The following is a 226,542-nucleotide window of genomic DNA, read 5'->3' as shown; positions in this document are numbered from 1 at the left end:
ACGCGCGATTAGCCCCTTGAGGGCAAGTCTGTACCACCGGAGCCTTGGGTTTCAGCCACCGCCGCTGGCCCCCACCCCCGCCCTCCCCCAAAGGGGGAGGGAGCAAAACCGGCGCAGCCAGTCACCTTTGCCACTTTGGGGGAAAGAGTGCAAAACCGGCACAGCCGACCGCCCTCGCCCCTTTGGGGAGAGGGAGGGGTGAGGGGCTTGCGCGGCATGCAAAGAGCGGCCACGGCGGCGCCCGCGATCAGCGCTCGTACTGCGCGGTGAGTCTTGCCTCGCCCAGCCGGGCAAAGTGGATCATGAAGCCCACGTAGGCCGCCGACGCATCGTCAGGCACATCGAGCTTGTCCACGTTCAGCGCATGCAGCGTGAAGACGTAGCGGTGCGGGCCATGGCCGGGAGGCGGCGCGGCGCCACCGTATTCCTTGCTGCCAAAGTCGGTGCGACCCTGCTTCGCCCCGGCAGGCAGCGCGCCGCCCGGGTTGCCCGCGCCGCGCGGCAGGCCGGCGCAATCCGCCGGGATGTCGTAGACCACCCAGTGCCACCAGCCCGAGCCGGTGGGCGCGTCGGGGTCGTACATCGTCAAGGCAAAGCTCTTCGTGCCCTCGGGCACGCCGCTCCAGGCCAGTTGCGGCGAGACGTTGTCGCCGCCCGCGCCCATGGCGCTGTGCACGAAGGTCCTGGCCAGCGTCTGCTGCTCGGCCACGTCGCTGCTGCTCAATACCAATCCCATGGTCCATCTCCGTTGTGCATGCAATGGCCATTATCGGCAGGCCCGCCCAACCCATGCGGGCCCCGGCACAATCTGCAGCCATGAAGACTCCGAAACTCTCCATGCTGGACCTGGTGGCGGTGCGCGAAGGCGGCACGCCCGCCGAGGCGATCGCCACCACCGTGCGCACCGCCCGCAAGGCTGAGCAACTGGGCTTTGCCCGCTACTGGCTGGCCGAACACCACAACATGCCGGGCATCGCAAGCTCGGCCACCGCGGTGCTCGTGGGCCATGTGGCCGGGCAGACCGCGCGCATTCGCGTCGGCTCGGGCGGGGTGATGCTGCCCAACCACGCGCCGCTGGTGGTGGCCGAAGCCTTCGGCACGCTGGCCAGCCTCTACCCCGGGCGCATCGACCTCGGCCTCGGGCGCGCGCCCGGCACCGACCGCGCCACCATGCGCGCGCTGCGCCGCGACCGCGTGGAGACCGAAGCGGACTTTCCGCGCGACGTGGCCGAGCTGCAGCGCCTGCTCGGGCCGGCGCAGCCGGGGCAGGCGATTACCGCGGTGCCTGGCGCGGGCACCGAGGTGCCGATCTGGCTGCTGGGTTCGAGCCTGTTTTCCGCCCAGCTGGCGGCCGAGAGGGGACTGCCCTACGCCTTTGCATCGCATTTCGCGCCGCGCCTGCTGCTGCCCGCGCTGGAGCTGTACCGCCGCCAGTTCCGCCCGTCCAAGGTGCTGGCAAAGCCCTACACCCTCATCGGCGTACCGCTGGTGGCCGCGCCCACGGACGAAGAGGCCGAGCTGCTGGCCAGCAGCATCCAGCAGCGCGTGCTGGGCATAGTCACCGGCCGGCGCGGCCTGCTGGCGCCGCCGGTGCCCGGCTTCATGGCCAGCCTGGGCGAGGCCGAACGTTCGGCGATCGCGGACTTCCTGGCGCTGGCCGTGATCGGCGGCCCGGACACGGTGCGCGAGGGCTTTGCCGCCATCGCCCGGGCCACGCAGGCCGACGAATTCATGCTGAGCTGCGACGTCTTCGAGCCGGCGCTGCGCCTGCGCTCGCTGGAGATCGCGGCGCAGGCACTGGGCGCGGGCGATTGAGTCCGCACAATCAGCATCGGTCTTTCCATGCCTGCCTTTTCCTTTGAAGCCCTGGACAGCGAAGGCCGCGTGCGCCGCGGCACGCTGGAGGCCGACACCGCGCGCGCCGCACGCAGCCTGTTGCGCGCGCAGGCGCTGGTGCCGCTGGAGGTGGGCACGCTGCAGGGGCAGGACGGCGCCGCGCCGACGCTGCTCCAGCGTCTGCTCACCCGGCCGGTGTTCAACAGCACCACGCTGGCGGTGTGGACGCGCCAGCTTGCCGGGCTGGTCGGCTCGGGCCTGCAACTGGAGCGCGCGCTCACCGCGCTGGCCGACGAGGCCGAGGACGAGCGCCAGCGCCAGCTGCTGGCCACCCTGCGCGCCGAGGTCAACGCCGGCAGCCCCTTTGCCCGGGCGCTGGCGCAGTTTCCGCGCGAGTTCTCGCCCATCTACTGCGCGGTGATCGGCGCAGGCGAGGCCAGCGGCGGCCTGGCGCAGGTGCTCGAGCGCCTGGCCGACGACCTGGAAGAGCGCCAGCAGCTGCGCGGCAAGCTCATCGGGGCGGCGCTGTACCCGGCCATCGTCACCGTGGTGGCGATCGCCATCGTGCTGTTCCTGGTGGGCTATGTCGTGCCCCAGGTGGCCAGCGTGTTTGCCGGCAGCAAGCGTGCGCTGCCCCTGCTCACGGTGGTGATGCTCGCGATCAGCGACTTCGTGCGCGACTATGGCTGGCTGGTGCTGATTGCTATTGCGGCGATAGCTCTCAGCGCCCGCCTGGCCTTGAAAAATGCCGGTTTTCATCAGAAATTCGATGCCTGGTGGCTCAGGCTGCCGGTGGTCGGGCGCCTTGCGCGCGGCTACAACGCAGCGCGTTTTGCCGGCACCCTGGGGATGCTCGCCGGCGCCGGAGTTCCCATCCTCAAGGCCCTGCAGGCGGCGGCCGAGACCCTGTCCAATCGGGCGCTGCGCGCCGATGCGCTCGAGGCCGTGGTGCTGGTGCGCGAGGGCGCGCCCCTCGCTTCGGCGCTGGCGCGCACGCGGCGCTTTCCTTCGCTGCTGGCGATGTTCGCGCGCCTGGGCGAGCAGACCGGGCAATTGCCCCTCATGCTGGAGCGCGCCGCACGCCAGATGGGCGCCGAGGTACAGCGGCGCGCGCTGCAGCTGGCCACCATCCTGGAGCCGCTGCTCATCGTCGCCATGGGCCTGGTCGTGATGCTCATCGTGCTGGCGGTGCTGCAGCCCATCATCGAGCTCAACCAGTTCGTCAAGTAGAAGACCATGGCAAGCACCCTGAGCGGCAAGCTCGTCGTCGCGATCTCCTCGCGCGCGCTGTTCGACTTCGAGGAAGAAAACCGCCTGTTCGAGACCGGCGACGAGGCCAAGTACATGCACTACCAGCTCGAACACGTGCAGCAGCCGCCCGGCCCGGGCGTGGCCTTTGCGCTGGTCAAGAAGCTGCTGGCCTTCAACACCAGCGAAGCCCAGCGCGTGGAGGTCGTCATGCTCTCGCGCAACGACCCGGCCAGCGGGCTGCGCGTCTTCGCCTCGGCCCAGGCGGCGGGCATGCGCATCGAGCGCGGCGTGTTCACGCGCGGCCGCGACCCCTTCGGCTACCTGCGCCCGCTCGGCGCCCACCTGTTTCTTTCGGCCAATGCGGCGGACGTGCAGCAGGCGCTTTCCATGGGCTACCCGGCCGCGCGCGTGCTGACCGAGTCGCGGCCCGCGGGCGCGCACTATCCGCTGGAAGTGCGCATTGCCTTCGATGGCGACGCGGTGCTGTTTTCCGACGAAGCCGAGCTTGTCTACCAGCAGGGTGGCCTGCCCGCCTTCGTGCAGCACGAAACCGAACTGGCCACCACCCCGCTGGCCGGCGGCCCTTTCAAGCCGCTGCTGGCGGCGCTGCACCACCTGCAGCAGCAGGCCCAGGCCTCGCAGACCATGCGCATCCGCACCGCGCTGGTCACCGCCCGCAGCGCTCCGGCGCACGAGCGTGCGGTGCGCACCCTGCTCGACTGGGGCATCACGGTGGACGAGGCGATGTTCCTCGGCGGCCTGGAAAAAGGCCCTTTCCTGCGCGAGTTCGAGCCGGACTTTTTCTTTGACGACCAGCGCAGCCATGTGCTGAGCGCCGCCCGGCATGTGCCGGTCGGCCACGTGGGCGCCCTGCAGCCGGCGGCCAGGCAAGAAAAAGGGTAGCGCAAAGGCTACCCTGGTACGGAAAAGAAAACCGCGCCCTCCCCACCAGGCGTGCGCGGAAAGCGCGGCCCTGCGGCCGGCGCTCAGGCCGTCACAGACCGCCCGAGCGCTTGACCGAGGGGTCGGCGTAGGTCAGCGGCTGCTCGCGCGGCGGCGGCGCCACCTGCTGGTTCAGCCTGTCGGTGAGCGTGGTCTGGTTCATCTCCTCGGCGATCTGCACCGCCTGGCCGCTGGCACGCCACATCGATTGCACGATGTCGATGAGCTGCTGGTACAGCGGCGGCTCGCGCGGCGGCGGCTCTTCGACCTTGGGCTTTTCCTTCTCGGTTTCGGCCAGGGTCCAGTCGCGCTGCACCGGCTCGGGCACGCCGGCCTTTTCGGACAGGCGCACGATGGCGCCGCCGCCCAGCGCGTCCGTGGATTCGACCGCGTTGGCGGGGTTGATCGGGCGCACGGGCACCGCGCCAGAAGCGCCTGTGGAGTACAGGTCGCTCTGCGGACGCAGTTGCGTCCACTGCGCGGCACTTCGGTCTACAGGTGATAGTGGCATGGCGTGCTCCTTGAGGGCGGCAGCGACCAGCAGATACAGCTAGCACTACGTCGTACCTGCATAACGGCAAACAAAAGGGCAAATAAAGGCTATTTTGTCTTTTGTTACAAATTAGTCTCCCTCGGCCCTCGCTCAAGGGGAAGGTGTTTGAGCATCAAATCCGGCTCAAACCCTTTGTCCTATTGCACAAACAGCTATAAAAACCGCTCAAGCAGCTTGCGCGACGTCTTGTCCAGCTGGCGCAGGTCGGGAATGCGCAGCTGCAGCCCGTCGCTCGCGCTGATGCGCAGCTGCGTGCGCTCGGCGAGGCGGCGGATGTCCTCCTCGCCCTTGAGCACGAAGCTGGTCGCCCCGCGGTCGGTTTCCACCTGCCAGGTGCTGGGCGTGGAAAAGCTCGACACCGAGACGATGCGCCGGATCTCGGGCACCAGCTCGCGCACGCGCAGGTCGTCCTCGACGAGCGCGCGCGCCGGCGCGGGCAGATCCGCCAGGCGCTCTATCCAGATGAGTTCCTTGCCCTCGGGGCCGACCAGCGACAGGCCCTCGTCCGGCGCGGCGATCGGAAAGGCGCGCACCGGCGTGACGCCCACGTGCTCGCTGCCATCGGCCAGATGCAGCACCAGGCGGCCATGGGCATTGCGTCGCAGTTCGAACAATCGGCTCATGCGGCCACCCCTTCTTCTTCGGCGGCGCGCCGGGCCTGGGCCTGGTACAGGCGCCAGTAGGCGCCCTCGCGCGCCATGAGTTCATCGTGCGGGCCGACTTCGACGATCTCGCCGCGGTCCATGACCACAAGTCGGTCGGCCTTGCGCAGCGTGGACAGGCGGTGGGCGATCGCGATCGTGGTGCGCCCCTGCACCAGGTTGTCCAGCGCCTTCTGGATTTCCTTCTCGGTCTCGGTATCCACGGCCGAGGTGGCTTCGTCCAGAATGAGCACGCGCGGGTCGATCAGCAGCGCGCGCGCGATCGAGATGCGCTGGCGCTCGCCGCCGGACAGGCCCTGGCCGCGCTCGCCCACCAGCGAGTCGTAGCCCAGCGGCAGGCGCAGGATGAAGTCGTGCGCATGCGCGGCGCGCGCGGCGGCGATGATCTCGGCGCGCGTGGCCTCAGGCTTGCCGTAGGCGATGTTCTCGGCCACGGTGCCAAAGAACAGGAAGGGCTCCTGCAGCACCAGGCCGATGTGGCGGCGCCAGTCGCTCACCGCCAGGCGGCGGATATCGACACCGTCCACGCTGATGGATCCATCGGCCACGTCGGAAAAGCGGCTGATCAGGTTCACCAGCGTGCTCTTGCCCGAGCCGCTGTGGCCCACCAGGCCGATCATCTCGCCGGGTCGTATCGCCAGCGACAGGTTCTTGATCACCGTGCGGCTGCCGTAGCGAAACACCACGCCCTGCAGCGCGATCGCGCCCTCCACGCGCGGCAGGCGCACAGGGTTGACCGGCTCGGGCACGTTGCTCACGTGGTCCAGGATGTCGAAGATGCGCTTGGCGCCGGCCGCCGCCTTCTGCGTGACCGAGACGATGCGGCTCATGGAATCGAGCCGCGTGTAGAAGCGCCCGATGTAGGCCAGGAAGGCGGTGAGCACGCCGACGGTGATCTGCCCGCCCGCCACCAGCCAGATGCCGAAGGCCCAGACCACGAGCAGGCCGATCTCGGTGGCCAGCGTCACCGTGGGCGAGAACAGGCTCCAGGTCTTGTTCAGCCGGTCGTTGGCCTGCAGGTTGCGCTGGTTGGCGACGCGAAAGCGCTCGGCCTCGCGCGCCTCCTGCGCGAAGGCCTTGACCACGCGGATGCCAGGGATGGTGTCGGCCAGCACGTTGGTCACCTCGCTCCAGATGCGGTCCATCTTCTCGAAGCCGGTGCGCAGGCGGTCGCGCACGCTGTGGATCATCCAGGCGATGAAGGGCAGCGGCACCAGCGTGACCAGCGCGAGCCAGGGGTTGATCGACACGAGGATGACGGCGGTCATCACCATCATCAGCACGTCGGTGGCGAAGTCGAGCGCGTGCAGCGACAGGAAGACGTTGATGCGGTCCGTCTCCGAGCCTATGCGCGCCATCAGGTCGCCCGTGCGCTTGCTGCCGAAATAGTCCAGCGACAGGCGCAGCAGGTGCTCGTAGGTGGCGGTGCGCAGGTCGGCGCCGATGCGCTCGGACACCAGCGCCAGCACCCAGGTGCGCGCCCAGCCCAGGCCCCAGGCGACGAGCGCCGCCGCGAGCAGGCCACTCAGGTACAGCGCGACGGTGGACACTGGGATGCTCTTGCCGTCCTGAAACGGGATCAGCACCTCGTCCATCAGCGGAATCGTCAGGTAGGGCGGCACCAGCGTGGCGGCCGTGGAGAGCAGCGTGAGCACGAAGCCCAGCAGCAGCTGCCTCCTGTAGGGCCGGGCAAAGCGCCACAGCCGCAGCAGCACCCAGGTGGAGGCGCGCGGCTCTTCCTCGCGCAGGCCGCAGACCGGACATTCGTCGCTGCCCTCGGGCAGCGGGGTGTGGCAGCGCGGGCAGTTCTGGCCGTCTTCGGGCTCGGGCGCCATGCCGCCGTGCTGGCCCAGCGCGGCGACCGCGCGCTGGAAGTGGTGCTGGAAATCGAGCGCCCCGGGGTGGTGCGTGAGCGTGAAGCGCCACAGCGCCAGGCGCTCGTGCGCGTCGTGCAGCTCCAGCGTGCCCACGCCCGAGGCGTCGAACTCCTGCAGCAGCAGCCCGGGGGCCAGCGGCCACTGGCGCAGCGCGCCAGCGGCGGTGCGCGCCAGCAGGCGCCGGTCGGTCAGCGCCAGGGTGGTGGCGGCAAAGTGCAGCTGCTCGTCCAGGTCAACCTGCAGCACGGCCAGCACGTTCTCGCTGGGTGCAAGCATGTCTTGCCAATCGGTTTTCAGGGAATCTGCCAGGGCGCCCGGGGCGCCCGTCTCACGGTGATGTTGCATTGCTTGATTCTTGAACACGGCGGCCGCTCGCGCCCGCCCGCCGGCGATGCACCAGGGTCCGGGCGAGCTCCCCGAGCCTGCGCATGCCGCAGTCCAGAGTAACGCCCGCACCCGCCCGGCGGCTGACAGCGGCTTGTAGCATCATCGCGTTTTTCGCCCCGCGGCGGCCTTTTTCCACCCTCCACGCCTGACCCATGCCACGCTTCGACGACATACAACTGCTGCGCACCACCTACCTGCGCGGGCCCAGCATCTGGACCTACCAACCGGTGCTCGAAGTCTGGCTGGCGCTGGGCGCGCTGGAACAGCATCCGTCCAGCCAGCTCGCGGGTTTCAATGAACGGCTGACCGCCTGGCTGCCCGACCTGATCGAGCACCACTGCGGCGTGGGCACGCGCGGCGGCTTCATCGAGCGGCTGCACGAGGGCACCTGGATGGGGCACGTGCTGGAGCACGTCATCATCGAGCTGCTCAACCTCTCGGGCATGCCGGTCAAGTTCGGCCAGACGCGCGAGACCTCCACCAGCGGCACCTACCGCATGGTGTTCCGCTGCCCCGAGGAGGCGGTGGCGCGCGAGGCGCTGGCGCGCGGCCATGCGCTGATCATGGCGGCGATCAACGACCAGCCCTTCGACCTCAAGGCCGCCATCCAGGCGATCAAGACCGCGATCGACGACAACTACCTGGGCCCGAGCACCGCCTGCATCGTGGACGCCGCGCAGGAGCGGCGCATCCCGCACGTGCGCCTGAACGACGGCAACCTGGTGCAGCTGGGCTACGGCGCCGCGCAGCGGCGCATCTGGACCGCCGAGAGCGACCAGACCAGCGCCATCGCCGAAGGCATCGCCCAGGACAAGGACCTGACCAAGCGCCTGCTGGCCGCCGCCGGCGTGCCGGTGCCCGAGGGCGTGATCGTGGCCAGCGCCGACGAAGCCTGGGAAGCGGCGCAGGACATCGGCCTGCCCGTCACCGTCAAGCCCAGCGACGGCAACCATGCGCGCGGCGTGACGCTGGAGCTGTACAAGCAGGAGAACATCCGCACCGCCTTCGCGCTGGCGGACCAGGAAGGCTCGCAGGTCATCGTCGAGCGCTACATCCAGGGCATGGAACACCGCGTGCTGGTGGTCGGTGGCAAGGTGGTGGCCGCCTGCCGCGGCGAGCAGGTGTTCGTGACGGGCGATGGCAAGCAGACGCTGGCCGAGCTGGTGGCCGAGCTCAACCGCGATCCGCGCCGCGGCATCGAGGAGGAGTACCCGCTGGAACTGCTGGATCTGCAGCTGCCCAACATCCAGCTCGAGCTCGCGCGCCAGGAGGTGACGCCCGAGACCGTGCCGGCGCCCGGCCGCCAGGTGCTGCTGCAGCGCAACGGCAACATGGCGATCGACTGCACCGACGAGCTGCACCCCGACGTGGCGTATTACGCCGAACTGGCGGCGCGCGTGGTGGGGCTGGACATCGCCGGCATGGACCTGATCCTCAAGGAAGCGGGCCGGCCGATGAAGGAGCAGGACGGCGCCATCCTCGAGGTCAACGCCGGCCCGGGCCTGCTGATGCACCTCAAGCCCTCCAGCGGCGCGCCGCGCCCCGTGGGCCAGGCGATCGTCGAGCACCTGTTCCCCGGCAGCAGCGAACCGGGCAGCGACGCCGGGCGCATTCCCATCGTCGGCGTCGCGGGCTCGCGGCACAGCGCCTTCATCGCGCGCCTCGTGGGCTGGATGCTGCAGCTGTCGGGCAAGCTCACCGGCATCGCCAGCAGCGAGGGCATGTTCATCGCCGGGCGCCAAACGCAGACGATCGACACCGCCAACTGGACCGGCGCCCACCGGCTGCTGACCAACCGTCTGGCCGAAGCGGTGGTGGTGCAGACCAGCGCCCGCTCCATCCTGCAGGAAGGTCTGGCCTACGACCGCTGCCTGGTCGGCCTGGTGACCGACATGGACGGCTGGGAGCAGCTGGCCGACCACGATGTGCGCGCGGCCGAGCAGATGGTGCGCGTGCTGCGCACCCAGATCGACGTGGTGCTGCCCCACGGCGCGGGGGTGCTGAACGCCGACATCGCCAGCGTGGCCGAGCTCTCGGTGCTGTGCGACGGCGAGGTGCTGCCGTACTCCCTCTCAGCCGACAACGCCTTCATCGCCACGCACCGCCAGAGCGCAAGCGCCCGCGCGGTCTTCCTGCGCGGCGAGGACTTGGTGCTGGCCACCGGCGCCAAGGAGCGCGTGCTCGGGCGCCTGGCCCTGCTGCGCCCCGCCCAGGGCGACAGCCACGCGCCCGCAGCGCTGCTGGCGGCCAGCGCCTGCGCCTGGGCGCTGGGCATAGCGCCGGACCTGATCGCGGCCGGCATCAGGACCTTTGAGTACAAAATTTGATAGCTGTTACCGCATATCCCATAAGCGTAAAACCCCGATTTCACTTGAATTTTTACCATGCAGATCCTTCGCACCCGCGCCTTGCGTGGCCCCAACCTCTGGACGCGCAGCACCGCCATCGAGACCATCGTGCACTGCGACGCGAGCGAGCACGACATCGGCAGCGGCTCGGCCTTTGAAGAGCGCCTGCGCGCACGCTTTCCCGAAGTCGGCGCGCTGCTGCCGCAGGGGGCGGAGCAGGCGGTCTCGCTCGCGCACGTGCTGGAAGCGGCCGCGCGCCAGCTGCAGGCGCAGGCGGGCTGCCGCGTCACCTTCAGCCGCACGCACGAGACGGTGGAGGCCGATACCTACCAGGTGGTGGTCGAATACACCGAGGAAGAAGTCGGGCGCCGCGCCATGCTGGAGGCCGAGCAGCTGATCCGCGCGGCCCTGGCCGACACGCCCTACGACACCGCCACCACCCTGGCCGAGCTGCGCGAGCTCGACCAGGAAGTGCGCATGGGCCCGTCCACGCGCAACATCATCGACGCGGCCCTTGCGCGCGGCATACCCTACCGGCGCCTGACCTCGGGCTCTCTGGTGCAGCTGGGCTGGGGCGTGAAGGCGCGGCGCATCCAGGCGGCGGAGCTGGACATGACCAGCGCCGTGGCCGAATCCATCGCCCAGGACAAGGATCTGACCAAGCGCCTGCTGCACGCCGCCGGCGTACCGGTGCCGCTGGGCCGTCCGGTGCACGACCTGGACGACGCCTGGTCGCTGGCGCAGGAGGTGGGCCTGCCGGTGGTGGTCAAACCGCGCGACGGCAACCAGGGCAAGGGCGTGACGGTGAACATCAGCTCGCGCGAGCAACTGCGGGCCGCCTGGGCGACGGCGCTCGAATACGGCAGCGAAGTCATGCTCGAGCGGTTTCTGCCGGGGCACGACTTTCGCCTGCTGGTGGTGGGCAACCAGATGGTCGCCGCCGCGCGGCGCGAGCCGCCGCAGGTGCTGGGCGACGGCGAGCACAGCGTGCGCGAGCTGGTGGACATCGTCAACCAGGACCCGCGCCGCGGCAGCGGCCACGGCACCGCGCTGACCAAGGTGCGCCTGGACGACATTGCCCTGGCGCGCCTGGCCAACGAGGGCATGACGCCCGAATCCGTGCCGGCGCAGGGCCAGCGCGTGGTGCTGCGCCACAACGCCAACCTGTCCACCGGCGGCAGCGCCACCGACGTGACCGACGACGTGCATCCCGACATCGCCGCGCGCGCGGTGGACGCGGCCCAGACCATAGGCCTGCACATCTGCGGCGTGGACGTGATCTGCGAATCGATGCTCAGGCCGTTGGAGGAACAGGGCGGGGGCATCGTCGAGGTCAACGCCGCGCCGGGCCTGCGCATGCACCTCTCGCCCTCGTTCGGCAAGCCGCGCAACGTGGGCGTACCCATGATCGACGCGCTCTTTCCCCCGGGCGAAGATGGCCGCATTCCCGTGGTCGCCGTGACCGGCACCAACGGCAAGACCACCACCACCCGCCTCATCGCCCACCTGTGCAGCGCGCATGGCTGGACCACCGCGATGACCAACACCGACGGCGTGTACGTCGGCGGGCACCAGATCGACAGCGGCGACTGCTCCGGCCCCAAGAGCGCGCGCAACGCCCTCGCCCATCCCGACACGGAGGCGGCGGTGCTCGAATGCGCGCGCGGCGGCATTCTGCGCGAGGGACTGGGCTTCGACCAGTGCCAGGTGGCCGTGGTCACCAACATCGGCGCGGGCGACCACCTGGGACTGAACTACATCACCACGGTGGAAGACGTGGCGGTCTTGAAGCGCGTGATCGTGCAGAACGTGGCGCCCACCGGCTGGGCCGTACTCAACGCGGCCGATCCGCACTGCGCGGCCATGGCGCACGTGTGTCCGGGCAAGGTGATCTTCTTCGCGCAAGACCGCCACCATCCGGTGATGGTCACGCACCGCGCGCAAGGCGGGCGCGTGGTCTACGTGGACGAGGGGCGGATCGTGGCCGCCGAGGGCTCCTGGCGCGAGAGCATCCTGCTGCGCGATATCCCGCTCACGCATGGCGGGCTGATCGGCTTTCAGGTGGACAACGTGATGGCGGCCGTGGGCGCGGCCTGGGGCACGGGCCTGCCGTGGGACACGGTGCGCCGGGGCCTGGCAAGCTTCGAGAGCAGCACCGACAGCGTGCCGGGGCGCTTCAACGTCATGGACTACCACGGCGCCACCATCATCGCCGACTACGGCCACAACCCCGACGCCATCCGCGCGCTGGTGCAGGCGACGCAGGCCATGCCCGGCGCGCACCGCGCCGTGGTCATCAGCGGCGCGGGCGACCGGCGCGACCAGGACATCACCGAGCAGACGGAAATCCTGGGCAGCAGTTTCGACGACGTGATCCTTTACCAGGACGCCTGCCAGCGTGGCCGCGCCGACGGCGAGGTGCTCGCGCTGCTGCACAAGGGCCTGCAGGGCGCGAGCCGGGCAAGCTACGTCACCGAGGTGCATGGCGAGTTCCTGGCCATCGACCACGCGCTGGCGCGCCTCAGGCCGGGCGACCTGTGCCTGGTGCTGGTGGACCAGGTGCAGGAGTCGCTTGCGCACCTGCAACAACGCTGCCAGGAGCCACACCTGTGAAGCGCCTGGCGACCCTGTTTGCGACCGGCGCCGCGCTGCTGCTGGCGGGCCTTGCCGCCGCGGCCTCGGGCGAGCGCATCGGCAGCGTGGACACGGCCTTTCAGTGGCTGGGGCGCGACCACGACATCATCGTCGAGGCCTATGACGACCCGCGCGTGCAGGGCGTCACCTGCTACCTCTCGCGCGCCCGCATGGGCGGCATCAAGGGCACGCTGGGCCTGGCCGAAGACCGCGCCGAGGCCTCGATTTCCTGCCGCCAGGTCGGGCCCGTGGCCTTTGCCCAGCCAATCAGGCAGCAGGAACAGGTGTTCAGCGAACGCATCTCGCTCGTCTTCAAGCGCCTGCGCGTGGTGCGCATGGTGGACGAGAAGCGCAATGCGCTGGTCTACCTGACGTATTCGGACAAGCTGATCGACGGCTCGCCGCAGAACAGCGTCACCGCCGTGCCCCTGGATCCGGCGGCTCCGATTCCGCTCAGGAAGTAGCCCGCAGGGGGTTTGCCCTTGCGCCGGGCAGCCCCGCGGGATGCCGCAGGCACTGTCGCGGCAGGGCCACGCGCACCCAGACGGCCCGCGCTTGCGGGCGAAAGCGCATCACCAGGCGGCGACCGGCCGGCTGAAGCCCTGGGGCGCTTCGCGCTCGCTGTCGAAGCTCACCAGCTCCCAGGCATCCGGCTGCGCCAGCAGCGCGCGCAGCAGCTGGTTGTTCAGCGCGTGTCCGCTGCGAAACGCGCTGTAGGCGGCAAGCAGCGGGTGACCGACGAGGTAGAGGTCGCCCATCGCATCCAGGATCTTGTGCCGCGCGAACTCCTCGTCGTAGCGCAGGCCGTCGCTGTTGAGCACCTTGTAGTCGTCCATGACGATGGCGTTGTCCAGCCCGCCGCCCAGCGCCAGGCCGTTGGCGCGCAGCATTTCCACGTCCTTGGTGAAGCCGAAGGTGCGCGCGCGGGCAATGTCGCGCGCGTAATTGCCCTGCCCCAGATCGAACTCGGCACTCTGGCCGGTGGAATCGACCGCAGGGTGCGCGAAGTCGATCTCGAAGCGCAGCTTGAAGCCGTGGTAGGGGTCCAGGCGCGCCCACTTGAGCTGCTGGCCCTCACCGTCCCGCACTTGCACCGCATGCTTGATGCGCATGAAGCGCTTGGGCGCGTTCTGCAACTGCACGCCGGCCGACTGCAGCAGGAACACGAAGGAGGCCGAGGAGCCATCCAGGATGGGCACTTCCTCGGCGGTGATGTCCACGTAGAGGTTGTCCAGCCCCAGGCCCGCGCAGGCGGACATCAGGTGCTCGACGGTGTGCACCTTGGCGCCGTGCGCGCCTATGGTGGAGGCCATGCGCGTGTCCACCACCGCCTCGGCCGAGACGGGGATGTCCACCGGCTCGGGCAGGTCGATGCGCCGGAACACGATGCCGGTATCGGGCTGCGCCGGGCGCAGCGTCAACTCCACCCGTTGGCCGCTGTGCAGGCCCACGCCCACGGAGCGGGTCAGCGTCTTGATCGTGCGTTGCTGCAGCATGCGGCGATTTTAGTGGGCCGCCGGCTTGTCGGCCGGCCCGGCGCCGCTATCGCTTCGATAGAGGACAAGCGCCTGCGCACGCGCACGCAGCAGGGTGGCCGCGCAAGGGCCGCCGCGCCGCGCCGGCTGCGTCCCCCTGCCCAAGCGCACAAGCGCGCAGAGCGAGGGGGAAGGCGCGAAAGCCCCTCAGGGCGGTCCCTGTTCAGTCCGCCTGCTTGCGCAGGAAGGCGGGGATTTCCAGCTCGTCCATGCCGCCCGAGGACATCGCATCGACGCGCGCGCTCGCCTGCGAGCGGTTGTTGCGCCAGACGCTGGGCACGGCCATGCTGTTGTAGTCGCCGCGCACGCCGCCGGTGCCGAGCGCGCCGGCCATGGTCGCCGGCACGTAGGGCAGGTTGTCGGTGCCGGTGCGCTGGCCGCCCTGCACCACCTGGATGTTCTGGCGCCGCGCGGCGACGCTGGACAGGCCGGTGGCCACGACGGTGACGCGGATCTCGTCGCCCAGGCTGTCGTCGTAGGCGGCACCGAAGATCACGTGCGCATCGGGCGAGGCGTAGGCGTTGATGGTGTTCATCGCCAGGCGCGACTCGGACAGCTTCAGGCTGCCCTTGCTGGCCGTCACCAGCACCAGCACGCCCTTGGCGCCCGACAGGTCTATGCCTTCGAGCAGCGGGCAGGCGATGGCCTGCTCGGCGGCAATGCGCGCGCGGTCCGGCCCGTTGGCGGTGGCCGTGCCCATCATGGCCTTGCCGGGCTCGCCCATGACGGTGCGCACGTCTTCGAAGTCGACGTTGATCTGGCCGTACTCGTTGATGATCTCGGCAATGCCGCCCACGGCGTTCTTGAGCACGTCGTTGGCGTGCGCAAAGGCCTCTTCCTGGGTGATGTCGTCGCCCAGCACCTCGAGCAGCTTCTCGTTGAGCACGACGATGAGTGAATCGACGTTGGCTTCGAGGTCCGCCAAACCCTCGTCGGCGTTCTTCATGCGCCGGCTGCCCTCCCAGGCAAAGGGCTTGGTGACCACGCCCACGGTGAGGATGCCCATCTCCTTGGCGACGCGCGCGATCACCGGCGCGGCGCCCGTGCCCGTGCCCCCGCCCATGCCGGCGGTGATGAAGAGCATGTGCGAGCCGGCGATCGCCTGGCGGATGTCGTCCTCGGCCAGCTCGGCCGCCTCGTGCGCCTTCTCCGGCTTGCTGCCCGCGCCCAGGCCGTTGGCGCCCAGCTGCACCGTCTGGTGCGCCGAGCTGCGCAGCAACGCCTGCGAATCGGTGTTGGCGCAGACGAACTGCACGCCCTGCACGCCGCGCGCGATCATGTGCTCCACGGCATTGCCACCGCCGCCGCCCACGCCTATCACCTTGATCTGCGTGCCCTGGTTGAATTCTTCGGTCTCGATCATTTCGATGGCCATGTGCTTGCTCCTGAGTGGATTTGAAAAACGCTGGAAACGGATGGAAAACGGGAATCGATGGGACGCTCTCGCGCGGGCGGAGGAGGTCGGCCGCAACATCGCCATCGACCGCGCTTGCGTCGCGGGGCGTGTGCCCTGACTGGCAGGCTGGCCCGGAAAGTGTCAAAACTGCACATCAGAAATTCCCCACGATGAAATCCTTGAAACGGCCCAGCGCGGTCTTCATCGAACCGTTCTTGGACGCCACCTTGAAGCCGCGCATGTGGGCGATGCGCCCCTCTTCGAGCAGCCCCATGACGGTGGCCGCGCGCGGCTGGGCCACCATGTCGGACAGTGCGTTGGCGTAGTGCGGCAGGCCGCGGCGCACGGGCTTGAGGAAGATGTCCTCGCCCAGCTCCACCATGCCCGGCATGACGCTGGAGCCGCCGGTGAGCACTATCCCCGAGGACAGCACCTCCTCGAAGCCCGAATCACGGATCACCTGCTGCACCAGCTGGAAGATTTCCTCCACGCGCGGCTCGATCACGCCGGCAAGCACCTGGCGCGTGAGCATGCGCGGGTCGCGGTCGCCCAGGCCCGGCACCTCCACCTGGGCCTCGGGGTCGGCCAGCAGCTGCTTGGCGCAGCCGTGCTCCACCTTGATGTCCTCGGCGTCCTTGGTCGGGGTCCTGAGCGCCATCGCGATGTCGCTGGTGATCAGGTCGCCCGCGATCGGCAGCACCGCGGTATGGCGGATCGCGCCGCCGGCGAAGATGGCGATGTCGGTCGTGCCCGCGCCGATGTCCACCACCGCCACGCCGAGCTCGCGCTCGTCGTCGGTCAGCACCGCCTGGCTGCTGGCCAGCGGGTTGAGCAAGAGCTGCTCGACTTCCAGCCCGCAGCGGCGCACGCACTTGATGATGTTCTCCGCCGCGGCCTGCGCACCGGTGACGATGTGCACCTTGGCCTCCAGGCGGATGCCGCTCATGCCGATCGGCTCCTTGACCTCGTTGCCGTCGATGACGAACTCCTGCGGCTCCACCAGCAGCAGGCGCTGGTCGCTGGAGATGTTCACCGCCTTGGCCGTCTCCACCACGCGCGCCACGTCCGCCTGGCTCACTTCCTTGTCCTTGATCGCCACCATGCCGGCCGAATTCAGTCCGCGGATGTGGTTGCCGGTGATGCCGGTATAGACGCGCTGGATCTTGCAGTCGGCGATCAGCTCGGCTTCCTTGAGCGCCTGCTGGATGCTGTGCACCGTGGCCTCGATGTTCACCACCGCGCCGCGCTTGAGGCCGTTGCTCGGCGCGACGCCCAGGCCGGCCAGCTTGAGCCCGCCGCCCTCGAGCACCTCGGCCACGGCGACCATGATCTTGGCCGTGCCGATATCCAGGCCCACGATGACGTCTTTGCTGTCCCTTGGCATCTGCTCTTCCTAGCCTCTGTGGTTTTTCGGTGCGGCGCGCGGCGCGGAGGGGGCGTCGCCACCGAGGGTGTTCACGCCCTTCAGGCGCAGCGCGTAGCCGTTGGGGTAGCGCAGGTCGGCGTACTGCAGCTGCGCCAGGCTGCGCTGCTGGCCGTGCGCCACCTGGGCGAGCGTTGCCGCCAGGCGGCGCACGCGCGCCAGCAGCAGCGGCGCCTCGCCACTGCCCAGCTCCAGCGCCGCGCCACTGTCCAGTTGTACATGCCAGCTGCCGTGCGCACTCAGTGCCAGCGTCTGCACCCGCGAGTCGAGCGGCGCCAGCGCCGGCACGAGCTGGCGCAGCATGGCCAGCATGGGGCCCGCCTGCTCCTTCGGACCGACGAGGCGCACCAGCGCCTCATCCTCCACGGCCGAGACGTCGGCGTGGAAGACCTCGCCCTCGGGGTTGACCAGCGCCTCGGCGCCCTCTTCACCCCAGAGCGCCGCGGCCTGCTGCTCCTGCACGCGCACCTGCAGCGCATGCGGGAAGATGCGCTGCACCTGCACGCTCTTGACCCAGGGCACCTGCTCGAAGGCGCGGCGCACGCGCTGCAGATCGACGGTGAAGAAGTTGCCTGCCAGCGCCGGCGCCACCTGGCTGCGCAGCCGCGCCGCGTCCACGCGCGCGAGCTCGCCGCCCACGCTCACGCGGGTGAGCGCAAACAGCGGCAGGCGCGCGGCCCAGCTGCCCAGCGCCCACAGCAGCGCGGCGGCGCAGCCCAGCAGCAACAGGCCCGCCGTCCAGTTCATCAGGCGCACGTCCAGCGGCAGCGGGCTTGCGGGGTTCATGCCCTCACCTCCCTGCCCTGCCAGGCGTCGAGCGACGCACCGGCAAGAATCTGCAGGCACAGCGCTTCATAGCTCAGGCCGCTGGCGCGCGCGGCCATGGGCACCAGCGAATGCCCGGTCATGCCCGGCGAGGTATTGATCTCCAGCAGAAAGGGCTGGCGGTCGCTGGCGCGCACCATGATGTCGGCGCGCGCCCAGCCGCGGCAAGCAAGCGTGCGGTAGGCCGCCAGCGACAGCGCGCGCAGGGCCTGCTCCTCCTGCTCGGGCAGGCCGCTCGGGCAGTCGTAGCGCACCACGTCGGTGTAGTACTTGTTCTGGAAGTCGTAATTGCCGCCCGGCGCGACGATGCGGATGATGGGCAGCGCCTGCGCACCCGCACCCTGGCCGAGCAGCGCGCAGGTGGTTTCCTCGCCCGCGACGAACTGCTCGCACAGCACCTCGCTGTCGTGGCTCGCGGCCAGCCGGTAGGCGGCCTGGCACTGCCCGGCATGCAGCACCTTGGTCAGGCCGAGCGTGGAGCCCTCGCGCACCGGCTTGACGATCATCGGGCTGCCCAGCTCGGCAAAGGCCTGGGCGCATTCGGCGGCCGAGCCGACGAGCCGCCAGTCGGGCGTGGGCAGGCCTTCGGCGCGCCAGATGCGCTTGGTCATGGTCTTGTCCATGGCGACGGAGGAGGCCATCACGCCCGGGCCGGTGTAGGGAATGCCCAGCAGTTCCAGCGCGCCCTGCACGGTGCCATCCTCTCCATGGCGCCCATGCAGCGCGATGAAGCAGCGCGCGTAGCCTTCACGCCGCAGCTCGCACAGCGCGCGCGCCGCGGGGTCGAAGGCGTGCGCGTCGACGCCGCGCGCGCGCAGCGCCTGCAGCACGCCCTGGCCGGAAAGCAGGGAGATCTCGCGCTCGGCCGAATCGCCACCCATGAGCACCGCGACCTTGCCCAGTGCAGCGACGTCCATTTTTGGGTCAAACTGGCTCATTGCGCCCGTCCTTCCTGCGCATGCAGCTCTCTTTTTTGTATCAACTGCGCGGTACGGGCGGCCGCCGTGCCGATCGAGCCCGCGCCCATGCACAGCAGCACGTCGCCGCCGCGCGCCAGGCGCGCGATCTGCGCGGGCAGCTCGGCCACGTCCTCGATGAAGACCGGCTCCACCTTGCCGGCCACGCGCAGCGCGCGCGCCAGGGCCCGGCCGTCGGCCAGCGCGATCGGCTCTTCGCCGGCGGCATAGACCTCGGTGAGCAGCACCGCGTCGGTGCTGCCCAGCACCTGCACGAAGTCTTCGAAGCAGTCGCGCGTGCGGGTGTAGCGGTGCGGCTGGAAGGCCACCACCAGGCGCCGCCCGGGGAAGGCGCCGCGCGCGGCGGCGATGGTGGCGGCCATCTCCACCGGGTGGTGGCCGTAGTCCTCGATCAGCGTGAATTGCCCGCCGCCCGCGGCCGGCAGCTCGCCATGGCTCTGGAAGCGCCGGCCCACGCCGGTGAAGCCGGCCAGGGCCTGCAGGATGGCCTCGTCGGGCACGCTCAGCTCGGTGGCCACGGCGATCGCGGCCAGGGCGTTGCGCACGTTGTGCTCGCCCGCCAGGTTCAGCACCACCTGCAGGTCGGGCAGCGTCACACCGTTGCGCCGCTGCACGGTGAAGTGCATCTGCGTGCCCGCGGCGCGCACGTCCAGCGCACGCACCTCGGCGTCTTCGCCCAGGCCGTAGCGCGTGATCGGGCAGGTCAGGCGCGGCGCGATCTCGCGCACCGCGGGGTCGTCCACGCAAAGCACGGCGGTGCCGTAGAAGGGCATGCGGTGCAGGAAGTCGACGAAGGCCTGCTTGAGCCGGCCGAAGTCGTGGCCGTAGGTGTCCATGTGGTCGGCGTCGATGTTGGTGACGACCGCCATCACCGGCAGCAGCTTGAGGAAGGACGCATCCGACTCGTCGGCCTCCACCACGATGTATTCGCCCTTGCCCAGCCGGGCGTTGCTGCCCGCGCTGTTCAGCCGCCCGCCGATCACGTAGGTCGGGTCCAGCCCGCCCTGGGCGAGCACGCTGGCCACCAGGCTCGTGGTCGTGGTCTTGCCGTGGGTGCCGGCGATGGCGATGCCCTGACGCAGACGCATCAGCTCGGCCAGCATCACCGCGCGCGGCACCACCGGGATCTTGCGCGCGCGCGCCGCCAGCACCTCGGGGTTGTCGCCGTGCACCGCGGTCGAGGTGACCACCGCATCGGCCCCGGCCACATGCGCGGCCGCGTGGCCGACGTGGGTCTGCACGCCCAGCTGCTGCAGGCGCCTGAGCGTGGCGCTGTCGCTCTGGTCCGAGCCCGAGACGGTGTAGCCCAGGTTGTGCAGCACCTCGGCGATGCCGCACATGCCCGAGCCGCCCACGCCGACGAAGTGGATGTGGTGGATCACGTGCTTCATGCGGCCAGCTCCTCGCAGGCGGCAGCCATCTCGCGCACGGCCTGAATCTTCTGCATTTTTTTGGCTTCCAGCGCTTTGTGCACAAGCGCTGGGCGCTCCCATTTTTCTATCATTTCGGCCAGTCCCTCGGGCGTGAGGTCGGCCTGCTGCACCAGCCAGGCCGCACCCGCATCCACCAGAAAGCGCGCATTGGCCGTCTGGTGGTCGTCGACCGCGAACGGGAAGGGCACGAAGAGCGCGGCGCAGCCCACGGCGGCGATCTCGGCGACGGTGCTGGCGCCGGCGCGACAGACCACCACGTCGGCATCGGCAAAGGCCTGCGCCATGTCGTCAATGAAGGGCAGCAAGCGGCCTTGCACGCCGGCAGCTTCATAGTGGGCGCGCAAGGCGTCGAGCTGCTTGTCGCCGCTCTGGTGGGTGACGACGGGGCGGCGCTCGGGCGCGATCAGGGCCAGCGCCTTGGGCACTACCTCATTGAGTGCGCGCGCGCCCAGGCTGCCGCCCACCACCAGCAGCCGCAAGGGGCCGCTGCGCCCGGCAAAGCGCTCCTGCGGTCCGGGTTGGGCGGTGAAGGCGGCGCGCAGCGGGTTGCCCACCCACTGGCCCTTGCGAAACACGCCGGGGAAGGCGGTGAAGATGCGCTCGGCCACACCGGCCAGCACCTTGTTGGCCAGGCCGGCGACGGAATTCTGTTCGTGCAGCACCAGCGGCTTGCCCGCCAGCACCGCCATCATGCCGCCGGGAAAGCTCACATAGCCGCCAAAGCCCACGACCACGCCGGGCTGGACGCGGCGCACCACGACCAGCGCCTGCCAGAAGGCCCTGAGCAGCCTGAGCGGCAGCAGGGCCAGCGCCACCACGCCCTTGCCGCGCACACCGGAAAAATCGATGGTCTCGAGCGCAAAGCCCTCGGCCGGCACGATGCGCGCCTCCATGCTGCCCGGCGTGCCCAGCCAGTGCACGCGCCAGCCGCGCGCGCGCAGCTCCTGCGCCAGGGCGAGGGCCGGAAAGATGTGCCCGCCGGTGCCTCCGGCCATGACGAGAGCGGTCCCGGGGGCGGTCATGTGCGGCCTCCGCGCATGACGGCGCTACGCGCCTTGCCGCGCTGACGCGCAGCATGCAATTTGTTTTGATGAAACAAGCTTCTCATACGCGGCCTCCGCGCATGAGAAGTTTGTTTTCATAGTCCACCCTGAGGACGACGGCGAGCGCCACCAGGTTCATCAGGATGGCCGAGCCGCCATAGCTCATCAGGGGCAGCGTCAGCCCCTTGGTGGGCAGTGCGCCCAGGTTCACGCCCACGTTGATGAAGGCCTGAAAGCCTATCCACACCGCCACGCCCTCGGCCACGAGGCCGGAGAACACGCGGTCCAGCGCGATCGCCTGGCGGCCGATCAGCATGATGCGCCGCGTGAGCCAGAGAAAGGCGACGATGAGCGTGAGCACGCCCACGAGGCCCAGCTCCTCGCCGATCACCGCAAGCAGGAAGTCGGTATGCGCCTCGGGCAGCCAGCTGAGCTTTTCCACGCTGGCGCCCAGGCCGACGCCGAAGATCTCGCCGCGGCCAATCGCGATCAGCGCATGCGAGAGCTGGTAGCCCTTGCCCAGCGCATGGTCCTCGCTGAACGGGTCGAGGTAGGCGAAGATGCGCTCGCGCCGCCAGGGCGAAGACCAGATCATCAGCGCGAACGCCGCCACCAGGATGAGCGCGATCAGAAAGAACATGCGCGCGTTCACCCCGCCCAGGAACAGGATGCCCATGGCGATCACCGCGATCACCATGAAGGCGCCCATGTCCGGCTCGGCCAGCAGCAGGCCGCCGACGATGGCCACCGCCGCGGCCATGGGCAGCACCGCGCGGAAAAAGCGCTCCTTGACCTCCAGGCGGCGCACCATGTAGCCGGCGGCGTAGATCAGCACCGCGAACTTGGCCAGCTCCGAGGGCTGGAAGTTCATTACCCCGAGGCTGAGCCAGCGCCGCGCGCCGTTGACCATCACGCCCACATGCGGGATCAGCACCACGACCAGACTGGCAATCGATGCGATGAACAGCCAGGGCGCAATACGCTCCCAGGCGTCCATCGACACCTGGAACGCGAGCAGCGCCGCGACGAAGCCGACGGCGATGGCCGACAGGTGGCGCAGCACGAAGGTGGTGGCGCTGACGTGGCCGAAGCGCGGGTTGTCCTGCATCGCGATCGAGGCGGAATAGACCATCACCACGCTGAAGGCCAGCAGCAGCACCACCACCCAGAGCAGCGACTCGTCAAAGCCCAGCACCCGCGCAGGCACCGCGGCGGTGCGGCGCAGCTCCATGCCGCCGATGCGCACCGGCAGCTGGTCCACGCTTTCGCGCGGCTCGGCGGCGCGCCGGCCCAGCCAGCGCTGCCACAGCCCGGGCTTGAACGTGGCCGTCATGCGCCGCCTCCCGCGGCCGCCACGCCGCCAGCTGCGGCCAGCTCCCGCACTGCCTCGCCGAAGACGCGGGCGCGGTGCTTGTAGTTGTCGAACATGTCCAGACTGGCACAGGCGGGCGAGAGCAGCACCGCGTCGCCCGAGTGCGCCGCGCGGGCCGCCTGCACGACCGCCTGCTCCAGCGTGGCGGCTTCGACCAGCGGCACGCCACAGGAAGCCAGCACCTGCGCGATGCGCGGGCCATCACGCCCGATCAGCACCACCGCACGCGCATGGCGCGCCACGGGCCGGGCCAGCGGCGAGAAGTCCTGCCCCTTGCCGTCGCCACCCAGAATCACCACCAGACGGCGATCAACCCCCAGGCCATCGAGGGCCGCCACGGTGGCGCCCACGTTCGTGCCCTTGCTGTCGTCGAAATACTCCACGCCATCGACCACGGCAAGCGACTCCACCCGGTGCGGCTCGCCCCGGTATTCGCGCAGCGCATGCAGCAGGGGCCCCAGCGCACAGCCGGCCGCCTGCGCAAGGGCCAGCGCCGCCAGCGCGTTGCTGGCGTTGTGCCGACCGTGGATGCGCAAGGCATCGACGGGCATGAGGCGCTGCAGGCTCACGTCCTGCGCGCCGGCCCCGCGCCGGCCGGTGTCTTGCTCGTTCAGGGCATGCACCAGCCAGGCGATGCCATGGGCGGTTTCCATGCCGAAGTCGCCCGGCGCACGCGGCAGGTCGGTGCCAAAGCTCAGATGCGGGCGCTGCCGGGGCCCGCGCAGCTTGACCGGCACCGGCGGGGGCAGCATCTGCATCACCAGCGGGTCTTCGCGGTTGAGCACCATCAGCGCCTGCGTGCCGAAGATGCGCGCCTTGGCGTCGGCATAGGCCTGCATGCTGGCGTGCCAGTCCAGGTGGTCCTGGCTCAGGTTGAGCACCGTCGCGGCGGTGGGCTCGAAGTCCTGCACGCCATCGAGCTGGAAGCTCGAAAGCTCCAGCACCCAGACCTCGGGCAGGCTCGCGGCCCGCAGGTGCTGCTGCAGGGTATCGAGCAGGGTCGGGCCGATGTTGCCCGCCACCGCCACGCTGCGCCCGGCCTGCGCCACCAGTTTGCCGGTGAGCGAGGTCACCGTGGTCTTGCCGTTGGTGCCGGTGACCGCCAGCACCGCGGGCGCGTAGCCGAACTGCGCCTTGAGCAGGCGCAGCGCATCGGCGTACAGGTCCAGCTCGCCCACCACGCGCGCACCGGCTTCCCGGGCCGCCTGGCCAAGTTCGGCAATCTCGCCGGGGCGCAGGCCGGGCGAGCGCGCCAGCATGGTGATGCCTTGAACCAGGGCCGGCGTGAAGGCACCGCCGGTGAAGGCGACCTGCGGCAGCTCGGCTTGCAGCTCGGCCAGGTGCGGCGGCGCCGCACGCGTGTCGGCCACGGTCACCTGGGCGCCGCGCGCGGCGCACCAGCGCGCCATCGCCAGGCCCGAATCGCCCAGGCCCAGCACCAGCACGCGCTGGCCGGCCAGGGGTTGCCAGCCATCGCCCACGGCGAGTGGGTCGGCCTGCAAGGCCGCCTCTTGCACGGCCGGCCCGGCCTCGGCGGCGGGCGCGGCGCCAGCCGCCAGTTCGCCCTGCTGCACCTCGGCAAACAGGCGCGCCACGTACTCGGCGGCCTCGGCCGCTTTCGATGGCGGCGCCTCGGCCGGCGCGGGACTGTGGGTGGGCAGTGGCTCGTTCATCGCAGTTTCAGCGTGGCCAGGCCCACGAGGCACAGCAGCATGGTGATGATCCAGAAGCGCACCACCACCTGCGTCTCCTTCCAGCCGCTCTTTTCGAAATGGTGGTGCAGCGGCGCCATCTTCAGGATGCGCCGCCCCTCGCCGTAGCGGCGCTTGGTGTACTTGAACCAGGTGACCTGCGCCATCACCGAGATGGCCTCGACGACGAAGATGCCGCCCATGATCGCGAGCACGATTTCCTGGCGCACGATCACCGCTATCGTGCCCAGCGCCCCGCCCAGGGCCAGCGCCCCCACGTCGCCCATGAAGATCTGCGCCGGATGGGTGTTGAACCACAGGAAGGCCAGGCCCGCCCCCGCCATGGCCGCGCAGAACACCAGCAGCTCGCCCGAGCCCGGAATGTGCGGAAACAGCAGGTAGCGCGCATAGACCGCATTGCCCGTCACGTAGGCAAAGATGCCCAGGGCCGAGCCCACCATGATCACGGGCATGATGGCCAGGCCATCCAGGCCGTCGGTGAGGTTGACCGCGTTGCTCGCCCCCACGATCACCAGGTAGGTGAGGATGACGAAGCCCAGCACGCCCAGCGGATAGCTCACCTCCTTGAAGAAGGGCACGAGCAGCCCCGCCTTGGGCGGAAGATCCAGCGAAAAGCCCGACTGCACCCAGGTGAGGAAGAGCTCGAACACCCGCACGTTGGAGTCGCCCGAGATGCTGAACACCAGGTAGAGCGCGGCAAACAGGCCGATGAGCGACTGCAGCAGGTACTTCTGCCCCGAGCGCATGCCTTCGGGGTCCTTGTTCACCACCTTGCGCCAGTCGTCCACCCAGCCGACCGCGCCCATGCCCAGGGTGACGGCCAGCACGATCCAGACGAAACGGTTGGACAGATCGAACCACAGCAGGGTGGAAACCGTGATGCCCAGCAGGATCAGCACCCCGCCCATGGTCGGCGTGCCGCTCTTGACCAGGTGCGACTGCATGGCATAGCCGCGCACCGGCTGACCGATCTTGAGCGCGGTGAGCATGCGGATCACGCGCGGGCCCGCCACCAGGCCGATCACTAGCGCCGTCATCGCCGCCATCAGTGCGCGCAGCGTCAGGTACTGGAACACGCGCAGGAAGCCGAACTCGGGCGACAGGCCCTGCAGCCACTGGCTGAGCCACAGGATCATGCGCCGCCCTCCTCGATGGCCCGCACCACGCGCTCCATGCGCATGAAACGCGAGCCCTTGACCAGCACGCTGGCCGTCTGCGGCAGACATTCGAGCAGCCTGGCGATGAGCGCCGGCGCATCGTCGAAATGCCGGGCACCCTCACCAAAGGCCTGCGCCGTGTGCCGGGAGAGCTCGCCCAGCGCAAGCAGCTGCTCCACGCCCTGGGCACGCGCATAGCTGCCTGCCTCGGCATGGAACTGTGGCCCCTGGCTGCCGACCTCGCCCATGTCGCCCAGCACCAGCAGGCGCGGCGCGGGCAAGCTCGCCAGCACGTCGATGGCGGCGAGCACCGAGTCCGGGTTGGCGTTGTAGCTGTCGTCCACCACGCTCAGGCGGTGTCCGCGCCGCTGCAGCGCAAACGCCCGCGAGCGGCCGCTGACCGGGCGAAATTGCGTCAGTCCCTGCGCCAGCACCTGCAACGGGGCACCGGCGGCCAGAGCACAGGCCGCCGCCGCCAGGGCATTGCGCACGTTGTGCCGCCCGGCAATCGACAAGCGCGTTGCAAAATCGCCCGCGGGCGTGCGCACCGCCAGCTGCCACGCGCCGTCCTGCCACTGCGCCTGCGTGCAATGCACGTCGGCCGCGGCACCGTCACCGAAGGTGACGACGCGCCGCTGGCCAGCCAGGTCATGCCACAGCGGGCTGTATTCGTCGGCATGCGGAAAGACGGCCACGCCGTCGGCGGGCAGCGCCTGCAGCACCGCACCGTTTTCACGTGCCACCGCCTGCACGCCGTGCATGAATTCCTGGTGCTCGCGCTGGGCGTTGTTCACCAGCGCCACCGTGGGCTGGGCCATGGCGGCCAGCGCGGCGATCTCGCCCGGATGGTTCATGCCCAGCTCGACCACCGCGGCGCGGTGTGCGGGGCGCAGCCCCAGCAGCGTCAGCGGCACGCCGATGGCGTTGTTCAAGTTGCCGCGCGTGGCCAGGGCGGCGTCGCCCAGCCAGGCCCGAAGGATGGCCGCCACCATCTGGGTGACCGTGGTCTTGCCGTTGCTGCCGGTCACCGCCACCAGCGCCAGCGCATGCTGCGCGCGCCAGGCCGTGGCCAGCGCGCCCAGGGCCTGCAGCGTGTCGGGCACGGTGATGCCGGGCAGGCCAGCGGCTTCAAGCCCGTGCTCCGCCAGCGCCCCGGCCGCACCGGCGGCGCGCGCCTGGGGCAGAAAGTCATGCGCATCGAAGCGCTCGCCCTTGAGCGCGACGAACAGGTCGCCCGGCTGCAGGCTGCGGCTGTCGCTGTGCACACGCATCAGGGGCGTGGCGCCGTCGCCCACGAGGCGCGCCGCCGGCACGCGGGCCTGCAGCAGCGCATGCGCCTGTGCCAGCGTGCACATCGGGGCCGGCGCGCCCGCGCGGCGCCGCAGTGCGGCCCGTGCGTGCTCGGCGTCGGAAAAAGGGTGGCGCACCCCGGCCGCTTCCTGGTAATCCTCATGGCCCTTGCCGGCGATCAGCACCACGTCGCGCGCATCCGCCTGCGCCAGGGCCTGGGCAATCGCAAGCGCGCGGTCGGCTTCGACCTGAACCGCGTCCGCCGCCGCGCGCATGCCGGTCAGCACCTGGGCGATGATGGCCCCCGGCGCCTCGCTGCGCGGGTTGTCGCTGGTGAGCACGCAGCGCTCGGCACCGGCCTGCGCGGCGGCGCCCATCAAGGGGCGCTTGCCGGCATCGCGGTCCCCGCCGCAGCCGAACACGCACCACAGCCGCCCGCCGCGCTGGCGTGCCAGCGGGCGCAGCGCCGCAAGCGCCTGGGCGAGCGCATCGGGCGTGTGCGCGTAGTCCACCACGGCCAGCGGCTGGCCGGCGAGCGCCACCTGCTGCATGCGTCCGGGCACCGGCACCAGATCGGCGCAGGCCGCGCAGGCAGCCGCCAGCGGCACGCCAAGCGAGCGCAAAGTGGCAATCACGCCCAGCAGGTTGGCCACGTTGTAGTCGCCCACCAGACGCGTGGCCAGGCTGGCGCACTGGCCGCCCTCGACCACGTCGAAGCTCAGACCCTCGGGCGCATGGCACAGGTTTTCGGCGCGCAGGCGCGCGGGCACGGCGACGGCCACGCTCCACAGGTCCAGCGCCCGCGGCGCAAGCTCGGCATGCAGGCGCGCGCCGTGCGCGTCGTCCACGTTGACCACGGCTGCGCGCAGGCCCGGCCAGTCGAACAGGGCACGCTTGGCCTGCCAGTAGGCCGCCATGCTGCCGTGGTAGTCCAGGTGGTCCTGGGTGAAATTGGTGAAGATCGCGGTGTCGATGCGCGTGCCCCCCAGGCGCTGCTCGACGATGCCTATGGACGACGCCTCGATCGCGCAGGCACGCAGACCCGCGCCCAGCAGGTCCGCCAGCGCCTGCTGCAGCACAACGGGGTCGGGGGTGGTCAGACCGGTGCGCGCGAGCCGGGGCAGCATTCCCACACCCAAAGTGCCCACAAACCCGCACCCACCAAGCGCAATCAGCTCCTTTTTTGCAAGTTTTTCAACAGCCTGCGCCAGCCACCAGGCCGTGCTGGTCTTGCCGTTGGTTCCGGTCACCGCCAGCACGCGCATCTGCGCGCTGGGCTCGCCCAGCCAGGCGCTGGCGATGGCGCCGGCCCGCGCCTTCAGGTCGGGGCAGCGCACAACCCGGGGCGCATTGGCCTCGGGTACGACCGTGGCCGCGTCCAGCACGCAGGCACCGGCGCCGCGCGCGAGTGCGTCCCGGGCGTGCGCCCATGCCGCCTCCGGCGCGCTGTTCCAGGCGAGAAAGCCGTCGCCGGGCGCCACCTTGCGGCTGTCGGCGCGCAGCCTGCCGCCCACCCGCGCGCGCAGGAAGGCCAGCGTCTGCTCCACGGTGCCAGGCACGGTCGCGCTCACAGCAGCGGCTCCTCGATCGGGTTGGAGACGATGAGCGGCTTGACCGCCAGGTCGGGCGCCACGCCCATCAGGCGCAGGGTCTGCTGCACTACCTCGCTGAACACCGGGCCCGAGACCGCGCCGCCGTAGTACACGCCGGCCGAGGGCTCGTCGATCATCACACCCACGATGATGCGCGGCTGGTCGATGGGGGCCATGCCGGTGAACCATGCACGGTACTTGCCGGCGGCATAGGTCTTGCCCACCTGCTTGCGTGCGGTGCCCGACTTGCCGCCTATGGAGTAGCCCATGGTTTGCGCCTTCTGGCCCGTGCCGCCCGGCCCGGCCGCCAGCCACAGCATGTGGCGCACCAGCCGCGCATTGGCCGGGGAGAACACCCGCGTGCCGACGGGCGCCTCGCTGCGCCTGAGCATGGTCGCCGGGATGACCACGCCGTCGTTGGCAAACACGGTGTAGGAGCGCGCCATCTGGAACAGCGATGCCGAGAGCCCATAGCCGTAGGCCATGGTGGCCTGCTCCACCGGCTTCCAGCTCTTCCAGGGCCGCAGGCGCCCGCTGGCCGCGCCGGGGAAGGCGAGCTCGGGCCTTTGCCCGTAGCCCAGGGCGGTGTGCACCGTCCACATCTCCTGCGCCGTCATGCGCTGGGCGACCTTGAGCGCGCCGATGTTGCTGGACTTCTGAATCACCCCGTCCACGGTGAGCGCGCCGTAGTTGTGCGTGTCCGAAATGGTGAACTTGCCCAGCGCATAGCGCCCCGGCGAGGTGTCGATGATGGTGTCGTGTCTGACCCGCCCAAGCTCCAGCGCCATCCCTATGGTGATGGGCTTCATGGTCGAGCCGGGCTCGAAGGTGTCGGTCAGCGCGCGGTTGCGCAGCTGCTCGCCGGTGAGGTGGCGCCGGTCGCTCGGGTCGTAGCTGGGGTAATTGGCCAGCGCCAGCACCTCGCCGGTGTGCGCGTCGAGCACCACCACGCTGCCGGCCTTGGCCTTGTGCGCGATCACGGTGTCGCGCAGCTTCTGGTAGGCGAAGAACTGGATCTTGCTGTCCACCGACAGCTGGATGTCGCGCCCGTCCACCGGCGGGGTTTCGGTGCCCACGCCCTCCACCACGCGCCCGCGCCCATCCTTGATCACGCGCAGCGAACCGGGCTTGCCCGCCAGTTCGTCGTCGAACGCGAGCTCCATGCCCTCCTGGCCGTGGTCCTCGACGTTGGTGAAACCCACCACGTGGGCCACCGACTCGCCCTCGGGGTATTCGCGCTTGTACTCCTTGCGCAGGTACAGGCCCTTGATGCCCAGCGCCATGATCTTCTGGCCCACGTCCCAGTCGAGCTGGCGCTTGAGCCAGACGAAGGTCTTGTCCTCGTCGGCCAGGCGCGCCGTGAGTCGCTCCAGCGGCATGTCCATGAGGCGCGCCGCTTCCTTCAAGCGCTGGCGCACCGTGGGCTGCTGGTCTTCCACGTCCTCGGGAATGGCCCAGATGCTGGCGGCCGGCACGCTGGAAGCGAGGATCAGGCCGTTGCGATCCAGCAGGCGGCCGCGGTGCGCGGGCAGCTCCAGCGTGCGCACGAAGCGCACCTCGCCCTGGCGCTTGAAGAAGTCGCTGTGAATGACCTGCACGTAGGTCGCGCGCACCGCCAGCGTGAGAAAGCCGAAGGCCACGAGCGCGACCACGAACTTGCTGCGCCACACCGGGGTGCGCGCGGCCAGCAGCGGGCTGGAGGCGTAGTTGACGCGGCGCCGGCTCATGGCTTGACCTCCGCGGCGGGCAGGAGAGGCGTGCCGTCGGCCGCGACGTACAGCGTCGTGGCGGGCGTGGGCGTGCGCATCTGCAGCTTGTCGCGCGCCAGGCGCTCGACGCGCAGCGGCGTGGCCTGCGCGCGTTTTTCCACCAGCAGGCGCTGGCGCTCGACCTCCAGCCGGCGCGCCTCGACGTTGGCGCGGTGCCATTCGGTGTTGAGCCGGCGCGACTCGTACTGCACCTGCACGAGCCACATGCCGCTGGCCATGACCGCCAGCAGCAGCACGATGCTCAGGCGCGTCACGCCGGCGCCTCCGTGCGTTCGGCCACACGCATCACGGCGCTGCGCGCGCGCGGATTGGCGGCAAGCTCGGCCGCGCCGGGGCGGATGCGCTCCAGCGCCTTCAGCGGCATGGCGCGCGGCGCGCTGGGCGGCAGGCGCCGGTCCACCGCTTCACGCGCATGGCGGGCGATGAACTGCTTGACGATGCGGTCTTCGAGCGAATGAAAGCTGATCACCACCAGCCGCCCGCAGGGCGCCAGCACCGTGAGGCACGCCTCTAGCGCCTGCCGGAGATCTTCGAGCTCGGCATTGATGAAAATCCGAAGAGCCTGAAATGTGCGCGTTGCCGGGTTCTGCCCGTGCTCGCGGGTGCGGACCGCGCCAGCCACGAGGTGGGCGAGCTCGGCAGTGGTCTGAACAGGCCCCTGCTTCTCGCGCCGAGCAACAATCGCCTTTGCAATGGCGCCAGCAAACCGTTCTTCACCATAGTCACGTATCACCTCCGCAATTGCAGACGGCTCGGCATGCGCGAGCCACTGGGCCACACTCTCCCCGCGCGTCGGGTCCATGCGCATGTCCAGCGGCCCGTCGAAGCGAAAGCTGAACCCGCGCCCGGGGGCGTCGATCTGCGGCGAGCTCACGCCCAGGTCGAGCAACACGCCCGCGACGCTGCCCGGCGCGAGCTGCGCCAGGCCCTTGAAACTCTCGTGGCGTATCGAAAAGCGCGTATCCGCCAGCGCCGCCGCCGTGGCGACGGCCTCGGGGTCCTTGTCAAACGCGATCAGGCGCCCGCCCGGACCGATGCGCTCGAGAATGCGGCGCGCATGCCCGCCGCGCCCGAAGGTGCCGTCGACAAACACGGCATTGGGCGCGGGCACCTCGCCCAACAGGGCGGTGACCGCCTCGTCGAGCAGGACCGAGGTGTGTGAAGCGGCGCAACCCACCTGCCGCCCTCAGAAAGAAAAGTCCTTGAACACGTCAGGCATCTGCGCCTGCATGGCCGCGGCTTCCTTGGCCTCGTAGGTGGCCTTGTCCCAGAGCTCGAAGTGCGTGCCCATGCCCAGCAGCACGGCCTCCTTGACCAGGCCCGCCGCCGCACGCAGCTCGGGCGAGATCAGCACCCGGCCGGTGCCATCCATCTCCACGTCCATGGCATTGCCCAGAAAGATCCGCTTCCACCACTGCGCCTGCATGGGCAGTTGGGCGATGCGCGCGCTGAAGGCTTCCCACGCCGGGCGCGGAAAGACCATCAGGCAACCGTCGGGGTGCTTGGTGATCGTGAGCTGGCCGGCCGCCTCGGCCAGCAGCGGCTCGCGATGGCGCGTGGGCACCGCCAGACGCCCCTTGGCATCCAGACTCAGCGAAGATGCGCCTTGGAACACGGACTTGAGACCCCCCGGGTTGAAACTTCCACCGCCGTCCACCGAATTGGGCCTAGACGGCACTTTTTACCACTTCAGTGCACTTTTTTGCACTGTAGCAGGAAAGTAGGTCCACGCAAGAGGGTTGCGCCCTAAAAATGGTGAATGAAATCAAGGGTTTAGCCCCAACACCTCAAAATGCAGGGCAGAAAAAACCTTGATAGTCAAGAACTTGGATCACATTGCGCAAGTGATCCATGAAGCGCGGGCGCCAGGGCCCGAGCTGGTCACAGGATGTAGCGCGAGAGGTCTTCGTTGGCGCTCAGGCTGGCCAGACGGCTGTCCACCAGGGCTGCATCGACCACCACGGTCTGGCCCGAGAGCCGGGTCGCATCGAAGCTCACCTCGTCAAGCAGGCGCTCCATGACGGTGGCCAGGCGCCGCGCACCGATGTTCTCGGTGCGTTCGTTGACGTCGAAGGCGATCTGGGCGATGCGGGTGATGCCTTCGGGCGTGAATTGCAGCGTCACGCCTTCGGTCGCCAGCAGCGCCTGGTACTGGCGCACCAGGCTGGCATGGGTCTGCGTGAGGATGGCCTCGAAATCCTGCACCGACAGCGAGCCGAGCTCGACGCGGATGGGAAAGCGCCCCTGCAGTTCCGGGATCAGGTCGCTGGGCTTGGACAGGTGAAACGCGCCCGAGGCGATGAACAGGATGTGGTCCGTCCTGACCATGCCGTACTTGGTCGATACGGTGGTGCCCTCGACCAGCGGCAGCAGGTCGCGCTGCACGCCCTGGCGCGAGACGTCGGCGCCACTCGCCTCCTGGCGCGTGGCCACCTTGTCGATCTCGTCGAGGAAGACGATGCCGTTCTGCTCGAGATTCTCGATCGCGCGGCTGCGCACTTCTTCCTCGTTGACCAGGCGGTGCGCTTCCTCGTCGCCCACGAGCCTGAGCGCCTCGGCGATGCGCAGTTTGCGCGTGCGCCGCTTTTCCTGGCCCATCTGGGAAAACAGCCCGCGCAACTGCTCGGCCATCTCTTCCATGCCCTGGGGGCCCATGATCTCGACCTGCGGGCGGGCGTCGGCCACCTCGATCTCGATCTCCTTGTCGTCGAGCTCGCCCTCGCGCAGCTTCTTGCGAAACACCTGGCGCGCGGTGCTGTCCGCACCCGCGCCCTCGCTGCGCGCGGGCGGCACCAGCACGTCGAGGATGCGCTCCTCGGCCGCGTCCTCGGCGCGCGCACGCAGCTTCTTCATGTCCTGTTCGCGCGTCTGCTTGACCGCCACCTCGGCCAAGTCGCGGATGATCGCGTCCACGTCCTTGCCGACGTAGCCAACCTCGGTGAACTTGGTCGCCTCCACCTTGATGAAGGGCGCGTGCGCCAGGCGCGCCAGGCGCCGCGCGATCTCGGTCTTGCCGACGCCGGTGGGACCGATCATGAGGATGTTCTTGGGCGTGATCTCGCCGCGCAGCCCCGCCTCCACCTGCTGGCGGCGCCAGCGGTTGCGCAGCGCGATCGCCACGGCCCGCTTGGCGCTTTGCTGGCCGACGATATGGCGGTCGAGTTCGGAGACGATCTCCCGGGGGGTCATGGCAGACATTTTGTATGAAATATGGCTCTAACGCCCGCCCATCAAGCGCAGGCAGCTATTGAAAAGAGACTAAAGCGTCTCTATCGTGTGGTGCATGTTGGTGTAGATGCACAGCTCGCCGGCAATCTCCAGCGCCTTGCGCGTGATCTCCAGCGCCGACAGGTCGGTGTTCTGCAGCAGCGCCTTGGCCGCCGAATGGGCATAGGCGCCGCCCGAGCCTATGGCCACCAGACCGAGCTCGGGTTCGAGCACGTCGCCGTTGCCGGTGATGATGAGCGAGGCGCTTTCGTCGGCCACCGCCAGCATGGCTTCGAGGCGGCGCAGCACGCGGTCGGTGCGCCAGTCCTTGGTGAGCTCGATGGCCGCGCGCGTGAGCTGCCCCTGGTGCTTTTCCAGCTTGGCCTCGAAGCGCTCGAACAGCGTGAAGGCGTCGGCCGTGGCACCGGCAAAGCCGGCGAGCACCTTGTCGTGGTAGAGCCTGCGCACCTTGCGCGCGCTGCCCTTGAGGACGATGTTGCCCAGCGTGACCTGGCCGTCGCCGCCAAGCGCGACCTGCATGCTCCCGTCGGGCAACTGACGGCGCACGCTCAGGATGGTGGTTCCGTGAAACTGTTCCATAGCCCCGACAGATGGCGGCGCAACGGCACTTTTGCAAGTGCCCGCGCGCGGGTTCAGTTCTTGCGCGGCTCCACCCAGGCGTGTTCGCTGATGCCGATCACGTTGAAGAACACCGCGACGAGCCGATGCAGGTTGCGAAAGTGCAGCTCGCGCCCCTGGGCCTGCTGGTTCGCGGCCCAGTTGAGCACCGAACCCACGGCGGCAAAGTCGATGCGGATCAGCCGCTCGCAGGCGACCACGAAGGGCTGGCCGGGGCGCATCAGCCGCTCCAGCGGCTCGAGCTGGGCCTGTGCGTCGCCTTCGATCTCGCCCGTCAGCTCCGCCTTCGTCGGGACCGCACCCGCATCGGCCAGTGCCTGCTCGTCCAGGCCCGCCTCGGCAAAAGCTCCGCCCGGCGCCTCGTCGCCGAGCAGCTGGCATTGGGGATCAGCCCAGGACGGGGGCGAGACCTCGTAGGTGACGCAGTAGTCCAGCGCCACCTCCTCGAACTCGTCGGCCTCGCGCAGCAGGCGCAGCAGCGCCATGCGCAGCAGCCACCACTGGGGGTCGACCTCGCGGTCGTCGGCCACCGTATGGGCCTGCAGCACCTTCTGCAACACGGCCAGGCCCTGCAGGCGCAGCTCCGCCTTCTGTCCGGCCCACTGGCCAAACAGCTCGACCAGGGCTGGCAGCGCCGCTGCTTCGATGCTGGCCAGGCGCGCCCAGTTCAGAGTCCATGGCGGGCTGGAGCGCGCCAGGCTCGCCTGCAGCGCCGCGACCGACTGCTGCCCGAGCGTGGCGGGCGCATTCCAGTGCAGCTCGCGCTGCGCCGCCCCTTCGCTCTCGGCCACCGGCTCCACGCCAAGCTGCGCGGGAATGGAAAACCACAGCGGCGCCGAGCGCCCGTAGCGCGCGGCGTATTCGATCGCCAGCGCGTCGAAGGACGCCTGCTCGCCCGTGGCGCGGTACAGGTCGAACAGCGTCATCCAGATCTCGTGCTGCTGCTCGGGGTCGTCCTGCTCGTGCTGCTTGAGCACATTGGCCAGGCAGCGCCCGGCGCCCGCATAGTCGGCATTGGCGAACAGGATCGCGGCTTCTTCCAGATCAGGTTCGTGCACGAATTTTTCCTCTCTCGGCCCATCCGCCGCGCCGACGCCTGCCTCCAGCGCCGACGCGGTGAACGGATAAGCTGCATTCTCGCCGGTGAACAGCGCGCTGGGCACTTCGCTGTTGACCAGGCTGTCGACGCGCAGGCCCGCGGGCGCCGTCGGGGCGAAGGCCTGCAGCGGATCGTGCCAGCTGGCCGCCTCGGCGCCGGAGACCGGCGGCGGCAAGGTGGTCTCGCCCGGCGTGGCTGCGGGCTCGCTCACCTCCTCGGCCAGCGGGGCCGGGCGCGTGGGCGTGGGCGGCGCGTTGCCGTGGGCCTTCCACCACTGCTGGGACATCTGCTGCTCGATCGCGTTGATCTTGCGCAGTGTCTCGGCGCGCTCGGAGCGCTCGCCCAGGCCCGTGCTCAGGAACGAGGTCTGCGCGCGGGCGTCGTCGTAGGCGACGTCGGGCGAGGCCTCCTTGCGGCGCAGCTTGCGCAGCTGGTCGAACTCGCGCTTGCGCACGAAGTCGTTGCGCCGCTTGCGCTCTATCATCTCCTTGAGCTTCTGGCGCGTGTACTGCGACTCGCGGTTGTCGCCCAGAGCATCCAGTTCGCTCCAGTCCACCGAAGGGTTGCGCACGAAGCGCACGACCTTGGACAGCAAACCACCGGGGACGGTGTCTTCCTTGGCCATGCGCTCCTGCCCGTGATCGCCTGCGCAGCCGCCCGGCTCAGTCGCCGAACATCTTCTGCTTGAGCTCGCGCCGCTGCTGGGCTTCCAGGGACAGCGTGGCCGTGGGACGGGCCAGCAGCCGGCCCACGCCTATGGGCTCGCCGGTCTCGTCGCAATAGCCATAGTCGCCGGCATCGATGCGCGCGATCGATTGCTCGATCTTCTTGAGCAGCTTGCGCTCGCGGTCGCGCGTGCGCAGCTCCAGCGCATGCTCTTCCTCGATGGTCGCGCGGTCCGCCGGATCGGGCACGACCACGGTGTCCTCGCGCAGCGTCTCGGTGGTCTGGCCGGCGTTGTCGTGGATGTCCTGCTTGAGCCGCACCAGCTTCAGGCGAAAGAAGGCCAGCTGTTTTTCGTTCATGTATTCGCTGTCGGGCATGGCGAGCACTTCGGCGTCGCTCAGCTCCTCGGCGGGCTTGGTTTTCCAGTTGTTGGCCAGCTTCGAATCTTTCTTGGCGGCCGCCACAGGTTTTTGCAGGGTCGTATTCATGGTGAAGGTGTGCTGGCTAAAGGTCCAAAGGACGAACGCGGGGTTAACCGGGCGATGGTAACCCCACTTGGTTGCAAGCCAAAACCCGAACGCGCGCTGCGCGCCGGCCCTTGCCGCCCGGGGTCTGCGCCGCGGGTCGGACTGTGAACGGGCCGCGATTGTATCGACCCGAACCCGCCATTCCCGGCAAGCGGCATGCCCGGCTGCAGCACCCCGTTCAGGCGGCCACCAGGCACTGCTCCAGCCCTTGCAGGAAGATGTCGCGCGGCAGGTCGATGCCGATGAACACCATGCGGCTGTGGCGCGGCTCGTCCTTGCCCCACTCGGGCCCCAGGTCGCTGCCCATGAGCTGGTGCACGCCCTGGAAGATCACCTTGCGCTCGGTGCCCCGCATGGCCAGCACGCCCTTGTAGCGCAGCATGCGCGGGCCGTAGATGTTGACGATGGCGCCGATGAAGTCCTCCAGCCGCGCCGGATCGAAGGGGCGGTCTGCACGAAAGACGAAGCTCTTGACGTCGTCGTCGTAATGGTGGTGGTGCAGGTGGGCACAGTGCTCGCCGTGTTCATGGCCATGCCCCTCGTGGTCGTGGCCGTGCCCATGATCGTGCTCGTCCTGCGCCACGAGGAAGTCCGGATCCACCTCGAGCTTGTCATTGAGGTTGAAGCCGCGCAGGTCCAGCACCTCCTTGAGTGGCACCTCGCCGAAATGCACCGCGCGGATCGGCGCACGCGGGTTCATGTGCTTGAGGCGGTGGATCAGCGCCTCCTTGTCCTGTTCGCTCACGAGGTCGGTCTTGGACAGGAAGATCTGGTCGGCGAAGCCCACCTGCCGGCGCGCCTCCTGGCGCGTGTCGAGCTGCTCGTTCGCGTGCTTGGCGTCCACCAGCGTGATGACCGAATCGACCAGATAGGTCTCGGCGATCTCGTCGTCCATGAAGAAAGTCTGCACCACCGGCCCGGGGTCGGCCAGGCCCGTGGTCTCTATCACCACGCGCTCGAAGTCGAGCAGGCCCTTGCGCTTCTTGGCCGCCAGGAGCTGCAGCGTGTCGCGCAGGTCCTCGCGGATGGTGCAGCAGACACAGCCGTTGCTCATCTGCAGGATCTGCTCCTTGGATTCGGTCACCAGCAGGTCGCTGTCGATGTTCTCCTCGCCGAATTCGTTCTCGATCACGGCGATTTTCTGGCCGTGGGACTCGGTCAGCACCCGCTTGAGCAGCGTGGTCTTGCCCGAACCGAGAAAGCCGGTGAGGATGGTGGCAGGAATGAGTGGCATGGTGAACCCCGAAACAAAAAACACGACCACAGCTGGGGTCGCGGCACGGGCAATTCTAGGGACGGCGGGGCCGCGGCGGCGGGCGCACCGCGGGTATGCACGACGTGACAAGCGCCGCCTTCGCGCGCAGACTGGCCCTCTCGTGCCCAGGGGCAAGGCGGCGCAAGCCGGTCCCGGGCTTACATTCGGTCTCCTCCCCCAGCATCCCCGGGGCGCTTGCAGAGCGCTGCAGTCATGTCGATCCAACACCTGAAAATCCGTACCCGGCTCATCCTCGCCTTCGGCCTGATGGCGGCCCTGATCCTCGCCATCGGCGCGGCGGCGCTGCTCAAGAGCCAGCAGCTGCTGGGCGAGTTCGGCACCGTCGTGCGGGACCAATACCCCAAGATCACCCAGGTCCACCAGATCAAGGCCGCGGTAGCCGCCAGCGAGGTGGCGCTGGCCAACATGCTGACCTACCGCATGCCCGACGCGGTGAAGGCGCAGGCCGAGACGCTGCAGTCCACGCGCCGGGAGATCGCGCGCCTGTTCGGCGAACTCGAACGCAGCATTGCCAGCAGCGACGGCAAGGCCGCGCTGCAGGACGGGCAGGCGGCACGCGCCCAGGTTCTGGGGCTGCAGGACAAGTTCCTCGAAGCCATGGACATGGGGCTGAGTGGTGACGCGGCCACGCTGCTCGAGAAGGAAATGCCCGGGCCGCTGGGCGCCTACAAGCAGGCGATAGACAAGCTGCTCGACTTCCAGGGCGGGCTCATGGACCGCTCGATCGCCCAGGCCGATGCCTCGGTGCAGGCCATGCAGTGGATCGTGGCACTGGCTTCGCTCGCGGCCATAGCGATCGGGCTCTTGCTGGCCTGGTCCATCATCCGCTCCATCACGCAACCGTTGCACGAAGCGGTGGTCCTGGCCGGCGCGGTGGCCGGCGGCGACCTGACGCGGCGCATCCACGCCCCGGGGCAGAGCGAAACCGCGCAGCTGCTGCAGGCCTTGCAGCGCATGCAGGACGGGCTGGTGCGCGTGGTCGCGCACGTGCGCCGGGACTCCGAAGGCGTGGCCACGGCCAGTGCCGAGATCGCCCAGGGCAACCAGGACCTGTCCGCGCGCACCGAAAGCCAGGCCAGCGCGCTCGAACAGACCGCGGCGTCGATGGAGGAACTCCACTCCACGGTGCGCCAGAACGCCGACAACGCGCTGCAGGCCAACCAGCTCGCGCAGAACGCTTCCGAGGTGGCGCGCCGCGGCGGCGGCGTGGTGGCCGACGTGGTGCGCACCATGAAGCAGATCAACGACAGCTCGGGCAAGATCGCCAGCATCATCCAGGTGATCGACTCGATCGCCTTCCAGACCAACATCCTCGCGCTCAACGCCGCCGTCGAGGCGGCGCGCGCGGGCGAGCAGGGACGCGGCTTTGCCGTGGTGGCCAGCGAAGTGCGCAGCCTGGCCGGCCGCTCGGCGGCAGCAGCGCGCGAGATCAAGCAGCTCATCGACGCGAGCGTCGAACAGGTGGAGGCCGGCAGCACGCTGGTGGACCGAGCCGGCCGCACCATGGACGAGGTGGTACAGGCCATAGAGCGCGTGACCGGCATCATGGGCGAAATCAGCGCGGCCAGCAGCGAGCAGAGCCAGGGCGTGGCCCAGGTGGGCGAAGCCGTTGCGCAGATGGATCAGGCCACGCAGCAGAACGCCGCGCTGGTGGAACAGATGGCAGCCGCGGCATCGAGCCTGAACACGCAGGCGCGCGACCTGGTCGGCGCCGTCGCAACCTTCCGCCTGAGCGAGGCACCGGGCGTGCGCCCCGCGGGCGCCGCGGGTACGGCGCAGTTTCTGCCCGTAGCCGGGCCGCAGCCGGGCGCCACGCCGGCCCGCCTGCACGCCGGCGACCGCGCAGCCGCGCCCGCGCGCAAGGCGGAGGCGACCGGCAAGGACGGCGCGCGGCGTCCGGGCGCCGGCAAGACCGCACCACGGCTGCCGGCCGCGGGCAGCGGTGGCGGCGATCAGGACTGGGAGAGCTTCTGAGCAGCCGGAAAAAAAGACCCCGCCAGGCGGCAAGCCTGCGGGGTTGCGCGGCGCGCGGCCTTACTTGCGCCAGTAGTTGTTGGCCGCTGCGATGGTCTGAAAGTTGAGCGCGATCACGTGCGAGGCTGCGGTCAGCGCCCCTGCGTCGTGCGCATATTCGGGGCGCAGCTTGTGCAGCACCTCGGTGTCGGGCTGGGTGTACTTGACACCGCGGCGGCTGAGCGTGATGGCCAGCTCAAAGCCCTGCTGGGGCGTTTCGGTGATCAGCGTCGCAAGCCAGGTATCGGCCATGGTTCTCTCCTTCGTGGTGCGTTGAAAAGAAGCCATTTTGCGGATTCCCGCATAACCGCAGCGCCGGCAGCGGAAATCCGCGAGGCCCGCTAGGGTTTTCGGTGCGCCCGCGGATGCGCCTGGTCGTAGACCTTGGCCAGGTGCTGGAAATCGAGCCGGGTATAGACCTGCGTGGTGCTGATGTTGGCGTGGCCCAGCAGTTCCTGCACCGCGCGCAGGTCGCCGCTGGACTGCAGCAGATGGCTGGCGAACGAGTGGCGCAGCATGTGCGGGTGCACGGGGACGGCCAGACCCGCGAGCTGGCCGCGGCGGCGCAGCCGCTGCCAGACGGATTGCGCGCTCAGGCGCGTTCCGCGCCGGCCGATGAAGAGTGCCTCGCACGCAGTGTGGCGCGCCGGCGCCGGTTCGCGCAGCGCCAGCCAGGCCCGCAGCGCCGCAAGCGCCGCGCGACCCACCGGCACGGTGCGGCGCTTGGAACCCTTGCCAAGCACATGGGCCTCGGCCGCCTGCAGGTCGACCCAGCCACGGCCCTGCGCCTGTCCCGGCGCGCTCGGCGCCACGTCCAGCCCCACCAGCTCAGCCACGCGCAGGCCGCAGCCATAGAGCAGTTCGACCATGGCCACGTCGCGCGCCTGCAGCCAGGGGTCGGCGCCGTCCTGCACGAAGTCGGCCAGACGCACCGCCTCGTCGACGGGCAGGGCCTTGGGCAGCAGGCGCGCGGCCTTGGGCGCGCGCAGGTCCTGCGCCGGATTGGCCGCCACCAGGCCCTGACCGCCGGCCCAGACGTAAAAGCCGCGCCAGGCCGACAGGGCCAGGCTCAGGCTGCGCGGTCCATGGCCCGCGGCATGCAGGCGTGCGATGCCATGGCGCAGATCCGCCGGCCCCAATTGCAGCAACGGCCTGCCCGGGAACAGGGTGAGCAGGCGGCGCAGCTCCCCCTCATACAGTCGCAGCGTGCGCTGTGCGAGACGCTTTTGCACCCGCGCGTATTGCAGGTAGTGCGCAAGCTCGGCGGGAAGCGGCCCGGGCATGGAGGGCGCTCAGGCGGCGCGCAGCCGCGTCAGGGCAGCGGCCGCAAGCTCGGCCATGTGGGTGAGGAAGTCGGTGCCCATGGTGCTGTCGAAGCGGTCGGCGTCGTCGGAAGCGAGCACCAGCAGGCCGAAGGCGGGCTGGGCCGCGTCGTCGATCACGCCGGGACGCAGCGCCAGCATGGCGACAGAGCGCACCTGAGCCGCCTGGGGCAGCCAGCCTATGGCCTCAAAGCCCAGATTGGGGCCGCAAAACGGCATGGTAAGCGACGAGGCAAAAGAGCGTACGTCCTCGCTTGCCCCCTGCGTCCACTCCGCCTGCTGCCACTGGGGGGCCACCTCCCACAGGCGCAGCGCTACCTTGGGCACGTCAAAGCATTCGCGCAGCCCGTCCTGCACCTGCTCGACCAGCTGCGCCGGGTCGGCCACGGCCAGCAGCCGGCGGCTCCATTGCTGCACGCGGTTTGCAATCGCGGCGTTCTCGCTGCCGTTACGCACCATCTCGACGATGCGCTGCTCCAGCGCCTTGATCTTGTCGCGCAGCATCTCGGCCTGGCGTTCGAGCAGGCTGACGGCGCGCTGCCCGTGCTGGCTGGTGAGCACCACGCTGGTGAGCAGCTGTGCGTGGCGCTCGAAGAATTCCGGCGTGTTGGCCAGGTATTGCGCAATGTCGTCTTCGGTAATGGGTGGCACGGCGGAGGAATTCATGGGCGGGCGCTCACTCGAATGCACGAAGGCTACATCTTAAGACGCGCAGCGGCGACGCCCGCCTCGGGCGGCCATTCAGCCTGTCTTGCAAAACCATCTGCAGCGCCTGACAACATGCCGCAACGCATGCAATAATTGATAGCACCGCAGGCGATACCTTCACTGTGGTCTTCCGCCAGTCCTTCATCCACCCACGAGGTCACTGCCATGAACGCTCTCTACCAACCCCGGCTTGGCGCCATCATCCTGCGCACCGTGCTGGCCGTGCTGCTGCTGTTTCATGGCTGGGCCAAGATCAGCGGCGGCGTGGGCTGGCTCGTCGGGGTGCTCGAGAAGACCGGCATGCCCGGCTTTCTCGCCTATGCCGTCTATCTGGGCGAGGTGCTGGCGCCGCTGCTGCTGCTGGCCGGCATCTTCGTCGTGCCGGCCGCGCTGCTGGTGATGATCAACATGGTGGTGGCGGTGGTGCTGATGCACCAGTCGCAGATACTCACCTTGAACAACTCTGGCGGCTGGTCGCTGGAGTTGCAGGCCTTCTACTTCTTCACTGCCCTGGTGGTGCTGCTCACCGCCAAGCCACGGGGCTGAGGGCGCCGCCCGCGCGCGACGGCCCCGCATAATGCGGGGCATGCCGCGTACCAGCCAACTCCTGTATCCGCAGCGCGAGCCTGCGCCGCTGCTGTCCGCCGCCACCGTGCTGCTTCTGCGCGACGAGGACGCAGCCGGCCTGCAGGTGCTGATGACGCGCCGCTCGCCCCGGGCCAGTTTTGCCCCCGGTGCCTACGTCTTTCCGGGCGGCGGCATCGAGCCGGGCGACGCCGCGGCCCACGCGCTGGCCGACCACCGCCCGCAACAGGCGGGCGAAGCGCTGACTCAGGCGCTGGCCGCCATCCGCGAAAGTTTTGAAGAACTGGGCGTGCTGCTCGCGCGCCGCAGCGATGGCAGCTGGGCCGGCGCCGACGACATCGCCGCGCTGCAGCGCCAGGGCGACTTTTTTGCCCAGTGCGCGGCGCGCGGCCTGCGCCCGGCGGCGGATGCGATGTTCCTGCTGGCGCACTGGAACACCGACCGCGACCTGCCCAGGCGCTTTTCCGTGCCCTTCTTCGTGGCGCGGATGCCGCCGCTGCAAGACGCCGTGGCCGACGACGCCGAACAGTTCGCGCCCGAATGGGTGCGCCCCGCCGATGCCCTCGCGCGCCATCAGCGGGGCGAGTTCTTCATGATCTTCCCCACCGTGCGCACGCTCGAGCGTCTGCAGCACTTCACCAACGTGCAGACGGTGCTGGACGCGCTGGCCGACGAGCGGCCGCTGTGGACGAGCTGCCCGCGCGCCGGCCTGCGCAACGGCCAGGAAGAGCGCTTCATGGAGCACGAGGCCGAGTACGGCGAACTCGCACTGACCTGCCCGGACGGCCAGATCCGCCACGAGCTGGACTGGCAGAGCCTGCGCCCCGTACCCCTGCTCAACAACCTGCAGCGCCTGACCGCGCCCAATCCGGGCGTGATGACCGGCCCCGGCACCAACAGCTACATCGTCGGTACGCCGGAGAGCGGCCACATCGTGATCGACCCGGGTCCGAACGATGCCGGACACCTGCAGCGCCTGTGGCGTGCGGCCGGCGGCGACATCCGCGCCATCGTCTGCACGCACTCCCACCCCGACCACTTTCCGGGAGCTGTCCCGCTGCAGCAGCTGTGCGAGCAGGCGGGCCAGCCACGCCCGCCCATCCTCGGCCTGCCCTCGGGGCCGGATGCCCGCGCGGACAGCTTTTTCCGCCCGGACAGGACGCTATCAGATGGAGAGCTGCTGGCGCTTGCAGGCAAAGGGCTGGAGGCTGAAAACACCCATACTCTTGAGGTTGTCTTCACCCCGGGGCACACCTCCAACCATGTCTGCCTGCTGCTGCGCGAGGACGGCCTGCTGTTCACCGGCGACCACATCCTGAACGGCAGCACCACGGTCATCGACCCGCCGGACGGCAACATGGCCGACTACCTGGACGCGCTGGACAAGCTGGACGCCCTGTGCCAGACAGGGGGGGTGCAATTCATCCTGCCCGCGCACGGCTACGTGCTGGGCGAGCCCCGCGCGGCCATTGCCCATCTCAAGCAGCATCGCCTGGCTCGCGAGGCCAGGGTGCTGGCCGCCATGCAGCGCCTGCCCGGCGGCACGCCGGCGCAGTGGGTGGAGCTGGCCTACGACGACGTGCCCCCGCGCATGTGGCCCGTGGCCCAGCGCTCGCTGCTGGCGCATGTGCAGCGCATACGCTCGCTTGCGCCCGGCAACGACTGAAAAAAGTGTGAAGCCCGCCGATAAGCCGGATTCTGTGCATGCGGTCGCCCGCATGTGACCGCCATCAATCTGGGCCGGGGGTCGCCCCGCCGGCTCGATGCCACCTACCCGCACACTCGGGGGGCCCCGTCAACGTGTGCCTACTTGGTGTTGCTGCGCGCAGAGATTGCCCGTTGCACTCACCCTGGATGCTCGTGCCTTCGGTTTTCACCTCCGGCGCGGCACCCAAGGTGACTCGTCTCTGTTGCTCTGATCCTCACCTCGCGGTGGACAGCCGTTGGCTGCTGCGCTGCCCTGTGCAGTCCGGACTTTCCTCCAGTGCGGCCTTTTCAAGCGCGCACCAGCGGCGGTCTGGCGTGCTTCACGCCGGCGATTATCCGCGAGCCGGCTACCATGCGGCATCCGCCGCTTCGCCCTGTGCCATGTCCCTCCGAGAACAGCCCGATTCCCTGGTCCATGTTGCCCACCGCCTCGCCCAGCGCCAGACCAGCGCCGAGCAGCTGGCCGAACAGGCGATCGCCCGCGCCGGTGAAGGCGAAGGGCCGAGCACCTTCACCCGCGTGCTGGCACGCACCGCCCGCGCCCAGGCGCAGGCCAGCGACACGCTGCGCGCAGCCAACCTGGTGCGCTCGCCGCTGGAAGGGGTGCCGATCTCGATCAAGGACCTGTTCGACGTCTCGGGCTACCGCACGCGCGCCGGCTCTACGCTGCTGAAATTTGCGCCGCCGGCCACGCGCAATGCGCTCGTCGTCGACCGGCTGCTCGCGGCCGGCGCGGTGATCGTCGGCACCACCAACATGACGGAGTTCGCCTTTTCGGGCGTGGGCATCAACCCGCACTACGGCACGCCGCGCAACCCCTGGGGGCGCACGGGCGGAGGCCGCATCCCTGGCGGCTCGTCCTCGGGCGCGGCGATCAGCGTGACGGACGGCATGGCCTTTGCGGCCCTGGGCACGGACACCGGCGGCTCGGTGCGCATCCCGGCCGCGCTGTGCGGGCTCACCGGCTTCAAGCCCACCGCCCGGCGCATTCCGGCGGCGGGGGCGCTGCCGCTGTCCACTTCGCTCGATTCGATAGGCCCGATTGCGCACACCGTGCGCTGCTGCGCGCTGCTGGACAGCGTGCTCGCGGGCGAGCCGCCGGTACGCCCCGAGCCGGCGGACCCCGCGCGGCTGCAGCTGCTGGCGCCTGCCAACCTGGTGCTCGACGGCATGGACGCCACGGTCGCCGAAGCCTGGCGGCGTGCGCTGGCGCGGCTGGCGCAGGCGGGCGTGCGCATCGTGCATGCGCCGCTCGCCCCGCTCGATGAGCTGGCGGCCATCCATGCGCACGGCACTTTTTCCAATGCCGAGGCCTGGGCCTGGCACCGGCAATACCTGCCGGCGCGCCAGAGCGAGTACGACCCGCGCGTGGCCTCGCGCATCCTCGTCGGCAGCCAGATGAACGCCGCAGACTACGTGGACCTGCTCGCCGCACGGCGCGACTGGATTGCCAGGATGGAGGCCGCGCTGGCCGACTACGACGCCTTCATCATGCCGACGGTGCCCATCGTGGCGCCCGAAATCGCTCCCCTGCAGGCCAGCGACGAGGCCTTTTTCGCTGCCAACGGCCTGTTGCTGCGCAACCCTTCGGTGGTGAATTTCCTGGACGGCTGCGCGATCTCGCTGCCCATTCACACGCCCGGCGAGGCGCCGGCGGGGCTCAGCCTCGCCTGCCCCGGCGGGCAGGACCGGCGCCTGCTGGCCATGGCACTGGCGGCCGAGGCGCTGCTGCGCGGCTGAGCGCCGCCCTCAGCCGCGCAGGGCCTGCAGCGCGGCCACGCGCTGCTCTATCGGCGGGTGCGAGGAAAACAGCGCGCCTATGCCACCGGTGATGCCCATGGCCTGCATGCTCTTGGGCAACTCGCCCGGCCGCATGCCGCCCAGGCGGTACAGCGCGTTGATCATGGGCTGGGTCTGCCCAAGCAGCTGGGCCGAGCCGGCATCGGCGCGAAACTCGCGGTGGCGCGAAAACCAGGCGACGATGATCGCGGCCAGGAAGCCGAAGACGACGTCCAGCACCAGCGTGGTCACGATGTAGCCTATGCCCGGGCCGCTGTCGCGGCTGTCGCCGCGGCGCAGGAAGCTGTCCACCAGATAGCCGATGGCGCGCGAGGCGAACACCACGAAGGTGTTCATCACGCCCTGGATCAGCGTCATGGTCACCATGTCGCCATTGGCCACGTGGGCGATTTCATGGCCGAGCACCGCGCGCACTTCTTCGCGCGTCATGCCCGAGAGCAGGCCGGTGGAGACCGCCACCAGCGCGGAATTCTTGAATGCGCCGGTGGCAAAGGCGTTGGCCGGGCCCTCGTAGATGCCGACCTCGGGCATCTGTACGCCGGCCTTGTCGGCCAGTTCGCGCACCGTCTCGACAATCCAGGCCTCGTCCGCATTGCGCGGCGCGCTGATGAGTTGCACGCCCATGCTGGCCTTGGCAATCGTCTTGCTCAGCAGCAGCGAGATGATGGACCCGCCGAAACCCATGACCAGCGCAAAGCCGAGCAGGCTGGTCATGTCCAGGCCATTGGCCGTGAGGTAGCGGTTGACGCCAAGCAGGCTGGCAACGATGCCGAGCACCGCCACGACGGCGATGTTGGTGAGCAGAAAGAGCGCGATACGTTTCATGCAAGGGCTCCGGATGAGCGACAGTCGGGAAATCGATGCAGACAAATGGGTGCCGCTGGCGGCTCTTCAAGGGGCAGGCCGGCGGCTGCAGGATCTGCGGGCATCATAAGAGCGAAGCCGCGAGCGCAGGCCCCCTCAGCCCGCCTCGCCGCCGCCGCGTTCGGCCTGGCGCAGCAGATAGTCCCAGAGCTTCTGCGTCAGGTTCTTGTTCGGTTCACGCTGCGACGGCTTCTTGCGATAGGCGCGGACCTCCATGACCATGCGCAGGCGCTCGGGCTCGTGCAGCGGCGCCGCGCTGGCCAGCTTGCGCGCGCGCACTTCGCCGCGCACCGCGCTCAGCGGCAAGAAGGCAATGCCGTGGCCCTCCAGCGCCATCGCCTTCAGGCCCTCGGCCATGTCGGTCTCGTAAACCCGGTCCAGGTGCACCGCCGTGCCCGCCTGGCGCAACACCAGGTCGGTCATGCGCCCCAGGTAGGCGCCGGGCGCATAGCCGAGGAAGGGCAGCGGCTTGTCCGCCGTGCCCGGCAGTCGATAGACCGGCTCGCCCCCCGGGCCGGTTCGGGCGTAGGGCGCGAGCGGTTCGTCGCCGATGGCGATCATCTGGAAATGCTGCGGATCGAGCTGCAGCGGCTGCGACGGATGGTGGTAGGTGATGAGCACGTCGCAGCTGCCCTCCACCAGGCGCACCACCGCGTCGTGCACGTTCAGCGCGATCAGGCGGCTCTTGAGGGGCCCGAAGCCCTTGCGCAGGCTGGTCACCCAAGTGGGAAAGAAGGTCAGCGCCAAGGTGTGCGGCACGGCAAATTCGACCACGTCGTCGCTCGGCGCGGTGTGCGCGCGCAACACCGCGCGGGTGTTCTGCAAGGTCTGCAACACTTCCAGCGCCTGGTCGTAGAGCGTGTCGCCCGCCGCGGTCAGGCGCGTGGGGTAGGACGTGCGGTCCACCAGATCCGTGCCGGCCCAGGCCTCCAGCGCCTGGATGCGCCGCGAAAACGCCGGCTGCGTGACGTGGCGCAGCTGGGCCGAACGGCTGAAGCTGCGCGTCTCGGCCAGGCTGACGAAATCTTCGAGCCATTTGGTTTCCATGGCGCGCATTATCGGGCGGCGGCGCGGGTGCCGAGATGACGGGTTTTTGCGTGCAAAATAGCCCGTCCGCCTTGCGCAAGTGCACGGCATGTCTGTCGTCCCCTTCACCGCACACCCATGTCCCCCACCCCCACCGAAGAGCACCAGGGCAGCCAGGAGCAGCGCAGACAGGGCGAGCCCCGGTCCCTGCGCCTCGAAGACTGGTGCGTGGTCGTCGCCATGGCGCTGCTGGCGCTGATCACCTTCGCCAATGTGCTGGTGCGCTACTTCACCGATGCCTCGTTTGCCTGGACGGAGGAAATCTCGGTCTTCCTGATGATCGTGCTGGCCATGGTCGGCGGCTCGGCGGCAATCGCGCGCGACACCCACATCCGCATCGAGTTCTTCGCCGAAGGCGGCTCGGCGCGCCGGCGCCGGCGCCTGGCGCAGCTGGGCGCAGCGCTGGTGGCACTGCTGTTTGCCTTCGTGGCGGTGATCAGCATCCGCATGGTCTGGGACGACTTCCGCTTCGAGGAAACCTCGCCCGGCATCGGCGTGCCGCAGTGGTGGTATTCGATCTGGCTGCCGGTGCTGTCGGCGCTGATGTCCGTGCGTGCCATAGGCCTGTATCGGCGCCGCTCGCGCCAGAGCGACGCCCAGTATCTGGCGCGCGACGAGAGGCGGGCACCGTGATCGCGACGCTGCTCTTTACCGCCTTCGTCGTCTTCATGTTCCTGGGCGTGCCGATAGGCGCTGCCCTGGGCCTGGCCGGCGCGGCGGCGATTGCGCTGGCCAACCAGGACGCCCAATGGTTCGGCCTGCTTGCGGTACCGCAGAATTTTTACGCCGGCCTGGGCAAGTACCCGCTGCTGGCGATTCCGATGTTCGTGCTGGTGGGCTCCATCTTCGATCGCTCGGGCGTGGCGCTGCGGCTGGTCAACTTTGCCGTCTCCATCGTCGGACGCGGCCCCGGCATGCTGCCGCTGGTGGCGATTTCCGTGGCGATGTTCATGGGCGGCATCTCGGGTTCCGGGCCGGCCACGGCGGCGGCCGTCGGCGGCGTGATGATCGCGGCGATGAACCGCGCGGGCTACCCGGCGGCGTTCTCGGCCAGCGTGGTGGCCGCGGCCGCATCGACCGACATCCTGATCCCGCCCTCGATCGCCTTCATCGTCTATTCGGTGCTGGTATCGGGCGCCTCGGTGCCGGCGCTGTTCGCAGCGGGCATGCTGCCGGGCATCCTCGCGGGCCTGGCGCTGATCATCCCTGCGGTATGGCTCTCGCGCCGGCACAAGATGGGACAGAACGAAGCCGGCGAGCCGCGCCCGCGGTTCTGGAAAAGCCTGCGCGAGGCCTCCTGGGGCCTGATGGCGCCGGTCGTCATCCTCGGCGGCATGCGCATGGGCTGGTTCACGCCGACCGAGGCGGCCGTGGTTGCGGTGTTCTATGGCCTGTTCGTCGGCATGGTGGTGCACCGCACGATAGGGTTGCGCGACCTGTACGAAATCCTGCGCGAGGCGGGCGAGCTGTCGGCCGTGATCCTGATCGTGGTGTCGCTCGCCGGGATCTTCGCCTTTTCGCTTTCCACGCTCGGCGTGATCGACCCGGTGACCCAGGCCATCGTGCACTCCGGCGTGGGCGAATGGGGCGTGATGGGCGCCATCCTGGTACTGCTGCTCATCATGGGCATGTTCCTGGACGGCATCTCCATCATGCTGATCTTCATCCCGCTGATGATGCCCATCCTGCAGCACTACCACTGGGACGTGGTGTGGTTCGGCACCATCCTGGTGCTGTGCATCGCCATCGGCCAGTTCACCCCGCCGATGGCGGTGAACCTGATGGTGGCCGCCAAGATCGCCAACGTGCGCATGGAATCGACCACGCGCTGGGTGCTGTGGATGGTGCTGGCGATGACGCTGGCCACGCTCATCGTCGTGGCCTTCCCGCAGATTTCGCTGTGGCTGCCGGCCAAGCTCGGTTACTGATTTTTTACCCACCAGAGGAGACCCTTGTCATGAAACTTCGCAGCTTCCTGAGCACGGCCGTTGCCGCTGCCACCTTGCTCACCCTCGGCCTGCCGCCGGCCCAGGCGCAGTCCAGTTACAAGAGCGAATACCGCATGTCGCTGGTGGTCGGCACCGCCTTCCCCTGGGGCAAGGGCGGCGAGATCTGGGCCAACAAGGTCAAGGAAAAGACCAATGGCCGCATCAACATCAAGCTCTACCCCGGCGTGTCGCTGATCCAGGGCGACCAGACGCGCGAGTTCTCCGCGCTGCGCCAGGGCGTGATCGACATGGCGATTGGCTCGACCATCAACTGGTCGCCGCAGGTCAAGCAGCTCAACCTGTTCTCGCTGCCCTTCCTGATGCCCGACTACGCCGCCATCGACGCGCTGACCCAGGGCGAGGTGGGCAAGCAGATCTTCACCATCCTCGACAAGGCCGGCGTGGTGCCGCTGGCCTGGGGCGAGAACGGCTACCGCGAACTGACCAACTCCAAGCACGCGGTCAAGACCCCGGCGGACATGAAGGGCCTGAAGATCCGCATCGTCGGCTCGCCGCTGTTCATCGACACCTTCACCGCGCTGGGCGCCAACCCGACGCAGATGAGCTGGGCCGACGCGCAACCGGCGTTCGCCAGCGGCGCGGTGGACGGGCAGGAAAACCCGATGAGCATCTTCACCGCCGCCAAGCTGCAGAACGTCGGCCAGAAGTACCTGACGATGTGGGGCTACGTGGCCGACCCGCTGGTCTTCGTGGTCAACAAGGAGGTGTGGAACTCCTGGACGCCCGAGGACCGCGAGCACGTGCGCCAGGCGGCGATCGAGGCGGGCAAGGAAGAAATCGCGATCGCGCGCAAGGGCATGATCGAGCCGGGCCAGCCGCTGCTCAAGGAAATCGAAGGCATGGGCGTGACCGTCACCCACCTGAGTCCGCAAGAGCGCGAGCAGTTCGTCAAGATCACGCGCCCGGTCTACACCAAGTGGAAGAGCCAGATCGGCACCGCGCTGGTGAACCAGGCGGAAAAGGACATCGCCGCGCGAAAGAAATAAGGGCCACCGCCCGAGAGGCTGCGCCGCTTCCCCTTCCCTCGCGCTGCGTGCGGGAAGGGGGCGCTTGCCCAGCGCTGCGGGGCGGCCCTTGCGCGGCGTCCGCCGGTCCAGACTCCCCATGCCAGCGCCGGCGCATGTCCGGCGCTCCTTCTCCCCCTCCTCCCATGTCTGAATTGCTTGATCTGTACCGCACCATGGTGCGCATCCGCGCGTTCGAGGACGCGGCCGAAGCCGCGAGCCAGGGCGGCGTCTCCTGGGGCGGCGCGGCGACCGACAAGGTGGCCGAAGTGCTGGTCAAGGGCCCGCTGCACCTGTCGACCGGCCAGGAGGCCGTCGCCGCCGGCGTGTGCGCGCACCTGGGCCACGCCGACCTGCTCACCTCCACCCACCGCGGCCACGGCCACACGCTGGCCAAAGGGGCCGATCCGGCACGCATGATGTGCGAGCTGTTCGGCAAGGCCGGCGGCTACAACGGCGGCAAGGGCGGCTCGATGCACATCGCGGACTTTTCCGTCGGCATGCTGGGCGCCAACGGCGTCGTCGCCGACGGCCTGCCGATCGCCGTGGGCGCGGCACACGCGCTGAAGATCCAGGGGCTGGACGCGATTGCCGTGGCCTTCGTCGGCGACGGCGCGCTCAACCGCGGGCCCTTCTTCGAAGCGCTGAACTGGGCCAAGGTCTACCACCTGCCGGTGCTCTTCGTCTGCGAGGACAACCGCATCTCGGCGACCACGCCCTCGGCCGCGATGACGGCCGGCGAGAACGCCGCCAGCCGCCGCGCCGAAGCCATGGACATCCCGGCGCTGCGGGTCGATGGCAACGACGTGCAGGCCGTGAGCGAAGCCGCCGGGCGCCTGGTCGCCGAAATCCGCTCGGGGCAAGGCCCGCGGCTGCTGCACGCGATCACCTATCGCCTGAAGGGCCACGTCTCGGTCGATCCCGCCAGTTACCGCGACCCGCTGGAAGTGCAGGCCGCGCTGGAAAACGACCCGATCACCCTGGCGCGCGACAAGCTCGCGACGCGGGGCCTGGCGCGGGAAGCCGAGGGCATCGAGCGGCAGGCGCGCGACGAAATCGCCGCCGCCGTCGCCACCGCGCGCAGCGCGCCGGCGCCCGAAGCCGCCAGCGCCTACACCGACGTGCTCACCGTCGGCGAAGGGATGTGGCAATGAGCGCCCCGCAGCAACTCAGCTACGCGCAGGCCGCCTCGCTTGCGCTCGAAGAGGCCATGGGCGCCAACCCCAAGGTGGTTGCGCTTGGCGAGGACCTGGGCCGCGGCGGCGTGTTTGGCCAGTACCGCACGGCCGACGGCCGGCCGCTGGCCGCCGCCTTTCCCGAGCGGGTGCTGGACACGCCGATATCGGAAGCCGCGATCATGGGCGCGGGCGTGGGCATGGCGCTGGCCGGCCTGCGCCCGGTGGTGGAACTGCGCGTGGTCGACTTCGCGCTGTGCGCCATCGACGAACTGGTGAACCAGGCCGCCAAGAACCGCTTCATGTTCGGCGGCCAGGGCCGCGTGCCGCTCGTCGCGCGCATGCCGATCGGCATCTGGACGGCGTCGGCCGCCCAGCACTCGCAATCCTTCGAGAGCTGGTTCGCCCACGTACCCGGCCTGGTCGTCGTCGCGCCCGGCACGCCGGCCGACAACTACGGCCTGCTCAAGAGCGCGCTCGAAGGCGACGACCCGGTGGCCTATCTGGAACACAAGGAGCTCTGGGGCCTGCAGGGCGAGGTGCAACCCGGCGTCGCAGTGCCTCTGGGCCAGTGCCGCGTGGCTTTTGATGCGGGCAGCGATCTCACCCTCGTCTCCTGGTCGCGCCAGGTGCAGGTGTGCGTGCAGGCCGCCGGGCAGCTTGCCGCGCAGGGCGTGCATGCGCAGGTGATCGACCTGCGCACCATCTGGCCCTGGGATCGCGAGACGGTGCTGGCCAGCGCAGAAAAAAGCGGCCGCCTGCTGGTGGTGCATGAGTCCATCCAGGCGGCGGGCTTTGGCGCCGAGATCGCCGCCACCGTGGCCGAGCACACCGGCGCGCGCGTCGCCCGCCTGGGTGCGCCGCGCATCCCGGTGGGCTACGCGCCGGTGCTGGAGGCGCAGTCGCGCATCGGCGCGGACGCGGTGGTGCAGGCGGCGCGGCGGCTGCTGGCCCGCTGAAGGCGCAAGGGCTCGAGCGCCGCACGCGCCCGGGGCCTGCACCCGTCGCCGGCGCGCCGCCCGATGCCGCGCTACTGCCACGGCATGCGGGCGCCCACCGCCCTGCGCCCGGAGCAAGCCGTGATTTGCTATTGCAAAAATAGCTGTTCACGCTTTACTGGCAAGCGCTAGAGCCTGTTTTCATTCATATTTCTTTGCAGCGCCCACATGCCGGCATAACGCCCTTGCGCGGCCAGCAGCTGTGCATGCGTGCCGCGCTCGACGATGCGTCCGGCGTCCATCACCAGGATCTCGTGCGCATCGACCACGGTGGACAGGCGGTGCGCGATGACCAGGGTCGTCTTGCCCCTGGCCACCTGGCGCAGCTCGGCCTGGATTGCGCGTTCATTGGCCGAATCGAGCGCGCTCGTGGCCTCGTCGAAGACCAGGACGGGCGGGTCCTTGAGCAGCGTGCGGGCGATGGCCACGCGCTGCTTTTCTCCGCCCGAGAGCTTCAGTCCGCGCTCGCCCACCATGGCCTCGTAGCCCTGGGGCGTGGAGACGATGAAGTCGTGGATGTGCGCCGCGCGCGCCGCCTGCTGCACCTGCTCGGGCGTGGCATCGGTGCGGCCGTAGGCGATGTTGTAGGCGATGGTGTCGTTGAACAGCACGGTATCCTGCGGCACGATGCCGATCGCGCGGCGCAGGCTGTCCTGCGTCACCATGCGGATGTCCTGCCCGGCGATGGTGATGCGGCCCTGCTGGACGTCGTAGAAGCGAAACAGCAGGCGCGCCAGCGTCGACTTGCCCGCGCCCGAGGGGCCGACCACCGCCACCGTGGTGCCGGCGGCGATCTCGAAGCTCACGCCGCGCAGGATGGGGCGGTCCGCGGCATAGGCGAAATGCACGTTCTCGAAGCGCACCACGGGCGCCCGCAGCCCCTGCAGCGGCTGCGCGCCGGGCGCGTCGCGCACCTCGCGCGCGGTGTCCATCAGCGTGAACATGCGCGCCAGGTCGGTCAGGCTCTGCTTGATCTCGCGGTAGACCACACCGAGGAAGTTCAGCGGGATGTAGATCTGGATCATGAAGGCGTTGACCATGACCAGGTCGCCCAGGCTCAGGCGCCCCTGCACCACCCCTTGCGTGGCCAGCCACAGCATCGCCACCAGGCCGCTGGCGATGATGAGCTGCTGGCCGATGTTGAGCAGCCCCAGCGACGAGCGGCTCTTGAGCTGCGCCAGACGAAAGCGCTCCAGGCTTTCGTCGTAGCGGCGCGCCTCGAAGGCCTCGTTGTTGAAGTACTTGACGGTTTCGTAGTTCAGCAGCGAGTCCACCGCCCGGGTGCTGGCCACCGAATCGGAAAGGTTGGCCTCGCGGCGGAATTCGATGCGCCACTCCGTCACCCAGACGGTGAAGCCGATGTACAGCAGCAGCGCGGCGAAGGTCACCGCGACGAAGCGCCAGTCGAACTTGGCGCCGAGCACCGCCAGCACCAGCAGCACCTCGATGAAGGTGGCGACGATGTTGAACATGGCGAACGACACCATGGATTCGATGCCGCGCACGCCGCGCTCGATGTCGCGCGTCATGCCGCCGGTCTGGCGCTCCAGGTGAAAGCGCAGCGACAGGCTGTGCAGGTGCTCGAAGGTGGCCAGCGCGATCGAGCGCGCGGCGCCGTGCGTGGCCTTGGAGAACACCAGCTCGCGCAGTTCGTTGAAGACCGAGGTGGACAGCCGCAGTCCACCGTAAGCGAGCAGCAGCCCCACCGGGACGACGAGCAGTGCCGCCGCGCTGGCGCTCTTGACGTCCATGGCGTCGATCAGCTCCTTGAGCAGCAGCGGCACGCCGATGTTGGCCAGCTTGGCACCAAGCATGAAGGCAATGGCCGCCGCCACGCGCCAGCGGTAGCGCCACAGGTAGGGAAGCAGCCGCGAGAGGGTACGCCAGTCCGAGGGTTCAGGCCCCGCAGGGTGCGCGCCGCGCGGCGCGGCGGGGGGCAGGGGTGATCCACCTCGGTAACGCATGAAGGGCTGCTGTCCAAGTGCTCAAAAGCACTGATTCTTGCGCAGGCCCGCCCCGGGCGCAGGGCCGATGGCAAAGCCCGAGTACGCCGCTGCGCCGCCGCCCGCCGCGCGAGAGCGCGGCGGCGGGGCGCGGTCTCAGGAAGTGACCACCGGCGCGCCGGCGGCGGGCACGAAGGCGTCGGAGAAGCAGGCGCCCTCCGACAGGCCCTGGTCGATGAAGGCCGGCACCGCGTTTTCCACCATGCGCACCGAGCCGCACAGGTAGACCTCGTGCCCGCTCAGGTCGGGAAAGTCGGCCAGCATGGCCTCGTGCACCAGGCCGGTGCGGCCCTGCCAGCCGTCGCCCTCGGTGGGCTCGGAGACCACCGGCACCACGGTGAAGTTGTCGTGTTCGCGCTGCCACTGCTCGCACAGCTCGAGCATGTACAGGTCCTGCGGATGGCGCACGCCCCAGTACAGCCGCATGCTGCGCTTGACGTCGCGCGCGAAGGCGTCTTCCACGATGCTCTTGATCGGCGCAAAGCCCGTGGCCCCGGCGACGAACAGGATGGGGCCCTGCCCGTCGCGCAGCGTGAAGCTGCCCAGCGGCCCTTCGAAGCGCAGGAAGTCGCCCTCTTTCATGCTCTCGAACACCCTGGTGGTGAAGCGCCCGCCCGGCATGTGGCGCACGTGCAGCTCGATGTCGTTGCTCACGCCCGGCCGGTTGGCGAACGAGTACGCGCGGCGCTCGCCGTTTTCCAGCACGATGTTGATGTACTGGCCCGCGGCGAAGTCCAGCGCCGGCTCGCCCACGGGCAGGCGCAGCACGACGTGCATCACGTCGGGCGACAGGCGCGCCATCTTCGCCACGCTGGCACTGTGCTCCTTGACGCGGTGGCCCGGGTCGGTGGAGAGCAACTCGACGCCGATGGCCATGTCCTCGCGCGGAATGGCGCAGCACATCAGCGCCATGCCGCGGGCCTTCTGCTCGTCGCTCAGCGCGCTGAGCTGGTAGGAGCGGTGCTCGTAGGTGCCCTGCTCCACCGTGCAGATGCAGCGGCCGCAGGCGCCGTTGCGGCATTCATAGTCCAGCCCCACGCCCGCACCCAGGCCGGCGTCCAGGATGGTCTCGCCCGGGCGCACCCGGAACTGCGCGCGCACGCCCTGCCCCTGCACCACCACCTGGTGCACCTCCTTGGCCGGGTTGCGCCGCAGCTTGAGCGGCAGCCAGGGCTGCAGCGCGGCCAGCAGACCCACGCCCACGAGCAAGGCCCACACCCACCCCATGGGCCATTCCGAGATCAGCGGAAAGAGCGGCAGCAGGAACCAGTCCAGTTCGATGCTGGCCACCGCCTGCGACAGGTCGCTGATGCCGCCCTGGCTGTGCACCGGCACCGCCACGGAGAGCACCAGCAGCGTCGCCAGCAGGCCCCAGACGATGGGCCGGGGCGGCGTGGTGCGCGCCTTGGGCACGCGCTGCACGTGCACCCACATGATCATCAGGACGATCAGCGGCAGCCCGATGTGCATGAAGGACAGCAGCGTGAACAGGCGCCCGCCGACATGGTCGGAATAGAGGAAGTTGCGCATCAGCGCGCCGTCGAAGATGGGCAGCCAGTCCAGCCACTCGAAGCTCGTCACCGTCACGTATTGCGCCAGCTTGTCCCAGGGCAGCATGTAGCCGTTGATGCCCGAGGCATAGACCATGACGACGAGCACGATGCCGGTGATCCAGGAGAACCAGCGAAAACCGCGATAGCGGTTGAACGCGAAGTAGCGCAGCATGTGCAGGCCCATGGTGAGCACCATGGCGTCAGAGGCGTAGCGGTGCACGCTGCGCAGGATGCCGCCCAGCCACCATTGCTTTTCCGAGATGTTCACCACCGAGGCATAGGCGTCGGTGATGCCGGTCTCGAAAAAGACGTACAGGTACAGGCCCGAGCCTGCCACCACCCAGAACAGGAAGAAGGTGATCGCACCCAGGTGGTAGTAGGGGTTGATGCGGTCGCCGAACGCGCGGTTGAACAGGTTTTCGACGCGCAGGAAGATCCACTGCAGCAGACTCTGGATTTTTTCTATCATGTCTTGCGCTCCTTCAACGCGCCGACCGGGCCGGGGCGCGCATGGCCTGCAGCACCACCACCACGAACAACAAGCCACCGATGATGGCAACGAGGCCACCCAGGCCCATCAGACCCATGCCCGCCACTTCGGCGGCGCTGCGCAGCACCTGCTCGCTGCCCGCCACCTTGCGCTGCACCCCGTAGCCGCCCGACCAGACCAGCCCGACGATGTGCATGAGCTGCCCGATGCCGTAGAGCCAGGGCTGCCAGGTTGCCGTGCGCCCCTGCGGCGCCTGATAACCCATGGAGGGCAGCACGCGATAGACCGCGCCCATGAGCGCCAGCGTCACGCCGACGATGCAGCCGTGGTAGTGCGCGGGTATGCGCACATTGCTGCCATTGATGAAGATGCCGATCACGCCGCCGGCCGCAAACAGGACGATGGAGGACAGCAGCGCGGCGCGCAACGGCCGCAGAGCGGTATCGTGCAGCCGGGTCGTGGCCATGCCCAGCACCACGGCGAGCCCCAGCGGCAGGATGGCCGGCCCGCCACCCAGGCGCATGGCCCAGGTCAGCAGCGCGCGGTGCTCCACCGAGCTGATGTCGTGCGAGACATAGGCATAGGGCGTGATGAACACACCCACCAGCGCCAGCAGGAAGAGCAGCACCACCACGCGCGGCGTGAGCAGGATGCGCGCGCCGCATGCGCTGGCCAGCCACAGCCAGGCCACGAGCATCAAGAGCGTCCAGGTGAACTGCAGCGCGTGGCCGCCGCCCCAGAACAGGATTTCATAGTAGGTCTTGGCGTCCAGGTCGGTCTGCAGCACCACCCACGACCAGCCAAACGCCAGCAGCGCCACGGCGGCCGAAACCGCAGCCGCGCTCAGGCCGAAATGCAGCGCGCCATGACCGTCGTAGTGCAGCCCCAGGCGCGGCGCGGTGTTCAGGCTGCGCAGCACCAGCAGCAAGGTGCCCGCCGCAAACACCACGAGTCCGAAGAGGAACAGGCGCGACTGAAGCACCGGGATGTAGTTGGACATGACCGGCTCGCCCGGATCGAGGAAGGGTGCCAGCGCCATGGCCAGCGTGCCCGCGCCCGTCACCCACAGGCCCAGCCAGCCCGCAGCCTGCGCGTTGGTGCGCCCGTACAGGCTCCAGAGCATGCCCGCCATGGCCACGAACCAGACCATGACCGACAGGTCCACATGCAGCACCAGCGCCACATGAAAGAAGTTGGCCGTCGGCAGCCACTCGTTGACGCCAGGTGTGCGCGATGCCACCAGCAGCACCGAGAACACGCCCGAGCCGATCAGCGCCGCCAGCGCCAGCCAGAGCCAGCCGCGCGCCAGGCGCACCCGCGCGTCCTGGCCTATGTGCAGTTGGTAGTCGGCACCGCTGCGCGCCGGCATCGGAGGGGCGGCGGCACGCGCTGTTTCGCGCCGCCCAAGCAGGGTGGTATTCATTGAAGGACCACGCCTCCGCGGCTCTGGTCATAGTCGATCACCAGCACCTGCGCGCTCTTGAGTGCCACGGTCTTCTCCAGCTGCTGGGTGGGCTCGGGGCTGCTCATCCTGTCCTTGAAGCGCACCGTGATGCGGTGCTCGCCCGCCGGAACGTTGAGCCGCCGGTACATGGTGGAGGCCCCGTCGCGCGAAAGCCCCGCAGGCACGGCCGTGTGGCTCAGCACCTGCTGGCCATCGATGTCCACCTCGATATGCACTGGCGAGCGTTCGCGCCCGCACTTCATGCTCTTGCGCATGTTGGGTGCCATCTTGGCTTTCTCTTCCTCGGTGTAAGGGCGGCATTCCTCCACCCGTTGTCCATGGTGCAGAAAGCTCACCTTGATCTGCGCCGTCTCCGGCGGCAAGGGGTGGTAGACCGGCCAGCGCGACAGAACCCCGAGGGCGATGGCGAAGCAGGCGTAGAGCACGGCCTGCCCCAACCAGTTCAAGGTGCGATTCATGAAGCAAACTCCTCAATACAAGCCGTGTTGCCGGCAGCCTGCCGGCGCAATTCATCCAGCCGCGCATGCACCGCTGCCTCGTCGCCAGGGTCTGCCCAGACGACGCTCGGCGGCGGCGCGCCCTCGGAGCGCTTGAAACGCGGCTCGCGCCGGCCTGCAAGGCGCTCGGCGCTCCAGCGCTGGCCCAGACGGTATGCGCACGCGCCTTCGCGACAGGCGGCGATCAGCACGCCCGAGGCTCCGGCGCGTACAGCGTAATCGACAAAGGAAGGTGGCAGCATTGCCGCGCAGATCAGATCCACCTGGACCACATCCCGGGCCTGAAGGTGCAACGCAGCGCCCTCAACACAGCCAAAGACAACCAGTTTGCTCGGGCCGGGCAGCGCCGCAAGCCCCTGCAAAAGCTCGCCGCGAAGTGTATCGACGCTGCGCTGCGGCATGTCGATGCCCGTAACCAGTTCGTGGATACTGCGAAACGGCGTGGAAGACGGGCAGGAGCCTGCGCAAATGCCGCAACTGGCGCACAGGTCGGGATCGACCTGCGCCATGCGCGCGCCCGGTTTGCCGCTGGCATGCGCCACCATGGTGATGGCGGAGTAGGGACAATCGTCAAAGCAGCGCTCGCAGCCGCTGCAGTGTTCGGGCTGCACCTCGGCCACGGCCGGTCGCGGACGCGCCGGCAGCAAGGGTGGCAGCAGCAGCGCCACCAGCAACGCAAACACCAGCAACCACACGAAGGCGGGCGAGGTCGCATCGAGCAGCGGATGGATGAAAAGGATCAACCAGTCCATGCGCAGCCGTTCAGGCAGCGAGGACAGATCCGCTGCTTCCTGGCTCGTGACCGGCAGCGCCAGCGACAGCAGCACCAGCGCCACCAGGGTGCCGGCGGACAGCGCCCGCGGCGGCAGCCAGTCCGCGCGAGCCAGGCGCTGCACGTGAAACCACAGGCCGAACATCAGCATCAGGGGCAGGCCGATGTGCACGAAGAGAAACAGGGTGAAGAGCCGCTCGCCCAAGGCTTGCCCGCTGAGAAAATTGCGCGCCAGCGGCGCGCCGAACAGGCCCAGGGCATCGAGCCACTCGGCGGTGGAGACGGCCGAGTACTGGCCAAGCCGGTCCCAGTTGAGCCAGAAGCCGCCAATCGCGCTGGCAAAGACCAGCAAGACCAGCGGCACCCCGGTCAGCCAGATGGGGCGGCGCACATGGGTGTAACGCCCCAGCGCCCATTCGCGGGCGATGTGCAGGGCCAGCACCAGCACCAGGGCATCGGCGCTGTAGCGGTGCAGGCCACGCAGGACGAGGCCCAGGCCGAGGGGCACCTGAACCAGGCCGGCGATCGAGGCGTGGGCCCCGGCGGCGGAGGTGTCCAGCACCACAAACAGGACGACGCCCGTGGCCAGCAGGATCCACAGCAGCAACACCGCCAGCGCGCCCAGGTGCTTGAGCGGATTGCCCGCAGCGCCGAACACCGGGTCAAGACGGTGCTCAAGCCAGCGCACCAGGGCGGCGCAGCGTGCGCTCGTGGGTGTCACCCCGGCGCGCACGGCCGCATGGGTGGGAGATGCCTGGGCGGGCACGTGGCTCTGGCAGGACGAAGCGTCAGTTGGCGCCGCGCTCCCGCTTGCGACGCGCCCTGCTGGCGCGCCATTCGTTGAAGAAGAACGCCATCATCAGAATGAAGAAGGTCACACCGCCGCCGATCTGCAGCGGCAGCGTGTAGTCCACCTTGTAGCCACCGGTGCGCGGGTCGTAGACGGTGCACAGGATGCGCACGCGGTCCACGAGGTTGGACAGGAAGCTGTTGGAAGGGTGGTAGGTGTCGCCGTTGAGCAGCATCTTCAGCGGCTCGCCCAAGTCGCCGGCGGCCAGCTTCTCGCCATAGACCTGGTGCACGATGCGCCCCTGGGCATCGAGCACCGACACCTGCAGCACGTGGTCGAAGCCCGCCGGCGTGGCGGCATAGATGAAGCCGAAGTCCTTGGCCAGCGCACCCACCGTGGCCATGGGTGGGCTCAGGAAGTTCCAGTTGGCGTTGTGGATGCCGTTCTGCCGCGCAAAGGCCTTGAGCGCCTGCGGGCTGTCTTCGGGCTGGTTGAAGCCCACGCTGACCACGTTGAACTGATTGGGCCCGACGGCCTTCTCCAGGTCGTTCACGGCGCTTTGCAGCGAACGCGTGGTGGTCGGACAGATCACGAAACAGCCGGTGTAGATGAAGCTCACCAGCAGCGGCTTGCCGCGGTAGGACGAGAGCAGCACCGGTTTGCCCTCGCGGTCCAGCAGGATGTGCTCGCCGATCTGGCGCCCTATGGCCTCCTGGCTCACCGTCAGAGCCCGATCGACATCGAGGCCGGAGCGCCCCTGCGCATGAACCGGCGAAGCGACCGCGAGCACCCCGGCCACCAAAGCCGCAGCCAGAGTCGCCCCCCAGCGCGAGTGCCAGCGGCTGCGCAGCGAAAGACGGGCCGCCACCGCCAGCCTCCCCTTCAGCGCAGCCAGGCGTCGAAGCAGGCCGCCACCAGAAGCACGCTCAACTGCACCAGCGAAGCGAAGAACGCGCCCATCGCGGCCGAGCGCTCGGTCGGCCGGCGCACCAGTTGCCAGGACTTGCGCACGAAATGCAGGCCGCCCAGCGTGGCACCCACACCATAGATCCAGCCGGCGCCAAAGAACACCGGCGCCACGGACGCCAGGAACAGCGCCACGGTACTCACCAGCACCGCCCGGGCCGCGCGCTCGGGGCCGACCACCACGGGCAGCATGGGCACGCCGGCCTTGGCATAGTCCTGGCTGTTGGCAATCGCCAGCGCCCAGAAATGCGGCGGTGTCCAGAGGAACAGCACCAGCGCCAGCAGCCAGGGCAGCGGCCCGAGCGCGGGGTCGACCGCGGCCGCGCCGGCGAGCACCGCAAAACTGCCCGCCAGGCCGCCGATGACGATGTTCATCGAGGTGCGGCGCTTGAGCCACAGGGTGTAGACGACGCCATAGAAAAACGCGCCCAGGAACACGTAGAGCGCGGCCGCGCCGTTGAACGCCACCCAGGCAGAGGCCACCGCGCCCGCCAGCATCAGCGCCATCAGCGCCAGCCACAGCGGATGGTGGGGCAGCGCGCCGGTGGCAAAGGCGCGCCTTGCGGTGCGCTTCATCAGCCGGTCGCTCTCGAACTCGACGTACTGGTTGTAGGCCCCGGCACTGGCCGAGGCCACAAGCACCGACAGCGCGAGCACCGACACCTGCAGCCAGTCCATGGCCGGCCCCGGCGTGATCACCATGCCCACCACGGCGGTGATCATGATGAGCACGCCGATGCGCAGCTTGAACAGCGAGATGACGTCGCGCGCCACCTGCGCCGTGCCGCGCCGGGAAATTTCAAGCGTCGTGGTATCCATCGCCTGATTATCCAATGCCGGTACGAGGAGCGATCAGCTAAGCCCCCAGAGCTGTCCGAGATACTTCCAGTTGACGAAGTAGTACAGGATGAAGGTCAGCAGGAAGATCATGGTCAGCACGAAGGTGCCGGGGGCCACGAAACCGGCCGAGCCGTAGGTCTGCAGCGGAGCGCTGGGCGCGGCGCGGTTCAGGAAGGTGAAGGTGTTGCTCACCTTGCCGCCATCGAGCCGCTTGCCCCACAGGAGCGAGCCGACCACCAGGTAGATGAATACCGCACCGCCGATGATCGCGATCACGCCGGTGATGCCGACCAGGCCCATCATCAGATAGGCCGCACCCGGCCATTCATAGGCCAGCGCATTGCCGTTGAAGGCCATGTCCCAGTGGCGGCGCGACACACCCAGGGTACCCGCGCCCATCATGACGATGGTGAAGGCGTACATCGCGAAACCGAACAGGAAGGGCTGCAGCCGCGCCAGGCCCGGGTTGATGATCTCGCGGCGGAACAGCACCGGCACCAGGAAGTAGGTCATGCCCATGAAGGTCATGGTGGTCCCGATCACCACGGTGGCGTGGAAATGCCCGGGCACGTAGATGGTGTTGTGGATCAGCAGGTTGAGCTGCTCTGTGCCCATCATCACGCCGGTGATGCCGCCCAGGAAGCCGAAGCCCACCAGCGAGATGAAGATGCTGGAGAACACCGGGTTGCCCCAGGGCGCCTTGCGCAGCCACTCGAACAGGCCCTTGTTGAAGCCCCTGGCACGCTGGGCCACTTCCATGGCACCGGGCACGGACAGCGCGTGGATCATGGAAGCCAGCACGGCAAAGTACATGAAGTAGCTGGTGTTGACGATCTTCCATTCGGTGCTCACGCCCGGATCGGCGAGGATGTGGTGGGCGCTTGCCAGCTGCAGGAACAGGATGTAGAGCAGGAAGGCGCCACGGCTCACGCGCTCGGACATGGGCTTGGCGCCCAGCACGATGGCGGCAACCGCATACCAGATCGAGATGTGGGCGGCCACGTTGATCTGCTGCGAAGAATGGCCCAGCGCCCACCAGATCACGCGGTAGGCCAGCGGGTCGACGTTCTGCACCAGGCCCCAGGACAGGAACAGCGTCGGCACCAGGATGATCGCGCCCGACAGCAGCGTGAACACGGCAATGATCGCGGCGGTCATGGCGCCGAAAGTCACCAGCGGGACGGAACCCTCGTAGGTCTTCTCGCGCTTGGCGACCACCAGCGTGCCGAAGAACACCGCGCAGGCGATGAGCGCGCCGACGGCGAACACCACCAGACCCAGGTAGAAGGACCAATGGGCCATCATGGGCACGTAGGACGTCATCATGACGCTGGATTCACCCTGGAACACCGCGACGTTGTTGATCACCGCGCCCACCAGCATCAGCCAGTAGGCGGCCCAGGCAATCCTGGGCGTGGCAATGCGACAGCGCAGCAGCGTGGACGAGGCGAAGTACAGCACCGCGATCTCGAAGAAGATCATCCAGAAGATGAGCATGTCCAGGCCGTGGGCGGTGAGCACCATGTAGAAGGCGTCCGCAGACAGCAGGTGCACCGCGGGCCAGCGCGTGAGCACCACGCCCAGCGCCAGAATGCCGCCCACGAGCAGCGCGACGATGGCGGTGAAGGCGTTGGCCTTGATGAGTTTTTCGGCCTGGTCTTCAAACTGCAGACCAGAGCGCGGGCAGGTACGGTAGGTGGTGGAGACGGTCATGGCGCTTCCTTCGCTTTACTTCACGTACAGGCGACCGACCATCTCGTGGTGCCCGATGCCGCAGAATTCGTTGCAAACGATGGCGTAGGTGCCCGATTCATTGGGCGTGACCTTGATCACGTGCTCATAGCCCGGCACGACCTGGATGTTCAGGTTGATCGGCTGCAGCGAGAAGCCGTGGTTGTAGTCCATGGAAGTCATGTGCAGCTTGTAGGTCTTGCCCTTTTCCAGCTCGAGGATGGGCCACCAGTTCCACAGGCGACCGATCATGTAGACGTCGCTGCCTTCAGGCGGCGCGACCACGGGAACTTCCTGTTCGGTCTCCGTACGCACGGTGTACTTCTTGGCGAAGGCCTCGGCGCGCTCGGCAAAGGCGGCCGGGTCGACCTTGTAGGTTTCGGTGGCCAGATTCTGTTTGCCGAAGAAGTGCCAGCCGACCATCATGGCGAACATCACCATGCACCAGATGAAGGAAATGATGATCCAGATGGTCTCCTGGCGATCCATCGGGTGTTTCCACCACAGCCGGTCTGAAGGAGGCAGGATTGCGGTCATGGACGTGCTTCCTTGGTTGTTATTTGGCCAGCGGGATGGTCAGGGTGTCGATGTAGCCCCAGAGGTTGTAGACAACCATGGGAATCATGACACCCAGAAAGAGCAGCAAGAAAGGGCTGTCTAGCAGCTGCTGCATGAAGGGCACAGGCTCGTTTTCGTCGTCATGATGGCTCATGCTGATCGCTCCTTGACAAGGTCGGCTGAATCCGGATTTACGGCTCAGGCAGTCTACAAGCCGGGCCCGGCCTGAAACGTGATCTGGATCAAAAAGTAAGAGGATGCCCGCGGGGTGAGCCCGCTTGCCGGCGCGCAGTAAGGGTAGTGCAGCGGCAGCGCAAAAGCAACGCTTGCCCCGCACCGGTCTGGGGTAGATTCGCACACCACGGTTTTCATCCTCCGCCCCATGGACGCAACGCTCTCCCCTGCCCATCCGCCTGCCGGCATGCCCGCGCGCCGCTGGCTGCGCCGCCTCGCCTGGCTGTGCGCAGCGATGGTGCTGGCAATCACCAGCCTGTCGGCCTTCGTGCGGCTGGTGAACACCGGCGTCGGCTGCGAGCCCTGGCCCGCCTGCTACGGGCAGCTCCAGCTCGCGCGCGCCCAGTCGCCTGCGGCCACGCCGCTCACGCAAGCCGGCGCCAGCGACACAGCCATAGCCGTGGCACGCACCGCGCACCGCATCATCGCTTCTAGCAGCCTCGTGGTGGTACTGGCACTGCTGGCGCTCGCCCTGCGCCAACGCTGGCGTCCGGAGACGGCGCTGGCCGGCGGCCTGCTGACGTTGGCGCTGTTTCTGGCCGTGCTCGGGGCAGCGACGCGCAGTTCGCTGCTGCCGGCAGTCACGCTGGGCAACCTGCTCGCAGGCTTTGCCATGCTGGTGCTGGCCGTGCGCCTGGCGCGCCGCTCTGCGCCCGGGGCGACCGCTTCACCGCTGGCGCGCTGGGTCTGGGTGGCCCTGGCCCTGTGTTTCGTGCAGATGGCCCTGGGCGGCCTGGTCAGCAGCGGGCATGCGGGCCTGTCCTGCCCGGCCCTGGGAAGCTGCGACGTCTCCAGCGGCACCTGGCGCACGCTCAACCCCTGGTTCGTTCCGGTGGCAGGCACCGCGCCCGACCATGCGGGCGGCGCGATCGCGCACCTGTTGCACCGCGCCGCCGGCCTGGCCTTGTCGGGTTTTCTGGCCATCATGGCCTGGCGCGCCTGGCGCATGCAGCGCAAGGCAGCGGCGCTCGCGCTGGTGGCGCTGCCCCTGCTGCAGGTCGGCCTGGGGCTGGGCATCATTGCGCAGCAGCTGCCGCTTGCGGGCACCTGGGCACACAACCTCGTGGCCGCACTGCTGGTGGCGCTAGTCGCAGCCCTGGGGACGAGCACGCAGCAGCGCCCGCGCTGACGCGGACTGCGCCAGCGCGCGCCCGGCGCACGCAGACTGCAGGACAATCGCCCCACCCTGACTGCCGACCACGCTTGCATGCCACAGCCCGACACCACGCCCGCCACCACGCTGCCCCAGGACAAGGAGCTGGTGCTCAAGGTCATTCCCCTGCCCAGCGACACCAACAGCAACGGCGACATCTTCGGCGGCTGGGTGATGTCGCAGGTGGACCTGGCCGGCTCGGTGCTGAGCGCACGCGTTGCATGCGGGCGCATTGCGACGGTGGCCGTCAATGAATTCGTCTTCAAGCAGCCCGTACGCGTGGGCGACTTGCTCTCTTTTTATTCGTCGGTGTTGCGTGTCGGGCGCACCTCGATCACCGTGCAGGTCGAGGTGTTTGCCGAGCGCATCCGCGCCCAGGGACAGTACCTGAAGGTGACCGAGGCACGCCTGAGCTACGTGGCCATCGACGAGCAGGGCCGCCCGCGCCCCATCCGTGGCGACGACTGAACGCCCATGCTCCGCAGCCACCCGTCCCGGCGTTCGCCACACGCCTGGATGGAGCCGCGCGCTCAGGCGACGATATAGGAGGCCGCGCCCGTGGCCAGCAGCTGGCCGTCAGCGCCCAGGCATTCCATGCGCGTGCTGGCCACGCGCGAGCCCAGGCGCAGCACCTGGGCCTGCAGCTCGAACGACGGGCCTATGGCGGCCCGAAGATAGTCCACGCGCAGGTCTATCGTGCCCAGCCTGGAAAAATACTGCAGGCGCTGTTCGGGCGTTTTGTCCGCATGCCGCGCCGCCATGGCCGCGATGATCGCAAGACCCCCCATGGCGTCCAGCGCCGCGCTGATCGCGCCACCGTGCAGGCGGTTGTAGGCAAAGTGGCCCACGAGCTCGGGGCGCATCGCTATGCGTCCCCGTGCATGGCCCGCGGCCACCTGCGTCACCTCCAGCCCGAGCGTGCGGTTGAAGACGATTTTTTCTTCGAACAGCTCGCGCAGCAGCGCCATGAATTCGGCGTCGAAAGGGTCGGTCGTCGTAGCGGTCGGCATGGGGCGAGCATCCATCAAAATACCTGGCTACACCAGGAGTTTACGAAATTCATAGCAACAGACGCTTTGTTTGCAGGGGCTACGAGACGCAACATCAAATTTTAAGGGTATTCACCTAACGCGAAGGCCCATCGGAGCATGCATTATCGGCATTTATGCAAAGCGGACGCTTTGTGAAAATAACGGGAACGCACAGGTGCAATTTGTCCAACTCCTGATCAGTGGCGTAGCCCAGGGCTGCATCTACGGACTGATCGCGCTGGGCTTCGTGCTGATCTACAAGGCCACCGAGATCGTCAGTTTCGCCCAGGGCGAATTCATGATGGTCGGCGCCTTCATCGGCGTGGCCGCGATGTCCTGGCTGGGCTTTCCCTTCTGGCTGGCGGTGATCGCCGCGATGCTGGCCATGGGGCTGCTGGGCCTGCTGCTCGAGCGCGTGGTGATACGCCCGGTGCTGGGTCAGCCGGCGTTTTCCATCGTGATGCTGACCATAGGCATAGGTTATCTGCTGCGCGGCCTGGTCACGATGATTCCGGGCATGGGCACGGAGACGCACACGCTGGACGTCCCCTACAAGGATGCGACGCTGCAGTGGGGCAGCCTGGTGGTGGGCGCCGAGCAGATCGCGGTGATCCTCACCACGGTGCTGCTGTGCGCCTTGCTGTTTGCGATGTTTCGCTACACCCGCCTGGGCGTGGCGATGCAGGCGGCCTCGCAGAACCAGCTGGCGGCGTACTACATGGGCATACCCGTGCAGCGCATCAACGGCATGGTCTGGGCGCTGGCCGGCATGGTGGCCGCGATCGCCGGCCTGCTGCTCGCGCCCATCACCTTCGTGCACGCCAACATGGGCTTCATCGGGCTGAAGGCCTTCCCGGCCGCGGTGGTCGGCGGCTTCGGCAGCCTGCCCGGGGCGATCGTCGGCGGGCTGGTGATAGGCAGCATCGAATCGCTCTCGGGCTTTTACCTGCCCGAAGGCTTCAAGGACGTGGCGGCCTACGTCGTGGTGCTCATCATGCTGATGGTCAGACCCAACGGCCTGTTCGGCGAGCGGCTGGTCAAGAAGGTCTAGACGATGCGTTTCATTTTCAAGACCTCCTACCAGCAGGACATACGCCTGGCCAAGCATGGTGGCCATCTGTTCTGGTATGGCCTGCTGGTGCTGGGTCTGCTGGCAGCACCGGGGCTGCTGCCCGAATACTGGCTGGCGCAGCTGACCTTCGTGCTGATCTACGGCATCGCCGGCCTGGGACTGATGCTGCTGGCGGGCTTTACCGGCCAGTTCTCGCTCGGGCACGCGGCCTTCCTCGGGGTCGGCGCCTACACCCAGGCGCTGCTCACCACCATGGGCTGGCCCTTTTTGCTGTCGCTGTCGTGCGCCGCGCTGCTCTCGGCCGCGGTGGGCATCGTCGTGGGCCTGCCGGCGCTGCGCGTCAAGGGCATTTACCTGGCCATCGCCACGCTGGCCTTCGGCTTCATCGTGGAGGAAATCTTCGCGCGCTGGGAATCGGTCACCGGCGGCAACAAGGGCATCTTCCTGCAGCCGCCGCAGATCATGGGCTATGCCTTCGAATCGTCAGAGGCCTTCTATTTCCTGTGTCTGGTGATCGCCATCGTCTGCACGCTGGCCATCCTGAACCTGCTGCGCGCACCCACGGGACGCGCCTTCGTCGCGATCCGCGATTCGGAGATCTCGGCGCAGAGCATGGGCATCCACCTGGCGTACTACAAGACGCTGTCGTTCGCGCTGTCGGCGGCGCTGGCAGGCATCGCCGGCGCGCTCTATGGTCACAAGCTGCAGTTCATCACGCCCGAGCAGTTCGACATCGTGCAGTCCATCGACCTGCTGTTGATGATCGTCATCGGCGGCCTGGGCTCGGTGCATGGCGCATTCCTGGGTGCGATGTTCCTGATCTTCATGCCCCAGCTCATCAGCCTGTCCAAGGACTGGCTGCCCGATTCGATAGGCCAGTCACCGGGCCTGCAGACCTTCGTCTATGGCGCGGTGCTGATCGTCTTCGTGATGTTCGAGCCGCTGGGCATCTACGGACGCTGGATCAAGGTGCGCGCCTGGCTGCAGCTGTTTCCCTTCTACCGGCGCGGGATGTTCAGGCGCCAGAAGTCCTTCCAGAAATCGGAGCGCCTGAGATGAGCGGCAACCTCCTCTTGAGCGCGCAGCACCTGAGCGTGCGTTTCGGCGGCCTGCTGGCCGTGAACGACGTCGGCTTCGAGGTGCACGAGGGCGAGGTCTTTACGCTGATCGGCCCCAACGGCGCGGGCAAGACCACGGTATTCAACCTGATCAGCCGCATCTACCAGCCCACGAGCGGCCACATCGACTACGTCGGCCCCGGCGGCACGCTCAGGCTGACCGGGCAGGCGCCGCATGCGGTGGCCGAGCTGGGCATCGCGCGCACCTTCCAGAACATCGAGCTGTTCGAGCACGCGAGCGTTCTGTCCAACCTCCTGATCGGGCGGCACATCCGCCGGCGCACCGGCCTGCTGAGCGACATGCTGTTCACCGGGCGCGCCCGCGCCGCCGAAGTGCAGGCGCGCGAGAAGGTGGAGGAAGTCATCGATTTCCTGGACCTGCAGCACTACCGCGACACCCTGGTGGGCGGCCTGCCCTACGGCGTGCGCAAGGTGGTGGAGCTGGGCCGCGCCCTGTGCACCGAACCGCGCCTGCTGCTGCTCGATGAGCCCTCGTCCGGCCTGAACGTGGAAGAAACCGACGACATGGCCTTCTGGATCGAGGACATCAGCAAGGACCTGGGCATCACCGTGCTGATGGTCGAGCACGACATGAGCCTGGTCTCGCGCGTGTCCGACCGCGTGCTGGCGATGAACCAGGGCGAGGTCCTGGCGCTGGGCACGCCCGCCGAGGTGCAGGCCCACCCAGGCGTGGCCGAGGCCTACCTGGGCACGATAGACGACGTGAGCAACCTGCGCCGCCCCGCCGGGCAGCAGGTGGGAGGGCGCGCATGAACACGCCAGCCGCCACCGTGCAGACACCGCTGCTGCAGTTGCAGAACGTGGAGAGCGCCTACGGTCCGATCAAGGCGATACGCGGCGTGAGCCTGGCGGTGCACGCGGGCGAGATCGCCACGGTGCTGGGCAGCAACGGCGCGGGCAAGACCACCATCCTCAAGACCATCTCGGGCATCATCGATCCGCTCAAGGGCAGCGTGCAGTTCAAGGGCGCGGACATCACCGCCAACGACCCCACGAGCATCGTGCGCCGGGGCTTGATGCACGTGCCCGAGGGGCGCGAGGTGTTCCCGCTGCTGTCGGTGCGCGACAACCTCATGATGGGCGCCTACACGCGCAGCGACCGCGACGCGGTGGCGCGCGATCTGGAGACGGTGTTCGGGTACTTCCCCATCCTCAAGGAGCGCAGCCACCAGGACGCCGGCCTGCTCTCGGGCGGGCAGCAGCAGATGCTGGCCATCAGCCGCGCGCTGATGGCCAAGCCCGAACTCATCCTGCTGGACGAACCCAGCCTGGGCCTGTCGCCGCGCCTGACCAAGGAGATCTTCGAGATCGTGGTGCGCATCAACCGCGAGCGCGGCACCACCATCTTGCTGGTGGAGCAGAACGCCAACATGGCGCTGAACGCCGCCGACTTCGGCTACGTGCTGGAGAACGGCCGCATCGTGATGGAAGACCGCTGCAAGCGCCTGCGCGAGAAGGAGGACATCAAGGAGTTCTACCTGGGCATGAAGGACACCGGCGTGCGCGGCGAGCGCCGCTGGAAGAAGAAGAAGACCTGGAGGTAGGCAGATGGCGACGCTCTGGAACCCCGACTGCAAGCCGCGCGAAGGCATCGCCATGGCGGGCGAGACCATCGCCGCCATGTTCTGGAACGCCGTGCGCGAGCGCGGCCCCGGGGTCTGGCTGCGCGAGAAAAAGCTCGGCCTGTGGCGGGCATGGACCTGGAACCAGGTGGGCGAAGCCGTGGGCGAAGTGGCCGGCGGCCTGATGGCGCTGGGTTTCGCGCCGGGCGACACCGCCTCCATCCTGTCCAACACCATCCTCGAATGGGTGCTCGCGGACCTGGCCGTGCTCTCCTGCGCCGGCGTGGCCAGCGGCATCTACCCGACGGACGCGGCGTCCCAGGTGCACTACCTGACGCAGGACTCGCACAGCAGCATCCTGTTCGTCGAGGACGACGAGCAGCTGGACAAGGCGCTGGAGGTGCGCGCGCAGCTGCCGCTGCTGAAAAAAATCATTGTCTTCGACATGGACGGCCTGCACGAACTCGACGACGAGGGCGTGATCAGCCTGGCGCAGCTGCGCGCGCTGGGCCGCCAGTGGAACGCCGAGCACCCGCAGATGCTGCCCGAACGCGTGGCCGCGATCACGCCCGGGCAGCTGGCGATCCTGGTCTATACCTCGGGCACCACCGGCAAGCCCAAGGGCGCGATGCACACCCACGCCGCGCTGGTGCAGACTGCGCGCGGGCTCAACAGCGTGATCTCGCGCAGCGAGCAGGACGAAGCCATGGCCTTCCTGCCGCTGTGCCACATCGCCGAACGCATGGGCGGCGAATACCTCTCGCTGTACACCGGCTGCAAGCTCAACTTCGTGGAAAACCCCGACACCGTGCCCGAGAACGTGCGCGAGATCGCGCCCACCGTCTTCGTCGCGGTGCCGCGCGTGTGGGAGAAGTTCTATTCGGGCGTGACCATCGCCATCCGGGAAAGCTCGCGCCTGCAGCAGCGCGCCTATGCCTGGGCCATCGGCGTGGGGCGGACGATCGCCGACCTGGTGCTGGCGGGACAGAACGTGCCCGCTTCGCTCAGGTGGCGCTTTCAGCTCGCGCGCTGGCTGGCGCTGGACAACGTGCGCAAGATGATAGGCATACACCGGGCGCGCTACCTCGTCACCGGCGCCGCGCCGATCTCGCCCGAGCTCATCAAGTGGTATTTGTCGCTGGGCGTGCCCATGCTCGAGGTCTGGGGCATGACCGAGACCTGCGGCGTCTCCACCGCCATGCTGCCCACGCGCATCAAGCCCGGCTCCATCGGCCCGGCCGCGCACTACAACCAGGTGCGCCTGGACCCGCAGACGGGCGAGATCCAGGTCAAGGGCCCCAACGTCTTCGCCGGCTACCTGAACCTGCCGGACAAGACCGCCGAGACCTTCACCGAGGACGGGTGGCTGGCCACCGGCGACGTGGGCACGGTGGATGCCGACGGCTACTACCGCATCACCGACCGCATGAAGGACATCATCATCACCGCGGGCGGCAAGAACATCACGCCAAGCGAGATCGAGAACGAGCTCAAGTTCAGCCCCTACGTCACCGACGCGGTGGTCATAGGCGACAAGCGCCCCTACCTCACGGTGATCGTCATGATCGACCAGGAGAACGTCGAGAAATACGCGCAGGACCACGACGTGCCGTTCTCCAACTACGCCAGCCTCACGCGCGCGGCCGAGGTGCAGGCGCTCGTCCAGGGCGTGATCGACGAGGTGAACACGAGGTTCGCGCGCGTGGAGCAGATCAAGAAGTTCTTCCTGCTCGACACCCAGCTCACCGCCGAGGACGAAGAGCTCACGCCCACGATGAAGCTCAAGCGCAAGCTGGTCGAGAAGAAATACGCCGGGCAGATCGAGGCGATGTACCGCGGCGCGGGAAAACCCTGAGCCACGCGCCGGCACCAGCACCCACAATCATTTCAAACCACACAAGGAGACCTGACGATGCGCATGAAGACCACCCTTTTGGCCACCGCCTGCGCCCTGGGCTTTGCCGGGAGCGCCCTGGCACAGAACCTGGGCGTGAGCAAGTCCGAGCTCAAGATCGCCACCATCCAGGACCTCTCGGGGCCGCTGGCCCCGATCGGCAAGCAGGCGCGCGACGGCATGCAGCTGCGCGTCGATGAGGCCAACGAACAGGGCGGCATCAACGGCCGCAAGATCACCTTCAAGGTGGAAGACGACGGCTACGACCCCAAGCGCGCGGTGCTCGCGGCGCAAAAGCTGGTGAACCAGGAAAAGGTCTTCGCGATCATCGGCCACATCGGCACGGCGGCCAACCTGGCCACCTTCCCGGTGATGTTTCCCAAGAAGGTGGTCAACTTCCTGCCGCTCACCGCCGCGCGCGAGATGTACGAGCCGCTGAACCCGCTGACCTACGCCTTCATCGCGCCTTACTACCAGCAGATCCGCGAGGCGGTGCCGCAGCTCGTGAAGGACAAGAAGCTCTCCAAGGTCTGCACCATCTACCAGGACGACGAGTTCGGCGCCGAAGTGCTCAAGGGCACGGAAGACGGCCTGAAGGACATCGGCATGCAACTGGTCGAGAAAGCCAGCTTCAAGCGCGGCGCGACCGATTTCTCCTCGCAGGTGGCCAAGACCAAGGCCGCGGGCTGCGATCTGGTGACCCTGGGCGGCGTGATACGCGAGACCATAGGCACGATAGGCACGGCCAGGAAGATGGGCTACAACCCGGTGTTCCTGGGCTCGGCCGCGTCCTACAGCGAGCTGATTCCCAAGCTCGGCGGCAAGGCCATGGACGGCCTGTACGCCACCATGGCGGCCCAGGTGCCCTATGCGGACGACGCCAGCAACAAGCCGCTCGCGTTCTGGGCCACCAAGTACAAGACCAAGTACGGCGAGGATGGCGGCATCTTCTCGGCCTATGGCTACATCGTGATGGACATGTTCCTGCAGGCCGTCTCCAAGGCCGGACCCGGCCTCACGACCGATGCCTTCATCAAGACCATGGAGTCCATGAGCTTCCCGACCGACATCTTCGGCAGCGCCCCGGCCACCTACACGGCCACCAAGCACCTGGGCAGCACCGCCTGGCGCCTGTCGCTGGTGGAAGACGGCAAGTGGAAGGTGGTGTCCGACTACTCCACCAAGTAGCACGCCCGCACTGCCCATGCAGACCGCCTTCGGGCGGTTTGTCGTTTCTGCGACTGGACATCCGGGAAAAAGCTGTCAGACTTTAACCAAGCAACTGCTTCAATTAAATACCATGATCGAACGCACTCTTTTCGATGCCGGCCACCAGGCGTTTGCCGACAGCTTTCGCCGCTTCGTGGACAAGGAAGTCATGCCCCACCATGCCGCCTGGGAGGAACAGGGCTACGTGGACCGCGCGGTCTGGACCAAGGCGGGCGCCAACGGCTTTCTGTGTCTGAGCATGCCCGAGGAATACGGCGGCGCGGGTGCGGACAAGCTCTACAGCGTGGCGCAGATGGAAGAGATCGCGCGCGCCGGTTGCACCGGCATAGGCTTTGGCCTGCACAGCGAGATCGTCGCGCCCTACATCCTGCACTACGGCACCGAGGAGCAAAAGCGCAAATACCTGCCCCGGCTCGCCAGCGGCGAGATGGTCGGCGCCATCGCCATGACCGAGCCGGCCGCCGGCAGCGACCTGCAGGGCGTCAAGACCACCGCCCTGCTGTCCGATGACGCCAGCCACTACGTCCTGAACGGCAGCAAGACCTTCATCACCAACGGCTGGCACGCCGACCTGGTCATCGTCGTGGCCAAGACCGACCCGGCGGCCGGTGCCAAGGGCACCAGCCTGCTGCTGGTCGAGCGCGGCATGGACGGCTTCGAGAAGGGTCAGCGCCTGAAGAAAGCCGGCATGAAGGCGCAGGACACCTCCGAACTGTTCTTCAACGACGTCAAGGTGCCCGCCGAGAACCTGCTGGGCGGCCCCGCGATGCAGAACAAGGGCTTCATCTGCCTGATGGAGCAACTGCCCTGGGAGCGGCTGCAGATCGCGATCACCGCGGTGGCCGCGGCGCAGGCGGCGATCGACTGGACGCTGGACTACGTCAGGCAGCGCAAGGTCTTCGGCCAGGCCGTGGCCGCCTTCCAGAACACCCGCTACACCCTGGCCGAGCTGCAGACCGAAGTGCAGGTGGCGCGCGTCTTCGTCGACAAATGCTGCGAGCTCATCGTGCAGGACCAGCTGGACACCCAGACCGCCAGCATGGCCAAGTACTGGACCACCGACCTGCAGTTCAAGGTCATGGACGAATGCGTACAGCTCTTTGGCGGCTATGGCTACATGTGGGAATACCCGATCGCCCGCGCCTGGGCCGACGCGCGGGTGCAGCGCATCTACGGCGGCACCAACGAGATCATGAAGGAGCTGATCTCGCGCAACATGGGGCTGCCGGGGCGTTGATCCCCTTGCTCCCTCCCCCTCTGGGGCTGAAGACTGCGGCTCCCATTGCGCCAGTGCGCAATGGGACAGCCTGAAGAGCGGCAGCGTCTCGCTGCCAGCACCGGGGTGGGGGCGGGGGCCTGCTTGCCATCGCCCCAGCGCCAGCGGCCCCCATCCCTGCCTTCCCCCAGAGGGGGAAGGAGAGAATGCAAAAAACATAGCTGCTTGCGCTTGACCAGCAAGCGTTTGAGTCACTTTTCATCTGGAGAATCTGCATGACCACCGCCTATGTGTTCGAGGCCCTGCGCACCCCGCGCGGCAAGGGCAAGAAGGACGGCACGCTGCACGAAGTCAAACCCATCGACCTCGCGGCCGGGCTGCTGGCCGAGTTGCAGGCACGCCAGGAGTTCGACACCGCGGCGGTGGACGACGTGGTCATGGGCATCGTCTCGCCCGTGGGCGAGCAGGGCTCGGTGCTGCCCAAGATCGCCGCGCTCAAGGCCGGCTGGGCCTGGAGTTGCGCGGGCGTGCAGATCAACCGCTTCTGCGCATCCGGCCTGGAGGCGGTGAACCTGGCGGCGCAGAAAGTGGCCAGCGGCTGGGAAGACCTGGTGGTGGCCGGCGGCGTGGAGAGCATGAGCCGCGTGCCGCTGGGCAGCGACGGCGGCGCCTGGGCGCAGGACCCGGCTACCAATCTGCAGACCCTGTTCGTGCCCCAGGGCATAGGCGCGGACCTGATCGCCACGCTGGACGGCTTCACGCGCGCCGACGTCGACGCCTTCGCGGTCGAGTCGCAAAGACGCGCTGCGGCCGCGCGCGCCGCCGGGTGGTTCCAGCGCTCGGTGGTGCCGGTGCGCGACATGCTCGGCCAGGTGGTCCTTGCCGAGGACGAATTCATCAAGCCCCAGACCACGCTGGACGGCCTGGCCGCACTCAAGACCTCGTTCGCGCAGCTGGGCGACATGGGCTTCGACCAGGTCGCCCTTCAACGCTATCCGCAGGTCGAGCGCATCCACCACGTGCACCACGCGGGCAATTCCTCGGGCATCGTCGATGGCGCCGCCGCGGTGCTCATCGGCAACGAGGCCGCCGCCAAGGCCCACGGCCTCACGCCTCGCGCACGCATCGTCGCCACCGCCGTGAGCGGCGACGACCCCACCATCATGCTCACCGGCCCCATGCCGGCCACGCGCAAGGCGCTCGCGCGCGCCGGCATGTCCGTGGACCAGATCGACCTGTTCGAAGTCAACGAAGCCTTTGCCGCCGTGCCCATGCGCTTCATGAAGGAGATGGGCGTGCCGCACGAGAAGGTCAACGTCAACGGCGGCGCGATCGCCATGGGCCACCCGCTGGGGGCCACCGGCGCGATGCTGCTGGGCACCCTGATCGACGAGCTCGAGCGCCGCCAGCTGCGCTACGGCCTGGTGACGCTGTGCGTGGGCGGCGGCATGGGCATTGCCACCATCGTCGAGCGGCTTTGAGGGAGACAGACACATGGACACCATCCGCTACGAACTCATCGCCGCGCAGGGCGAAGGCCAGGTGGCCCTGGTCACCTTCGATGAACCCGGCTCGCCCGTCAACACCATGTGCGCGCGCTGGCAGGACGACCTCGTCGCGCTGGCCGCCCAGGTGCTGGCGGACCGCGACCGCCTGGGCGGTGCGCTCAAGGGCATCGTGCTCGCATCGGCCAAGAGCAGCTTCTTCGCCGGCGCCGACCTCAAGGCGCTGATGCGCCTGCAGCCCAGCGACGCGCCACAGGTGTTCGCCGAGATCGAGCGCATGAAGAAGCAGATGCGCGTGCTTGAGACCCTGGGCCTGCCGGTGGTCTCGTGCATCAACGGCACGGCGCTGGGCGGCGGCTGGGAGGTGGCCTTGACCGGCCACCACCGCATCGCGGTCGATGACGCCAAGATCCAGCTCGGCCTGCCCGAAGTGACGCTGGGTCTGCTGCCCGGCGCCAGCGGCATCACCAAGATGGTGCGCCTGCTCGGCCTCATGGGCGCGCAGCCCTGGCTGCTCGAAGGCAAGCTGTTCAACCCGCAGCAGGGCAAGGCGCTGGGCCTGGTGCACGCGCTGGTGGCCACGCGCGAGGAACTGCTGCCCGCGGCCCTGGCCTGGATTGCCGCGCACCCCGCGTCGCACCATCCCTGGGACGAAAAGGGCTACAAGATCCCCGGCGGCACGCCGACCAACCCCAAGATCGCCGCCGGCCTGGCCGTGGCGCCCGCCATGCTGCGCAAGACCACGCGCGGGCGCTACCCCGCGCCCGAGGCGGCGCTCGCCGCGATGGTGGAAGGCGCGAGCGTCGACTACGACACCGCGCTGCGCATCGAAAGCCGCTACCTGGCCGGCCTCATGACCAGCCCGGTGGCGCACAACATGGTCAGCGCCTTCTTCTTCGACCTCAACGCCATCAAGAGCGGGCAATCGCGCCCCAAGGTGGCCGAGCGCTTCAAGCCCACCCGCGTCGGCGTACTGGGCGCGGGCATGATGGGCGCGGGCATCGCCTGGGCGCAGGCCAGCCGCGGCATCGCCACGCCGCTGCTGGACGTGAGCGTCGAGAAGGCCGAGCACGGCAAGGCCTACAGCGCCCGCCTGGCCGACAAGCGCGTGGAAAAAGGCCGCATGAGCGCCCAGGCGCGCGAGGCGCTGCTGGCATGCATAGCGCCCACCGCCGAGGCGCAGGACCTGGCCGGTTGCGAGCTGATCATCGAAGCCGTGTTCGAAAACCGCGAGCTCAAGGCCAGAATCACGCGCGAGGCCGAGCCGCAGCTGGCCCCGGGCGGCTTCTTCGCCAGCAACACCTCCACCCTGCCCATCACCGGGCTGGCCCAGGCCAGCCGCGCGCCGGAGAAATTCGTCGGCATCCACTTCTTCAGCCCGGTGGACAAGATGCGGCTGGTGGAGATCATCCGCGGGCAGCAAACCAGCGACTGGGCCGTGGCCCGCGCCTACGACTACGTGCTCGCGCTGGGCAAGCTGCCCATCGTGGTCAACGACGCGCGCGGCTTCTACACCAGCCGCACCTTCGGCACCTACGTGATGGAGGGCGCGAGCATGCTCGCCGAAGGCATCCCCGCCGCCGTCATCGAGAACGCCGCGATGCAGGCCGGCATGCCGGTGGGACCGCTGGCGGTGCTCGACGAGACCGCGCTGTCCTTGAGCGTGCACGTGATGGAGCAGACCCGCGCCGACCTCGCCGCCGAGGGCAAAACCTGGCAGGCCACCCCCGGCGAGCTGCTGGTCGAGCGCATGGTCAAGGAATTCAAGCGCCCCGGCCGTGCCGGTGGCGGCGGCTTCTACGACTACCCCAAGGGCGAGAAGAAGCACCTGTGGAGCGAGCTCAAGCCCCTGTTCGAGAAGCCCGATACCCGCTGGAGCGTGCCCGAGCTGCAGGACCGCCTGCTGTACCGCCAGGCGATCGAGACCGCCCGCTGCCTGGCCGAAGGCGTGCTCACCAGCGTGCACGACGCCAACATCGGCTCGATCTTCGGCATCGGCTTTCCGGCCTGGACCGGCGGCGCGATGCAGTTCATCTACGGCACCGGCATCGCGACCTTCCTCGAACGCGCAGACGAGCTCGCCCAGCGCCACGGCGCCGGCTTTGCGCTGGACGCGCGTGCCCGCGAGGCGATTGCCCGCTACCAGCCCGGGTACTGAGCGGCTCGGGGCGCGCGCCGGGGCGCCAGGACAGGCGCGGCCTTCGCGCGCTATGCTGGCGCCCTTCGCGTCGAACGAGCCGCCCCGGTGAACAAGAAAACCCTCGCCCTGCTACTGGCCGCCGGCGTGCTGCTGGCCGCGTGGTTCATCGCAGCGCCCTGGCTCACGGTCTACCAGATCAGCAACGCGGTCCAGAGCCGCGACGCCCAGGCACTGTCCGAACACGTGGACTTCGCCAGCGTGCGCCAGAGCCTGAAGGACCAGATCAAGGCCACGGCGCTCGACAAGATGGCGCGCGAGGCGGGCGGCACGCTCAATCCGCTGGCCGCGCTGATTGCGCCGCTGGCGGGCGCCGTCGTGGACGGGGCAGTGGACGCCTACGTCACCCCGGCGGGCCTGGCGCGTCTGATGGCCGGCACCGGCCCGCGCAAAGGCGAGCCCGGGGCCCCGGACGAACCCCGCGCGCCGCGGGACGGCGACGCCAGCGCCCGCAGGCCCCTGGCGGGGGCGGACATGGGCTACGCCGGAATGCACCGCTTCATCGTCACCGCCCACGGGCGCAGCGGCGACACCCGCTTCGTGCTCACGCGCCGCGGCCTGGGCTGGCAACTCAGCGAAATCATCCTGCCCATCACCTGATCAGCACACCCCATGGACACCCCCGTCACCTTCCCCCTGCCACCCGACCTGCCCCAGCCCGTGGACGACGGCGCGGCCCGCCATCTGACGGGCATGCGCCTGCCCGAGCTGCAACTGCCCTGCACCGACGGCAGCCAGGTCGCGCTGAACCTGCTGGCCGGGCGCACCGTGATCTACATCTACCCCATGACCGGGCGCCCCGGCGTGGCACTGCCCGAAGGCTGGGACGCGATACCGGGCGCGCGCGGCTGCACGCCGCAGTCCTGCGCCTTCCGCGATCACCACGGCGCGCTGCGCCAGCACGGCACCCGCGTCTTCGGCCTGAGCACGCAGGACAGCGCCTACCAGCGCGAGGCACGCGAGCGCCTGCATCTGCCCTTCGAGCTGCTGAGCGACCAGGCGCTGCAGTTCGGCACCGCGCTGCGCCTGCCGGGCTTCGTGGCGGGGGGCATGGCGCTGCACAAGCGCCTGACGCTGGTGCTTGAAGACGCCTGCATCGTCAAGGTCTTCTATCCGGTGTTTCCGCCCGACGGCAACGCTCAGGAGGTACTGGGCTGGTTGCGCACGCGCGCCTGACGCGGTTTTGCATTCGAGGGCGGAGCGTCGCGCTCAGGCGCCGCACGGCGGCAGGCAAAGCGGCGCGGTCAGGCGTTTGCGGGCGAACTTGCCGGAGCCGCCGGCAGCCAGCGCCAGAACATCCAGGCAGCAAGAAAACCGAGACCACCGGTCACCAGCACGCCCCCGGCCAGGGTGATCGCGGCGGTGAGCGCGGACAGCAGCAGCGGCCCGCCACCCCCGCCAACGTCGGTGATCACGCGCCAGATACCGAGGAACTGCGTGCGCCCGGCCGCCGGTGAAGCGTCCGCGCCTATGGTGAGCACGATACCCGCGCCCATGCCATTGCCCACGCCCATCAGCAGGCTCGCCGCCAGCAGGCTGGCAAAGCCGCCGGTGAGCGGCATCAGGCAAAAGCTCGCGCCCATCACCAGCATGCTGGGCAGCGCCACCGCGCGGCGCCCGCGCCGGTCCATGACGCGGCCCGCGGGGTAGAACAGCAGCATGTCCACCGCGCCCATCAGCCCGTAGATCAGCGAGGTGCTGGCCGCATCCAGCCCGATGTGGCTGGCCCACAGCGGAATCACCACCTGGCGGCAGGCGCGAATCGCCGCCACCAGGGACGTCGCCACACCCAGCGTCACCAGCACCCGGCCATGCGTGCGCAGCATGGGCCAGGCGGCGGGCACATCGGCCGCGTCCTCGCCCGGGCGCGCGCGCGTCGGCAGGTCGGGCACCAGCAGCGAGAGCGCCCCCGTGGCCAGCATCACGAGGAGCGCCGCCCAATACGCCCCGGCGATCCCCAGCCAGCCGATGAAGGCCGCACCCAGAAACGGCCCGGCGAACATGCCGATGCGATGCACGCCGCCGAGCATCGCCATCGCCCGGGCGCGCAGATGCAGCGGCGCCGCCTCGACCAGAAAGGTCTGGCGCGCCAGCATGAACACTGCGCGCGCCAGCCCCACCATGAACACGCCCAGCCCCAGCAGCCAGACATGGGGCGCCACCAGGCACAGCACCAGCGCCACCAGGCAGAAAGCCGCCGCGCCCACCATCGCCCGGCGCTCGCCAAAGCGCGTGGCCAGCCATGCGGCGGGGATGTTCGCCAGCAACGAACCCAGACCGACCAAGGCCACGATCAGTCCCGCTACCGCCAGGCTCGCGCCCAGCGCGCGGGCGCTGAGCGCCAGCACCGGCAGGATGGTGCCCTCGCACAGGCCGAACATGAGCGAGGGGCCAAACGCGGGCAGCGCCATGCGGCGCAGGCTGAAGTCTTCGGGGGAGGCAGGCATGGGGGAGCGGGGATTGTGCGCGCTTCGGGCCCGCCGCGTCGGCCACGACGCGCTCGGCTTCCCCGTCGATGCCGCAACGCATCTCCGAGCTACGCCGCAAGGCCGGGTGCAAGCCCAGGTCGCGAACCATAATGCGGCACGATCCAGCCAGCCATTTCGCGTTCTCGGTGATGCCAAACCCCCAGGAAGAAGACCAAACCATGCTCAAGGCAGCCTGGACGGAGGCCGAGATCGAGCAGGTCGTCCAGGACTACTTCGCCATGCGCTCGCTCTTCCTGCAGGGCCGCCCTTTCGTCAAGGCACGCTACTACAAGGAGACTGCGAAGCGCATCGGGCGCTCCGTCGCGTCGATCGAGCACAAGTACATGAACATCAGCGCGACGCTGGAGCGCCTGAGCCTGCCCTGGGTCACCGGATATGCGCCCCTGCGCAACTTTCAGCATGCCTTGTTGAAGGCGGTGGAGACGCGGGTCGCTCAAGAATGGGATGGCCCCATCATCCCCGAGCAGGCAAACTGGAGGGCGGCCGACGCCCCTGCCCTGGCGATCGAAGCACCGCCACCCCTCAATACGGTGCTGACTTCCACTCACCAGGAACTCGAACGCATCGCCCGGCGCTTCGACCCGGCGCTGCGCGACGAGCGCAACCGCACGCTGGGCCGCGCGGGAGAGCAATGCGTCCTCGAATCGGAACGCGCCCGCCTCGCCGCCCATGGACGCGCGGACCTCGCGAAAAAAGTGCTCTGGGTGGCGCAGGAACAGGGCGACGGCGCCGGGTACGACATCCTGTCGTTCGAGCCCACTGGCGAAGAACGTTTCCTGGAAGTGAAGACCACCGTCGGCCACCAACGCACACCCTTCTACCTTTCAAACAACGAGCGAAACTTCGCGCGAGAAGCGCCGGATCGATTTCGCATCTTCAGGTTGTACGGCTGGGGCACCGAGCCGCGTGCCTTCCTGATCAAGCCGCCGCTGGAATCCAGCCTGATCCTGAGTCCGACGGCGTACCGTGCTTCTTTCGGCTAGCGCTATGGCGCGAATTACGCCAGCGCCCTCACGTTCAGCCCCGCCACGCGCCCAAACGCCACATCGCCCGTGAGCAGCACATGCCCGGGCCCGAGTTGCAAGCAGCAGGCCGCCTGCAATGCATCGGGCGTACGCAAGCCATGGCGCCCCCGGATGGCGGCCGCCAGCTCCACCACTTCGCGGCTCAGCTCCAGCCACACCACATCCGGGCGCGCAAAAAAGGCATCGAACAGCGCGAGCCTTGCAAGGTCGTCTGCCTTCATCGGGCCGACCCGGCATGCCAGCCAGGACAAGCGACTGACAGCCACACGCAGGCCCGCATGCGTCTGCGCAAGCGCAGCCAGCTCGGCGTGTGCCCTGCGGGCCAATGCAGGCTCACCTTCCAGCAGATAAATCAGTGCGCTGGCATCCAGAAACGCGATCACCAGGCGCGTTCCTCGGCCAAGGCTGCATCGATCTCCGCCCGCTCGCGATGCCCGGTCGGCGCCTGCGTTTGCGCCAGCAGCCATTGGGCCGCGGTCATTCCGGGCACAAGGGGCGACTGCGCCGATGTCAGGCGCCGGTACTCCTCTTCGCTCAACATGACAGCCGCCGGCCGGTTGCGCTTGAGCACATGCACCGGCCCGTGCTGCAGTTTTTCTCCGATGGCCGCCATGCCGCGGCGCTTGATTTCGGCAATGGTCAGAGTGTTCATGAAGCATCCAAATCGGTACTGAATGGTTCCAATGGTACCGTTTTCAGTATCAAAACAGGTCATGAGGTACTTTTCCGATGCTCCAAAATCACCGTCGCAAACTCGCGCCTCAAGCCGTCCCCCACACCCTCAGCAACCACACCACGCCCTGCCCCACCGGATGCAGCAGCGCCAGGGCAAACGGGGCCAGGTAGAGCAGCAGCAAGGCGATGCCGATACCCGGCGCGGGTGGTGCCTCATCCAGGCGGGCGCGCAGGGCCAGCATCCGATCGAAGCGCTGGGCCAGGCCGGCGCCCGGCTTGGCGCGCGCGCACAGCGCGAGCAGGTGGGCATCGCGCTCGGGGCCCGGCTCGATCTTTGCGCCCTGGCGCAAGAGCCTGGCTTCGCGCAGCGCGCCGCGCCAGGCCCAGGCCTGCCAGAGCGCGGTCAGCACGAACAGCCAAAACCCGACCCGCCAGGCAAATACCAGCAGCCCGGCCAGCGCCACGCCGGCAAAGGCGAAGGCCAGCCACTGCCAGCGCCGAGGCGGCAGGGCCTGCACGATCCGACCCCCTTCGAACGAGGGCAGCGGCAACAGGACCGCGTAGTTGATGAGCAGCGGCACCAGCGCGCCCGGCAGCAGCCAGGGCTGCGTCTCGGTCAGGGCGACCATGTTCCCCACCACGCCGGCGAAGTCGGGGGCGCCGAACCAGAACGCCAGCCAGGCCCAGCCCAGGAGCACGCCCGGCACGGTGGCGGCCAGGCCGACGAGCGCGCGGCGCGCGCCTGAGGGCGCGGGATCGACGGCGGGGCTGCGTTTGCCCAGCAGCGCCAGCGCTGGCAGCGCCGTGCCGCGCCAGCCCATGGCGCGCATCGCGAGGTAGCGGCCCGCTTCGTGCAAAACGAAAGTGAGTGCGATCCAGAACGCCAGCCAGCGATGGAAGCGGGCGGATGCGCCATCGCCGACGATCAGGGACAGCAACACCGCGAAGACCGCCGTCACCACCAGCATCAAGCCCCATTGCAGGCCGGGCCGGGGCACCTGCTCGCGCACCCGCTCATGCTCGGCCAGCAGCGCAAGCTGGCGCGCCATCGGCACCTCGGCGGGCAGCGGCGCCTTGGGCGTGCGCGCCAGGGCATGGAAAAACGCCGGGTACTTCGCCAGCCGCAGGCGCAGGCTGGCATCGGCGTCCCGGTGCATCCAGCCACGCCGCACCAGACCATCGAGAAAGCGCCCCCAGTCGGCATCCAGGCGCGCCACCCAGGCGGGCAGGCTGGACGCATCGAGCACCGCTTGCGTGCCCAGCGCCACGCAGGCCTCGCGGTGCGCGACGAACAGCATCTCCAGGCTGCCGACCTCGTGGCTGCGATGAATGTCCGCGGGCGAGCTGAAGCACTCTTGCAGCGGCAGGTTGCGCACGCTGGTGAGCCGGCGGCCATCGGCAAACCGGTTGACGAAAACCGCCGCAAGTTCATTGGGCCTTTGCAGCAGCATGCCCGGACTCAGCAGCGCCACCGTGGCGCTGGCAGGGTGGGCCAGCACGCGCGCGACCACCGGGGGGCGCGCGCCACCGGGTTCGTCCATGCCGGCCCAGCCCAGAGGCTCGAAACCCAGCCGGGCCAGTTCCCGCTCGTCGCGCTCGAACAGATCGGCATGCGCGGGCGATGCCTGCTGCGCCGTGGCCACGCGAAAGCGCTGGCGCGGCCAGCGCAAGGCGGAGAGCTGGCTGACGATGGACGCGAGCCAGAGACACGCCAGCAAGGCGATGAACATGAGGCTCCAAGGCATGGCGCCGTCCACCAAGGCAGGCTGGTGCTCAAGCCATCGTCATCAACTGCGCGTTGCCGCCGGCCGCCGCCGTGTTGGTGCTGATCGACTGCTCGTGCACCAGCGCCGCCAGGTCGTAGCCGCGGCCTGCGGCCAGCTCGTCGCTGCTGCGGCTTTCCACGCGCACCAGCGCACCCGCGCGCGCGGCCACGCGCGCGGCCAGCTGCAGCAGGGCGTCGCCGTCGCCCTCGAAGAGCAGCGCGGCCATGGGCGCATCGTCCAGCGCAGCGGCGTCGGCCTGGCGCAGGCGGGCGCGCGCCTGCTCACCCAGCGCCGCCTGCAGGGCCGACCAGGCGGCCGCGCACTCCTGCTCGCCTGCTGGCAGCACGACCGCACAGGCGTTGCCGCTGGCCAGCGCCGCGGCCACCTGCGCCAGCAGGCCCAGCGCGGTGCGCGGCAGCGCCCACACCGGGCCGCGCGGCAGCAGCCGGTAGCGGTTGGATTCGCCCGTGGGGCCGGGCAGCAGCCAGCTTTCATGCAGGCGCGCGGCGCTGACGGCGGCCTGCACCAGGGCGCGGGCCTGGGCAGTGTCCACCTGCGCGGGCGGCGACTGCAGCAGCGGCTCGAGCAGCGCCGCGGCCGGCGTGGGCGGACTGGCCCCCGTCGCGGGCAGCGCGGCCAGCGCCTCGTTGGGCGCGCCCTGCACCAGCCGGTACAGATACAGCGGCCCACCCGCCTTGGGGCCGGTGCCCGACAGCCCCATGCCGCCGAACGGCTGCACGCCGACCACCGCGCCGACGATGTTGCGGTTCACGTAGATGTTGCCGGCCTGCACCCGGGCGCTGAGCTCGGCGATGGTTTCGTCGATGCGGCTGTGCACGCCGAAGGTCAGGCCGTAGCCGCTGGCGTTGATCTGCGCCAGCAGCTCGGGCAGCGCCTCGCGCCGGTAGCGCACCACGTGCAGCACCGGTCCGAAGACCTCGCGCGTCAGCCGCGCGGCGCTGTCGAGCTCGATGATCGCGGGCGGCACGTAATGCCCCTTGTCCGCGCCCTGGTGCAGCCGCGTGACCTTCTGGCCCGCGGTCTGCATGGCCTCGATGTGGGCCTCGATCTGCGCGCGCGCCTCTTCGTCGATGACCGGGCCGACGTCGGTGTCCAGGCGGTCGGGGTTGCCCATGCGCCATTCCTGCAGCGCGCCCTTGAGCATCGCCAGCTGCCGCTCGGCGATGTCTTCCTGCAGGCACAGCAGGCGCAGCGCCGAGCAGCGCTGCCCGGCCGAGTCGAAGGCCGAGCCCAGCACGTCCAGCGTCACCTGCTCGGCCAGTGCCGAAGAATCCACCACCATGGCATTGAGCCCGCCGGTTTCGGCAATCAAGGGGATGACGCGGCCCTGGGGCGACAGGCGCGTGGCCAGGCGCTGCTGTATCAGGCGCGCCACCGCGGTCGAGCCGGTGAACAGCACCCCCGCCACCTGCGGATGCGCCACGAGCTGCGCGCCCACGGTATCACCCGGCCCGGGCAGCAGCTGCAGCGCATCCGGCGGCACGCCGGCCTCGTGCAGGATGGCGACCATGGCCGCGGCGGTGAGCGGGGTCTGCTCGGCCGGCTTGGCCAGCACCACGTTGCCCGCGGCCAGCGCCGCCGCCACCTGGCCGGTGAAGATGGCCAGCGGGAAGTTCCAGGGGCTGATGGCCAGCAGCACGCCCAGCGGGCGCTGGCTGGCGTTGTCGAACTGCGCCTGCACCTGCGCGCCGTAGTAGCGCAGGAAGTCGGTGGCCTCGCGGATTTCGCCCAGCGCCGCGGCCAGGGTCTTGCCCGCCTCGCGCTGGATCAGGCCCATCAGCAGCTGGCCGCGCTGCTCCAGCAGGTCGGCCGCGCGCGCCAGCACGTCGGCGCGGCGCGCGGGCGGCAGGCCGGCCCACATGGGCAGCACCTGGGCGGCGCGCCGGGCGCTGCGCTCGACGTCGCCGGCATCCGCAGGCCGCACCCAGCCCACGGTGTCCTGCAGCTGCGCGGGGTTGAGCAGCGGCTGCCAGGCGGCGTCGTGTTCCGGCTCGGGCGGCGGCTGCACGCCCGGCGGCATGGCAAACCAGGGGTGGCTGGTGCTGCCCAGCAGCGCCACCGCGAGCGAGGCCAGGCGCTGCTCGTGCGCCAGGTTCAGGCCCTGGGAGTTGGGCCGCGCCAGCGCGCCCTGGCCGGCAAACAGGTCAACCGGCAGCGGGATGCGCGGGTGCGGCGCGCCCAGCACGCCCTCGTCGCGCGCGATCTCCTGCGCCTGCTGCACCGGGTCCTGCACCAGCTCGGCAACGGGCACGGCCGGGTCGCCGATGCGGTTGACGAAGGAGGTGTTGGCGCCGTTTTCCAGCAGGCGGCGCACCAGGTAGGCCAGCAGGGTCTCGTGGTTGCCCACGGGCGCGTAGATGCGGCAGGGGCGCGCCAGCCTGCCCTCGGCCGTCGGGCCGACCACTTGCGCGTACAGCGGCTCGCCCATGCCGTGCAGGCACTGGAATTCGTACTGGCCGCTGTAGTAGCTGCCGCCCACCGACTGCGCCAGGTGGTAGATGCTGGCCAGGGTCTGCGCGTTGTGCGTGGCAAATTGCGGGTAGATGGCGTCGGGCGCCTGCAGCAGCTTGCGCGCGCAGGCGAGGTAGCTCACGTCGGTATAGGCCTTGCGCGTATACACCGGGTAGCCGGGCAGGCAATCGAGCTGCGCGCGCTTGATCTCGCTGTCCCAGTAGGCGCCCTTGACCAGGCGCACCATCAGGCGGCGGCGGCTGCGCCGGGCCAGGTCGACAAGATAGTCGATGACCTGCGGGCAGCGCTTCTGGTAGGCCTGCACCACGAAGCCTATGCCGCTCCAGCCCTTGAGGCTGGGGGCGGCGCACAGCGCCTCCAGGATGTCCAGCGACAGCTCCAGCCGGTCGGCCTCTTCGGCGTCGATGTTCATGCCGATGTCGTACTGGCGCGCGAGCTCCGCCAGATGCAGCACGCGCGGCAGCAGCTCGCTCATCACGCGCTCGTACTGGGCGCGGCTGTAGCGCGGGTGCAGCGCCGAGAGCTTGATGGAAATGCCCGGTCCGTCGAAGATGCCGCGCCCGTTGGCCGCGCTGCCTATGGCGTGGATGGCCTGCTGGTAGTCGGCCAGGTAGCGCTGGGCGTCGGCCTCGGTCGTGGCGGCTTCGCCCAGCATGTCGTAGCTGTAGCGAAAGCCCTGTTTTTCATGCGCGCGGCTGTTGGCCAGGGCTTCGGAGATGTCCTGCCCGGTGACGAACTGCTCGCCCATGAGCTTCATCGCGCGGTGCACGCCCTGGCGGATGACCGGCTCGCCGCCCTTGGCGATCACGCGGGTGAGCGCGGCCGAGAGCGTCTTTTCGCTGCTGGTGGCGGTGAGCTTGCCGGTCAGCACCAGACCCCAGGCGGCGGCGTTGACGAACAGCGAGGGCGAGCGCCCGACGTGCGCGCGCCAGTCGCCGTGGCTGATCTTGTCGCGGATCAGCGCGTCGCGCGTGGCGCGGTCGGGGATGCGCAAGAGCGCCTCGGCCAGGCACATCAGCGCCACGCCCTCCTGGCTGGAGAGCGAGAACTCCTGCACCAGCGCGGCCACGCCGCTGAGCACCGGCGCGTCGCGCAGGCCCTGCACCAGGCGGGTGGCGAGCTCGCGCACGCGCGCTTCCTGCGCGGGCTCGCTGGCGCGCGCCAGCGGCAGCAGCACGGGCAGGCATTCGGGCTCGGGCCGGTGCCAGGCGGCGGTGATCGCGCCGCGCAGCGGCGTCTGCGGCAGGATGGACTGGGCAAAGGCCAGAAAGGGCTGGGCGGCGGCGTTGCCCGCGGCGGCGGTGTCGGCCTCGGCCGCATCCGCCTCGTCGGCGCCCGCGTTCTGCAGGCGGATTTCATGCGCGCCGCGCTCCACCGCGTCCACGTAGAGCATGGCCGCCTGCTTGATCAGCCAGTGGGGCGTGCGCCCGATCTGCTGCGCGGCCGCATGGATGCGCTCGCGCTGTCGCTCATCGACCTTGATGCCCAGGGTGGAAGTGGCCATGGCATGCTGCCTTGTGCATGGGAAGGGGCTGCCATGGTTGCACAAACTGGTCGGGGCCAGATATTAGGGTTAACCCGTGGTACTACTTTTTGGGCCTTCGTCGATCACCGGGAAGCGGCGCGGTGCGAGCAGCAGCGCCAGCAGCATCAGCAGCGCGAGCACCGCCATGCCCAGGTAGAGCGCGTCGGTGGCCGCACCAATGGCCTGGCGCAGGTAGCCCGCCACGGGCGCCGGCGTGGCCGGCGCCTGCAGTGCGGCAAGCACGCCGTCCACCTGCGTCGGCAGCCCGGCGCGCAGGGCCGCGGGCGCCTGCGCCAGCCTGGCCTGCAGCGCGGCGTTGAAGATGGCGCCGAACAGCGCCGCGCCCAGGCTCTGGCCCAGGTAGCGCGAGAACATGTGCGAGCCCGTCACCACGCCGCGCCGGCCCCAGTCCACGCAGGACTGCATGCCCACCAGGATGGACGTGGAAAAGAAGCCCAGCCCGGCGCCGAGCAGCACCTGGTCGGCAAACACCAGCGCCACCGGCTGCGGCCGCGGCATGGCAAGGAAGGCCAGCGCCGCCAGCACGATGAGCAGGCAGCCGAACAGGCCGGTGTCGCGAAAGCCCAGGCGCGCGTACAGCGGCGGCGACAGCGCCGAGGCCGCGGGCCAGCCCATGCTCACCGCCGCAAGCACAAAGCCGGCCGCGATCGCGCCCTGCGACTGCACGGCCTGCAGGAAGGTGGGCAGGAAGATGCTGGGCGCCATCATCACCAGGCCCATGCCGATCGCCGCGAGGTTGGAGCCCAGCAGCTCGCGCCGGCGCCACAGCCAGCCGGGCAGCACCGGCTCGGCGGCGCGCCGCTCCACCCGCACCAGCGCGGCAAGCGCCAGCAGCGCCAGCGCACCCACCAGACCCATCTGCCACGAGGCCCAGGGCCAGCTTTGCCCGCCTTCAAGCACGCCGAAGGTCAGCAGCCCCAGCGCCAGCAGCAGCAGGGCGGCGCCCGCCAGGTCGATGCGCGCCGCGCGCTGCTGGAAGACCTCGTGCAGCTCGCGCCCCACCAGCACCAGCGCCACGGCGCCGATCGGCAGGTTGACCAGGAAGATCCAGCGCCAGCTGGCGTATTCGGCAAAGGCGCCGCCCAGCAGCGGCCCCGCGATCGCCGCCACGCCCCAGACGCTGGACAACCAGCCCTGCACCGCACCGCGCTCGCGCACCTCGTAGAGGTCGCCCGCCAGCGTCATCACCGTGGCCATGATGGCGCCCGCGCCCAGGCCCTGCAGGCCGCGAAAGGCAATCAGCGCATGCATGTCCCAGGCGGCAGAGCAGGCCACCGAGCCGAGCAGGAAGAGCAGCGTGCCGCCCATCAGCACGGGCTTGCGCCCGAACAGGTCGGACAGCTTGCCGTAGACGGGAATGGTGACGGTCTGCGCCACCAGGTAGATGGAAAACACCCAGCTGACCCGCGCCAGCCCGCCCAGGTCGCCGACGATCTGCGGGATGGCGGTGGAGACGATGGTGGTGTCCATCGCCGCCAGCATCATCATGGCCATGAGGCCGGCAAGGATCCAGCCGCGGTGGGCGGGGGCGGGGCTTGCGGACATGCGGCCGATTGTGCGGCAGGGGTGAGGGCCTGCGGCTTATCCACAAAGCCGCCGCCGGAGTTCATCCATCAATCTTCAGCAGCCCACGCGCCCGCCGGTTGGACCGGTAGATACTGTCGCGCACCGGCGCCGCGCCGGTCTTCACGCTGTGCACCCATTCCCGGGTCGACAGCACCGCCGCGAAGCGCGATTGCAGCACCACGCTGAACACGCGGTGGATGTCCTCGGCGCTCGCGAAGCCAGCCTGGTTGCGGTAGGACACCGCACCCGACGCGTCGTGCAGGAACTCCACGGCCGTGCCGTTGTGCAGCGCGTGGTTGATGGTCGATGCATCGCAGTTGTGCGTCATGAAGCCGACCACCGTGAGCGTGTCGATGCCATGCTCCCGCAGCCACTCTGCCAGGCCGGTTTCCGGATAGGCGCTCGGCAGCGTCTTGCGCACGTAATGGTCGCGCGGGCGGGACGCGACGGCCGGATGCAGCTGCCAGCCATCCGAATCGACGGCGAACAGCGGCGAAGTGGCCGGCGCGGTCTGCTGCACGACGATCACCGGAATGCCGGCCGCGCGGGCCGCATCCATGGCGATGCCGACATGGGCGACGCTCTGCTGCGGGTCCGGGTACTCGATCGGCAGGTTGCCGGTGAGGTATTCGTTTTGCACGTCGATCACGATCAGGGCGCGCTTTGGGGTGGCGGATGCGGTCATGGCAAGGCTCCTCTGCAGGGGTTGATGGACCGGGCTTCGCAATGGGCCCGTGGACACGATGATCGTCCGGGGCTATGCTTCGCGAAAGTGGCCCAAAAGACATTCACCGTTGAAATCGGGCCAAACCACGGAGACGCCATGCACCCCAGGGAAATCGCCGTCCTGGCGTTCGACCACATCAGCCCGTTCCACCTGTCGGTGCCGTGCCTGGTGTTCGAGGATCGCGCCTGGGCGGGGCTGCCCTCGTACCGGCTGCGCATCTGCGCGGGCGAGACGGGCCGGCGCCGCGGATTGCGCACCACCGCCGGATTTGCCGTCCAGACCGAATGGACACTGAAGGATGCTGCGCACGCCGACGTGCTGATCGTGCCGTCGTGGCGCGATCCGCAGGAGCCGCCGCCCACCGCCATGCTGGATGCCGTGCGTGCGGCGCATGCGCGCGGCGCCACGGTGGTCGGACTGTGCCTGGGTGCGTTCGTCCTCGCCGAGGCCGGCGTGCTGAACGGCCACCGGGCCACCACGCACTGGAGCGCGGTCGATGCGTTTGCGCGCCGCTACCCGCAGGTGGAGTTGGTGCCGGATGTGCTGTACGTCGATGCCGGCGACGGCCGGCTCGTGACCTCCGCCGGCACCGCCGCCGGGATCGACTGCTGCCTGCACCTGGTGCGCCGCTGGCATGGCGCGGAAGTCGCAAACCGCGTTGCGCGGCGGATGGTGGTCGCGCCGCATCGGCAGGGCGGGCAGGCACAGTACATCGAACAGCCGCTGCACGATGCGCCGGGCGGCGACCGTCTCAGCGAGCTGCTGAATTGGACCGTGGCGAACCTGGCCGAACCGCACACCCTCGACTCACTGGCCGCGCGCGCCGCGATGAGCCGGCGCAACTTCACGCGGCGCTTCAGGGAATTGACGGGAGCCACGGTCGGGCAGTGGCTGCTGGGCCAGCGCCTGGCCTACGCGCAGCGCATGCTGGAGACCACGCAGCAGCCGATCGAGACCATCGCACAGCATGCGGGCTTTGGCAGTGCGGTGTCGCTGCGCCAGCATTTCAGCCAAGCGTACCGCACCTCGCCGAGTGCGTACCGCGCGGTCTTCACACGCGGCTGAATCGATCGCGGTTCAGTTCACGCCCCCTCCTCTTTGGTCCATGCCTCCTGCGCCAGCCTCTCGAACTGCTTGCGCAACAGGTGCTTTTGCACCTTGCCCGTCGAAGTGGCAGGCAGCGCGTCGACGAAGTGGATCAGCTTGGGCACCTCGAAGCCGCCCAGGTGCGCGCGGCAGTGGGCGGCCAGCGCCTGCTCGTCCAGCTCGGCGCCGGGCTTCTTCACCACGAAGGCGCAGACCGCCTCGCTCCAGCGCGGGTGCGGCAGGCCGATGACGCCGCAGCCGGCCACGCCGGGGTGGCCCAGCAGCACGGCCTCGACCTTGACGCTGGCGACGTTCTCGCCGCCGGTCTTGATCATGTCCTTCTTGCGGTCCAGGAACATCAGCTGCCCGCCCGGCCCCCACATGCCCAGGTCGCCCGTGTGGTGCCAGCCGAAGCGCTGCGCGGCGGCGCTGGCCTCGGGGTCCTTGAAGTAGCCCAGCATGGCGTTGGCGCCGCGGTGCACGATCTCGCCCGGCTGGCCTTCGCCCAGCAGGCGGCCTTCGTCGTCCATCACCGCGGTCTCGTTGTGCGGCAGGGAAAAGCCCCAGAAGTTGCCGCCCAGCCCGGGGTGCTCCATGGGCTTGAAGGTCATGGTGCCGGGGTACATCTCGGTCTGCCCGGTGGCCAGTTGCACGTTGGGCGTCATGCGTTCGGCGATCACCTGGATCAGCGCGTCGGGGATGGGCGCCATGGCGTAGATCGCCAGGCGCAGCGAGGGCGCGCGAAACGCCGGGTCCGCCAGCAGCGCGCCGTACATCATGGGCAGGCCGGTGAAGAGGGTGTACTTCTCGGCGGTGATGCTGGCGCGCACCTCGTCGGGCACGAAGCCGCGCAGCAGCACCGCGCAGGCGCCCGCCATGTGCGCCGTGGCCACCAGGGTGTGCTGGGCGCAGTGGTACAGCGGCAGCAGGGCCGAGAACACGTCCTGCTCGGTGATGCCGAAACCGGCCATGTTGCCCATCAGCGCCGCTGCCACCGAGGCGTGGCTGTGCACCGCGCCCTTGGGGTGGCCGGTGGTGCCGCTGGTGTACATGATGAGCGCAGGCTGCTCGCTGGCCATGTCCAGCTCGGGCAGCGCATCGCTTTGCCCGTGCTGCGCCTGCGCCAGCGTGCAGGCGTTGGCGACGGCCGTCTCCGTGCCCGCGGCCATGGTGATGAACAGCGGCACCGCCAGGCGCGCGAGCAGCTCGGCCATGCCGGGGGCGGCGTGCAGGGCTTCGTCCACCACCACGGCGGACACTTCGGCGTGGCGCAGGATGTAGTCGATCGCGGCCGGGTCCAGCCGGGTGTTGACCGGCACCCAGACGTTGCCCGACTTGTGGATGCCGTTGTAGGCCACCACCATGTCGGCCGAGTTGGCGCAGAGCATGCCGATCTGGTGGCCGCTGCCCAGGCGTTCGAGCAGCGCATGGGCAAAGCGCGAGCTGCGCGCGTCGAGTTCGGCGTAGTCCATGCGGACGTCGCCGTCCACCACGGCGGTGCGGCGGGGGAATTTGAGCGCGCTGCGGTGGATCAGGTCGCCCAGCGCCACGCGGCGGATGCGGCGCAGCTCTGCGGATGGGGTCATGGCTATCACGGCGGTGTCTCCTTGTCTGAGGGTGAAGAGGGTGGCTCTTGCTGCGCGGCGGCGCGGATCATGGGCGTGAGCATGTTCTGCGCCCCGCCGTCGCAGGCGATGACGGCGCCCGACAGGTAGCTGGCCGCGTCGGAGCCGAGGAACATCGCCAGGTTGGCAATGTCCTGCGGCGTGCCCATGCGCCCCAGCGGCACCAGGGCGCGCACCAGCGCGTCGCCCTCCTCGCCCTGGGGCGCGAGGCGCTTCATGCCTTCGGTGCCTTCGATGGGCCCGGGCGTTATCACGTTCACGCGCACGCCCGCCGCGCCCCATTCCAGCGCCAGCACGCGCGCGAACTGGTCCACGCCGGCCTTGGCCGCACCCACGTGCGACTGCCCGGGCATGGGTACCACCGCCTGCGGCGCACTGATGAAGATGACGCTGGCGCCGGGCTTGTGCAGATGCGGATAGGCATGGTGCGCGACGTGGAAACTGCCGATCAGGTCGATGTCCACCACCACCTTGAAAGCGTTGGCGGACATCTCGCTGGCCTGCGCCAGGAAGTTGCCCGCCGCGCCCGAGACCAGCACGTTGATCGGCCCGTGGCGCGCCACTGCCGCCGCCAGCGCCGCGCGCACGCAGGCTTCGTTGCGCACGTCGCAGACCACGCCGAAGGCCAGCCCGCCCAGCGCCGTCATCGCGGCATTCACGTTGACCTGCTTGCGGCTGGCCACGGTCACGCGCGCGCCCGCCGCCGCAAAGGCCTGCGCTATGCCCAGATTGATGCCGGTGGTGCCGCCAAAGACCATCACATGGCAACCGGAATAGTCGAACCGGACCTTCATGCTTTGACTCCCCAGTGCGCCGGCACGCGCAGCGGCATCGCCAGCAGCATCTGCGCCATGCCCTTGCCGAGCGCGTCGTTGTTCAAGCTGGCCATGCCGCCCCCGCCCAGCGCCTGCGTGCAGACGAAGTTGAAGGCGGCAATGCCGGGCACCTCAAAGCGCGTGACCGTGCCCTTGACGGCATGGGCCAGATGCGCCTTGACGGCCTCCGTGGTGAGTTGCTCGCGCAGCAGGGGCAGCCATTCGGGCCGGCGCGCGATCACGCCGATGTTGGAGGTGTCGCCCTTGTCGCCCGAGCGCGCCCAGGCGAGGCGGATCAGCGGGACTTCGATGGTGCCGGTTTCTTCTGTATTGATAGCTTGTGGTGCTTGCTCAGCAAGCGTTTGGGGGCAATTTGACACCTGGCCCTTACCCCTGCCCTCTCCCAGAGGGAGAGGGGGAAATACTGGCGGGGTTGATCGCCCTCGCCCCTCTGGAGAGAGGGAGGGGTGAGGGGCTGGCAGCGCCACTTCCGTTCCATCAAGCACCACCCGCGCCGCCACCCGCCCCTTTTCGAGCAAGAACGCGTACTGCCGTATCAGCGGCGAGACGGCCGCGCGCCCGCCCGCCCCGGTGGTGCCCGGCGCCCATGAGGTGCCCGCGGGCGCCACCTCGCGCGCCAGCAGTTGCAGCGCGGCCTTGTCCGCGTGGCGCGCGCTGATGCGCAGCACCGCCTCGCGCGTGTGCTGCACCGCCGGGTTTGCCAGCGGCCCCCAGCCGCTTTCGGCCCCCAGCACCTCGATGTGCGTGGCGGAGAACGGCGCCAGGCCCTGGGCCGCGAGCAGCTCGCCCACGCGGGTGAAGATGGCCTCGCCGGTGCGCCGCGCCTTGGCCACCGCGTCCATGCCGACGATGGTCAGTTGCGCCGAGGTCTTGTAGCCGTCCATGTAGGTGGCGCAGACCTTGTAGCTGGCGGGCGCGGGCAGGCCGCGCGCGCCGCTCACGTGCACGCGCTCGGGCCCGGTCTGCGCCATGCGCACCTGCGTGAAGTCGCAAACCACGTCGGGCAGCAGGTAGGCCGCGGGGTCGTGGATCTCGTAGAGCATCTGCTCGGCCACCACCTGCGGCGCAACCAGCCCGCCCGTGCCTGCGGGCTTGGTGACGGTGAAGCTGCCGTCCCGGGCGCACTCCACGATGGGGTAGCCGATGTGCGCCCAGTCGGGCACCCGCTCCCAGTCGGTATGCAGCCCGCCCGTGCCCTGGCAGCCGCATTCGATGATGTGGCCCGCCAGGCTCCCGCCCGCCAGGCGGTCGAGCTCATGCGCCTGCCAGCCGAATTCATGCATCAATATGCCCAGCGTGACGGCCGAATCCACGCAGCGGCCGGTGACGACGATCTGCGCTCCGGCATCGAGCGCCGCCTTGATCGGCAGCGCGCCCAGATAGGCGTTGGCGGTGACGACGCGCGCGGGCAGCGGCGCGCCGCTTTGCAGCTCGGCGACGGGCGGGTCGCTGGCGCGCAGCTCGGGCAGCAGCGGCATCACGTCGTCGCCGGTGACGACGGCGACGCTGACCTGCACGCCCAGCTCGGCGGCCAGCTCGCGCAGCGCCTGGGCGCAGCCTTCGGGGTTCACGCCGCCGGCGTTGCTGACCACGCGGATGCCGCGCGCCACCACGTCCTTCAAGACCGCGCGCATCGCCACGGTGACGAAGTCGGTGGCGTAGCCCAGCTCGGGTTTTTTCATGCGCGCGGCGGCGAGGATGGACATGGTGAGTTCCGCCAGGTAGTCAAAGGCGAGGTAGTCCACCTGGCCGCTGGCCACGAGCTGGGGCGCGCCCACGCTGGAATCGCCCCAGAAACCGCTGGCGCCGCCAATGCGGACCACTTTGCTCTCGTTCATCGTCCACTCCATAGCGGTGCGCGTTTTTCGCGAAAGGCCGCCTGGCCCTCGCGCGCGTCCTCGGTCAAGGCGAACAGGCCGATCTGGCTTTCGGTGAAGGCGATCGACTGCTCGAAGGGCAGCGCCTCCAGGTGCTTCATCAGGTAGAGCCCGCGGCGGATGGCGGCGGGGGATTTGTCCACGATGCGCGCGAGCAGTTTTTCCACCGCCGCATCCAGGTCTTCGGCCACCTCGTTGACCAGGCCGATGGCCAGCGCCTGCCGCGCGCCGATGGCCTCGCCGGTGATGCACAAGTCCGCCAGCGCGCGCCGCCCGATGAGGCCCTGCAGCACGGAGAGCACCTGCGCCGGGAACACGCCCACCTTGACCTCGGGCAGGCCAAAGCGCGCATGCGGCGCGGCAATGGCCAGGTCGCACATCGCCAGCAGCCCCATGCCACCCGCCATGCAGGCACCGTTGACGCGCGCGATCAAGGGCAGGTGCGTGGCGTGCGCGGTGCGCAGCAGCGTGGCAAAGCCCTGCTGCGGTTCGGAATAGTCGAACTGGAAGCTCTTGCCCGTTGCCAGGTCGGCGCCCGCGCAAAAGGCCTTCTCGCCCGCGCCGGTGAGCACGATGGCGCGCAGACTGCGGTCGCCGTTGGCGCGTGCGAGCTGTTCGGTGAGGCCCGCGATCACCGCCGCGCTCATGGCGTTGCGGCGCTCTTCGCGGGCGATGGTGAGCCAGAGGATGCCGTCTTCCTGGCGGGTCAGCAGTTCTGTCATGTGCATCTTCCTTGGTTCAGTGACCGACTCCCTCCCCCTTTGGGGGAGGGTTGGGGTGGGGGCTACCTGCGCCACTGCAATGCGGTACGCCGCAAGCCCCCATCCCCACCTTCCCCCAGAGGGGGAAGGAGCAAAACCGTCAAAACCCCCACTGCCGCGCAGCGAGCTCCTTCATGATTTCCTCGGTGCCGCCACCTATGGTCACCACCTTGACCTCGCGGTAGATGCGCTCGCACACCGTGCCGCGCATGTAGCCCATGCCGCCCAGAATCTGCACGCCCGCGTCGGCGCAGAACTGCATGGTCTGCGTGGCCTGGTTCTTGAGCGTGCAGACCTCGGCCACCCAGTCCGCCCCGGTGTCGCCCGCATCGAAGCGCGCGGCCACGGCGTCCAGCCAGGCGCTGGTGGCGCAGATGCGCTGGCGCATGTCCACCAGCTTGTGGCGGATCACCTGGTGCTGGGTCAGCGGTTGGCCGAAGGTGCTGCGCTGGCGTGCCCAGGAGAGGGCCTCATCGAGGCAGGCCTCGGCAAAGCCGACCGCGCCCGCCGCCAGGCCCAGGCGCTCGCCGTTGAAGTTGCCCATGATGGCCTTGAAGCCCGCGCCCTCGGCGCCCAGCAGGTAACGCGCGGAGACGCGCACGCCGTCAAAGCGCAGGTGCGCGGTGTCGGAACTGAGCCAGCCCATCTTGTCCAGGCGCGTGCGCGAAAGACCGCTGCTGTCCCCCGGCACCACGATGAGGCTGATGCCGCCCGCGCCCTTGTTGGCCACATCCGTCCGGACGGCCAAGGTGAACCAGTCGGCGCGCATGCCGGAGGTGATGAAGATCTTTTCGCCGTCGATCACGTACTCGTCGCCCTCGCGCCGCGCCGTGGTCTTGAGCTGCGCCACGTCCGAGCCGCCGCCCGGCTCGGTGATGGCGAGCGCCGCGATCCGCTCGCCCGCGAGCACCGGCGGGATCACCTCGCGCTGGAGGGCATCCGTGCCCAGGGCGACGATCAGCGGCAGCGCGATGTTGTGCGAGAACAGGCTGGCCTGCACCCCGCCCGAGGCGCCGTAACGGCACAGCGCGCGCCACACCGGCATGCGCAACCCGCAGGGCGCGGGCGTGCCGCCCAGCGCCTCGGGGTAGCCCAGGCCAAGCAGGCCCAGATCGGCCGCGCGGGTGTACAGGGCGCGCGGGAATTCACCCGCCGCATCCCATTCGGTCACGTGCGGCGCGATCTCCGTCCTGGCGAAGCGCGCAACGGTATCGACGAGCTGCGTGCGCGCCTCCTGCAATTCTTCGGTGCTCATGCGCATGCGGGTTTCTCCTGCGGCTGGGGCGGCACAAAGCGCAGCAGCACCTGCCCGGGGCTGACCTGCTGGCCGACCTCGACCAGCACCTCGGCCACGGTGGCGGCGGCGCGCGGGGCCAGGCTGTGCTCCAGCTTCATCGACTCGATGACCACGGCCGCCTCGCCCTGCGCCAGCGCCTGCCCCGGTTGCGCGACGATGCGCACCACGCGGCCGTTGAAGGGGGCCTTCAGTTCGGTGGCCGCCTGCGCCTGGCTGGCGCTGGCCGCCGGCAGGTAGCTCTCGTCCTCGAACCACCAATCGACGCCGCCCGCCTGCGCATGCCAGCGCTGGCCGCCCTCGCCACCCGCCACGGGGACGGCGCGCACGCGCTCGGCCCAACCGTCCTGCGTGCAGCGCAAGCTGCCGTCGGGCAGCGCCTGCACGGCGATGTGGCGCGGCGAAGACTCGCCCCCCGCGGGCGCCCCTTCCCGTGGGAGCGGCTTCAGCCGCGAAGGCTTGTCTTCGCGTTCTTCTTCGCGGCTGAAGCCGCTCCCACCGTCCGTTGGCACCGCATCGACCAGCCAGCCACCGGCCACGGCACGCACCGCCACGGTGCGGACGTGCTCGCGGTGGCGCAGCCGCCGGGGAGCGGCAAAGGCACAGGGCAGGCCCGCCACATTCACGGTCAAATAGGCCGCAAACGCATACCTGTCATGCGCAACCAGCTCTTTTTCAAGGAGCGCCGCACGCAGTGCGTCACCGTGTTCATCAAGGAAGGAGATCAGCGCCTTGCCCGCCTGAAAGCGCGCATCGCCCAGGCATTCCATCAGAAAGCCGCGGTTGGTCGGCAGGCCCAGCACCTCGGTCTGCGCCAGCGCGGCGATGAGCTGGTTGATCGCCGCCTCGCGCGTGTCGGCATGCACGATGAGCTTGCCCAGCATCGCGTCGTAGTACGGCGTGACTTCGCCGCCCGCGCTCATCGCATGGTCAAAGCGCAGGCCGGCGCGCGCGAAGTGGCTCGCGCCCGGCGGCTCGGCAAAGTGCGCAATGCGCCCGGCGTGCGGGGTGTAGTTCTCGTCCTCGGCGCACAGGCGCACCTCGATGGCGTGGCCGGTGAGCTGCACCTGCTCCTGGGTGAGCGGCAGCGCCTCGCCGCGCGCCACGCGGATCTGCCACGCCACCAGATCCAGGCCGGTGATCGCCTCGGTCACCGGGTGCTCGACCTGCAGGCGGGTGTTCATCTCCATCAGGTAGAAATCCTCGCCTTCCAGCAAAAACTCCACCGTGCCCGCGCCGACGTAGCCCGCGCCCTGCGCCAGAGCCACGGCGCAGGCGCCCATGCGCGCGCGCAGTTCGGGCGAGACGGCGGGCGAGGGAGCCTCTTCGATGATCTTCTGGTGGCGCCGCTGCACCGAGCAGTCGCGCTCGCCCAGATGCACCGCGTTGCCCAGCGCGTCGGCAAACACCTGCACCTCCACGTGGCGCGGCTGCAGCACCGCGCGCTCGATCAAGAGCTCGCCATTGCCAAAGCCCGCCAGCGCCTCGGAGCGGGCGCCCTGCAGCGCGGCAGGCAGATCGCCCGCCTGCATCACCAGGCGCATGCCGCGCCCGCCGCCACCCGCCACGGCCTTGACCATCAGCGGGTAGCCGATCTTGTGCGCCTCGGCGGTGAAGCGTGCTACCGACTGGTCTTCACCCGCATAGCCCGGCAGCACCGGCACGCCCTGCCGGACGGCCAGGCGCTTGGCCGCGCCCTTGTCGCCCAGCGCACGGATGGCCGCCGGGGGCGGGCCTATCCAGACCAGGCCGGCGTCCTGCACGGCCTGGGCAAAGGCCGCGTCTTCGCTCAGGAAGCCGTAGCCGGGGTGGATCGCATCGGCGCCGGTGGCACGCGCCGCCGCCAGCAGCTTGTCCACGCGCAGATAGCTCTCGGCGGAGGTATTGCCGCCCAGCGCGAAGGCCTGCGTGGCCTCGCGCACGTGCGGCGCATGGGCGTCGGCGTCGGAATGCACCGCGACGGTGGCGATGCCCATCTGCCGGGCCGTCGCGATCACCCGGCGGGCGATCTCGCCGCGGTTGGCAATCAGGATTTTTTTCATGCGCCTCTCCGCAGTGCCCCCTCCCCCGCTGGGGCTGAGGGGTGCGGCTCCCGCTGCGCCAGTGCGCAGCGGGACACCCCGAAGAGCGGCGGCGTCTCGCCGCCAGCACCGGGGCAGGGGTGGGGGCCAGCGGCGTTCGCACCCACAACAAAACTCCGCAAGGCGCAAGCCGCCCCCATCCCTGCCTTCCCCCAAAGGGGGAAGGAGAAATATCCGAAAGCCATCACGTCAACCCGCATGGCGCTTCGCCAGCCCCATGGTCTTGGCAATGATCCCCAGCATCACCTCGTCCGCCCCGCCGCCGATCGAGCCCAGCCGCCCGTCGCGGTACAGGCGCGAGACGCGGTTGTCCCAGGTGAAGCCCATGCCGCCCCAGAACTGCAGGCAGGTGTCGGCCACCTCGCGCGTCAGGCGCCCGGCCTTGAGCTTGGCCATGCTGGCCCACTGCAGCACGTCGTCGCCCGCCACGTAGCGCTCGCCCGCCTTCCACGTCAGCGCGCGCAGCGCCTCCACCTCGGTCTGCAGCTCCACCAGCTTGAACTGCACCCACTGCTGGTCCAGCAGCGTGGCGCCGAACATCTTGCGCTGGCGGGTGTATTCGACGGTCTCGCGTATCGCCACCTCCATGCCGGTGATGGCATTGGCCGCGGCCCACAGGCGCTCTTCCTGGAACTGCTGCATCTGGTAGATGAAGCCCTGGCCCTCCTGGCCGATCAGGTTGCGCGCGGGCACGCGCACTTCGTCAAAGTAGATCAGGCCGGTATCGCTCGCGTTCATGCCGATCTTGCGGATCTTTTGCGCCACCTCTATGCCCTTGGTCAACTGGCCGTTCGGGCCGTCGCGCATGGGCACGATGATCAGGCTCTTGTTCTTGTGCATGGGCCCTTCGCCGGTGTTCACCAGCATGCACATCCAGTCGGCCTGCAGGCTGTTGGTGATCCACATCTTCTGGCCGGTGATCACGTAGTCGTCGCCATCGCGGCGCGCGCGGCTGGTGATGCCCGCCACGTCGCTGCCCGCGCCCGGCTCGGACACGCCGATGCAGCCCACCATGTCCCCCGCAATAGCCGGGGCGAGAAACTCGCGCTTGAGCGCATCACTGCCGAAGCGCGCCAGCGCCGGGGTGCACATGTCGGTCTGCACGCCCACGGCCATGGGGATGGCGCCGCAGTTCACCAGCCCCATGGTCTCGGCCATCAGCATGCTGTAGGAGTAGTCCAGCCCCATGCCGCCGTATTCCACCGGCTTGGTCAGGCCCAGCAGGCCCAGGTCGCCCAGGCCCTTGAAGACCTGGTGCGCAGGGAAGATCTCCGCCGCCTCCCATTCATCGACGTGCGGGTTGATCTTTTCGTCGATATAGCGCTTGAGCGTGTCGCGGATCTGCTCGTGGTCGTGGGTCAGTTGCATGGAAAGTCTCCAGTCAGGTGTATGACTCCCTCCCCCTTTGGGGGAGGGAGGGGTGGGGGCTAGCGCGGCACGGAGATCGCGCCCGGCGCCAAAGCCCCCATCCCGGCCTTCCCCCAGAGGGGGAAGGAGAAAGACAGATGCGCCGCCATGGGGCTCACATCCGCGCCACGCCAAACTGCATGGGCCGCAGTTCGCGCGCCGCGCCCTCGGCGATGGTGGAAAGGCAAAAGCCCAGCACCGCACGGGTGTCGCGCGGGTCGATCACGCCGTCGTCCAGCAGCATGCCGCTGGTGGCAAACGCGTCCTGCTGGCGCTCGAACATCGCAACCACGGCATCAAACTGCTGCTGCATCTTGTGCTGGTCGGGCTCCACGCCCTTGCGCCTGAGGGCCGCCTCGGTGACGATGCGCATGGTGCCTGCCGCCTGCTCGCCGCCCATCACCGCCGTGGTGGCCGTGGGCCAGGCAAAGAGAAAGCGCGGCGCAAAACCGCGCCCGCACATGCCGTAGTTGCCCGCGCCAAAGCTGGCGCCGCACTGGATGGTGAGCTGCGGCACCGTGGCATTGGTCACCGCCTGGATCATCTTGCTGCCATGCTTGATGATGCCGCCCTGCTCCATCTCCTTGCCCACCATGTAGCCGGTGGTGTTCTGCAGATAGACGATGGGGTGGCCGAGCTGGCACATCCACTGGATGAAGTGCGTGGCCTTGTTGGCGCCGGCAATGTCGATCGGCCCGTTGTTGGTGATGAGGCCCACCGCATGCCCCTGGATGGCCGCCTGCGCGCAGACCGTGGCCATGCCGTGGCCACTCTTGAACTCCAGCAACGCCCCGCCATCGACGATGCGCGCGGCCACCTCGCGCATGTCCACCGGCTCGCGGTGGTGGGCAGGCATCAGCGTGAGCAAGTCGTCCACCGGCCAGGGCGGCTCGGCATACCATTTTTCAATAGCTGCTTGCGCTTGACCAGCAAGGGTTTGAGGCCGATTTGACCATTGAAGTTGTGCCACCACGTGCCGCGCGATGCCCAGCGCCTCGCGGTCGTCGCGCGCCAGGTATTCGCCCAGGCCCGAGACGGTGGTGTGCATCAGCGCACCGCCCAGCTCTTCTTCCGTCGCCACCTCGCCGGTGGCGGCCTTGAGCAGCGGCGGCCCGGCCAGAAAGGCGCGCGAGCGGCCCTCCACCATGATCACGATGTCCGACAGCCCCGGCATGTAGGCCCCGCCCGCCGTGCCCGAACCATGCTGCACGGTGATGACCGGAATGCCCGCCGCGGACAGGCGCGCCAGGTTGCGGAACATGCTGCCGCCGTAAACGAAACCCTCCACGCGGTAGCGCATCAGGTTGGCGCCCGCGCTTTCCACCAGATGGATGAAGGGCAGACGCTCGCGCAGCGCGATCTCCTGCACGCGCAGGATCTTGTCCAGGCCCATGGGCTGGATCGCGCCCGCCTCTATGCCGGAATCGCTCGCCACCACCATGCAGCGCGTGCCCGAGATGAAGCCGATGCCCGCGACGATGCCGCCGCCGGGCACGGATTTGTCGGCATCGGGCACGTCATGCAGGAATCCCGCCAGCGAAGCCAGCGGCAACCAGGGGCTGCCGGCATCCAGCAGCAACGCCACGCGCTCGCGCGGCAACAGTTGGTGGCGCTTGGCAAAGCGCGGCCCGGCCTGCGCCGAGGCGTCCTGCGCGCGCTGCTCCAGCGCCCGCAGCTGCCCGATGCGCGCCAGCATGTGCGCGCGCCGCTGCTGCGCCTGGGCGCTGGCCGCGTTCCAGCGCGATGCGAACGCCGTCATGCGCCGCCCCCTGCGTCATCGGCAAACACCCGGGGCGTGACCGCGCGGTGGAACCCGTTGAACGCGCGCACCGCCGGGCGCTGCTGCACTTCACCCGACGGCAGCTGCATCGGCCAGCCCATGCGCACCTGCGGGCGCGCGCCGTCGATGCGCACCACGCTGCCGCTGATGAAGTTGGCCGCGGGGCTGAGCAGGAAGGCGATGGCGCCCGACACCTCCGCCTCGGTGCCAAAACGCCCCAGCGGCACGGTGCGGCGCATCGCGCGCAGCATGTCGCCGGCCTCGGGCGGGTAGTGGTCCATGCCGCTGGAGGCGATGTAGCCCGGCGCCACCGCGTTCACGCGCACGCCGCTCCTGGCCCACTCGGCCGCCGCCGTCTCGGTGAAGCTCACCATGCCCGCGCGCGCCGCGCCGCTGTGGCCCATGTTGGGCATGGAGCCCCACATGTCCGCCACGATGTTCACTATTGAACCGCCCTGCGCCTGCATGCTCTGCAGATAGCACTCGCGCGCCACCAGGAAGCCGCCGGTCAGGTTGGTGTTGACCACCGCCTCCCAGCCCCTGGCGCTGATCTTTTCCAGCGGCGTGATGTACTGCCCGCCGGCGTTGTTCACCAGCGCATCCACGCGCCCGTGCGCCGCCACCACCGCCGCCACCATGGCCTGCACCGCCGGTTCGTCGCGGATGTCGCAGACCTGCGTGTCGGCCTGGCCGCCGTCCTGCGCAATCTCGGCCTGCACCGCCTGCAGCTTGTCCAGCTTGCGCCCCACCAGCACCACCCGCGCGCCGAGCTGCGCCAGCTCGTGCGCGCTGCAGCGCCCTATGCCCGAGCCGCCACCGGTCACGATGATGGTCTGCCCGGCAAACAGGCCGGGCCGGAAGATCGATTGGTAATTCATGCTTTCCCCGCAAAAAGATGCAGCGCTTGCTCGGTCAGGCCGTCCAGCGTCTGGCTGCCGCGCACCCGGAACCACTGCACCGACCAGTTGAGCGCGCCAAAGATGAACAGCCGCGCCACCGCCGGACTGGCGCGCAGATCGCCCTGCGCCGCCAAGGCCTCGAGCGCCGGCATCCAGGCGGCCTCGTAGGTGTCCTTGACCTGCGAGACACCCTTCTTCTGCGCCGCCGTGAGCGAGCGCCACTCATAGAGCATCACCGGAATGAAGCCGCTGGCCGGCCCCAGCAGGATGTCGAAGTGGTGGCGTATCAGCGCGCGCAATCGGGCATGCGCGTCGGCCTCGGGCGCGAGCTTGTCCAGCGCCTGCTGCTGGCTTGCCAGCGCGCCTTCCATGCCCTCGCGCATCACCGCGTACAAAAGGGCGCTCTTGCTCTTGAAGTAATAGAAGGGCGAGCCGCTGTGCATGCCGACCGCCGCCGCGATGTCGCGCGTGGTGGTCGCCGCGTAGCCCTTGACGAGAAACAGGCGCGCCGCCTGCTCCATCAGCTCGCGCCGGCGCCCGCTCTCGTCCAGATGCTGCGCACTCTTGCGCGGCCGCCCGCGCGGGCGGCGTGGCGCGGCTTCAGCCGCCGGATCTTGCGCAAGGGTCTCGGGCATGCGCGCAGGTTAGCAAAGCTTTTTAATTTAATCAAGCGCTTGCTTTGTAAAAACATTCGATCTGTTCGACACGGACGCAGATCGCGTGGCCTGTACATTCAGATCCTTCACGAGGTCACCATGCCCACACGGCTCAAGCCCATCGGCCACCCCAGCGCCCATGCACCCCACGTCCGGCAGGAACCGGACGAGCCACATGAACCAGCGGTAATCATTCAAAGCGGCGAGGGCGAGGCCACACCGCGAGACGCGGCCTCGTTCGGGCAGGCGCAGGAGGCCCTCGCCAGGCAGGATGTTTGTGCGGGCCGATTGAGCACACTGTACGCGGCGCAACGGCAACTGCGCGGCTGAAATCCGGTTTTCTCTTTTGGCGAAAGACCCAACCGGCCGGCTGCGCGGCCTCGCCTTCCTGGCGGAAGGCACGGCTTTCAGCAGTGGCTGAAATCCGGTTTTCTCTTTTCAACGAAGGCCGTGAAGGCTTCGCGCGCCGCGGGCGTGCGCATCAGGCGCGAGAAGGACTGCCCCTCCTCAGCCATGCGCTCCAGCACCGCGCGCGTCTGGCCGCCCTTCATCAGGCGCTTGGTCTCGATCAGCGCGCTCAAAGGCTTGGCGGCGAGCTTCCTCGCCTGGGCCTGGGCCAGGGCGTTGCATTCGGTGGGCGGCACCACGCGGTTGACCAGGCCCACCTCCAGCGCCGCCTCGGCCATGAAGGGCTCGCCCAGCATCAGCGCCTCGGCCGCGCGGTGGTGGCCCAGCATCTGCGGCAGCAGCAGGCTGGAGGCCGCCTCGGGGCACAGCCCGAGGTTGACGAAGGGCAGCGCAAAGGCCGCGTTGTCGCCCGCATAGACCAGGTCGCAGTGCAGCAGCAGCGTGGTGCCCACGCCCACGGCCGGGCCGCAGACGGCGGCCAGCAAGGGCTTGGGGAAGGTGGCAATGGCGTTGAGAAAGCGCCAGACGGCGCGCTGCGTCAGGTCGCCGCCCTGCGCCTCGCCACCCTGGCGCAGGAAGTCGCCAATGTCGTTGCCCGCGCTGAACACCGTCGCATCGCCCTGGAACAGCACGCAGCGCACGCTGGCGTCTTCGGCCGCGGCGGTGAGCACGTCGGCCATCTCGCCGTACATGCGCTCGGTGAAGGAATTCTTCTTGTCCACCCGGTTGAAGGTGATGGTGCTCACGCCGCCTTCGGCGTGCACCAGGATGTCCTGCGTTGCTGCGCTCATGCTCTCATTCCTTGTAATAGACGATCTGCTGCGTGGTGGCCAGCATCTGGCCGGCCTGGTTCCACAGCTGCGCCGTCTGGTCGAAAAAGCCGTTGCGGTATTCCTGCCCGCGCGCCTGCGCCAGCAGCCAGCCGCTGCCGGTCTCGGCCAGCAGCGCGCTGCCCGCATGGAAGTACACCGTCATCGACACCGTGCCCGCCGGTACGTGCAGCGCCCGGCGGCGCCAGATGCGCGGGTAGAACACGTCGCTGAGCGCCGCCAGCGCGACGAAGTCCAGCGCCCGCCCCGGCGTGTCGCGCACCCACAGCCGGGTGAGGCTGTCGCGCTCGGCGCCGTCCCACTGGCGCGGCGGCATGCCCGCGACCGGCCGCATCGCATAGCGGTTGACCCACTGCACCGGGATGGCCTGCTCCACCTGCGCGCAGGTCTCGGGCGCGGGCGCCTCGGGCATGGGCAGGTCGGTGGCGCTCCAGGTCTGGCGGCGCACCGCGGTGATGGCGGTGGCCGTGGTCATCACCCGCGCCTTGCCGTCCTTGTCCGGCTGCACCAGCTGCAGCCACCAGTGCTGGGTCGAGCGGCTGGTGCGCACCGGCGTGGCGCGCAGCTCGAACGGCCCCTCGCCCACGGCGCCGGCGTAGTTGACCGTGAGCGACAGCGGCTCGCCCAGGCGCGCCGGATGCTGTATCACCGCCTGCAGCAGCGTGGCCGCGGTGACGCCGCCGAACGGCCCCACCATGTTCCAGTAGGGTTCGGTGGTGCGGCCGGTGAACACGTCGGTGCCGGCGGCGGTCAGCGCCAGCGCATCGTCCAGGGGGTGCAAGGAAGGATTCATGGCAGTCATGGAGCGCGAGTGTGCCCTTGCTCCGCCAGCGGTCCGGTCGTCTGCGCGACGCCGCACCAGGCGCGCAGCACCGCCTCGGCGCGGGGCCACAGCAGGGGCTCGAAGCGGGCCTTGAAGAAGCCCAGGTGGCCTATGCGCTGGCCGCCCGCCTCCGGCGCGCCCAGGTCCTGCACGGTCTGCGCCGTGCCGGGATACATCGCCAGCAGGTCGCGGTTGGCCTGCTCGCTCATCATCTCGTCGTCCATCATGCGCAGCAGGTGGATGGGAAAGCGCACGCGCGCATAGCTTTCCCCCGCCTGCTCCGCGCCCATGGCGTAGAGCGGGTCCAGGCACCAGCGGCGCCATTGCCAGGCGATGCTGGCCGGCAGGTCGCCGATCATGCCCAGGCGCACACCGGGAAAGTAGCCGCAGGCCGCGGTGGCCAGCGGCATCACCAGGTACCAGAACGGCAGGATGCGCCGCCTGAGCTGCGGCGCATTGACGCGCCAGTAGCCGCTGCCCGCGGCCACCGCCAGCAGGCCGTCGACCTGCTGGGGCCGGCTGAACAGCCCCGGCAGTTGCGCCCCCAGGCTGTGGCCGATGAGATAGAGCGGGCGCCCGGGCAGTTGCGCCCGGGCATGGGCGACGACGGTTTCGTAGTCGCGCACCCAGTCCTGCATCGTGGGCCGCGCGCTGCGCATCGACCCGGCAAGCGATTCGCCCTGGCCACGCCAGTCGAAGGTGTAGACGCGCCAGCCCTGCGCCGCCAGCCAGGCGGCAAAGTCCTGGTAGTAGCGCTGGTGCACGCCGACCGCATTGCCGATGACCACGCTGGCGCGCGCCGCGCCCGCGCCTTCGAAGCACTTGACGGCAACCGGCGCGCCGCTGCCGGTGAGCGTGAGCGCCTGCATGGCGTGCGCCCCGCGCTCAGACGCGCTCGAAGATGCCCGCCGCGCCCTGGCCCATGCCCACGCACATCGTGACCATGCCGTACTTGAGGTTCTCGCGCTGCAGCGCGTGCACCACCGTGGCCGAGCGGATCGCGCCGGTCGCGCCCAGCGGGTGGCCGAGCGAGATCGCCCCGCCCATGGGGTTGACCACATCGGTGTTCAGCCCCAGCGTGTTGATCACCGCCAGCGATTGCGCGGCAAAGGCTTCGTTGAGCTCGATCCAGCCCATGTCCTCGTGCTTCAGGCCGGCGAGCTTGAGCGCGGCCGGGATCGCCTCGATCGGCCCCACGCCCATGATCTCGGGGCGCACGCCGCGGCTGGCGAAGCTCACGAAACGCGCCAGCGGCTTGAGGTTGAAGCGCTTGACCGCCGCTTCGCTCGCCAGGATCAGCGCGCCCGCGCCGTCGCTGGTCTGGCTGCTGTTGCCCGCCGTCACCGTGCCGCGCGCGGCAAACACGGTGCGCAGCCTGGCCAGGCCTTCGAGCGTGGTGTCGGGGCGCGGACCTTCGTCCAGGTTCACCGTGCGCGTCTTCACCACGGGCTCGCCCGTGGCCAGGTTCAGGCCACGGTCGGTCACCTCGATCGGCGTGATCTCGTCGGCAAAACGCCCGGCCTGCTGCGCGGCGATCGAGCGCCGGTGCGATTCCAGCGCAAACGCGTCCTGCGCCTCGCGCGTCACCTTCCACTGCTGCGCCACCTTCTCGGCCGTGAGGCCCATGCCGTAGGCGATGCCCACGTCCTCGTCGCCGTTGGCAAAGATCGTCGGCGACAGGCTGGGGCTGTTGCCCATCATGGGCACCATGCTCATGCTCTCCACGCCGGCGGCGATCATCACCTCGGCCTCGCCCACGCGGATGCGGTCGGCCGCCATCTGCACGGCGGTCAGCCCCGAAGCGCAAAAGCGGTTGACCGTCACCCCGCCCACGCTCTTGGGCAGGCCCGCGAGCACCGCGGCAATGCGCGCCACGTTCAGGCCCTGCTGCGCCTCGGGGATGGCGCAGCCGGCAATCACGTCCTCCACCGCCGCCGGGTCCAGCGTGGGCACCTGCGCCAGCGCCGCGCGCAAGGTGGTGGCCAGCAGGTCGTCGGGCCGGTAGTTGCGGAAAAAGCCCTTGTGCGACTTGCCTATCGGCGTGCGCGTGGCGGCGACGATGTAGGCGTCCTGGATTTGCTTGCTCATGGTCAAACTCCTTGGTGTGTCAACTCCTTCCCCCTCTGGGGGAAGGCGGGGATGGGGGCTTGCAGCGCGTGGAGCGTCTCCAGAATCCGCTGCAGCACCCCTTCCAGCTGGGTCAACGGCGCGCTGCTGTCAAACCGCAGCACCTCGAACCCTTGATGGCGAAAAAACGCATCCCTGCGCGCGTCGTATCCGGCCTGGGCCAGATGCTGAGAACCGTCCAGCTCCACGATCAGCCGCGGAGCCAGGCAGGCAAAATCCGCGACGTAGCTGCCCAAGGGGTGCTGGCGGCGAAACTTCACGCCCAGCTGTTCGCCACGCAGGCGGCTCCAGAGCTTGCGCTCGGAGTCCGTCATGGCGCTGCGCAATACCGGAGCATTGCTGCGCGCGCGGGTGCTGGCCTGGTACTGCATGCCTTACTCCTTCCCCCTCTGGGGGAAGGCCGGGATGGAGGCCGCCCGCGCCACAACGGCAACCCGCCTCAGCCAACGCCGCTGGCCCCTACCCCTGCCCTCCCCCAATGGGGGAGGGAGCAAAGACGCATGCGCTGCCATGTTCAATTGCGCACCGGCTTGCCGGTACTGAGCATGCCCAGAATGCGCTCCTGCGTCTTCGGGTGCTGGATCAGCGCGCAGAAGGCCTTGCGCTCCAGGGCCATCAGGTATTCCTCGTTCACCAGCGTGCCCGCGTCCACGTCGCCGCCGCAGACGATCTCGGCAATCAGCGTGGCAATGTGCTGATCGTGGTCGCTGATGAAGCCGCCGGCGCGCATGTTGGTCAGCTGCCCGCGGATGGTGGCGCTGCCGCTGCGCCCCGCCACGGGGAAGCTGCGCCTGAGCGGCGCGCGCCAGCCGCCGGTGGCCATGGCGCGCGCTTCGTTTACCGCCACGTACAAGAGCTCTTCCTTGTGCGGCACGACGATGTCGCTGTCCAGCAGGTAGCCGATCTGGCGGCACTCCAGCGCGCTGGTGCCCACCTTGGCGGTGGCCGCGGCGGTGAAACCTTCGGTCAGGAAGGGCAGCAGGTCCTTGCCGGTGCTGGCCTGGGCGTTTTCGGCGGCGCGGCGCGCAATCCAGGTCAGCCCCCCGGCGCCCGGTACCAGGCCGACGCCGATCTCGACCAGCCCCATGTAGCTTTCCATGTGCGCCACCCGGCGCGCGCAGTAGATCGCCAGCTCGCAGCCGCCGCCCAGCGCCATGCCGTGCACGGCCGCCACCACCGGCACCTGGGCGTAGCGGATGCGCAGCATGGTGTTCTGCAGCTCCTGCGACAGCCCGTCGATCGCGTCCACGCCGGCGGCGATGAAAGCCGGCATCGCGGCCTGCAGGTCGGCGCCGACGGAAAACGGCGCGTCGCCCGACCAGATCACCATGGCGGCGTATTCGCGCTCGGCAAGCTCAATGGCTTCGCCCAGTTCCTCGATCACCGCCGGGCCGATGGCGTGCATCTTGCTCTTGATGGAGGCGATCAGGACCTGCTCGGACTTCTCGCAGTCGCCCGCGTCCAGCGTCCACAGGCGCAGGCCCTCGCCGTCGCTGATGGTGGTGCCGCCGCTGCGCCAGTCGGGCAGCTGGTCTTCGCCCAGCAGTTTCTCGGGAAAATACTGCCTTTCGTAGACGGGCATTGCGCGACGCGCTATGAATTTTCCAGCAGACGGGCTCCACGAACCCTGGGCGGTATGCACCCCGCCGGCATCCGCCACCGGGCCCTTGAAGACCCATTCGGGCAGCGGCGCGCGCGTGAGCGCCCGGCCGGCGTCTATGTCCTCCTGCACCATCTTCGCCACTTCGAGCCAACCGGCCTCCTGCCACAGCTCGAAGGGGCCCTGCTTCATGCCGAAGCCCCAGCGCATGGCCTGGTCCACGTCGCGCGCGGTCTCGGCGATGTCGGCCAGGTGCAGCGCGGCGTAGTGAAAGCCGTTGCGCAGGATGGCCCAGAGGAATTGCCCCTCGGCGCCCTGGGCGTTGCGCAAGAGCTTCAGGCGCTCGGCGGCCGGCTTCTTGAGCATGCGGCCATAGACCTCGTCGGCCTTGGCGCCAGCGGGCACGTAGTCTTCGCTCTCCAGCTCGAAGCGCAGGATGTCGCGCCCCGCCTTCTTGTAAAAGCCCGCCTTGGTCTTCTGGCCGAGGTGGCCCAGCTCGATCAGCTTGGCCAGCACCGGCGGCGTGCCGAAGCTGTCGTAGAACGGATCGGTTTCAGGACCCAGGTTGTCCTGCATGGTCTTGATGACGTGGGCCATGGTGTCCAGGCCCACGACGTCGGCCGTGCGAAAAGTCCCGCTGGACGCGCGCCCGAGCTTCTTGCCGGTGAGGTCGTCCACCACGTCAAAGCTCAGGCCGTACTTCTCGGCCTCCTTCATGGTCGAGAGGATGCCGGCGATGCCGATGCGGTTGGCGATGAAGTTGGGCGTGTCCTTGGCGCGCACCACGCCCTTGCCCAGGCCGCTGGTGACGAAGGCTTCGAGCTGGTCGAGCACGCGCGGCTCGGTGGCGGGGGTGGCGATCAGCTCCACCAGCGGCATGTAGCGCGGCGGGTTGAAGAAGTGGATGCCGCAAAAGCGGTGGCGCAGCTGCTCGGGCAGCGCCTCGCTCAGCCTGGTGATCGACAGGCCCGAGGTGTTGGATGCGAGCAGCGTGTGCGCGGGCACGTGCGGCGCAATCTTGTGGTACAGGTCCTGCTTCCAGTCCATGCGCTCGGCGATCGCCTCGATCACCAGGTCGCATTCGCCCAGCAGCTCCAGGTGCTCTTCATAGTTCGCCGGCTGGATCAGGTCCGCATCGCTCGCCACGCCTATGGGCGAGGGCTTGAGCTTCTTCAGGTTGGCGATCGCCTTGAGCGCGATGGCGTTCTTTGGCCCTTCCTTGGCGGCCAGGTCAAACAGGATGACCGGCACCTTGACGTTGATGAGGTGCGCGGCGATCTGCGCGCCCATCACGCCCGCGCCGAGCACGGCGACTTTCTTCACGTTGAATCGGGTCATGTTTGTTCCATTTTCGGTTTTCAAACCCCTTCCCCCTCTGGGGGAAGGTCGGGATGGGGGCTTGCATGCCCGACCAGCGCCGCTGGCCCCCACCCCTGCCCTCCCGGAGGGAGAGTCATTGCTTACGGCACGCGCTTCCACACCTGCGTGCGAAAGAAGGGGCCAATGAAGCCGCGCACCTGCAGCTCCTTGCCGCCCTCGATGGGGGTGAAGGTGGCGCGGTATTCCTTGCCGTTCTCGGGGTCGAGGATCTTGCCGCCCTCCCACACGTCACCGCCCTCGGCCTGCTTGCCGCCGCGGATGATCTCCATGCCGATCTTGGGCTGGTTCTTGCGGTCGTCCGTGCACTCGGTGCACAGCGGCTCGCTGCTGGGCTGCAGGCTCTTGACGACGCGCCCGCTGAGCGCCCCATCCTTGTCCACGATCTGGATCTCGGCCTTGGGCTGGCCGGTCTTGTCGTCGATGCTGTTCCAGGTGCCCAAGGGGGTCATCTGGGCCCACACCGGGGCCGCGATCACTACTGCAAGAATAGCTGTCAGCGCTTTGTACATAAGGGCTCCATGGTTAAAACACTCTGATTCCTTGCCTTGCTCCTTCCCCCTCCGGGGGAAGGCGGGGATGGGGGCTTTTGTGCTCAGTCAGCGCCGCTGGCCCCTACCCCTGCCCTCCCCCAGAGGGGGAGGGAGCCAAGGCGCTCAAGCCAGCACCGCGTCGGTATCCATCAGGCTCTTGCTGCCCGCCCGCGCGGTACGCATCAGCGAGTGAATCTCGGGGAACAGCTTGGCAAAGTAAAAGCGCGCCGTCTGCAGCTTGGCGGTGTAGAAGGGGTCGGTGCTGCCTTCGGCAATCTTGCGCAGCGCCACCTGGGCCATGCGGGCGAACAGGTAGCCGAACACCAGGTGGCCGGCCACGCGCAGGTAGTCCACCGCGGCCGCGCCCACCTCGTCGGGGTTCTGGAAGCCCTTGAAGCCAATCTCGGTGGTGAACTTGGTCATCTGCTCGCCCAGCAGCGCGATCGGGTTGATGAACTCGGCCATGGCCTCGTTCACGCCCTCTTCCTGCACCAGCTGGCCGACCAGCTTGCCCAGTTTCTTGAGCGCCGCCCCCTGGTCGCCCAGCACCTTGCGGCCCAGCAGATCGAGCGACTGCACCGTGTTCGTGCCCTCGTAGATCATGTTGATGCGGGCGTCGCGCACGAACTGCTCCATGCCCCATTCCTTGATGTAGCCGTGGCCGCCGAAGACCTGCATGCAGGCATTGGTCGCGGCAAAGCCGTTGTCGGTCACGAAGGCCTTGACGATGGGCGTGAGCAGCGCCACCAGCTGGTCGCTGTCCTTGCGCACCTTCTCGTCGGGATGGTGGTGCGCCTTGTCCACCAGCAGCGAGCACAGCACCTGCAGCGCACGGGCCCCGTCCGCGTAGGCCCGGGCGGTGAGCAGCATCTTGCGCACGTCGGGGTGCACGATGATGGGGTCGGCCTCCTTGTCCTTGGCCTTCTTGCCGGAGAGCGACCGCATCTGCAGCCGCTCCTTGGCGTAGGCCAGCGCGTTCTGGAAGGCCACCTCGGTCAGGCCCAGCGACTGGTTGCCCACGCCCAGGCGCGCCGCGTTCATCATCACGAACATCGCCGCCAGCCCCTTGTGGGGCTCGCCCACCAGCGTGCCCACGGCACCATCGAGCGCCAGCGCGCAGGTGGCGTTGCCGTGGATGCCCATCTTGTGCTCCAGCGCGGTGCAGAAGATGGGGTTGCGCTCGCCCAGGGAGCCATCGGCGCTCACCTTGAACTTGGGCACGACGAACAGGCTGATGCCCTTGCTGCCCTTGGGCGCATCGGGCAGGCGCGCCAGCACCAGGTGCACGATGTTGTCGGTGAAGCCGTGCTCGCCCGCGCTGATGAAGATCTTGTTGCCGGTGATCCTGTAGGTACCGTCGCCGACGGGCTCGGCCTTGGTGCGCAGCAGGCCCAGGTCGGTGCCGCAGTGCGGCTCGGTCAGGCACATGGTGCCGGTCCACTCGCCGCTGGTCAGCTTGGGCAGGTAGGTCTTCTTCTGCTCGTCGGTGCCGTGCGCCACCAGCGCCTCGTAGGCGCCGTGCGACAGGCCCGGGTACATGGTCCAGGCCTGGTTGGCGCTGTTGAGCATTTCATACAGGCACTGGTTGAGCGCGAACGGCAGGCCCTGGCCGCCGAACTCGGGGTCGCACGACAGCGCCGCCCAGCCGCCTTCCACGTATTTGCCGTAGGCTTCCTTGAAGCCCTTGGGCGTGGTCACCTCATGCGTCGCGGTGTCGAGCTGGCAGCCCTCGGTGTCGCCGCTGATGTTCAGCGGGAAGGTCACCTCGGCGGCAAACCTGCCGGCCTCTTGCAGCACCGCATTCACCGTATCCACGTCCACCTCGGCATAGCGCGGCATGGCCTTGAATTCGTCGGTGAGGTGAAACACCTCGTGCATCACGAACTGCATGTCGCGCAGCGGCGGTGTGTAAGTGGGCATGTGAGCTCTCCTGGGCTGTGGAAGGGTGAAACGGAAAAAAGGGTGGGACTGGCGCAGGCCCGCTCACGCCGGTTCGGGCAGGGCGTAGCGCGCCAGGATGTTGTCGAAACCCCGGTGCGCGCGCTCGATCGCGCCGGGCAGCTTGAGGAAACGCGCCTCGTAGTGCGAGGCAAGAATCAGGCCGTGGATGCCGAAGAGCATCTGCGCCTCGTCCGCATCGGCGCGCAGCTGGCCGCACTCGCGGCACTGCACGATGGCGCGGCGCATGGCCGCGAGCCAGATGCGCACCGACTCGGCCAGCGCGTCGCGCACCGGGCCGGGCCGGTCGTCGAACTCGGCCGCGCCGCTGATGTAGATGCAGCCCGAATCGATCTCCACCGAAGTGCGCTGCATCCAGTGGTCGAACAAGGCCTTGAGGCGCGGCAGCCCGCGCGCCAAGGCCATCGCCGGCTGGAACACCTCCTGCTCGAAGCGCTGGTGGTATTCATGGATGACCGAGATCTGCAGCTCTTCGCGCGAGCCGAAATGCGCGAACACGCCCGACTTGCTCATGCCCGTGGCCTCGGCCACCGCGCCTATGGACAAGCCCTCCAGCCCCACCTGCGTGGCCAGCTGCAGGGCGGCATCGACGATGGCCGCCTTGGTCTGCTGGCCCTTGTGCGCCGCGCGCGCACCGCCGGAGCGACGGGCGCCGGAATGGGAGGAAATGAGAGAGACGGGCATGGAATAAAACGAACGGTCGTGCTATTTTCTGCACACCGGCCCGTTTCGTCAAGCACCGGCGGATGCCCCGTCAGGAAGAATGCGTCTGCATCCACGCCACCACCGCCGCGGCAAAGCGCGCAAAGTCAGACACGTGGTCTTGTGCCAGCACGTGCACCATGTCCCAGTTGATGGCGTCTTAGTTGTGCACCGCAATGTTGCGAAAACCCACGGCCTTCTTCAGTTGCGCTGCCAGGGCGCCATCGAGCACACCCTGCTCGGCCAGCACGTCAAAGGTCTGGCCCATGGTGCCCGGCGCGGGCACTTCCAGCCCGGCAATGATGTGCGCGCCCATATCCACCGCCAGCTGCACCGCCCGAGTCAAGTTCAACGACAGGATGTCCTGCAAATCCGGATCGTCCGCGAGCGTCTGCGGCTGCGGCGGACACTTCTGCTCGATGCGCCGCACACAGCGGCGCAGCGATTCGAGCTTCTGATCCATCACCTGCCTATCCATGCCCTCCGCCTTTCGTCCAGCATGCGCTGGCGCAGCGGCATGAAATCCGCTTCTTCGATCAAGCTGCGGTGAATCAAGCGCCCAAAATCCGCCGAACTGCCGACCACGCGTTTTCCATGCCGCGCGATCTGGCCCAGGAGCGGCACGCCGACGTCGGTCAGATCGACCAGATCCACGGCGCGCCCCGTCTTTTGCGCCAGCGCCCGTACCAATTGCAGCCGCTGCGCAGCGGTGAGCGCCCGCCCGGCATCCACCGCCAAATCCAGGTCGCTGTCAGCGCGCGCACGACCTTGCGCCGTGGAGTCAAACAACACCGCCAGGCGCACCGAGGGAAAACCGCGCAGCACCGCACGCAGCGACTCGAGCAGGTCGCTCGGCACGCCAGAGCCGGGCACCGCGCTCATGCTAGCCCCGGATCATCGTCCCGTAGGCCTGGTCGGTCAGAACCTCCAGCAGCATCGCATGCGGCACGCGCCCGTCGACGATGTGCACCGCATTCACCCCCGCCTTGGCCGCCTCGATGGCGCCGGCCAGCTTGGGCAGCATGCCGCCGGAGATGGTGCCGTCCTGGATCAGCGCGTCGATCTGCGCCGCCGTCAGCTCGGGCAGCAGCTGGCCGGCCTTGTCCAGCACACCGGGGATGTTGGTCAGCAGCAGCAGCTTTTCCGCCTGCAGCTCCGTCGCCAGGCGGCTCGCCACCACGTCGGCGTTGATGTTGTAGCTCTCGTTGTCCGCGCCGAAGCCGATCGGGCTGACTACCGGGATGAAGGCATCGTCCTGCAGCGCCTGGACCACGCTGCAGTCCACCGCCACGATCTCGCCCACCTGCCCCACGTCGTGCTCCACGCTCGGGTCCTTGTGGTCCAGCAGCTTGAGCTTGCGCGCGCGGATCAGGCCGCCGTCACGCCCCGTCAGGCCCACGGCCTTGCCGCCCACCTGGTTGATCAGGCCCACGATGTCCTGCTGCACCTCGCCCGCCAGCACCCACTCGACCACCTCCATGGTCTCGGCGTCCGTCACGCGCATGCCCTGGATGAAGCGGCCCTGCTTGCCCAGGCGCTTCAAGGCCGCCTCGATTTGCGGCCCGCCGCCGTGCACCACCACCGGGTTCATGCCCACGAGCTTGAGCAGCACCACGTCCTCGGCAAAATCCTGTTGCAGCGCCGGGTCGGTCATGGCGTTGCCGCCGTACTTGATCACCAGCGTCTTGCCGTGGAACTGCCGGATGTAGGGCAGCGCCTGGGCCAGAATTTCGGCCTTGTCGCGCGGTTGGATGGGTAGCGGTGCATTCATGGGAATCTGCGATCCAGGAAGCCAAAACGTTCCCTGATTGTGGCGCACAAGTGCTACGCCGGCGTGTCGCGCCGGGCCGCCTGCCGCTCAATGGCGGTAGCCGCTGACGAGCTGCCCCAGCAGCGCATGGATGACTTCGGCATTGCCCGAGACTGCCGCGCTGCGCAAGCGTACAAGCACCGGCACCAGTTCATCCCACGGCAGAAAGGCCTCATGGGCCTTCATGATGCGCGGGTGGCTGGTGGACTCGGGGTTGTCACCTATCAAGAGCTCTTCATAGAGCTTCTCACCCGGGCGCAGCCCCACGATCTGGATGGCGATGTCTCCCGCGGGGTGGGCCTCATCGCGCACCGTCATGCCCGAAAGCATGACCATGCGCCGGGCCAGGTCCATGATCTTCACCGGCTCGCCCATGTCCAGCACGAAGACCTCACCTTCCTTGCCCATGGCGCCGGCCTGCAACACCAATTGCGCCGCTTCAGGGATGGTCATGAAGTACCGCGTCACCTCCGCATGGGTCACCGTCAGCGGGCCGCCTTCGCGCAGCTGGCGGCGAAACAGCGGCACCACGCTGCCGCTGCTGCCCAGCACATTGCCAAAACGCACCATGGCAATCCGGGTATGGTTGGCCACCGGCGGCGGCGCGGCTCTGTCGTCCACCGCGCTGAAATCCACCATCCTGATGTCGGCGAGCGCCTGCAACACCATCTCTGCCACACGCTTGCTTGCGCCCATCACGTTGGTCGGGCGTACCGCCTTGTCGGTGGAGATCAGCACGCACTGCGCCGCCCCCACCTCCAGGGCCGCACGCGCCAGGTTCAAGGTACCGAATACGTTGTTCAAAATGCCCTCGGCCGGGTTGCCCTGCACCAGAGGCACATGCTTGTATGCGGCCGCGTGGTAGACCACCTGCGGCCGGTACAGGGCAAATACCGCGCGCAGGCGGCGCAGGCTGCGAATGCTGGCCAGCTCCGGCATCAGCACCACGTCCAGCCCGTGCTTGCGGCACAGCGCAAGCAGCTCTTGGTGAATGGAATACAGCCCGAACTCGTTGTGTTCAACCAGCACCAACTGCAAAGGGCGCTGCAGCACGATCTGGCGGCACAGCTCAGAACCTATGCTGCCGCCAGCACCGGTCACCAGTACCACGCGCCCAAGAAGACTGTCCGTCAGCAGGGCCTTGTCGGGCGGAACCGGGGTGCGCCCCAGCAGGTCTTCGATATCCAGTTCTTGAAAGTCCGTTATCGACACCTTGCCTTCGGCCAAGTCCTTGAGGCCAGGCAGCGAGCGCACGTGCACCTGCAAGTGCTGCAAAGATTTGATGATCTCGCGCCGCCGCTCACGCGACAGCGAAGGAATGGCCAGCAGCACGTCGCCAATACCGTGGCGCGCAACGAAGCCGGCCACGTCCGCCGGCGCAATGATGGGAACGCGGTTGATGCTGCGGCCCACCTTGTTCGGATCGTCATCGACAAAACCACAGACCTGGTATTCGCGCGCCACCCCCAACGCGAACGCCGTCTGCGCACCCGCATCCCCCGCACCGTAAATCAGCAAGCGTCCCTTGAGCAAAGCCGGTTTGCCCGCAGCAGACGCGCTGAGCAAGGCAGACCGTGCCAACACGCGCCAGCCGCCAGCCAACACCAAAAAGAGCACAGGCTGTATCAAACCCACGCTGCGCGGCACGCCCTGCCATTGCATCGACAGCAACAGCCCAAAAAAGATCAGGCCGTAAACCGCCACCGCAAGCGCGATGGTCAACAAGGCCGCCAGACCGGTATAGCGGAACACCGCGCGATACAGGCCCATACGGATAAAGACAGGGACGAACAGCAATGCCGCTGGATAGACCAGGGCCTGCTGCTGCACCGGCAGGCTGAACTGGTCCAGGCGCAGAAAGAACGCCAACCAGACCGCCACGAGGGCGGTCAAAAGGTCCACAAAGAGGACCAGCAGTTGTTTGGCACGGCGGGGCCAAAACAGAAGCGGAGCCAGCGCCCGATCCAGACTCATGCCGCCCTCGTCGCCCTTTGCATTACAGTGGTTATCGTTGCACAGGTCAGCTCAATCTCGGCATCCGTCAGCGTTGGATGCACCAGGAACATCACACTGGTTTCGCCCAGTTCACGCGCGTTCGGCAAGGCTTGAAGCGGACGCCAGCCGGTGTCATCAAATGCCTTCTCACGATAAACCTCGGAACAAGACCCTTGATAGCAAGGCACCCCGAGTGCGTTGATCTCCGCCACCACGCGATCGCGGTCCCAGCCCGCCGCCAGCTCCTGTGGTCGTACGTAGACGTAGCATTTGTAGTGCGCATGCTGCAGCTCTGCAGGCAATGGCGGCACACGCAGCGCCGCGAACTGGCGGCATGCCTGCCAAATGCACTCGGCATGGTGCGTGCGCGCCGCCGTCCAGTCATGCATGCGCGTGAGCTGAATGCGCCCCACCGCCGCCTGCATCTCCAACATGCGCCAGTTGGTACCAAAGCTCTCGTGCAGCCATCGAAAGCCGGGTGCGTGCTTGCGCTCGTATACCGCCGCATAGCTCTTGCCGTGGTCCTTGAAGCTCCACATGGCGCGCCAAAGCCCTTCATCATTGGTCGTCACCATTCCGCCTTCGCCGCCGGTGGTCATGATCTTGTCCTGGCAAAAGCTCCAGGCTCCGATATGGCCGATGCTGCCCACGCTGCGGCCCTTGTAGCGGGCACCGTGGGCCTGGGCGCAATCCTCGATGATCTTCAAACCATGCCGTTCCGCTAGCCGCATGATGGGATCCATGTCGCAGGGCCACCCGGCCAAATGCACGCAAATCACGGCCCGCGTTCTGGAGGTGAGCACTTTGGCAATCGTGGCGGCGCTGAGGTTGCCGCTGTCGGCTTGCACGTCGGCGAACACCGGCGTTGCTCCCGCATTGACGACGCAGGAAATGCTGGCGATGAAGGTGCGCGGCGTCACCACCACCTCATCGCCCGGCCCAATGCCTAAGGCCTTGAGCGCCACATCCAACGCCAGCGTGCCATTGGCCAGCGCCACCGCATGGCGCGTGCCGGCCCAGGCGGCGAATTCAGCCTCGAACTCGCGGCATTCCGTGCCGGTCCAGTAGTTGACCCGGTTGGACAGCAGCACGCGCTGCACTGCGGCGGCTTCTTCTTCAGTGAAGGAGGGCCAGGGGGAAAAGGAGGTGCTGAGCATAAAGAACAATGAAAAACCGCGACCAAATCATCAAGCGCTTGCCTCAGGCGCCAGCCAATTGACTACCTGCAACCCGGGCACGCGCCCGAACTCGCCCATGTTGGCCGTCACCAAGGTGCAGTCCAGCGCCAACGCATGGGCGGCAATCAGCAAATCATTGGGCCCGATCGGCCGGCCGGTGCGCTCCAGCCTGCAACGCACTTGGGCATAGGTGTCGTCCGCAGGCGGTTCCAGTGGCAACACCTCCAGCGCATTCAGGATGGCGTCCACCTGCTGCATCAGTTGCGGCAAGCCGCGTTTGGCAGCGCCAAAGCGCAATTCAACAGCAACGATGATGGAGGTGCACACTGAACCTTCGCCCACAGCCGCGATCTGCCGCGCCACCACACCTTGTGGCTGACGTACCAGCTCGGACAGGACGTTGGTGTCCAGTAGATAGCGCGTGCGGCTCACAGGCTTACGTCATCCAGGGGGAGCAGGCCCGCATCCCAGTCCGCCAGTGCCGCATCGTTCAGCGGTTGCAATCTGGCCAGCGTGTCCAGCAACCCGCGCCGTGGCAGCGGCTCCAGCACCAGCCGCCCCTCTTCGCGGCGCATGATGATCTCGTCGGCGTCGAATTCGAATTCACGCGGAATGCGCACCGCCTGGTTGCGGCCGTTGCGAAACAGACGAACGTGGCGCTCAGCAAGCATGGCAATCCTTCAGTGGCATCGTTGGCATATGCCGAGTATAGGCCGTCGGCCGCAAATGGCCCCGCGTCGCCATCACCCCATGGCCCTAGCCGGGTTGCCGACCACCGTGGCGCCGGGCGGCACGCTTTTGGTCACCACCGCGCCCATGCCGACCACCGCGCCGCGCCCGATCACCAGCGGCTTACCCGGTTGCCCCTGCTTGATGACGGCGCCGGTGCCGATGTAGGCGTGGTCTTCCACCACGATGTTGCCGTTGCACATCACGCTCGGGGCGAAGGTGACGAAGTCGCCAATCACGCAATCGTGCTCAACGTAGCTATACAGGTTGGCGTGGAAATGCCGGCCGATGCGGATATTGCTGGTCAGCGTGACGAAGGGGCTCAAGATGGCGCCCGCGCCCAGTTCCACCGCGTCCATGGTGACGACGTTGGCCGCCTGCACCGTCCAGGGCTGCACGCCGTCTTGCGCGCAGCGCTGCGCCAATTGCTCGCGGATGGTGCTGGCGGCAATCGCCAGCACAGCATGGCGTTGGCGCGCCGGCTCGGCCAGAAACTGCGCGTAGCTCAGCACGCGCTGGCCGTTGAGCAGCGGCGGCAGGCCCGCGCCGTCATCGACAAACACCAGGCGCTCCGGCACCACGCCGGCCTGGCGCAGCTGCTGGCGCGCCAGCGGCATCACCCCACGGCCACAGCCGCTGGCGCCATAGACGGCGTACAGGTCTTGGGAGGCGGGCATGGGGAGGCGTCCTTTTTACTATGATAAAGAGAGCTGCTCGCGCTTGCTGCGCAAGCGTTACAGGCGGTTTTTGCTTGAATCGTTACGCTGCGAGGGGGGCTTCGCGGCGAGGGCGCCGCTCCTACGGGAAGGGTGGTTTTCATGGATCGCTGGCATCGCTGTGCGGCGCGGCTTTGCGCAGCAGCGCCAGGGCATCGATCAGCGAATACGCCTAGCCTGCCGGCGTTGCCCGACAACAACCCACACAGTGCAGACGCACTGCTCGTCATCTACCTCATACAGCACATGCTGTCCCAGCGTCGTGGCCCGAAGCGCTCCATTCAACGCGGTACATCGCGCAGCTTCTCAAACTGGGCTTGCAGGCTGGCGCGTACTTCTTGCGTCGTCATCCTCGGGCGCTTATCCGCCCTGGCGGCGGCCACCTTGCGGCGGATCCATTCGTCGTGCTGCGCCTGTGCCAGCTCATCATCGGCCAGGCGCTGCAGCAAGGCCACTTGCTGCGTGTTATGCCCTTGTGGACGCACTTGCGGCAGGTTCTCTGCCAATTCACGCAAAAAATTGGCGTTCTCGTAATGGATGCTTGCAGTCAGTGCCATGGCGCGTGCTCCTTGCGTGTCGAATGCTGCGTTAACGATTACCGGTGAATTTTCCCATCGTCGCCTCGCCGGCAGCACTGATGCCCTCGCGCACCAGCACCTTCTTGACCGTCAGCCACAGAATGCGCAGATCCAGCGCCAGCGATTGGTGATCGACGTACCACACGTCGAGCGCAAACTTTTCCTCCCAGCTGATCGCGTTGCGGCCGTTGACCTGCGCCCAACCGGTCACGCCCGGGCGCACGGCGTGGCGGCGCGCCTGATCGGGCGAGTACAGCGGCAGGTATTCCATCAGCAGCGGGCGTGGGCCGACCAGGCTCATGTCGCCCTTGAGCACGTTCCACAGCTCCGGCAGCTCATCCAGGCTGGTGGAGCGCAGAAAACGGCCAAAGAGCGTGAGGCGGTCGGCGTCGGGCAGCAGCGCGCCCTGCGCATCGCGCGCATCCGTCATGGTGCGGAACTTGACCATCTGGAACGGCCGGCCATGCAAGCCGGGGCGGGTTTGGCGGAAAAACACTGGGCTGCCAAGCTTGCGGCGGATGAGCAGGATGAGGATGCACAAGGGCAGGGCCAGGGCGATCAGGCCCAGCAGGGCGACGGTGAAGTCGAGGAGACGTTTCATAAACAATCAACACGCCAAGCGCTGAAAAATTTTGCCAAATTTCTGCACCCCAACCTCAATGGCCAAATGCTCTGCGTAGAACTGTTTTGCGTTACCGCCCATTTTTGCCAAAACATCGGCCGGTGCCTTCGACAAAGTTTCAGCTGCCGCAGCTAAGGCCTGGGCATTTTCCGACTCAGCCACTACTCCGCCGCCCGACTGGCGAACCAAATCAGCCGCATCACCATCAACCGCCATCAACAACGGTTTACCCACTGCCATATAGGCCTGTGTCTTAGATGGAATGGTGATTTCAAACAATGGATCTTTGCGCAAATGCACCAGCAACGCGTCAGCGGCCTCCAGGTAGCGCCCTACCTCGGCCATGGGCACGGCAGGCAAAAACACCAGATTACGCAACCCCATGTCTGCCGCGCGCTGTTTCAGGCGTGGCACCTCCACGCCGCTGCCCAGCATCACCCAGCGCACGGGGGCGCCGCACTCTTGCAGCAGGCGGGCTGCGTCCAGTACGGTATCCAGCGCCTGAGCTTTGCCCATATTGCCAGCGAACAGAATACGAAACTGCGTTGCGTCGGCCAGGGCTAGCGGCAAATCACCCTGGCTGCTGGGGGCCGACAAGGCTGCTTCATCCGCCCAGTTGTAGATCACCTCCAGCTTGCGCTCGGGCACACCGCGCTCCAGCAGCAGGCGCTTAAAGCCTGGCGAGAGCACCACGATGTGATCCATATGCCGATATACCCAACGGCACACCATCGCCACCACATTCAAAGCCTTGGCGTTGTTCAACATACCAGTAGCGCGCAGCGTGTCGGGCCACATGTCCTGAATGTCATACACCACCGGGATACGCCGCAGCAGCCGGATCAGGCCCGCCGTAACCCCCACAGTCAACGGCGGGTGATAGGCATAAATCACGTTCGCCCGCTTAGCCATGAACAGTCCATAAAACAAGGATGACGCTGCAAAACTAGCGTAATTAATCACCCGCTTGATTGCAGACTGGTCATGATTTGGATAAAGCGGCACACGAGTGATGTGTACGCCGTCAACCACCTCCCGTTGCAGCCACTTTATTTTGTAACCTGGATAAATCTTACCCCCAGGGTAATTGGGAAATCCAGTGAGAACTTCCACTTCAAAACCCTGCTGCACCAATTCACGTGCAAAAAGCAAACCTTTGAACGTAGGCTCCGGATCAAACCACTGCGTGAGCAACAAAACACGTATGGCCATGCGTCAATATTTCTTCCACACCACCCGATTCACATAATCGGTATAGCTATGAACAATGCGCAGCACCTTTTCCGACACATTGGGCATGGAGTAATCCGCCACCTGGCGCAGCAGGCGCTCTGACCCGCGTGGCTGGGTTTGCAAAATGGCCAAGCCTTGCAGAACGCGCTCCACCTCCAGCCCGACCATCATCACAGCAGCTTCTTCCATACCCTCAGGGCGTTCGTGCGCTTCGCGCAGATTGAGCGCCGGAAAGTTGAGGATGGACGACTCCTCATTGATCGTGCCGCTGTCCGACAGCACCGCACGGCTTTCCAGTTGCAGCCGGTTGTAATCAGAAAACCCCAGCGGCTTGAGCAACTGCACCAGCGGATGAAACTGCACCCCCAGCGCATCCACGCGCTTTTGCGTACGCGGATGGGTGCTGACGATGACCGGCAGGCCATAGCCCTCGGCCACGGCGTTGAGCACTTGCACCAGCTTGGCAAAGCTTTTGTCGGAGTCGATGTTTTCCTCGCGGTGCGCACTGACGACGAAGAACTGCCCCGGCTCCAGGCCCAGGCGCCGCAATACGTCGGATGCGTCGATCTTCGGGCGGTAATGCGCCAGCACCTCGCACATGGGACTGCCGGTTTTAATGACCTGGTCGGGCGGCAGACCCTCGCGCAGCAAATATTCGCGCGCGATGCTGCTGTAAGTCAGATTGATGTCTGCCGTGTGGTCAACGATGCGGCGGTTGGTCTCCTCGGGCACACGCTGGTCAAAGCAACGGTTGCCCGCCTCCATGTGGAAGATAGGAATCTTGCGCCGCTTGGCCGGAATGACCGACAAGCAGCTATTGGTGTCGCCCAGCACCAGCAGCGCCTCGGGCTGCTCGGCCAGCAATACGCCGTCCATCTTGCCAATGATGTTGCCTATGGTTTCGGCAGCATTGCCGCCAGCAGCATTCAAGAAATAATCAGGCTTGCGAATACCCAGATCGTCAAAAAAAATCTGGTTCAACTCGTAATCGTAGTTTTGCCCGGTATGTACCAGCACATGGTCGCAATGCTCATCGAGCCGAGCCAGCACGCGCGAGAGGCGAATGATTTCGGGGCGGGTGCCCACGACGGTCATGATTTTTAGTTTTTTCATCGTCAGTCTCATTCACAACGGGCAGGCAAAAGTATCCGGCTTGTTCCGGTCAAACACCTCATTGGCCCACAGCATCACCACCAGCTCATCGCTGCCGATATTGGTGATGTCGTGCGTCCAGCCGGGCACGGTTTCGACGATCTCGGCCTTGTCGCCGCTAGTCAGCAACTCATAGGCTTCGCCAGTGTGCATATGGCGGAACTTGAAGCGCGCTTGGCCCTTGATGACCAGGAACTTCTCGGTCTTGCTGTGGTGGTAGTGCCCACCGCGCGTGATGCCCGGGTGCGCGGTGAAGTAGCTGAACTGACCGCAATCGGGCGTTTTCAGCATCTCGACGAATACCCCGCGTGCGTCGCCATGCTGGGGCACGGTGTAGGCAAAAGCATCCACCGGCAGGTAGCTCACGTAAGTGGAATACAACGCCCGCACCAGCCCGGCACCCACGCGTTCGGTCATCAGGCTGGATCGGCTATCGGCAAACGCCTGGATCTGCGCTGCCAGCGCACCCACCGTGGTGCTGTATTGCGGCGCCACACTAGAAAAATCGGCGGCATCCACGACGGCATCAGCGCCATCGAGCAACTGCACAAAGCGCGCAATTACGTCATCCACATACACCAGCGTCAAAGGCGCTGCCGGGTCGTTAACGGTGATAGGCAGCCCGCGCGCCGTGTTGTGGCAGAACGTGGCGACGGCCGAGTTGTAGTTGGGCCGCGCCCACTTGCCAAACACATTGGGCAGGCGAAACACATGCACCGGCACGCCGTGCTGACGCTGCAAATCGAACAGCGCCTCCTCCGCTGCACGCTTGCTGCGGCCATAGGGGTTGTCTTGTGCCGCCTGGGTGGACGAGGCAAAAACCACCGGGACTTTGCGCCCAGTGCTGGAAGCCGTCTGTACCAGCGCATCGCACAGCACCTGCGTCAGCCCGGCGTTGCCCGTGTTGAATTCCGCCGGGTCTTGCGGGCGATTCACCCCCGCCAGATGAAAGACAAAGTCCACGCCATCGAGCAACGCGGGCAAATCTGCCAGCGCATTCGCACGAGTAAAACAGCGCACTTGCACATCCTTGCGCTCAGACAGGTGCAGTTGTAGGTTTTGTCCAATAAAGCCGCTAGCGCCGGTAATCAGAACTGCGCGCATGCTCAATGCTCCTCCACATCCGCCACCATCTCACCCTTGGCAATGCGCTGCATCCCATCGAGCTTGAGCAGCAGTTGCCGCATCCCGGTCTCGTCCAACCGATTGGTGTTGTGGCTGTTGTAATCCTCGCCATGGGCTGACTGCGTCAGGCGCTGCGCACCCTGGTCGACAAACTTGCCGTAGTTCAAATCCCGGCCATCGGCCGGCACGCGAAAATAATCGCCCATGTCCTCGGCGCAGGCCATCTCTTCGCGGCTGAGCAGTGCCTCGTACAGCTTCTCGCCATGGCGCGTGCCGATCACCTGCACCGGGTGGTCGGGCTTGCCCATCAGCCCCGTCACCGCATGGGCCAGGGTTTCAATCGTCGCTGCCGGCGCCTTTTGCACAAAAATATCGCCATTGCGACCGTGCTCAAACGCATACAGCACCAAGTCCACCGCATCGCCCAGCGTCATCATGAAGCGCGTCATCGCCGGGTCAGTCACCGTGATGGGCTGGCCCGCATACACCTGCTGCACAAACAGCGGAATCACCGAACCGCGCGAAGCCATCACGTTGCCATAGCGCGTGCCGCAAATCACCGTACCGGTGCCTTCCAGATTGCGGCTGGTGGCCACCATCACCTTTTCCATCATCGCCTTGCTGATGCCCATGGCATTAATGGGATAGACCGCCTTGTCGGTGCTCAGGCACACCACGCGCTTGACGCCCGCCTGGATCGCCGCCTCCAGCACATTCTCGGTGCCCAGGACATTGGTGCGCACCGCCTGCATGGGGTGAAACTCACACGACGGCACCTGCTTGAGCGCCGCTGCGTGAAACACGTAATCCACCCCGCGCATGGCCTGCTCGATGCTGCGCGCATCGCGCACATCACCAATGTAGAACTTGAGCTTGGCGTTGTTGTAACGCTTGCGCATGTCGTCCTGCTTTTTCTCATCGCGGCTGAAGATGCGGATCTCGGCGATGTCGGTGTCGAGAAAACGTTTCAGGACGGCGTTGCCGAAGGAGCCGGTGCCGCCGGTAATAAGCAGGGTTTTATTCTTGAACATGGTCTTTCTTCAATCGCTTATGCGTCCGCCAAAACGGCGCGGCACAGTTCATCTTTTTGTGCAGCAGTGGGGTAATTGATCAACACCGCGCGGTAAGGGCCCTTGAAAACAAACAAGCTGCCCGCTGCCGCCCCCACCACACCGCAGGTTTTCAACAATTCACCGATATGTGCCAAGGAACCCGCCCCACCCAAGACAGTGAGCGGCACCTTGACTACGCCGCGCACCTGCCGGGCCAAATCAAGGTCGTAGCCCTGCATCTCGCCGTCACGGTCAATCGAATTAATGACAATCTCACCCGCGCCCGCCGCTTGCAATTGCTGCACCAATTCAATGGGGTCTGTCTTGTGCGCCTGCCGGGCATTGTGCGTACACACCTCATAGCCCTTGCTGAAAAACCCGGTCTTTTTGCGCACATCCAGCACCGCGACCACGCTTTGCCGACCGATGGCGGCTGCCATCTCTGTGAGCAGCGCCGGTCTGACCAGCGCCGCAGCGCTGATTGACACCTTCTCCACCCCCAGGCCAATGATGCGCGCCGCCTGCTCGGGCGTGGTGATGCCACCGCCATAGCACAGTGGCATCCGACACTCGGCCGCCAGCTTGGCAATGAGAGCGTAGTTGGGTTCAGCTTGGTGTACTGTGGCGTCAATATCCAGCACCATCAACTCGTCAGATTCTTTCTCGTTGAAAATCTTGACAGCGTTGATCGGATCACCCACATATTTAGGTTCTTTGAATTTTCTGGTTTTTACCAGCCCGCCTTGTTGAATCAACAGGCAGGGGATTATACGAGGGCGCAGCATGGATCAAAGCTCCGCAAAGTTTTTCAAAAACTGCGCACCGAAACGATGGCTCTTCTCGGGATGGCATTGAATTCCATATACACTGCCCCGTGACACGACGCAGTCAAAGTCAACGCCGTACTCTGCCGTAGCCACTACATCGGCTTCGTCCACCGCATCAAAATAATAAGAGTGCAGAAAATAAAACCGTGATTCGGCTTCAAAATCACGAAACAGTGGGTGCCCGGCACGAAATTTCACATCATTCCACCCCATATGCGGCATGGGCAACTGGTGTGAATCAGGTTGCTGTGCAAAAGCCTTGACGCGCCCCGGTATCCAGCCCAGCCCCGGCAACTGCCCCTCATCGCTACCGCTGGCCAGCATCTGCATTCCCACGCAAATACCCAACACGGGAATTTTTTGTTCCAGCACCAAGGTATCCAGCGCAGGGCGCAGGCCAGACTGCTGCAGCTGCATCATCGCATGGTCAAACGCCCCCACACCGGGCAGGATGAGATGGCTGGCCTGCTGCAAAGCCTCGGGCGTGTTGGCGCGGCAGGCATCAATTCCCAGGCGTTTGAACATATTCAAAAACGCCTGCACGTTGCCCACGCCATAATCAATCAGGGCGATCATCGAAAGAGCCGTTTCTCCAGGCCCAGCGCACTCAACACCTTGGCCCCCAGGCCAATCACCCAGCGCTTGTTCTTGTAGTCGTGGAAGGTCTTGTTGGGTGCATCAAAAATGGCTTGCAGCTCGGGCACTGTCAAATCCAGTTTGTGCGCCACATATTCAAATTCCTGCTGCAAAAAATGCTCATCCATCTCTGGACGGCTGATCCGCTCCAGCGCCGCCTCCCGCGTCATCTGCCCCGTCATGATCAAACTGGAAAAATGAGCACGCCGCTTGTGGTAGCCGAATTTGCGCGGCATCCAATAGTCTTCGTAAAACCGGGTAAACCGTGATTCATGGTGTTTGTGCTGAAAACGCTGCCAACCAAACAGGCGCTCCAGCTCATCCTCGGCATCCTTCTTTACATAAGGCACATGGTTCAGCGGGTAGTGAACCTTCATTCCGAGGATTTTTTGATAGTAAATTTTATATACCAAAATATCCTTGATCGGAAAGGTAGTTAGCCGGCGATTTCCAAAACGACCATGAATGTCATCAATCAAAATTTTATCAATACCCGGGTAGCCCCCCCACTCCTCCGGCTCACGACAGCATTCCGTGGAGTAGTTGGAACCAGTGATTACATGTTTGATCTTATTCTTGCGCGCGAACTGGTACAGCGCTGAGAAGAAAGCCGTATCCTGCGGAATATCCTGATCTGGAATTCCAGACTTCAAAAACGCCACCTGCAGGTCTTTCATCTCCTCCCAGTTGATCACCTCGGTGTACAAGTCCACACCCAGGCCGTCCACCAGTTTCTCGATGTTGCCTACCGCCTGATCGGTATTCCACCCCGCGTCCACATGGAACAGCAAGGGGCGCAAGCCCATTTTCTTCACCGCCACATAAGCCGCGTAAGAACTGTCCAACCCACCACTCAGGCCGATGATGGCATCAAAATTCTTGCCTTGGGTATTTGCCTTGATCTGTTCTGCCATACGCGCAAGAGCAGCCGCGCCCTGCGTGGCCGTGTCCCAACTGGGCTGGATCGTGGCTTTGAAGTTGTTGCAATATTCACAGACACCTTGATCGTCGAACTGGATTCGAGGATCGGAGGTATCCATGATGCAGTGGTTACAGATTTGGTATTTTTCCATGAATCAACTCGTTAAGCGTTGTGCCATTTTTTCATAATCCAGAAGCTGTCTGGCGATGCTCAGCGACCGCGCTCGCATTTGCTCCAGACATCCCTCTTGAAAGGCGTGAATAGCTGCATCAAAGGCTCGTACCAGTGCCTCAGCGCCATGCACCATCCAGCCATTGCCCTTCACAAATGGATGGTGGCTAGGCACATCATCCACCATCACCGCACAACGACAGCAAATGCTGTTTTGTAAGGTGGCCGATTGTGAGCCAGGTTGCACATATACATCTGCCGCACACAACAATTGCATCAATTCCTGGGCCTTTTTCCAACCCAGAAAACGAATCCGGTCATCTTTGGCCAGCAAAGCCTCCACCTCGGCCTTCACATCATCTTGCAAGACGCCAGCAATCAGGTACTGAACATTTTCTGCATACGGTATCTTTTGAAACGCCTCTAGTGCCTCAGTCAGTTTCTTTTTTTTATCGAATTTACCGGATTGAAGAAAAACAAGTGTATCTGGTGGAATTTCATATTTTTCTCGCACGTCCACACGATTTGCCCTATGCGTTGCATCATCAAATATTACACCCCCCAAGGGGAAATATTCCATTTTGTCTTTGGGACACCCATAGAACCCGCCAATGAAATCCATGGTTTCCGTGGAAATACACAACACCTTCTCGACGTATGGAATAGATTTTCTAAAAATAGATCTATAAAAAAGATAGTGCAATATATTCTTAGATATAAAGCTACGCGCACTATTATTAAAATCCTCATGACTATCCACATACAGTTTAACTGAAGGATTATTTTTTTTGTAGCGCAATACAGTCAACAACTCCCAGGCACAAGTACCATGGAACATAATCACATCCGGCTTGGCGATACGTAATTGCCGATAAACTCTGGGGTAGGCGCGTATTTTTTTCATCAAGGCATGTGGCCCAAGACGCCTATAGGGTAGACGCAGCACCTCTGCGCCGTCGTTGCCGCGATAGCGTCCCGGTACGCTATAACTTAATTGGCCTTGAGCATTATAATTTTCTGTGGATGCCAAAACAAGAACCTCATGCCCGGCGCGCACATGCTCGCGCACCAGCATGTTTTCCTGATAATTGAAACCATCTATATAAAAATTTGACAAACAACAATGCAAAATCTTCATCTTTTGATACTTTTTTATAAATTGCTCTAAATTATTCAACCACAGGTCAAACAAGATCAATTCGGCATCGTATTCATCCCGCCATGCGATCGTTAACACGTATTTCACTTCTTGTTTTTTCGAAAGATTTGCTCGCACCCAAAATTACCACACAGACCCAAAGCATCCAAAAAATATTCGAATAATAAATCGAATTACTAACCATCGAAAAAGTCAAATACTGCACAAAGAGCAAACTCACCCATGAAAATTTATTGTTTCTCATAACCCTCATTGATGCAAACAGACCTACCATCAAAGTGAATACCATCAAGGAGCCCCCGATTATTCCCGATGCCATGAAAGCCTCCAGAATAATATTATGAGGGTAAACATCAAACGGATAGCCTGCACCGATCAACATATTATTCAAAAATGCGCGGTATGCATCGCCAATAATATTAACCCGAGCATCATCTTCGAACATTGAGGCTTCAGCCCTATTGAGCAAGTAAACATCATTAAAATCAACAACAAAATTCAGCAAGAAAAATATCGACAGAATTACGGAAAATATAAAAATAAATTTAACTCGACTGAACCTAAATTGCATCAACATCAATATCAAGCACACCACAAACGACAAAAGCGGACCTCTTGAACCGCTGGCGAAAATTCCCAAAACTCCGATAGCAGCACCAATAATTGCCAAGAAACTCATATTTTTTTTTATTATCATCATCCATAAACCCACCAATGCCGTACTCGCACCAAGATGGCCATATGCGATTGGGTTCAATCGCTCGCTCTCCAACCTTCCAGAAAACAATTGCTCACCAAAAGATAGGCTGTCAGCGACGGAAATAGCGAGATAGAAATTCAGTATAATCCCGATTATTCCAAATAATACTATTGCAATAGTAGTGAAATTTTCGTCTGGAATATTTTCCTTCCACACATAAGGCAGCGCTGGAATTAGACTCACAAAGATCAAGAAAGACCAAAAATCACCCCAATCAATCTTTGATCCTTGTGAATTCATAAGCCATTCCAATAACATTCTGGCGATATAAAAAAATAAAAATCCTGCGCCAATCAAAATTTTATAATTTACCCTAGGTCTGCGACGAAGCCAGGATATCAGCAACAGCAAGATTGCGGCAATCAAGATAATAATTCTATAAATAATTGATAAAAAATTACTCTCAACACCAATAAATAGCGTTATTCCAGCAAAGATTGGATATCCAACTAATACCATTATAAAAATAATACTTGCGAGGTATTTTGCTTCATTTCCACTTTTCCATAAAGTCAACATAGGTCACTATAAATTGATTTGTTTTTCGTATTTAACCAAGAGTTGTGCCAAAGCACCGTGAAACACCCACGCCCCCCCACGCATGCATTTTTCAATTGCATAAATTTCATCTGGGCTGCTTCTCTGGTACCCAATCCCATATAACAGGCATCCATCACCGAACATTCCATCACCACCAACGGCCGCACGCGCAGCTTCAACGCCTCGCCCGCCACCGGATCAAACGCCGGATATTCAAAACAAGTGCCACACCTGAAACCCGGTCTATCCGCATAGCCCAGCGTGCTGTCGTAGTCCATACCCGCATCTGCCCAAGCGCGCAAGGTGGTGGGCTGCTCCCAGCGCAGGTAGTGCATGCGCCCGCCCATTTCGGCTTGCTGGATATTTTCTTCAGCCAAAACAGCCCTTAACCGTTGTGCCTCTTGCGCAATCAGCTCTGTTTTTTGATAGGTGCCATAGCTGGGGTGCAGGCCAATTTCATGGCCGCGTTCATGGATGCGGCGCATCAGCGCGCGGATGGCGGGATGCTCGGGCTCGTAGTCGGCGTCCATGGCGCTGGTGCGCCCGCAAATGAAATAGAAGGCGCTGGTCAGGCCATGCTGGTCAGACAGATCCATGATCCATTCAAAGGTATTGAATGGATCGCTGGGGTGCAGCGCATCGCGGGTGTTCAGCCTGATCCAAGGCGCACGCAGTGCATTCTTGATATCGCCACGCTTGAGCACATCGCCCGCCATGGCACGCAGCAAACCCTTGGCGCTGGCAAAGCCGTAGCGGCTGGGGACGTCCACGTCGTGGCTGACCTTCACGCTGAACTGGTGCTGCTTGAGCGCAATGCCCGGCCAGGTGCGGGTGATGACCTGCCCCAGCACATGCAGCCATTCGTCGACGACGGGGCGCTCCAGATAGCCATGTTTGTAGGCATGCGAATGAACTGCCGGAAAGCGCCCGTGATTGTCCAGGTCGGTGCGGCCCACTTCTTCCTGACGGGTGAGCATCCAGTAAGTCAGGCCGAGGATGTCGTAGCCGATGTGCCAGCCGTTGTCGGCAGGGGTGATCAGCGGCGTGGGCAATTGCGCCGCGCCGGGCGCGGGCAGTGCGCCGGGCAAGGCCGGTTGCCAGCCCTCGGCGGCGGCATCCCATAGGGTGCAAGGCAGGTCAGAGTCGGCACGGGTGAAGGTGGCGCCATCGAGCGCCAGGCTGATGCAGCGCGCATCGTCGGGCAGGCGCAAGGTCATGCCGGAGCCGTCTGGCTGGGCTTGCAAGACAAAGGCGTGGCCAAAGCGTTCTCGCAGGATGGTTTGCAGCCAGGCCAGAGCGGCAGGACTGTGCCACAGCGTGCCGGGCATTACTGACCCCCTTTCAAACTACGCAGGAACAAGGCCGTTTTAAGGATGCGGGAAGGGGTTTTACTGACCGTGAAATACGGTGTTTGCTGGGCACCGAATGCGCGAAAGAATTTCTCTACCGGTTCGATCATAGAACCCTCAAAGTCAAAGCGCTGGGTGACCGTTGCGGCAAACTTGATCGCCTCCCACATGCACAGACTGGTGGCTCCGCTGTTGCGCAGTTCAGGGTTGCCGCCGCCCATCAGGTAATAGGCGCTGTTTTGATCCCAGACGATATAAACCCCGGCGTGGCGACGGCCTTGTTCATCTTCGGCAATGAAGATTTTACGTGCCTGCCGTGCAGCGCAGGCCTGGTCGAGCGTGTGCACAAAGGCTTCCGTGTAGGGCAAGGCCATGCCCTGTCGGTCAAACGTCATACGGTTGAGGTGAAGAAAATCGCCTGCCGACAAATCCGTGCGGACGCGCAACTTGAAACGGTTGCTGGCTTTTTTTATGTCTGTGCGAATATTTTCTCGCAACCCTTTCCACAATATCTGCTCATCCCCGAGTTCATTCAGGATGTAGGTATAGCGCGTGGTCTGTTGGAAACCTGCCCAATAAAATGGCAGCCAATTGCCCAGGCTCCAATGCCAGTTCTGGGTGAAATGGTCAAAAGGCGGGAGTTGCTCGATCAGCGCTTGCAACAGATCTTTTTGCTGCGCCAGCCGCGTGGAGGATTTACCCGCTGCCTCGCGCAGCCAAGGCCCCAAGGTTTGCGTGAGCGCAGGCTGACCGAGCAGGGTGAAGCCGTGGCGCTTGCGCGGCACATAGGGCATGGCCGCGACAATGGCGCCGCCTTTTTCCACCAAGGCTACATCCCAGCCTTCCTCCCCCGCCGTAGCATCGAGCCACCAGGCTTGGCTGAAGAGGGGGATAGATGGTTCTGTGGCGCAGAGGGTGTGGTATTGATCCATGCGATCAGACAAGCGAGAGGACACAGCCATTTATTTCCGGAGAATTTTCAAAATGGATTTTTTAATATCAAAATCAATCCCAATATAAATCACCCCATCCTTGGCGAATACACATTTCCTATTCTTGTACTTGCCAATTTTACCGGGCGTGCCTTGTGCGATGTCTGTTTTTTCATATTCTCGGATCGACCAGCGCTGCCCAGCCAGCAAACCCGCAGGCTGTGCAATCGCGTCTAACCACAACTCCGTACCGCGCAAAACATGCCATACGCGCTCAATCGGCCAATGCTCCCAATCAATGATCTCTGTATGTTCTTCAGGCTTCAGATTGCGGGCGCGTGGCGTGGGACTTTGTGCAGGCTGCGGTGTGCGTGGCGCATTGCCTTGGGCGATGGCATCGATGGCCTTGAGCATCAAAGACACTCCCAGTTCACCAATCAATTTATTGAGGCGCTCCGGTGACTTCGTCCCGAGAGGAATATGTACCCGTTCTTGAAAAATGATGTCGCCCGTATCCTCTCCTGCATTGACATAGTGCACCGTAACCCCAGGATTCATTTCCATATCATGGTATTGCCAAAAATCAGGATTTGCGCCGCGATAGCTTGGCAAAAACGAAGGATGCAGATTAATTACGCCAAGACGCGGTATTTTCAGAATGTCATCCTTCAAGAGTTGGGACATGCTGAAAATAACGATCAATTCCGGATTTAGTTCCCGAATCCAATTGGCAATTTCTTTTGAATTTTTTTTCCATATGAAATTATAGGGAATACTTCTTTTTTTACAAAAATTCGGAAGAAAAACGTCTTGTCTTTTTACAAGACTGTAAGTTTTTTTCAGGAACTCAATCAACAGGGATTTGTTTCTTGAGTCATCATAATCTCGCGACATGGATTCGAGCACCCCAATCACTTGGTGATTGGATTCGAACAATGGCCTCACCAATCTGGAAACGCCCTGAGTTATCATCAATATTTTTACTGCTTTCATGTTCTGACGTTATTTTTTGCAAAATGGTAAGTCATTGCCCCATTGACACCGTAGGCAACACAGTAAACAAAGGAGAAAATTTTCAACGCATCTGTTGCGCCCCCAAAAAACTTCCCAAGCGCAAAAGAAACAACAACCAAAGACAGGAGAAATATTTGCCAAAGCAAATCCAGCTTTTGCTTTTCTGCAATCATGAACATCGCACTCAAGGGGCTGGTTATGAACTGCAAAAACGCCATCGGTGTCAGGATTTGTGCATATTCACCGGCCACACGCCACTGCTCGCCAAAAACCCAGGCAAATAGCGCAGGAGCGACAAAGAAAAGAACAATAAAGGGCACTACCGAGATCAACAACAGACGCTTGAAGGTCTTTTGATAAATGGCCTTGCACTGGCCCTGGTGGATATAGGCCTGGCTGGCCTCTTGCCGAAACACATCGCCCAAAGCCCCTGCCACTAGAGCCATGGGCGCGGCCATGACCCGCTGGGTCAGGGTGAAGAAGCCCGCCGCCGTGGTGCTGAACAGAGCGCTGAGCAGCAGCACCGGCATCTGTCCTGAAGCGGTGTTGAAGCCGTGGGCAACGATCAGGTATTTGGGAAAGTTGATGTATTTTTTGGCCAGTGCCAAGCTGCGGGCCGGCCTCAGCACACGGATTTGCTGGTGGTCTTCGCGCCAGATCAAACGCGCCAATACGCTGGTCGCCAGCACCTGCCCGGTGATCTGTCCACCCACCAACCCCACGGCACCACTGCCGGCGTAGCCGCTGGTCATTTGCGCCAAGGCGACGCCCGTACTTTGCACCGTGCGGCTGATGGCCAGGCGCTTGTATTGGGCCTTGCGGTTGCTCCAGTAATTGAGGCTTTGGTACACGCCCAGCAGCAAGGTGGATGCCGGCACCCAATACAGCCAGGGGGCCAGGGCGGCATCGCCCAGCAGGGCGGCGATGGGCTGGGCAAGAAAAATGACGACCAGCAGCAGCACGGCGCTGATGGCCACGCTAAGTGCCATGGCCAGCGCGGTGATGTGCAGTGCATCGCGATCGTGGCGCGGCAGCAGGATGGCCAGCTCGTAGCGGCCGGTGACCAGTACGCTGGCAATCATGGCGACGGCCATGTAGAGCGCGAAACGGCCAAATTCCTCGGGGCTGTAGAGCCGCGTGAGGATGGGGCTGATGGCAATCGGGATAGCCTGCGCCAGCGTGGTGCCGGTCATCAAGGTGAGCACGTTGCGGGCATAGGCGCTTTGGGGCAGAAGCTTGCGCATGGGTTTACCGCAGCACTTTCGCGAACGTGGCGCGTGCCGTCTGGGCATAGGCGCGCGCGCCCACTTCGTTCAGGTGGTGCTCGTCGAAATAGAGAAGCTGGCCTGCGCCAAAGGGCGCTTGGGCAAAAACCTTCGTGTTGCCGAAATCCAGCAGCAGGGCGTTGGCATGGCGCTGCACGCATTGGGCAAGCCAGCGGTTGGCTTGCTGATATTGGGGATTGACCACGATATTGGTTGGCAAGCCCAGTTGCGCGAATCGCAGTGCGCGCAGCGGGTTGCGTGCAAGCAGGGGTTCTTGCGGCATCAGGTAGATTTTTTTGCCGACCTTGTCTTGCTGCTGCAGAAAGTGCTCCAGCGCCTGCTGGAAGGCGGTTGATTCCAGTTGCCAATTCCAGCTGGCGGCGATGAAGACGATTGGTGATTTATTCAATGCCTGCTGCGCTTGCTCGATCTGCTTCAGGCACGCCTCGTGTGCCCATTCGGCAATCCGCTGGTAGTCAAACCCCGGAATGGTCACGCAGCTGCTGGCGGTGATGATGCGCGCCTTGAAGCCCAGCTCCTTGCCCAACTGGTCAAAAAACAGGTTGAGCATGGCGGCGTGGGAATCGCCCAGCACCAGCACCTCTTTGTCGCTGTTCAAATCGCCTTTGAGGCAGTCGTCCACGATCTGGCCGTGGCAGATGGTGGCGGGGTCGGCGTAGCGCTGGTATTCGATGGGCAGCGGCGCGGGCGACAACGCCTGGTTGACCTTGGCCATGCTTTGGGAAGCACCCAGCATGGCAAGGGCCAGCACACCATAGCCCAGCGCCTGGCGGGTGCGGGTACGGTGGGCCCGCAGCGGGCTTTCGATCCAGTAATAGGACAACGCGGCCAGCAGCAGGGTGAGCACGGCGAACAGCAGGCTAAAAGACACGTCCAGCACCTCCACCCCGGTGTAGTAGCGCAGCAAGGCCAGCACGGGCCAGTGCCACAGGTAGAGTGAATACGACAGTTCGCCCACCCAGACCATCGGCCGGTTGGCCAGCAGCAGCCGGGCAACGCCTTGCGCCGGCTGCAGCAGGACGAGTGCAGCACCCGCTGCGGGCCACAGGGCCGGCAGGCCGGGAAAGTGCCCTAGCCGGGGCTGGGCAGCCGCGGCCGCCAGCACCAGCACCAGGCCCAAGGTGCCGAGCCACGGCCTTCGTCCCCCCCCATGGCCGTATGTACACGCAGCCACCAGGCCGCCCGCGAAGAACTCCGGCAGGCGGGCATACAGGCTGTAGTAGATGGCCTGCTGGATGCCCAGCACGCGCAGGCGGTATTCCGCCAGGGCGGTGAGGCCGACGAGCAGCGCGCCCAGCAGCCATTTCAGGGCACGGGCCGGCACCGACAGCACCAGCAGGGGGACAAGCAGGTAGAACTGGATCTCCACCGCCAGCGACCAAGTGTGCAGCAGAGGCTGCTCATGGCTGGCGGGGGCGAAGTAGTCGCCGAAGCCGGCGTAGTAGCTGTTGCTGTTGAACCAGGCAGCCTGTCTCAGGCTGTTCGTATAGGTGGCCAGGTCTTGCGGCAGCAGCAGCACCGCCGCCAGCAGCGACACCACGGCCAGCATGGCGAAATACGCCGGCGCGATGCGCTTGAAGCGGCTGCCGTAGAAGTAGCCCAGCGTGCCGGCCAGGCGGTAGCCGGGCTGCTCCTTGCGGCGCAGCAGGATGCCGACGATGAGAAAACCCGAGATGACCAGGAACACATCCACGCCCACGAACCCGCCCTGCAGCCAGGCCGGGTTGGCGTGGAACAGCACCACGGCCAGCACGGCCACGGCGCGCAGGCCCTGGATGTCCGGACGGTAGGGGATGGCGCTCATGAAGAAAAGCTATCTTATTTGTAGCTGTTAGCGCTTTCTACACAAGGGCTAGATCCTTGTTTTCTCTTAAATACAGGTATCACCCACCGCCTGCGCAATGCGCTCGATGCTGCCCTCGTCGAGGTAGGGGTGCATGGGCAGGCTGACGACTTTCTGCGCCACGGCGTCGCCCACGGGCAGGCGTGCGGCGGGGTCGGCCACGGCGGGCTGCCGGTTCAGCGGGATGGGGTAGTGCACGGCGGTGGGGATGCCTTTTGCCTTCAGCGCCTCCTGCACCTGTGGGCGGTTGGGCACCTGCACGGTGTATTGCGCCCAGGCGCTGGTGTTGTGAGCTTCGACATAGGGCGGGGTGAGCCCGGCCTGGCCCAGCAGACGGGCATATTCGCCGGCCACGCGCTGGCGGGCCTTTATTTCGGCATCGAGCACGGCAAGCTTGGGCAGCAGTACGGCGGCCTGCAGGGTGTCCAGCCGGCTGTTCACGCCGACGCGGATGTGGTGGTAGCGCCGGTCCTGCCCGTGGCGGGCGATCTGGCGCATGGCGGTGGCCAGTGCGTCGTCGCTGGTGAAGATGGCGCCGCCGTCGCCGTAGCAGCCCAGCGGCTTGCTAGGGAAGAAGCTGGTGCAGGCGATGGTCGTGAGGTTGCAGCTCTTGCGGCCCTTGTAGCTGGCGCCGAAGCTCTGCGCCGCATCCTCGATCACGGGAATGCCGTGCCGGGCGGCGATGGCGTTGATGGCGTCGTAGTCGGCGCACTGTCCGTAGAGGCTGACGGGGATGATCGCCTTGGTACGCGCCGTGATGGCGGCTTCGAGCAGCGCCGGGTCGAGGTTGCAGGTGCGCGGATCCACGTCCACGTAGACGGGCCTGGCGCTGAGCAGGGCCACGGTTTCGGCGGTGGCGATGTAGGTGAAGCCGGGGGTGATGACTTCGTCACCCGGGCCGATGCCCAGCGCCATCTGGGCGATCTGCAGCGCGTCGGTGCCGTTGGCCACGGTGATGCAGTGCCGGGCGCCGGTGTAGGCGGCGAGCCTTTCCTCCAACTCGGTCACCTCGGGGCCCAGGATGAACTGGCCATGGGCGAGCACGCGGGCGATGCCGGCGTCGATGTCGGCCTTCAAGCGCTGGTATTGGGTCTTGAGATCGATGAAATCCATGCGTTTCTTCAGTGTGCTTGCCAGGGGTCGATCACGGTCAACCCTTCAATATGGATGAAATCCTTGGTATTGCGCGTAACCAGTGGCAGGCCCGCCGCCAATGCGATCGCGGCGATTTGCCCATCTTCCGTCGAAATGGGCCAGCCGACGGCCGTGCGCCGCGCCACGGCCAGTGCGTAATGCTGGGCGGCGACACTGTCAAAAGCCAGGCAACGCTCGGCAAACTCCTGCTCGAACATCTGCTCTGCCGCCCCCGCCAAGGCATTGCGGCGCTTTCCCTCAGGCAGCAGGGCAATGCCGGCGAGAATTTCCGCCTGGGTGATGGCGCTGGTGTACATGCCGCCACCCGTGTTCCGAGCAAACCAGGCCAGCACTTGGGGAGCGGGGACTGCGGGTGCCGTACGCATCAACTCCGACACCACATTGGTATCCAGCAAAAAATCCATGGCCGCATGCGTTCAAAGCGCGGGTGGCGTACGGCTGGCTCGCCGCGCCGCAATGGGAAGACCGCTCGCATCCAGGCCCTGGAAGCGCTGCTGTATGCGCTGGGCAAAGTCCATGGACTGCGCCTGCCCATCGGCTCCAACAACTTTCTGCAGAATGCTGCGCACCTCTTGCTCCATCGACCAGCCGTTGCGCGCGGCGCGCAGGCGCAAGCCTGCCTTGATGGATTCGTCCAGATTACGCACGGTAATGCTGCTCATGGGGATTCCTTAGTTTGATTTCAATGCAATCATTGTAATCATCTCTGCCCTGCAAGTCGCCATGCTGCGATCAAGCCACCACCTTGTGCAACTGCCGGCCTTGCAGTACGTAGCGTGCTCCGGTATGTTGGCAAGCCACCTCGCCCTGCCCCTCCAGCGGCAGGTCGAGCTGCTCGCCGAACTCGCTCATCCAGCCGATCTGCCGCGCGGGCACGCCCACCATCAGGGCGTAGGCGGGCACGTCCTGGTTGACCACGGCGCCGGCGCCGACGAAGGCGTACGCGCCAATGGTCACGCCGCAGACGATGGTGCAGTTGGCGCCCAGGGTGGCGCCTTTCCGGACCAGGGTGTCGCGGTATTCGCTCTTGCGCTCGATCAGCGAGCGCGGGTTGTAGACGTTGGTGAAGACCATGCTGGGGCCGCAGAACACGCCTTCTTCCAGGGTGACGTTGTCGTACACGCTGACGTTGTTCTGGATCTTGCAGCGGTCGCCGATCACCACCTTGTTGCCGACGAACACGTTTTGGCCCAGCGAGACGCCCTGGCCAATGACAGCGCCGCCGCAGACGTGTACGAAATGCCAGACGCGGCTGCCTTCGCCGATCCGCGCGCCTTCGTCGACGATGGCGCTGGGGTGGATAGAGACCTTACTCATGCCAGCCTGGCGACGAAGGGATGCATCTCGTCGGCGTTGCCGCGCACGGGCCGCGCCGAGCGGATGACGTTGACGGTTTCGATGCAGTGGCGGGCATCTTCCAGACCGTAGCCACGACCCGCGAGGATTTCACGGTAGCTGGTGGTGTGCAGCTCGGTGAAGCCTTCGGAGAACTCCAGTTGCTCGCCGCTGATGTCGATGCTGCGGAAGGTGGGCTTACGGCCCTTCACCTCGTCGGGCAGGTCTTTCGCGTCGATCGACAGGAACCAGCGTACGCGGGCTCGCTCGTATTCCAGGTAGCCGCCCGCCTTGGCCTCGCCGCTGTAGTGCAGCACGTTGCGCTGCAGGGCGCCGAAGACGAAGTGCAGCATGTCGAAGAAGTGCACGCCGATGTTGGTGGCCACACCGAATGACTTGCGCGGGTCGCCCTTCCAGCTTTGCGCATACCACTTGCCGCGGCTGGTGATGTAGGTGAGCTCGACGTCGAACTTGCGGTCCGCCGGGGCCTGGGCCACTTTTTCGCGCAGCTTCAAGATGGCTGCGTGGTGACGCAGCTGCAGGATGTTGAAGACGCGCCTGCCGCTCTCGCGCTCGACCAGGGCCAGCTCGTCGATCAGCTCGGGCGTGGGCACCAGGGGTTTTTCGCAGATCACGTCGCAACCCAGGCGCAGGCCGGCGGCGATGTGCGGGTGGTGCAAGTGGTTGGGCGTGCAGATGGCAACGTAGTCCAGCGCCGTGGCAGGGTTGCGCTTGAGCCGCTGCGCATGTTCGTAGAAACGCTCGAATTCGGTGAAGAACTCGCTTTGCGGCGAGATGCTGTCGATGATGCCGACGGAGTCGTTCACGTCGTAAGCGACAGACAGATGGTTACCGGTGTCTTTGATGGCACGCATGTGGCGCGGAGCTATGTAGCCGGCGGCGCCTACGAGGGCAAAGTTTTGCATGGCTCAGTGTGGTTGAAGGATGATGCCCCTTGCCCCTCTGTGGGAAGCTTGGGATGGGGGCTGGCGGCAATCAAGAAACAACTTGGTGCACCCGCCACACCCCTGCCCTCCTTCCGAGAGGGAGAGAGTTGATGGCGTCACAGTCTGAAGACGTTGAAACCAGCCTCCTTAAGCGCGTGCCGGTCGTACAGGCTCTTCACGTCGGCCAGCACGGGTTTGCTGCTGCGGCACAGGGCGCGCAATTCAGCGGGGGCCAGCGCCCGGTACTGGTTGTGTCCCACGGCGACGATGAGCGCATCCACGGGCCGGGCGGCATCGATCACACCCAGTTCCAGATCGTATTCATGGCGCACTTCAGTGGCATCGGCCCAGGCGTCGGCCACGACGACTTCGGTGCCCCAAGTTTGCAGTTCGTGCACCACATCCACCACCTTGCTGTTGCGGATGTCAGGACAGTTTTCCTTGAAGGTGATGCCTAGCACGCCCACGCGGCAGCGGGGCACGTCCATGCCGTTTTGCAGCATGCGACGAATGGTGGTGCGAGCAACGTAGCGACCCATGTTGTCGTTGATGCGCCGTCCGGCAAGTATGACCTGCGGGTGGTAGCCCACCTGCTCGGCCTTGTGCGTGAGGTAGTAAGGGTCGACGCCGATGCAATGCCCGCCCACCATGCCGGGGCGAAAGGGCAGGAAGTTCCATTTGCTACCAGCAGCTTCCAGCACGTCCAGCGTGTCTATGCCCAGGCGCGCGAAGATGACGGACAGTTCATTGACCAGGGCGATGTTCAGGTCGCGCTGGGTGTTTTCGATGACTTTTGCGGCCTCGGCTACCTTGATGCTGCTGGCTTGGTGCGTACCGGCAGTAATGATCTGGCGGTACAGCATATCGACCGCGTCCGCGGCTTCGGATGTACTACCGCTGGTGATCTTCTTAATGGTAGTGAGGGTGTTTACCTTGTCACCAGGGTTGATGCGCTCAGGGCTGTAGCCGCAAAAGAAGTCTTGGTTGAATTTCAGCCCCGAGGCGTTTTCCAGTTCAGGTACGCAGACTTCTTCTGTTGCGCCGGGGTAGACGGTGGATTCGTAGATAACCACGTCGCCTTTTTTCAGCGCGCTGCCCACGGTCTGGCTGGCTTTGACGAGGGGGGTGAGATCGGGCCGATGCGCCCCGTCCACCGGTGTGGGTACGGTGACGATGAAGACTTGGCAGGCCTTGAGGTCTTCACTCTGGCTGCTGTAGCGCAGGTGTGTGGCTTGCTGCAGCTGACCAGGGCTGCATTCCAAGGTATGGTCTTTGCCGCCTTGCAGTTCGGCGATGCGCGTCGGATTGATGTCAAAGCCGAGCACCGGGCGGTGCTTGCCGAATTCAACGGCCAGCGGCAGGCCGACGTAGCCGAGGCCGATGATGGCTATGTGTGCGTGTTGCAGGTCCATGTTCAGGCCTGCGCTTGCTGGGCTTGAAGGGCTTCCTGCTCCGCGCGCCGCATGATCGCACCCCGGCGAACGAATACGAAAAGCAGGCCTGCAAAGCCGCCGAGCAGCAGGCCGACGGCGAGTATCAGCAGCTTCTTGGGCGACACCGGTTTTGCTGGCCGAAGCAACTGCCCGTCAATCCTGTACATGCCTACGGATTCAGGGTGCAGTTCCTGTTCTTTCAGCGCCTTGACTTTCCCTTGCAGTTCGCGGATGCCTTCAATGAAAGCCGATTCGTCCTTGCGATTGCTGAGCACGTCGATTTCTGCCCCCAATGATTTGGTGCCACGCGCATAAAGGGCAGAACCGTCTGCAAAAGGCGTGATGCTTTCCTGCTTGGGCAATTGGCCGACGGTGACTTGCGGCAGCTCCTGGTCCACGGCCTGTGCAACCTTGAATGCTTCTTCCAGACGAACTTCCCTGTCCAGCCGGAGTTTTTTTGTCAATTCATATTTTTCCGCCAGGTTCTTTTCCAGATTTTCTATCTTTACAGCGATGGTCTTTTTCTCACCCTCAACCCATTTCTGCCGCGCTTCGTCCTGTACCAGATCGAGAAAGCCCTTCGTCCACTCCACCACCGCTTGATCCGTGGGCGCCTGGACCACGATGTTGTAATGCTGGCGCCCCTTGTTGGACTTGGGTTCGTTCACTACCACCAGTTTTTTGCTGACGGTCGCATACAAGGCGTTGCGTTCGGCTTCATCCTTGGGCTGTTCATCCAGCGAAGGGAGGTAGATTTTCTCGAAGAACCTCTGTCGCGCCGCGTCAGAAGTCAATGAATCGACAAAATAACCGTACAAATCCTTGCCGGTAACCCAATCCAGCCCGGACAATGCAGTCCGGCTCGTATTGACATCCATGTACTGCACCGGCAGCGGGTCTTGTACGTAAACCGAAACTTCGTATTTCTTTGGAAGAACGTAGGCCAGCACCAGCGCGAGCATGCCGCTGACAAATATAAAGCCCGTGAGGGCCTTCCAGTTTTCTCTGAGGATTTCATAAATTTCCCAAAGGGAAATTTCGTCATCGTCGTATTCTCTGATGCGATTTTCAGAAAGCGTTTGCATTACTTTAAATGTGGGCGACGGGTTATTCAATGGGCGCTTTGGCCACGCCGGGCGGGTAACTCAGAACCTTAGCCAGTCAGGCACCTTGAACCGGATGATGCTGATGTAGGCGCCTACGTAAGCCAGGGCAAACACGGCGCAGAACGCCAGCAGAACCGGGCTATTGTTCCAGAACAGCACCGCCGGCACGACCGACAGCATGCTGAAACCCCACAGGTAGGGCGCGGTGCGGTTGTTGCGCTTGAGCATGCGCCGGGCCTCGTCCTCCAGCAGCACGCTGCGCACGATGCGCCGGTAGATCAGCTGGTGAAAATGCAGCGCGTCCGCCATGCCGGGCGATTCGCCGCGCGCCAGCTTGCGGTAGATGGAAAACAGCGTCTCCCACACCGGGTAAATCAGCAGCAGCATGGGAAACCAGGGCGACACCTGGGGGTGACGCTGCACCAGCGCGATGCTCGCCAGCGCCACCACGCTGCCCCAGAGGTAGGCGCCGCCGTCGCCGGCGAACAGCAGGCCGCGCGGGTAGTTCCAGACCAGGAAGCCCGCCGTCGCCCCGGCCAGGCAGATCACGATGGCCGCCAGCTGGCGGTCGCCCACCTGCAGACACACGTGCACCAGCGCCAGGCAGATGATCAGCGCCACCACGCCCGCCAGACCGTTGTAGCCGTCGATGATGTTGAAGGCGTGCGGCAGGCCCGCCACCGCCAGCAGCACGATGCCCATGCCCAGCCAGGGCGCGGAGCGCAGCAGCGCGTCGATCCAGGACAGGTCCAGGCGCTGCACGTTCAGCCCCAGCAGCCACAGCGCGAGCAGGCCCGACAGCAGCGTCATCGCCAGGCGCCAGCCCACCCTGATGCGCTGCGTCATGTCTTCGACGATGCCGCAGACCACCGCCGGCAGCAGCACCACCAGCCAGCGCCACATGCCGGTGCCCAGGCCGACCGAGCCCGGGTCGCCCCACAGCGTCTGCAGCGTGCCCAGCGCCCAGCCCAGACACAGCCCGGCCAGCAGCGCCACGCCGCCCAGGCGCGGCACCTCGCCCTTGTGAAAGCGCTGGGGCTTGCCCGGGCCGTAGCGTACCGCGCGCCGCGCCAGCCGGCGGATCACCACCGCCGACGCCCCCAGGGACATCAGGAAGGCCACCAGGGCGAGCACCATCATGCCTGTCCTTCGCGCGCCAGCGGCGCCTGGGATGGCGGCGCCAGACGGGCGGCCGCGCGGTAGACGGGAGAGCGCCACAGCCGCAGCAGGCTGCGCACATGCCATGCCAGGTGCGCCGCGCTGCGGTGGCTGGCACGTTCGCCCGCGTGCAGCACCGCCACCGGCGCGCGCACCAGCCGCAGGCCCGCCAGACGCAGGCGCAGGCACAGGTCCACGTCCTCGCAATACATGTGGTAGCGCTCGTCAAAGCCGCCCAGGCGCCGCCACACCGCAGCGGGCAGCACCAGGCAGGCGGCGTTGACCCAGTCCACGCGCGCCTCGGAGCGGCCCAGCACGCGCCGGCGCCACAGCGCCAGCGGCGTGGGCAGCGCGCGTTCGCTGTCCTGCACCCGGCCCTGGCCGTCGAGCTGGCGCGGGTAGGCCGCCCCCACGCCCTGGCCCGCCGCCAGCGCGCACAGCGGCGCAAACGGGTCTGCCGCCAGCCGCACGTCGGGGTTGAGCACGCAGACGAAGGGCTCGGCCACATCCGCCAGCGCGCGGTTGTGGTTGGCGCCAAAGCCGCGCGGGCGCGTGTTGCGGCGCAGCTGCAGCGCGAACGGCCAGGCGACGTCCGGCGCCACCGGCTCGGGCTCGTCCGGCAGGTTCAGCGTCAGCACCACGCGCGCCACGCTGTGCGCGCAGTGGCGCGCCAGGTCGCCGAGCAAGGCACGCACGGCGGCGGTGTGCCCGTGGCTGACCACGGACACCACCAGAGCGGCCCCTGCCGGCGAACACGACGCGTCCATGGGCGCTATTGTCGCCGCCAGCTTGGGATAATCGCGCCCCATGACACAAACCATCACGGATCTGCACGTTTACCTGCGCAGCATCCGCGAGGGCGAACGCACCTCGCTGTCCGTCCTTGCCGGCCTCACGCCCGAGGGCGCCACCGTGCTCGACCTGGGCTGCGGCAGCGGGGCGCTCGGCCAGTACCTGCGTGAAACCCGCCGGTGCACCGTCGATGGCCTGACCTGGAGCGAGCTTGAGGCCGCGCACGCCCGCCCGCACTACCGCCGCGTCGTCGTCGCCAACCTGGAAAGCTGCGAGCTCGGCGCCACCTTCGAGGCCGGCGCCTACGACGCCATCGTCTGCGCCGACGTGCTGGAACACCTGAGCCAGCCCGAGCGCGTGCTGGCCGCCTGCCGCGCACTGCTCAAACCCGGCGGGCAGCTCTTGATTTCGGTGCCCAACGCGGGCTATGCCGGCCTCGCGGCCGAACTGCTGCAAGGGGAGTTCCGCTACCGCGACGAAGGCCTGCTGGACCGCACGCACCTGCGCTTTTTCACGCGCCGCTCGCTCACGCGCTTCCTGGGCGAGCAGCGCTGGCAGCTCGAACAGCTCGACACCATCCGCCGCGAACTGCCCGATTCGGAATTCAAGGCGCGCTTCGACGAACTGCCCCCCGCCGTCGCCCGCTACCTGCTGGCCCTGCCGGATGCCCTGAGCTACCAGTTCATCGGCGCCGCCCGGCCCGTGGCTCAGCCGGTGGCCAACGACTTCGCCGCAGCCGGCGCCCCGGCGCAGGCGCTGTTCACCGCGCAGCTCTACACCGCGCATGACCGGGGCTTTGCCGAGCAGGACAAGCGCAGTGCCACCGGCGTCATGGGTCAGGAGCGGCAGACGCTGCACTTTGCCCTGCCCGCCCACCAGTCGCCACCCACCACGCTGCGGCTGGACCCGGCAGACCGGCCGGGTTTCCTGCATCTGTACCGGCTGCGCCTGCTCGACGCGGACGGCGAGGCGCTGTGGCAGTGGCGCAGCGAAGACGGCGCCCACGCCCTGTTCGCGCACACGCGCCTGCAATCCATCGTCTGGCAGGGGCCGCTGCCCGCCGCCAGCCCGGTGCTGCTGCTGCTCGCCGGCGACGACCCCTGGTTCGAGCTGCCCATCCCCGCCGCGCAACTGGCAGGCGCCACGCAACTGGAGGTCGAACTCGGCTGGCCGATGTCGGCCGACTACCTAGCGCTCAGCGCCACCGTGCAGCCATTGCTGGCGCGCCTGGGCGCGGTGGAGCCGCAGTTGCAGGAGAGCCTTGCACAGACCGCGCTGCTGCGGGAACAGGGCGCGAGCTTCCAGCAACAGGCCGACCAGTGGCAGCGCGAAACCGCCCGCCTGCGCCACGAACTCGCCGGCCTGTCGCAGCACCTGCAAGCCATAGAAGATTCCACCATTTTTCGCGCCACCCGCCCGCTGGTCGCCGCCAAGATGCACATCGATCGCCTGCTGGGCCGCACGCCCAAGCATTTGCGCGCGGCCCCGCGCCCGCCCGCCACGCCCATCGCGCCGAGCGAGCACCCCGTGGACATCATCGTCCCGGTTTACAAAGGCTTGCCTGACACCCAGCGCTGCCTCCAATCGGTGCTGGCCAGCCCGGTGCACTGCGCCTGGCGCCTGATCGTCATCAACGACGCCAGCCCCGAACCCGAAGTCACCGCCTGGCTGCGCGAAGCCGCGGCCGAGGACGAGCGCATCACCCTGCTGGAAAACGACAGCAACCTCGGCTTCGTCGCCACCGTCAACCGCGGCATGCAGCTGTCGGGTGACAACGACGTGCTGCTGCTCAACAGCGACACCGAGGTCGCGAACGACTGGCTGGACCGCATCCGCGCCGCCGCCCACGGCGACGCCAGGATCGCCAGCGTCACGCCGCTGTCGACCAACGCCACCATCTGCAGCTACCCGCGCTTTTGCCGGGACAACGCCCTGCCCGAGGGGTACACCACCGCCAGCCTGGACGCCCTGTGTGCCCGCACCAACCCCGGCGTGGTGGTCGACGTGCCCACCGGCGTGGGCTTTTGCATGTACATCCGCCGCGCCGCGCTGAATGAGGTCGGCCTGTTCGACGTGGAGCACTTCGGCAAGGGCTATGGCGAAGAAAACGACTTCTGCCAGCGCGCGGCGGCCAAGGGCTGGCGCAACCTGCACCTGCTCGACACCTTCGTGCTGCACACCGGCGGCGTGAGCTTCGGCGACAGCAAGAGCCCGCGCGAGCGCGCCGCCATCCAGGTGCTCGACCGCCTGCATCCGCGCTACGGCCGTGACATCCACGCCTTCGTCCAGGCCGATCCGGCACGCCCCTACCGCCTGGCGCTGGACCTGGCGCGCCTGAGCGAAGCCCGCCTGCCCCTCGTCCTCGCCGTGCTGCACGACCGCGGCGGCGGCACCGTGCGCCACGTGCGCGAGCTCGCCCACCAGCTGGCCGGCCGCGCGCAATTCCTCACCCTCACCCCCGCCGTCGGAGGCCGCGTGCGCCTGCGCATGGCCGACGCCAATGAAGGCTTTGAACTCGCCTTTCGCGTCAAGGACCAATGGGACGACCTGCTCGCGGTGCTGCGCCAGCTTGGCGTATGCCACGTGCATTACCACCACCTGCTCGGCCATCCCGCGCAGGCCTACGACCTGCCCGCGTTGCTGGGCGTGGGCTACGACGTCACGGCGCACGACTACTACGCCTTCTGCACCCACATCAGCATGACGGGCGAGGACGGCCGCTTCGCCGGCGAGCCCACCCCCGGCCAGTGCGCCTGCTGCACGGGTGACATGGCCGCACCGCTGTTCAAGACCGTGGGCCCCTGGCGCGGCGCCAACGCCCGCCTGCTGACCGGCGCGCGCCAGGTGTTCGCCCCCAGCCGGGACGCCGCGCGGCGCATCACCGGCTTCGCCCCCGCCGCCCGCGTGCTCGCCGTGCCGCACACCGACATCGCCCCCGGCACCGCGCTACCCACGCCTTCCCCTTCCCCCCTCTTTCCCCCTGTCCCACCAGGGGAGGGCCGGGATGAGGGCCAGCGAAACGACCACGCCCCGCTCACCCCGCCGGAGGACCCCGCCTTCCTCCCTCTCCCTCTGGGAGAGGGCCGGGGTGAGGGCCAGGGCGTTCGCACGAACGCGATCCCGGACGAGGCCCGCCCCCTCAAGATCGTCGTCATCGGCGCCCTCAGCGTCATCAAGGGCGCCGACCTGCTCGAAGCCACCGCCCTGCAGGCCGCGCGCACACAGGCGCCGCTGGAATTCCACCTGCTGGGCTACTGCTACCGCCACCTGCAGACCCAGCCGCGCGCGCGGCTCACCGTGCACGGCGAATACCAGGACGAAGACCTGCCCGGCCTGCTCGCCTGGCTCAAGCCCGACCTGGTCTGGTTCCCCGCCCAGTGGCCCGAGACCTACAGCTACACCCTGAGCGCGGTGCTCCAGGCCGGCCTGCCCGTCGCCGTGCCCGACCTCGGCGCCTTCGCCGAACGCGTGATCGCCCGCCCCTGGAGCTGGGTGCTGCCCTGGGACCAGAGCCCCGCCGCCTGGGTAGCCACCTTCACCCGGCTGCGCACCGAGCACTTCGCCAGCGCCACCGCGCCCGCGCTGCCCGCCGGCGAGCCGCCGCACTACGCTGACTGGCACTACGAACGCGACTACCTGGGCGGGCTTGCGGCCGCCGAATGCACCGCGCAGGCCGAGCAACTCGCCGCCTGGCTGCCCGAACCCGACGCCCAGAGCGCGGCCAAGACCGGCCTGCTCGGCGCCCTGGTCTGGCTGCGCTCGCTGCCCCTGCTGCGCGGCGTGGCGCGCGCCGTGCCCGCGCATTGGCAGGGGCGCGTCAAGAGCTGGCTGCAGTCCTGAGGCAAAGCCGTCGTGGCTGAGGCTGCCATGACGGGCTCAAACCGCTCAACGATTTCGAGCTTGGCGCCACGGCAGGGAGATCTCGCACGGCCTTCACGGCACCGGCCTGCGTGTTTCTCTCTTCGACGGCCAGTGTTTTCAAGTCGCCATCAATAAAACAAACCAGCGCTTAATTACAACCAATCCACCAACTGATCCCGGCTGCGCCGCAGCAGCAGCGCCAGCAGCGCCAGTCCCGCCAGCAACCACGCCAGCATCGCCAGCCAAGTGGTCCATGCAGGCCAGACACCTTGCAGCAGCACCCCCTGATAGGCCACCACCCAAGGGGTCATCGGGTTCAGCCACAAGGCCCAGCGCCAGAGCTGCGGAAACATCGTCAACGGAAACAGCACCGGCGAAAGAAAAATGCCCACTGACAGACCGAACCCCACGAGCTGCACCGTGTCGCGCAGTGCCGCCGCCATCACCGCCAGCGCGTAGCCCCACGCCAGGCACAAGGCCAGTTGCAGTGTCACCAGCGGCAGCATCGCCAGCACCGCCGGGGCAAAACGGTGCAGCGGCGCATACACCAGTGCCAGCACCAGCAACAGCGGGCCATAGACCACCATGGTCGCCAGCACCGAACGCGCCACGAACAAAATCGGCGGCAAGGCATTTTTCTGCAGAATGCTGCCCGCCTCCAGCAGGCTGGACATGCCGCGCGAGAGGGCCTCGGCGAACGCCATCCACGGCAACATGCCAACAATCAGGTAGGTGCCCACGGCCTTGGTGGGCGCATGCTCACCCAGGCGCATGGCGAACACGATGTCGAACACCAGATAGTACGCCGCCGCCATCAGCAGCGGCTGCGCATACGCCCAGGCCACCCCGGCAGCGGTACCGGCATAGCGAGCCGCCACCTCACGACGCGTCAGCATCCACAAGAGATGGCGCGACGAAACCAGCGAATGCAGCTCTTGCGCAAGGATGGACATCGAAAGAAGACGCTGGTCGGGGCCGACCCGGCGCAAAAAGCGTTGATTATCGCGGGCCGCGAAGCGCGGGCGTGGCAGTGCGATCTCGCGCCGCAGGCGACTGTCGCTGCGGCGCCCCGACCGCACCCGCAAACGATACAAATTGAAAAACCCTTCGCGGACATGCAAGAGATGTCATGCATCGCCCCGCAAGCCCCGCGCTTCGCACCCGCTCGCAGGAAAACTGCGGGTTATCCCTTAATGGCGACCCTGCCCACGGGTCTAGACTGGTTTCGTGCCCGGGTCCAAGGGGGAGTGGCCTGCGGGTCCGGGCACGACAGCACAAGACCAACCATTCGAATGAGGAGTCTCGCCATGAGATTGAAGAGAGTCACCCGCGGCATCGCCGCGCTCGCCGGCACGCTGGCCTGCATAGGCACTGCCTGCGCGGGCGTGTCGTTTTCCAACAAGCAGGCGACACAGGTGCCCAGTACCGGCAGCGGCCTTGCCGGAGCCTACCTGCCCATAGCCGACACTCTGGTGGTGTCGCCGCACCATATCGGCCATCTGCTGGTGGCGCCCTACTTCAGCACCCAGGACGGCAATGTCTCGCTGCTCAACATCATCAACACCGACACCGTTAACGGCAAGGTGCTGCGCGTGCGCTACCGCGGCGCGGCCAATTCGGACGCACTGTTCAGCTTCTCCCTCTATCTCGCGCCCGGCGACGTCTGGGCCGGTGAAGTCAGCCAGTCGGGCGGGCAGTCGCGCCTGCAGACCAATGACCTGAGCTGCACCCTGCCGGCCAGCGTCAACCTGCCCTTCAACACCGACCGCGTACAGGGTCAGGGCGCACAGACCCTGGAAGGCTATGTCGAAATCATCAACATGACCGACATCCCGCCGCACGAGGCCAGCGCCGGCGGCACCGGCAGCCTGCTGCCTGGCAACGCCAACGCCCTGTTCAACGCCATCTCCCACACCGCGGGCACGCCGGATTGCGCCAATATCTCGAGCATCGAGTCGATGAATCCGACCAACCCGAACGTCCCCTTCCCCAACTCCTGGGAAGATCGCGGCTACAACTTTCCAACCGGAGGGCTGATGGCGCACTGGAGCATCGTCAACCTGTCCAAGGCGGGCTCCTTCACCGGAGCCGCCACCGCCATCGCCGCACGCAAGAGTGGCAGCACGAGCGACCGCGCAGTGGCCAACCTGGTCTATTCTGCACCCACCGACGCGCCCCAATACGATGGCGACGACGCCGCAGCCCTGGCCGCCGGGCGCCACCCCAGCCAGCTCACCGCCGACCCCCTGCTGGCCGGCGGCACCCTGGCGGACGGCTCGGCGGCCTCGCCCGCCATCATGGCGCTGAACCTGGACTTCCCCGACCTGTCCACGCCCTACGTCACGCCCGCCTCCAACCTGGGCAACGCCATACGGCAGGCGGAACTCATCTCCGACCTGCTCGCCACCAAGGCCGTGACCAATGAATACATGACCAGTCCCGCGGTGAGCTTTGCTACCGACTGGACGCTGTCGCAGCCTACGCGTCGCTACAACGTCGCGCTGGATTACAAGGCCAACAAGGCGGTGTTCGCCAAGGCGCTGGACTATACGCAGGGCCTGCCGCCGCGCATCCCCGCGGCTTACGTCTCGCCCGCGGGCAGCTACTACACGCCGGCCAACGTGCGCACCGGCGCCAACGGCCTGCTGTGTGTCGACTCTTCAGGCGCCTACGCCTGGGATACGGCCCAACGCAACAACGGCCCGCTGTTTTCGCCGGTGCCGCCCAACCAGCGCATGGACCTGTGCGGCGAAGTGGCCGTGGTCACCTTCAACAACAGCCAGGCCCTGGGGGCGCAGCTCACGCTGCAGAACTTCGTGCCCAAGAGCACCAGCTCTGAAGTCTTCACCGACGGCTGGGTGCGGCTGGGCCTCAACGGCAAGGGTTTGCCCATCACTGGTCATGCCTTTGCCAAAGCCCTGGGCACGTCGGTCAACTTGGGCGGAATCTGGGTGCACAGCACCGACAAGAGCGGGTTGTAAGCCGCCGCTGTTATCCAACGCCTTCGCGGCTGACACCGCTCCCCCAGTCCCGTCGGAGCGGCGTCAGCCGCGAACTTGACCGTGTGCTCGCATGCATGAACTGGGGTCAGTTTAATTAACGCCAATCACCCCTCCATGACCGGCGCAGCATATTACTTCTGGCTGTCCGCAAATGCCTCGATTGCTTTGGTGTGAATTTGCATCTCCGCCAAAATGGGGCGTGCCAGCGCCTGCCGTGCCATTCGACCAGCCTCGGCCGATGCTTCTTGCTCCAACGCGGATTTAACTTCCTCGAACGGTTGTAAACCTGCGGGTTTTTTTTCGACGAGCTGAATCACATGGAAACCAAATTGCGTCTCCACCACGGGACTCAACTGCTTGGGCTCGCTCAGCGCGAATGCCGCCTCTTCGAACGGAGCGACCATTTTCCCGCGCCCAACAAAACCGAGGTCTCCTCCCTTGCTCGCAGAGCCAGGGTCTTTGGATTTTTCTCGGGCCAAGGTCTCGAAGTCTGCGCCATTGATGATCTGCTCCCGCAAATTTTCCGCCTCAAGGCGAGCGTTCTCTTGCGCCGCCGGAATCAAAATATGGCGAAGATGGAGGCGCTCTGGCTGCTCGAAACGTTGTGGCGTCGCATTGTATTTTTCAAGCGCCAATTTGGCGACCACGTCTTGTGCGGGCCGGTGCTGCGCATCGGTCTGTTTGACCAATGCATCGGCAAGAACCCGTTCGCGCACCAGTTGCAGCACGCGCTGAACTTCAGGCTGTTGGTCGATTTTCTGCTCCAAAGCCCGCGCACTCAATTGGCGGCGCAGATAAATGTCAGCCGCCATGCGCTCAATGGAGCTGGCAGAAGTGAGCAGATTCTTGCGTGCCTCAGCCTGGAGCGGCGCACTCTCGGCCAGAATATCGTCAGTGGTTACGGCAAGAGGACCTTCGCCGAGCAACACCGATGCCGGTGCCTGCGCCCAAGCGGACAGACAAGGAAAAAGAGACAAAGCAACAGCCAAGACAAGATAGCGAACCACATGTGTTGGCTTGGAAGACCGGGTATCCATGGAAGTCAGGCAATGAGTTGAAATGACGAAATTTTTCGGGATAAAAAAAGGGCGGAAGTTCCGCCCTTTTTTATCGAACCGAGACCGTCGCTTAAGGAACAGCAACGATGTTGGTAGTGCTGGTGCGGTGCTTCCAGATGCCGCCCAGGCTGGCACTGAACGCCAAGGCCTTGGCAAAGGAGTGGCCAATCACCGGCAGGCCAAGGTCGCCGCCCACCCCCGGGTTCCCCGCCGTCTTGATGCTCATCCAGCCATCGGTATACACGTCGGTGGAACCCGCGGTGCTTTCCATCTGCAGATTCTGGCGTGCAATCAGGGCGCCCAGAACCGGAGTGGCCTGGTCCTCTGCCAGCGGGTTGTTGAAAGTCAAGACACTGGTCTCACCGCAGAAATTCAGACCGGGCTTGACACCGGGACGCTGGGGCGAAACCACATAGCCGCCGGGCTTGGTGGTCTTCTTGCCTTCTTCCGTGTTGAAATACTCGAGGTCTTCAAACTTGGAATTGACGCAGATTTGATCACCAACGCGGGTGACATTCGCAGCCGTGAAATACGCTCCGCCGGTCGCATACACTACGCTAGCGGGGCTGGTCTTGTAGTTCAACGCCACATTGTAGCGACGCGAAGGCATGGAGAAAGTCCAGTCGGTGGCAAAGCCAACGTCCGGGCTCGTCATGTACTCGTTCGTGATCGAAGCCGTTGCCAAGGCATGGGACAGCATGTGGGCCTGATCAATCGGGGCAATCACACCAATGTAAGGCGTGGACAGATCGGGGAAGTCGTAGTTCTTCGCCGTCAATGTAGCCGTGGGAGCGGCCAACAACGGGTCAGCAGTCAGAAGAGCCGCGGCTGCAGCCGTTACCGTTGCTTCTTCTTCCTGAGGCGAGAAGACGATGTTGGCACCACCATCGGGGATGATTGCGGTCGCATCACCCGTAAAGGAACCCGCCTTGTCGAGGTTGATAATGGACCAGTTGGCCATCAAACCGCCCGTGGGGTAATCGTAGCCGCGTGCTTGGGCAGCCGGATAGTCTGCCAAATCGGTCTTCTGAGACGGCATGGTGGCGCAGGGAGCCACATAGCTACCGTCAGCCTGCTTGACGTGCTTGATCGACGTGTACAGGGCGGAGCCGGGAGGAACATCGGCCATGTTCAGGATTTCGATGTAACCTTCCAAGGTGCCAGCCTTGTTGTCCGCAAGACTGTCTTCCGCAGTCAGGCGTGCCGTACCAAAACGGACATTGACATCCGCAGGCAGCGTGCAGCTGTTGTCGTTCGTCACCAAAGTAGAGACACCATCTACCTGACTCACGTTCGCCGACCACATATCGCCAGGCGACAGGTAGATCGTGATGTCGTAGATATCGTCAGAGTTGGCAGCACCACGATAGCGCAGCTTCACTGCCTTGCCGTTCGTCTGATCGGTATTGGTGATGTTCAGCAGCGAAACGTTGCCGTTTTGCGTGCTGAAATAGGGCACCAGCAGGATGTGACCGATACCGGTTGGCGTCACCTCCAAGGCCGCGCCAGGTGCCGGATTCGTAATGACCGTACCCGCCGATGCCACGCCCGCAAAGCCCAGGCTACCGATCATGGCAGCGATGCTCAGGGCGAGAACGTTCTTTTTCATAAACACTCCAGTTAAAAATTGATAAGCGCAACTACCAAGATCGATTACGCTGCGAAATCGTAGCACAGCGCCCGTGAGCGATGGCCGCGCCGCACTGCCACCCAAGTCGTTTGTTGATGAAATACAACACGGTTCTTGTCAGCAGTTCTTGGGCTTGTCACCCGCTGGCGCCAGCGCCCCATGCGCCGTGCGATCCAGACGCGGTAGTGTAGGCCATAGGGTGGCCGCGGGCCAAGGGCGCGCGGGGCATGAAGGGCATGGCTGGCCTGCGCCGCCCATCTTGGTGGCTACGGCGGCAGTGCGCAATTTTGCATCAAACAAGCCGCTAGCGCCCTGATGGCGGGCGCTGTACGCTAGCATATTGATATCTTTACCGCTGCCAGTGGCTGCGTGGGCGCCTTTACAATGGTCGGTGCGGTCCGCCGGGCCGCGTTGCTTTTTCCATACAAGGGCTTTCCCCGGGTGATGTCCTCCTCCGTCGTGCAGGCCAGCGGCCTGGGCAAGCAGTACCGGCTCTACCCTTCGGCGCGCGCGCGGCTGCGGGCCTTGCTGGCGGGCGGCGGCGCGGCGCGCAGCCACTGGGCGCTGCAGGGCGCCAGCTTCAGCCTGCGCCGCGGCCAGTGCCTGGGCGTGGTGGGGGACAACGGCGCGGGCAAGAGCACGCTGCTCAAGCTGCTGGCGGGCACGCTGGCGCCTTCGACGGGGACGCTTTCGCGCCATGGACGCGTGACGGCCATCCTGGAGCTGGGGGCGGGCTTTCACCCGGATTTCACGGGGTATGAGAATTTGCGCTTTGGCGCCGGGCTGATCGGCATCGACACGGCGCAACTGCGCGCGCTGGAACCTGGGATCATCGCGTTTTCCGAGCTGGGCGAGGCGATGGCGCGGCCAGTGAAGACGTATTCGTCGGGCATGGTGGTGCGCCTGGCCTTCGCGCTGGTCACGGCGGTGGAGCCGGACCTGCTCATCGTGGACGAGGCACTGGCGGTAGGCGACCAGCACTTCCAGAAGAAGTGCGTGGAGCGCATCGAGCAGTTTCGCAAGAACGGCTGCACCATCGTGTTCTGTTCGCACAGTCTGTACCACGTGCGCCAGTTGTGCGACGTGGCGCTGTGGCTGGACGGCGGCGCACAGCGCGCCTTTGGCCCGACGGAAGAAGTGCTGGGCGGCTACGAGGCGCACGTGCGCGCGCAGGAGGCGGCGCAGGAAGCCGCGCCGCTGCCTGGCGTGCCGGATGCGGCACCCGCGCGCGCCGACGCGCGCATCGAGACGGTGCGGGTGGCGAACCTGGACGAAGGCACGCCACCCACGCTGCAAGGGCCAGACCTGGAGCTGACGATAGAGGTGAGCGCCCCGGCGGGCGAGTGCCCGAGCATCGCAATGATGCTGGAGCAGGCGCATGGCGTGGGCATCACCTCGACTTCGACGCAGAGGGCGGGCGTGCGCCCGCAGCCGCTGGGCGGCGGGCGCTGGCGCGCGAGCGTGCGCTTTCCGGCGCTGGCGCTGCACACGGGCGAGTACGTGGTGAGCGTGTATCTGTTCGACGCCAGCGGCCTGGTGGTGTATGACCAGTGGATGCGTTGCGCGCAGTTTCGCCATGTGTACGCGGACAGCACGCCGGGGCTGGTGCGGCTGGCGCACGAGTGGTACTGAGGCGCATGGGCCTGGCACGCCGCCTGCACGCCGAATGGCGCGACGCGCTGGAGCTGGTGCTGTTGCCGGGGTTTGCGGCACTGCTGCCGTGGCGCTGGGGCTTTCGCGTGCTGCGGCGGCTGGCGCGCCGTGACGGCCTGTACCGCGATGCCTGCCATGCGGCGCTGGCGCAGGCCAAGGTCCAGGGCTGGGCGGTGGATGAGGCGGACTGGCTGCTCAAGCGCCGGCTGGTGACGCTGGTGGATCACGCGGATTTTTTCCTCTCGCGCACGCGCGGGGATGGCTGGATGCGCAGGCATTTGCGCGTTCAGGGCGCCTGGCCGGCGGCGGATGCGCCGGGCATCGTCTGCACCTTTCACTGGGGCGCGGGCATGTGGGGGCTGCGCCACGCACGCGCGCACGGCCTGCGCATGCACCCGCTGGTGGCGCCGCTTCAGGGCGCGCACTTCAAGGGACACACGGTGCTGCATCGGTATGCGCAGGCGCGCACCGCCGAGGTGGGCCGGGCGCTGGCCTGCGAGGCGCTGGACGTGTCGGCGGGACTACGCCCGGCGCTGCGCGCACTGCGCGAGGGCGAGCAGGTGGTGGCGGCGATCGACGTGCCTTCGGATCAGGTGGCCGCCACCTGCGCCGTGCAGCTGCTCGGGCGCACGGTGCAGGTGCCCCGGGCGCTGCTGCGCCTGGCGACGGCCCAGCGCATTCCGGTGACGCTGTATCTGACGGGGTTCGACTTTGCCAGCGGCCAGCGCTTCGTGCGCATCACGCCGCTGGGCGTCTGCGGCGACGAGCAGGCGCTGGCGCAGGCGCTGTTCGATACGCTCGATGCGGCGATGCGCGAGGAGCCCGCTGCCTGGCACCTGTGGGGCGAGGCGCCCCGCTTCTTTCGATGACGCGGGCAGCGAACCTGGATGCGTGGGTACAGGGCCACGCGGCGCAGGTGGGCACGCTGATCTGGGTGGTCTTCGCGCTGCTGGTGGCCGCGGGAGTGACGGGCAGTTCATGGCCGCTGCTGGCGCAGGGGCCGGAGGCGGCGCTGGTGCAGTGGCGCGGCAGCCCGGCAGCGCTGGGCACGCCACGCTTCATCCGCGCGGATGAGTGGGGCATCCTGGTGACCAACGCGCTGGCACAGGTCAACCACGTACCGCGCTTTCCGGTGGTGAACACGCTGCTGGGGCCCGAGGGGCAGAACATGGGTGTCATCGGCATGACGGGTACGCCGGTGACGCAATGGGCAGCTCTGGCGCGGCCGGCTACCTGGGCTTATTTTTTTCTGCCGCTGCGCCAGGCGATGGCATGGCAGTGGCACCTGCCCTTGTTTGCCTGCCTGTTCTTCCTGTGGCAGGCGCTGCGCCTGCTGCTGCCGGCCCGGGCGGGGCTGGCGCTGGTGCTGGCGGCATCGTTTTGCGCAGCGCCGTATGCGGCGGGCTGGTCGCAATGGCCGCTCTACCCGGTGGCGTTTGGCGCCGCGCTGTGGCTAACGTTGGCGCGGCTGACGCAGGCGCGGCACTGGCGCGCGGGGGCGGCCTGGGGTGCGGCAATGGGTGCCCTGCTGGCGGGCTGGGCGCTGGTGCTGTATCCGCCGTGGCAGATCAGCACCGGCTGGTGCCTGGCGCTGCTGGCGCTGGGTTGGCTGGCGGACGGACGACATGCCCGGCCCGGCTGGCACGCGCCGCAGTGGCTGGGGTTGCTGGCGGCGCTGACGGTGGCGGGCACGCTGCTGGGCAGTTGGTGGCTGGACACGGCAGACGCCGTGGCGCGCATGGCGGCCACGGTCTACCCCGGGGGGCGCGACGCGCAAACCGGCGCGGACATTGCGGGAGCGCCCTGGTGGCTGCTGCGCGGCTACCTGAATGGGGCGCTGCTGCATGGCGGGTTGGCGCCGGATGCCGCAGCGCTGGTGCCGGCGATGTACGCCAACGAGAGCGAGATGAGCGCCTTCATCCTGCTGCCGCTGCCGCTGCTGCTGCTGGCCGCGTGGCAGGCAACGCGCGCGCACCCACTGCGCTGGACGCTGCGCGCCTGCCTGGCGTTCGTGGCGTTCTGGCTGGTGTTTCGCTTCGTCGGCATCGCGCCGTGGCTGGCGCGCGCCACGCTGTGGAGCCGGGTGACGGGGGTTCGGCTCGATCTGTCGCTGGGACTGGCATGCACGGCGCTGCTGGCGTTGCTTGCGGCGGGCTGGGCGGCACGGACGGCGGCATCGGCAAGTGCAGGCCGGGTTCAGGCCGGCGTGGCCATGGCGGTGGCCCTGGCAAGCGCGGGGCTGGTGGCGCTGGAGTTTGCCTGGCTGCCCGCCGGGGTGCTGCAAACCGACGGCGCCGGCACCCGGCTGGCCATGGCGCTGGGCGTAGGCGCCAGCGCCTGGTGGCTGATGCGCGGACGGGTGGGCGCGGCGGCCGCACTGCTGCTGGCGCTGGGGCTCTCGGCTGGCCTTGCCTTCAACCCCTGGTCACGCGCGCCGCGCAGCATGGCCTTGGCCCCTGAGGTGGCGGCACTCGCCGCTGACGCGAACGGACAAGTGCCGCGCACGCTGGTGCTCAGCGCCGATGCGAAGGCGGCGGTGACGCTGGCGGCGGCGGGCGTGCCGGTGGTAAATGGGGTGCTGTATTACCCGCAGCCTGTGCTGTGGCAAGGGATGGGCTTGACCCCACAGGACTGGCCGGCCGTGAATCGCTATCAGCACCTGAGCTTTGTGGCGACCCCGCTGCCAGCGAATGGGCCGCCATGGCGGGTGGCAGGCGAACTGGACCGGGTACGCGTGAGCGTTGACGCGCTGCGGTTTGACTTTGCCAGCACCGGCGCCGGTCGGGTGCTGGCGCGTGGGGAGGACGCCAGGCGCCTGCGCGAGAGCCCGCGCCTGCACGAGCTGGGCGAAGTCGATGGTTGGGTTTGGTTTGCGCCATGCACGGGGCCGTGCATACCCTCACCCCCGGCCGCAGATCAGAAGATGCGCTTGAAGGTCAGCGGCCAGTTCGCACCCTGGAAGGCGTTCTGACACGAGACATTGGTGCGCCTGCCCTGTGCCGTCTGTACGGATGAAACGGGAAAGACTTGAAATGAACCATCCGCCAGCACCAACCGCATGGTGACGTAACAGGTACCGTAGTTGAATTCTCCCGAAATGCTGGCAACGTTGCCCGAGAGCGGTCCGCCCAACAGATCCCAAGTGTTCATGATCGACGGAATGGTGGTGCCAATGGTGGTGGTGATGATGACGGTGCCGTCCATCCTGAAGGTGGAATTGAACGATGCGGCGACCACACGCACATCGTCATGGTGCAAGGACACCCATGAGGCGTTGGAAAGCGGAGAGGCGTAGATGCCGTCGTAGCGGCCCCCGGCAAAAGCCGTGGCAGCCAGCGAGATCAGGGCAAGGGTGGCGAGGACGCGTTTCACGGCGGGCTCCTTCAAAAAGTGTGCCCAAGTGTAAACACGGCACCAAGCCCATGCCGCAATATCAGTGCAACGCCCAAAGTACCCACTGGGCGCCCCGGGTTTCCTCGCGCAGCGCCGGGTTGGCCTGCAGAGCGGGAGTGTCCTGGGGCGCGGCGAGCACATGGCTTGCCTGAAGCAGGCGAAAGTCGAAGCGGGCTGGGTCGAGCGTGAGCACGACTTCGTCCAGGCGCGGGCTGGTCATCTCGTAGGGCGGCGCATCCGGCGTCAGTGTCTGCAAGCGCAGCAGCAGGCGCTGGTAACGGTTGTGCACCGCCTGCTGACGGTCGTCCGGGTCCAGCCGTCGCCAGAGCATGGCGGGCGGTGCGTAATGCACGGCATTGACGACGGCGGTGCCGGTGGCGGGCAAGAGCAGCGACCAGCGGCGGTCGCCAAGCACGGCCACGCGGCTGCCCGGTGGCAGGTGCGCTGCCAGCGCAGGAGCCAGAGTCAAGGCTTGCGGCGCCCCCACCAAGGGTTGGAAGGGCAACGCAATGGCCAGCGTCCAGACGGTGAACAGCGCGGTGGCGCGCGCGAACTCGCCGCGTGTCAGCCACCAGGCGAGCAGCGCCCAGACGAGGGTGGACAGGGCCACGGCGGCGGGTGAGAGCGCACCGGCCAGGGGCACGGGCAACTGGCGCCAGCTCCAGAGAGCGGCGACCAAGGCAAGCATGAGCGCGGCGGCGGCAACCGGGCGTGGCGGCGGCGCGGCGCGTTCCCACAAGATGGCGAGCAGCAGCACCTGGGCCAGGCCAAGAGCGAGGTCCATGCGATATGTCAGCACGCGCCCCCAGAGGCTGGCGCGGGCCAGCGGCTCGGGGATGCCAAAGACCATGTAGATGAAAGCGGCCAGCAGATAGAGCGCGACGGCCAGCCCAAGCGCACCCACGGCCCGACGCGTGATCAGGCGCCAGGCAAGCAGCACGGCCAGCGGGATAAACAGCCAGAGGTTGGAGCCGGCGTCGCTGGCGTCCATCAGTGGCGGTGTCTGGTACATGGTGCTGACGCTGAGCAGGCCTTTGATGAGGTACCACGGGTCGATGTCGCCCCCGACGTTGGCGGCGCGCTGGCCGGGATAGACGGTGGCTTCAATGGCGTGCACGGTGGCTGCCGCATCGTGCCACCATGCGCCCAGCAGGCCGACGGCGATGAGCACGGCCATCAGCAGCGCCAGCGCCTGGGCACCGCCGCGGCGCAACGTGCCACGCGCCTGCCAGGCCCAGCCGACGGCCACGGCGGCGAGCAGGTAGCCCAGCGACACCTGCCACGCCGGGTAGAGCACGAGGACGTAGCCGGCCACTGCCAGCCCGAGACCAGCGCCCGACAGCGCACCGGCCCACATCCGCTCGGTGCGCAGCGCGTGCATGGCGCACGACAGGCCGGCCACGCCAAAGAACAGCAGGTAGGCCGGCCAGCCGGAAAACGCCATGGCGTAGGCGGACCAGGAAAGGGCGGCGGCGAGAGCCGCCGCGGGTCGCCAGCCGATGCTGGCGATGCGCCCGATGAGCCACCACAAGGCGGCGAAGCAGGCAAAAAAGGGCAGCCATCCGTACCAGGCCAGCGCCTGGGGCAGGGGCAGCATGAAGAAGCCCCAGGTGGCCGGCCGCGCCAGGGCGCTGACATGGGCCACGGGTACACCGGTCATGCCGATGACGAGCATGTTCTGTCCGCCCGCGCCGAGGTTGTGGTTGACGACGGGAAAGCGTGGTTCATGCGCCTGCTGGGCCAGCGCCATCGGGGTGATGACTTCCCATTCATCGCTGCGGATGGGGCGTGCCTGGCCGAGCCACACCGGCGCATCGCCCTGCACGACGGCGGCGCCCTGCAACAACAGGGGCAGCGAGGAGCCGGTAGTGCCGCTGGCCACCAGGGCCACAAACGCGACGGCGGTAGCGCCCGCCAGGGCCAGTGGACTGCAGCGGCGACAGGCGAGCGTGACGAGGGGCAACGCCAGCAGCGCGAGCAGCAGCCAGGCGTGCCAGCCACGCAGCGCCGCTGGGGCGATGGACGGCCCCTTCAGGGAGGGGCCGGCGGCAAGTTCGATGGCATGACCGTCGCCCGTGCGAGCGATCACGCGCACGGTGCAGTCGCTGCATGCGAGCGAAGCGGGCACTGGGGCAATGATGCGGTAGCCGCTGCCACGCCAGTCGGGGCGCCCGGTGGCCCGGACTACGTCGTCGCGCTCTTCATGCTGCCAGCGCGGGCCGTGGTAGATGGACTGCCCGTCCAGCAACACGCGCAGACTGGTAATGAACGCCTGCGGCTGGGCAGTACCCGCCCAGCCAACGACGGCAAGAGTGCGCTGGACGGGATCCCAATCCACTTGGTCGATGGCGCCGACACCGGCGGGCGGCTGCGCCAATGCACATTGGCACAGACATAGCAGAACGCAGGCAAGCCAGCCATGGAGCCTCCGGACACCGATCCACAGGGCCGCAACCACACGAGCGTGCCGCTCGGCAAGCGGCTGCGGGCGAGATAGGTGCACGGCTTACATGGCTTCGTACTTGTACCACTGGCCATCTTCGCGCAGCCAGGTTTCGGTTACGTCGGTGTTCAAAGTCTTGGTGTTGGCCTTGGTGGGGTAATCGACCACGATGTTGACCACCACGGTGCAGCGGTCTTCCTCGCACTTGGCCGAACGCACCGCCGTCGCATCGAGCCAACGTGGTACGCCAACGAACCGGTAGGCATAACGCTCGACGTTCATGGTGGCGCGAAAAGCGGGGGTGAGAAATTCATAGGCGGCAGGCCAGTCGTGCGCAATCAGAGCCTTCCAGCGCTGCGCGGCACGAGCACTGACGGCCTCTTCAGGGGTGGCCGGCTGCAGTGAGGCACAGCCTGCAAGCGCGAACAGCGCCAGTGCAGCCAGCGCTGCACGGCGACCAGAGGAGGAGATGAAGGTACCAAAGTTCATGTCTGCCTTTCACGGAGTGGTGCGAGTCTGTAGCGGCGTGACAGGAGCGCGCAGCCCCGTAGCACTGTCACGCAGGTCGAGGAGATGCAGACCCTTGAGGCGGTCGCGCAGTTCCTCGCTGATTTCACGTATTTCCGGATCGGTGCGCACCACCTTGGGGGTGATGATGACGAGCAGTTCGGTACGCGCATTGTTGGTGGTGGTAGCGCCAAACAGATGGCCCAATACGGGGATGTCCTGCAGGAAGGGTACGCCCGATTTGCCGGTGCTGGCGTTGTCCTTGATGAGGCCACCGAGCACGATGGCCTGACCGGAGCGCACCGCCACCTTGCTGGCGATCTGGCGCTGCAGGAAGGTGCGCTGGCCGGTGATCGTGTCCTGGTCGCCCACGTCGGTGACGGACTGGTTGATGTCCATGGTGACCAGGTCGCCCGAATTGACCGAGGGCTGTACCTGCAGTTGTACGCCAGTGTCCTTGTACTGGTAGTTGGTGGTGATGGGCGTGCCCTGGTTGACGTTGGTGCCGTTCAGGTAGTTGGTCTCGCCCGTACGTATCGGCTGCTGGGTGCCCACGGCCATGGTGGCGACCTGATTGTCGAGCACCATGAGCGAAGGGCTGGAGATCACCTTGATGAGCGACTTGTCGGCCAAGGCGTTGAGCGTGAGGCGCAGCTTGCCCAGCGAATCGGTCAGCGTGTAGGAAAAGCCGCCACCGGAGGCGCCGGGCACCTGCCCGACCAGCCCGCTGCCTGCGCCGTGGCGGTGGGTGTCGGAAAACGCCCACTGCAGCCCGTACTTGAGGTCGTCGCCCAGGGTGACTTCAATGATGGTGGCTTCGATCAGCACTTGGGTGGGGGGCAGGTCCAGGCGTTTGAGCGTGGATTCGATCTTCTGGAATTCGCCCGTCGTGCTCCATACCAGGATCGAGTTGTTGAGGGTATCGGCCATGACGCGCACGCCGCCGACCTGGGCGACCACCGGCGCTGATGCGTTCGCCTGAGCCGCCGGTGCATTGGTGGCCAGCGGCGCGCCGAAGCGGTTTTGCGTGCCGAAGGTCCCAGCGCCGAAACCGCCTGTACCGGAACCAAACGCCATACCCGTCTGGCCGCTGCCCCACATGCCGTTGGCTCCCTGCTGCTGCCACGATGGCGTCGACACCGTGGCACTTCTCAGACCCGGGGCCACTCCCGTGTTGTCCTGCTGCGCAGTGGGCGAAGCGGTTCCCCCAAAAATCCCCGAGAGCACGGAGGCCAGGTGCTGGGCGTTGCCGTTTTGCACCTTGTAGATGTGCAAACCGGGCTCGGCGCCGTTGTCCGTGGGTTGGTCCAGCTTCTCGATCCAGCGCCTGGCCTCGTCGAGGTATGCGGCGCGCGGCGTGACCACCAGAATGCTGTTGATGCGGGCTATCGGCATGACACGGATGGCTCCCCGGAGCGGAAAACCGTCCGAGTTCAGCGCCTGCGCAAGGCCGCTGGCGGCCCCCGATGCAGCCTGGGCGCCTGCGGACCCTGCGCGCGCTGGAGCAGCGGGCTGCGGCGTGGCGGCCCCAGTGGCCGCGACGCTGGCAGAGCCCAGCAACTGCAACGCGGACTCGACCTCGGCCACCGTGACATGTTTGAGCGGGAACACTCCGACCGACATGCCTTTGAGCAGATTGACGTCGAAGGTGTTGACCATGTCCAACCAGCCCTCGGCCTGTACACGGGTGCCTATGAGCACCAGCAGGTTGCGGGTATTGTCCACGCGTGCCAAGGCCTCGGCGGGCATGAGCGGCTTGAGAATCGCGGCCATCTCGGATGCGCCGATGAATTGCAGCGGCACGACGATGGCACCGTAGCCTGCAGGCAGCGGCCCCTTGCCCGAGGGTTGGCGCACGGGGGAACCAATGCCGCGCAGCACGTCGGCCTTGCCTACGTGATAGGTGCCGCGGGTATCGCGCACCATGACCAAGCCGTTGGCCAGCAAGGCGGATTCGAGCATGGCCAGGGCGTCGTCGGCGCTGACAGGGCCTCTCGTGGCCAGAGTGACGGAGCCTGCAACCGGTTGATGCAACACGTAGCTGACGCGCAGGATGTCACGCAGCATGACGTGCACGACTTCGCTGATGGGTGCTTCCTCGAACTTGAATGTGTGCGCCGCTCCTTGCGCCACAGGCTGAGGCTTGGGAGGCGCAATGACGGCGTCGTCACCGCGCAAAAGACGCGGCTCCTGGCGCGCACGTATCTCGGGCGCCAGCATGCCGGAGTCCTGCTCTGGCGGCGGCAGTACATCCCGCGGAGTGGCGGCGGTTGCAGCCGGCGCCTCCTGTACCGGCGGCAGGGCCTCCGTGCTCTCTTGCGCAATCGTGGTACAGCCGACCAGGAGAAAGATGGCGGATGCGGTGGTGAATCTATGCAGGGTCATGGCGTCAGACGGATGATTGCCATTCAAGATGGACGAGCGCGGCCGCAAGACCATCCATGGGTATGTTCCGTTCAAGGATTCGGGGCAGGTTTGACAAAGGACTTTGGGCCCGAATAGTGGGGCGGTGCTGAAGGCTTTTGCGCAGGGTCTGCCGCAGCGGCAGCCTCTGCCGACGCCGTGCCCTGCGGCGTGGCTTCCTGGTCTCGGGGTACGGCAGCGGCAGCCGGCGCCGCGCGGGAGTTGCCGGAGCCGCCGGAGGATCGCGAACCGGGCGTCCGGCGCACGCTGGCCGCGGCGGCAGCCTTGTCGGGCACGAGGATGACATGCACCAGCTGCAGCGTGCGTTCCTGCCCGCCGCGCCGCAACGTGATGCTGTCGTCGCCCACGCGCACCAATTTCCAGCCCTTGATGTTTTCATTGACGGACAGACGCTGGTCTTTCCCGTCAACGCGAACAATGGCCCCGCCAGTCGAACCGGATCCGTACAGGCCGTACAGATGCATATCCGTCAAGGTGGCCGCCTGCGTGTCTTCTTTCTGGGGCGGCGGGGGTGGGGGCGGAGGGCGGCGCAAGGGTGAAAACAGGGGCCGCTCCAAGGTTTGCAGCAGCTCGCCGGCTTGCAGCGTGCGCGCAGGAATATGCGTATTCCACTGCGCCGCGTCAAACGCGATGGTTTCTGGAGCTTGCCAGCGCATGTTGCGCAACTCCCCTTGGCGGCCGAACCACATCGACGCCAACACCAGCAGGGCGAACAGCAAGGTCAGAGCCAGCCCCCAGCGCACTGCCCGCCCGTTCACGAGGACTCCTTCCATGCGGAGAGCTCCATCTGAATGCTCAGATTCTGCGGCGCTTCGGCACGGGCAGCCCCCATGACGTTCACTGCCAGGCTATCCACCCATACCGCCGGATGCAAGGCCTGCAAGCCGAGCAGGGCCGCCTGCAAAGCGGGCAAATCGCCTTCAGCCTTGATGCCGACCTGAACGCGCTCCAGGCCCGGAAGCTCTGATTTGCTTTGCATCACCTGGCTGCTACCCACGCGCAGGCCTGCGGCAGAAAGAGCATCCCGGATCTGCTGCTGCATCTCGTTTCCGGCCTGATTGAGTGTCTTGTCTGCCGGATACAGATACGCGCGCAGGCTCGCACTCGCCTGCTGATTGGCGGCTTCGATGGCAGCGCTTGCTTGCACCATCCCCTGCAGGCGGGCATAACGCGGGGCGAGTTGTTCAAGCTGGCTTTGCGCCCAGCGGTGCTTTTCGACGACGTAAGCCGTGCCTGCGACCAGAGGTAAGGCCAACACGACCATCGTGAGCGCAAGGACCCAGCGGTCGCGCGCCTGGCCGCGGCTCACCGCACTTCTCCGTGCACAGGCGTCACAGCCGGCTGCTGGCCGCGACTGGGCACGCCAAAAACCTTGGGGTCAAATCGAAATTCGATCTTGAACATGTCCTTGCCGCTGCCGAAGGGGCGCGTAGCAGGCACCGGCGCGGTCACCTCTTCAATGCCGGGCTCATGCCCCAACGCCTGCATCAATTGCGCGGCATTGCTGGTCTGCCCGTCCAACGAAACCTTGGTACCCTGGATGCGCAACGCCGCAAGGTAAGTATCGTCGCCCAAAAGTGTGGTCAGTACGTTCACGATTCTCGCTGCAGGGGCGCTGGCCCGTTCCAGGTTTTCGACTTGCGCCAACCGATCCATGGCGCCCACGAGGGCCTCACGCGCTGCCACTGCCTGACTCGCGCGGGCATGGAGTTCGTCATATGCACGAACCGCCTCAATCGCCTGCGCGCGCAACTGCAACGTAGGCGTGATGGCGATGCACACGAGCAGAACCAGCAGCAAAACGAGGGCCCCGAGATACAATCCTCTGCCCTTGCGCTGCGCCTCCTGGCGCCGCACCTCACCGTATCCGGGCAGTACGACGTAGCCGGAAGTTTGGTCTTCCAGCGGAGCCCAGACCTCCGGGGCTTTCACAACTTGGTGCTGGATCGGCGCTTGGTCTCGCAGATAGGCGGCAATTTGCTGGCGTGATGTCAGTACGATCCTCGCCCTTTGGCCCGCCGCCGCAGGTTCAAGTACGTACCCCCAACACAAGTCCTGCAGGGAAAACGGGCTGCTCGCGCCGGCTTCGAGTTCCAGCGCGCGTTGCACTTGTGCCGCGTCAAGCGCCGCGGGCAGCGTAAGAGCGCGCTGCAGTACCAGGGTTTGTGGCAGTGCTACGGCAGTCCATTGCGCCTGTCCTCCCGCCCCGCGGCCAGCCGGCATCACCTCGCCGTCGAGTCGTGCGCTCCAGGTCTGGCGCCCTCCGCCGGCGTCAATCAACGTGACCGCGTGCGCCGGGGTAAGCAGCCTGACCCAAGGCCAGCCCGACGCCCTGCGCCATGGGCGGCAGACAGCAAGCCAGAGGGCGCGCCAATCAAGAGACGGGGAACGGATTGCTGCGGAAGTTGGCACCGAATTCACCAAGTTGCGGTTGTCCCATAGCTGCACTGAAGAAAATTCCACGGCGCGGCCTTGGTGCTCTGCCCCAAGAGGACGACATCACAAACGACTGTGTACGGGGATGCGCTGGCGAGCACGGGCCGTGCGATGATACGCAGCGCGGACGAGCCTCCCGAAGTGACGAGCGCGGTATCGAAACCTGACAAATCGCCCGGTCCATGCTCGCGAACTGCAAAAAACCCGTTTGCTGCCGCCTGATTGCCGTGCGTAAGTGCCAGCAACACCGCCGGAGGCGCCGCGTAGGCATTGACCTGGCCATTTCCGCCGGAGTCGACGGTGACGAGCGGCGCGAGTCTAGCATAGGCCTCGTAGTCGATCCCTGGCAGTTGCATCAGGTCTTCAACCGCATCGAAAAGAGCTGGAGTCCCCTGAGGAAGAGCCATGGAACGGCGTGCAACGATGTCGCCCGCAAGCCGGCGCGCGGCCTCCGAGTTCAAATGGGCTCCATGTTCGAGCAAGGCAGCCAGGAGAGCCAGCGGAGCACGGTTCAGGTCTACCCAACCGTTCAGCGGGAGCACCAGCACCTCAAATTCCACGTCTTCGAAATGCACGACGCGGCGTTCCGGCCGGTCGATACGCACTGACTTCATCGCCAGGAGTTGCTGCAAGACCTCGACCATGGCAGCACGCCCCGTCGCCACGCCTTGGGCGCTGTCCTGCATGGCGCTGGCTTGACGTATTTCGCTGCGCGCAAGCCAGACGATGCCGGTGACGGCTATGCTCAGGGCGGCGACGATCCACAGCACCATTACGAGCGCCATCGCCTCCTGCCGTGATCGGCTTTGAACCGCTGCCACCATCTAACGTCCCGGGCCCGTGCTGTACATGCTGGCACGCGCGCCACCGGCAGAGAGCGCGCGCGTCGCGATGACCCACATTGGCCACTGGCCAGCCTCCATGGTATCGACGCGCAAGCTGAGACGTGTGGGCAGATACTGCTGGTATTCGTCCCAGCCAGGCAGCCACTCTGAAGGCGGCATGTCGCCACCGCCGTAGGCGATTTCAAATCGGGAGACGGCGGCGACCAGAATGCGGGACCGCGCGCGAGACCAGTCAGGCCATGTCGTTTCGCCCGCCCAGGGTTGATAGCGCAACATCAGCGCCGGCATACCGCCATCGTCGCGCCCAAGCTCCACACGCATCCAGTAACGTCCTCCAAGGCCGGGGCGCGCCGGCATGATGCCCAGCCACTGCACCATTGCGCTGTCACCATGAAACGCGTATGGCGGCTGTCCCGGCTGCAGCGGCACCATCCGTCGATCGGACAGGCGCCCCAGGATCTGAGCAACAAATGCACGCACAACCTGGCGTTCATCGAGCTCTGCAAAGCGTTGCTCCAGGCGATCTTGCGTGCGTCCCATGGTCTGCATGGTGGATACCAGCCCGAGAGCCAGCAGGGACACAAGCACCAGCACCACCAGCATCTCCACCAGGGTAAAACCGTCCGGCTGTCTGCCCACTCGTTTCACCGTACCCCCCCTGCCAGGGCCAGTGGCGGACGCTGGGCCAAAAGGGTGGAGAGTTCCAGCGAATGCGTTCGGTCGGCCCCCCCCCAGGAAACGACGACCTGCAGCCTTTGCAACGGGACAGCAGAAGGCGTGGTTCGCTCTACTTCTGTCGGGTAGGGCGTTGATCGCACGGACCATTTGTAGGGACCGGACTGCCCGTCTTGCCACCAGCCCTCGGAGGGAAGGTCGGCATTGGCCCAGAGCAAACTCTGCGCAACCGCCAATGCCGACTGCCGCTGCTCGACCGTCGCCGCCGCCTGGGCGCTACCCGCCATCGCTCTATATAGCACGCCAAGAGCAAGGGCCATGATGGAGATGGCCACGAGCAGCTCCAGCAGACTGAATCCCCGTAGACGAGACCGTAAAACAGACGCCATCATGGTGCAATGGCTTCCTTCTCGATGCCGCCCGAAAGCCAATCGATCCTCAGACGCGTCCCTGTTTCGGAAGGCCGCAGCACATCGATGCTCCCGCCAGTAGCCCCACCGCCCGGCAGGAAGCGGATGGAGGCCACAGCATCGCGAGCCAGTTCGCTGTCGGCCACCGTCACCCGCAATCGAAGCGGCTGCGGGAGCTCACGGCCAGGCTCGCCTTCCACGCCATAGGTCCGTTGCGGCAGATCGACGACGAAGCGGGTTTCATGTCCGGTGAGCATGGCTTGGCGGCGGGCATGTCGCAGGTCAACCTGGATAGACAACAAGGCATCCCGATATTGGGCGCTCTCACGCATGCGCTCATAGACACCAGGTATCACCGCAGCCAGCAGGCCCATGATGGCAAAGACGACGAGCAGCTCGACGAGGGTGAAGCCGCGGGCATGGCGGTAGCGGCGCCAGCCCCTCGCCCCGCCCTCTCCCCAAAGGAGCAAGGGAGAAATATTGCACCGCTCCCCTTCTTGCTCCCTCCCCCTTTGGGGGAGGGCCGGGGTGGGGGCCAGCGGCTGGCCCGGGTCCGGCTCCCGCGCACCTCCCCATCGGAGAAGCGCGGCGGTCGCGGCCCACGGCCAGCGCCATGGCCGCTCTTTCCCCCTCTCCCCCCGGGAGAGGGCTGGGGTGAGGGCCGGGGACACGTCAGGGCTGGTTGCGGACGTCGGCGTTCTCGCCTTCGCCGCCGGGCGCGCCGTCGGCGCCGAGCGAGAGGATTTCGAGCTGACCGGCCTTGTTGGTGTAGCGGTAGGCGTTGCCCCAGGGGTCGGTGGGCACGCCGCCCTTGAGGTAGGGGCCGTTCCAGCCGTTGGCGTTGCCGGGCTTGGTGACCAGGGCGGCCAGGCCTTCTTCGGTGCTGGGGTAGCGGCCGACGTCGAGCTTGAAGAGTTCGAGCGACTTGTCGAAGTCGGCGATCTGCACCGCCGCGGTCTTGGACTTGGCGCCGCCGAGCTGGTTGAGCACGCGCGGGCCGACGATGCCGGCGAGCAGCGTGAGGATGGCGAGCACGACGAGCAGCTCGATGAGGGTGAAGCCCCGGGCGCGGCGGCGCGCGGCGGGCAGGTCAGGCAGCGAGGTCATTGATGGACAGGATTCCCAGGAGGATGGAGACGATGATGGCGGCAATCAACACGCCGAGTATCAAGATGAGGAGCGGCTCAAGCAGTACCAGCAAGCGTTTGATGCCGTTTTCGACCTCACGCTCCAGGATGGCGGAGAGCTCCAGCATCATGGCGCCCAGGCGCCCGGTTTCTTCGCCCACTCGGATCAGGTTGATGGCCAATGGTTCAAACAGACCGGTGGAAGTGACGGCCTGCACCATTTTGCCGCCTTCCTTGACGATGGGCGCCACGCGCGCGAGCTGCGGACGCAGCGCGGCGTTGCCCACGGTGTCGGAGGCGATCGCCAGCGCGGTGAGCAGCGGCACGCCGTTGGCCAGCAGGGTGCCCAGCGAGCGCGCATAGAGCGTGAGCTGGTAGCGCAGCGTGAGGCGCCCGAGCAGTGGCAGGCGCAGCAGGCGCGCCTGCCACCATTGGCGGCCCGCGGGCGAGCGCAGCCAGCGCAGCAGCAGCGCGCCGAGCACGAAGACGCCGACGGCGATCTCGATGCCCCAGGCGCGAAAGACGTGGCCCAGGTCCATGACGATGCGCGTGGGCAGGGGCAGCGCGTCGCCCATTTCGGTGAAGAGCTTTTCGAACTGCGGCACGACGAAGCCGAGCATGGCGACGAGCGAGAGCAGGGCCACGGTGAGCAGGATGGCCGGGTAGATGGTGGCCGAGACGATGCTGTCGCGCAGCGCGCGCTGGCGCTGCAGGTGCTCCACCAGGCGGTCGAGCACGGCGGACATCTGGCCGCTGGCCTCGCCCGAGCGCACCATGTTGACGTAGAAGTCGCCGAAGTGCGCGGGGTGCGCGGCCAGGGCGCGCGAGAGCGGCGTGCCGCCCTTGACGGCGTCGAGCACGTCCTGCGCCAGCGCGGCGACGCTGGGCTTGTGCGCCATCTCGACGAGCACGCGCAGCGCGTTGTCCAGCGCCAGTCCGGCGCGCAGCATGATGGCCAGCTCGGAGGTGAGCGCGAGCACGTCGGCGGCGTTGACCGGCCCCTTGCCCTGGCGCTGCCCGGCCAGGCGCAGGCCGCGGGCCGCGGGCACCGGGGGCGCGCCGGCCTGCTGGGCATCGACGATCTCCAGCGGCGTGAGGCCTTGCGCGGTGAGCTGGCGCAGCGCGGCAGCGCTGCTGGCCGCACTGAGCCGCCCCTGGGTCAGTGCGCCGCTGCTGCTGGCCGCGCGCCAGACGAATTCAGGCATGGCGGAAGCGCCCTGATGTTCTGTGAACTTGCAGGAGCGATGAGGGGCCGGGGCGCCACGCGGCGGACAGGGCCCGACACAGGCCGGCGGCCCTCACCCCTGCCCTCTCAGAAGGAGAGGGGGCCAGATGGCGGCCGGATTTGCTCCTCGCCCCTTTGGGGAGAGGCTGGGAGAGGGGCGGCTTCGTGACCGCCGTGGGCCCGGATGCGCCGGCGGCCCTCACCCCTGCCCTCTCCCAGAGGGAGAGGGAGTGAATGCGGGGAGCACCGAAGAGTCTCATCACGCTTCCTGCTGGTCCTGCGTGACGCGCGCGACTTCGTCGAGCGCGGTCACGCCGGCGGCGACCTTGCGCAGGCCGTCTTCGTGCAGGCTGTGCATGCCGGCCTGGCGCGCGAGCTGGTGCAGGCTGTTGGCGTCCTGCCCTTCCAGAATGGCGCGGCGCATGGCTTCGTCCAGCAAGAACAGCTCATGGATGCCGGTGCGCCCGCGGTAGCCGGTCTGGCCGCAGGCGGTGCAGCCCACGGCGCGGTAGATGCTCTGGCCGGGCTGCACGAAGCGGGCGAGGCCCGTGCGCTGCAGCAGCGCCTGGTCGGGCTGGTAGGCTTGGCGGCACTGCGCGCACAGCGTGCGCACCAGGCGCTGGGCCAGCACGCCGTTGACCGAGGAGGTGATGAGATAGCTTTCCACGCCCATGTCCTGCATGCGCGTGATGGCGCCGGCGGCGGTGTTGGTGTGCAAGGTCGACAGCACCAGGTGGCCGGTGAGCGCGGACTGCACGGCGATCTGCGCGGTCTCGCCGTCGCGCATTTCGCCGATCATGATGATGTCCGGGTCCTGGCGCAGGATGGAGCGCAGCGCGTTGGCGAAGGTGAGGTCGATCTGCGGGTGCACCTGGATCTGGTTGATGCCTTCGAGCTGGTATTCGACCGGGTCCTCGACGGTGATGATCTTGTTGGCCTGGGCGTCGATGCTGGCCAGCGCCGCGTACAACGTGGTGGTCTTGCCCGAGCCCGTCGGCCCGGTGGCCAGCAGGATGCCGTGCGGGCGCGCAAGCAGTTCGCGAAAGCGCGCCAGCGTGTCGGGCTCGAATCCCATGGTGGCCAGGTCCAGCCTGACGCTGGCGCGGTCGAGCACGCGCAGCACGATGCTCTCGCCATAGACCGTGGGCACGGTGGAGACGCGCAAATCGAGTTCGTGGCCCTTGACGCGGGTCTTGATGCGGCCGTCCTGCGGCAGGCGGCGCTCGGCGATGTCGAGGTGCGCGAGCAGCTTGACGCGCGAGCCCACGGCGGCAGCCAGGCGCGCGGGCACGAGCTCGCCCTGGTGGATCACGCCATCGACGCGGTAGCGCACGTGCAGGCCGTCGTCAAAGGGTTCGAGGTGGATGTCGGAGGCGCGCAGCTCGATGACGCGGGCAATGATGGCGTTGACCAGGCGGATGACAGGCGCTTCGCTGGCCAGGTCCTTCAGGTGCTCGATGAAGTCGCCGCCGTCCAGGTCGTCGTAGAGGTCGTCCTGCGCGGCTTCGTCCTCGGCCTCGGGCTCGGCCAGGGCCTTGGCGATGTCGACTTCGAGCGCCAGTGCCGGATGGATGCTGCGCCCGGTGACCAGGTGCAGCGCCTTGAGCACGAAGGCGTCCTGCGGCACGGCCATGGCCACGTGCAGCGCGTCGCCCTCCAGCGCCAGCGGGCAGACGGCGTGGGCGCGCAGGAATTCGGGCAGCAGGCCCTCGACCTCGGGCAGCAAGTCGGGAAAGTCGTCACCAGCGACCAGCGGCACGCCAAGCTGGGGCGCGAGGGTGCGCGCGATGTCGAGCTCCGACACCAGCCCCAGGCGCGCGATGACCGAGCCGAGCAGACCGCCGAGCTCCTGCTGCACCGTGAGGGCGCGCTCCAGGTCGCGCTCGGTGAGCTTGCCGGCCTGCACCAGCAGCTGGCCCAGGCGCGGGCGCGGCTCGGCGGTGGCCGTGGATGGGGTGGAGTCGGTCAGTGGGGAAGTTGCCATGGGCAGCCGGGGGGCGCAGCGCGTGCACGGGCGCGAAGGCTCAGGAGTTTAAGGCAAGGCTGAAAAAGCCCCGTGCTCGGGCCAGGCCCTCAGGGCCCGCTACATGCACGCGACGGAGGCAAGCCATCAATTCAAACCCATGCGATCCGAGGTGGCAAGGAATGAAGCCACGCTGAACGTGCGCCTGCCTGCCGCCCTGATGGCTGCAGTGCGCGCGAAGGCAAAGACGCAGGACATCGCTTGCGCCCGTCAGGTGCGCATGGTGCAGGAGGCGGATTTGCAGCCAGTCCAGTGAATGGGTACGACGCCGGCCATCCTGGCACAAGGAGCAAGGCGCCATGCCCGATACTTGCGCGTTCGCTTTACTCACCCCTCGCCATGCCGCTGCCCCGCCACAGCCTGCCCCGCGTTTTGCTGGTGCTGTTCGCTATCCTGATGCTGGTGCTTCTGGGGCTGCGACTGGATCTGCGCCCGCTGGTGGGCGAGGGCGCGCGCGGCGCGATGCTGCTGGCGCCGATGGTGGGGGTGGTGGATACCTGCATCGCCACGCCCGACGAGGCGGCGGGCCAGGGCAGTTTGCAAAAAGCCTGCACGGGCGACAAGGGCTCGGCGGCAGCGTTGGTGGAGGCGACGCTCAAGCAACTGCAGCCCGCCGCGCCGCCCGAGGGCGAGGGCTACCCGCTGGGCTACACGCTGCCGGTGCCGCTGCTGCAACTGTTCAAGGCACAGGGGAGCGACTGGGTGATCGACGAGGAGCGCGTGCAGCGCGTGGCGCGGACGGTGCACGAGAGCGCGCGGCCGCTGATCCTGTATCTTTTTGCCACGCATTTTTCAGCGCATGCACCGATAGAGCCTGTGCTGGCGCGCGATGCAGCCAACCTGGCGCAGACGCGCGACGGGCCGTTGCCGGTGGACAGCTACCACGGCGACGCGCTCTACCCCTGGAGCGTGGCGCGCACGGACAACACGATCACGCAGCGACGCGTGCAGGCGGCACGGGCCTTGCTTGGCGCGCTGTGCGAGCTGCCCGAGAGCGACCTTGCGAAGATCCGCGGGGTGACGCTGCTGGGCGAGTTGCAGCAGATGTTTGCGCACTTCGAGACCGGCATGGGCTTTGAACTGCCTTACCGCGTGAGCGACTACAGCGAGGTGTCGGTGAGCGGGTTTCGGGCGTATCTGAAGGCGCAGTTTGGCGACCTGGCGCGACTGAATGCAGCGGTGGGCGCGAACTACGCCAGCTTTGACGAGGTGCTGCCGCCGTCGCGCGACATTCGCAGCGAGCCGCTTGCGCGCTACACGGAGCACATGGATTCGTGGGCGCACGGCATTTTGCCGATCTCGGGCTGGGCCTGGGTGCCCGGGCGCACGAACCTGTGGGTGCAGGTGTACCGCAATGGCGGCCTGATCGGCCGCGTGAAGGTCAACCAGGGCCGCCAGGACGTGCTGCAGGCCAGACCCGAATTCGGTACCGCCGACGTGGGGTGGCGGCTGGACATGGACTTTCGCGCGCTGCCCGCGGGGCTGTATCGCATCGGCGCGATGCTGGAGCTGGCGCCGGGCCGCCTGGTGCCGCTGGGCGAGCGCGAGATCGCGATCATGGACGAGCGCCAGCAGACCCCGCAGCCGCAACCGCAGTCCATGCAGCCCCTGCCCGGGCCAGTGGCAGCGCCCGAAGGTATGCAGGCGCACGTGGACATGCCCGCGCAATTGCAGTCGTACTACTACAACCCGCTGGCGCCGCACTGGCTGGCATTTCGCCGCTTGCAGGTGGCGCGCTATCTGCAATATTTCGACGGGGTGGTGGCCGATTCGTGCCTGAAGCAGACGCCGCGCTACACGCACCAGATCCTGCCGCAGGTCAACCCCGGCTGGGACGAGAACAAGTTCGCCGTGGGCAACACGCTGCGCACGCAGGGCGATCTGCGCCTGGGCGTGAGCCTGTACGGCAACGCGACGCATGACGCCGACCTGGCCAAGTGGCTGGGCAGCAGCGGCCAGCATGCGTACGGCATTACCGAGTTTCATCCGCTCAGGGCGATGGATGCGGCAGAGCTCAGGCAGACGCTGGCACTGCACGCGCGCCGGGGGGCGAAGTTTCTTTCGTTCTTCCTGGAGCCAACGTGGCAGGGGCAGCGGGTGGAGCGCGCGCACAACGCGTTTTCCTTTGATCCGCAGAATGCGCAGTTTGGCTCGGCGCCGCTTTATCGGGCGATGCAGGAGGTGTTGCAGTGACTTGCTCCTTCCCTCTTTGGGCGAAGGCGGGGTGGAGGTCTGCGGGGCAGCGAGAAAGCGGGACCTGGGTGCGAGCGCCGCTGGCCCCTACCCCTGCCCTCCCCCACAGGGGGAGGGAGTGAACGCAGGGAGCTCGGCCTGGGCGAAAGGCTGGCCCTGCGCGTCCTTGGGGGAGAGCTGTGGCGCACTGCCCACGTCGGGCCAGGCGATGGCGAGGCGCGCGTCGTTCCAGAGGATGCAGCGCTCGGCCTGCGGCGCGTAGTAGGCAGTGGTCTTGTAGAGGAAATCGGCGCTCTCGCTGAGCACCACGAAGCCGTGCGCCAGGCCCGGGGGGATCCAGAGCTGGTGCTGGTTGTCTTCGGACAGCTCCACGCCCACCCACTGCCCGAAGGTGGGCGAGCCGCGGCGGATGTCGACGGCCACGTCCCATACGCGCCCGCGCGCGACGCGCACCAGCTTGCCTTGCGCGTGCGGCGGCATCTGGTAGTGCAGGCCGCGCAGCACGCCGCGGGCCGAGCGGCTGTGGTTGTCCTGCACGAACTGGAAGTCGGTTCCGGTAGCCTCGTTGAAGGCCTGCTGGTTGAAGCTTTCAAAAAAGAAGCCGCGCGCGTCGCCGAAGATGCGCGGTTCGATCAGGAGGACGTCGGGAATGGCGGTGGGGGTGGCTTGCATGAGGCTTTCACGATGCTGGACTTTGACTCCTTCCCCCTTTGGGGGAAGGTGGGGATGGGGGCATCAGGCAGGACAACAACCGCCCGCTTGAGCCGGCGCCGCTGGCCCCTACCCCTGCCCTCCTCCAGCGGGGGAGGGAGCCGATGCGCCATACAGCCCACGCAGATACTGCCCATAGCCGTTCTTGAGCAGTGGCTGGGCCAGTGCTTCAAGCTGGGCCGAGTCGATCCAGCGCTGGCGCCAGGCGATTTCCTCGGGGCAGGCGACCTTCAGACCCTGGCGGCGTTCGATGGTGGCGATGAACTGGCTGGCTTCGAGCAGGCTTTCGTGCGTGCCGGTATCAAGCCAGGCGTAGCCGCGGCCCATGGGCTGCACGCTCAGTTGCCCCTGGTCGAGGTAGAGGCGGTTGAGGTCGGTGATTTCCAGTTCGCCGCGCGCCGAGGGCTTGAGGCTTTTGGCCAGGTCAACGACCTGCGCGTCGTAGAAGTACAGGCCGGTGACGGCGTAGTTGGATTTGGGCGCCGCGGGTTTTTCCTCGATCGAGAGCACGCGGCCGGCGGCGTCGAACTCGGCCACGCCGTAGCGCTCGGGGTCTTGCACGTGGTAGGCAAAGACGGTCGCGCCTTGCGCCGACGCGGCGGCGCGCGTGAGCAGCGGCTGCAGGTCGTGGCCGTGGAAGATGTTGTCGCCCAGCACCAGGGTGCTCGGCGCGCCCGCCAGGAAGGCCTCGCCGATCAGGAAGGCCTGCGCCAGCCCGTCCGGGCTTTCCTGCACGGCGTAGTGCAGCGACAGCCCCCACTGGCTGCCGTCGCCCAGCAGTTGCGCGAAGCGCGGCGTGTCCTGGGGGGTGCTGATGATGAGGATCTCGCGGATGCCCGCGAGCATCAGGGTGCTGAGCGGGTAGTAGATCATGGGCTTGTCGTACACCGGCAGCAGCTGCTTGCTGATGGCCAGCGTCGCCGGGTGCAGGCGGGTGCCGGAGCCGCCGGCGAGGATGATGCCTTTGCGTGGTGAAGTCATGGGCGTGAGGGAAGAAGGAAGCAGGTGCCGGGCGGGCCAATGCGGTGCGGTCAGGCAAGCAGGCTCATGCCGGCATGGCGCGTGGCCTTTACGTCGAAGCTCACGGTGCGCGCACAGCCCGCCGATGCGGCGGCGCAAGCAATCAGGCAGTCCGGAAAGTCTGCCTTGCCGCCGGCGAAGGCGCGCAGCGCCCGCAGCACCGTGTCGGCATTCTCGACAACGATCTGGCGCGATTGCACCAGCAGTTGCAGTGCCTGCTGGAACTGCCCGGCCCCGAGCGCGTAGCAAGAGCTCAGCACCCAGTACAGCTCGGCGATCACGACCATGCCGACAAAACCTGGATTGGCGCTGTCCAGCGACTCGATCAGCGCGGTGGCCTTGGCGGACTGCGCCGCATCGTCCTGCATGATGTAGCGCACCAGGACGTTGGTATCGAGGCCGATCACGAAGCTGCCCCGCGCCGGGCGATGGCGGCATTCATTTCTTCGATCGATACCGGCTTGCGCACGGGCCCGAACAAGCCCTTGAGCTCACTCACATCGCGGTGGGCGGCAACGAATTCGTAGCGCCCGGGGGCCACGAGGACGAATTCCACGCGATCGCCGGTCGTGACCTGCAGAGCTTCGCGCACGCTCGCGGGAATGGTGATCTGGCCTTTGGAAGTGAGCGTCGCGGCGGTCATGGCGATTCCTTACTTATGAGTAAGGGATTATAGGATCTCGGCCAACATGCGCGCCACGCCCTGCTCCCAGGGCGGCAGAGTCAAGCCGAAGGTGGTGCGCAGCTTGGCGGTATCGAGCCGCGAGTTGGACGGACGCCGCGCCGGCGTGGGATAGGCGCTGGTGGGCACGGGGGCGACCTCGTTTGCTTTGATTTGAATAGCTGGTTGCGCTTGCCTGGCTTGCGAAATCACGTATTTTGCGTATGAAAACCAGTTGGTCTCGCCGCCGGCCACGCAGTGGTACAGGCCGCCATGCTCGGGGTGGGTTTGCAGGTGGCGCACGGCGTGGGCGGTGACGTCGGCCAGCAGTTCGGCGCCGGTGGGCGCGCCCCACTGGTCGTCGATGACGGTGAGACGCTCGCGCTCGCGGGCCAGGCGCAGCATGGTCCTGGCGAAGTTGCCGCCGCGCGCGCCATAGACCCAGCTGGTGCGCAGGATCAGGTGGCGGCAGCCCGACTGCTGGATCAGCTGCTCGCCCTCCCATTTGGTCGCGCCATAGACGCAGAGCGGCGCGGGCGCGTCGGCCTCCAGCCAAGGCCGCGTGCCGCTGCCGTCGAAGACGTAGTCGCTGCTGTAGTGCACCAGCCAGGCACCCAGGCGCGCGGCTTCCTTGGCGAGCACGCCGGGGGCGGTGGCGTTGAGCAGGCGGGCGCGCTCGGGCTCGCTCTCGGCCAAATCCACGGCGGTGTGGGCGGCGGCGTTGACGATGAGCCCAGGGCGCAGGGCGCGCACGGTGGCCGCGACGGCGTCCGGCCGGGCAAAGTCGCCGCAGTAGTCCGTGCTATCGTGGCTCAGCGCAGCGACCCGGCCCAACGGCGCCAGGCTGCGTTGCAGCTCCCAGCCGAGCTGGCCGTTGCGGCCGAAGAGCAGGATGTTCATGGGCGTGCGGATCTGGCCTCTTCCCCCGCTGGGGGAAGGCAGGGACGGGGGCGGCGCGCGCATGCGCCAATGCGTGTTTTCCGTGCGGCCGCTGGCCCCCACCCCTGCCCTCCCCCAGAGGGGGAGGGAGCATGAGCCTGACCTCCCTCAGAGGGGGAGGGAGCATGAAATGGCGCCCCTTCAACCCGCATAGTGTTTGGCCACCCACTCGCGGTAGGCGCCGCTTTGCACCTGCGCGATCCATTCGGGGTGGTCGAGGTACCACTGCACGGTCTTGCGGATGCCGGTGTCAAAGGTTTCGGCGGGGGTCCAGTCCAGCTCGCGCGCGATCTTGCCGGCGTCGATGGCGTAGCGGCGGTCGTGGCCGGGGCGGTCGGTGACGTGGGTGATCTGGCTGGCGTAGCCCACGCCATCGGCACGCGGGCGCTGCTCGTCCAGCAGCGCGCAGATGCTGCGCACGATGGCGATGTTGGTCTTTTCGTTGTGCCCGCCGATGTTGTAGATCTCGCCGGGGCGCCCGGCTTGCAGCACGCGGCGGATGGCGGCGCAGTGGTCGCTGACGTAGAGCCAGTCGCGCACCTGCAGGCCGTCGCCGTAGATCGGCAGGGGCTTGCCCGCCAGGGCGTTGAGGATGACCAGCGGGATGAGCTTTTCAGGAAACTGCAGCGGGCCGTAGTTGTTGCTGCAGTTCGTCGTCAAGACCGGCAGGCCCCAGGTGTGGTGCCAGGCGCGCACCAGGTGGTCGCTCGCGGCCTTGCTGGCCGAGTAGGGGCTGTTGGGCGCGACATGGGTGGTTTCGCTGAAGGCCGGGTCGGTGGGCGAGAGCGTGCCGTAGACCTCGTCGGTGGACACGTGCAGGAAGCGAAACGCTTCCTTTTGCATGGCTGGCAGCGCGCTCCAGTATTGGCGTGCGGCCTCCAAAAGCCTGAAAGTCCCGACGACGTTGGTCTGGATGAAATCCTCGGGGCCGTGGATGGAGCGGTCCACATGGCTTTCGGCCGCGAAGTGCACGATGGCGCGCGGCTGGTGTTCGGCCAGCAGGCGATCGAGCAGGGCGCGATCCAGGACGTCGCCCTGCACAAAGACGTGGCGCGCGTCGTCCGCGAGGCTGGCCAGGTTGTGCCGGTTGCCCGCGTAGGTGAGCTTGTCGAGGTTGACCACGCCCTCGCTGCCTGGCTGCGCCAGCCAGTCGAGCACGAAATTGGCGCCGATGAAGCCGGCGCCGCCGGTAACGAGAATCATGGGGAAGGAGACAAGCGCGTTGGGAGGCTGGGAATTATCCCATTGCACCAGTCAGCGCCCTGCCCTCACGCCCTGGACGCATCCGCTCCTTCCCCCGCCGGGGGAAGGAGAACAACCTCAAGCAAAGCGCCGGGCGGCGATCTCCAGCAGGCCGTCGAAGATGAGGTTCTCGACGAGCTCGAAGGGCCGCGTCATGCTGGGCATCATCTTCCAGCCCGCGCCGCCGGTCATGAGGCAGGCCGGCTCCTGACCGGTATGCGCGCGCAAGTGCTGCCACATGCGCTCGACCGCGCCGGCGATGGCGTAGGTGCCGCCGCTGGTCAGCGCGTCGCTGGTGTTGGTGGGAAAGAGCTGCACCTCGCCCGTGGGCACGCTCAGGCCGGCGGTGCCGCTTTCCAGCGCGCGCAGCATGATGCCGTGGCCGGGCAGGATCAGCCCGCCGAGAAAACGCCCCTCGGCGTCGATGGCTTCCACCGTGACCGCGGTGCCCACCATGACCAGGACGATGGGGCGCGGCGCCCCCTGCGCCAGCATGTGGTGGCGCGCGCCGACCATGGCCACCCAGCGGTCCGCACCCAGGCGCTCGGGGCGCTCGTAGCCGTTGACGAGGCCGGCTTCTTCGGCGCCGGGCACGACCCAGTGCGGCGTGAGTTCCCAGGCGTCCATCTGTTCTTCGATCAGGCGCTTGACCGCATCGCCCGCGACCACGCAGCCGAGCATGGAAGTGGGTTCGGGCAGCTGCGACCAGGCGCCGTCGGCCAGGCGCTGCACATGGTCGAGGAATTCCACCCCATGCGCCTGGGCCGTCGCCCCCGGACGGGGGGCGTCGTAGAGTGCCCATTTCAGACGCGTGTTGCCCACGTCGATCGCGAGAAAGCCCATGGGCGCGGATTATGGCAAGGCCGGTGCCCGGCGCACACCGGGAGCGCCGATTGCAGAGGACAAATGTCAATCATCGTCCGGCCGCCGCCGCTCGGGGCGAGCGCGGCGTGCACGAGGGTTATATTGAACAGGTAGCAACGACAGGAGGTAGCACATGGGTTTGTTCAGTTTCATCAAGGAAGCCGGCGAGAAGCTTTTCGGCGGCAGCGCCGCGCACGCCGCCGAGACGGCAGCGCCCACCCAGGCCGATCTGGACCAGCGCGCGGGCCAGGCGATCGAAGCCTATATCGCCACGCAGAACCTGGGCGTGAGCGACGTGAAGGTGGCCTTCGCCGGCCCCGAGGGCAAGGTGACGGTGAGCGGCACCGCCCCGACCCAGGCGGTGAAGGAAAAGGTCACGCTGTGCTGCGGCAACGTGGCCAGCGTCACCAGCGTGGACAACCAGATGGTGGTGACCACGCCCGAGCCCGAGGCGCAGTACCACGACGTGGTGCGCGGCGACACGCTCAGCGCGATTGCCAAGAAGTTCTATGGCGACGCCAACAAGTACCCGGTGATCTTCGAAGCCAACAAGCCCATGCTCACGCACCCGGACAAGATCTACCCGGGGCAGAAGCTGCGCATTCCGCCGCTGAAGCAATAGACGCTTGCCTGGTGGGGAAGGCCGCTGGCGCGCACCGCGCGTCGGCGGCTTTTTTGTGGCTCAGTCCCAGAGCGGCGTGCAAACACCGCGCAGCTCGCGGCGCAGCTGCCGGTGCTGCGGCACGAGCTGTTCGACGATGGCCCAGAAGCGCAGGCTGTGGTTCATCTCGCGCAGGTGGGCAAGCTCATGCACCACCACGTAGTCGATCAGCTCGGGGCGCAGGTGCATGAGGCGCCAGTTCAGGCGAATGCTGCCCTGGGCGCTGGCGCTGCCCCAGCGCGTGGCGGCGCTGGTGAGCAGCACGCGCGCGGGCTGCACCTGCAGGCGCGGAGCAAACCGCTGCACCTGCTGCGCGAAGTGCGCGCGCGCCTCGCGCTGGAACCAGGCGAGCACGCGGGTGCGCAAGGCCGAAGCCGGGCTGTCTGGCGGCAGGCCGGTGTGCAGTTGCTCGCCCGAGAGCAGGGGTGCGCGGCGCAAGCCGTCGCAGCGCAGCGTGAGCACGCCGCCCTGCCAGGGCAGTTGCCCGCCGTCGGCCCAGACGATGCGTGCGGCCTGCTGGCGCCGGGCGTGTTCTTGCATCTGATGCAGCTTGCGCAGAACCCAGACGGCCTTGTCCTGCAGCGCCGCCTCGATGGTGCCCACCGTGGTCCAGGCAGGAGCGCGCACCACCAGACCCCGCTCCCCCACGGTCAAGCCGATGCTGCGCCGACGCGCGCGCTGCAATTCGTAGGTGACGGCGCTGCCGGCGAGCAGCACCTGGCGCTGGCTCGGGCGCTCTTTCACGGGCCGGCGGGCGCCTGGGCGGGTGCCGGGGCGGGCGCGGCGGCCGGGGCGTAGGCTTGGGGGTCCAGGCGGCGCATTTCCGCCTCGATCCAGGCCTGCACCTCGGCCATCAGTTCGTCGGCCTTGCGCCCGCTGCTGGCGATCGGCGCGCCGATCGAGACTTCGACCAGGCCGGGGCGCTTGATGAAGCCGCTCTTGGGCCAGACCCGCCCCGAGGTGACGGCCACCGGCACCACGGGCACGCCCGCCTCGATCGCCAGGCGCGCGCCGCTGACCATGTACTTGCCCGCCTGCCCGCGCGGCGTGCGCGTGCCCTCGGGGAACATCACCACCCAGATGCCCTGATCCAGCAGGCGCTTGCCCTGCTTGATCACGCGCACGAAGGCGCGCGTGGGGCTGCCGCGGTCGATGTGGATCATGTCCATGCAGGCCATGGACCAGCCGAAGAAGGGGACGTGCAGCAGCTCGCGCTTGAATACATAGGCCACGCGCCGCGGCAGGATGGCGGGCATCATGAAGGTCTCGTAGGCCGACTGGTGCTTGACCAGCAGCACCACGCCCTGCGCAGGGTCGGTGGGCAGGTGCTCCAGGCCCGTGACGCGCCGGCGGATGCCCAGCAGCGGGCGCGCGCTGTCGGCCGCCAGCGCCAGCCAGGCGCGCGCGGGGCGGTAGGCACCCTGGGGACCGCCGCCGAAGGCGCGCACGAGCAGCACGGCGAGCGTGTACGGGACGACCGTGACGGCGAGCCACAGCATGTAGAGGATGGAGCGGATCAGGGCCATGGGGATGTTTGTGGTGGATGCAGGCGCCGCTGGCCCTCACCCCCGCCCTCTCCCGGGGGGAGAAGGTGTGGGGGCTGCTCCTTCCCCCTTTGGGGCTGAGGGCTGCGGCACCATCCGCGCCTGCGCGCAGATGGACAGCCCGAAGAGCGGCGGCGTCTCGCCGCCAGCACCGAGGCAGGGATGGGGACCGCGCCCGTGCGTTTTCTCAGCCGCAGCCGGCCCCCACCCCCGCCCTCCCCCAGTGGGGGAGGGAGTCAAACCGGGGTGCGGTATTTCAACCATCAACCCCCCGCCTCACGCCGCCAGCCTCGAAAGATCGGCCACGCGGTTCATCGCGTCGTGCAGGCCTTGCAGCAGGCCCAGGCGGTTGGCGCGCAGGTCGGCCTCTTCGGCGTTGACCATCACGTGCTCGAAGAAGGCATCGACCGGCGCGCGCAGCGCGGCCAGGGTCTGGAGGCTGGCGGTGTAGTCGCCCCGCTCGAACTGGGCGCCCGCCTGGGGGGCGATGGCTTGCAGTGCGCCGTAGAGGTCTTTTTCCGCCGCCTCGACGAGCAGCGCGGGGTTGACCGTGGGCTCTACCCCGCCCGCCTTCTTCAGGAGGTTGGCCACACGCTTGTTGGCCGCCGCCAGCGCCGGGGCCTCGGGCAGCGCGGCGAAGGCGCGCACGGCATCCAGGCGCGGCGCCACCTGCGCCAGCAGCGCCGGGCGCAGCGAGAGCACCGCGTCCACCTCTTGCGCGCCGTAGCCCTGCTCGCGCAGGCTGCCCGCGAGGCGCTCGTAGATGAAGCCGGAAAGCATTTCTGAAATATCAGTGATTTTGGCCCCAAACGCAGGCTGGGCGTGCGCGAGCAGCTCCGGTAAAGAGAGCGGAAGGTTCTTCTCGACCAGCATGCGGATCACGCCCAGCGCATGGCGGCGCAGCGCAAAGGGGTCGCGGTCGCCCGTGGGCGGGTTGCCGGTGCCGAACATGCCGACCAGGGTTTCGAGCTTGTCGGCCAGCGCCACGACCACGCCGACGGTCTCGCGCGGCAGGCCGTCGCCGGCAAAGCGCGGCTTGTAGTGGTCTTCGATGGCGTGCGCCACTTCGTCGGGCAGACCGTCGTTGATCGCGTAGTAGGCGCCCATGACGCCCTGCAGCTCGGGGAATTCGCCGACCATGTCGGTCACCAGGTCGGTCTTGGCCAGCAGCGCGGCGTTGTCGATGCAGGTGAGCAGCCAGTCCTCGGCGATCTCACCCTCGGGCGTCTGCAACAGCGCGTTGGCGCGCGTCAGATGCGCAAAGAGCTGGCTGCCTATGGCTTTGGCGATGGCGCGCACGCGCTCGACGCGCTCGCCCTGGGTGCCAAGCTGGTGGTGGTAGACCACCTTGGCCAGTTGCGGCACGCGGCTGGCCAGGGTTTTCCTGCGGTCCTGGTCGAAGAAGAATTTGGCGTCCGCCAGGCGCGGGCGCACCACGCGCTCGTTGCCCTCGATGACGGCGCTGGCATCCTGCGGGCGGATGTTGCTCACGACAAGGAAGCGATGGGTCAGCTTGCCTGCGCCGTCGAGCAAAGGGAAATATTTCTGGTTGGCCTTCATGGTGAGGATGAGGCACTCTTGCGGCACCGCGAGGTACTCGGCATCGAACTGGCAGGTGAGCACGTTGGGGCGCTCCACCAGCGCGGTGACCTCGTCGAGCAGCGCCGCATCCTCGATCGCGTGCGCGCCGCCGCCCACGGCCTGGGCCGCAGCGGCGAGCTGGCGCTGGATTTCAGCGCGGCGCTCGGCGAAGCTGGCGATCACCGCGCCTTCGTCCAGCAACTGGCGCGCGTAGCTGTCGGCGTCGCGAAGGGCGATCGGGTCTTGCGCCGCCTCGAAGCGGTGGCCGTGCGTAAGCCGCCCGGCCGCCAGGCCCAACGCGCTGACGGCGACGACCTCGGCGCCATGCAGCGCGACCAGGCCGTGCGCCGGGCGCACGAAGTGCACGCTGCTCCAGCCGTCCTCAAGCTGGTAGCGCATGACCTTGGGAATCGGCAGCCTGGCGATCGCCTCGTCGAGCGCCTTCTGCAGGCCCTCGGCCAGCGCCGCGCCGTGCACCGTGCTGTGCAGGTGCAACACCTCGGCCTTGCCGTCGTGCACGCGTTCGAGATGTGCCACGGCCGACGCATCGGCACCCAGCGCCGCGAGTTTCTTGAGCAGCGCGGGCGTGGCCTGGCCATCGGCGCTCAGGCCCACGGAAACCGGCATGAGCTTGTGCGACACCGCCTGGTCCTGGGCCTGCGCGCGCACCTCGTTCACGTGCACCGCGAGGCGCCGGGGCGTGGCATAGGCCGTGGACCGCGCGGCGGCGCCGGTGAGCCCCTGCGCCTTGAGTTGCGCAAACAGCACGTCGGCGAATGCATCGCCCAACTGGCGCAGCGCCTTGGGGGGCAGCTCCTCGACGAAGAGTTCAACAAGCAAGGGGGCGGTGTTCATATCTGTCGGTTTTGGTATGGCCCCTTCCCCCTCTGGGGGAAGGCGGGGATGGGGGCCGCGTGCCTGTGCAAGCGCCACTGGCCCCCACCCCTGCCCTCCCCCAGAGGGGGAGGGGGAAAAATATCACGCGGTCTGCTTCTGGCGTTTTTCGCCCGCCTTGGCCAGCTCCGCCAGCACCTCGTCGGCCTGCGCCCTGGCGGCCATCGGAAAGCCCAGGCGCGCGCGGCTGTCCAGATAGCACCTGGCGACGGCGCGCGCCAGATTGCGGATGCGGGCGATGTAGGCGGCGCGCTCGGTCACCGAGATCGCGCCGCGCGCATCCAGCAGGTTGAAGGTGTGCGCGGCCTTGAGCACCTGCTCGTAGGCCGGCAGCGCCAGCGGCACTTGCACCAGGTGCTGGGCCTGCTTCTCGTGCGCATCGAAGGCGGTGAAGAGGAAGGCCGCGTCGGAGTGCTCGAAGTTGTAGGTGGACTGCTCGACCTCGTTCTGGTGGTAGACGTCGCCATAGGTCAATCCGGGCGTCCAGATCAGGTCATAGACCTTGTCCACGCCTTGCAGATACATCGCCAGGCGCTCCAGCCCGTAGGTGATCTCGCCCGTCGCCGGGCGGCACTCGATGCCGCCCACCTGCTGGAAGTAGGTGAACTGCGTCACCTCCATGCCGTTGAGCCAGACCTCCCAGCCCAGGCCCCAGGCGCCGAGCGTGGGGTTTTCCCAGTCGTCCTCGACGAAGCGGATGTCGTTCTTCTTCAGGTCGAACCCCAGCGCCGTCAGGCTGCCCAGGTACAGGTCCAGGATGTTGGCCGGCGCGGGCTTGAGCACCACCTGATACTGATAGTAATGCTGCAGGCGGTTGGGGTTGTCGCCATAGCGCCCGTCCTTGGGCCGGCGGCTGGGCTGGACGTAGGCGGCCTTCCAGGGCTCCGGCCCGAGCGCTCTCAAGAACGTAGCTGTATGCGACGTACCCGCGCCGACTTCCATGTCGTAGGGCTGCAAAAGGGCACAGCCCTGTGCGGCCCAGTAGGTCTGGAGCTGGAGGATGATGTCTTGGAAGGTCTGCATGGCGGTCCAGGGGTGCGGCGAGGGCGCACGCGGAAAGGGGGATTTTAGGGGGTGGGGAGTTTCTCCCCTTGCCTGGGTCGCGGGGGAGAGCTGCCCGGACGTTCTCCCTCGCCCTCTGGCCGGGGCGAGACCCGGCCCGCAGCGCCTGCAGGGCAAATGGTGCTGATTTTTCCAGCGCCGCTGGCCCCCACCCCTGCCCTCCCCCAAAGGGGAAGGGAGAGAGGCAGGGCAGGCGCAGCGCCGCCCGCGGACGATCAATCAGATGTGCAGCGAATGCCCCAGCGCCCGCATCGCAGCTTCCTGCACCGCCTCGCCCAGCGTCGGGTGCGCGTGGATCGTGCCCGCCACGTCCTCCAGCCGCGCGCCCATCTCGATGGACTGCCCGAAGGCCGCCGACAGCTCCGAGACGCTGCGGCCCACCGCATGCCAGCCGATGATGACGTGGTCGCTCTTGCGCGCGAGCACGCGCACGAAGCCGCCCTCGGCGCCCAGGGTCATGGCGCGGCCGTTGGCGGCGAAGGGGAAGCTCGCCTCCACGGTCTCGATGCCGGCGGCGCTGGCCTCCTGCGCGGTCAGGCCGGTGATGACCACCTCGGGGTCGGTAAAGCACACGGCCGGGATGGCCATGGGCTCGAAGCGCCGCGCCTTGCCCGCGATCTGCTCAGCCACGCATTCGCCCTGGGCCATGGCGCGGTGCGCCAGCACGGGTTCGCCGGTCACGTCGCCTATGGCCCAGACGCCCCGCATCGAGGTGGCGCAGTGCGCGTCGATGGCAATGGCGCGGCCGTTCATGGTGAGCTGCAGGCTGTCGATGCCAAAGCCGGTGGCGCGCGGACGACGGCCCACGGCCACCAGTACCTTGTCGGCCGGCAGCGCGAACTCGTCGGCGTTGGCATTGCGCACGTGCACGCCGTTCTTGGCGTCCCAGCCGGCCACGCTGCAGCCCAGGTGCAGCACCACGCCGGCCTTTTTCAGGCTGTCGAGCACGGGCTTGGTCAAGGCTTCGTCGTAGCGCGGCAGGATGTCGGGCGCGGCCTCGACCACGGTGACCTCGGTGCCGAGCTTGCGGTAGGCGAAGCTCAGCTCCAGGCCGATGTAGCCCGCACCGACGACCACCAGCCGCCTGGGCAGCTCGGTGGGCGAGAGCGCGTCGGTCGAGGACCAGATCGCACCGCCAAAGGGCATGCTGGGCAGCGCCACGGGTTCGGAACCGGTGGCAATCAGGAGGTGCTCGCAGCGCACGCGCACCGCTTCGCCCTCGAGCTGCACCACCGCGGTCTTGCCGTCTTCAACCGTGGCCCAGCCCGCCAGCACCTGCACGCCGGCCTTGCGCAGGAGCGCGCCGACGCCCGAGGTCAGGCGCTTGACGATGCCATCCTTCCAGCGCACGGTCTCCGCCAGATCCAGGGTGGGCTCGCTCACGCGTATGCCCATGGGGGAGTTGCCCGCCGCCTGCAGGCGCGCCTGCTCGAAGTCGTGCGCCGCGTGGATCAGCGCCTTGGACGGAATGCAGCCGATGTTCAGGCAGGTGCCGCCCAGGCTCGCGCCCTCGGCCAGCACCGTGGGCACGCCGAGCTGCCCGGCACGGATCGCCGCGACGTAGCCGCCGGGGCCGCCGCCGATGACCAGCAGTTTGGTGGAAATTTCCTTCATGTTCTCTTGCCTCCCGCGGTCATTCGATGAAAAGCAGCGCCGGAGCTTCCAGCAGGCTGCGCACGGCCTGGATGAAGCGCGCCGCATCCATGCCGTCGACCACGCGGTGGTCAAACGATGAGGACAGGTTCATCAGCTGGCGTGCGACCACCTGGCCTTCGCGGATCATCGGGCGCTCGACGATGCGGTTCACGCCGACGATGGCCACCTCGGGGTGGTTGATCACCGGCGTGCTGACCACGCCGCCCAGCGGCCCCAGGCTGGTGAGCGTGATGGTGGAGCCGGACAGCTCCTCGCGCGGCGCCTTGCCGGTGCGCGCGCCTTCGGCAATGCGCACGATGCCGGCCGCGCAGGCCCACAGGTCCATGCCCTCGGCATGGCGCAGCACGGGCACCATCAGGCCGCCGTCGGTCTGCGTGGCCACGCCCAGATGCACCGCCTCGTAGCGCGTGACCACGCCCGCGTCGTCATCGAAACGCGCATTGATCTGCGGGAAGTCGCGCAGCGCCACCACCATGGCACGCACCAGGAAGGGCAGCAGCGTGAGCTTGCCGCGCGTGGCGCCATGCAGCTTGTTCAGGCGGGCGCGCAAGGCTTCGAGTTCGGTGACGTCCACCTCCTCGACGTAGCTGAAGTGCGGGATGCGGCGCTTGGATTCCTGCATCTTCTGCGCGATCTTGCGGCGCAGGCCGATGACCGGAATGTCCTCTTCGCCGTGGCGCTCCACGTAGATGGAGCCACCGGGCGCCGGGGCGCCGCCGCGTGCGGCAAAGGCATCCAGGTCTTCATGCAGGATGCGCCCGGCCGGGCCGCTGCCGGCCACCAGGCGCAGCTCTATGCCCATGTCCAGCGCGCGCTGGCGCACCGAGGGGGCAGCGAGCGGGCGCTCGCCTTCCTTGCGCGTCGCGTGCGGCGCTGCTGCGCGTGCAGGCGCAGCAGCGCTCTTCTTCGATGCGCCGAGTGCCGCAGATGGCGCCGGCGCGGCGGCTCCCTCCCCCTTAGGGGGAGGGTTGGGGTGGGGGCTTGCTGCCGGCGCAGAAACCTTCGCCGCTCCCGCCGGCGCCGCGCCCCCATCCCCGCCTTCCCCCACGGGGGGAAGGGGTGAAGCACCCTCCTTCAGATTGCCTTCGCCCTCGACTTCCAGGCGCACCAGTTCGGCGCCCACGGCGAGCACGTCGCCCACCTTGCCACCGAGCTGCAGCACCTTGCCGTGCATGTGACAGGGCACTTCCACCGAGGCCTTGTCGGTCATGATGTCGGCGATGACCTGGTCCTCGGCGACCGTGTCGCCCTCCTTCACATGCCAGGCGGCGATTTCCACTTCGGCGATGCCCTCGCCGATGTCGGGCACGCGGATGATGTAGATACCCATGGCTCAGACCTCCACTGCGCGCTTGAGGGCGGCGCCGACGCGTGCCGGGCCGGGGAAATAGGCCCATTCCTGGGCATGCGGGTAGGGCGTGTCCCAGCCGCAGACGCGCTCGATCGGCGCCTCCAGGTGGTAGAAGCAGTGCTCCTGCACCAGCGCCGTGAGCTCGGCGCCGAAGCCGCTGGTGCGCGTGGCCTCGTGCACCACCACGCAGCGTCCGGTCTTCCTGACGGAGTTGACGATGGTCTCCAGGTCCAGCGGCCAGATGGAGCGCAGGTCGATGATCTCGGCGTCGATGCCGGTGTCGATCGCGGCGCGCTCGGCCACCCAGACCATGGTGCCGTAGGTCAGCACCGTCACCGCCTTGCCGGGACGGAACACCGCGGCGCTCTCCAGCGGCACCTTGTAGTAGCCCTCGGGCACCTTGCCCATGTCGTGTTTGGACCAGGGCACGACCGGCTGGTCGTGGCGGCCATCGAACGGCCCGTTGTACAGGCGCTTGGGCTCGAGGAAGACGACCGGGTCCTCGCTCTCGATGGAGGCGATCAACAGGCCCTTGGCGTCATAGGGGTTGCTCGGCATCACCGTGCGGATGCCGCAGATGTGGGTGAACACCGCCTCGGGGCTCTGGCTGTGCGTCTGTCCACCGTAGATGCCGCCGCCGCAGGGCATGCGGATCACCATGGGCGCGGCGAAGTCGCCGGCCGAGCGGTGGCGCAGGCGTGCGACCTCGGAGACGATCTGGTCCATGGCCGGGTAGAAGTAGTCGGCAAACTGGATCTCGACCACGGGCTTGAGGCCGTAGGCGGCCATCCCCAGGGCCGTGGCGACGATGCCCGATTCGGAAATCGGCGCATCAAAGCAGCGCGTCTTGCCATACTTGGCCTGCAGGCCTTCGGTGACGCGAAACACCCCGCCGAAGTAGCCCACGTCCTCGCCGTAGACGACCACGTCCTCGTCGCGCCCCATCATCACGTCGTGCGCCGAGCGCAGCGCCTGCACCATGGTCATGGGCACGCTCGCGCCCTGGGTCTGAATGTCGGTACTCATGGCTCAAACCCCCAGTTGCTGGCGCTGCCGGCGCAGGTGCTCCGGCATGTCCTTGAAGACGTCCTCGAACATCGTCGCGGCGCTGGGCACGCGGCCGTCGAGCAGCGTGCCGTAGCTCTCGGCCTCCTTCTGCGCGGCGATGATCTGGGCCTCCAGCTCCTTGCCCATTTCCTCGTGCTGCGCCTCGCTCCATTCGCCGATGCCGATCAGGTGCTGCTTCAGGCGCGCGATCGGGTCGCCCAGGGGGAAGCGCTGCCAGTCGTCGGCCGGACGGTACTTGGAGGGATCGTCCGAGGTGGAATGCGCGCCACCGCGGTAGGTCACCCATTCGATCAGCGTCGCGCCGTGGTTGGTGCGCGCGCGCTCGGCCGCCCACTGCGAGGCGGCGTAGACGGCCAGGAAGTCGTTGCCATCGACGCGCAGCGAAGCCAGGCCCACGCCCACGCCGCGCTGGGCGAAGGTGGTGCCTTCGCCGCCGGCAATCGCCTGGAAGGAGGAAATCGCCCACTGGTTGTTGACCACGTTGATGATGACCGGCGCGCGGTACACATGGGCGAAGGTGAGCGCGGTGTGAAAGTCCGCCTCGGCGGTGGAGCCGTCGCCGATCCAGGCGGAGGCGATCTTGGTGTCGCCCTTGATGGCCGAGGCCATGGCCCAGCCCACGGCCTGGGGCACCTGGGTGGCGAGGTTGCCCGAGGTGGAGAAGAAGCCCGCGCGCTTGTAGGAGTAGAGCACCGGCAGCTGGCGTCCCTTGAGCGGATCGCGCGCGTTGCTCATGAGCTGGCAGATGATCTCTACCAGCGAGATGTCGTCGCGCGAGAGCAGCAGGCCCTGCTGGCGGTAGGTGGGAAAGCACATGTCGCCTTCCTGCAGCGCCTGGGCATGGGCGATCGCGATCGCTTCTTCTCCCAGGCATTGCATGTAGAAGGAGAGCTTTTTCTGGCGCTGCGCGATCTGCATGCGCGCGTCGAACAGGCGCGTCTTGACCATGGCGCGCAAGCCGCGGCGCAGGCGCTCGGGGTGGATGGCCGGCGCCCAGGGGCCCTGGGCCCTGCCCTCGTGGTCGAGCACGCGCACCAGGCTCTTGGCCATGGATGCGGTGGCCGCGGCGGGCACGTCCGGCGCGGGCCGCGGGACTTCGCCCGCTTCGGAGAGCAAAAGATAGGAAAAATCGGTCGTGCCGCCCGGCCGACCCGTGGGCTCAGGTATGTGCAACCTGAGCGCTGCAGGTGAAGTCATCCACTGTCTCCTTGTGCCCATGGTGTCGGGCCGCTTGGGGTGAACAGGACAGAGTGCCAGATCATGGCGCTGCGTCCCTTTGAAGCGCCATGGCGCGGCGGCGATTTTAGGGCAAGGCTGAACAAGCCCTTCGCGCGTCGCGCATCCCAGCCTGCCGCGGCCCGCGGCCTTGCAAATCCTCGCAATAGCTTCGGCTGTTGCTCCGGTTTGCGCCTTGCAGCCCATCCCCATGCCGGGCGCGCGCCATCGCGGGGACTTGTTCAGCCTTGCCTCGGTGGAGCCGCAGGCCTCTTCCCGGTCAAGTTTGCGCCGCCATGGTAGCAGCGCAAGCATCGCGTCAGCTTGCAACGGCAAAGACAGTGCCCTGGCAGTTCGCTAAGATGAAGACCGCTGCAGGGCCGGGCTGCCCGGCTCCGCGGCCGCATTGTTCATTCGAGAAAGGCCCCGCCCATGCCCACCAAGACCAAATCCGAAATCGCCAGCACGACCGAAGGCGAACTCGAGCGCCTGGTTGGCGACCTGCGCGAATTGCTGGCCAGCAAGGAGCTGGACGACATCCCCGCGATCAAGCAGGTGCGCCAGCGCCTGGAAGACGGCGTGCAGAGCGTGCGCGACGCCACGGTGCGCGCCGCCCAGGACACCGCCCAGCGCGCGATGGACGCTGCCCGCGCCGCCGACAGCTACGCCCACGACGAACCCTGGCGCGTGGCGAGCGCCGCACTGGCCGTGGGCGCGCTGGTGGGCTTTCTGCTGGCGCGCCGCTGAGTGCGCCCGCAGACTGTCTGGCACGCATGAACTGGACTGCCCTGCTGGGTCTGGACGGGCTTGCGGCGCACTGGCGCCAACGCCTGAGCGAAGCCGCCGGCGCCGGCCAGGACCGGCTGGCGCTGGCGCGGCTGGAATGGGCCGAGCAGCGCCACTACCTGTGGCGGCTGGCGCTGCTGCTGGTGCTGCTGGGCGCGCTGGCGCTGGGCACGTTGCTGTGCCTGTCGCTGGCCGTGCTGGTGCAGTACTGGGACACGCCGCAGCGCAGCGCCGTGGCGTGGCTGCTGGTGCTGGCCTGGGCGCTGGCTTGCGTGGTCTTGCTGCTGGCCTTGTATTTCACCGCGCGCCAGGCGCGCCAGCTGTTTGCCCTCACGCGCCATGAGCTCGCGCAGGACTGGCAGGCCTTGCGGGAGCAACTGCCATGAAGCGGCCCTTGCCCCGTACGGCGCAGCAGCAGCAGCTGATCGACCGCATCACCGCGCAGCGCGCCCGCTGGCGCCAGCGCCGCCAGGACCGCCGAGACCACCGTGCCGGCAACGCCGGCCTGCGTGCGGTGGCCGCCGGCGCGCAGACGTCCGAGCCGCTGCTCGCCCGCGTGAGCGGCTTTGCCCACCAGCATCCGCTGGTCATGGCGGGAGCGCTCGCAGCGCTGGCGGTAGCCGGGCCCCGGCGCCTGGCGCGCTGGGCATCGGTGGTGCTGCCGCTGGTGCTGCAGCTGCGTCGCTGAATGCAATCCTCTTGCCGGCCGATACGCAGGGCCGCAGCGGCAGGGTTCAGGCGCCGTCCCAGCGGCGCAGCACCAGACTGGCGTTGGTGCCGCCAAAGCCGAAACTGTTGGACAGTACGGTGGTGAGCCGTGCGTCCCGCGTGGCGGTGACGAGCGGCATGTCGGCGAGCTGCGGGTCGGGCGTATCGACGTTGATCGAGCCGGCAACGAAGCCGCCCTGCAGCATCAGCATGCAATAGATGGCCTCCTGCACGCCGGTCGCGCCCAGCGAGTGGCCGGTGAGCGACTTGGTGCTGGAAAACGGCGGCACGCTGTCGCCAAACACCGCCTGCATCGCCCGCACTTCCTGCATGTCGCCCACGGGCGTCGAGGTACCGTGGGTGTTGATGTAGTCGATGGGGCCGTCGAGCCCCGCGATCGCCTGGCGCATGCAGGCCATCGCGCCCTCGCCGGAGGGGGCGACCATGTCCTCGCCATCGCTCGTGGCGCCGAAGCCGACGAGCTCGGCATAGATGGTGGCGCCGCGCGCCCGGGCATGTTCCAGGCTTTCGAGCACCACCGCGCCGCCGCCCCCGGCGATGACGAAGCCGTCGCGCTCGGCGTCGTAGGCGCGCGAGGCCTTTTGCGGCGTGGCGTTGTACTTGCTGGACATTGCGCCCATGCCGTCAAACAGCATGGCCATGCCCCAGGAGAGCTCTTCGCCGCCGCCGGCGAACACCACGTCCTGCTGGCCCCAGGCAATCTGCTGCGCCGCCGCGCCCATGCAGTGCGCCGAGGTGGAACAGGCCGAGGTGATGGAGTAGTTGATGCCCTTGACCTTGAAGTTGGTGGCCAGGCACGCCGAGACGGTGGAGCTCATGCAGCGCGTGACCTGATAGGGGCCGACGCGCCGTATGCCCTTGCTGCGCAGCGTATCGGCCGCCTCGATCTGGTTGGCGGGCGAGCCCCCGCCCGAACCCATGATGAGGCCGGTGCGCGGGTGGCTGACCTCGGACGGGGCGAGCCCCGCCTGGGCGATGGCGTCCTGCAGCGCAATCTGCGCATAGGCCGCGGCTTCGCCCATGAAGCGCAACTGCTTGCGGTCGATGCGCGCTTCGATGTCGATGTGCGGCACGCCCGCCACCTGGCTGCGCAGGCCCAGCTCGGCGAACTCGGGCACTGCCTCGATGCCGCTGCGGCCTTCGCGCAGCGCCGCTTCCACCGTCTTGAGGTCGTTGCCGATGCACGAGACGATGCCCGCGCCGGTGATGACCACCCGCTTCCTGTTCATGCCGCGTCCTTGCTGCCCTCTTCGCGCAGGAACAAGCCGACGCGCAGATCGTGGGCCACGTAGATTTCCTTGCCGTCGGCCAGCAGCCGCGCATCGCCTATGGCCATGTGCAGCTTACGCCGTATCACCCGCTTGATGTCGATCTCGTAGGTGACCAGCTTCACCTCCGGCCCGACCTCGCCGGTGAACTTGACCTCGCCCGCGCCCAGGGCGCGCCCGCGCCCGGGCAGGCGCAGCCAGGTCAGGTAGAAGCCGATGAGCTGCCACATCGCATCGAGCCCCAGACAGCCGGGCATGACCGGGTCGCCGCGAAAGTGGCATTCGAAGAACCACAGATCGGGACGCACGTCCAGTTCCGCCACGATCCTGCCCTGGTTGTGGATGCCGCCGTCCTGGTCGATGGTGGTGATGCGGTCGAACATCAGCATCGGCGGCAGCGGCAGGCGCCCGGCGTCGGGGCCGAACAGGCGCCCTTCGCCCGAGGCAATGAGCTGGTCGTAGGAAAAGGATTCGGCCATGTAGGTGCTTGCTTCTCAGGCAGCGCGCCACGTGGGCGGCGCGCGTGGACAAAAAGAGGATTATCCGTTGTTGCGCCGAGGCTGCATCAGCGCGGCGGCCAGCAGCACCAGCAGCGCCGCGATCCACAGCGGCGCCAGGCCCCAGCGGCCCGCCCAGCGGGCATAAGGCGTGCCAGGCCCGTCCACGCCGCGCACGCGCGCCTGCAGCACCGCGCGCTCGAAGGGCGCCAGCAAGGCCTGCACCTGCCCGTGGTGGTCGATGACCGCGGTCATGCCGGTGTTGGTGGCGCGCACCATGGGCCGCGCGAACTCCAGCGCGCGCATGCGGCTGATGGCCAGGTGCTGCTCCAGTGCCAGCGTGTCGCCGAACCAGGCGATGTTGCTCAGGTTGACCATCAGGGTGGGCGCCTGGCGCGCATCGGCAAAGCGCAGCGCCAGCTCTTCACCGAACAGGTCTTCATAGCAGATGTTGGGAGCGATGCGCTCGCCCGCGAAGGCAAAGGGCGGCTGGGGCGCCGCACCGCGGTTGAAGTCGCCCAGCGGAATGTGCAGCAGCGCCGTGAACCAGCGAAACAGCGGCGGGATGAACTCGCCAAACGGCACCAGGTGGTGCTTGTCGTAACGGTAGGGCGCGCCCTGGCCCGCGGCGTAGCCGAGCACCGAATTGGTATAGCCGGCGGCCGGGGTGCCCAGCGGCATGCCCAGCAACAGCGCCTGGCCGCCCTGGCGGTAGCGCTGGCTGATGCGCGCGAGATAACCCGGCTCCAGGTCGTCGGGCAGCAGCGGAATGGCGGTCTCGGGCGCGACCACCAGCTGCGCCGTCTGCGCCTGCATCTGCTGGCCGTACCAGGCGAGCGCCAGCGGCACGCCGCTGCCGGGCTGGAATTTTTCGTCCTGCGGGATGTTGCCCTGCAACAGCGCCAGGCTGAGCGGGGCATGCACCTGCATCCGGGCAAGCACCGCTTGCTGCCACTGCGCCGCGCCCAGCCCCGCGGCCGCCAGCAGCGCGGCCGTGATCCAGGCGGATGCGCGCAACAGGTCGGCGCGGCGCAGCTGGGCGAGCAGCGCGGCCAGCAGCGCCGCCACCAGCCCGACGCCATAGACGCCGATGAGCGGCGCCAGCGGCGCCAGCGGCCCGTCCAGGTGCGCATAGCCGCCGGCGCCCCAGGGAAAGCCGGTCCACCACTGCCCGCGCGCAAGTTCGGCCAGCAGCCACAAGAATGCAAAAATGGGAGCTGCCAGCGCCCGCTGGATATGCGCAAAACGCCAAAAACACCATGAACCCATGGCGTAGTAGCCGCCAAGAAACGCCGCCAGCGCCAGCACCGCCAGCGCCGCCAGCGGCGCGGCCAGGCCGCCATAGGTGTGCAGCGAGACGAACAGCCACCAGAAGGTGGCGGCCAGCCAGGTGGTGGCAAACAGCCAGCCAGTGAGCGCCGCCGCGCGGGCGCTGGCCGCCGTGCGCAGCAGCCACGCCAGCACCGCGAGCGAGGCGATCTGCAGCCACCACAGCGGCGCGCCACTGCCCGGCAGCGCAATCGATGCCGCCTGGGCCAGCCCGGCCAGCAGCGCGGCGAGCGGGCGCGCCGCTGCGCTCAGTTGTGCGCTCCCGCGGGCGGCTCGCCCTCGGGCAGGCGCATGACCTTGAACCAGCGCACCGCGCCGCCCTTGTTGTGCAGCACGGTGAAGTGCAGGCAGCCCAGGGAGAGCGATTCCCCCCGCCCCGGCGTATGGCCCATGGCGTGGGCGATCAGGCCGCCTATGGTGTCGAAGTGCTCGAGCTCTTCGGAGCTGCCCAGGTCGCAGTCGAACTCGTCGGCCACGCGCTCGATGGGGGTGTCGCCGCTGACGCGCCAGGTGTCGTCGGCCAGCGCGAAGATGTCGCCCTCGGGCTCGTCCTCGGCGTCGAACTCGTCCTCGATCTCGCCGACGATCTGCTCGATCACGTCCTCGAAGGTGACCAGGCCGGCGGTGCGCCCGAACTCGTCGACGACGATGGCCATGTGGTTGCGCGTGGCGCGAAATTCGCGCAGCAGCGCCTGCAGGTCCTTGTTCTCGGGCACGAAGAGCGCGGGCCGCACGAGGGTGCGCAGGCTCAGCTCGGGCGCGCGCTGCAGCTTGAGCAGGTCCTTGGCCAGCAGGATGCCGATGATGTTCTCGCGCCCGCCCTGCACCACCGGAAAGCGCGAATGCGCGGTGCGTATCACTTCGTTGACCAATTCCTGCGGCCCGGTGTCGATATCCAGCACGTCCATGCGCGGGGCGGCCACCAGCACGTCGGCGGCGGTCATGTCGGCCATCTGCAGCACGCGTTCGAGCATCACGCGCGAGTCGGTGTGGATGACGGCGTTGTCCTCGGCCTCGGCCAGGGTGGCGATCAGTTCGTCGGTGGTTTCGGGGCGCGGGTGCAGGAACTCCGCCAGGCGCTGCAGGAGCGTGCGCTTGTCTTCCTTTTCAGAGGCGCGCGCAGGGTTGGGATCGGACACGTGGGGCGTGCGAAAGTGGCTGAAGGGCCAAGGATAGCGGATTGCCCGGCGCCCCCCCTTTGCACGGCGCGGCGCGCTACACCGGCATGGCGGTGGTGCTCTTGACGGTGTCGAGCACGAAGCTGGTCTTGCAATCCTGCACGCTCGGGTGCTTGAGCAGAGTTTCGAGCACGAAGCGGCTGTAGTGCGCCATGTCGCGCACCACCACGCGCAGCACGTAGTCCATCTCGCCGGTGAGCGAGACGCACTCGACCACCTCGGGCCAGGTCTGCACCGCCGCGCGGAACGCGTCCATGGGGCTGCGCTTGTGCACGTCGGTGTTCTTCTCGAGCCGCACCGTCAGATAGGCGGCGAGCTGCAGGCCCACGGCCTGGGGGCGCACCAGCGCCACGTAGCGCCCGATGGTGCCGCTGTCCTCCAGGCGCTTGACCCGGCGCAGCACCGCGCTGGCCGACAGGCCCACCTGCTCGCCCATCACCTCGTAGGTCTCGCGGCCGTTGTCCTGCAGGCGGCGCAGGATGGCGCGGTCGAGCTTGTCCAGGGCGGGGGCGGAATCGGTCATGGCCATCCTTCAGACGCATGCTGCGCAATGTGTTGATTTTGCGCAATTTTCCTGTGCGCAGCGGCGGGCAACTATCGATATTCGCACGAATACTGAGCGCCCGGGAACCTACAGTTGCAAAGTTAAGCCCGACTCTGTCAAGCTCTTTCATCAAGCAATTCCAGGAGACCCGCATGACCGCCGCCATCCCCGCATCCACCGCCCGCGAAGCCGCCAGCCTCGAAAACCCGATGGGCCTGTGCGGTTTCGAGTTCGTCGAGTTCGCCTCGCCCACGCCGGGCGTGATCGAGCCGCTGTTTGAAAAGCTCGGCTTCTCGCCCGTGGCGCGCCACCGCTCCAAGGACGTGGTGCTGTACCGCCAGGGCGGCATCAACTTCATCCTGAACCGCGAGCCCAAGAGCCAGGCAGCCTACTTCGCCGCCGAGCACGGCCCCTCGGCCTGCGGCATGGCGTTTCGCGTGGAAAGCGCGCCGCGCGCCTACAAGCGGGCACTGGAGCTGGGCGCGCAGCCGATCGACATCCCCACCGGCCCCATGGAGCTGCGCCTGCCCGCGATCAAGGGCATAGGCGGCGCGCCGCTGTACCTGATCGACCGCTTCCGCGACGGCGAATCCATCTACGACATCGACTTCGAATGGCTGCCCGGCGCCGATCCGCACCCGCGCGGCCATGGCCTGAAGGAGATCGACCACCTGACGCACAACGTCTATCGGGGGCGCATGGGCTTCTGGGCCAACTACTACGAGCGCCTGTTCAACTTCCGCGAGATCCGCTACTTCGACATCCAGGGCGAATACACGGGCCTCACCAGCAAGGCCATGACCGCGCCCGACGGCAAGATCCGCATCCCGCTCAATGAAGAGGCCAAGCAGGGCGGCGGCCAGATCGAGGAGTTCCTGATGCAGTTCAACGGCGAGGGCATACAGCACATCGCCATGAGCTGCGACAACCTCACCGAGGTGGTGGATCGCCTGCAGATGGCCGGCATCCCCACGCCGCCCGCGCCCAACCAGGCCTACTACGACATGCTGGCCGAGCGCCTGCCCGGCCACGGCCAGCCGGTGGCCGAGCTGCAGGCGCGCGGCATCCTGCTCGACGGCAGCACCGCCGGCGGCCAGCCGCGCCTGCTGCTGCAGATCTTCTCCACCCCCATCCTCGGGCCGGTGTTCTTCGAATTCATCCAGAGGAAGGGCGACGAGGGCTTTGGCGAAGGCAACTTCAAGGCGCTGTTCGAATCCATCGAGCGCGACCAGGTGCAGCGCGGCGTCGTGGGCCAGAAGGAGGCCTGAGATGGCCGTCCAACCCGTGGTCTACGGCGAGGGCGAGCGCCCGCCGCGCGGCAACTACGCCCGCGCCAACGACGACTACACCTGCGCCCAGGACTGGAGTGCCTACACCGCGCAGGACCACGACACCTACCGGCGCCTGTACGAGCGCCAGACCGCGCAACTGCCGGGCCTGGCCTGCAACGCCTTCATCGAGTCGCTGCCGCATCTGGGCGCCAAGGAGCGCATCCCGCGCTTCGAGGACGTCAACGAGCCGCTGTACAAGGCCACGCGCTGGGAGATCGTGGCCGTGCCCGGGCTGATCCCCGAGGAAGCTTTCTTCGCCCTGCTGGCCGGGCGCAAGTTTCCGGTGACGGACTGGATCCGCAAACCCGAGGAGTTCGAGTACATCGTGGAGCCCGACGTGTTCCACGACCTCTACGGCCACGTGCCCATGCTCTTCAATCCCCAGCTGGCCGACTACGTGCAGCGCTACGGCGAAGGCGGCCTGAAGGCGGCACGCCTGGGCGCCTGCGAGATGCTCTCGCGCCTGTACTGGTACACCATCGAATTCGGCCTGATCCGCGAGGCCGGGGCCTTGCGCGCCTACGGCGCGGGCATTCTGAGTTCGGCCGGCGAGCTGCCCTACTCGGTGAACAGCCCCGAGCCGCAGCGCCGCCCGCTCGATCTGCTGCGCACCATGCGCACGCGCTACAAGATCGACAGCTACCAGCAGACCTACTTCGTCATCGACAGCTTCCAGCAGCTGTTCGACATGACTGAGGGGGACTTCACGCCGCTGTATGCGCAGATGCGCGGCATGCCGGAGTTTGCGGCCAACGCGACCGGGGATTGAGTGTGCCGGCGGCTGGCGCCGCGGGCGGGGTGCGGGGACGAGTGGGTATTTTCTCCCTCTCCCAGAGGGAGAGGGAGAAAACGGCCAGTCGCCCCGGCCAGAGGGCGAGGAAGAAAATGCCAATCCTCGCCCTCACGGCTGCAGCAGATCAAAACACGCCCGCACCACCTGCGGCTCAAAGGCCAGCTGCACATGCCCCACCTCCGTCACCGTGTGCAACTCGGCCCCCGCCAGCACCGCGGCGCCCGGCGGATAGACCACGTTGTCGCAATCGCTGTGCCAGCAGACGAAGCGGGCGCGGCGTTCCGCGGGCTCGCTGGCGGCCAGGGCCTGCAGCCAGGCGCTGGCCGGCCGCATCTGGCGGGCGTTGGCACCCACGCCCCAACGGGCGGCGGGCGTGCCCTGGTGGGGCGTGGCGAGCGTCACCACCCGATGTACCCGCGCATCGGCACCGGGCGTGGCGCGCAGCCAGGCGCGCACCGCCAGGCCACCCATGCTGTGCGCCACCACCAGTGGTGTGCAGCCGGTGGCCTCGGTCACCCCGCGCACGGCCTGCTCCACGGCGGCGGCGTAGGTGTCGATGCCGGCCAGGGGCGGCGCAAGGTTCACCGCCACGCAGGCCCGGCCTTCGCGGCGCAGGCGCCGCAACCAGGGTGTCCAGAACGCACGGTTGCAGCCAAAGCCGTGCACCAGCACCATGCCACGCCCGGGGCGCGAGGACTGCAAACGGTCGGGCTGCGCCTGCATGCGAAAGGGCTGCCACCAGCCGAACACCCGCGCGGCCCATCGGCCCTCGTGCCACCAGGCGCGCAGCCAGGCCGTGGGCGCGGGCGGCATGCCGGCCTGCCGCGCCGCCCGGGCGGCCAGCAGAAACTGCAGGCTCAGCGGCAGGCGCAGCCAGGCGAACAGGCAAACCAGGGTCAGCGCCAAGGCCAGCCAGCCTGCGCGCCAGGCCCAGGCCAGTGCCGCCGCGCACAGCAGCGCCTGCAGCGCCACCGCCAGCTGCTGCCAGCGCGCCACCGTCATGGCGCGCACCCATGGCCATGCTGTCGCCGCGTGGACGACGCAAGGCTGCGCCCTGCACTACAGTGCAACAGGTACCGCCCCGGTCCGACCAACGAGTAGTGATAGCGCATGCCCCAGTCTCCATCGATGCTTTTGCCCGAAATGACCGTGTTCGAGCGCAGCTGGCTCTCGGCCAACAATATCCTCTTTCACGGCCCCGGTGAAACCGCGCTGGTGGACAGCGGCTACCACAGCGACGCCCCGGCAACCGTGGAGCGCGTGGCGCAGGCGCTGGGCGAGCGCCCGCTGCAGCGCCTGCTCAACACCCACCTGCACAGCGACCACTGCGGCGGCAATGCCGCGCTGCAGGCGCGCTGGAGCGGGCTGCACACCGAAATCCCGCCCGACCAGCTCGCCCAGGTGCGCCACTGGGACCCGGTGGCGCTGTCCTATGCGCCCACGGGCCAGTACTGCCCGCCGTTTCGCGCCGATGCGGTGCTGCGCCCGGGCACCCAGACCCTGCTGGGCGGGCGGGCCTGGCAGATCCATGCGGCGCCGGGACACGACCCGCACGCCATCATGCTGTTCGAACCCGAGTCCCGCATCCTGATCTCGGGCGACGCGCTGTGGGAAAACGGCTTCGGCGTGGTCTTTCCCGAGCTGGAGGGCGACAGCGGCTTCGACGAGGTGGGGCAGACGCTGGCGCAGATCGAGCGGCTGGCGCCGGCCACGGTCATACCGGGGCACGGGCGGGTGTTCGACGACGTGGCCGGAGCGCTGGCGCGCGCGCACGGCCGGCTGGCCTTCTTTCGTGCCAACCCGGACAAGCACGCACTGCACGCAGCCAAGGTGCTGCTGGCCTACAAGCTCATGGAGTGGAAGAGCCAGGACGTGGAGACCGCCTTCGCGTGGATGGTGCAGACCGAGTGCTTCCAGGGCGTGAAGCGCCGCTTTTTTGCCGACGCACCCACCCGGCCCTGGTTCGACGCGCTGGTGCTGGCACTGGCCGAAGCCGGAGCGCTGCGCCTGCAGGACGGCGTGCTGCACGACGCCAGCCGCTGAGCCTGAAAACGGCCGTTGGCCGCTGGTAGGTGTCGATCGGGCACCGCCTGTTGCCGGCGCGCCACGTTTTGGTGTCTTTTCCTGCCCAAAAGCGCGTGGCGGCGACTGCAAGCCGCCTTTTTGCCAATCGGGTTGTGAATAAGAGTAATTCTCAATAATAATACGCACACTCTTTCCACTGGCATTTTTTCCTTCCCGAGCCTCCCATGTCCACACGATCCCGCGTCCTGCGCCCTTCCAGTCTTCGTCTTGCCACCCGCATGGCCGCGGGCCTGTCCGCCGCGGCGCTGCTGCCGGTGGCTGCCCACGCACAGGCGGCGGCCACCGGCAGCACCCTGCCGACGGTGACGGTGCAGGAGGAGGCGATAGACCCCAATCCCAACGCCGAAGTGGGCGCGCCCTACAAGGCCAAGACTTCGGCCGACACGCGCCACACCAAGCCGCTGGCCGAGACGCCGGCCACCATCTCCGTCATCACCAAGACGGCGATCGACGATTCGGGCGAGACCGACCTCAAGCAGATCCTCACCTCGCAGCCGGGCATCACCCTGGGCACGGGCGAGAACGGCAACATGTTCGGCGACACCTATTTCATCCGCGGCCAGGCGGCCAAGAGCGATGTCTTCGTCGACGGCCTGCGCGACACCGGCATGACCACGCGCGAGAGCTTTGCCATCGAGCAGGTGGAAATTTCCAAGGGTCCGGACTCCAGCTTCGCCGGACGCGGCACCGCGGGCGGGGCGATCAACGCCATCACCAAGCAGCCCACGCTGGACTACGACTTCACGCGCTTCTCGCTGGGCTTGGGCAGTGGCAAGTACCTGCGCGGCACGGCCGACGCCAACCATGTCTTCACCGACCAGTTCGCGCTGCGCGCCAACGTGCTGTACGGCGACGAGGACGTGCCGGGGCGCTCACCCTCCAGCCGCGAGCGCAAGGGCCTGGCGCTGTCGGGTCTGTGGCAGGCGAGCGACGACCTCTCCGTCACCCTGGACTACTACGGCCTGCGCGCGCGCGACGACCGCCCCGACCTGGGCGGCTGGCTCACCGGCACGGTGCCCAACCGCGTGCCAACGCCCAACGTGCCGGTGTATGCGCAGTCGGAAGACTTCCTGCGCTCGGACGTGGACACCGTCACCGGGCGCATCAAGTACCGCTTCTCGCCCGACGTCAGTCTGACCAGCCTGACGCGCTACGGCACCTCCAGGAACGCCTATGCGATGACCGGCGCCAACAACGGCGCGCTGGACTCGGGCCACAGCCGCTGGCAGAACGTGGACTACTTCGATCACCAGGACAACCTGCGCTGGGACACGGTGATCGCCGACATGGACCACTCCTTCATCTTCGGCTTCGAATACACCGACCACAAGGTGCGGCAAGGCACCTACCAGGCAAGCAACAGCGGGGCCACCAACTGCCAGGTGACGGGGCGCAACGGCACGGCCCCGGGCTACTGCCTGTTCAACCCCGACGGCTCGGTGGTCGGTGACCTGGCCAACCTGGCCGGGCGCAGCTGGTCGCGCCTGGGCAAGAACCTGGACTGGCACGCCAAGACCACCTCGCTGTACGCGATGGACACGGTGGACATCAACGAACGCTGGACGGCCTTCGGCGGCGTGCGCGCCGACGCGCTGCGGCTGTCCATCCAGAGCCATGCCAACTCCGGCGCCAATGCCGGCAACCAGACGGGCGACTACGGCTACAACGACACGCTGCTCAACGGCCACCTGGGCCTGAGCTACAAGATCAGCCCGCAGGGCATGGTCTACGCCAGCTACGCCACCTCGCAGGACGTCAACGGCGGCGAGCCGGACGCAGGCACCAACGCCGGCTACGGCGGCATCGTGCTGGTCAACGGTGCCTATGTGGATTCCAAGCCCGAGCGTTCGCAGAACTTCGAACTCGGCACCAAGTGGAACCTGCTGGACGACAAGCTGCTCTTCACCGCCGCCGCCTTCCAGACCACCAAGTCCGGCGTGATGGAGGCGCTGTCCACCGAGGAGTACGCCACCGAAGGCAGCACCAATACCGGCAAGAACCGGGTGCGCGGCGTGGAGTTCGGCCTGGTGGGCAACATCACGCCAAAGTTCACGGTGCAGGCCGGCGTGTCCTTCATGAAGTCCAAGGTGCTGCAATCCATCATTCCAGGCAACGTCGGCCTGCCGCTGGCCAACTTCGCCAACACCAGCTATTCGCTGCAGGGCAAGTACCAGTTCACGCCCGGCTTCTTCCTGGGCGCGCGCGCACGCCACGACAGCGCCCGCTGCGGCGGCCAGCCCGACACCGGCGCGGCCTACACCAACGGCATGTGCAGCCAGCCGGTGCCCGGCTTCACGGTGTTCGACGTGTTCGGCGGCTACCGCTTCAACAAGCATGCCGCGCTGCGCGTGAACCTGCTCAACGCGGGCAACAAGGACTACTACACCTCGGTCTATCGCGGCGGCTTCTTCCTCTACAAGGGCGACGCGCGCGCCCTGCGCGTGACACTGGACATCGAGCTTTGATGCACTTGCCGACCCCTCTGGCGACGACCTGGTGGGGAAGCGCCCCGGGGTCGGCACCGCGCACCTGAAGCACATGCCCACCCAGCTTACATGACCGTCAGGCCCACGCCGGAGCGCATCCCGCCCGGCATAGCCAACGCGCTCGACTACGAGCGTCTTGCGCCCCAGGCTCTGCCTGCGGGCCATTTTGCGTACATCGCCGGGGGCAGCGGCGAAGACCTCACGGCCCGCGCCAACCGCGCTGCCTTCGGGCACTGGGCCATCCTGCCCCGCGTGCTGCGCGACGTGCGCGCGGGGCACACCCGGCTCACGCTCAACCACGCCAGCCTGCCCCACCCCTTCCTGCTGGCCCCCGTGGCCCACGGGCTGCTGGCCCATCCGCAGGCGGAGCTTGCCAGCGCCCGCGCCGCCCAGGCTGCCGGCGCCTGCCTCGTGGCCAGCACCTTGAGCTCGTGCACGCTGGAAGACATTGCCGCGGCGGCCGGCCCCGAGCGCTGGTTCCAGCTTTACCTGCAGCCAGAGCCGGCCCACACCCTGGACCTGCTGGCGCGCGCCGAAGCCGCGGGCTACCAGGCCATCGTGCTGACGGTGGACGCCAGCCTGCAGATGGCCAGCCGCAGCGCGCTGGCCGCAGGCTTCGTGCTGCCGCGTGAATGCGTGGCCGCCAATCTGATGCGCTACCCGCAAGCCGACCCCACCCCTTTGGCCGAAGGCGAAAGCCGCATCTTCCAGGGCGCGATGCGCCACGCGCCCACCTGGGAGAGCCTGCACTGGCTGCTGGAGCACACCCGCCTGCCGGTCTGGGTCAAGGGCGTGCTGCACCCGGAAGACGCGCAGCGGCTCAGGCAGGCCGGCGCGGCCGGCATCGTCGTCTCCAACCACGGCGGGCGCGGCCTGGACGGCAGCCCCGCCAGCCTGGCCCTGCTGCCCGCGGTGCGCGCGGCCGTCGGGCCCGGCTACCCCGTGCTGTTCGACGGCGGCGTGCGCAGCGGCGCCGACGCCTTCAAGGCGCTGGCCCTGGGCGCGCAGGCCGTGCTGCTCGGGCGGCTGCAGCTTTACGCCCTGGCGGTGGCCGGCGCGCTGGGCGTGGCGCACATGCTGCACTTGCTGAGCGAGGAATTGCAGGCCACCATGGCGCTGGCCGGCTGCGCGCAGCTGTCCGACATCACTCCCGAAACCCTGATGCCCGCACCCCCATGCTGATCACCATAGACCACGTGCTCGCCAAGACCGAAGTACGGCAGCTGCGCCAGGAGCTGGACGCCGCCAGCTGGCAGCCGGGCGCGGCCACCGCCGGCACGCTGGCCCAGGCCGTCAAGCACAACGAGCAGCTTGCCGACGGCAGCGAGCTGGCCGTGCGCCTGGGCCAGCAGATCCTGCGGCGCCTGGCCGCCACGCCGCTGTTCATCAGCGCCGCGCTGCCGCGCACCATCTACCCGCCCAAGTTCAACCGCTACCAGGGCGGCGGCAGCTACGGCGCACACGTCGACAGCGCCTTGATGTTCCTGCCCGGCAGCCAGGAGCAGATGCGCACCGACCTCTCGGCCACGCTGTTCCTGGCCGAACCCGAGGAATACGACGGCGGCGTGCTGGAGGTGGAAGGGCCGTTTGGCGTGCAGGAGGTCAAGCTCCCCGCAGGCGACATGGTGCTCTACCCGTCGAGCAGCCTGCACCGCGTGACCCCGGTCACGCGCGGCGCGCGCGTGGCCTCGTTCTTCTGGATGCAAAGCCTGGTGCAGGACGAAGCCGAACGCACCCTGCTCTTCGATCTGGATCAGAGCGTGCAGCAATTCACGCCCTTGCTGGCGCCGGACGATATGCGGCTGGTGCAGCTCACCGGCGTCTACCACAATCTGCTCAGGCGCTGGGGCAGGCCCTGAATTTGATTGGTCAAAAGCGGCTTTTGCGCTTTGTTGACGTGCGGTTGCAGCTACGGTTTTAGTAGAAAAACAACGGTGCCATGAAGCGCCGCTGCCGATGAGGCTCGAAAGGGCCCATCCGACCGTCAATGCCCATGTTCGCCGTGCGCTTCGGCGCGGCGGCGATCGTCCACCACATTGACCGTGATGCCGTTGGGCAGCACCATGTCCCCCGCGCGCTGCTGCGCCAGGCAAGCACCCAATTTGCGGCCTTCAAACAACATGCGACCGGTATTGTTCATGGGCGTATCGCGGAAGGTGACATTGAACGATCCCTGATAGGCCGTGCGCAAATCACCGGTCAGTTGCATCCGCATCTCCACCAGGTTGTCGTGCACGAAGCAGACGCTGTGAATGTCCCAGCCTCCGCCCGCCTCGGCACTGCGGCGGGTAGTCGTGACTTCGCGGCAGTTCTCCTGCCCTGGCACGATGGCAAACAGCATCACCGGCTCGGCATTGGCATCGGTACACATGCGCACCGTCTGCGGCTGCGCCTTGGCCTGGCCCCGGCGTTTGAGCTGCAGATCATCGCTGCGCAGCGTCACCTCCCACAGGCCGGCTTGGCGCGCGGGCAGAGGTTCACCCGCTTTCGGCTGCGCAGTAGACACGATGCCATGAAGGCTTCCTGCGACGATACCCAGCAGCAAACAGGATCGAAACCAATGCATACTCGAATTCACCACAAAACAATAGCTTGCAGCGCTTGATGTACAAGCGCTGCAAGCCGTTTTCATCAAAACCCAGCAGCGATATGGAGCACTACTGGTCCATACACCATCAGATCATCCGGCGGCGACGCATGCCCAAGACGAACAAACCGATCAGGATAGACAGGATGATCAGACCCCATTCGCTCAGCGTCGGGATGGACGCTGCCCCCGCCACGGGGGCGAAGGCGAACGTCACCGCGCAGTTGGCCGCGGCCGTCAGCGTATAGGTGTAAGGCGCCGTCGTGCTGAGCGTGCCAGCGGGCGCGCAGGTGGAACTCTGCACCTGCGGGATGTAGCCCGTGTCTGGCGTGACCGTCCACGTGCGCACGTCGCCAATCGCCAGCACCGTGTTGCCCGCCCCGTCCTGGCCCGGCGTGGTCACCGTGCCGTGGCCGCCGGGCACGGTCGTGGTCACGGTCACGGCGGCAGCGGCGGCGACGAACTTCGCGTTCACCGAGCAGTTGGCGGTGGCGCCGGTCACGTTGTAGACGTTGCCCGAGCGCACGCCGGGGCAGGTGGACGAGTCCTCGAACACCGTCACGCTGCCGCCGCCGGGCGTTGCGGTGTAGGACTGGCCGCCGCCCTGCGCCACCGTGGTCGTGCCCGGCGGCGTGAGCGTGCCTACGCCGCCCGTCACCGTGGCGGTGATGTCCACGGTGGTGCTGGAGAACGTCACGTTGAAGGCGCAGTTGGCCGTGACCGGGCTGACGGTGTAGGTATTGCCCACCAGCGTGCCCGGGCAGTTGCCGGTCACCATCGGGTAATAGCCCGCGTCCGGCGTGAAGGTATAGGTGCGCGAACCGCCGTTGGGCAGGTTGATGGTACCGGTGGTGTCAATGCCGCCGTGCCCGCCCGAGGTGGAGGACGTGACCGTGACCGGATCGTTGGTGAACGAGGCGATCACCGTGCAGTCTGCGGTGGCATCGGTCACCGTGTAGGTGTTGGCGGCGCCGTCGAACACTCCCTTGCAGGTGCCGTCCACCACCGGGGTGTAGCCGGCATCTGGCGTCAGGGCGTACACCGTGCTGTTGCTGCCGGGAACCAACGGGCCGGTGGCGCCCAGCGGGGTGATGGTGCCGTTGCCGCCCGTGACCGACGACGTCTCCTCGACGCTGAACGCCACCGTGAAGCCGCAATCGGCGGTCACGGGGGTGACGGTATAGGTGTTCGGCGTGACGCCGGTGTCGAGGGTGCCGGAGCAGGCTGCGCCGGACGGGGGCGGCAGGATGTAGGTCGTCTTGCCCGCATCGGGCGTGATGTTGTAGACCGTCGATCCGCCATCGACCACCTGCTTCGGCACGGCGGGCGTCATGCTACCCCCGGTCAGCAGCGTCGGCGTGACGAGATAGGCCTTGGTGAACTGCGCCGTGGCGGTCACGTCGGTAGCGCCGACCGTCACCACACACACATCGCCGACAACGGAGGTACACCCCGTCCAGCCGGTGAACAGCGAACCCGGATGGGCCACGGGGGTCAGGCGCACCTCGTCACCCACACCCACCGCCTTGGTGGTGCCCGTGGCATCGCACGCCGTGATGGCATCACCGCAGGCCAGCGCAGCAGGCACGGCCAAGATGTGGCCCAAGCCGGTGCCGCCTGTATTTGCCGTTACCTCCTGCTGGGCTGCATTCACTGGCGTATTCGTACCAGCAGTGTTGTTGCTCGTATCGCTGTCGGTCGCGCCGTTCGGCGTGACGCTGACCACCGCATTGACCGGCGTCCCCGCCGTCTGCGCTACAGCAGTCACGGTAAAGACCTCGCTAGTGCCTGCGGCGAGCGAACTGGTGCTGAAGGTGATCACCGGATTGCCGCTCGCATCGCTGCACGCTGCGCCTCCTGGCATCGTAGTGATGTCGGCACATGCACCAACACCCTTGAGCGTCCAACTGACGTCGCCCGGCACGGTAGCGCCGCTCTTGTTCTCCACCGTGACGGTGTAGTTCACAAGGTCGTTGGGCAGATAAGACACCACGCCACCGTTGCTGATGGTCACGGCCAAATCCGTCATGGTGGTGCCTGAGCCCACGATATCCGTCTTCACCATCGGCCCCTGGAAAGCGCTGACGTCCGTCGCGCTGATGCTGTAGTCGCCATTGTTCAGCACCGCATTGGGGCCGCTGGTAACCGCAGTCGCGGGCACCAGATAAGTCACCTCAAAACTGCCGGTCTGGCCATTGTTGAGGCTTCCCACATCACATTCCAGGTAGTTTTGCCGAGGAGCCGTACCCGCGTGTGGGCCGGTACACGTTCCGTTGGTAGATACGTAGGACGTCACCTTGTTGTCTTCCGTAATCGGCAATGCCACCCGCACCTTGGCATCCGCAGCGTAAACACCGCTGTTGTTGGCATAGTTATAGGTGTAGGTGATGTTTTCGCTCGGCTTTGTGGTTGATGGGCCGGTAGCGGCCACCGTCAGGCCCGCCATGAAAGCGCCCACGGAATCCAGATAGACACGCGCCTCATGCGTGTTCCCGCCCGCATAGCAATTGGATGCAAAAACGATGATGCGAACGGTGTCCCCGGGATCCAGCAAACCTTCGCCAGGGGCGATATCAAAAGCGCTCCAATCCGTCCAGAGATAGCCCCCTACAGTACCTTGCCAGGGGGCACCGGGCTGATTGGCGTAGTTGAAGGTGCTGAAAAGCGTCTTGTCGCTGCCATTCTTGTTGACGTTGACGACTTCGACATAAAAGAACGGTTGATCGTTAGGAGCATGACCCGAGGGATTGAATAGCACCGGGGCCATGCCAAAGCGCACATGGACTTTGTGGTCAATGGGGTCTACGTCGGCCTGGGTCATCAAAGCCGTCTGCTCAATGGAACTAGCCTGCCTGCTGGGGCTTTTGTCCCCTACGTTGTTCACTCTGGCCAGATAGCTGCCCCATCGCGGGTAACCGATGGTGGGGGCATTCGGCACGGCGGTGGGTGCGCTGGACGAACCCGTCAGGATTTGCGTAAACCCGTTGTCCGCCACCGCGCCCAAATTGAGATCCGCTATGTTCCGGGGCGGTACTTGGGCCAGCAGTGCAGTGCGCTCATAGCTCTTGACTGTCCAGCCCGTGAAGTCGCCAGTCTCGAAGCCGCCGTTGGTGAACCCGGCATGCGCCAGCGGCGCAACCAGCAGCGCCAGCCCCCACGCAGCGTGCACGGCGCCCCTCTTGAACAAGCAAGACAACCAACGACGCAGTTTGTTCTTCGTCAATGACCCCGCATCTGAAATTTTCATGATTTTCCCTTGCTTCAATTGGCTATCCGCACCAGTCCAGCGAGCAACAGCCGCAAATGCACGCGCTCTCAACTCGTGCACGGCGGCGAATATCGTTACTTTAAGATAACACCACCTGACTTGAGTTACCAATCGACGCTCTGTCTAACAAAAATTTGCGATTCCCGTGGGATTGGTACTTGGAAAGCTTGGCCCCCGAAAACCCCTGCTGGCCACAGCCGCCACGGGCCCGCCTCACGGCAAGTCCGGCTCCCTCTCCGGCCGCTGCGCATCACGCGGCCCGATCTTGCCCAAGCGCTCCTTCAGCGACTGCGGCTGCCCGGTGAGGATGGCCGCGTAGTTCACCGTATTGGCCAGCACCTTCTTGACGTAGTCGCGCGTTTCATTGAAGGGCACGTTCTCGGCCCAGATGGCCGCTTCCAGCACCGGGCCGTTGCGCCAGGCGCGCGGGCGCCCGGGCCCGGCGTTGTAGGCGGCGGCGGCCAGCGGCAGGGAATCGTCGAAGTCGTCCAGCGCCAGCTTGAGGTAGGCGGTGCCGATGGCGATGTTGGTGTCCTGGTCGTTGAGCTGGTCGGTGCTGAAGCCTTCCAACCCGATTTTTTTTGCCGTCCAGCGCGCGGTGGCGGGCATGACCTGCATCAGGCCCGAGGCGCCGACGTGCGAGCGCGCGTCCATGATGAAGCGGCTTTCCTGGCGCACCAGGCCGTAGACGTAGGCGGCGTCCAGCCCGATCTCGCGGGTGCGGCGCAGCACCGCGTCGTGAAACGGCATGGGAAAGCGCTGGCGCACGTCGATGAACCCCTTGGTGCGCTCGCTGGTGTTGATGCAGCGGTCCCAGACTTCTTGCGCACAGGCGAACTCGGCCGCCGCCAGCAGTTCGCGGTCGTTCATGCCGCCGGGCGTGTGCAGATTGGTGCTGTAGTTCCATTCGCGCACCCCCTCGCCGCGCAGGCCGATCAGGATGGCGTACAGGCCCCGGTTCAGCCCCGGGTTGGCGCGCGCGGCGGCTTTTTCTTCGGCGGTGGGGGGCGCGGGCGGCGCGGGCACGGCGATGTGCGCACCGGTTTCCTCCAAGGCGAGCTGTTCATAGAAACCGCTGGTGCCGGCAATGCGGGCATACAAGGCCTGGGCGCGCGCGCGCTCCTCGGGCGAGGGCTGGCCCGCCAGCAGGGCCCGCGCGCGCCAGTACACCCAGGTGCTGTCGGCGCGCGTGGCCTCGTCCATGGCGTCGATGCCGCGCGCCACCTGCTTCCAGTCGCCGGCGCGCAGCGCGGCGCGGGCCTTCCAGGCGAGCATGTCGTCGCTCAGGTCCGCTTCGCGCGTGACCTTGGCGAAGTAGGCCATCGCATCCATGGACAGCGACAGCGCCGCCTGCCTGCCGATCGCGCCCCAGACCCAGTTGCGCTGCTCGGCGCTCAGGTGCCCACTCCAGGTATCACCGAGCAGGCGCGCCGCGCCGGTGTAGTTGCTCATCGCCAGGCGCACCAGCGCGAGCGTGACGAGTTCGCTCGGCTGCGTCTGCGCCTCCCTGTGCACTGGCGCCACCTTGCGTTTGGCGCCCTTGCCCTTGGCCGCCGTGCCCTTGCCGCCGCTGCCCAGTGTCAGGTATTTGGTGGGCGCGGCCAGCGCCTGGCCCATTTGCGCCAGCAGTTCGGGCGCGACCACCTGCACCGCCTCGCGCGCCTGGGCCACGCGGCTGCTTTCGGCGCCCAGGCGCGCCTTGCGCCAGACGTCGATCGGCCGGATCCGGCCATCGGCCAGCAGCTGTGCGGCCGCGCGCGCGCAACCGTCGCTGCTGCGCCGCTGGGCCTGCCAGTTGGCCAGCACCTGCGCGCCGGCATCGGCGGGCGCGTGGCCCTCCAGGTGCTCCACCAGCAGCGCATAGCAGCGCACGTCGCGGTCGTCGCGCATGCGGAAGGCGGGCAGGGTGTCGGCAAAGCGCTGCCAGTCGCGCCGCTGGCCCAGGATCAGCAGCCAGTCGTTGCGCAAGCGGTCTTCCACGTAGCTGCCCTGCCAGCGGCGGAAAAAGGCCTGCACCTCGTCCTCGCTCGCCTCTTCAAGGCGGGCGCGCAGCTCCCAGTACGCGGCCCACGGTTCAAGCGGATGGCCGCTGGCCTGCGGCAGCAGCGCGGCCAGTTGCGCGCGGTCGCCCTTGCGAAAGGCCTTTTGCATGGTCAGCAAGACCTCGTCGGCAGCGTTCTGGGCGGTGGCGGGAAGGGCGAAAGCGAGCGCCAATGCGGCGATCAGCGGTGTCAGAATGCGATGGATTTTCATGGTGAGAGAGGAATTATCGGATGGACAAGGCAGCCACACGCAAGCGCCTGGTGGCCGAGCGCCAGGCCATGGCCGATCGCCCCGCGCGCGCCGACGCGCTGCAGCAGGTGCTGCGCTTCTGGCTGGTCGATCGGCCCGACACCGTGATCGGCGCCTACTGGCCGATCAAGGGCGAGTTCGATCCGCTGCCCGCGCTGCACCGCTGGAAGGAAGACGGCGAGCTGCTCCATGAATCCCGGCGCCGGCGCATCGGCCTGCCGGTGATCGACAAGCGGCACAAGACGCTGGCCTTTCACGCCTGGTACCCGGGCTGCCCGATGGAAGAAGACGCCTACGGCATCCCCAAGCCCAAGGACACCGAGCTGCTGCAGCCGACGCTGCTCTTCGTGCCCTGCGTGGGCTATGGGCCCGGCGGCTACCGGCTGGGCTATGGCGGGGGCTTCTACGACCGCACGCTGGCCCAGCTTGCGCCGCGCCCCTTCACCGTCGGCCTGGGCTACACCCAGGGCTATCTGGACGACTTCACGCCCGAGGCGCACGACCAGCCGCTGGACGCCATCCTGAACGACAACGGCGTGGTCTGGCCGATGTGAGAGGTACGCATGATCAAGTTCTATACCGGCAACAAGAATTACTCCTCCTGGTCGATGCGCGTGGGCGTGCTGCTCGCGCAGGCGCAGATTGCGCACGAGGAAACCGTGCTGCGCATGGACGGCTTCGGGCCGGACTCGAACTTCAAGCGCCAGCTGCGCGCACTCAGCCCCACGGGCAAGGTGCCGCTGCTGGTCGATGGCGACACCACGGTGTGGGAATCGCTCGCCATCGTCGAATACCTCGCCGAGCGCTTTCCCGAAAAACACCTCTGGCCGCAAGAGCGCGCCGCCCGTGCCCGCGCGCGCAGCGTGGTGGCCGAGCTGCACGCCGGCTTTGGCGCGCTGCGCCAGCACTGCTCGATGAGCATAGAAGCGCACCTGCCCGAGGTGGGCGCCCTCATCTGGCGCGACCAGGCCGGCGTGCGCGCGGACGTCGCCCGGGTGGTGGAGATCTTCAGCGAGCTGCTCGGCCGCCACGGCGGACCCATGCTGTTTGGCGACTTTTCCATCGCCGACGCCTACTACGCGCCCATGTGCATGCGCTTTGCCACCTACGAGCTGCCGCTGCCGCCGCAGGCGCAAGCCTACGTCGAGCGGGTGCGGCAACTGCCGGGCGTCAAGGCCTGGGTGGACGCAGCCCGGGCCGAGAACGACTTTCTGGCGTTTGAAGAGCCCTACCGGCTGCGCAGCGCCTGAGCGCGCAGGGATTGAGCCGCTGATGACCCAGGCAATGCAGATCTACCAGGTGGGCGGCGCGGTGCGCGACCGTCTGCTCGGCCGCCCGGTGCACGACCGCGACTGGGTGGTGGTGGGCAGCACGCCCGAAGCCATGGTGGCCGCGGGCTATCTGCCGGTGGGGCGCGACTTCCCCGTCTTCCTGCACCCCGAGACGCACGAGGAGTACGCGCTGGCGCGCACCGAGCGCAAGAGCGGGCGCGGCTACCGCGGCTTCGTGGTGCAGGCTTCGCCCGACGTGACTTTGGCCGAAGACCTGGCGCGGCGCGATCTCACTATCAACGCCATAGCTGCTCCCGCAGACTGGGCGGGCGCTGAAGGCGTTTTTGATCCTTATGGCGGCGTCGCCGACATCCGCCGCCGCGTGCTGCGCCACGTGGGCGATGCCTTCGTCGAAGACCCGGTGCGCATCCTGCGGGTGGCACGTTTTGCCGCACGATTTACCGATTTTTCCGTCGCGCCCGAAACCCTGGCGCTGATGCGCGAGATGGTGGCCGCCGGCGAGGTGGACGCGCTGGTGCCCGAGCGCGTCTGGCAGGAGTTGGCGCGCGGGCTGATGCAGGAGCAGCCCTCGCGCATGCTGCAGGTGCTGCGCGAGTGCGGCGCGCTGGCCGTGCTGCTGCCCGAAGTCGATCGCCTGTGGGGTGTGCCCCAGCGCGCCGACTACCACCCCGAAGTGGACACCGGCGCCCATCTGCTGCTGGTGCTGGACATGGCAGCGCGCCTGCAAGCACCGCTCGCCGCACGCTTTGCCTGCCTGACGCACGACCTGGGCAAGGGCACGACGCCGGCGCACATGCTGCCGCGCCACCTGGGCCACGAAGGGCGCAGCGCCCGGCTGCTGCGGGACGTGTGCGAGCGCCTGCGCGTACCCGTCGACTGCCGCGAGACCGCCGACGTGGTGGCGCGCGAGCACGGCAACATCCACCGCTCGCTCGAACTCGATGGCGCGGCGCTGCTCAGGCTGCTGCAGCGCTGTGACGCGCTGCGCCGGCCCGAGCGCTTTGCCGACGTGCTGCTGGCCTGTGAATGCGACGCGCGCGGGCGCCTGGGCTTCGCCGAGGCGCCCTATCCGCAGCGCCCGCGCCTGGCCGCCGCGCTGCAGGTGGTGCTGGGGGTACCGACGGCCGCGGTGGCGGCGCAGGCAGCGGCGCGCGGACTCACGGGCTCCAGGGTGGGCGAGCAGATCCGCAAGGCGCGGGCGGATGCGCTGCGGGCATGGCTGGATGCGGGGGCGGCCCCCACCCCGACCCTCCCCCAACGGGGGAGGGAGCAAGAGCGCTGAGCTCCCCTGCCGGGGAGGAGCAGGAGAGCCGACTTCCCCCAGCAGGAGAGGCGGGCCTCAGAGCACCGAGCGGATCCAGCGCGTGATGCCCTCGGTGGCCATCGCGCCCGAGGTGCGCGCCACCTCCTGGCCGCCCTTGAAGACGATCATGGTCGGAATGCTGCGGATGCCGTAGCGCGCGGCGATCTGCGGCTGCGCCTCGGTATCGAGCTTGGCCAGGCGCGCCTGCGGCTCGAGCGCGATGGCCGCCTCGTGAAAGAAGGGTGCCATCTGCAGGCAGGGGCCGCACCACGGCGCCCAGAAGTCGACCACCAGCGCAATCTGGTTGCGCGCCAGGTGCTTGTCGAAGCTGCCGGCGTCCAGCTCCAGCGGCTCGCCCTCGAACAGCGGCCGGTGGCACTGGCCGCAGTCGGACGCCTTGGCCTGGTCGCCCGCCTGGACGCGGTTGGTGGTGTGGCAGTGGGGGCAGACGATGTGCAGCGCTGAGGGTGTGGACATGGCAGGCTCGAACTCGGGTGCAGTCAGGACCTTGCAGCTGCGGCTGAAGCCGGCATTTTCAAGCGCGCAAGCCGGCGCCTCCAGCGCCGCGCATCACAGCATCACAGCCAGCGCACCAGCCAGCTCAGCAACAGGCTCAGCAGCACGGTGCTGGCCAGCGGCACCGACCACTGGCGCCCGAACAGGCGGAACTCGAAGTCGCCCGGCAGGCGCCCCAGGCCGAGGCGGCGCAGCAGCGGCGCCAGGCCGTTGATGAACATCAGCGCGAGAAAGACGACGATCAACCAGCGCACCATGGCCCGCGCCTACAGCCGGTGGCTGCGGTCACCCGCGGCAAAGCCGCGCGGCTGCCAGGCCGGGCCCGCGCCGAGCGCCAGCACCTTGAACAGTTCGCCCATTTCGTGTTCCAGCACCAATTTGAGCGCTGGCGCTTGCTGCACCTGCGTGAGCTGCTCCAAATTCGATAGAAAGCCGTTGTTCATCAGGAAATGCGCCTGGCTGGTGTAGCCCAGCACCTGCAGCCCCGCTTCCTGCGCCGCCAGCGCCAGGCCGGTGAAATTCAGGTGCGCGGTGATGTCCTTGAGCCCCACGTCCCGCAGCGGCTCGGCGTCCACCCGGTGGGCGCGGTGGCACACCAGCGTGCCCTGGTCGCGCTGCGGGTGATAGTACTCGGCCTCGGGGAAGCCATAGTCGATGAAGAAGGCCGCGCCCTGCTGCAGGTGCTGCGCCAGGGTGCGCATGAAACCCTCGGCCTGGGGGTGGATCTCGGTCAGGTAGTCGTGCTCGCCCGCGACCTCGGCGGGCGGGCGCAGCACGCTCGGGCGGTCGCTCCAGACGAAGGCCTCGCCCTGCAGCGCCACGCCGCGCTCGTGCCAGCGCCCGCCGCTGCGCTGCAGCAGGCGCACCGGCATGGCGTCGAGCACCTCGTTGCCCAGCACCACGCCGCGCATGCGCGCGGGCAGGTGGTCGGCCCAGGCCACCCGCTTGCCAAAGCGCTCCAGCGTCTGCTGCTGGCGGACACGCAGCGCGCCCGACACATCGACGATGGTGTAGCGGCGCAGCGACGCACCCAGGTGCTGCAGCAACTGCGCCGCCAGCGCGCCGCTGCCGGCGCCGAACTCCCAGACCTCGTCGGTGCCGGTGGCCTCGAGCGCCTCCTGCACCTGCGCGGCCAGCACCTGGCCAAACAGGGGCGAGAGCTCGGGCGCGGTGACGAAGTCGCTGCCGCTGCCCGGCATGGCGCCGAACTTGCGCAGGTCGTTGGCGTAATAGCCCATGCCGGGCGCATAGAGCGCCTGCTGCATGAAGCGATCAAAGCTCAACCAGCCGCCGGCCTGCGCGATCAGGGCGCGAAGGTGCCCGGCCAGCGGGTTGTCCGGCGCAGCGTGCGCAGGGGCTTGGGCGGGAATCGGATCCATGGGCGCATCTTATGATGGCCGCCCGCGGCGCCCACCGCAGGCACGGAGGTTCATACATGGCAGACACATCCTGGGTCCTCGTGACCGGCGGCGCCCGGCGCCTGGGGCGTGAAATCTCGCTGGCGTTTGCCCGGGCGGGCTGGAACGTGCTGTGCCACTACCGCCATTCGGACGGTGCGGCCCGCGCCACCGCGGCGGAGATCGAGGCGCTGGGCCGCGCTTGCCGCACCGTGGCGGCGGACCTGGGCGAGGCCACGGGCGCCGCCAGCCTGTTCGAGCGCAGCCTGCAGGCGCTGGGCGGCCAGGCGCCGCGCTGCATCGTCAACAACGCTTCCCTTTTTGAAGCGGACGACGCCGCCAGCAGCACGCCGCAGCAGCTGCAGCGGCATTTCGGGGTGAATGCCGTGGCGCCGCTGCTGCTGGCCAACCGCCTGGCCGAGTGGCTGCGCGGGCGAGACGGCTTCGCGCCCGGCTGGCACAGCGTGGTGCATGTGCTGGACCAGAAGGTGCACAACCTCAACCCCGATTACTTTTCCTACACCGTGAGCAAGCTCGCGCTCGAGCGCAGCGTGGCGCTGCAGGCGCAGGCGCTCGCGCCGCGGCTGCGCGTGTGCGGGCTCTCGCCCGGGCTGATCTATCTGAGCGGGCCGCAAAGCGAGGAGAATTTCGAGCGCGCCAGCCGCGTGAACCTGCTGCGCGCCCCGATCGCGCCGGCCGAGGTGGCGCGCAGCGCCGTCTTCCTGGCGCAAAACCCCAGCCTCAACGGCTGCACGCTGCAGGCCGACAACGGCCAGCACCTGGTGGCGCTGGCGCGCGACGTGATGTTCGCGATCGACGAAAATCCGGCCCCATGACTTCCCTGCTGCTGGCCTTCGCCGCGCTCGATCCGCGCCTGGCCACCGAATGCCGCCTGCTGAGCCTGCGCCGCCACGAACGCCAGGTGCGCATCGGCGTGCACGAGTTCGAGCGCAGCGCGCCGCAGCGCATGTGGTTCGACGTGGACCTGTGCGTCAAGCTGGAAGCCGCCCCCGCCGGGCGCGACGAACTGTCGCAGACGCTGGACTACGACTTCATCCGCCACGTGATCGCCGACGCCGTGGGCACGCGCCACCACGCGCTGCAGGAGACGCTGTGCGACGCCATTTTGCAGGCGCTGTTGCTGAGCCCGCAGGTGCAGGCCGCGCGCGTGGGCACGCGCAAGCCCGACGTCTATCCCGATTGCGAATCCGTCGGCGTCGAACGCATCCGCCTCAAACCCTGGTGAGCGCCGCCGCATCTTCCCGACATGACCATGCCCCTACCCCACCAAGGCCAGCAGACGCTGGCGCTGACCGGCCTGCGCTTCGATGCCAACCTGGGCATCCTGGCGCACGAGCACCGGGCGCCCCAGCCGATCCAGGTGGACGCCGAGCTCAACCTCGGCACCCAGCCGCTGGCGCCGCCGGACGACGACATCCTGCACGTGCTGGACTACCGCAAGGTGCGCCAGATCATCATCGACGAATGCAAGGCCGAGCACCTGAACCTGCTGGAGAGCCTGATCGGCAAGCTGGCGCGGCGCCTGCTGGCCCTGCCCGGCGTGCGCGGCGTGCGCGTGAAGATCGCCAAGCTGGAAATCTTTGACGACTGCGAAGTCGCCATCCGCATCGAAACCGGACAATGGTGAAGACCGCCATGCACATCGACGAAGCCGCCGACGAAGCCACTGCCACCGCAGCCGCGCACGACACCCGCAAGGCCGAGCACGAAGCCCACAAGCTGGAAAAGCGCCTGTGCCGCGAGGTCGGGCGCGCGATCATCGACTACGACATGATCGAAGACGGCGACAAGGTCATGGTCTGCCTGTCGGGTGGCAAGGACAGCTATACGCTGCTCGACATCCTGCTCAAGCTGCAAAGGCGCGCCCCAATCCACTTCGAGATCGTCGCCGTCAACCTCGACCAGAAGCAGCCAGGCTTTCCCGAGCATGTGCTGCCCGACTACCTCACGCGCATCGGGGTGGACTTTCACATCGAGAACCAGGACACCTACAGCGTCGTCAAGCGCCTGGTGCCCGAGGGCAAGACCACCTGCAGCGTGTGTTCGCGCCTGCGCCGCGCCATCCTCTACCGCGTGGCCAGCGAGCTGGGCGCGACCAAGGTGGCGCTGGGCCACCACCGCGACGACATCGTCACCACACTGCTGCTCAACCTGTTCTACGGCGGGCGCATGAAGGGCATGCCGCCCAAGCTGGTGTCGGACGACGGCAAGCATGTCGTCATTCGGCCGTTGTGCCACGTGAGCGAGAAGGACACGCGACGCTGGTCCGAACTGCAGGACTTCCCGATCATTCCCTGCAACCTCTGCGGCAGCCAGGACGGGCTGCAGCGCGTGGTCGTCGGCGAGATGCTGCGCGAATGGGAAAAGAAGCACCCGGGCCGCATCGAGAGCATGTTCCGGGCCATGGGCCACGTCGTGCCCTCGCACCTGATGGACCAGAAGCTCTACGACTTCAAGGGCGCGCACGCCACCGGCATTGCTGATCCCCATGGCGACCACGCCTTCGACCCCGAGGTCCTGCCGCAGACTGGGTGGGCGCCATCGCGGGGACCTGTCCGGCCTCGCCCCAACTGAGATATATTGGCCCGCTTGAGCCAACACGCGAGAGTGTCCCATGTCGATCAAGTCCCTGGTCAAGTCCTCCGTCGCCGCCCTGGCCCTCGTGGCCGCGGGTTCGCTGTGCGCGCAAGGCACGCCCATCAATGCCGCCGCCTTCGATGCGCTGATCGCGCAGGGGCCCGTCGCCAACGCGGCCACGCTCGCATCGAGCAACTGGGCCAGCAAGGTCAAGCAGTCCGGCACGCTGCGTCTGGGCGCGACCCAGACCTCCAACCTCTTTTCCCTGCTCAATGAAAAAGACGGCAAGATGCGCGGCTTCGACGCCGGGCTGGCGCAGCTGATTGCGCGCTACATCCTGGGCGACGACGCCAGGATCCAGTTCACCCAGGTGACCTCGTCCACGCGCGAGCAGGTGCTGATCAACGACCAGGTGGACATGGTGCTGGCGACCTACTCGATCACCCCCGCGCGCGCCGAGAAGATTTCCTTTGCCGGCCCCTACTACACATCGCAGGCGGGGGTGCTGGTCAAGGCGAACAACAAGGCGATCCAGTCCCACGCCGATCTGGCCGGCAAGAAGGTCGCGACGCAGGCCGGCTCCACCGGGCCGGCCATCCTCGCGCAGTTCGCGCCCAAGGCGACGGTGCAGGAATTCCAGACGCACCAGGAGGCGCTGGACGCGCTGCGCCAGGGCCGCGTCGATGCCTACGTGACCGACTACACGCTGCTGCTCAACGCCCTGAGCCTGGGCACGGGCGACACCCGGCTGGCGGGTGCGCCCTTTGGCGCCGAAGACCCCTACGGCGTGGGCCTGCCCAAGGACTCGGACGGCGTGGCCTTCATCAATGCCTTCCTGAAGAAGGTGGAGGCCGACGGCATCTGGGCCAAGCTCTGGACCATCTCGATCGGTGAACGCACCGGCAGCACCGCCGTGCCCACGCCGCCGGCAATTCCCTAGTTTGCTGGCGCCACGCCGGACCACTGAGCCGTGGGCGAGCTGGCAAGACTGGTGCTGGAGTACGGGCCTGCCTTCTGGCAGGCCCTTTTGCTGACCTGGAAGCTCACGCTGCTGTCCTTCGTGCCGGGGGTGCTGCTGGGCCTGGTGGTGACGGTACTGCGGCTGCTGCCCCTGCCGCCGCTGCGCGTGGCGCTGGGCGCCTATGTCGAGGTCTTTCGCAACATCCCCGGCGTGGCGCTGCTGATCTTCATCGTCTTTGCGCTGCCTGACCTCGAGGTGGTGATCGACTACGAGCCCAGCGTGGTGCTGACCCTGGCGCTGGTGTGTTCGGCCTTCACCGCCGACTACCTGCGCACCGGCATCAATACCGTCGCGGGCGGCCAGGTCGCGGCCGCGCTGAGCCTGGGACTGCGGCCGCTGCAGGTGATCATTTCGGTGGTGCTGCCGCAGGCGCTGCGCGCGGTGGTCCAGCCCATGACCTCGCTGCTGATCGCGTTGATGTTGTCCACCTCGCTCGCCTCCCAGGTACCCATGGCGGGACGGGAACTCACGGCGCTGGTATCCAAGATCGCCACCGATTCGGCCGCGGGCATAGGCGCCTTTGCCATCGCCGCAACGCTGTACGTGCTGACGGGGCTGCTGATTGCCTGGGCCGGCGCCGCCCTGGAGCAGAAGCTGCGCATCCTGAAATGAGCCGCCCGCTCGAAGATCTGCTGTTCGGCACACCCAGCCCGCGCACCCGTGCCGCTACCCGGGCCGTGAGCCTGCTGGCCGCTGGCGCGCTGCTGGCGCTGGCCGCCGGCGTCGCATGGCGCTTTCACAGCGCGGGGCAGCTCGATGCACGCTATTGGCGCTTCTTCGCCTGGCCGACCACCTGGTCCTTCCTCTGGCGCGGCCTGCTCGGCACGATGGCATCGGCGGCGATGGCCGCGGTCATCGCGCTGGCCCTGGGGCTGCTGTTGATGCTGGGGCGCCTGGCCCCCGTGCGGCTGCTGCGCTGGCCCAGCGTCGCGGCGATCGAATTCCTGCGCGGCACACCGACCCTGCTGCTCATCTACGTGTGCTTTCTGGTATTGCCGCAGCTGGGCATCAAGTTGAGCACCTACTGGATGCTGACGCTGCCCGTGAGCCTGAGCGCCGCCGCAGTGGTGGCCGAGGTGTACCGCGCCGGCGTGCTCGCGGTGGCGCGCGGCCAGAGCGCGGCGGCGCGCAGCCTGGGCATGTCCGAAGCACAGGTGTTTTTCCACATCGTCTTTCCGCAGGCACTGCGCTACATCGTCCCGGCGCTGGTGGCGCAGCTGGTCATCGTGGTCAAGGACACCACCTTCGGCTACGTGGTCACCTACGGCGAACTGATGCAAAACGCCAAGGTGCTGATCGCCAACTACCACGCGCTGGTGCCCGTCTACCTGGTGGTGGCGCTGCTTTACTGCGCGGTGAATTACGCGCTCTCGGCGGCAAGCCAACGGCTGCAACGGCCACTGCATTGACGCATCGTCCTGCGCGCGGATATCGCGCGGCGACGCGGTTCAGGCGCGCGGCGATTCCTGCAGCGCCTGGCGCAGCCACTGCTCGGCCATTTCGCTTTCGACCGCGGAGGCGCCACTCGCCTGGGCCTGGGCAAAGCGTTCATCGAGCTGCGCGTCGATGCGCTCGCGTTCGGCCGCGGTGAGCGCGCCGGCGTCCAGCGCGAGCGACTCGCAGACCCGGCGGAATTCGGGGCCGTCGGCGGCGGCGGAAAACTGCAGGCGGGTGAGGAAATCCACCCCCGTGAGCGCCTGGCGGCTGGTCTGCGCCATGTCCAGCGCCAGCTTCACCGTGCGCGACGCCAGGGCCTGGCCCGGCGCCGGCTGCAAGTCGAGCTGCCGGGCCACCGCTGCGCTGATGCCGGCAGAAAACGATTGGCCCAGCGCCTGCACGAAGGCCGAGGTGGTGTCTGACTGGGCCGCATCGGGGCTGACCCAGGCCACCTCGCGCCGGCTTTGCGGCATGGTGCCCACGCCTTGCACCTGCCAGTGGGCACCATCGAGCGTGATGCGCACCGCATCGTGCTTGTGTGCCGCCTGCTCAAACGCCTCCAGCATGGAAGAGGGGGCGGTGTGCGGCGCTGACCAGGGCGATTGAATGTTCAAAACGTGAAATTCCAGAATGCGTTCCCGCGGTATCGAGACCGGGTGACGCGTGATTAGTAACCGGGGCCGCAAGGCGGTTCCATGCCCGGTACGAGCCAATTGGAACCCGAAAATCCGGAGACGACTGTGAATGTCTGTCAAAGTTTGCGCCTGCGAATTGACAAAAGAAAAGGAGCCTCGCAAGCACGCAAGGCCCACACCGAACCAAGAATGGCGTAATCTCCGCCCCTCATGAACCGCAGCGGCAACGACCAGGAAGACCATCGCGCCCCGGCGCACGCGCAGACCGCGCCAGGGCCATCCACGATGGAGGAAACCCCGGCCCCGGACACGGCGAATCGCGATCTGCTGTTTCGCGACCTGGTACGGGCCCATTGGTCGCGCCTGCACCGCTTCATCATCAAGAACATCGGCCACTGCGACGACGCCGAAGACCTGACGCAGCAGGCCTTTGCGGAAGCGGTGCGTTCCTACGAGCGGTTTCGCGGTCAGTCCGAACTCTCGACCTGGCTCTACGGCATCGCCATGAACCTGGTGCGCAACCACCTGTCGCGCGCACCGCAGCGCCGATTCGATTTCGTCGGTGAGGAGGCGCTCGATGCCATGGCCTGCGAGGCGCCCAGCCCGAGCGCCGCCCTGGTTCAGTCGCAGCAGCTGCACGCCTTGCAGCTGGCCATGCAGGAACTGCCCGAACACATGCGCGAAGTGCTGCTGCTG

Annotated in this window: 204 protein-coding genes and 1 other RNA gene (2 of these 205 only partly in view); 59 read left to right on the top strand and 146 right to left on the bottom strand. The window is 67.3% G+C overall.

The window, feature by feature from the left end:
* Window positions 1–12: the final stretch of a GspE/PulE family protein gene (locus tag FOZ74_RS10170; RefSeq protein ID WP_146912959.1), read on the top strand. 1,377 nt of this gene lie to the left of the window's left edge; the window shows 12 of its 1,389 coding nt (coding positions 1,378–1,389); its start codon lies beyond the left edge, outside the window; its stop codon occupies window positions 10–12.
* Window positions 13–247: 235 nt separating this feature from the next.
* Here FOZ74_RS10170 and FOZ74_RS10165 read toward each other — a convergent pair whose 3' ends face one another.
* Entirely contained in the window at window positions 248–736 is a 489-nt protein-coding gene (locus FOZ74_RS10165; protein WP_146912958.1) for a YbhB/YbcL family Raf kinase inhibitor-like protein, read from the bottom strand.
* Window positions 737–816: 80 nt separating this feature from the next.
* On the opposite strand from FOZ74_RS10165, the gene FOZ74_RS10160 reads away from it, so the two are divergent.
* Genes FOZ74_RS10160 through FOZ74_RS10150 form a run of 3 tightly spaced genes read left to right on the top strand, consistent with a single transcriptional unit; the run spans window position 817 to window position 3,990 of the window.
* Complete coding sequence (locus tag FOZ74_RS10160; RefSeq protein WP_146912957.1) at window positions 817–1,815, top strand: LLM class flavin-dependent oxidoreductase; 999 nt, start codon at window positions 817–819, stop codon at window positions 1,813–1,815.
* A 27-nt stretch (window positions 1,816–1,842) separates the two neighbouring features.
* Window positions 1,843–3,066: a type II secretion system inner membrane protein GspF gene (gene gspF / locus FOZ74_RS10155; protein WP_146912956.1), complete on the top strand. Its 1,224-nt coding sequence runs from the start codon at window positions 1,843–1,845 to the stop codon at window positions 3,064–3,066.
* Window positions 3,067–3,072: 6 nt separating this feature from the next.
* Window positions 3,073–3,990 carry a 5'-nucleotidase gene (locus tag FOZ74_RS10150; RefSeq protein WP_146912955.1) on the top strand — a complete coding sequence of 306 codons (918 nt, stop codon included), beginning with the start codon at window positions 3,073–3,075 and terminating at the stop codon, window positions 3,988–3,990.
* A 91-nt stretch (window positions 3,991–4,081) separates the two neighbouring features.
* Here the strand turns inward: FOZ74_RS10150 and FOZ74_RS10145 are convergent, their stop codons facing one another.
* The 3 genes from FOZ74_RS10145 to FOZ74_RS10135 form a co-directional block, all read right to left on the bottom strand.
* The gene (locus tag FOZ74_RS10145) at window positions 4,082–4,540 is read right to left on the bottom strand and encodes a hypothetical protein (protein WP_146912954.1); all 459 of its coding nucleotides are present in this window, start codon (window positions 4,538–4,540) and stop codon (window positions 4,082–4,084) included.
* Between the two features lie 194 nt (window positions 4,541–4,734).
* Window positions 4,735–5,205, bottom strand: a complete 471-nt coding sequence (locus tag FOZ74_RS10140; protein WP_146912953.1) for a cyanophycin metabolism-associated DUF1854 family protein — start codon at window positions 5,203–5,205, stop codon at window positions 4,735–4,737.
* The gene (locus FOZ74_RS10135) at window positions 5,202–7,466 is read right to left on the bottom strand and encodes a cyanophycin metabolism-associated ABC transporter (protein WP_146912952.1); all 2,265 of its coding nucleotides are present in this window, start codon (window positions 7,464–7,466) and stop codon (window positions 5,202–5,204) included. Before FOZ74_RS10135 ends, FOZ74_RS10140 begins: the two co-directional genes overlap by 4 nt.
* A gap of 194 nt (window positions 7,467–7,660) precedes the next feature.
* Here FOZ74_RS10135 and FOZ74_RS10130 point away from each other — a divergent pair, with 194 nt between their 5' ends.
* The 3 genes from FOZ74_RS10130 to FOZ74_RS10120 are packed head-to-tail and all read left to right on the top strand — an operon-like array spanning window position 7,661 to window position 12,954.
* Window positions 7,661–9,835: a cyanophycin synthetase gene (locus FOZ74_RS10130; RefSeq protein WP_146912951.1), complete on the top strand. Its 2,175-nt coding sequence runs from the start codon at window positions 7,661–7,663 to the stop codon at window positions 9,833–9,835.
* A 57-nt stretch (window positions 9,836–9,892) separates the two neighbouring features.
* A complete protein-coding gene (gene cphA / locus FOZ74_RS10125) occupies window positions 9,893–12,469 on the top strand; it encodes a cyanophycin synthetase (protein WP_146912950.1) in 2,577 nt (858 codons plus the stop codon).
* Between the two features lie 5 nt (window positions 12,470–12,474).
* The gene (locus FOZ74_RS10120) at window positions 12,475–12,954 is read left to right on the top strand and encodes a CreA family protein (protein WP_146914166.1); all 480 of its coding nucleotides are present in this window, start codon (window positions 12,475–12,477) and stop codon (window positions 12,952–12,954) included.
* 108 nt (window positions 12,955–13,062) lie between these two features.
* Here FOZ74_RS10120 and lpxC read toward each other — a convergent pair whose 3' ends face one another.
* The 20 genes from lpxC to FOZ74_RS10020 form a co-directional block, all read right to left on the bottom strand.
* Window positions 13,063–13,986 carry a UDP-3-O-acyl-N-acetylglucosamine deacetylase gene (gene lpxC / locus FOZ74_RS10115; protein WP_146912949.1) on the bottom strand — a complete coding sequence of 308 codons (924 nt, stop codon included), beginning with the start codon at window positions 13,984–13,986 and terminating at the stop codon, window positions 13,063–13,065.
* A 202-nt stretch (window positions 13,987–14,188) separates the two neighbouring features.
* On the bottom strand, window positions 14,189–15,400 hold the full coding sequence (gene ftsZ, locus FOZ74_RS10110) for a cell division protein FtsZ (protein ID WP_146912948.1): 1,212 nt from the start codon (window positions 15,398–15,400) through the stop codon (window positions 14,189–14,191).
* Window positions 15,401–15,575: 175 nt separating this feature from the next.
* Window positions 15,576–16,805 carry a cell division protein FtsA gene (gene ftsA, locus FOZ74_RS10105; RefSeq protein WP_146912947.1) on the bottom strand — a complete coding sequence of 410 codons (1,230 nt, stop codon included), beginning with the start codon at window positions 16,803–16,805 and terminating at the stop codon, window positions 15,576–15,578.
* Between the two features lie 9 nt (window positions 16,806–16,814).
* Window positions 16,815–17,630, bottom strand: a complete 816-nt coding sequence (locus tag FOZ74_RS10100) for a cell division protein FtsQ/DivIB (protein ID WP_146912946.1) — start codon at window positions 17,628–17,630, stop codon at window positions 16,815–16,817.
* On the bottom strand, window positions 17,627–18,607 hold the full coding sequence (locus FOZ74_RS10095) for a D-alanine--D-alanine ligase (protein WP_146912945.1): 981 nt from the start codon (window positions 18,605–18,607) through the stop codon (window positions 17,627–17,629). The genes FOZ74_RS10100 and FOZ74_RS10095 overlap by 4 nt, the downstream gene beginning before the upstream one ends.
* Entirely contained in the window at window positions 18,604–20,037 is a 1,434-nt protein-coding gene (murC, locus tag FOZ74_RS10090; protein WP_146912944.1) for a UDP-N-acetylmuramate--L-alanine ligase, read from the bottom strand. Before murC ends, FOZ74_RS10095 begins: the two co-directional genes overlap by 4 nt.
* A complete protein-coding gene (gene murG, locus FOZ74_RS10085) occupies window positions 20,034–21,101 on the bottom strand; it encodes an undecaprenyldiphospho-muramoylpentapeptide beta-N-acetylglucosaminyltransferase (RefSeq protein ID WP_146912943.1) in 1,068 nt (355 codons plus the stop codon). The genes murC and murG overlap by 4 nt, the downstream gene beginning before the upstream one ends.
* Window positions 21,102–21,183: 82 nt before the next feature.
* Window positions 21,184–22,455, bottom strand: coding sequence for a putative lipid II flippase FtsW (gene ftsW, locus FOZ74_RS10080; RefSeq protein WP_146912942.1), 1,272 nt, complete (start codon window positions 22,453–22,455; stop codon window positions 21,184–21,186).
* Window positions 22,452–24,167 carry a UDP-N-acetylmuramoyl-L-alanine--D-glutamate ligase gene (gene murD, locus FOZ74_RS10075; RefSeq protein WP_146912941.1) on the bottom strand — a complete coding sequence of 572 codons (1,716 nt, stop codon included), beginning with the start codon at window positions 24,165–24,167 and terminating at the stop codon, window positions 22,452–22,454. The genes ftsW and murD overlap by 4 nt, the downstream gene beginning before the upstream one ends.
* On the bottom strand, window positions 24,164–25,342 hold the full coding sequence (mraY, locus tag FOZ74_RS10070; protein WP_146912940.1) for a phospho-N-acetylmuramoyl-pentapeptide-transferase: 1,179 nt from the start codon (window positions 25,340–25,342) through the stop codon (window positions 24,164–24,166). The genes murD and mraY overlap by 4 nt, the downstream gene beginning before the upstream one ends.
* Window positions 25,339–28,224 carry a bifunctional UDP-N-acetylmuramoyl-L-alanyl-D-glutamate--2,6-diaminopimelate ligase MurE/UDP-N-acetylmuramoyl-tripeptide--D-alanyl-D-alanine ligase MurF gene (gene murF, locus FOZ74_RS10065; RefSeq protein WP_255437557.1) on the bottom strand — a complete coding sequence of 962 codons (2,886 nt, stop codon included), beginning with the start codon at window positions 28,222–28,224 and terminating at the stop codon, window positions 25,339–25,341. Before murF ends, mraY begins: the two co-directional genes overlap by 4 nt.
* The gene (locus FOZ74_RS10060) at window positions 28,221–29,972 is read right to left on the bottom strand and encodes a peptidoglycan D,D-transpeptidase FtsI family protein (RefSeq protein ID WP_146912939.1); all 1,752 of its coding nucleotides are present in this window, start codon (window positions 29,970–29,972) and stop codon (window positions 28,221–28,223) included. Before FOZ74_RS10060 ends, murF begins: the two co-directional genes overlap by 4 nt.
* A complete protein-coding gene (gene ftsL / locus FOZ74_RS10055; RefSeq protein ID WP_146912938.1) occupies window positions 29,969–30,268 on the bottom strand; it encodes a cell division protein FtsL in 300 nt (99 codons plus the stop codon). The genes FOZ74_RS10060 and ftsL overlap by 4 nt, the downstream gene beginning before the upstream one ends.
* Window positions 30,265–31,191, bottom strand: a complete 927-nt coding sequence (rsmH, locus tag FOZ74_RS10050) for a 16S rRNA (cytosine(1402)-N(4))-methyltransferase RsmH (RefSeq protein ID WP_146912937.1) — start codon at window positions 31,189–31,191, stop codon at window positions 30,265–30,267. The genes ftsL and rsmH overlap by 4 nt, the downstream gene beginning before the upstream one ends.
* Window positions 31,192–31,200: 9 nt before the next feature.
* A complete protein-coding gene (gene mraZ / locus FOZ74_RS10045; RefSeq protein ID WP_146912936.1) occupies window positions 31,201–31,629 on the bottom strand; it encodes a division/cell wall cluster transcriptional repressor MraZ in 429 nt (142 codons plus the stop codon).
* Between the two features lie 266 nt (window positions 31,630–31,895).
* Complete coding sequence (hslU, locus tag FOZ74_RS10040) at window positions 31,896–33,212, bottom strand: ATP-dependent protease ATPase subunit HslU (protein WP_146912935.1); 1,317 nt, start codon at window positions 33,210–33,212, stop codon at window positions 31,896–31,898.
* Window positions 33,213–33,272: 60 nt separating this feature from the next.
* Complete coding sequence (gene hslV, locus FOZ74_RS10035; RefSeq protein ID WP_146912934.1) at window positions 33,273–33,821, bottom strand: ATP-dependent protease subunit HslV; 549 nt, start codon at window positions 33,819–33,821, stop codon at window positions 33,273–33,275.
* 53 nt (window positions 33,822–33,874) lie between these two features.
* Window positions 33,875–35,584, bottom strand: coding sequence for an STAS domain-containing protein (locus tag FOZ74_RS10030; protein ID WP_146912933.1), 1,710 nt, complete (start codon window positions 35,582–35,584; stop codon window positions 33,875–33,877).
* A gap of 37 nt (window positions 35,585–35,621) precedes the next feature.
* Window positions 35,622–36,272, bottom strand: coding sequence for an RNA polymerase-binding protein DksA (gene dksA / locus FOZ74_RS10025; protein ID WP_432417482.1), 651 nt, complete (start codon window positions 36,270–36,272; stop codon window positions 35,622–35,624).
* Between the two features lie 58 nt (window positions 36,273–36,330).
* Window positions 36,331–37,386 carry a CobW family GTP-binding protein gene (locus tag FOZ74_RS10020; protein ID WP_146912931.1) on the bottom strand — a complete coding sequence of 352 codons (1,056 nt, stop codon included), beginning with the start codon at window positions 37,384–37,386 and terminating at the stop codon, window positions 36,331–36,333.
* 234 nt (window positions 37,387–37,620) lie between these two features.
* On the opposite strand from FOZ74_RS10020, the gene FOZ74_RS16475 reads away from it, so the two are divergent.
* Window positions 37,621–39,402: a methyl-accepting chemotaxis protein gene (locus FOZ74_RS16475; RefSeq protein WP_146912930.1), complete on the top strand. Its 1,782-nt coding sequence runs from the start codon at window positions 37,621–37,623 to the stop codon at window positions 39,400–39,402.
* A 60-nt stretch (window positions 39,403–39,462) separates the two neighbouring features.
* On the opposite strand, the gene FOZ74_RS10010 is transcribed toward FOZ74_RS16475, so the two are convergent.
* The 4 genes from FOZ74_RS10010 to FOZ74_RS16070 all read right to left on the bottom strand — a co-directional run bounded on the left by FOZ74_RS10010 (window position 39,463) and on the right by FOZ74_RS16070 (window position 41,638).
* Entirely contained in the window at window positions 39,463–39,693 is a 231-nt protein-coding gene (locus FOZ74_RS10010; protein ID WP_146912929.1) for a hexameric tyrosine-coordinated heme protein, read from the bottom strand.
* Window positions 39,694–39,782: 89 nt separating this feature from the next.
* The gene (locus tag FOZ74_RS10005; RefSeq protein ID WP_146912928.1) at window positions 39,783–40,724 is read right to left on the bottom strand and encodes a tyrosine-type recombinase/integrase; all 942 of its coding nucleotides are present in this window, start codon (window positions 40,722–40,724) and stop codon (window positions 39,783–39,785) included.
* Between the two features lie 9 nt (window positions 40,725–40,733).
* Window positions 40,734–41,429 (bottom strand): DUF484 family protein, encoded by a 696-nt coding sequence (locus tag FOZ74_RS10000; RefSeq protein ID WP_146912927.1) that lies wholly within the window; start codon window positions 41,427–41,429, stop codon window positions 40,734–40,736.
* Window positions 41,430–41,458: 29 nt separating this feature from the next.
* Window positions 41,459–41,638: a hypothetical protein gene (locus FOZ74_RS16070; RefSeq protein WP_186764575.1), complete on the bottom strand. Its 180-nt coding sequence runs from the start codon at window positions 41,636–41,638 to the stop codon at window positions 41,459–41,461.
* Here FOZ74_RS16070 and FOZ74_RS09995 point away from each other — a divergent pair.
* Window positions 41,637–42,017, top strand: coding sequence for a DoxX family protein (locus FOZ74_RS09995; RefSeq protein WP_146912926.1), 381 nt, complete (start codon window positions 41,637–41,639; stop codon window positions 42,015–42,017). The genes FOZ74_RS16070 and FOZ74_RS09995 overlap by 2 nt on opposite strands.
* A 40-nt stretch (window positions 42,018–42,057) precedes the next feature.
* Window positions 42,058–43,722, top strand: coding sequence for an MBL fold metallo-hydrolase (locus FOZ74_RS09990; RefSeq protein ID WP_146912925.1), 1,665 nt, complete (start codon window positions 42,058–42,060; stop codon window positions 43,720–43,722).
* A gap of 5 nt (window positions 43,723–43,727) precedes the next feature.
* On the opposite strand, the gene rnpB is transcribed toward FOZ74_RS09990, so the two are convergent.
* Window positions 43,728–44,085: RNase P RNA component class A (rnpB, locus tag FOZ74_RS09985), an RNA gene on the bottom strand.
* Between the two features lie 59 nt (window positions 44,086–44,144).
* On the opposite strand from rnpB, the gene FOZ74_RS09980 reads away from it, so the two are divergent.
* On the top strand, window positions 44,145–45,503 hold the full coding sequence (locus tag FOZ74_RS09980; RefSeq protein ID WP_146912924.1) for an amidase: 1,359 nt from the start codon (window positions 44,145–44,147) through the stop codon (window positions 45,501–45,503).
* 9 nt (window positions 45,504–45,512) lie between these two features.
* On the opposite strand, the gene htpX is transcribed toward FOZ74_RS09980, so the two are convergent.
* Both htpX and FOZ74_RS09970 read right to left on the bottom strand, forming a co-directional pair.
* Window positions 45,513–46,388 carry a protease HtpX gene (gene htpX, locus FOZ74_RS09975; protein ID WP_146912923.1) on the bottom strand — a complete coding sequence of 292 codons (876 nt, stop codon included), beginning with the start codon at window positions 46,386–46,388 and terminating at the stop codon, window positions 45,513–45,515.
* 135 nt (window positions 46,389–46,523) lie between these two features.
* On the bottom strand, window positions 46,524–47,474 hold the full coding sequence (locus tag FOZ74_RS09970) for a LysR substrate-binding domain-containing protein (RefSeq protein ID WP_186764574.1): 951 nt from the start codon (window positions 47,472–47,474) through the stop codon (window positions 46,524–46,526).
* A gap of 117 nt (window positions 47,475–47,591) precedes the next feature.
* On the opposite strand from FOZ74_RS09970, the gene FOZ74_RS09965 reads away from it, so the two are divergent.
* The 5 genes from FOZ74_RS09965 (at window position 47,592) to FOZ74_RS09945 (ending at window position 52,660) form a co-directional block, all read left to right on the top strand.
* Window positions 47,592–48,146 carry a TRAP transporter small permease gene (locus tag FOZ74_RS09965; protein WP_146912921.1) on the top strand — a complete coding sequence of 185 codons (555 nt, stop codon included), beginning with the start codon at window positions 47,592–47,594 and terminating at the stop codon, window positions 48,144–48,146.
* Window positions 48,143–49,441 (top strand): TRAP transporter large permease, encoded by a 1,299-nt coding sequence (locus FOZ74_RS09960; protein ID WP_146912920.1) that lies wholly within the window; start codon window positions 48,143–48,145, stop codon window positions 49,439–49,441. Before FOZ74_RS09965 ends, FOZ74_RS09960 begins: the two co-directional genes overlap by 4 nt.
* 29 nt (window positions 49,442–49,470) lie before the next feature.
* A complete protein-coding gene (locus tag FOZ74_RS09955; RefSeq protein ID WP_146912919.1) occupies window positions 49,471–50,508 on the top strand; it encodes a DctP family TRAP transporter solute-binding subunit in 1,038 nt (345 codons plus the stop codon).
* Window positions 50,509–50,672: 164 nt separating this feature from the next.
* Window positions 50,673–51,680 (top strand): thiamine pyrophosphate-dependent dehydrogenase E1 component subunit alpha, encoded by a 1,008-nt coding sequence (locus tag FOZ74_RS09950; protein ID WP_255437553.1) that lies wholly within the window; start codon window positions 50,673–50,675, stop codon window positions 51,678–51,680.
* On the top strand, window positions 51,677–52,660 hold the full coding sequence (locus FOZ74_RS09945; RefSeq protein WP_146912918.1) for an alpha-ketoacid dehydrogenase subunit beta: 984 nt from the start codon (window positions 51,677–51,679) through the stop codon (window positions 52,658–52,660). Before FOZ74_RS09950 ends, FOZ74_RS09945 begins: the two co-directional genes overlap by 4 nt.
* Before the next feature lie 167 nt (window positions 52,661–52,827).
* On the opposite strand, the gene FOZ74_RS09940 is transcribed toward FOZ74_RS09945, so the two are convergent.
* The 10 genes from FOZ74_RS09940 to FOZ74_RS16065 all read right to left on the bottom strand — a co-directional run bounded on the left by FOZ74_RS09940 (window position 52,828) and on the right by FOZ74_RS16065 (window position 64,518).
* The gene (locus FOZ74_RS09940; RefSeq protein ID WP_146912917.1) at window positions 52,828–54,663 is read right to left on the bottom strand and encodes an ABCB family ABC transporter ATP-binding protein/permease; all 1,836 of its coding nucleotides are present in this window, start codon (window positions 54,661–54,663) and stop codon (window positions 52,828–52,830) included.
* A 135-nt stretch (window positions 54,664–54,798) separates the two neighbouring features.
* The gene (locus tag FOZ74_RS09935) at window positions 54,799–56,724 is read right to left on the bottom strand and encodes an FAD-binding oxidoreductase (protein WP_146912916.1); all 1,926 of its coding nucleotides are present in this window, start codon (window positions 56,722–56,724) and stop codon (window positions 54,799–54,801) included.
* A gap of 13 nt (window positions 56,725–56,737) precedes the next feature.
* Window positions 56,738–58,168, bottom strand: coding sequence for a cbb3-type cytochrome c oxidase subunit I (locus FOZ74_RS09930; protein WP_146912915.1), 1,431 nt, complete (start codon window positions 58,166–58,168; stop codon window positions 56,738–56,740).
* Window positions 58,165–58,668 (bottom strand): hypothetical protein, encoded by a 504-nt coding sequence (locus tag FOZ74_RS09925; RefSeq protein WP_146912914.1) that lies wholly within the window; start codon window positions 58,666–58,668, stop codon window positions 58,165–58,167. The genes FOZ74_RS09930 and FOZ74_RS09925 overlap by 4 nt, the downstream gene beginning before the upstream one ends.
* Window positions 58,665–60,245, bottom strand: a complete 1,581-nt coding sequence (locus FOZ74_RS09920) for a cytochrome b N-terminal domain-containing protein (RefSeq protein WP_146912913.1) — start codon at window positions 60,243–60,245, stop codon at window positions 58,665–58,667. The genes FOZ74_RS09925 and FOZ74_RS09920 overlap by 4 nt, the downstream gene beginning before the upstream one ends.
* A gap of 22 nt (window positions 60,246–60,267) precedes the next feature.
* Complete coding sequence (locus tag FOZ74_RS09915) at window positions 60,268–61,137, bottom strand: SCO family protein (protein ID WP_255437552.1); 870 nt, start codon at window positions 61,135–61,137, stop codon at window positions 60,268–60,270.
* 14 nt (window positions 61,138–61,151) lie between these two features.
* On the bottom strand, window positions 61,152–62,054 hold the full coding sequence (gene cyoE / locus FOZ74_RS09910; protein ID WP_146912912.1) for a heme o synthase: 903 nt from the start codon (window positions 62,052–62,054) through the stop codon (window positions 61,152–61,154).
* A 33-nt stretch (window positions 62,055–62,087) separates the two neighbouring features.
* Window positions 62,088–63,788 carry a cbb3-type cytochrome c oxidase subunit I gene (locus tag FOZ74_RS09905; protein WP_146912911.1) on the bottom strand — a complete coding sequence of 567 codons (1,701 nt, stop codon included), beginning with the start codon at window positions 63,786–63,788 and terminating at the stop codon, window positions 62,088–62,090.
* Window positions 63,789–63,803: 15 nt separating this feature from the next.
* A complete protein-coding gene (locus FOZ74_RS09900) occupies window positions 63,804–64,343 on the bottom strand; it encodes a cupredoxin domain-containing protein (protein WP_146912910.1) in 540 nt (179 codons plus the stop codon).
* Between the two features lie 19 nt (window positions 64,344–64,362).
* Entirely contained in the window at window positions 64,363–64,518 is a 156-nt protein-coding gene (locus FOZ74_RS16065; RefSeq protein WP_186764573.1) for a hypothetical protein, read from the bottom strand.
* Window positions 64,519–64,746: 228 nt separating this feature from the next.
* Between FOZ74_RS16065 and FOZ74_RS09895 the strand changes: the two genes are divergently transcribed.
* Together FOZ74_RS09895 and FOZ74_RS09890 are read left to right on the top strand one after the other, a co-directional pair.
* The gene (locus tag FOZ74_RS09895) at window positions 64,747–65,727 is read left to right on the top strand and encodes a COX15/CtaA family protein (protein ID WP_255437551.1); all 981 of its coding nucleotides are present in this window, start codon (window positions 64,747–64,749) and stop codon (window positions 65,725–65,727) included.
* 78 nt (window positions 65,728–65,805) lie between these two features.
* Window positions 65,806–66,219, top strand: a complete 414-nt coding sequence (locus FOZ74_RS09890) for an acyl-CoA thioesterase (protein WP_146912909.1) — start codon at window positions 65,806–65,808, stop codon at window positions 66,217–66,219.
* A 62-nt stretch (window positions 66,220–66,281) separates the two neighbouring features.
* Here the strand turns inward: FOZ74_RS09890 and FOZ74_RS09885 are convergent, their stop codons facing one another.
* The gene (locus FOZ74_RS09885) at window positions 66,282–66,761 is read right to left on the bottom strand and encodes a thioesterase family protein (RefSeq protein WP_186764572.1); all 480 of its coding nucleotides are present in this window, start codon (window positions 66,759–66,761) and stop codon (window positions 66,282–66,284) included.
* Window positions 66,762–66,957: 196 nt separating this feature from the next.
* On the opposite strand from FOZ74_RS09885, the gene FOZ74_RS09880 reads away from it, so the two are divergent.
* From FOZ74_RS09880 to FOZ74_RS09830, 11 genes are all read left to right on the top strand, one after another.
* Window positions 66,958–67,833 (top strand): branched-chain amino acid ABC transporter permease, encoded by an 876-nt coding sequence (locus FOZ74_RS09880; RefSeq protein WP_146912907.1) that lies wholly within the window; start codon window positions 66,958–66,960, stop codon window positions 67,831–67,833.
* A 3-nt stretch (window positions 67,834–67,836) separates the two neighbouring features.
* Complete coding sequence (locus FOZ74_RS09875; protein ID WP_146912906.1) at window positions 67,837–68,913, top strand: branched-chain amino acid ABC transporter permease; 1,077 nt, start codon at window positions 67,837–67,839, stop codon at window positions 68,911–68,913.
* A complete protein-coding gene (locus FOZ74_RS09870) occupies window positions 68,910–69,746 on the top strand; it encodes an ABC transporter ATP-binding protein (protein ID WP_146912905.1) in 837 nt (278 codons plus the stop codon). Before FOZ74_RS09875 ends, FOZ74_RS09870 begins: the two co-directional genes overlap by 4 nt.
* On the top strand, window positions 69,743–70,537 hold the full coding sequence (locus FOZ74_RS09865; RefSeq protein ID WP_146912904.1) for an ABC transporter ATP-binding protein: 795 nt from the start codon (window positions 69,743–69,745) through the stop codon (window positions 70,535–70,537). The genes FOZ74_RS09870 and FOZ74_RS09865 overlap by 4 nt, the downstream gene beginning before the upstream one ends.
* 4 nt (window positions 70,538–70,541) lie before the next feature.
* Entirely contained in the window at window positions 70,542–72,410 is a 1,869-nt protein-coding gene (locus tag FOZ74_RS09860; RefSeq protein WP_146912903.1) for an AMP-dependent synthetase/ligase, read from the top strand.
* A 57-nt stretch (window positions 72,411–72,467) separates the two neighbouring features.
* The gene (locus tag FOZ74_RS09855) at window positions 72,468–73,637 is read left to right on the top strand and encodes an ABC transporter substrate-binding protein (protein WP_146912902.1); all 1,170 of its coding nucleotides are present in this window, start codon (window positions 72,468–72,470) and stop codon (window positions 73,635–73,637) included.
* Window positions 73,638–73,749: 112 nt separating this feature from the next.
* Entirely contained in the window at window positions 73,750–74,916 is a 1,167-nt protein-coding gene (locus tag FOZ74_RS09850; RefSeq protein WP_146912901.1) for an acyl-CoA dehydrogenase family protein, read from the top strand.
* 254 nt (window positions 74,917–75,170) lie between these two features.
* Window positions 75,171–76,376 carry an acetyl-CoA C-acetyltransferase gene (locus FOZ74_RS09845; RefSeq protein ID WP_146912900.1) on the top strand — a complete coding sequence of 402 codons (1,206 nt, stop codon included), beginning with the start codon at window positions 75,171–75,173 and terminating at the stop codon, window positions 76,374–76,376.
* 13 nt (window positions 76,377–76,389) lie between these two features.
* Entirely contained in the window at window positions 76,390–78,558 is a 2,169-nt protein-coding gene (locus FOZ74_RS09840; protein ID WP_146912899.1) for a 3-hydroxyacyl-CoA dehydrogenase NAD-binding domain-containing protein, read from the top strand.
* 87 nt (window positions 78,559–78,645) lie between these two features.
* Window positions 78,646–79,197, top strand: a complete 552-nt coding sequence (locus FOZ74_RS09835; RefSeq protein ID WP_146912898.1) for a DUF2939 domain-containing protein — start codon at window positions 78,646–78,648, stop codon at window positions 79,195–79,197.
* Between the two features lie 12 nt (window positions 79,198–79,209).
* Window positions 79,210–79,773, top strand: coding sequence for a peroxiredoxin (locus FOZ74_RS09830; protein ID WP_146912897.1), 564 nt, complete (start codon window positions 79,210–79,212; stop codon window positions 79,771–79,773).
* A 68-nt stretch (window positions 79,774–79,841) separates the two neighbouring features.
* Here FOZ74_RS09830 and FOZ74_RS09825 read toward each other — a convergent pair whose 3' ends face one another.
* Complete coding sequence (locus FOZ74_RS09825; RefSeq protein ID WP_146912896.1) at window positions 79,842–81,044, bottom strand: MFS transporter; 1,203 nt, start codon at window positions 81,042–81,044, stop codon at window positions 79,842–79,844.
* A gap of 200 nt (window positions 81,045–81,244) precedes the next feature.
* Here FOZ74_RS09825 and FOZ74_RS09820 point away from each other — a divergent pair, with 200 nt between their 5' ends.
* Window positions 81,245–82,069: a protein NO VEIN domain-containing protein gene (locus FOZ74_RS09820; RefSeq protein WP_146912895.1), complete on the top strand. Its 825-nt coding sequence runs from the start codon at window positions 81,245–81,247 to the stop codon at window positions 82,067–82,069.
* A gap of 14 nt (window positions 82,070–82,083) precedes the next feature.
* Here FOZ74_RS09820 and FOZ74_RS09815 read toward each other — a convergent pair whose 3' ends face one another.
* From FOZ74_RS09815 to FOZ74_RS09790, 6 genes are all read right to left on the bottom strand, one after another.
* Window positions 82,084–82,494 carry a type II toxin-antitoxin system VapC family toxin gene (locus FOZ74_RS09815; protein ID WP_186764571.1) on the bottom strand — a complete coding sequence of 137 codons (411 nt, stop codon included), beginning with the start codon at window positions 82,492–82,494 and terminating at the stop codon, window positions 82,084–82,086.
* Entirely contained in the window at window positions 82,491–82,826 is a 336-nt protein-coding gene (locus FOZ74_RS09810) for a type II toxin-antitoxin system Phd/YefM family antitoxin (protein WP_146912893.1), read from the bottom strand. The genes FOZ74_RS09815 and FOZ74_RS09810 overlap by 4 nt, the downstream gene beginning before the upstream one ends.
* Window positions 82,827–82,872: 46 nt before the next feature.
* Window positions 82,873–84,531, bottom strand: a complete 1,659-nt coding sequence (locus FOZ74_RS09805; protein ID WP_146912892.1) for a zinc metalloprotease — start codon at window positions 84,529–84,531, stop codon at window positions 82,873–82,875.
* A 28-nt stretch (window positions 84,532–84,559) separates the two neighbouring features.
* Window positions 84,560–88,549 carry a trifunctional transcriptional regulator/proline dehydrogenase/L-glutamate gamma-semialdehyde dehydrogenase gene (gene putA / locus FOZ74_RS09800; protein ID WP_146912891.1) on the bottom strand — a complete coding sequence of 1,330 codons (3,990 nt, stop codon included), beginning with the start codon at window positions 88,547–88,549 and terminating at the stop codon, window positions 84,560–84,562.
* Between the two features lie 69 nt (window positions 88,550–88,618).
* Window positions 88,619–90,136: an MFS transporter gene (locus FOZ74_RS09795; protein ID WP_146912890.1), complete on the bottom strand. Its 1,518-nt coding sequence runs from the start codon at window positions 90,134–90,136 to the stop codon at window positions 88,619–88,621.
* Between the two features lie 61 nt (window positions 90,137–90,197).
* Window positions 90,198–90,842, bottom strand: a complete 645-nt coding sequence (locus tag FOZ74_RS09790) for a cysteine hydrolase family protein (RefSeq protein ID WP_146912889.1) — start codon at window positions 90,840–90,842, stop codon at window positions 90,198–90,200.
* Between the two features lie 138 nt (window positions 90,843–90,980).
* Between FOZ74_RS09790 and FOZ74_RS09785 the strand changes: the two genes are divergently transcribed.
* Entirely contained in the window at window positions 90,981–91,949 is a 969-nt protein-coding gene (locus FOZ74_RS09785) for a GlxA family transcriptional regulator (RefSeq protein ID WP_146912888.1), read from the top strand.
* 17 nt (window positions 91,950–91,966) lie between these two features.
* On the opposite strand, the gene FOZ74_RS09780 is transcribed toward FOZ74_RS09785, so the two are convergent.
* The 52 genes from FOZ74_RS09780 to FOZ74_RS09525 form a co-directional block, all read right to left on the bottom strand.
* Entirely contained in the window at window positions 91,967–93,556 is a 1,590-nt protein-coding gene (locus FOZ74_RS09780) for a class I adenylate-forming enzyme family protein (protein WP_255437550.1), read from the bottom strand.
* Between the two features lie 5 nt (window positions 93,557–93,561).
* Window positions 93,562–94,389, bottom strand: coding sequence for an SDR family oxidoreductase (locus FOZ74_RS09775; protein WP_146912886.1), 828 nt, complete (start codon window positions 94,387–94,389; stop codon window positions 93,562–93,564).
* Window positions 94,386–96,269, bottom strand: coding sequence for an acyclic terpene utilization AtuA family protein (locus FOZ74_RS09770; RefSeq protein WP_146912885.1), 1,884 nt, complete (start codon window positions 96,267–96,269; stop codon window positions 94,386–94,388). The genes FOZ74_RS09775 and FOZ74_RS09770 overlap by 4 nt, the downstream gene beginning before the upstream one ends.
* Window positions 96,266–97,036, bottom strand: a complete 771-nt coding sequence (locus tag FOZ74_RS09765; protein ID WP_146912884.1) for an enoyl-CoA hydratase/isomerase family protein — start codon at window positions 97,034–97,036, stop codon at window positions 96,266–96,268. Before FOZ74_RS09765 ends, FOZ74_RS09770 begins: the two co-directional genes overlap by 4 nt.
* A gap of 133 nt (window positions 97,037–97,169) precedes the next feature.
* Window positions 97,170–98,330, bottom strand: coding sequence for an acyl-CoA dehydrogenase family protein (locus tag FOZ74_RS09760; protein ID WP_255437548.1), 1,161 nt, complete (start codon window positions 98,328–98,330; stop codon window positions 97,170–97,172).
* Window positions 98,321–100,405, bottom strand: a complete 2,085-nt coding sequence (locus FOZ74_RS09755) for an ATP-binding protein (protein WP_146912883.1) — start codon at window positions 100,403–100,405, stop codon at window positions 98,321–98,323. Before FOZ74_RS09755 ends, FOZ74_RS09760 begins: the two co-directional genes overlap by 10 nt.
* A gap of 228 nt (window positions 100,406–100,633) precedes the next feature.
* Complete coding sequence (locus FOZ74_RS09750; RefSeq protein ID WP_146912882.1) at window positions 100,634–101,812, bottom strand: acyl-CoA dehydrogenase family protein; 1,179 nt, start codon at window positions 101,810–101,812, stop codon at window positions 100,634–100,636.
* A 154-nt stretch (window positions 101,813–101,966) separates the two neighbouring features.
* A complete protein-coding gene (locus tag FOZ74_RS09745) occupies window positions 101,967–103,610 on the bottom strand; it encodes an acyl-CoA carboxylase subunit beta (RefSeq protein WP_146912881.1) in 1,644 nt (547 codons plus the stop codon).
* Window positions 103,607–104,509, bottom strand: a complete 903-nt coding sequence (locus tag FOZ74_RS09740; RefSeq protein ID WP_146912880.1) for an SDR family oxidoreductase — start codon at window positions 104,507–104,509, stop codon at window positions 103,607–103,609. The genes FOZ74_RS09745 and FOZ74_RS09740 overlap by 4 nt, the downstream gene beginning before the upstream one ends.
* Entirely contained in the window at window positions 104,506–105,165 is a 660-nt protein-coding gene (locus FOZ74_RS09735) for a TetR-type transcription factor C-terminal domain-containing protein (protein ID WP_146912879.1), read from the bottom strand. Before FOZ74_RS09735 ends, FOZ74_RS09740 begins: the two co-directional genes overlap by 4 nt.
* A 428-nt stretch (window positions 105,166–105,593) precedes the next feature.
* Window positions 105,594–106,385 (bottom strand): enoyl-CoA hydratase, encoded by a 792-nt coding sequence (locus tag FOZ74_RS09730; protein WP_146912878.1) that lies wholly within the window; start codon window positions 106,383–106,385, stop codon window positions 105,594–105,596.
* A gap of 4 nt (window positions 106,386–106,389) precedes the next feature.
* Window positions 106,390–107,217: an acyl-CoA thioesterase gene (locus FOZ74_RS09725; protein ID WP_186764692.1), complete on the bottom strand. Its 828-nt coding sequence runs from the start codon at window positions 107,215–107,217 to the stop codon at window positions 106,390–106,392.
* A gap of 5 nt (window positions 107,218–107,222) precedes the next feature.
* Entirely contained in the window at window positions 107,223–108,116 is an 894-nt protein-coding gene (locus tag FOZ74_RS09720) for an alpha/beta hydrolase family protein (RefSeq protein WP_146912876.1), read from the bottom strand.
* Window positions 108,117–108,132: 16 nt separating this feature from the next.
* Window positions 108,133–109,335, bottom strand: a complete 1,203-nt coding sequence (locus FOZ74_RS09715) for an acetyl-CoA C-acyltransferase (RefSeq protein WP_146912875.1) — start codon at window positions 109,333–109,335, stop codon at window positions 108,133–108,135.
* Between the two features lie 2 nt (window positions 109,336–109,337).
* Window positions 109,338–109,745, bottom strand: a complete 408-nt coding sequence (locus tag FOZ74_RS09710; RefSeq protein ID WP_146912874.1) for an endonuclease domain-containing protein — start codon at window positions 109,743–109,745, stop codon at window positions 109,338–109,340.
* A gap of 143 nt (window positions 109,746–109,888) precedes the next feature.
* Entirely contained in the window at window positions 109,889–112,312 is a 2,424-nt protein-coding gene (locus tag FOZ74_RS09705; protein WP_146912873.1) for a 3-hydroxyacyl-CoA dehydrogenase/enoyl-CoA hydratase family protein, read from the bottom strand.
* Between the two features lie 122 nt (window positions 112,313–112,434).
* Entirely contained in the window at window positions 112,435–112,863 is a 429-nt protein-coding gene (locus FOZ74_RS09700) for a DUF2147 domain-containing protein (RefSeq protein ID WP_146912872.1), read from the bottom strand.
* Window positions 112,864–113,007: 144 nt separating this feature from the next.
* On the bottom strand, window positions 113,008–114,804 hold the full coding sequence (locus FOZ74_RS09695) for an acyl-CoA dehydrogenase C-terminal domain-containing protein (RefSeq protein ID WP_146912871.1): 1,797 nt from the start codon (window positions 114,802–114,804) through the stop codon (window positions 113,008–113,010).
* A 63-nt stretch (window positions 114,805–114,867) separates the two neighbouring features.
* The gene (locus tag FOZ74_RS09690; RefSeq protein WP_146912870.1) at window positions 114,868–115,527 is read right to left on the bottom strand and encodes a TetR/AcrR family transcriptional regulator; all 660 of its coding nucleotides are present in this window, start codon (window positions 115,525–115,527) and stop codon (window positions 114,868–114,870) included.
* Between the two features lie 178 nt (window positions 115,528–115,705).
* Entirely contained in the window at window positions 115,706–116,008 is a 303-nt protein-coding gene (gene hepT, locus FOZ74_RS09685; RefSeq protein WP_222434166.1) for a type VII toxin-antitoxin system HepT family RNase toxin, read from the bottom strand.
* Window positions 116,008–116,427, bottom strand: coding sequence for a type VII toxin-antitoxin system MntA family adenylyltransferase antitoxin (mntA, locus tag FOZ74_RS09680; RefSeq protein ID WP_186764570.1), 420 nt, complete (start codon window positions 116,425–116,427; stop codon window positions 116,008–116,010). Before mntA ends, hepT begins: the two co-directional genes overlap by 1 nt.
* A 1-nt stretch (window position 116,428) precedes the next feature.
* Complete coding sequence (gene argB / locus FOZ74_RS09675) at window positions 116,429–117,316, bottom strand: acetylglutamate kinase (RefSeq protein WP_146912869.1); 888 nt, start codon at window positions 117,314–117,316, stop codon at window positions 116,429–116,431.
* Window positions 117,317–117,403: 87 nt separating this feature from the next.
* Window positions 117,404–119,329 carry a polysaccharide biosynthesis protein gene (locus FOZ74_RS09670; RefSeq protein ID WP_146912868.1) on the bottom strand — a complete coding sequence of 642 codons (1,926 nt, stop codon included), beginning with the start codon at window positions 119,327–119,329 and terminating at the stop codon, window positions 117,404–117,406.
* Window positions 119,326–120,507: a DegT/DnrJ/EryC1/StrS family aminotransferase gene (locus FOZ74_RS09665; protein ID WP_146912867.1), complete on the bottom strand. Its 1,182-nt coding sequence runs from the start codon at window positions 120,505–120,507 to the stop codon at window positions 119,326–119,328. Before FOZ74_RS09665 ends, FOZ74_RS09670 begins: the two co-directional genes overlap by 4 nt.
* A 30-nt stretch (window positions 120,508–120,537) precedes the next feature.
* A complete protein-coding gene (locus FOZ74_RS09660; RefSeq protein WP_146912866.1) occupies window positions 120,538–120,960 on the bottom strand; it encodes a type II toxin-antitoxin system VapC family toxin in 423 nt (140 codons plus the stop codon).
* Complete coding sequence (locus FOZ74_RS09655; protein WP_146912865.1) at window positions 120,957–121,199, bottom strand: antitoxin; 243 nt, start codon at window positions 121,197–121,199, stop codon at window positions 120,957–120,959. The genes FOZ74_RS09660 and FOZ74_RS09655 overlap by 4 nt, the downstream gene beginning before the upstream one ends.
* A 72-nt stretch (window positions 121,200–121,271) precedes the next feature.
* Window positions 121,272–121,934 (bottom strand): NeuD/PglB/VioB family sugar acetyltransferase, encoded by a 663-nt coding sequence (locus FOZ74_RS09650; RefSeq protein ID WP_146912864.1) that lies wholly within the window; start codon window positions 121,932–121,934, stop codon window positions 121,272–121,274.
* Window positions 121,935–122,254: 320 nt separating this feature from the next.
* Window positions 122,255–122,530 carry a plasmid stabilization protein gene (locus tag FOZ74_RS09645; protein WP_222434165.1) on the bottom strand — a complete coding sequence of 92 codons (276 nt, stop codon included), beginning with the start codon at window positions 122,528–122,530 and terminating at the stop codon, window positions 122,255–122,257.
* Window positions 122,531–122,561: 31 nt separating this feature from the next.
* On the bottom strand, window positions 122,562–123,152 hold the full coding sequence (locus tag FOZ74_RS09640; protein ID WP_146912863.1) for a sugar transferase: 591 nt from the start codon (window positions 123,150–123,152) through the stop codon (window positions 122,562–122,564).
* A gap of 6 nt (window positions 123,153–123,158) precedes the next feature.
* The gene (locus FOZ74_RS09635) at window positions 123,159–124,385 is read right to left on the bottom strand and encodes a glycosyltransferase family 4 protein (protein ID WP_146912862.1); all 1,227 of its coding nucleotides are present in this window, start codon (window positions 124,383–124,385) and stop codon (window positions 123,159–123,161) included.
* A 3-nt stretch (window positions 124,386–124,388) separates the two neighbouring features.
* Window positions 124,389–125,519, bottom strand: a complete 1,131-nt coding sequence (wecB, locus tag FOZ74_RS09630; RefSeq protein ID WP_146912861.1) for a non-hydrolyzing UDP-N-acetylglucosamine 2-epimerase — start codon at window positions 125,517–125,519, stop codon at window positions 124,389–124,391.
* 12 nt (window positions 125,520–125,531) lie between these two features.
* The gene (wbjC, locus tag FOZ74_RS09625; RefSeq protein WP_146912860.1) at window positions 125,532–126,662 is read right to left on the bottom strand and encodes a UDP-2-acetamido-2,6-beta-L-arabino-hexul-4-ose reductase; all 1,131 of its coding nucleotides are present in this window, start codon (window positions 126,660–126,662) and stop codon (window positions 125,532–125,534) included.
* 2 nt (window positions 126,663–126,664) lie between these two features.
* Entirely contained in the window at window positions 126,665–127,714 is a 1,050-nt protein-coding gene (locus FOZ74_RS09620) for a polysaccharide biosynthesis protein (RefSeq protein ID WP_146912859.1), read from the bottom strand.
* Window positions 127,715–127,731: 17 nt separating this feature from the next.
* Complete coding sequence (locus FOZ74_RS09615; RefSeq protein ID WP_146912858.1) at window positions 127,732–128,520, bottom strand: AglZ/HisF2 family acetamidino modification protein; 789 nt, start codon at window positions 128,518–128,520, stop codon at window positions 127,732–127,734.
* 3 nt (window positions 128,521–128,523) lie between these two features.
* Window positions 128,524–129,138 (bottom strand): imidazole glycerol phosphate synthase subunit HisH, encoded by a 615-nt coding sequence (gene hisH / locus FOZ74_RS09610; protein ID WP_146912857.1) that lies wholly within the window; start codon window positions 129,136–129,138, stop codon window positions 128,524–128,526.
* Window positions 129,135–130,271, bottom strand: coding sequence for an N-acetyl sugar amidotransferase (locus FOZ74_RS09605; protein ID WP_146912856.1), 1,137 nt, complete (start codon window positions 130,269–130,271; stop codon window positions 129,135–129,137). Before FOZ74_RS09605 ends, hisH begins: the two co-directional genes overlap by 4 nt.
* Before the next feature lie 3 nt (window positions 130,272–130,274).
* Window positions 130,275–131,528, bottom strand: a complete 1,254-nt coding sequence (locus tag FOZ74_RS09600; protein WP_255437546.1) for a glycosyltransferase family 4 protein — start codon at window positions 131,526–131,528, stop codon at window positions 130,275–130,277.
* On the bottom strand, window positions 131,503–132,729 hold the full coding sequence (locus FOZ74_RS09595; RefSeq protein ID WP_146912855.1) for an O-antigen ligase family protein: 1,227 nt from the start codon (window positions 132,727–132,729) through the stop codon (window positions 131,503–131,505). Before FOZ74_RS09595 ends, FOZ74_RS09600 begins: the two co-directional genes overlap by 26 nt.
* On the bottom strand, window positions 132,723–134,078 hold the full coding sequence (locus FOZ74_RS09590; RefSeq protein WP_146912854.1) for a polysaccharide deacetylase family protein: 1,356 nt from the start codon (window positions 134,076–134,078) through the stop codon (window positions 132,723–132,725). Before FOZ74_RS09590 ends, FOZ74_RS09595 begins: the two co-directional genes overlap by 7 nt.
* Window positions 134,078–135,031, bottom strand: coding sequence for a GNAT family N-acetyltransferase (locus FOZ74_RS09585; RefSeq protein WP_146912853.1), 954 nt, complete (start codon window positions 135,029–135,031; stop codon window positions 134,078–134,080). Before FOZ74_RS09585 ends, FOZ74_RS09590 begins: the two co-directional genes overlap by 1 nt.
* 30 nt (window positions 135,032–135,061) lie before the next feature.
* Window positions 135,062–136,024, bottom strand: coding sequence for a methionyl-tRNA formyltransferase (locus tag FOZ74_RS09580; protein ID WP_146912852.1), 963 nt, complete (start codon window positions 136,022–136,024; stop codon window positions 135,062–135,064).
* Window positions 136,021–137,289, bottom strand: a complete 1,269-nt coding sequence (locus FOZ74_RS09575; protein ID WP_186764569.1) for a lipopolysaccharide biosynthesis protein — start codon at window positions 137,287–137,289, stop codon at window positions 136,021–136,023. Before FOZ74_RS09575 ends, FOZ74_RS09580 begins: the two co-directional genes overlap by 4 nt.
* Before the next feature lie 4 nt (window positions 137,290–137,293).
* Window positions 137,294–139,135 (bottom strand): acyltransferase family protein, encoded by a 1,842-nt coding sequence (locus FOZ74_RS09570; RefSeq protein WP_146912850.1) that lies wholly within the window; start codon window positions 139,133–139,135, stop codon window positions 137,294–137,296.
* Window positions 139,136–139,201: 66 nt separating this feature from the next.
* Window positions 139,202–140,287, bottom strand: a complete 1,086-nt coding sequence (locus FOZ74_RS09565) for a DegT/DnrJ/EryC1/StrS family aminotransferase (protein WP_146912849.1) — start codon at window positions 140,285–140,287, stop codon at window positions 139,202–139,204.
* 8 nt (window positions 140,288–140,295) lie between these two features.
* Window positions 140,296–140,733, bottom strand: a complete 438-nt coding sequence (locus FOZ74_RS09560) for a type II toxin-antitoxin system VapC family toxin (protein WP_146912848.1) — start codon at window positions 140,731–140,733, stop codon at window positions 140,296–140,298.
* A gap of 12 nt (window positions 140,734–140,745) precedes the next feature.
* A complete protein-coding gene (locus tag FOZ74_RS09555; protein WP_146912847.1) occupies window positions 140,746–140,991 on the bottom strand; it encodes a FitA-like ribbon-helix-helix domain-containing protein in 246 nt (81 codons plus the stop codon).
* 70 nt (window positions 140,992–141,061) lie between these two features.
* A complete protein-coding gene (gene wbpD, locus FOZ74_RS09550) occupies window positions 141,062–141,646 on the bottom strand; it encodes a UDP-2-acetamido-3-amino-2,3-dideoxy-D-glucuronate N-acetyltransferase (RefSeq protein WP_146912846.1) in 585 nt (194 codons plus the stop codon).
* On the bottom strand, window positions 141,643–142,590 hold the full coding sequence (locus tag FOZ74_RS09545) for a Gfo/Idh/MocA family oxidoreductase (RefSeq protein WP_146912845.1): 948 nt from the start codon (window positions 142,588–142,590) through the stop codon (window positions 141,643–141,645). The genes wbpD and FOZ74_RS09545 overlap by 4 nt, the downstream gene beginning before the upstream one ends.
* Before the next feature lie 137 nt (window positions 142,591–142,727).
* Window positions 142,728–144,023 carry a nucleotide sugar dehydrogenase gene (locus FOZ74_RS09540; RefSeq protein ID WP_146912844.1) on the bottom strand — a complete coding sequence of 432 codons (1,296 nt, stop codon included), beginning with the start codon at window positions 144,021–144,023 and terminating at the stop codon, window positions 142,728–142,730.
* A gap of 2 nt (window positions 144,024–144,025) precedes the next feature.
* Window positions 144,026–145,129, bottom strand: a complete 1,104-nt coding sequence (locus tag FOZ74_RS09535; protein WP_146912843.1) for a Wzz/FepE/Etk N-terminal domain-containing protein — start codon at window positions 145,127–145,129, stop codon at window positions 144,026–144,028.
* Between the two features lie 60 nt (window positions 145,130–145,189).
* On the bottom strand, window positions 145,190–146,290 hold the full coding sequence (locus tag FOZ74_RS09530; RefSeq protein ID WP_146912842.1) for a glycosyltransferase family 4 protein: 1,101 nt from the start codon (window positions 146,288–146,290) through the stop codon (window positions 145,190–145,192).
* The gene (locus tag FOZ74_RS09525) at window positions 146,287–147,075 is read right to left on the bottom strand and encodes a glycosyltransferase (RefSeq protein ID WP_146912841.1); all 789 of its coding nucleotides are present in this window, start codon (window positions 147,073–147,075) and stop codon (window positions 146,287–146,289) included. The genes FOZ74_RS09530 and FOZ74_RS09525 overlap by 4 nt, the downstream gene beginning before the upstream one ends.
* Window positions 147,076–147,115: 40 nt before the next feature.
* Here FOZ74_RS09525 and FOZ74_RS09520 point away from each other — a divergent pair, with 40 nt between their 5' ends.
* Window positions 147,116–150,940: a methyltransferase domain-containing protein gene (locus FOZ74_RS09520; protein WP_146912840.1), complete on the top strand. Its 3,825-nt coding sequence runs from the start codon at window positions 147,116–147,118 to the stop codon at window positions 150,938–150,940.
* Window positions 150,941–151,113: 173 nt separating this feature from the next.
* Here FOZ74_RS09520 and FOZ74_RS09515 read toward each other — a convergent pair whose 3' ends face one another.
* On the bottom strand, window positions 151,114–151,914 hold the full coding sequence (locus tag FOZ74_RS09515) for an ABC transporter permease (RefSeq protein ID WP_146912839.1): 801 nt from the start codon (window positions 151,912–151,914) through the stop codon (window positions 151,114–151,116).
* Between the two features lie 354 nt (window positions 151,915–152,268).
* Between FOZ74_RS09515 and FOZ74_RS09510 the strand changes: the two genes are divergently transcribed.
* Window positions 152,269–153,942, top strand: coding sequence for a hypothetical protein (locus tag FOZ74_RS09510; RefSeq protein WP_146912838.1), 1,674 nt, complete (start codon window positions 152,269–152,271; stop codon window positions 153,940–153,942).
* Between the two features lie 152 nt (window positions 153,943–154,094).
* Here FOZ74_RS09510 and FOZ74_RS09505 read toward each other — a convergent pair whose 3' ends face one another.
* Entirely contained in the window at window positions 154,095–155,000 is a 906-nt protein-coding gene (locus FOZ74_RS09505; RefSeq protein ID WP_146912837.1) for a peptidylprolyl isomerase, read from the bottom strand.
* 91 nt (window positions 155,001–155,091) lie between these two features.
* Window positions 155,092–156,630, bottom strand: coding sequence for a cell surface protein (locus FOZ74_RS09500; RefSeq protein WP_146912836.1), 1,539 nt, complete (start codon window positions 156,628–156,630; stop codon window positions 155,092–155,094).
* A 465-nt stretch (window positions 156,631–157,095) separates the two neighbouring features.
* Here FOZ74_RS09500 and FOZ74_RS09495 point away from each other — a divergent pair, with 465 nt between their 5' ends.
* The 3 genes from FOZ74_RS09495 to FOZ74_RS09485 are packed head-to-tail and all read left to right on the top strand — an operon-like array spanning window position 157,096 to window position 161,275.
* Entirely contained in the window at window positions 157,096–158,283 is a 1,188-nt protein-coding gene (locus FOZ74_RS09495; protein WP_146912835.1) for an ABC transporter ATP-binding protein, read from the top strand.
* A 5-nt stretch (window positions 158,284–158,288) separates the two neighbouring features.
* Window positions 158,289–159,173 carry a lysophospholipid acyltransferase family protein gene (locus FOZ74_RS09490; protein WP_146912834.1) on the top strand — a complete coding sequence of 295 codons (885 nt, stop codon included), beginning with the start codon at window positions 158,289–158,291 and terminating at the stop codon, window positions 159,171–159,173.
* Window positions 159,170–161,275 carry a DUF7657 domain-containing protein gene (locus tag FOZ74_RS09485; protein ID WP_146912833.1) on the top strand — a complete coding sequence of 702 codons (2,106 nt, stop codon included), beginning with the start codon at window positions 159,170–159,172 and terminating at the stop codon, window positions 161,273–161,275. The genes FOZ74_RS09490 and FOZ74_RS09485 overlap by 4 nt, the downstream gene beginning before the upstream one ends.
* Here FOZ74_RS09485 and FOZ74_RS09480 read toward each other — a convergent pair.
* From FOZ74_RS09480 to gspE, 14 genes are all read right to left on the bottom strand, one after another.
* Complete coding sequence (locus FOZ74_RS09480) at window positions 161,221–161,676, bottom strand: hypothetical protein (protein WP_146912832.1); 456 nt, start codon at window positions 161,674–161,676, stop codon at window positions 161,221–161,223. The genes FOZ74_RS09485 and FOZ74_RS09480 overlap by 55 nt on opposite strands.
* 61 nt (window positions 161,677–161,737) lie before the next feature.
* The gene (locus tag FOZ74_RS09475; RefSeq protein ID WP_146912831.1) at window positions 161,738–164,035 is read right to left on the bottom strand and encodes a DUF7657 domain-containing protein; all 2,298 of its coding nucleotides are present in this window, start codon (window positions 164,033–164,035) and stop codon (window positions 161,738–161,740) included.
* Window positions 164,036–164,203: 168 nt separating this feature from the next.
* Window positions 164,204–164,629, bottom strand: coding sequence for a hypothetical protein (locus FOZ74_RS09470; protein ID WP_146912830.1), 426 nt, complete (start codon window positions 164,627–164,629; stop codon window positions 164,204–164,206).
* 9 nt (window positions 164,630–164,638) lie between these two features.
* Entirely contained in the window at window positions 164,639–167,032 is a 2,394-nt protein-coding gene (gspD, locus tag FOZ74_RS09465; protein ID WP_255437545.1) for a type II secretion system secretin GspD, read from the bottom strand.
* 71 nt (window positions 167,033–167,103) lie between these two features.
* Window positions 167,104–167,844 (bottom strand): type II secretion system protein N, encoded by a 741-nt coding sequence (locus FOZ74_RS09460; RefSeq protein WP_146912829.1) that lies wholly within the window; start codon window positions 167,842–167,844, stop codon window positions 167,104–167,106.
* On the bottom strand, window positions 167,826–168,380 hold the full coding sequence (gene gspM, locus FOZ74_RS09455) for a type II secretion system protein GspM (RefSeq protein ID WP_146912828.1): 555 nt from the start codon (window positions 168,378–168,380) through the stop codon (window positions 167,826–167,828). The genes FOZ74_RS09460 and gspM overlap by 19 nt, the downstream gene beginning before the upstream one ends.
* Entirely contained in the window at window positions 168,377–169,534 is a 1,158-nt protein-coding gene (locus FOZ74_RS09450) for a PilN domain-containing protein (protein ID WP_146912827.1), read from the bottom strand. The genes gspM and FOZ74_RS09450 overlap by 4 nt, the downstream gene beginning before the upstream one ends.
* Window positions 169,489–170,280 (bottom strand): type II secretion system protein GspK, encoded by a 792-nt coding sequence (locus FOZ74_RS09445; protein ID WP_186764568.1) that lies wholly within the window; start codon window positions 170,278–170,280, stop codon window positions 169,489–169,491. The genes FOZ74_RS09450 and FOZ74_RS09445 overlap by 46 nt, the downstream gene beginning before the upstream one ends.
* A gap of 51 nt (window positions 170,281–170,331) precedes the next feature.
* Window positions 170,332–171,000: a prepilin-type N-terminal cleavage/methylation domain-containing protein gene (locus FOZ74_RS09440; protein WP_186764567.1), complete on the bottom strand. Its 669-nt coding sequence runs from the start codon at window positions 170,998–171,000 to the stop codon at window positions 170,332–170,334.
* Complete coding sequence (locus FOZ74_RS16550; RefSeq protein WP_432417481.1) at window positions 170,997–171,416, bottom strand: type II secretion system protein; 420 nt, start codon at window positions 171,414–171,416, stop codon at window positions 170,997–170,999. Before FOZ74_RS16550 ends, FOZ74_RS09440 begins: the two co-directional genes overlap by 4 nt.
* Window positions 171,416–171,907, bottom strand: coding sequence for a prepilin-type N-terminal cleavage/methylation domain-containing protein (locus tag FOZ74_RS09430; protein WP_146912823.1), 492 nt, complete (start codon window positions 171,905–171,907; stop codon window positions 171,416–171,418). Before FOZ74_RS09430 ends, FOZ74_RS16550 begins: the two co-directional genes overlap by 1 nt.
* Window positions 171,908–172,109: 202 nt before the next feature.
* Window positions 172,110–172,544: a type II secretion system major pseudopilin GspG gene (gspG, locus tag FOZ74_RS09425; RefSeq protein WP_146912822.1), complete on the bottom strand. Its 435-nt coding sequence runs from the start codon at window positions 172,542–172,544 to the stop codon at window positions 172,110–172,112.
* Window positions 172,528–173,769 carry a type II secretion system F family protein gene (locus FOZ74_RS09420; RefSeq protein WP_146912821.1) on the bottom strand — a complete coding sequence of 414 codons (1,242 nt, stop codon included), beginning with the start codon at window positions 173,767–173,769 and terminating at the stop codon, window positions 172,528–172,530. The genes gspG and FOZ74_RS09420 overlap by 17 nt, the downstream gene beginning before the upstream one ends.
* Window positions 173,770–174,048: 279 nt before the next feature.
* On the bottom strand, window positions 174,049–175,773 hold the full coding sequence (gspE, locus tag FOZ74_RS09415) for a type II secretion system ATPase GspE (RefSeq protein WP_146912820.1): 1,725 nt from the start codon (window positions 175,771–175,773) through the stop codon (window positions 174,049–174,051).
* A gap of 139 nt (window positions 175,774–175,912) precedes the next feature.
* On the opposite strand from gspE, the gene FOZ74_RS09410 reads away from it, so the two are divergent.
* Together FOZ74_RS09410 and FOZ74_RS09405 are read left to right on the top strand one after the other, a co-directional pair.
* Entirely contained in the window at window positions 175,913–176,068 is a 156-nt protein-coding gene (locus tag FOZ74_RS09410) for a CopG family antitoxin (RefSeq protein WP_146912819.1), read from the top strand.
* A gap of 83 nt (window positions 176,069–176,151) precedes the next feature.
* The gene (locus FOZ74_RS09405; RefSeq protein ID WP_146912818.1) at window positions 176,152–178,005 is read left to right on the top strand and encodes a hypothetical protein; all 1,854 of its coding nucleotides are present in this window, start codon (window positions 176,152–176,154) and stop codon (window positions 178,003–178,005) included.
* Window positions 178,006–178,092: 87 nt separating this feature from the next.
* On the opposite strand, the gene rfbC is transcribed toward FOZ74_RS09405, so the two are convergent.
* The 7 genes from rfbC to FOZ74_RS09370 form a co-directional block, all read right to left on the bottom strand.
* The gene (rfbC, locus tag FOZ74_RS09400; protein WP_146912817.1) at window positions 178,093–178,677 is read right to left on the bottom strand and encodes a dTDP-4-dehydrorhamnose 3,5-epimerase; all 585 of its coding nucleotides are present in this window, start codon (window positions 178,675–178,677) and stop codon (window positions 178,093–178,095) included.
* Window positions 178,678–178,785: 108 nt separating this feature from the next.
* Window positions 178,786–179,697: a glucose-1-phosphate thymidylyltransferase RfbA gene (gene rfbA / locus FOZ74_RS09395; protein WP_146912816.1), complete on the bottom strand. Its 912-nt coding sequence runs from the start codon at window positions 179,695–179,697 to the stop codon at window positions 178,786–178,788.
* Window positions 179,698–179,747: 50 nt separating this feature from the next.
* Window positions 179,748–180,143 (bottom strand): type II toxin-antitoxin system VapC family toxin, encoded by a 396-nt coding sequence (locus tag FOZ74_RS09390; protein ID WP_146912815.1) that lies wholly within the window; start codon window positions 180,141–180,143, stop codon window positions 179,748–179,750.
* Window positions 180,140–180,379 (bottom strand): AbrB/MazE/SpoVT family DNA-binding domain-containing protein, encoded by a 240-nt coding sequence (locus FOZ74_RS09385; RefSeq protein WP_146912814.1) that lies wholly within the window; start codon window positions 180,377–180,379, stop codon window positions 180,140–180,142. Before FOZ74_RS09385 ends, FOZ74_RS09390 begins: the two co-directional genes overlap by 4 nt.
* A gap of 27 nt (window positions 180,380–180,406) precedes the next feature.
* A complete protein-coding gene (gene rfbD / locus FOZ74_RS09380) occupies window positions 180,407–181,297 on the bottom strand; it encodes a dTDP-4-dehydrorhamnose reductase (protein WP_146912813.1) in 891 nt (296 codons plus the stop codon).
* 180 nt (window positions 181,298–181,477) lie between these two features.
* Window positions 181,478–182,539 carry a dTDP-glucose 4,6-dehydratase gene (gene rfbB, locus FOZ74_RS09375; RefSeq protein ID WP_146912812.1) on the bottom strand — a complete coding sequence of 354 codons (1,062 nt, stop codon included), beginning with the start codon at window positions 182,537–182,539 and terminating at the stop codon, window positions 181,478–181,480.
* A 117-nt stretch (window positions 182,540–182,656) separates the two neighbouring features.
* Window positions 182,657–183,421, bottom strand: coding sequence for a type III pantothenate kinase (locus FOZ74_RS09370; protein ID WP_146912811.1), 765 nt, complete (start codon window positions 183,419–183,421; stop codon window positions 182,657–182,659).
* Window positions 183,422–183,575: 154 nt separating this feature from the next.
* Here FOZ74_RS09370 and lysM point away from each other — a divergent pair, with 154 nt between their 5' ends.
* Window positions 183,576–184,064, top strand: a complete 489-nt coding sequence (gene lysM, locus FOZ74_RS09365; RefSeq protein WP_146912810.1) for a peptidoglycan-binding protein LysM — start codon at window positions 183,576–183,578, stop codon at window positions 184,062–184,064.
* A 60-nt stretch (window positions 184,065–184,124) separates the two neighbouring features.
* On the opposite strand, the gene FOZ74_RS09360 is transcribed toward lysM, so the two are convergent.
* The 8 genes from FOZ74_RS09360 to FOZ74_RS09320 form a co-directional block, all read right to left on the bottom strand.
* Window positions 184,125–184,847 (bottom strand): M48 family metallopeptidase, encoded by a 723-nt coding sequence (locus tag FOZ74_RS09360; RefSeq protein WP_186764566.1) that lies wholly within the window; start codon window positions 184,845–184,847, stop codon window positions 184,125–184,127.
* The gene (locus FOZ74_RS09355; protein ID WP_146912809.1) at window positions 184,844–185,629 is read right to left on the bottom strand and encodes a lysophospholipid acyltransferase family protein; all 786 of its coding nucleotides are present in this window, start codon (window positions 185,627–185,629) and stop codon (window positions 184,844–184,846) included. Before FOZ74_RS09355 ends, FOZ74_RS09360 begins: the two co-directional genes overlap by 4 nt.
* Window positions 185,630–185,923: 294 nt before the next feature.
* Entirely contained in the window at window positions 185,924–188,083 is a 2,160-nt protein-coding gene (gene glyS / locus FOZ74_RS09350) for a glycine--tRNA ligase subunit beta (protein WP_146912808.1), read from the bottom strand.
* 123 nt (window positions 188,084–188,206) lie between these two features.
* Entirely contained in the window at window positions 188,207–189,145 is a 939-nt protein-coding gene (glyQ, locus tag FOZ74_RS09340) for a glycine--tRNA ligase subunit alpha (RefSeq protein WP_146912806.1), read from the bottom strand.
* Window positions 189,146–189,403: 258 nt separating this feature from the next.
* Entirely contained in the window at window positions 189,404–190,798 is a 1,395-nt protein-coding gene (gene lpdA / locus FOZ74_RS09335) for a dihydrolipoyl dehydrogenase (RefSeq protein ID WP_146912805.1), read from the bottom strand.
* 19 nt (window positions 190,799–190,817) lie between these two features.
* A complete protein-coding gene (locus FOZ74_RS09330) occupies window positions 190,818–192,170 on the bottom strand; it encodes a dihydrolipoamide acetyltransferase family protein (protein WP_146912804.1) in 1,353 nt (450 codons plus the stop codon).
* Between the two features lie 3 nt (window positions 192,171–192,173).
* The gene (locus tag FOZ74_RS09325; protein ID WP_186764565.1) at window positions 192,174–193,217 is read right to left on the bottom strand and encodes an alpha-ketoacid dehydrogenase subunit beta; all 1,044 of its coding nucleotides are present in this window, start codon (window positions 193,215–193,217) and stop codon (window positions 192,174–192,176) included.
* Between the two features lie 3 nt (window positions 193,218–193,220).
* Entirely contained in the window at window positions 193,221–194,456 is a 1,236-nt protein-coding gene (locus FOZ74_RS09320) for a thiamine pyrophosphate-dependent enzyme (protein WP_146912803.1), read from the bottom strand.
* Between the two features lie 450 nt (window positions 194,457–194,906).
* On the opposite strand from FOZ74_RS09320, the gene FOZ74_RS09315 reads away from it, so the two are divergent.
* Genes FOZ74_RS09315 through FOZ74_RS09305 form a run of 3 tightly spaced genes read left to right on the top strand, consistent with a single transcriptional unit; the run spans window position 194,907 to window position 195,948 of the window.
* Window positions 194,907–195,221 carry an ElaB/YgaM/YqjD family protein gene (locus FOZ74_RS09315; protein ID WP_146912802.1) on the top strand — a complete coding sequence of 105 codons (315 nt, stop codon included), beginning with the start codon at window positions 194,907–194,909 and terminating at the stop codon, window positions 195,219–195,221.
* A 26-nt stretch (window positions 195,222–195,247) separates the two neighbouring features.
* The gene (locus tag FOZ74_RS09310; protein WP_186764564.1) at window positions 195,248–195,646 is read left to right on the top strand and encodes a phage holin family protein; all 399 of its coding nucleotides are present in this window, start codon (window positions 195,248–195,250) and stop codon (window positions 195,644–195,646) included.
* On the top strand, window positions 195,643–195,948 hold the full coding sequence (locus tag FOZ74_RS09305; RefSeq protein ID WP_146912801.1) for a hypothetical protein: 306 nt from the start codon (window positions 195,643–195,645) through the stop codon (window positions 195,946–195,948). Before FOZ74_RS09310 ends, FOZ74_RS09305 begins: the two co-directional genes overlap by 4 nt.
* A 46-nt stretch (window positions 195,949–195,994) precedes the next feature.
* Here the strand turns inward: FOZ74_RS09305 and fabB are convergent, their stop codons facing one another.
* From fabB to FOZ74_RS09280, 5 genes are all read right to left on the bottom strand, one after another.
* A complete protein-coding gene (gene fabB / locus FOZ74_RS09300) occupies window positions 195,995–197,218 on the bottom strand; it encodes a beta-ketoacyl-ACP synthase I (protein WP_146912800.1) in 1,224 nt (407 codons plus the stop codon).
* Complete coding sequence (gene fabA, locus FOZ74_RS09295; RefSeq protein ID WP_146912799.1) at window positions 197,215–197,736, bottom strand: bifunctional 3-hydroxydecanoyl-ACP dehydratase/trans-2-decenoyl-ACP isomerase; 522 nt, start codon at window positions 197,734–197,736, stop codon at window positions 197,215–197,217. The genes fabB and fabA overlap by 4 nt, the downstream gene beginning before the upstream one ends.
* 60 nt (window positions 197,737–197,796) lie before the next feature.
* Window positions 197,797–199,335: an apolipoprotein N-acyltransferase gene (lnt, locus tag FOZ74_RS09290; protein ID WP_146912798.1), complete on the bottom strand. Its 1,539-nt coding sequence runs from the start codon at window positions 199,333–199,335 to the stop codon at window positions 197,797–197,799.
* Window positions 199,332–200,222: a CorC family transporter gene (locus tag FOZ74_RS09285; protein WP_146912797.1), complete on the bottom strand. Its 891-nt coding sequence runs from the start codon at window positions 200,220–200,222 to the stop codon at window positions 199,332–199,334. Before FOZ74_RS09285 ends, lnt begins: the two co-directional genes overlap by 4 nt.
* A gap of 76 nt (window positions 200,223–200,298) precedes the next feature.
* Window positions 200,299–200,784 carry an Lrp/AsnC family transcriptional regulator gene (locus FOZ74_RS09280; protein WP_146912796.1) on the bottom strand — a complete coding sequence of 162 codons (486 nt, stop codon included), beginning with the start codon at window positions 200,782–200,784 and terminating at the stop codon, window positions 200,299–200,301.
* Window positions 200,785–200,957: 173 nt separating this feature from the next.
* Between FOZ74_RS09280 and hppD the strand changes: the two genes are divergently transcribed.
* Both hppD and phhA read left to right on the top strand, forming a co-directional pair.
* Window positions 200,958–202,073 (top strand): 4-hydroxyphenylpyruvate dioxygenase, encoded by a 1,116-nt coding sequence (gene hppD / locus FOZ74_RS09275; RefSeq protein WP_146912795.1) that lies wholly within the window; start codon window positions 200,958–200,960, stop codon window positions 202,071–202,073.
* Between the two features lies 1 nt (window position 202,074).
* On the top strand, window positions 202,075–202,905 hold the full coding sequence (gene phhA, locus FOZ74_RS09270; protein ID WP_146912794.1) for a phenylalanine 4-monooxygenase: 831 nt from the start codon (window positions 202,075–202,077) through the stop codon (window positions 202,903–202,905).
* Window positions 202,906–203,037: 132 nt separating this feature from the next.
* Here phhA and FOZ74_RS09265 read toward each other — a convergent pair whose 3' ends face one another.
* A complete protein-coding gene (locus tag FOZ74_RS09265) occupies window positions 203,038–203,931 on the bottom strand; it encodes an esterase/lipase family protein (protein WP_146914153.1) in 894 nt (297 codons plus the stop codon).
* A gap of 108 nt (window positions 203,932–204,039) precedes the next feature.
* On the opposite strand from FOZ74_RS09265, the gene FOZ74_RS09260 reads away from it, so the two are divergent.
* The 4 genes from FOZ74_RS09260 (at window position 204,040) to FOZ74_RS09245 (ending at window position 209,359) form a co-directional block, all read left to right on the top strand.
* Window positions 204,040–204,972 carry an MBL fold metallo-hydrolase gene (locus tag FOZ74_RS09260; protein WP_146912793.1) on the top strand — a complete coding sequence of 311 codons (933 nt, stop codon included), beginning with the start codon at window positions 204,040–204,042 and terminating at the stop codon, window positions 204,970–204,972.
* Between the two features lie 206 nt (window positions 204,973–205,178).
* Window positions 205,179–207,479: a TonB-dependent receptor gene (locus FOZ74_RS09255; protein ID WP_146912792.1), complete on the top strand. Its 2,301-nt coding sequence runs from the start codon at window positions 205,179–205,181 to the stop codon at window positions 207,477–207,479.
* Between the two features lie 90 nt (window positions 207,480–207,569).
* The gene (locus FOZ74_RS09250; protein ID WP_146912791.1) at window positions 207,570–208,682 is read left to right on the top strand and encodes an alpha-hydroxy acid oxidase; all 1,113 of its coding nucleotides are present in this window, start codon (window positions 207,570–207,572) and stop codon (window positions 208,680–208,682) included.
* The gene (locus FOZ74_RS09245) at window positions 208,676–209,359 is read left to right on the top strand and encodes a Fe2+-dependent dioxygenase (protein WP_146912790.1); all 684 of its coding nucleotides are present in this window, start codon (window positions 208,676–208,678) and stop codon (window positions 209,357–209,359) included. The genes FOZ74_RS09250 and FOZ74_RS09245 overlap by 7 nt, the downstream gene beginning before the upstream one ends.
* A gap of 125 nt (window positions 209,360–209,484) precedes the next feature.
* Here FOZ74_RS09245 and FOZ74_RS09240 read toward each other — a convergent pair whose 3' ends face one another.
* The 3 genes from FOZ74_RS09240 to FOZ74_RS09230 all read right to left on the bottom strand — a co-directional run bounded on the left by FOZ74_RS09240 (window position 209,485) and on the right by FOZ74_RS09230 (window position 215,608).
* Window positions 209,485–210,066 (bottom strand): DUF3617 domain-containing protein, encoded by a 582-nt coding sequence (locus FOZ74_RS09240; RefSeq protein ID WP_186764563.1) that lies wholly within the window; start codon window positions 210,064–210,066, stop codon window positions 209,485–209,487.
* 109 nt (window positions 210,067–210,175) lie between these two features.
* Window positions 210,176–213,334, bottom strand: coding sequence for an IPTL-CTERM sorting domain-containing protein (locus FOZ74_RS16340; RefSeq protein ID WP_255437543.1), 3,159 nt, complete (start codon window positions 213,332–213,334; stop codon window positions 210,176–210,178).
* Window positions 213,335–213,568: 234 nt separating this feature from the next.
* The gene (locus FOZ74_RS09230) at window positions 213,569–215,608 is read right to left on the bottom strand and encodes a lytic transglycosylase domain-containing protein (RefSeq protein ID WP_146912788.1); all 2,040 of its coding nucleotides are present in this window, start codon (window positions 215,606–215,608) and stop codon (window positions 213,569–213,571) included.
* Window positions 215,609–215,628: 20 nt separating this feature from the next.
* Between FOZ74_RS09230 and FOZ74_RS09225 the strand changes: the two genes are divergently transcribed.
* Genes FOZ74_RS09225 through FOZ74_RS09215 form a run of 3 tightly spaced genes read left to right on the top strand, consistent with a single transcriptional unit; the run spans window position 215,629 to window position 218,221 of the window.
* Window positions 215,629–216,201 carry a 5-formyltetrahydrofolate cyclo-ligase gene (locus FOZ74_RS09225; protein ID WP_146912787.1) on the top strand — a complete coding sequence of 191 codons (573 nt, stop codon included), beginning with the start codon at window positions 215,629–215,631 and terminating at the stop codon, window positions 216,199–216,201.
* A gap of 9 nt (window positions 216,202–216,210) precedes the next feature.
* A complete protein-coding gene (locus FOZ74_RS09220) occupies window positions 216,211–216,897 on the top strand; it encodes a glutathione S-transferase family protein (protein WP_146912786.1) in 687 nt (228 codons plus the stop codon).
* Between the two features lie 34 nt (window positions 216,898–216,931).
* A complete protein-coding gene (locus FOZ74_RS09215) occupies window positions 216,932–218,221 on the top strand; it encodes a multifunctional CCA addition/repair protein (protein WP_146914151.1) in 1,290 nt (429 codons plus the stop codon).
* Between the two features lie 57 nt (window positions 218,222–218,278).
* Here the strand turns inward: FOZ74_RS09215 and trxC are convergent, their stop codons facing one another.
* The 3 genes from trxC to FOZ74_RS09200 form a co-directional block, all read right to left on the bottom strand.
* Window positions 218,279–218,719, bottom strand: coding sequence for a thioredoxin TrxC (gene trxC / locus FOZ74_RS09210; RefSeq protein ID WP_146912785.1), 441 nt, complete (start codon window positions 218,717–218,719; stop codon window positions 218,279–218,281).
* A gap of 101 nt (window positions 218,720–218,820) precedes the next feature.
* A complete protein-coding gene (locus tag FOZ74_RS09205; protein ID WP_146912784.1) occupies window positions 218,821–219,015 on the bottom strand; it encodes a DUF2905 family protein in 195 nt (64 codons plus the stop codon).
* Between the two features lie 9 nt (window positions 219,016–219,024).
* Window positions 219,025–220,137 (bottom strand): class I SAM-dependent methyltransferase, encoded by a 1,113-nt coding sequence (locus tag FOZ74_RS09200; RefSeq protein WP_146912783.1) that lies wholly within the window; start codon window positions 220,135–220,137, stop codon window positions 219,025–219,027.
* 56 nt (window positions 220,138–220,193) lie between these two features.
* Between FOZ74_RS09200 and FOZ74_RS09195 the strand changes: the two genes are divergently transcribed.
* The 7 genes from FOZ74_RS09195 to FOZ74_RS09165 are packed head-to-tail and all read left to right on the top strand — an operon-like array spanning window position 220,194 to window position 225,183.
* A complete protein-coding gene (locus tag FOZ74_RS09195) occupies window positions 220,194–220,991 on the top strand; it encodes an SDR family oxidoreductase (protein ID WP_146912782.1) in 798 nt (265 codons plus the stop codon).
* Window positions 220,988–221,401, top strand: a complete 414-nt coding sequence (locus tag FOZ74_RS09190) for a dihydroneopterin aldolase (protein ID WP_146912781.1) — start codon at window positions 220,988–220,990, stop codon at window positions 221,399–221,401. Before FOZ74_RS09195 ends, FOZ74_RS09190 begins: the two co-directional genes overlap by 4 nt.
* Window positions 221,402–221,428: 27 nt before the next feature.
* The gene (locus tag FOZ74_RS09185) at window positions 221,429–221,803 is read left to right on the top strand and encodes a dihydroneopterin aldolase (RefSeq protein ID WP_146912780.1); all 375 of its coding nucleotides are present in this window, start codon (window positions 221,429–221,431) and stop codon (window positions 221,801–221,803) included.
* Window positions 221,797–222,750 (top strand): tRNA 2-thiocytidine(32) synthetase TtcA, encoded by a 954-nt coding sequence (ttcA, locus tag FOZ74_RS09180; protein ID WP_432417456.1) that lies wholly within the window; start codon window positions 221,797–221,799, stop codon window positions 222,748–222,750. The genes FOZ74_RS09185 and ttcA overlap by 7 nt, the downstream gene beginning before the upstream one ends.
* A 40-nt stretch (window positions 222,751–222,790) precedes the next feature.
* Complete coding sequence (locus FOZ74_RS09175; protein ID WP_146912779.1) at window positions 222,791–223,693, top strand: glutamate ABC transporter substrate-binding protein; 903 nt, start codon at window positions 222,791–222,793, stop codon at window positions 223,691–223,693.
* 30 nt (window positions 223,694–223,723) lie between these two features.
* Window positions 223,724–224,386 carry an ABC transporter permease subunit gene (locus FOZ74_RS09170; RefSeq protein ID WP_146912778.1) on the top strand — a complete coding sequence of 221 codons (663 nt, stop codon included), beginning with the start codon at window positions 223,724–223,726 and terminating at the stop codon, window positions 224,384–224,386.
* Complete coding sequence (locus tag FOZ74_RS09165) at window positions 224,383–225,183, top strand: amino acid ABC transporter permease (RefSeq protein ID WP_146912777.1); 801 nt, start codon at window positions 224,383–224,385, stop codon at window positions 225,181–225,183. The genes FOZ74_RS09170 and FOZ74_RS09165 overlap by 4 nt, the downstream gene beginning before the upstream one ends.
* A gap of 39 nt (window positions 225,184–225,222) precedes the next feature.
* Here FOZ74_RS09165 and FOZ74_RS09160 read toward each other — a convergent pair whose 3' ends face one another.
* Window positions 225,223–225,777, bottom strand: a complete 555-nt coding sequence (locus tag FOZ74_RS09160) for a BspR family type III secretion system anti-sigma factor (RefSeq protein WP_146912776.1) — start codon at window positions 225,775–225,777, stop codon at window positions 225,223–225,225.
* 279 nt (window positions 225,778–226,056) lie between these two features.
* Between FOZ74_RS09160 and FOZ74_RS09155 the strand changes: the two genes are divergently transcribed.
* Window positions 226,057–226,542, top strand: the 5' portion of a protein-coding gene (locus tag FOZ74_RS09155; RefSeq protein WP_255437542.1) for an RNA polymerase sigma factor. Its footprint extends 141 nt past the window's final position; only the first 486 of its 627 coding nucleotides appear in the window; it begins with the start codon at window positions 226,057–226,059; its stop codon lies beyond the right edge, outside the window.

The sequence above is a fragment of the Comamonas flocculans genome (genome assembly GCF_007954405.1).
GTDB classification, from domain to species: Bacteria; Pseudomonadota; Gammaproteobacteria; order Burkholderiales; family Burkholderiaceae_C; genus Comamonas_C; species Comamonas_C flocculans.
This window is presented reverse-complemented; position numbering and strand designations above follow the sequence as displayed.

Excerpts from the sequence above, each read along its gene's own strand:
- FOZ74_RS10135 (WP_146912952.1), bottom strand. The coding sequence starts at position 7,466 with ATGCAACATCACCGTGAGACGGGCGCCCCGGGCGCCCTGGCAGATTCC.
- FOZ74_RS09355 (WP_146912809.1), bottom strand. The coding sequence starts at position 185,629 with ATGGCCCTGATCCGCTCCATCCTCTACATGCTGTGGCTCGCCGTCACG.
- FOZ74_RS09460 (WP_146912829.1), bottom strand. The coding sequence starts at position 167,844 with ATGGAAGGAGTCCTCGTGAACGGGCGGGCAGTGCGCTGGGGGCTGGCT.
- FOZ74_RS09980 (WP_146912924.1), top strand. The coding sequence starts at position 44,145 with ATGTCCCTCCGAGAACAGCCCGATTCCCTGGTCCATGTTGCCCACCGC.
- FOZ74_RS16550 (WP_432417481.1), bottom strand. The coding sequence starts at position 171,416 with ATGGCGTCTGTTTTACGGTCTCGTCTACGGGGATTCAGTCTGCTGGAG.
- putA (WP_146912891.1), bottom strand. The coding sequence starts at position 88,549 with ATGGCCACTTCCACCCTGGGCATCAAGGTCGATGAGCGACAGCGCGAG.
- FOZ74_RS09515 (WP_146912839.1), bottom strand. The coding sequence starts at position 151,914 with ATGTCCATCCTTGCGCAAGAGCTGCATTCGCTGGTTTCGTCGCGCCAT.
- lysM (WP_146912810.1), top strand. The coding sequence starts at position 183,576 with ATGGGTTTGTTCAGTTTCATCAAGGAAGCCGGCGAGAAGCTTTTCGGC.
- FOZ74_RS09230 (WP_146912788.1), bottom strand. The coding sequence starts at position 215,608 with ATGAAAATCCATCGCATTCTGACACCGCTGATCGCCGCATTGGCGCTC.
- FOZ74_RS16475 (WP_146912930.1), top strand. The coding sequence starts at position 37,621 with ATGTCGATCCAACACCTGAAAATCCGTACCCGGCTCATCCTCGCCTTC.
- FOZ74_RS09870 (WP_146912905.1), top strand. The coding sequence starts at position 68,910 with ATGAGCGGCAACCTCCTCTTGAGCGCGCAGCACCTGAGCGTGCGTTTC.
- fabA (WP_146912799.1), bottom strand. The coding sequence starts at position 197,736 with ATGGCCGAATCCTTTTCCTACGACCAGCTCATTGCCTCGGGCGAAGGG.
- FOZ74_RS09265 (WP_146914153.1), bottom strand. The coding sequence starts at position 203,931 with ATGACGGTGGCGCGCTGGCAGCAGCTGGCGGTGGCGCTGCAGGCGCTG.
- FOZ74_RS09205 (WP_146912784.1), bottom strand. The coding sequence starts at position 219,015 with ATGGTGCGCTGGTTGATCGTCGTCTTTCTCGCGCTGATGTTCATCAAC.
- FOZ74_RS09710 (WP_146912874.1), bottom strand. The coding sequence starts at position 109,745 with ATGCAGTACCAGGCCAGCACCCGCGCGCGCAGCAATGCTCCGGTATTG.
- FOZ74_RS09200 (WP_146912783.1), bottom strand. The coding sequence starts at position 220,137 with ATGGATCCGATTCCCGCCCAAGCCCCTGCGCACGCTGCGCCGGACAAC.
- FOZ74_RS09845 (WP_146912900.1), top strand. The coding sequence starts at position 75,171 with ATGACCACCGCCTATGTGTTCGAGGCCCTGCGCACCCCGCGCGGCAAG.
- FOZ74_RS09490 (WP_146912834.1), top strand. The coding sequence starts at position 158,289 with ATGGGCCTGGCACGCCGCCTGCACGCCGAATGGCGCGACGCGCTGGAG.
- FOZ74_RS09615 (WP_146912858.1), bottom strand. The coding sequence starts at position 128,520 with ATGCTGCGCCCTCGTATAATCCCCTGCCTGTTGATTCAACAAGGCGGG.
- FOZ74_RS10095 (WP_146912945.1), bottom strand. The coding sequence starts at position 18,607 with ATGAGCCAGTTTGACCCAAAAATGGACGTCGCTGCACTGGGCAAGGTC.
- FOZ74_RS10165 (WP_146912958.1), bottom strand. The coding sequence starts at position 736 with ATGGGATTGGTATTGAGCAGCAGCGACGTGGCCGAGCAGCAGACGCTG.
- FOZ74_RS09855 (WP_146912902.1), top strand. The coding sequence starts at position 72,468 with ATGCGCATGAAGACCACCCTTTTGGCCACCGCCTGCGCCCTGGGCTTT.
- murD (WP_146912941.1), bottom strand. The coding sequence starts at position 24,167 with ATGAACGAGCCACTGCCCACCCACAGTCCCGCGCCGGCCGAGGCGCCG.
- FOZ74_RS09260 (WP_146912793.1), top strand. The coding sequence starts at position 204,040 with ATGCCCCAGTCTCCATCGATGCTTTTGCCCGAAATGACCGTGTTCGAG.
- FOZ74_RS09320 (WP_146912803.1), bottom strand. The coding sequence starts at position 194,456 with ATGACTTCACCTGCAGCGCTCAGGTTGCACATACCTGAGCCCACGGGT.
- FOZ74_RS09875 (WP_146912906.1), top strand. The coding sequence starts at position 67,837 with ATGCGTTTCATTTTCAAGACCTCCTACCAGCAGGACATACGCCTGGCC.
- FOZ74_RS09825 (WP_146912896.1), bottom strand. The coding sequence starts at position 81,044 with ATGCCTGCCTCCCCCGAAGACTTCAGCCTGCGCCGCATGGCGCTGCCC.
- FOZ74_RS09945 (WP_146912918.1), top strand. The coding sequence starts at position 51,677 with ATGAGCGCCCCGCAGCAACTCAGCTACGCGCAGGCCGCCTCGCTTGCG.
- FOZ74_RS09935 (WP_146912916.1), bottom strand. The coding sequence starts at position 56,724 with ATGATAGAAAAAATCCAGAGTCTGCTGCAGTGGATCTTCCTGCGCGTC.
- FOZ74_RS09555 (WP_146912847.1), bottom strand. The coding sequence starts at position 140,991 with ATGAGCAGCATTACCGTGCGTAATCTGGACGAATCCATCAAGGCAGGC.
- FOZ74_RS09655 (WP_146912865.1), bottom strand. The coding sequence starts at position 121,199 with ATGCTTGCTGAGCGCCACGTTCGTCTGTTTCGCAACGGCCGCAACCAG.
- FOZ74_RS09970 (WP_186764574.1), bottom strand. The coding sequence starts at position 47,474 with ATGGAAACCAAATGGCTCGAAGATTTCGTCAGCCTGGCCGAGACGCGC.
- FOZ74_RS09890 (WP_146912909.1), top strand. The coding sequence starts at position 65,806 with ATGCCACAGCCCGACACCACGCCCGCCACCACGCTGCCCCAGGACAAG.
- ftsA (WP_146912947.1), bottom strand. The coding sequence starts at position 16,805 with ATGCCAAGGGACAGCAAAGACGTCATCGTGGGCCTGGATATCGGCACG.
- FOZ74_RS09795 (WP_146912890.1), bottom strand. The coding sequence starts at position 90,136 with ATGTCCGCAAGCCCCGCCCCCGCCCACCGCGGCTGGATCCTTGCCGGC.
- FOZ74_RS09160 (WP_146912776.1), bottom strand. The coding sequence starts at position 225,777 with ATGCTGGAGGCGTTTGAGCAGGCGGCACACAAGCACGATGCGGTGCGC.
- FOZ74_RS09905 (WP_146912911.1), bottom strand. The coding sequence starts at position 63,788 with ATGACCGTCTCCACCACCTACCGTACCTGCCCGCGCTCTGGTCTGCAG.
- FOZ74_RS09540 (WP_146912844.1), bottom strand. The coding sequence starts at position 144,023 with ATGGACCTGCAACACGCACACATAGCCATCATCGGCCTCGGCTACGTC.
- FOZ74_RS09560 (WP_146912848.1), bottom strand. The coding sequence starts at position 140,733 with ATGGATTTTTTGCTGGATACCAATGTGGTGTCGGAGTTGATGCGTACG.
- FOZ74_RS09420 (WP_146912821.1), bottom strand. The coding sequence starts at position 173,769 with ATGCCTGAATTCGTCTGGCGCGCGGCCAGCAGCAGCGGCGCACTGACC.
- FOZ74_RS10060 (WP_146912939.1), bottom strand. The coding sequence starts at position 29,972 with ATGAGCCGGCGCCGCGTCAACTACGCCTCCAGCCCGCTGCTGGCCGCG.
- mraY (WP_146912940.1), bottom strand. The coding sequence starts at position 25,342 with ATGATCCTGTGGCTCAGCCAGTGGCTGCAGGGCCTGTCGCCCGAGTTC.
- phhA (WP_146912794.1), top strand. The coding sequence starts at position 202,075 with ATGGCCGTCCAACCCGTGGTCTACGGCGAGGGCGAGCGCCCGCCGCGC.
- FOZ74_RS09805 (WP_146912892.1), bottom strand. The coding sequence starts at position 84,531 with ATGCCTTGGAGCCTCATGTTCATCGCCTTGCTGGCGTGTCTCTGGCTC.
- FOZ74_RS09315 (WP_146912802.1), top strand. The coding sequence starts at position 194,907 with ATGCCCACCAAGACCAAATCCGAAATCGCCAGCACGACCGAAGGCGAA.
- FOZ74_RS09565 (WP_146912849.1), bottom strand. The coding sequence starts at position 140,287 with ATGGATTTCATCGATCTCAAGACCCAATACCAGCGCTTGAAGGCCGAC.
- FOZ74_RS09505 (WP_146912837.1), bottom strand. The coding sequence starts at position 155,000 with ATGGATACCCGGTCTTCCAAGCCAACACATGTGGTTCGCTATCTTGTC.
- FOZ74_RS09405 (WP_146912818.1), top strand. The coding sequence starts at position 176,152 with ATGCCGCTGCCCCGCCACAGCCTGCCCCGCGTTTTGCTGGTGCTGTTC.
- FOZ74_RS09330 (WP_146912804.1), bottom strand. The coding sequence starts at position 192,170 with ATGGGTATCTACATCATCCGCGTGCCCGACATCGGCGAGGGCATCGCC.
- FOZ74_RS09950 (WP_255437553.1), top strand. The coding sequence starts at position 50,673 with ATGTCTGAATTGCTTGATCTGTACCGCACCATGGTGCGCATCCGCGCG.
- FOZ74_RS09585 (WP_146912853.1), bottom strand. The coding sequence starts at position 135,031 with ATGGATCAATACCACACCCTCTGCGCCACAGAACCATCTATCCCCCTC.
- hslV (WP_146912934.1), bottom strand. The coding sequence starts at position 33,821 with ATGGAACAGTTTCACGGAACCACCATCCTGAGCGTGCGCCGTCAGTTG.
- FOZ74_RS09245 (WP_146912790.1), top strand. The coding sequence starts at position 208,676 with ATGCTGATCACCATAGACCACGTGCTCGCCAAGACCGAAGTACGGCAG.
- cyoE (WP_146912912.1), bottom strand. The coding sequence starts at position 62,054 with ATGGATACCACGACGCTTGAAATTTCCCGGCGCGGCACGGCGCAGGTG.
- FOZ74_RS09770 (WP_146912885.1), bottom strand. The coding sequence starts at position 96,269 with ATGAACGAGAGCAAAGTGGTCCGCATTGGCGGCGCCAGCGGTTTCTGG.
- FOZ74_RS09860 (WP_146912903.1), top strand. The coding sequence starts at position 70,542 with ATGGCGACGCTCTGGAACCCCGACTGCAAGCCGCGCGAAGGCATCGCC.
- FOZ74_RS16070 (WP_186764575.1), bottom strand. The coding sequence starts at position 41,638 with ATGGCAGTGACCTCGTGGGTGGATGAAGGACTGGCGGAAGACCACAGT.
- FOZ74_RS09190 (WP_146912781.1), top strand. The coding sequence starts at position 220,988 with ATGACTTCCCTGCTGCTGGCCTTCGCCGCGCTCGATCCGCGCCTGGCC.
- FOZ74_RS09930 (WP_146912915.1), bottom strand. The coding sequence starts at position 58,168 with ATGAATACCACCCTGCTTGGGCGGCGCGAAACAGCGCGTGCCGCCGCC.
- argB (WP_146912869.1), bottom strand. The coding sequence starts at position 117,316 with ATGAATGCACCGCTACCCATCCAACCGCGCGACAAGGCCGAAATTCTG.
- FOZ74_RS09740 (WP_146912880.1), bottom strand. The coding sequence starts at position 104,509 with ATGAATTACCAATCGATCTTCCGGCCCGGCCTGTTTGCCGGGCAGACC.
- wecB (WP_146912861.1), bottom strand. The coding sequence starts at position 125,519 with ATGAAAAAACTAAAAATCATGACCGTCGTGGGCACCCGCCCCGAAATC.
- FOZ74_RS10030 (WP_146912933.1), bottom strand. The coding sequence starts at position 35,584 with ATGGCCAAGGAAGACACCGTCCCCGGTGGTTTGCTGTCCAAGGTCGTG.
- FOZ74_RS09305 (WP_146912801.1), top strand. The coding sequence starts at position 195,643 with ATGAAGCGGCCCTTGCCCCGTACGGCGCAGCAGCAGCAGCTGATCGAC.
- FOZ74_RS09730 (WP_146912878.1), bottom strand. The coding sequence starts at position 106,385 with ATGAGCGCAGCAACGCAGGACATCCTGGTGCACGCCGAAGGCGGCGTG.
- FOZ74_RS09485 (WP_146912833.1), top strand. The coding sequence starts at position 159,170 with ATGACGCGGGCAGCGAACCTGGATGCGTGGGTACAGGGCCACGCGGCG.
- hppD (WP_146912795.1), top strand. The coding sequence starts at position 200,958 with ATGACCGCCGCCATCCCCGCATCCACCGCCCGCGAAGCCGCCAGCCTC.
- FOZ74_RS09530 (WP_146912842.1), bottom strand. The coding sequence starts at position 146,290 with ATGATGGTGCTCGCCCTGGTGGCCTTCCTGATGTCCCTGGGGGCGTCG.
- FOZ74_RS09185 (WP_146912780.1), top strand. The coding sequence starts at position 221,429 with ATGCCCCTACCCCACCAAGGCCAGCAGACGCTGGCGCTGACCGGCCTG.
- FOZ74_RS09595 (WP_146912855.1), bottom strand. The coding sequence starts at position 132,729 with ATGTTGACTTTATGGAAAAGTGGAAATGAAGCAAAATACCTCGCAAGT.
- FOZ74_RS09645 (WP_222434165.1), bottom strand. The coding sequence starts at position 122,530 with ATGGCACTGACTGCAAGCATCCATTACGAGAACGCCAATTTTTTGCGT.
- FOZ74_RS09385 (WP_146912814.1), bottom strand. The coding sequence starts at position 180,379 with ATGACCGCCGCGACGCTCACTTCCAAAGGCCAGATCACCATTCCCGCG.
- FOZ74_RS09755 (WP_146912883.1), bottom strand. The coding sequence starts at position 100,405 with ATGAAAAAAATCCTGATTGCCAACCGCGGCGAGATCGCCCGCCGGGTG.
- FOZ74_RS09785 (WP_146912888.1), top strand. The coding sequence starts at position 90,981 with ATGCACCCCAGGGAAATCGCCGTCCTGGCGTTCGACCACATCAGCCCG.
- gspG (WP_146912822.1), bottom strand. The coding sequence starts at position 172,544 with ATGACCTCGCTGCCTGACCTGCCCGCCGCGCGCCGCCGCGCCCGGGGC.
- FOZ74_RS09620 (WP_146912859.1), bottom strand. The coding sequence starts at position 127,714 with ATGTTCAAGAATAAAACCCTGCTTATTACCGGCGGCACCGGCTCCTTC.
- hslU (WP_146912935.1), bottom strand. The coding sequence starts at position 33,212 with ATGTCTGCCATGACCCCCCGGGAGATCGTCTCCGAACTCGACCGCCAT.
- FOZ74_RS09310 (WP_186764564.1), top strand. The coding sequence starts at position 195,248 with ATGAACTGGACTGCCCTGCTGGGTCTGGACGGGCTTGCGGCGCACTGG.
- FOZ74_RS09525 (WP_146912841.1), bottom strand. The coding sequence starts at position 147,075 with ATGGACGCGTCGTGTTCGCCGGCAGGGGCCGCTCTGGTGGTGTCCGTG.
- trxC (WP_146912785.1), bottom strand. The coding sequence starts at position 218,719 with ATGTCCACACCCTCAGCGCTGCACATCGTCTGCCCCCACTGCCACACC.
- FOZ74_RS09640 (WP_146912863.1), bottom strand. The coding sequence starts at position 123,152 with ATGAAACGTCTCCTCGACTTCACCGTCGCCCTGCTGGGCCTGATCGCC.
- FOZ74_RS09510 (WP_146912838.1), top strand. The coding sequence starts at position 152,269 with ATGAGATTGAAGAGAGTCACCCGCGGCATCGCCGCGCTCGCCGGCACG.
- hisH (WP_146912857.1), bottom strand. The coding sequence starts at position 129,138 with ATGATCGCCCTGATTGATTATGGCGTGGGCAACGTGCAGGCGTTTTTG.
- htpX (WP_146912923.1), bottom strand. The coding sequence starts at position 46,388 with ATGAAACGTATCGCGCTCTTTCTGCTCACCAACATCGCCGTCGTGGCG.
- FOZ74_RS09225 (WP_146912787.1), top strand. The coding sequence starts at position 215,629 with ATGGACAAGGCAGCCACACGCAAGCGCCTGGTGGCCGAGCGCCAGGCC.
- FOZ74_RS09580 (WP_146912852.1), bottom strand. The coding sequence starts at position 136,024 with ATGAAAGCAGTAAAAATATTGATGATAACTCAGGGCGTTTCCAGATTG.
- FOZ74_RS09520 (WP_146912840.1), top strand. The coding sequence starts at position 147,116 with ATGACACAAACCATCACGGATCTGCACGTTTACCTGCGCAGCATCCGC.
- FOZ74_RS10160 (WP_146912957.1), top strand. The coding sequence starts at position 817 with ATGAAGACTCCGAAACTCTCCATGCTGGACCTGGTGGCGGTGCGCGAA.
- glyS (WP_146912808.1), bottom strand. The coding sequence starts at position 188,083 with ATGAACACCGCCCCCTTGCTTGTTGAACTCTTCGTCGAGGAGCTGCCC.
- FOZ74_RS09830 (WP_146912897.1), top strand. The coding sequence starts at position 79,210 with ATGGACACCCCCGTCACCTTCCCCCTGCCACCCGACCTGCCCCAGCCC.
- FOZ74_RS09535 (WP_146912843.1), bottom strand. The coding sequence starts at position 145,129 with ATGCAAACGCTTTCTGAAAATCGCATCAGAGAATACGACGATGACGAA.
- FOZ74_RS09990 (WP_146912925.1), top strand. The coding sequence starts at position 42,058 with ATGCCGCGTACCAGCCAACTCCTGTATCCGCAGCGCGAGCCTGCGCCG.
- FOZ74_RS09695 (WP_146912871.1), bottom strand. The coding sequence starts at position 114,804 with ATGCCCACTTACACACCGCCGCTGCGCGACATGCAGTTCGTGATGCAC.
- FOZ74_RS09410 (WP_146912819.1), top strand. The coding sequence starts at position 175,913 with ATGCGATCCGAGGTGGCAAGGAATGAAGCCACGCTGAACGTGCGCCTG.
- glyQ (WP_146912806.1), bottom strand. The coding sequence starts at position 189,145 with ATGCAGACCTTCCAAGACATCATCCTCCAGCTCCAGACCTACTGGGCC.
- FOZ74_RS09760 (WP_255437548.1), bottom strand. The coding sequence starts at position 98,330 with ATGCGCATGAGCACCGAAGAATTGCAGGAGGCGCGCACGCAGCTCGTC.
- murC (WP_146912944.1), bottom strand. The coding sequence starts at position 20,037 with ATGAAGCACGTGATCCACCACATCCACTTCGTCGGCGTGGGCGGCTCG.
- rfbA (WP_146912816.1), bottom strand. The coding sequence starts at position 179,697 with ATGACTTCACCACGCAAAGGCATCATCCTCGCCGGCGGCTCCGGCACC.
- FOZ74_RS09445 (WP_186764568.1), bottom strand. The coding sequence starts at position 170,280 with ATGGTGCTGTGGATCGTCGCCGCCCTGAGCATAGCCGTCACCGGCATC.
- rfbD (WP_146912813.1), bottom strand. The coding sequence starts at position 181,297 with ATGAACATCCTGCTCTTCGGCCGCAACGGCCAGCTCGGCTGGGAGCTG.
- ftsW (WP_146912942.1), bottom strand. The coding sequence starts at position 22,455 with ATGACGGCCACGTTCAAGCCCGGGCTGTGGCAGCGCTGGCTGGGCCGG.
- ttcA (WP_432417456.1), top strand. The coding sequence starts at position 221,797 with ATGGTGAAGACCGCCATGCACATCGACGAAGCCGCCGACGAAGCCACT.
- mntA (WP_186764570.1), bottom strand. The coding sequence starts at position 116,427 with ATGAGCGCGGTGCCCGGCTCTGGCGTGCCGAGCGACCTGCTCGAGTCG.
- FOZ74_RS09575 (WP_186764569.1), bottom strand. The coding sequence starts at position 137,289 with ATGCGCAAGCTTCTGCCCCAAAGCGCCTATGCCCGCAACGTGCTCACC.
- FOZ74_RS10150 (WP_146912955.1), top strand. The coding sequence starts at position 3,073 with ATGGCAAGCACCCTGAGCGGCAAGCTCGTCGTCGCGATCTCCTCGCGC.
- FOZ74_RS09725 (WP_186764692.1), bottom strand. The coding sequence starts at position 107,217 with ATGAATCCTTCCTTGCACCCCCTGGACGATGCGCTGGCGCTGACCGCC.
- FOZ74_RS09735 (WP_146912879.1), bottom strand. The coding sequence starts at position 105,165 with ATGCCCGAGACCCTTGCGCAAGATCCGGCGGCTGAAGCCGCGCCACGC.
- FOZ74_RS09215 (WP_146914151.1), top strand. The coding sequence starts at position 216,932 with ATGCAGATCTACCAGGTGGGCGGCGCGGTGCGCGACCGTCTGCTCGGC.
- FOZ74_RS09705 (WP_146912873.1), bottom strand. The coding sequence starts at position 112,312 with ATGACCCGATTCAACGTGAAGAAAGTCGCCGTGCTCGGCGCGGGCGTG.
- FOZ74_RS09810 (WP_146912893.1), bottom strand. The coding sequence starts at position 82,826 with ATGACCTGTTTTGATACTGAAAACGGTACCATTGGAACCATTCAGTAC.
- FOZ74_RS09780 (WP_255437550.1), bottom strand. The coding sequence starts at position 93,556 with ATGACCCCATCCGCAGAGCTGCGCCGCATCCGCCGCGTGGCGCTGGGC.
- FOZ74_RS09500 (WP_146912836.1), bottom strand. The coding sequence starts at position 156,630 with ATGAAAAAGAACGTTCTCGCCCTGAGCATCGCTGCCATGATCGGTAGC.
- FOZ74_RS09700 (WP_146912872.1), bottom strand. The coding sequence starts at position 112,863 with ATGTACAAAGCGCTGACAGCTATTCTTGCAGTAGTGATCGCGGCCCCG.
- FOZ74_RS16340 (WP_255437543.1), bottom strand. The coding sequence starts at position 213,334 with ATGAAAATTTCAGATGCGGGGTCATTGACGAAGAACAAACTGCGTCGT.
- FOZ74_RS09220 (WP_146912786.1), top strand. The coding sequence starts at position 216,211 with ATGATCAAGTTCTATACCGGCAACAAGAATTACTCCTCCTGGTCGATG.
- FOZ74_RS10145 (WP_146912954.1), bottom strand. The coding sequence starts at position 4,540 with ATGCCACTATCACCTGTAGACCGAAGTGCCGCGCAGTGGACGCAACTG.
- FOZ74_RS10140 (WP_146912953.1), bottom strand. The coding sequence starts at position 5,205 with ATGAGCCGATTGTTCGAACTGCGACGCAATGCCCATGGCCGCCTGGTG.
- FOZ74_RS09900 (WP_146912910.1), bottom strand. The coding sequence starts at position 64,343 with ATGACCGCAATCCTGCCTCCTTCAGACCGGCTGTGGTGGAAACACCCG.
- FOZ74_RS09470 (WP_146912830.1), bottom strand. The coding sequence starts at position 164,629 with ATGAACTTTGGTACCTTCATCTCCTCCTCTGGTCGCCGTGCAGCGCTG.
- FOZ74_RS09670 (WP_146912868.1), bottom strand. The coding sequence starts at position 119,329 with ATGAGTCTGGATCGGGCGCTGGCTCCGCTTCTGTTTTGGCCCCGCCGT.
- lpxC (WP_146912949.1), bottom strand. The coding sequence starts at position 13,986 with ATGCTGCAGCAACGCACGATCAAGACGCTGACCCGCTCCGTGGGCGTG.
- FOZ74_RS09885 (WP_186764572.1), bottom strand. The coding sequence starts at position 66,761 with ATGCCGACCGCTACGACGACCGACCCTTTCGACGCCGAATTCATGGCG.
- FOZ74_RS10020 (WP_146912931.1), bottom strand. The coding sequence starts at position 37,386 with ATGCCACTCATTCCTGCCACCATCCTCACCGGCTTTCTCGGTTCGGGC.
- FOZ74_RS09650 (WP_146912864.1), bottom strand. The coding sequence starts at position 121,934 with ATGCCCGCCTCCCAAGACCTGTACGCCGTCTATGGCGCCAGCGGCTGT.
- FOZ74_RS09370 (WP_146912811.1), bottom strand. The coding sequence starts at position 183,421 with ATGGGCTTTCTCGCGATCGACGTGGGCAACACGCGTCTGAAATGGGCA.
- FOZ74_RS10005 (WP_146912928.1), bottom strand. The coding sequence starts at position 40,724 with ATGCCCGGGCCGCTTCCCGCCGAGCTTGCGCACTACCTGCAATACGCG.
- FOZ74_RS09850 (WP_146912901.1), top strand. The coding sequence starts at position 73,750 with ATGATCGAACGCACTCTTTTCGATGCCGGCCACCAGGCGTTTGCCGAC.
- FOZ74_RS09545 (WP_146912845.1), bottom strand. The coding sequence starts at position 142,590 with ATGCAAAACTTTGCCCTCGTAGGCGCCGCCGGCTACATAGCTCCGCGC.
- hepT (WP_222434166.1), bottom strand. The coding sequence starts at position 116,008 with ATGGATCAGAAGCTCGAATCGCTGCGCCGCTGTGTGCGGCGCATCGAG.
- FOZ74_RS09165 (WP_146912777.1), top strand. The coding sequence starts at position 224,383 with ATGAGCCGCCCGCTCGAAGATCTGCTGTTCGGCACACCCAGCCCGCGC.
- FOZ74_RS10010 (WP_146912929.1), bottom strand. The coding sequence starts at position 39,693 with ATGGCCGATACCTGGCTTGCGACGCTGATCACCGAAACGCCCCAGCAG.
- FOZ74_RS09195 (WP_146912782.1), top strand. The coding sequence starts at position 220,194 with ATGGCAGACACATCCTGGGTCCTCGTGACCGGCGGCGCCCGGCGCCTG.
- FOZ74_RS10000 (WP_146912927.1), bottom strand. The coding sequence starts at position 41,429 with ATGAATTCCTCCGCCGTGCCACCCATTACCGAAGACGACATTGCGCAA.
- FOZ74_RS09720 (WP_146912876.1), bottom strand. The coding sequence starts at position 108,116 with ATGCAGGCGCTCACGCTCACCGGCAGCGGCGCGCCGGTTGCCGTCAAG.
- FOZ74_RS09605 (WP_146912856.1), bottom strand. The coding sequence starts at position 130,271 with ATGGAAAAATACCAAATCTGTAACCACTGCATCATGGATACCTCCGAT.
- FOZ74_RS09715 (WP_146912875.1), bottom strand. The coding sequence starts at position 109,335 with ATGAGCAAGCAAATCCAGGACGCCTACATCGTCGCCGCCACGCGCACG.
- FOZ74_RS09280 (WP_146912796.1), bottom strand. The coding sequence starts at position 200,784 with ATGACCGATTCCGCCCCCGCCCTGGACAAGCTCGACCGCGCCATCCTG.
- FOZ74_RS09250 (WP_146912791.1), top strand. The coding sequence starts at position 207,570 with ATGACCGTCAGGCCCACGCCGGAGCGCATCCCGCCCGGCATAGCCAAC.
- wbpD (WP_146912846.1), bottom strand. The coding sequence starts at position 141,646 with ATGAGTAAGGTCTCTATCCACCCCAGCGCCATCGTCGACGAAGGCGCG.
- FOZ74_RS09925 (WP_146912914.1), bottom strand. The coding sequence starts at position 58,668 with ATGAATCGCACCTTGAACTGGTTGGGGCAGGCCGTGCTCTACGCCTGC.
- FOZ74_RS09240 (WP_186764563.1), bottom strand. The coding sequence starts at position 210,066 with ATGCATTGGTTTCGATCCTGTTTGCTGCTGGGTATCGTCGCAGGAAGC.
- gspE (WP_146912820.1), bottom strand. The coding sequence starts at position 175,773 with ATGGCAACTTCCCCACTGACCGACTCCACCCCATCCACGGCCACCGCC.
- fabB (WP_146912800.1), bottom strand. The coding sequence starts at position 197,218 with ATGAACAGGAAGCGGGTGGTCATCACCGGCGCGGGCATCGTCTCGTGC.
- FOZ74_RS09790 (WP_146912889.1), bottom strand. The coding sequence starts at position 90,842 with ATGACCGCATCCGCCACCCCAAAGCGCGCCCTGATCGTGATCGACGTG.
- FOZ74_RS16065 (WP_186764573.1), bottom strand. The coding sequence starts at position 64,518 with ATGAGCCATCATGACGACGAAAACGAGCCTGTGCCCTTCATGCAGCAG.
- FOZ74_RS09495 (WP_146912835.1), top strand. The coding sequence starts at position 157,096 with ATGTCCTCCTCCGTCGTGCAGGCCAGCGGCCTGGGCAAGCAGTACCGG.
- FOZ74_RS09635 (WP_146912862.1), bottom strand. The coding sequence starts at position 124,385 with ATGGCCATACGTGTTTTGTTGCTCACGCAGTGGTTTGATCCGGAGCCT.
- lpdA (WP_146912805.1), bottom strand. The coding sequence starts at position 190,798 with ATGAAGGAAATTTCCACCAAACTGCTGGTCATCGGCGGCGGCCCCGGC.
- FOZ74_RS09775 (WP_146912886.1), bottom strand. The coding sequence starts at position 94,389 with ATGAAGGTCCGGTTCGACTATTCCGGTTGCCATGTGATGGTCTTTGGC.
- FOZ74_RS09965 (WP_146912921.1), top strand. The coding sequence starts at position 47,592 with ATGTCCCCCACCCCCACCGAAGAGCACCAGGGCAGCCAGGAGCAGCGC.
- gspF (WP_146912956.1), top strand. The coding sequence starts at position 1,843 with ATGCCTGCCTTTTCCTTTGAAGCCCTGGACAGCGAAGGCCGCGTGCGC.
- gspD (WP_255437545.1), bottom strand. The coding sequence starts at position 167,032 with ATGACCCTGCATAGATTCACCACCGCATCCGCCATCTTTCTCCTGGTC.
- FOZ74_RS10100 (WP_146912946.1), bottom strand. The coding sequence starts at position 17,630 with ATGAACCCCGCAAGCCCGCTGCCGCTGGACGTGCGCCTGATGAACTGG.
- FOZ74_RS09255 (WP_146912792.1), top strand. The coding sequence starts at position 205,179 with ATGTCCACACGATCCCGCGTCCTGCGCCCTTCCAGTCTTCGTCTTGCC.
- FOZ74_RS09865 (WP_146912904.1), top strand. The coding sequence starts at position 69,743 with ATGAACACGCCAGCCGCCACCGTGCAGACACCGCTGCTGCAGTTGCAG.
- FOZ74_RS09590 (WP_146912854.1), bottom strand. The coding sequence starts at position 134,078 with ATGCCCGGCACGCTGTGGCACAGTCCTGCCGCTCTGGCCTGGCTGCAA.
- ftsZ (WP_146912948.1), bottom strand. The coding sequence starts at position 15,400 with ATGGCCATCGAAATGATCGAGACCGAAGAATTCAACCAGGGCACGCAG.
- FOZ74_RS09750 (WP_146912882.1), bottom strand. The coding sequence starts at position 101,812 with ATGCAACTGACCCACGACCACGAGCAGATCCGCGACACGCTCAAGCGC.
- FOZ74_RS09940 (WP_146912917.1), bottom strand. The coding sequence starts at position 54,663 with ATGCGTTACCGAGGTGGATCACCCCTGCCCCCCGCCGCGCCGCGCGGC.
- murG (WP_146912943.1), bottom strand. The coding sequence starts at position 21,101 with ATGACCGCCCCCGGGACCGCTCTCGTCATGGCCGGAGGCACCGGCGGG.
- FOZ74_RS09895 (WP_255437551.1), top strand. The coding sequence starts at position 64,747 with ATGGACGCAACGCTCTCCCCTGCCCATCCGCCTGCCGGCATGCCCGCG.
- rfbB (WP_146912812.1), bottom strand. The coding sequence starts at position 182,539 with ATGATTCTCGTTACCGGCGGCGCCGGCTTCATCGGCGCCAATTTCGTG.
- FOZ74_RS09325 (WP_186764565.1), bottom strand. The coding sequence starts at position 193,217 with ATGAGTACCGACATTCAGACCCAGGGCGCGAGCGTGCCCATGACCATG.
- FOZ74_RS09690 (WP_146912870.1), bottom strand. The coding sequence starts at position 115,527 with ATGCCCGTCTCTCTCATTTCCTCCCATTCCGGCGCCCGTCGCTCCGGC.
- FOZ74_RS09570 (WP_146912850.1), bottom strand. The coding sequence starts at position 139,135 with ATGAGCGCCATCCCCTACCGTCCGGACATCCAGGGCCTGCGCGCCGTG.
- FOZ74_RS09745 (WP_146912881.1), bottom strand. The coding sequence starts at position 103,610 with ATGACGGCGTTCGCATCGCGCTGGAACGCGGCCAGCGCCCAGGCGCAG.
- FOZ74_RS09955 (WP_146912919.1), top strand. The coding sequence starts at position 49,471 with ATGAAACTTCGCAGCTTCCTGAGCACGGCCGTTGCCGCTGCCACCTTG.
- FOZ74_RS09175 (WP_146912779.1), top strand. The coding sequence starts at position 222,791 with ATGTCGATCAAGTCCCTGGTCAAGTCCTCCGTCGCCGCCCTGGCCCTC.
- rfbC (WP_146912817.1), bottom strand. The coding sequence starts at position 178,677 with ATGCAAGCCACCCCCACCGCCATTCCCGACGTCCTCCTGATCGAACCG.
- FOZ74_RS10130 (WP_146912951.1), top strand. The coding sequence starts at position 7,661 with ATGCCACGCTTCGACGACATACAACTGCTGCGCACCACCTACCTGCGC.
- FOZ74_RS09840 (WP_146912899.1), top strand. The coding sequence starts at position 76,390 with ATGGACACCATCCGCTACGAACTCATCGCCGCGCAGGGCGAAGGCCAG.
- FOZ74_RS09765 (WP_146912884.1), bottom strand. The coding sequence starts at position 97,036 with ATGCACATGACAGAACTGCTGACCCGCCAGGAAGACGGCATCCTCTGG.
- FOZ74_RS09820 (WP_146912895.1), top strand. The coding sequence starts at position 81,245 with ATGCTCAAGGCAGCCTGGACGGAGGCCGAGATCGAGCAGGTCGTCCAG.
- FOZ74_RS09995 (WP_146912926.1), top strand. The coding sequence starts at position 41,637 with ATGAACGCTCTCTACCAACCCCGGCTTGGCGCCATCATCCTGCGCACC.
- wbjC (WP_146912860.1), bottom strand. The coding sequence starts at position 126,662 with ATGCGCGCAGTTCTGATTACCGGCGCTAGCGGCTTTATTGGACAAAAC.
- cphA (WP_146912950.1), top strand. The coding sequence starts at position 9,893 with ATGCAGATCCTTCGCACCCGCGCCTTGCGTGGCCCCAACCTCTGGACG.
- FOZ74_RS09665 (WP_146912867.1), bottom strand. The coding sequence starts at position 120,507 with ATGCTCAGCACCTCCTTTTCCCCCTGGCCCTCCTTCACTGAAGAAGAA.